At 72.7% G+C, this 209,208-nt stretch carries 215 protein-coding genes, 2 pseudogenes and 1 riboswitch; of the genes and pseudogenes, 128 read left to right on the forward strand and 89 right to left on the reverse strand.

Features of this window, described 5'->3' with window-relative positions; genetic code table 11:
* Window positions 1-225 (reverse strand): pyridoxamine 5'-phosphate oxidase family protein (locus ACXJKF_RS07130; RefSeq protein WP_456787037.1); only part of this gene is annotated, 225 nt, incomplete at its 3' end.
* An 85-nt stretch (window positions 226-310) separates the two neighbouring features.
* On the opposite strand from ACXJKF_RS07130, the gene ACXJKF_RS07135 reads away from it, so the two are divergent.
* The 7 genes from ACXJKF_RS07135 to ACXJKF_RS07165 all read left to right on the forward strand — a co-directional run bounded on the left by ACXJKF_RS07135 (window position 311) and on the right by ACXJKF_RS07165 (window position 5,767).
* A complete protein-coding gene (locus ACXJKF_RS07135) occupies window positions 311-856 on the forward strand; it encodes a hypothetical protein (RefSeq protein WP_456787038.1) in 546 nt (181 codons plus the stop codon).
* Between the two features lie 3 nt (window positions 857-859).
* On the forward strand, window positions 860-1,963 hold the full coding sequence (locus tag ACXJKF_RS07140) for an OmpA family protein (RefSeq protein WP_456787039.1): 1,104 nt from the start codon (window positions 860-862) through the stop codon (window positions 1,961-1,963).
* A 94-nt stretch (window positions 1,964-2,057) separates the two neighbouring features.
* The gene (locus tag ACXJKF_RS07145) at window positions 2,058-2,477 is read left to right on the forward strand and encodes a YciI family protein (protein ID WP_456787040.1); all 420 of its coding nucleotides are present in this window, start codon (window positions 2,058-2,060) and stop codon (window positions 2,475-2,477) included.
* A 104-nt stretch (window positions 2,478-2,581) separates the two neighbouring features.
* Window positions 2,582-3,856: an RNA polymerase sigma factor gene (locus tag ACXJKF_RS07150; protein WP_456787041.1), complete on the forward strand. Its 1,275-nt coding sequence runs from the start codon at window positions 2,582-2,584 to the stop codon at window positions 3,854-3,856.
* A 100-nt stretch (window positions 3,857-3,956) separates the two neighbouring features.
* Window positions 3,957-4,685: a class I SAM-dependent methyltransferase gene (locus ACXJKF_RS07155; protein WP_456787042.1), complete on the forward strand. Its 729-nt coding sequence runs from the start codon at window positions 3,957-3,959 to the stop codon at window positions 4,683-4,685.
* Window positions 4,678-5,253: a GNAT family N-acetyltransferase gene (locus ACXJKF_RS07160; protein ID WP_456787043.1), complete on the forward strand. Its 576-nt coding sequence runs from the start codon at window positions 4,678-4,680 to the stop codon at window positions 5,251-5,253. Before ACXJKF_RS07155 ends, ACXJKF_RS07160 begins: the two co-directional genes overlap by 8 nt.
* A 10-nt stretch (window positions 5,254-5,263) precedes the next feature.
* On the forward strand, window positions 5,264-5,767 hold the full coding sequence (locus tag ACXJKF_RS07165; RefSeq protein ID WP_456787044.1) for an NUDIX hydrolase: 504 nt from the start codon (window positions 5,264-5,266) through the stop codon (window positions 5,765-5,767).
* Here ACXJKF_RS07165 and ACXJKF_RS07170 read toward each other — a convergent pair.
* Window positions 5,719-6,807, reverse strand: a complete 1,089-nt coding sequence (locus ACXJKF_RS07170; RefSeq protein ID WP_456787045.1) for a pectinesterase family protein — start codon at window positions 6,805-6,807, stop codon at window positions 5,719-5,721. The two genes, ACXJKF_RS07165 and ACXJKF_RS07170, sit on opposite strands and share 49 nt — an antisense overlap.
* Before the next feature lie 105 nt (window positions 6,808-6,912).
* On the opposite strand from ACXJKF_RS07170, the gene ACXJKF_RS07175 reads away from it, so the two are divergent.
* Entirely contained in the window at window positions 6,913-7,137 is a 225-nt protein-coding gene (locus ACXJKF_RS07175) for a hypothetical protein (RefSeq protein ID WP_456787046.1), read from the forward strand.
* Window positions 7,137-7,457 carry a type II toxin-antitoxin system PemK/MazF family toxin gene (locus ACXJKF_RS07180; protein WP_456787047.1) on the forward strand — a complete coding sequence of 107 codons (321 nt, stop codon included), beginning with the start codon at window positions 7,137-7,139 and terminating at the stop codon, window positions 7,455-7,457. The genes ACXJKF_RS07175 and ACXJKF_RS07180 overlap by 1 nt, the downstream gene beginning before the upstream one ends.
* Before the next feature lie 43 nt (window positions 7,458-7,500).
* On the opposite strand, the gene ACXJKF_RS07185 is transcribed toward ACXJKF_RS07180, so the two are convergent.
* Window positions 7,501-9,039: a M20/M25/M40 family metallo-hydrolase gene (locus tag ACXJKF_RS07185; protein WP_456787048.1), complete on the reverse strand. Its 1,539-nt coding sequence runs from the start codon at window positions 9,037-9,039 to the stop codon at window positions 7,501-7,503.
* A 201-nt stretch (window positions 9,040-9,240) separates the two neighbouring features.
* Between ACXJKF_RS07185 and ACXJKF_RS07190 the strand changes: the two genes are divergently transcribed.
* Entirely contained in the window at window positions 9,241-9,882 is a 642-nt protein-coding gene (locus ACXJKF_RS07190; RefSeq protein ID WP_456787049.1) for a DUF5317 family protein, read from the forward strand.
* Window positions 9,883-10,140: 258 nt separating this feature from the next.
* Here the strand turns inward: ACXJKF_RS07190 and ACXJKF_RS07195 are convergent, their stop codons facing one another.
* Entirely contained in the window at window positions 10,141-10,635 is a 495-nt protein-coding gene (locus tag ACXJKF_RS07195) for an FBP domain-containing protein (protein WP_456787050.1), read from the reverse strand.
* Between the two features lie 245 nt (window positions 10,636-10,880).
* Window positions 10,881-11,447 (reverse strand): TetR/AcrR family transcriptional regulator, encoded by a 567-nt coding sequence (locus ACXJKF_RS07200; RefSeq protein WP_456787051.1) that lies wholly within the window; start codon window positions 11,445-11,447, stop codon window positions 10,881-10,883.
* Between the two features lie 74 nt (window positions 11,448-11,521).
* On the opposite strand from ACXJKF_RS07200, the gene ACXJKF_RS07205 reads away from it, so the two are divergent.
* The 7 genes from ACXJKF_RS07205 to ACXJKF_RS07235 all read left to right on the forward strand — a co-directional run bounded on the left by ACXJKF_RS07205 (window position 11,522) and on the right by ACXJKF_RS07235 (window position 21,534).
* Entirely contained in the window at window positions 11,522-13,294 is a 1,773-nt protein-coding gene (locus ACXJKF_RS07205) for an ABC transporter ATP-binding protein (protein WP_456787052.1), read from the forward strand.
* A 51-nt stretch (window positions 13,295-13,345) separates the two neighbouring features.
* Window positions 13,346-14,161 carry a tryptophan-rich sensory protein gene (locus ACXJKF_RS07210; RefSeq protein WP_456787053.1) on the forward strand — a complete coding sequence of 272 codons (816 nt, stop codon included), beginning with the start codon at window positions 13,346-13,348 and terminating at the stop codon, window positions 14,159-14,161.
* Window positions 14,162-14,320: 159 nt separating this feature from the next.
* Entirely contained in the window at window positions 14,321-15,625 is a 1,305-nt protein-coding gene (locus ACXJKF_RS07215; protein ID WP_456787054.1) for an SWIM zinc finger family protein, read from the forward strand.
* Window positions 15,622-16,965, forward strand: coding sequence for a DUF5691 domain-containing protein (locus tag ACXJKF_RS07220; RefSeq protein WP_456787055.1), 1,344 nt, complete (start codon window positions 15,622-15,624; stop codon window positions 16,963-16,965). The genes ACXJKF_RS07215 and ACXJKF_RS07220 overlap by 4 nt, the downstream gene beginning before the upstream one ends.
* A complete protein-coding gene (locus tag ACXJKF_RS07225) occupies window positions 16,962-18,068 on the forward strand; it encodes an AAA family ATPase (protein WP_456787056.1) in 1,107 nt (368 codons plus the stop codon). Before ACXJKF_RS07220 ends, ACXJKF_RS07225 begins: the two co-directional genes overlap by 4 nt.
* Window positions 18,065-20,371, forward strand: a complete 2,307-nt coding sequence (locus ACXJKF_RS07230) for a DUF5682 family protein (protein ID WP_456787057.1) — start codon at window positions 18,065-18,067, stop codon at window positions 20,369-20,371. The genes ACXJKF_RS07225 and ACXJKF_RS07230 overlap by 4 nt, the downstream gene beginning before the upstream one ends.
* Window positions 20,368-21,534 carry a VWA domain-containing protein gene (locus ACXJKF_RS07235; RefSeq protein ID WP_456787058.1) on the forward strand — a complete coding sequence of 389 codons (1,167 nt, stop codon included), beginning with the start codon at window positions 20,368-20,370 and terminating at the stop codon, window positions 21,532-21,534. The genes ACXJKF_RS07230 and ACXJKF_RS07235 overlap by 4 nt, the downstream gene beginning before the upstream one ends.
* 178 nt (window positions 21,535-21,712) lie before the next feature.
* Here ACXJKF_RS07235 and ACXJKF_RS07240 read toward each other — a convergent pair whose 3' ends face one another.
* Complete coding sequence (locus ACXJKF_RS07240) at window positions 21,713-22,471, reverse strand: 2-phosphosulfolactate phosphatase (RefSeq protein ID WP_456787059.1); 759 nt, start codon at window positions 22,469-22,471, stop codon at window positions 21,713-21,715.
* Window positions 22,472-22,716: 245 nt separating this feature from the next.
* On the opposite strand from ACXJKF_RS07240, the gene ACXJKF_RS07245 reads away from it, so the two are divergent.
* The 4 genes from ACXJKF_RS07245 (at window position 22,717) to ACXJKF_RS07260 (ending at window position 24,313) form a co-directional block, all read left to right on the forward strand.
* On the forward strand, window positions 22,717-23,163 hold the full coding sequence (locus ACXJKF_RS07245) for an SRPBCC family protein (protein ID WP_456787060.1): 447 nt from the start codon (window positions 22,717-22,719) through the stop codon (window positions 23,161-23,163).
* Window positions 23,160-23,495, forward strand: a complete 336-nt coding sequence (locus tag ACXJKF_RS07250) for an ArsR/SmtB family transcription factor (protein WP_456787061.1) — start codon at window positions 23,160-23,162, stop codon at window positions 23,493-23,495. The genes ACXJKF_RS07245 and ACXJKF_RS07250 overlap by 4 nt, the downstream gene beginning before the upstream one ends.
* 18 nt (window positions 23,496-23,513) lie before the next feature.
* Window positions 23,514-23,957, forward strand: a complete 444-nt coding sequence (locus ACXJKF_RS07255; protein ID WP_456787062.1) for an SRPBCC family protein — start codon at window positions 23,514-23,516, stop codon at window positions 23,955-23,957.
* 62 nt (window positions 23,958-24,019) lie between these two features.
* The gene (locus tag ACXJKF_RS07260) at window positions 24,020-24,313 is read left to right on the forward strand and encodes a DUF1905 domain-containing protein (RefSeq protein WP_456787063.1); all 294 of its coding nucleotides are present in this window, start codon (window positions 24,020-24,022) and stop codon (window positions 24,311-24,313) included.
* On the opposite strand, the gene ACXJKF_RS07265 is transcribed toward ACXJKF_RS07260, so the two are convergent.
* The 3 genes from ACXJKF_RS07265 to ACXJKF_RS07275 are packed head-to-tail and all read right to left on the reverse strand — an operon-like array spanning window position 24,279 to window position 26,956.
* Window positions 24,279-25,412, reverse strand: a complete 1,134-nt coding sequence (locus ACXJKF_RS07265; protein WP_456787064.1) for an epoxide hydrolase family protein — start codon at window positions 25,410-25,412, stop codon at window positions 24,279-24,281. The two genes, ACXJKF_RS07260 and ACXJKF_RS07265, sit on opposite strands and share 35 nt — an antisense overlap.
* A 10-nt stretch (window positions 25,413-25,422) precedes the next feature.
* Window positions 25,423-25,944: an ATPase gene (locus ACXJKF_RS07270; protein WP_456787065.1), complete on the reverse strand. Its 522-nt coding sequence runs from the start codon at window positions 25,942-25,944 to the stop codon at window positions 25,423-25,425.
* The gene (locus tag ACXJKF_RS07275) at window positions 25,937-26,956 is read right to left on the reverse strand and encodes a LacI family DNA-binding transcriptional regulator (RefSeq protein WP_456787066.1); all 1,020 of its coding nucleotides are present in this window, start codon (window positions 26,954-26,956) and stop codon (window positions 25,937-25,939) included. Before ACXJKF_RS07275 ends, ACXJKF_RS07270 begins: the two co-directional genes overlap by 8 nt.
* Before the next feature lie 91 nt (window positions 26,957-27,047).
* On the opposite strand from ACXJKF_RS07275, the gene ACXJKF_RS07280 reads away from it, so the two are divergent.
* The 6 genes from ACXJKF_RS07280 (at window position 27,048) to ACXJKF_RS07305 (ending at window position 33,685) form a co-directional block, all read left to right on the forward strand.
* Complete coding sequence (locus ACXJKF_RS07280; RefSeq protein WP_456787067.1) at window positions 27,048-28,961, forward strand: M3 family metallopeptidase; 1,914 nt, start codon at window positions 27,048-27,050, stop codon at window positions 28,959-28,961.
* A gap of 288 nt (window positions 28,962-29,249) precedes the next feature.
* Window positions 29,250-30,326 carry an ABC transporter substrate-binding protein gene (locus ACXJKF_RS07285; RefSeq protein ID WP_456787068.1) on the forward strand — a complete coding sequence of 359 codons (1,077 nt, stop codon included), beginning with the start codon at window positions 29,250-29,252 and terminating at the stop codon, window positions 30,324-30,326.
* On the forward strand, window positions 30,323-31,126 hold the full coding sequence (locus tag ACXJKF_RS07290; RefSeq protein ID WP_456787069.1) for an ABC transporter ATP-binding protein: 804 nt from the start codon (window positions 30,323-30,325) through the stop codon (window positions 31,124-31,126). The genes ACXJKF_RS07285 and ACXJKF_RS07290 overlap by 4 nt, the downstream gene beginning before the upstream one ends.
* Entirely contained in the window at window positions 31,119-31,979 is an 861-nt protein-coding gene (locus ACXJKF_RS07295) for an ABC transporter permease (protein WP_456787070.1), read from the forward strand. The genes ACXJKF_RS07290 and ACXJKF_RS07295 overlap by 8 nt, the downstream gene beginning before the upstream one ends.
* A gap of 14 nt (window positions 31,980-31,993) precedes the next feature.
* A complete protein-coding gene (locus ACXJKF_RS07300) occupies window positions 31,994-33,334 on the forward strand; it encodes an LLM class flavin-dependent oxidoreductase (protein ID WP_456787071.1) in 1,341 nt (446 codons plus the stop codon).
* 45 nt (window positions 33,335-33,379) lie between these two features.
* Window positions 33,380-33,685, forward strand: a complete 306-nt coding sequence (locus tag ACXJKF_RS07305) for a hypothetical protein (protein WP_456787072.1) — start codon at window positions 33,380-33,382, stop codon at window positions 33,683-33,685.
* Window positions 33,686-33,700: 15 nt separating this feature from the next.
* Here ACXJKF_RS07305 and ACXJKF_RS07310 read toward each other — a convergent pair whose 3' ends face one another.
* Together ACXJKF_RS07310 and ACXJKF_RS07315 are read right to left on the reverse strand one after the other, a co-directional pair.
* Window positions 33,701-34,789 carry a serine hydrolase domain-containing protein gene (locus ACXJKF_RS07310; protein WP_456787073.1) on the reverse strand — a complete coding sequence of 363 codons (1,089 nt, stop codon included), beginning with the start codon at window positions 34,787-34,789 and terminating at the stop codon, window positions 33,701-33,703.
* 49 nt (window positions 34,790-34,838) lie between these two features.
* A complete protein-coding gene (locus tag ACXJKF_RS07315) occupies window positions 34,839-35,147 on the reverse strand; it encodes a TFIIB-type zinc ribbon-containing protein (RefSeq protein WP_456787074.1) in 309 nt (102 codons plus the stop codon).
* Between the two features lie 161 nt (window positions 35,148-35,308).
* Between ACXJKF_RS07315 and ACXJKF_RS07320 the strand changes: the two genes are divergently transcribed.
* Window positions 35,309-36,070 (forward strand): DUF2306 domain-containing protein, encoded by a 762-nt coding sequence (locus tag ACXJKF_RS07320; RefSeq protein ID WP_456787075.1) that lies wholly within the window; start codon window positions 35,309-35,311, stop codon window positions 36,068-36,070.
* Here ACXJKF_RS07320 and ACXJKF_RS07325 read toward each other — a convergent pair.
* Window positions 35,961-37,736, reverse strand: a complete 1,776-nt coding sequence (locus tag ACXJKF_RS07325) for an alpha/beta fold hydrolase (RefSeq protein WP_456787076.1) — start codon at window positions 37,734-37,736, stop codon at window positions 35,961-35,963. The genes ACXJKF_RS07320 and ACXJKF_RS07325 overlap by 110 nt on opposite strands.
* A 186-nt stretch (window positions 37,737-37,922) precedes the next feature.
* Here ACXJKF_RS07325 and ACXJKF_RS07330 point away from each other — a divergent pair, with 186 nt between their 5' ends.
* Window positions 37,923-39,074, forward strand: coding sequence for a M48 family metalloprotease (locus ACXJKF_RS07330; protein ID WP_456787077.1), 1,152 nt, complete (start codon window positions 37,923-37,925; stop codon window positions 39,072-39,074).
* A complete protein-coding gene (locus ACXJKF_RS07335) occupies window positions 39,074-44,038 on the forward strand; it encodes an AAA domain-containing protein (RefSeq protein ID WP_456787078.1) in 4,965 nt (1,654 codons plus the stop codon). Before ACXJKF_RS07330 ends, ACXJKF_RS07335 begins: the two co-directional genes overlap by 1 nt.
* Here the strand turns inward: ACXJKF_RS07335 and ACXJKF_RS07340 are convergent.
* The 5 genes from ACXJKF_RS07340 to ACXJKF_RS07360 form a co-directional block, all read right to left on the reverse strand.
* Complete coding sequence (locus ACXJKF_RS07340) at window positions 44,025-44,780, reverse strand: metallophosphoesterase family protein (protein WP_456787079.1); 756 nt, start codon at window positions 44,778-44,780, stop codon at window positions 44,025-44,027. The two genes, ACXJKF_RS07335 and ACXJKF_RS07340, sit on opposite strands and share 14 nt — an antisense overlap.
* A gap of 214 nt (window positions 44,781-44,994) precedes the next feature.
* A complete protein-coding gene (locus ACXJKF_RS07345) occupies window positions 44,995-45,888 on the reverse strand; it encodes a PKD domain-containing protein (protein WP_456787080.1) in 894 nt (297 codons plus the stop codon).
* Window positions 45,885-46,505: a DUF6318 family protein gene (locus tag ACXJKF_RS07350; RefSeq protein WP_456787081.1), complete on the reverse strand. Its 621-nt coding sequence runs from the start codon at window positions 46,503-46,505 to the stop codon at window positions 45,885-45,887. The genes ACXJKF_RS07345 and ACXJKF_RS07350 overlap by 4 nt, the downstream gene beginning before the upstream one ends.
* Before the next feature lie 211 nt (window positions 46,506-46,716).
* On the reverse strand, window positions 46,717-48,063 hold the full coding sequence (locus tag ACXJKF_RS07355; RefSeq protein WP_456787082.1) for a DUF222 domain-containing protein: 1,347 nt from the start codon (window positions 48,061-48,063) through the stop codon (window positions 46,717-46,719).
* A gap of 550 nt (window positions 48,064-48,613) precedes the next feature.
* Window positions 48,614-49,219: a sugar O-acetyltransferase gene (locus ACXJKF_RS07360; RefSeq protein ID WP_456787083.1), complete on the reverse strand. Its 606-nt coding sequence runs from the start codon at window positions 49,217-49,219 to the stop codon at window positions 48,614-48,616.
* A gap of 66 nt (window positions 49,220-49,285) precedes the next feature.
* Between ACXJKF_RS07360 and ACXJKF_RS07365 the strand changes: the two genes are divergently transcribed.
* The 4 genes from ACXJKF_RS07365 (at window position 49,286) to ACXJKF_RS07380 (ending at window position 53,646) form a co-directional block, all read left to right on the forward strand.
* Window positions 49,286-51,523 (forward strand): exo-beta-d-1,3/1,6-glucosidase, encoded by a 2,238-nt coding sequence (locus ACXJKF_RS07365; RefSeq protein ID WP_456787084.1) that lies wholly within the window; start codon window positions 49,286-49,288, stop codon window positions 51,521-51,523.
* Window positions 51,524-51,527: 4 nt separating this feature from the next.
* Window positions 51,528-52,196 carry a class I SAM-dependent DNA methyltransferase gene (locus ACXJKF_RS07370; protein WP_456787085.1) on the forward strand — a complete coding sequence of 223 codons (669 nt, stop codon included), beginning with the start codon at window positions 51,528-51,530 and terminating at the stop codon, window positions 52,194-52,196.
* 62 nt (window positions 52,197-52,258) lie between these two features.
* Window positions 52,259-53,188 (forward strand): aldo/keto reductase, encoded by a 930-nt coding sequence (locus ACXJKF_RS07375; RefSeq protein WP_456787086.1) that lies wholly within the window; start codon window positions 52,259-52,261, stop codon window positions 53,186-53,188.
* 53 nt (window positions 53,189-53,241) lie between these two features.
* Window positions 53,242-53,646 (forward strand): VOC family protein, encoded by a 405-nt coding sequence (locus tag ACXJKF_RS07380; protein WP_456787087.1) that lies wholly within the window; start codon window positions 53,242-53,244, stop codon window positions 53,644-53,646.
* Here ACXJKF_RS07380 and ACXJKF_RS07385 read toward each other — a convergent pair.
* Genes ACXJKF_RS07385 through ACXJKF_RS07395 form a run of 3 tightly spaced genes read right to left on the reverse strand, consistent with a single transcriptional unit; the run spans window position 53,643 to window position 56,010 of the window.
* Window positions 53,643-54,518, reverse strand: coding sequence for a sucrase ferredoxin (locus tag ACXJKF_RS07385; protein ID WP_456787088.1), 876 nt, complete (start codon window positions 54,516-54,518; stop codon window positions 53,643-53,645). The genes ACXJKF_RS07380 and ACXJKF_RS07385 overlap by 4 nt on opposite strands.
* Window positions 54,515-55,732 (reverse strand): cupin domain-containing protein, encoded by a 1,218-nt coding sequence (locus ACXJKF_RS07390; RefSeq protein ID WP_456787089.1) that lies wholly within the window; start codon window positions 55,730-55,732, stop codon window positions 54,515-54,517. Before ACXJKF_RS07390 ends, ACXJKF_RS07385 begins: the two co-directional genes overlap by 4 nt.
* Before the next feature lie 32 nt (window positions 55,733-55,764).
* Window positions 55,765-56,010 carry a BatC protein gene (locus ACXJKF_RS07395; RefSeq protein WP_456787090.1) on the reverse strand — a complete coding sequence of 82 codons (246 nt, stop codon included), beginning with the start codon at window positions 56,008-56,010 and terminating at the stop codon, window positions 55,765-55,767.
* A 126-nt stretch (window positions 56,011-56,136) separates the two neighbouring features.
* Between ACXJKF_RS07395 and ACXJKF_RS07400 the strand changes: the two genes are divergently transcribed.
* The 3 genes from ACXJKF_RS07400 to ACXJKF_RS07410 are packed head-to-tail and all read left to right on the forward strand — an operon-like array spanning window position 56,137 to window position 57,388.
* Window positions 56,137-56,487 (forward strand): ArsR/SmtB family transcription factor, encoded by a 351-nt coding sequence (locus ACXJKF_RS07400; protein ID WP_456787091.1) that lies wholly within the window; start codon window positions 56,137-56,139, stop codon window positions 56,485-56,487.
* Window positions 56,469-56,942 carry an SRPBCC domain-containing protein gene (locus ACXJKF_RS07405; protein WP_456787092.1) on the forward strand — a complete coding sequence of 158 codons (474 nt, stop codon included), beginning with the start codon at window positions 56,469-56,471 and terminating at the stop codon, window positions 56,940-56,942. Before ACXJKF_RS07400 ends, ACXJKF_RS07405 begins: the two co-directional genes overlap by 19 nt.
* A complete protein-coding gene (locus ACXJKF_RS07410; RefSeq protein ID WP_456787093.1) occupies window positions 56,939-57,388 on the forward strand; it encodes an SRPBCC family protein in 450 nt (149 codons plus the stop codon). The genes ACXJKF_RS07405 and ACXJKF_RS07410 overlap by 4 nt, the downstream gene beginning before the upstream one ends.
* On the opposite strand, the gene ACXJKF_RS07415 is transcribed toward ACXJKF_RS07410, so the two are convergent.
* Window positions 57,385-57,723 carry an iron chaperone gene (locus tag ACXJKF_RS07415; RefSeq protein WP_456787094.1) on the reverse strand — a complete coding sequence of 113 codons (339 nt, stop codon included), beginning with the start codon at window positions 57,721-57,723 and terminating at the stop codon, window positions 57,385-57,387. The genes ACXJKF_RS07410 and ACXJKF_RS07415 overlap by 4 nt on opposite strands.
* 1 nt (window position 57,724) lies before the next feature.
* A complete protein-coding gene (locus ACXJKF_RS07420; RefSeq protein WP_456787095.1) occupies window positions 57,725-58,015 on the reverse strand; it encodes a DUF4287 domain-containing protein in 291 nt (96 codons plus the stop codon).
* A 230-nt stretch (window positions 58,016-58,245) separates the two neighbouring features.
* Between ACXJKF_RS07420 and ACXJKF_RS07425 the strand changes: the two genes are divergently transcribed.
* Window positions 58,246-62,709: a CARDB domain-containing protein gene (locus tag ACXJKF_RS07425; protein ID WP_456787096.1), complete on the forward strand. Its 4,464-nt coding sequence runs from the start codon at window positions 58,246-58,248 to the stop codon at window positions 62,707-62,709.
* 54 nt (window positions 62,710-62,763) lie between these two features.
* Here the strand turns inward: ACXJKF_RS07425 and ACXJKF_RS07430 are convergent, their stop codons facing one another.
* Together ACXJKF_RS07430 and ACXJKF_RS07435 are read right to left on the reverse strand one after the other, a co-directional pair.
* A complete protein-coding gene (locus ACXJKF_RS07430; RefSeq protein WP_456787097.1) occupies window positions 62,764-63,033 on the reverse strand; it encodes a DUF1905 domain-containing protein in 270 nt (89 codons plus the stop codon).
* Complete coding sequence (locus ACXJKF_RS07435; RefSeq protein ID WP_456787098.1) at window positions 63,030-63,848, reverse strand: alpha/beta fold hydrolase; 819 nt, start codon at window positions 63,846-63,848, stop codon at window positions 63,030-63,032. Before ACXJKF_RS07435 ends, ACXJKF_RS07430 begins: the two co-directional genes overlap by 4 nt.
* Before the next feature lie 38 nt (window positions 63,849-63,886).
* Between ACXJKF_RS07435 and ACXJKF_RS07440 the strand changes: the two genes are divergently transcribed.
* Both ACXJKF_RS07440 and ACXJKF_RS07445 read left to right on the forward strand, forming a co-directional pair.
* Entirely contained in the window at window positions 63,887-64,822 is a 936-nt protein-coding gene (locus tag ACXJKF_RS07440) for a sigma-70 family RNA polymerase sigma factor (RefSeq protein ID WP_456787099.1), read from the forward strand.
* A gap of 83 nt (window positions 64,823-64,905) precedes the next feature.
* Complete coding sequence (locus ACXJKF_RS07445; protein ID WP_456787100.1) at window positions 64,906-65,289, forward strand: hypothetical protein; 384 nt, start codon at window positions 64,906-64,908, stop codon at window positions 65,287-65,289.
* On the opposite strand, the gene ACXJKF_RS07450 is transcribed toward ACXJKF_RS07445, so the two are convergent.
* The 4 genes from ACXJKF_RS07450 to ACXJKF_RS07465 all read right to left on the reverse strand — a co-directional run bounded on the left by ACXJKF_RS07450 (window position 65,282) and on the right by ACXJKF_RS07465 (window position 69,004).
* Window positions 65,282-66,469 carry a low temperature requirement protein A gene (locus tag ACXJKF_RS07450; protein WP_456787101.1) on the reverse strand — a complete coding sequence of 396 codons (1,188 nt, stop codon included), beginning with the start codon at window positions 66,467-66,469 and terminating at the stop codon, window positions 65,282-65,284. The two genes, ACXJKF_RS07445 and ACXJKF_RS07450, sit on opposite strands and share 8 nt — an antisense overlap.
* Window positions 66,470-66,540: 71 nt before the next feature.
* Window positions 66,541-67,551 carry a lytic polysaccharide monooxygenase gene (locus ACXJKF_RS07455; RefSeq protein WP_456787102.1) on the reverse strand — a complete coding sequence of 337 codons (1,011 nt, stop codon included), beginning with the start codon at window positions 67,549-67,551 and terminating at the stop codon, window positions 66,541-66,543.
* A gap of 137 nt (window positions 67,552-67,688) precedes the next feature.
* Window positions 67,689-68,531 (reverse strand): alpha/beta fold hydrolase, encoded by an 843-nt coding sequence (locus tag ACXJKF_RS07460; RefSeq protein WP_456787103.1) that lies wholly within the window; start codon window positions 68,529-68,531, stop codon window positions 67,689-67,691.
* Window positions 68,528-69,004 carry a MarR family winged helix-turn-helix transcriptional regulator gene (locus ACXJKF_RS07465; RefSeq protein WP_456787104.1) on the reverse strand — a complete coding sequence of 159 codons (477 nt, stop codon included), beginning with the start codon at window positions 69,002-69,004 and terminating at the stop codon, window positions 68,528-68,530. The genes ACXJKF_RS07460 and ACXJKF_RS07465 overlap by 4 nt, the downstream gene beginning before the upstream one ends.
* 78 nt (window positions 69,005-69,082) lie before the next feature.
* Between ACXJKF_RS07465 and ACXJKF_RS07470 the strand changes: the two genes are divergently transcribed.
* Together ACXJKF_RS07470 and ACXJKF_RS07475 are read left to right on the forward strand one after the other, a co-directional pair.
* Window positions 69,083-70,234 carry an FAD-dependent oxidoreductase gene (locus ACXJKF_RS07470; RefSeq protein ID WP_456787105.1) on the forward strand — a complete coding sequence of 384 codons (1,152 nt, stop codon included), beginning with the start codon at window positions 69,083-69,085 and terminating at the stop codon, window positions 70,232-70,234.
* 12 nt (window positions 70,235-70,246) lie between these two features.
* Window positions 70,247-71,431 (forward strand): winged helix DNA-binding domain-containing protein, encoded by a 1,185-nt coding sequence (locus ACXJKF_RS07475; protein ID WP_456787106.1) that lies wholly within the window; start codon window positions 70,247-70,249, stop codon window positions 71,429-71,431.
* Here the strand turns inward: ACXJKF_RS07475 and ACXJKF_RS07480 are convergent.
* A complete protein-coding gene (locus ACXJKF_RS07480; protein ID WP_456787107.1) occupies window positions 71,400-72,116 on the reverse strand; it encodes an alpha/beta fold hydrolase in 717 nt (238 codons plus the stop codon). The two genes, ACXJKF_RS07475 and ACXJKF_RS07480, sit on opposite strands and share 32 nt — an antisense overlap.
* Before the next feature lie 176 nt (window positions 72,117-72,292).
* Between ACXJKF_RS07480 and ACXJKF_RS07485 the strand changes: the two genes are divergently transcribed.
* Window positions 72,293-73,249 carry a helix-turn-helix domain-containing protein gene (locus ACXJKF_RS07485; RefSeq protein WP_456787108.1) on the forward strand — a complete coding sequence of 319 codons (957 nt, stop codon included), beginning with the start codon at window positions 72,293-72,295 and terminating at the stop codon, window positions 73,247-73,249.
* Between the two features lie 61 nt (window positions 73,250-73,310).
* Complete coding sequence (locus ACXJKF_RS07490; RefSeq protein WP_456787109.1) at window positions 73,311-74,423, forward strand: AI-2E family transporter; 1,113 nt, start codon at window positions 73,311-73,313, stop codon at window positions 74,421-74,423.
* 69 nt (window positions 74,424-74,492) lie between these two features.
* On the opposite strand, the gene ACXJKF_RS07495 is transcribed toward ACXJKF_RS07490, so the two are convergent.
* Window positions 74,493-75,473, reverse strand: coding sequence for an AraC family transcriptional regulator (locus tag ACXJKF_RS07495; protein WP_456787110.1), 981 nt, complete (start codon window positions 75,471-75,473; stop codon window positions 74,493-74,495).
* 92 nt (window positions 75,474-75,565) lie between these two features.
* Between ACXJKF_RS07495 and ACXJKF_RS07500 the strand changes: the two genes are divergently transcribed.
* A complete protein-coding gene (locus ACXJKF_RS07500; protein WP_456787111.1) occupies window positions 75,566-76,351 on the forward strand; it encodes an NAD(P)H-binding protein in 786 nt (261 codons plus the stop codon).
* A complete protein-coding gene (locus ACXJKF_RS07505; RefSeq protein ID WP_456787112.1) occupies window positions 76,344-76,748 on the forward strand; it encodes a DUF4345 domain-containing protein in 405 nt (134 codons plus the stop codon). The genes ACXJKF_RS07500 and ACXJKF_RS07505 overlap by 8 nt, the downstream gene beginning before the upstream one ends.
* Window positions 76,749-76,751: 3 nt before the next feature.
* On the opposite strand, the gene ACXJKF_RS07510 is transcribed toward ACXJKF_RS07505, so the two are convergent.
* Window positions 76,752-77,387, reverse strand: a complete 636-nt coding sequence (locus tag ACXJKF_RS07510) for a LysE family translocator (RefSeq protein ID WP_456787113.1) — start codon at window positions 77,385-77,387, stop codon at window positions 76,752-76,754.
* A 125-nt stretch (window positions 77,388-77,512) separates the two neighbouring features.
* A complete protein-coding gene (locus ACXJKF_RS07515; RefSeq protein WP_456787114.1) occupies window positions 77,513-78,304 on the reverse strand; it encodes a hypothetical protein in 792 nt (263 codons plus the stop codon).
* 548 nt (window positions 78,305-78,852) lie between these two features.
* Between ACXJKF_RS07515 and ACXJKF_RS07520 the strand changes: the two genes are divergently transcribed.
* A complete protein-coding gene (locus ACXJKF_RS07520) occupies window positions 78,853-79,728 on the forward strand; it encodes a tetratricopeptide repeat protein (RefSeq protein ID WP_456787115.1) in 876 nt (291 codons plus the stop codon).
* A 317-nt stretch (window positions 79,729-80,045) separates the two neighbouring features.
* Here ACXJKF_RS07520 and ACXJKF_RS07525 read toward each other — a convergent pair.
* From ACXJKF_RS07525 to ACXJKF_RS07545, 5 genes and pseudogenes are all read right to left on the reverse strand, one after another.
* Window positions 80,046-80,972, reverse strand: a pseudogene (locus ACXJKF_RS07525) (IS5 family transposase).
* 114 nt (window positions 80,973-81,086) lie between these two features.
* Window positions 81,087-82,271, reverse strand: coding sequence for an MFS transporter (locus ACXJKF_RS07530; protein ID WP_456787116.1), 1,185 nt, complete (start codon window positions 82,269-82,271; stop codon window positions 81,087-81,089).
* Window positions 82,268-83,332: a GNAT family N-acetyltransferase gene (locus ACXJKF_RS07535; protein WP_456787117.1), complete on the reverse strand. Its 1,065-nt coding sequence runs from the start codon at window positions 83,330-83,332 to the stop codon at window positions 82,268-82,270. Before ACXJKF_RS07535 ends, ACXJKF_RS07530 begins: the two co-directional genes overlap by 4 nt.
* A 48-nt stretch (window positions 83,333-83,380) precedes the next feature.
* Complete coding sequence (locus tag ACXJKF_RS07540) at window positions 83,381-83,836, reverse strand: SRPBCC family protein (protein ID WP_456787118.1); 456 nt, start codon at window positions 83,834-83,836, stop codon at window positions 83,381-83,383.
* Window positions 83,833-84,168: an ArsR/SmtB family transcription factor gene (locus ACXJKF_RS07545; RefSeq protein WP_456787119.1), complete on the reverse strand. Its 336-nt coding sequence runs from the start codon at window positions 84,166-84,168 to the stop codon at window positions 83,833-83,835. The genes ACXJKF_RS07540 and ACXJKF_RS07545 overlap by 4 nt, the downstream gene beginning before the upstream one ends.
* Window positions 84,169-84,226: 58 nt before the next feature.
* Here ACXJKF_RS07545 and ACXJKF_RS07550 point away from each other — a divergent pair, with 58 nt between their 5' ends.
* Window positions 84,227-84,589 carry a hypothetical protein gene (locus ACXJKF_RS07550; RefSeq protein WP_456787120.1) on the forward strand — a complete coding sequence of 121 codons (363 nt, stop codon included), beginning with the start codon at window positions 84,227-84,229 and terminating at the stop codon, window positions 84,587-84,589.
* Here ACXJKF_RS07550 and ACXJKF_RS07555 read toward each other — a convergent pair.
* Window positions 84,579-85,079 (reverse strand): GNAT family N-acetyltransferase, encoded by a 501-nt coding sequence (locus ACXJKF_RS07555; protein ID WP_456787121.1) that lies wholly within the window; start codon window positions 85,077-85,079, stop codon window positions 84,579-84,581. The two genes, ACXJKF_RS07550 and ACXJKF_RS07555, sit on opposite strands and share 11 nt — an antisense overlap.
* 97 nt (window positions 85,080-85,176) lie before the next feature.
* Window positions 85,177-85,719, reverse strand: coding sequence for an NUDIX hydrolase (locus ACXJKF_RS07560; RefSeq protein WP_456787122.1), 543 nt, complete (start codon window positions 85,717-85,719; stop codon window positions 85,177-85,179).
* 22 nt (window positions 85,720-85,741) lie between these two features.
* Here ACXJKF_RS07560 and ACXJKF_RS07565 point away from each other — a divergent pair, with 22 nt between their 5' ends.
* Both ACXJKF_RS07565 and ACXJKF_RS07570 read left to right on the forward strand, forming a co-directional pair.
* Window positions 85,742-86,266 carry a GNAT family N-acetyltransferase gene (locus tag ACXJKF_RS07565; protein WP_456787123.1) on the forward strand — a complete coding sequence of 175 codons (525 nt, stop codon included), beginning with the start codon at window positions 85,742-85,744 and terminating at the stop codon, window positions 86,264-86,266.
* A gap of 37 nt (window positions 86,267-86,303) precedes the next feature.
* Entirely contained in the window at window positions 86,304-87,278 is a 975-nt protein-coding gene (locus tag ACXJKF_RS07570; protein ID WP_456787124.1) for a diacylglycerol/lipid kinase family protein, read from the forward strand.
* Here ACXJKF_RS07570 and ACXJKF_RS07575 read toward each other — a convergent pair.
* Genes ACXJKF_RS07575 through ACXJKF_RS07585 form a run of 3 tightly spaced genes read right to left on the reverse strand, consistent with a single transcriptional unit; the run spans window position 87,275 to window position 90,434 of the window.
* Window positions 87,275-88,060 carry an arylamine N-acetyltransferase family protein gene (locus ACXJKF_RS07575; RefSeq protein ID WP_456787125.1) on the reverse strand — a complete coding sequence of 262 codons (786 nt, stop codon included), beginning with the start codon at window positions 88,058-88,060 and terminating at the stop codon, window positions 87,275-87,277. The genes ACXJKF_RS07570 and ACXJKF_RS07575 overlap by 4 nt on opposite strands.
* Window positions 88,057-88,965 carry a universal stress protein gene (locus ACXJKF_RS07580; protein WP_456787126.1) on the reverse strand — a complete coding sequence of 303 codons (909 nt, stop codon included), beginning with the start codon at window positions 88,963-88,965 and terminating at the stop codon, window positions 88,057-88,059. The genes ACXJKF_RS07575 and ACXJKF_RS07580 overlap by 4 nt, the downstream gene beginning before the upstream one ends.
* Entirely contained in the window at window positions 88,962-90,434 is a 1,473-nt protein-coding gene (locus ACXJKF_RS07585; RefSeq protein WP_456787127.1) for an amino acid permease, read from the reverse strand. Before ACXJKF_RS07585 ends, ACXJKF_RS07580 begins: the two co-directional genes overlap by 4 nt.
* 164 nt (window positions 90,435-90,598) lie before the next feature.
* Here ACXJKF_RS07585 and ACXJKF_RS07590 point away from each other — a divergent pair, with 164 nt between their 5' ends.
* The 4 genes from ACXJKF_RS07590 (at window position 90,599) to ACXJKF_RS07605 (ending at window position 93,037) form a co-directional block, all read left to right on the forward strand.
* Window positions 90,599-91,018, forward strand: a complete 420-nt coding sequence (locus tag ACXJKF_RS07590; protein ID WP_456787128.1) for a DUF5684 domain-containing protein — start codon at window positions 90,599-90,601, stop codon at window positions 91,016-91,018.
* A 69-nt stretch (window positions 91,019-91,087) separates the two neighbouring features.
* A complete protein-coding gene (locus ACXJKF_RS07595) occupies window positions 91,088-91,477 on the forward strand; it encodes a PPOX class F420-dependent oxidoreductase (RefSeq protein ID WP_456787129.1) in 390 nt (129 codons plus the stop codon).
* Window positions 91,478-91,491: 14 nt separating this feature from the next.
* Window positions 91,492-92,310, forward strand: coding sequence for a putative protein N(5)-glutamine methyltransferase (locus ACXJKF_RS07600; protein WP_456787130.1), 819 nt, complete (start codon window positions 91,492-91,494; stop codon window positions 92,308-92,310).
* On the forward strand, window positions 92,303-93,037 hold the full coding sequence (locus ACXJKF_RS07605) for a DNA alkylation repair protein (protein WP_456787131.1): 735 nt from the start codon (window positions 92,303-92,305) through the stop codon (window positions 93,035-93,037). Before ACXJKF_RS07600 ends, ACXJKF_RS07605 begins: the two co-directional genes overlap by 8 nt.
* Window positions 93,038-93,099: 62 nt before the next feature.
* Here the strand turns inward: ACXJKF_RS07605 and ACXJKF_RS07610 are convergent, their stop codons facing one another.
* The gene (locus tag ACXJKF_RS07610; protein ID WP_456787132.1) at window positions 93,100-93,510 is read right to left on the reverse strand and encodes a VOC family protein; all 411 of its coding nucleotides are present in this window, start codon (window positions 93,508-93,510) and stop codon (window positions 93,100-93,102) included.
* Between the two features lie 61 nt (window positions 93,511-93,571).
* Between ACXJKF_RS07610 and ACXJKF_RS07615 the strand changes: the two genes are divergently transcribed.
* Window positions 93,572-94,930, forward strand: coding sequence for a DUF3224 domain-containing protein (locus ACXJKF_RS07615; RefSeq protein ID WP_456787133.1), 1,359 nt, complete (start codon window positions 93,572-93,574; stop codon window positions 94,928-94,930).
* On the opposite strand, the gene ACXJKF_RS07620 is transcribed toward ACXJKF_RS07615, so the two are convergent.
* Together ACXJKF_RS07620 and ACXJKF_RS07625 are read right to left on the reverse strand one after the other, a co-directional pair.
* Window positions 94,915-95,469, reverse strand: coding sequence for an SRPBCC family protein (locus ACXJKF_RS07620; protein WP_456787134.1), 555 nt, complete (start codon window positions 95,467-95,469; stop codon window positions 94,915-94,917). The genes ACXJKF_RS07615 and ACXJKF_RS07620 overlap by 16 nt on opposite strands.
* 164 nt (window positions 95,470-95,633) lie before the next feature.
* On the reverse strand, window positions 95,634-96,047 hold the full coding sequence (locus ACXJKF_RS07625) for a DUF6855 family protein (protein ID WP_456787135.1): 414 nt from the start codon (window positions 96,045-96,047) through the stop codon (window positions 95,634-95,636).
* 111 nt (window positions 96,048-96,158) lie between these two features.
* On the opposite strand from ACXJKF_RS07625, the gene ACXJKF_RS07630 reads away from it, so the two are divergent.
* Both ACXJKF_RS07630 and ACXJKF_RS07635 read left to right on the forward strand, forming a co-directional pair.
* Window positions 96,159-96,692 carry a hypothetical protein gene (locus ACXJKF_RS07630; protein ID WP_456787136.1) on the forward strand — a complete coding sequence of 178 codons (534 nt, stop codon included), beginning with the start codon at window positions 96,159-96,161 and terminating at the stop codon, window positions 96,690-96,692.
* A gap of 259 nt (window positions 96,693-96,951) precedes the next feature.
* Window positions 96,952-98,835, forward strand: coding sequence for an adenylyl cyclase (locus ACXJKF_RS07635; protein WP_456787137.1), 1,884 nt, complete (start codon window positions 96,952-96,954; stop codon window positions 98,833-98,835).
* Window positions 98,836-98,889: 54 nt separating this feature from the next.
* Here ACXJKF_RS07635 and ACXJKF_RS07640 read toward each other — a convergent pair whose 3' ends face one another.
* Window positions 98,890-99,270, reverse strand: coding sequence for a hypothetical protein (locus ACXJKF_RS07640; protein WP_456787138.1), 381 nt, complete (start codon window positions 99,268-99,270; stop codon window positions 98,890-98,892).
* Between the two features lie 50 nt (window positions 99,271-99,320).
* Window positions 99,321-99,923, reverse strand: a complete 603-nt coding sequence (locus ACXJKF_RS07645) for a class I SAM-dependent methyltransferase (RefSeq protein ID WP_456787139.1) — start codon at window positions 99,921-99,923, stop codon at window positions 99,321-99,323.
* Window positions 99,924-100,028: 105 nt separating this feature from the next.
* Between ACXJKF_RS07645 and ACXJKF_RS07650 the strand changes: the two genes are divergently transcribed.
* The 4 genes from ACXJKF_RS07650 to ACXJKF_RS07665 all read left to right on the forward strand — a co-directional run bounded on the left by ACXJKF_RS07650 (window position 100,029) and on the right by ACXJKF_RS07665 (window position 103,743).
* The gene (locus ACXJKF_RS07650; protein ID WP_456787140.1) at window positions 100,029-100,460 is read left to right on the forward strand and encodes a YciI family protein; all 432 of its coding nucleotides are present in this window, start codon (window positions 100,029-100,031) and stop codon (window positions 100,458-100,460) included.
* Window positions 100,460-101,716, forward strand: coding sequence for an RNA polymerase sigma factor (locus ACXJKF_RS07655; protein WP_456787141.1), 1,257 nt, complete (start codon window positions 100,460-100,462; stop codon window positions 101,714-101,716). The genes ACXJKF_RS07650 and ACXJKF_RS07655 overlap by 1 nt, the downstream gene beginning before the upstream one ends.
* A 13-nt stretch (window positions 101,717-101,729) precedes the next feature.
* Window positions 101,730-103,013 carry an MFS transporter gene (locus ACXJKF_RS07660; RefSeq protein WP_456787142.1) on the forward strand — a complete coding sequence of 428 codons (1,284 nt, stop codon included), beginning with the start codon at window positions 101,730-101,732 and terminating at the stop codon, window positions 103,011-103,013.
* A gap of 88 nt (window positions 103,014-103,101) precedes the next feature.
* Window positions 103,102-103,743, forward strand: coding sequence for a GNAT family N-acetyltransferase (locus ACXJKF_RS07665; protein ID WP_456787143.1), 642 nt, complete (start codon window positions 103,102-103,104; stop codon window positions 103,741-103,743).
* 1,147 nt (window positions 103,744-104,890) lie between these two features.
* Here the strand turns inward: ACXJKF_RS07665 and ACXJKF_RS07670 are convergent.
* The 6 genes and pseudogenes from ACXJKF_RS07670 to ACXJKF_RS07695 all read right to left on the reverse strand — a co-directional run.
* Window positions 104,891-105,182: pseudogene (locus tag ACXJKF_RS07670) on the reverse strand (transposase); the annotation flags it as partial.
* A gap of 6 nt (window positions 105,183-105,188) precedes the next feature.
* Complete coding sequence (locus tag ACXJKF_RS07675; RefSeq protein WP_456787144.1) at window positions 105,189-105,728, reverse strand: hypothetical protein; 540 nt, start codon at window positions 105,726-105,728, stop codon at window positions 105,189-105,191.
* Between the two features lie 19 nt (window positions 105,729-105,747).
* Window positions 105,748-107,256: an AHH domain-containing protein gene (locus tag ACXJKF_RS07680; protein WP_456787145.1), complete on the reverse strand. Its 1,509-nt coding sequence runs from the start codon at window positions 107,254-107,256 to the stop codon at window positions 105,748-105,750.
* Between the two features lie 878 nt (window positions 107,257-108,134).
* On the reverse strand, window positions 108,135-109,328 hold the full coding sequence (locus tag ACXJKF_RS07685) for an RNA polymerase sigma factor (RefSeq protein ID WP_456787146.1): 1,194 nt from the start codon (window positions 109,326-109,328) through the stop codon (window positions 108,135-108,137).
* A gap of 10 nt (window positions 109,329-109,338) precedes the next feature.
* The gene (locus ACXJKF_RS07690) at window positions 109,339-109,683 is read right to left on the reverse strand and encodes a YciI family protein (RefSeq protein ID WP_055919948.1); all 345 of its coding nucleotides are present in this window, start codon (window positions 109,681-109,683) and stop codon (window positions 109,339-109,341) included.
* A gap of 79 nt (window positions 109,684-109,762) precedes the next feature.
* A complete protein-coding gene (locus ACXJKF_RS07695) occupies window positions 109,763-110,608 on the reverse strand; it encodes an aldo/keto reductase (protein WP_456787147.1) in 846 nt (281 codons plus the stop codon).
* A gap of 85 nt (window positions 110,609-110,693) precedes the next feature.
* Here ACXJKF_RS07695 and ACXJKF_RS07700 point away from each other — a divergent pair, with 85 nt between their 5' ends.
* Both ACXJKF_RS07700 and ACXJKF_RS07705 read left to right on the forward strand, forming a co-directional pair.
* Window positions 110,694-111,611 (forward strand): SDR family oxidoreductase, encoded by a 918-nt coding sequence (locus tag ACXJKF_RS07700; RefSeq protein ID WP_456787148.1) that lies wholly within the window; start codon window positions 110,694-110,696, stop codon window positions 111,609-111,611.
* On the forward strand, window positions 111,608-112,123 hold the full coding sequence (locus ACXJKF_RS07705; RefSeq protein WP_456787149.1) for a TetR/AcrR family transcriptional regulator: 516 nt from the start codon (window positions 111,608-111,610) through the stop codon (window positions 112,121-112,123). The genes ACXJKF_RS07700 and ACXJKF_RS07705 overlap by 4 nt, the downstream gene beginning before the upstream one ends.
* Here the strand turns inward: ACXJKF_RS07705 and ACXJKF_RS07710 are convergent.
* Window positions 112,104-112,532, reverse strand: a complete 429-nt coding sequence (locus ACXJKF_RS07710; protein WP_456787150.1) for an SRPBCC family protein — start codon at window positions 112,530-112,532, stop codon at window positions 112,104-112,106. The genes ACXJKF_RS07705 and ACXJKF_RS07710 overlap by 20 nt on opposite strands.
* A gap of 10 nt (window positions 112,533-112,542) precedes the next feature.
* Window positions 112,543-113,415 (reverse strand): helix-turn-helix domain-containing protein, encoded by an 873-nt coding sequence (locus ACXJKF_RS07715; protein ID WP_456787151.1) that lies wholly within the window; start codon window positions 113,413-113,415, stop codon window positions 112,543-112,545.
* Window positions 113,416-113,517: 102 nt separating this feature from the next.
* Here ACXJKF_RS07715 and ACXJKF_RS07720 point away from each other — a divergent pair, with 102 nt between their 5' ends.
* The 4 genes from ACXJKF_RS07720 to ACXJKF_RS07735 all read left to right on the forward strand — a co-directional run bounded on the left by ACXJKF_RS07720 (window position 113,518) and on the right by ACXJKF_RS07735 (window position 118,549).
* A complete protein-coding gene (locus ACXJKF_RS07720; protein ID WP_456787152.1) occupies window positions 113,518-114,849 on the forward strand; it encodes an FAD-binding oxidoreductase in 1,332 nt (443 codons plus the stop codon).
* 90 nt (window positions 114,850-114,939) lie between these two features.
* Window positions 114,940-116,925, forward strand: coding sequence for a penicillin-binding transpeptidase domain-containing protein (locus ACXJKF_RS07725; protein ID WP_456787153.1), 1,986 nt, complete (start codon window positions 114,940-114,942; stop codon window positions 116,923-116,925).
* Window positions 116,926-117,020: 95 nt separating this feature from the next.
* Window positions 117,021-117,587: a sugar O-acetyltransferase gene (locus ACXJKF_RS07730; RefSeq protein WP_456787154.1), complete on the forward strand. Its 567-nt coding sequence runs from the start codon at window positions 117,021-117,023 to the stop codon at window positions 117,585-117,587.
* Window positions 117,587-118,549: an LLM class flavin-dependent oxidoreductase gene (locus ACXJKF_RS07735; RefSeq protein ID WP_456787155.1), complete on the forward strand. Its 963-nt coding sequence runs from the start codon at window positions 117,587-117,589 to the stop codon at window positions 118,547-118,549. Before ACXJKF_RS07730 ends, ACXJKF_RS07735 begins: the two co-directional genes overlap by 1 nt.
* Here ACXJKF_RS07735 and ACXJKF_RS07740 read toward each other — a convergent pair.
* Entirely contained in the window at window positions 118,546-119,241 is a 696-nt protein-coding gene (locus ACXJKF_RS07740) for a DUF899 family protein (protein WP_456787156.1), read from the reverse strand. The genes ACXJKF_RS07735 and ACXJKF_RS07740 overlap by 4 nt on opposite strands.
* A 73-nt stretch (window positions 119,242-119,314) precedes the next feature.
* On the opposite strand from ACXJKF_RS07740, the gene ACXJKF_RS07745 reads away from it, so the two are divergent.
* The gene (locus tag ACXJKF_RS07745) at window positions 119,315-120,172 is read left to right on the forward strand and encodes a sigma-70 family RNA polymerase sigma factor (protein WP_456787157.1); all 858 of its coding nucleotides are present in this window, start codon (window positions 119,315-119,317) and stop codon (window positions 120,170-120,172) included.
* A gap of 9 nt (window positions 120,173-120,181) precedes the next feature.
* Window positions 120,182-120,589 (forward strand): RidA family protein, encoded by a 408-nt coding sequence (locus tag ACXJKF_RS07750; RefSeq protein ID WP_456787158.1) that lies wholly within the window; start codon window positions 120,182-120,184, stop codon window positions 120,587-120,589.
* A 4-nt stretch (window positions 120,590-120,593) separates the two neighbouring features.
* Here the strand turns inward: ACXJKF_RS07750 and ACXJKF_RS07755 are convergent, their stop codons facing one another.
* A complete protein-coding gene (locus ACXJKF_RS07755; protein WP_456787159.1) occupies window positions 120,594-121,103 on the reverse strand; it encodes an adenylyl-sulfate kinase in 510 nt (169 codons plus the stop codon).
* A gap of 119 nt (window positions 121,104-121,222) precedes the next feature.
* Between ACXJKF_RS07755 and ACXJKF_RS07760 the strand changes: the two genes are divergently transcribed.
* From ACXJKF_RS07760 to ACXJKF_RS07790, 7 genes are all read left to right on the forward strand, one after another.
* Complete coding sequence (locus tag ACXJKF_RS07760) at window positions 121,223-122,194, forward strand: NAD(P)-dependent alcohol dehydrogenase (RefSeq protein ID WP_456787160.1); 972 nt, start codon at window positions 121,223-121,225, stop codon at window positions 122,192-122,194.
* Window positions 122,194-122,622, forward strand: a complete 429-nt coding sequence (locus ACXJKF_RS07765) for a hypothetical protein (RefSeq protein WP_456787161.1) — start codon at window positions 122,194-122,196, stop codon at window positions 122,620-122,622. The genes ACXJKF_RS07760 and ACXJKF_RS07765 overlap by 1 nt, the downstream gene beginning before the upstream one ends.
* Window positions 122,619-122,834 (forward strand): helix-turn-helix transcriptional regulator, encoded by a 216-nt coding sequence (locus ACXJKF_RS07770; RefSeq protein WP_369816320.1) that lies wholly within the window; start codon window positions 122,619-122,621, stop codon window positions 122,832-122,834. The genes ACXJKF_RS07765 and ACXJKF_RS07770 overlap by 4 nt, the downstream gene beginning before the upstream one ends.
* Before the next feature lie 63 nt (window positions 122,835-122,897).
* The gene (locus ACXJKF_RS07775) at window positions 122,898-123,533 is read left to right on the forward strand and encodes a DUF4386 domain-containing protein (RefSeq protein WP_456787162.1); all 636 of its coding nucleotides are present in this window, start codon (window positions 122,898-122,900) and stop codon (window positions 123,531-123,533) included.
* A 9-nt stretch (window positions 123,534-123,542) separates the two neighbouring features.
* A complete protein-coding gene (locus ACXJKF_RS07780; RefSeq protein WP_456787163.1) occupies window positions 123,543-125,342 on the forward strand; it encodes an SLC13 family permease in 1,800 nt (599 codons plus the stop codon).
* 11 nt (window positions 125,343-125,353) lie between these two features.
* Entirely contained in the window at window positions 125,354-126,832 is a 1,479-nt protein-coding gene (locus ACXJKF_RS07785; RefSeq protein ID WP_456787164.1) for a leucyl aminopeptidase, read from the forward strand.
* A 7-nt stretch (window positions 126,833-126,839) separates the two neighbouring features.
* A complete protein-coding gene (locus tag ACXJKF_RS07790; RefSeq protein ID WP_456787165.1) occupies window positions 126,840-127,721 on the forward strand; it encodes a cation transporter in 882 nt (293 codons plus the stop codon).
* Window positions 127,722-127,781: 60 nt separating this feature from the next.
* Here ACXJKF_RS07790 and ACXJKF_RS07795 read toward each other — a convergent pair whose 3' ends face one another.
* The 4 genes from ACXJKF_RS07795 to ACXJKF_RS07810 form a co-directional block, all read right to left on the reverse strand.
* Entirely contained in the window at window positions 127,782-128,546 is a 765-nt protein-coding gene (locus ACXJKF_RS07795; protein ID WP_456787166.1) for an ABC transporter permease, read from the reverse strand.
* Entirely contained in the window at window positions 128,543-129,337 is a 795-nt protein-coding gene (locus ACXJKF_RS07800) for an ABC transporter ATP-binding protein (RefSeq protein WP_456787167.1), read from the reverse strand. The genes ACXJKF_RS07795 and ACXJKF_RS07800 overlap by 4 nt, the downstream gene beginning before the upstream one ends.
* A gap of 14 nt (window positions 129,338-129,351) precedes the next feature.
* Window positions 129,352-130,200 (reverse strand): DUF4097 family beta strand repeat-containing protein, encoded by an 849-nt coding sequence (locus ACXJKF_RS07805; RefSeq protein WP_456787168.1) that lies wholly within the window; start codon window positions 130,198-130,200, stop codon window positions 129,352-129,354.
* A 78-nt stretch (window positions 130,201-130,278) separates the two neighbouring features.
* On the reverse strand, window positions 130,279-130,767 hold the full coding sequence (locus tag ACXJKF_RS07810; protein ID WP_456787169.1) for a histidine kinase: 489 nt from the start codon (window positions 130,765-130,767) through the stop codon (window positions 130,279-130,281).
* Window positions 130,768-130,904: 137 nt separating this feature from the next.
* Between ACXJKF_RS07810 and ACXJKF_RS07815 the strand changes: the two genes are divergently transcribed.
* From ACXJKF_RS07815 to ACXJKF_RS07825, 3 genes are read left to right on the forward strand one after another with little or no spacing between them, the layout of a single operon-like run.
* Entirely contained in the window at window positions 130,905-131,150 is a 246-nt protein-coding gene (locus ACXJKF_RS07815) for an AbrB/MazE/SpoVT family DNA-binding domain-containing protein (protein WP_456787170.1), read from the forward strand.
* Window positions 131,147-131,515, forward strand: a complete 369-nt coding sequence (locus ACXJKF_RS07820; RefSeq protein ID WP_456787171.1) for a type II toxin-antitoxin system VapC family toxin — start codon at window positions 131,147-131,149, stop codon at window positions 131,513-131,515. The genes ACXJKF_RS07815 and ACXJKF_RS07820 overlap by 4 nt, the downstream gene beginning before the upstream one ends.
* Window positions 131,516-131,570: 55 nt before the next feature.
* Entirely contained in the window at window positions 131,571-133,079 is a 1,509-nt protein-coding gene (locus ACXJKF_RS07825; RefSeq protein WP_456787172.1) for an outer membrane protein assembly factor BamB family protein, read from the forward strand.
* Here the strand turns inward: ACXJKF_RS07825 and ACXJKF_RS07830 are convergent.
* Window positions 133,072-134,643 carry an AbgT family transporter gene (locus ACXJKF_RS07830; protein WP_456787173.1) on the reverse strand — a complete coding sequence of 524 codons (1,572 nt, stop codon included), beginning with the start codon at window positions 134,641-134,643 and terminating at the stop codon, window positions 133,072-133,074. The two genes, ACXJKF_RS07825 and ACXJKF_RS07830, sit on opposite strands and share 8 nt — an antisense overlap.
* An 85-nt stretch (window positions 134,644-134,728) precedes the next feature.
* On the opposite strand from ACXJKF_RS07830, the gene ACXJKF_RS07835 reads away from it, so the two are divergent.
* Together ACXJKF_RS07835 and ACXJKF_RS07840 are read left to right on the forward strand one after the other, a co-directional pair.
* Window positions 134,729-135,700, forward strand: a complete 972-nt coding sequence (locus ACXJKF_RS07835) for an aldo/keto reductase (protein ID WP_456787174.1) — start codon at window positions 134,729-134,731, stop codon at window positions 135,698-135,700.
* An 85-nt stretch (window positions 135,701-135,785) separates the two neighbouring features.
* Window positions 135,786-136,643 (forward strand): NAD-dependent epimerase/dehydratase family protein, encoded by an 858-nt coding sequence (locus tag ACXJKF_RS07840; protein ID WP_456787175.1) that lies wholly within the window; start codon window positions 135,786-135,788, stop codon window positions 136,641-136,643.
* Between the two features lie 12 nt (window positions 136,644-136,655).
* On the opposite strand, the gene ACXJKF_RS07845 is transcribed toward ACXJKF_RS07840, so the two are convergent.
* Window positions 136,656-137,033, reverse strand: a complete 378-nt coding sequence (locus ACXJKF_RS07845) for a DUF7674 family protein (RefSeq protein ID WP_456787176.1) — start codon at window positions 137,031-137,033, stop codon at window positions 136,656-136,658.
* Between the two features lie 194 nt (window positions 137,034-137,227).
* Here ACXJKF_RS07845 and ACXJKF_RS07850 point away from each other — a divergent pair, with 194 nt between their 5' ends.
* Genes ACXJKF_RS07850 through ACXJKF_RS07860 form a run of 3 tightly spaced genes read left to right on the forward strand, consistent with a single transcriptional unit; the run spans window position 137,228 to window position 141,722 of the window.
* Window positions 137,228-138,259, forward strand: a complete 1,032-nt coding sequence (locus ACXJKF_RS07850) for a semialdehyde dehydrogenase (protein WP_456787177.1) — start codon at window positions 137,228-137,230, stop codon at window positions 138,257-138,259.
* Complete coding sequence (locus ACXJKF_RS07855) at window positions 138,256-139,434, forward strand: NAD(P)/FAD-dependent oxidoreductase (RefSeq protein ID WP_456787178.1); 1,179 nt, start codon at window positions 138,256-138,258, stop codon at window positions 139,432-139,434. The genes ACXJKF_RS07850 and ACXJKF_RS07855 overlap by 4 nt, the downstream gene beginning before the upstream one ends.
* Window positions 139,435-139,472: 38 nt before the next feature.
* On the forward strand, window positions 139,473-141,722 hold the full coding sequence (locus ACXJKF_RS07860) for a SpoIIE family protein phosphatase (RefSeq protein ID WP_456787179.1): 2,250 nt from the start codon (window positions 139,473-139,475) through the stop codon (window positions 141,720-141,722).
* A gap of 102 nt (window positions 141,723-141,824) precedes the next feature.
* On the opposite strand, the gene ACXJKF_RS07865 is transcribed toward ACXJKF_RS07860, so the two are convergent.
* Entirely contained in the window at window positions 141,825-145,178 is a 3,354-nt protein-coding gene (locus ACXJKF_RS07865) for a discoidin domain-containing protein (protein WP_456787180.1), read from the reverse strand.
* 356 nt (window positions 145,179-145,534) lie between these two features.
* Between ACXJKF_RS07865 and ACXJKF_RS07870 the strand changes: the two genes are divergently transcribed.
* Window positions 145,535-146,116: a 1-acyl-sn-glycerol-3-phosphate acyltransferase gene (locus ACXJKF_RS07870; protein ID WP_456787181.1), complete on the forward strand. Its 582-nt coding sequence runs from the start codon at window positions 145,535-145,537 to the stop codon at window positions 146,114-146,116.
* A gap of 3 nt (window positions 146,117-146,119) precedes the next feature.
* Here the strand turns inward: ACXJKF_RS07870 and ACXJKF_RS07875 are convergent, their stop codons facing one another.
* On the reverse strand, window positions 146,120-147,202 hold the full coding sequence (locus ACXJKF_RS07875; RefSeq protein WP_456787182.1) for an epoxide hydrolase family protein: 1,083 nt from the start codon (window positions 147,200-147,202) through the stop codon (window positions 146,120-146,122).
* A 93-nt stretch (window positions 147,203-147,295) separates the two neighbouring features.
* On the opposite strand from ACXJKF_RS07875, the gene ACXJKF_RS07880 reads away from it, so the two are divergent.
* The 7 genes from ACXJKF_RS07880 to ACXJKF_RS07910 all read left to right on the forward strand — a co-directional run bounded on the left by ACXJKF_RS07880 (window position 147,296) and on the right by ACXJKF_RS07910 (window position 151,469).
* Complete coding sequence (locus tag ACXJKF_RS07880) at window positions 147,296-147,925, forward strand: TetR/AcrR family transcriptional regulator (RefSeq protein ID WP_456787183.1); 630 nt, start codon at window positions 147,296-147,298, stop codon at window positions 147,923-147,925.
* Window positions 147,926-147,989: 64 nt separating this feature from the next.
* A complete protein-coding gene (locus ACXJKF_RS07885) occupies window positions 147,990-148,586 on the forward strand; it encodes a DinB family protein (protein WP_456787184.1) in 597 nt (198 codons plus the stop codon).
* Window positions 148,576-149,022 (forward strand): SRPBCC family protein, encoded by a 447-nt coding sequence (locus ACXJKF_RS07890; protein ID WP_456787185.1) that lies wholly within the window; start codon window positions 148,576-148,578, stop codon window positions 149,020-149,022. The genes ACXJKF_RS07885 and ACXJKF_RS07890 overlap by 11 nt, the downstream gene beginning before the upstream one ends.
* Window positions 149,023-149,058: 36 nt before the next feature.
* The gene (locus ACXJKF_RS07895; RefSeq protein ID WP_456787186.1) at window positions 149,059-149,229 is read left to right on the forward strand and encodes a CsbD family protein; all 171 of its coding nucleotides are present in this window, start codon (window positions 149,059-149,061) and stop codon (window positions 149,227-149,229) included.
* Between the two features lie 105 nt (window positions 149,230-149,334).
* Window positions 149,335-149,793: a hypothetical protein gene (locus tag ACXJKF_RS07900; RefSeq protein ID WP_456787187.1), complete on the forward strand. Its 459-nt coding sequence runs from the start codon at window positions 149,335-149,337 to the stop codon at window positions 149,791-149,793.
* A 168-nt stretch (window positions 149,794-149,961) separates the two neighbouring features.
* A complete protein-coding gene (gene sigK / locus ACXJKF_RS07905; RefSeq protein WP_456787188.1) occupies window positions 149,962-150,537 on the forward strand; it encodes an ECF RNA polymerase sigma factor SigK in 576 nt (191 codons plus the stop codon).
* On the forward strand, window positions 150,534-151,469 hold the full coding sequence (locus ACXJKF_RS07910) for an anti-sigma factor (protein ID WP_456787189.1): 936 nt from the start codon (window positions 150,534-150,536) through the stop codon (window positions 151,467-151,469). Before sigK ends, ACXJKF_RS07910 begins: the two co-directional genes overlap by 4 nt.
* A gap of 731 nt (window positions 151,470-152,200) precedes the next feature.
* Here the strand turns inward: ACXJKF_RS07910 and ACXJKF_RS07915 are convergent.
* Window positions 152,201-152,881 (reverse strand): fasciclin domain-containing protein, encoded by a 681-nt coding sequence (locus tag ACXJKF_RS07915; protein ID WP_456787190.1) that lies wholly within the window; start codon window positions 152,879-152,881, stop codon window positions 152,201-152,203.
* 179 nt (window positions 152,882-153,060) lie between these two features.
* On the opposite strand from ACXJKF_RS07915, the gene ACXJKF_RS07920 reads away from it, so the two are divergent.
* The 3 genes from ACXJKF_RS07920 to ACXJKF_RS07930 all read left to right on the forward strand — a co-directional run bounded on the left by ACXJKF_RS07920 (window position 153,061) and on the right by ACXJKF_RS07930 (window position 155,893).
* Window positions 153,061-154,971 (forward strand): cytochrome c biogenesis protein DipZ, encoded by a 1,911-nt coding sequence (locus ACXJKF_RS07920; RefSeq protein ID WP_456787191.1) that lies wholly within the window; start codon window positions 153,061-153,063, stop codon window positions 154,969-154,971.
* Window positions 154,972-155,096: 125 nt separating this feature from the next.
* Window positions 155,097-155,171: riboswitch (cyclic di-GMP riboswitch) on the forward strand.
* 15 nt (window positions 155,172-155,186) lie between these two features.
* Complete coding sequence (locus ACXJKF_RS07925; protein ID WP_456787192.1) at window positions 155,187-155,333, forward strand: hypothetical protein; 147 nt, start codon at window positions 155,187-155,189, stop codon at window positions 155,331-155,333.
* A gap of 182 nt (window positions 155,334-155,515) precedes the next feature.
* The gene (locus ACXJKF_RS07930; protein WP_456787193.1) at window positions 155,516-155,893 is read left to right on the forward strand and encodes a hypothetical protein; all 378 of its coding nucleotides are present in this window, start codon (window positions 155,516-155,518) and stop codon (window positions 155,891-155,893) included.
* A 48-nt stretch (window positions 155,894-155,941) separates the two neighbouring features.
* Here ACXJKF_RS07930 and ACXJKF_RS07935 read toward each other — a convergent pair whose 3' ends face one another.
* The gene (locus ACXJKF_RS07935; protein ID WP_456787194.1) at window positions 155,942-158,482 is read right to left on the reverse strand and encodes a flippase-like domain-containing protein; all 2,541 of its coding nucleotides are present in this window, start codon (window positions 158,480-158,482) and stop codon (window positions 155,942-155,944) included.
* Between the two features lie 184 nt (window positions 158,483-158,666).
* Here ACXJKF_RS07935 and ACXJKF_RS07940 point away from each other — a divergent pair, with 184 nt between their 5' ends.
* Window positions 158,667-159,260 (forward strand): HdeD family acid-resistance protein, encoded by a 594-nt coding sequence (locus ACXJKF_RS07940; protein WP_456787195.1) that lies wholly within the window; start codon window positions 158,667-158,669, stop codon window positions 159,258-159,260.
* Window position 159,261: 1 nt separating this feature from the next.
* Here ACXJKF_RS07940 and ACXJKF_RS07945 read toward each other — a convergent pair whose 3' ends face one another.
* Entirely contained in the window at window positions 159,262-160,095 is an 834-nt protein-coding gene (locus tag ACXJKF_RS07945; RefSeq protein ID WP_456787196.1) for a CPBP family intramembrane glutamic endopeptidase, read from the reverse strand.
* 110 nt (window positions 160,096-160,205) lie between these two features.
* Here ACXJKF_RS07945 and ACXJKF_RS07950 point away from each other — a divergent pair, with 110 nt between their 5' ends.
* Genes ACXJKF_RS07950 through ACXJKF_RS07965 form a run of 4 tightly spaced genes read left to right on the forward strand, consistent with a single transcriptional unit; the run spans window position 160,206 to window position 162,805 of the window.
* Complete coding sequence (locus ACXJKF_RS07950) at window positions 160,206-160,844, forward strand: hypothetical protein (protein WP_456787197.1); 639 nt, start codon at window positions 160,206-160,208, stop codon at window positions 160,842-160,844.
* Window positions 160,837-161,139 (forward strand): transcriptional regulator, encoded by a 303-nt coding sequence (locus tag ACXJKF_RS07955; RefSeq protein WP_456787198.1) that lies wholly within the window; start codon window positions 160,837-160,839, stop codon window positions 161,137-161,139. The genes ACXJKF_RS07950 and ACXJKF_RS07955 overlap by 8 nt, the downstream gene beginning before the upstream one ends.
* The gene (locus tag ACXJKF_RS07960; RefSeq protein WP_456787199.1) at window positions 161,136-162,035 is read left to right on the forward strand and encodes an ABC transporter ATP-binding protein; all 900 of its coding nucleotides are present in this window, start codon (window positions 161,136-161,138) and stop codon (window positions 162,033-162,035) included. Before ACXJKF_RS07955 ends, ACXJKF_RS07960 begins: the two co-directional genes overlap by 4 nt.
* Complete coding sequence (locus ACXJKF_RS07965; protein ID WP_456787200.1) at window positions 162,032-162,805, forward strand: ABC transporter permease; 774 nt, start codon at window positions 162,032-162,034, stop codon at window positions 162,803-162,805. Before ACXJKF_RS07960 ends, ACXJKF_RS07965 begins: the two co-directional genes overlap by 4 nt.
* 3 nt (window positions 162,806-162,808) lie before the next feature.
* Here the strand turns inward: ACXJKF_RS07965 and ACXJKF_RS07970 are convergent, their stop codons facing one another.
* The 3 genes from ACXJKF_RS07970 to ACXJKF_RS07980 are packed head-to-tail and all read right to left on the reverse strand — an operon-like array spanning window position 162,809 to window position 165,751.
* Complete coding sequence (locus tag ACXJKF_RS07970) at window positions 162,809-165,223, reverse strand: heavy metal translocating P-type ATPase (RefSeq protein ID WP_456787201.1); 2,415 nt, start codon at window positions 165,221-165,223, stop codon at window positions 162,809-162,811.
* On the reverse strand, window positions 165,220-165,453 hold the full coding sequence (locus tag ACXJKF_RS07975) for a heavy-metal-associated domain-containing protein (RefSeq protein ID WP_456787202.1): 234 nt from the start codon (window positions 165,451-165,453) through the stop codon (window positions 165,220-165,222). The genes ACXJKF_RS07970 and ACXJKF_RS07975 overlap by 4 nt, the downstream gene beginning before the upstream one ends.
* A gap of 16 nt (window positions 165,454-165,469) precedes the next feature.
* Window positions 165,470-165,751 (reverse strand): metal-sensitive transcriptional regulator, encoded by a 282-nt coding sequence (locus ACXJKF_RS07980; protein WP_056086768.1) that lies wholly within the window; start codon window positions 165,749-165,751, stop codon window positions 165,470-165,472.
* A 95-nt stretch (window positions 165,752-165,846) separates the two neighbouring features.
* On the opposite strand from ACXJKF_RS07980, the gene ACXJKF_RS07985 reads away from it, so the two are divergent.
* Complete coding sequence (locus ACXJKF_RS07985) at window positions 165,847-166,305, forward strand: RrF2 family transcriptional regulator (protein WP_307490600.1); 459 nt, start codon at window positions 165,847-165,849, stop codon at window positions 166,303-166,305.
* A gap of 109 nt (window positions 166,306-166,414) precedes the next feature.
* Window positions 166,415-167,365, forward strand: a complete 951-nt coding sequence (locus tag ACXJKF_RS07990) for a sulfite exporter TauE/SafE family protein (RefSeq protein ID WP_456787203.1) — start codon at window positions 166,415-166,417, stop codon at window positions 167,363-167,365.
* Window positions 167,366-167,439: 74 nt separating this feature from the next.
* On the opposite strand, the gene hemL is transcribed toward ACXJKF_RS07990, so the two are convergent.
* From hemL to hemE, 6 genes are all read right to left on the reverse strand, one after another.
* Window positions 167,440-168,783 carry a glutamate-1-semialdehyde 2,1-aminomutase gene (hemL, locus tag ACXJKF_RS07995; protein ID WP_456787204.1) on the reverse strand — a complete coding sequence of 448 codons (1,344 nt, stop codon included), beginning with the start codon at window positions 168,781-168,783 and terminating at the stop codon, window positions 167,440-167,442.
* Window positions 168,780-169,769: a porphobilinogen synthase gene (hemB, locus tag ACXJKF_RS08000; RefSeq protein WP_456787205.1), complete on the reverse strand. Its 990-nt coding sequence runs from the start codon at window positions 169,767-169,769 to the stop codon at window positions 168,780-168,782. Before hemB ends, hemL begins: the two co-directional genes overlap by 4 nt.
* Window positions 169,770-170,597, reverse strand: coding sequence for a uroporphyrinogen-III synthase (locus tag ACXJKF_RS08005; protein ID WP_456787206.1), 828 nt, complete (start codon window positions 170,595-170,597; stop codon window positions 169,770-169,772).
* Window positions 170,594-171,565, reverse strand: coding sequence for a hydroxymethylbilane synthase (gene hemC / locus ACXJKF_RS08010; RefSeq protein ID WP_456787207.1), 972 nt, complete (start codon window positions 171,563-171,565; stop codon window positions 170,594-170,596). The genes ACXJKF_RS08005 and hemC overlap by 4 nt, the downstream gene beginning before the upstream one ends.
* A 158-nt stretch (window positions 171,566-171,723) precedes the next feature.
* The gene (locus ACXJKF_RS08015) at window positions 171,724-173,007 is read right to left on the reverse strand and encodes a protoporphyrinogen/coproporphyrinogen oxidase (protein ID WP_456787208.1); all 1,284 of its coding nucleotides are present in this window, start codon (window positions 173,005-173,007) and stop codon (window positions 171,724-171,726) included.
* Between the two features lie 2 nt (window positions 173,008-173,009).
* Window positions 173,010-174,074: a uroporphyrinogen decarboxylase gene (gene hemE / locus ACXJKF_RS08020; RefSeq protein WP_456787209.1), complete on the reverse strand. Its 1,065-nt coding sequence runs from the start codon at window positions 174,072-174,074 to the stop codon at window positions 173,010-173,012.
* Between the two features lie 46 nt (window positions 174,075-174,120).
* On the opposite strand from hemE, the gene ACXJKF_RS08025 reads away from it, so the two are divergent.
* Window positions 174,121-175,386 (forward strand): glutamyl-tRNA reductase, encoded by a 1,266-nt coding sequence (locus tag ACXJKF_RS08025; RefSeq protein ID WP_456787210.1) that lies wholly within the window; start codon window positions 174,121-174,123, stop codon window positions 175,384-175,386.
* A 140-nt stretch (window positions 175,387-175,526) separates the two neighbouring features.
* Here ACXJKF_RS08025 and ACXJKF_RS08030 read toward each other — a convergent pair whose 3' ends face one another.
* Complete coding sequence (locus tag ACXJKF_RS08030) at window positions 175,527-176,399, reverse strand: hypothetical protein (protein ID WP_456787211.1); 873 nt, start codon at window positions 176,397-176,399, stop codon at window positions 175,527-175,529.
* Between the two features lie 252 nt (window positions 176,400-176,651).
* Window positions 176,652-178,079 carry an adenylosuccinate lyase gene (purB, locus tag ACXJKF_RS08035; RefSeq protein ID WP_456787212.1) on the reverse strand — a complete coding sequence of 476 codons (1,428 nt, stop codon included), beginning with the start codon at window positions 178,077-178,079 and terminating at the stop codon, window positions 176,652-176,654.
* Window positions 178,080-178,179: 100 nt separating this feature from the next.
* On the opposite strand from purB, the gene ACXJKF_RS08040 reads away from it, so the two are divergent.
* The 8 genes from ACXJKF_RS08040 to ACXJKF_RS08075 all read left to right on the forward strand — a co-directional run bounded on the left by ACXJKF_RS08040 (window position 178,180) and on the right by ACXJKF_RS08075 (window position 184,500).
* On the forward strand, window positions 178,180-178,554 hold the full coding sequence (locus tag ACXJKF_RS08040; protein WP_456787213.1) for a DoxX family protein: 375 nt from the start codon (window positions 178,180-178,182) through the stop codon (window positions 178,552-178,554).
* A gap of 166 nt (window positions 178,555-178,720) precedes the next feature.
* Window positions 178,721-179,437 (forward strand): DUF4129 domain-containing protein, encoded by a 717-nt coding sequence (locus tag ACXJKF_RS08045; RefSeq protein WP_456787214.1) that lies wholly within the window; start codon window positions 178,721-178,723, stop codon window positions 179,435-179,437.
* Complete coding sequence (locus tag ACXJKF_RS08050) at window positions 179,434-179,919, forward strand: hypothetical protein (RefSeq protein WP_456787215.1); 486 nt, start codon at window positions 179,434-179,436, stop codon at window positions 179,917-179,919. Before ACXJKF_RS08045 ends, ACXJKF_RS08050 begins: the two co-directional genes overlap by 4 nt.
* Window positions 179,916-180,896 carry an AAA family ATPase gene (locus ACXJKF_RS08055; RefSeq protein WP_456787216.1) on the forward strand — a complete coding sequence of 327 codons (981 nt, stop codon included), beginning with the start codon at window positions 179,916-179,918 and terminating at the stop codon, window positions 180,894-180,896. The genes ACXJKF_RS08050 and ACXJKF_RS08055 overlap by 4 nt, the downstream gene beginning before the upstream one ends.
* Window positions 180,893-182,164, forward strand: coding sequence for a DUF58 domain-containing protein (locus ACXJKF_RS08060; RefSeq protein ID WP_456787217.1), 1,272 nt, complete (start codon window positions 180,893-180,895; stop codon window positions 182,162-182,164). Before ACXJKF_RS08055 ends, ACXJKF_RS08060 begins: the two co-directional genes overlap by 4 nt.
* Window positions 182,161-182,673, forward strand: coding sequence for a hypothetical protein (locus ACXJKF_RS08065; protein ID WP_456787218.1), 513 nt, complete (start codon window positions 182,161-182,163; stop codon window positions 182,671-182,673). Before ACXJKF_RS08060 ends, ACXJKF_RS08065 begins: the two co-directional genes overlap by 4 nt.
* Window positions 182,674-182,803: 130 nt before the next feature.
* The gene (locus tag ACXJKF_RS08070; RefSeq protein ID WP_456787219.1) at window positions 182,804-183,031 is read left to right on the forward strand and encodes a hypothetical protein; all 228 of its coding nucleotides are present in this window, start codon (window positions 182,804-182,806) and stop codon (window positions 183,029-183,031) included.
* Window positions 183,028-184,500, forward strand: a complete 1,473-nt coding sequence (locus ACXJKF_RS08075) for a hypothetical protein (protein ID WP_456787220.1) — start codon at window positions 183,028-183,030, stop codon at window positions 184,498-184,500. Before ACXJKF_RS08070 ends, ACXJKF_RS08075 begins: the two co-directional genes overlap by 4 nt.
* On the opposite strand, the gene ACXJKF_RS08080 is transcribed toward ACXJKF_RS08075, so the two are convergent.
* A complete protein-coding gene (locus ACXJKF_RS08080; RefSeq protein ID WP_456787221.1) occupies window positions 184,490-184,900 on the reverse strand; it encodes a phage holin family protein in 411 nt (136 codons plus the stop codon). The genes ACXJKF_RS08075 and ACXJKF_RS08080 overlap by 11 nt on opposite strands.
* Window positions 184,901-185,077: 177 nt before the next feature.
* Between ACXJKF_RS08080 and ACXJKF_RS08085 the strand changes: the two genes are divergently transcribed.
* The 6 genes from ACXJKF_RS08085 (at window position 185,078) to ACXJKF_RS08110 (ending at window position 190,916) form a co-directional block, all read left to right on the forward strand.
* Window positions 185,078-185,335, forward strand: coding sequence for a hypothetical protein (locus ACXJKF_RS08085; RefSeq protein ID WP_456787222.1), 258 nt, complete (start codon window positions 185,078-185,080; stop codon window positions 185,333-185,335).
* A 56-nt stretch (window positions 185,336-185,391) separates the two neighbouring features.
* A complete protein-coding gene (gene hisC, locus ACXJKF_RS08090; RefSeq protein ID WP_456787223.1) occupies window positions 185,392-186,459 on the forward strand; it encodes a histidinol-phosphate transaminase in 1,068 nt (355 codons plus the stop codon).
* Window positions 186,460-186,616: 157 nt separating this feature from the next.
* Window positions 186,617-187,762 (forward strand): pyruvate dehydrogenase (acetyl-transferring) E1 component subunit alpha, encoded by a 1,146-nt coding sequence (pdhA, locus tag ACXJKF_RS08095; RefSeq protein WP_456787224.1) that lies wholly within the window; start codon window positions 186,617-186,619, stop codon window positions 187,760-187,762.
* Window positions 187,759-188,745: an alpha-ketoacid dehydrogenase subunit beta gene (locus ACXJKF_RS08100; protein WP_456787225.1), complete on the forward strand. Its 987-nt coding sequence runs from the start codon at window positions 187,759-187,761 to the stop codon at window positions 188,743-188,745. Before pdhA ends, ACXJKF_RS08100 begins: the two co-directional genes overlap by 4 nt.
* Window positions 188,746-188,755: 10 nt before the next feature.
* Entirely contained in the window at window positions 188,756-190,234 is a 1,479-nt protein-coding gene (locus ACXJKF_RS08105; RefSeq protein ID WP_456787226.1) for a dihydrolipoamide acetyltransferase family protein, read from the forward strand.
* A gap of 28 nt (window positions 190,235-190,262) precedes the next feature.
* A complete protein-coding gene (locus ACXJKF_RS08110; RefSeq protein WP_456787227.1) occupies window positions 190,263-190,916 on the forward strand; it encodes a hypothetical protein in 654 nt (217 codons plus the stop codon).
* A gap of 43 nt (window positions 190,917-190,959) precedes the next feature.
* Here ACXJKF_RS08110 and ACXJKF_RS08115 read toward each other — a convergent pair whose 3' ends face one another.
* Together ACXJKF_RS08115 and ACXJKF_RS08120 are read right to left on the reverse strand one after the other, a co-directional pair.
* On the reverse strand, window positions 190,960-191,712 hold the full coding sequence (locus tag ACXJKF_RS08115) for a hypothetical protein (protein WP_456787228.1): 753 nt from the start codon (window positions 191,710-191,712) through the stop codon (window positions 190,960-190,962).
* Window positions 191,709-192,701, reverse strand: coding sequence for a hypothetical protein (locus ACXJKF_RS08120; RefSeq protein ID WP_456787229.1), 993 nt, complete (start codon window positions 192,699-192,701; stop codon window positions 191,709-191,711). The genes ACXJKF_RS08115 and ACXJKF_RS08120 overlap by 4 nt, the downstream gene beginning before the upstream one ends.
* A gap of 237 nt (window positions 192,702-192,938) precedes the next feature.
* On the opposite strand from ACXJKF_RS08120, the gene ACXJKF_RS08125 reads away from it, so the two are divergent.
* Genes ACXJKF_RS08125 through ACXJKF_RS08140 form a run of 4 tightly spaced genes read left to right on the forward strand, consistent with a single transcriptional unit; the run spans window position 192,939 to window position 195,724 of the window.
* Window positions 192,939-193,487 carry a hypothetical protein gene (locus ACXJKF_RS08125; protein WP_456787230.1) on the forward strand — a complete coding sequence of 183 codons (549 nt, stop codon included), beginning with the start codon at window positions 192,939-192,941 and terminating at the stop codon, window positions 193,485-193,487.
* A gap of 37 nt (window positions 193,488-193,524) precedes the next feature.
* The gene (locus tag ACXJKF_RS08130) at window positions 193,525-194,544 is read left to right on the forward strand and encodes an amidoligase family protein (protein ID WP_456787231.1); all 1,020 of its coding nucleotides are present in this window, start codon (window positions 193,525-193,527) and stop codon (window positions 194,542-194,544) included.
* Window positions 194,541-195,068 carry a SigE family RNA polymerase sigma factor gene (locus ACXJKF_RS08135; protein WP_456787232.1) on the forward strand — a complete coding sequence of 176 codons (528 nt, stop codon included), beginning with the start codon at window positions 194,541-194,543 and terminating at the stop codon, window positions 195,066-195,068. The genes ACXJKF_RS08130 and ACXJKF_RS08135 overlap by 4 nt, the downstream gene beginning before the upstream one ends.
* Window positions 195,065-195,724 carry a hypothetical protein gene (locus ACXJKF_RS08140; RefSeq protein ID WP_456787233.1) on the forward strand — a complete coding sequence of 220 codons (660 nt, stop codon included), beginning with the start codon at window positions 195,065-195,067 and terminating at the stop codon, window positions 195,722-195,724. The genes ACXJKF_RS08135 and ACXJKF_RS08140 overlap by 4 nt, the downstream gene beginning before the upstream one ends.
* Here the strand turns inward: ACXJKF_RS08140 and ACXJKF_RS08145 are convergent.
* From ACXJKF_RS08145 to ACXJKF_RS08160, 4 genes are all read right to left on the reverse strand, one after another.
* On the reverse strand, window positions 195,721-196,197 hold the full coding sequence (locus ACXJKF_RS08145) for a GNAT family N-acetyltransferase (RefSeq protein WP_456787234.1): 477 nt from the start codon (window positions 196,195-196,197) through the stop codon (window positions 195,721-195,723). The genes ACXJKF_RS08140 and ACXJKF_RS08145 overlap by 4 nt on opposite strands.
* An 8-nt stretch (window positions 196,198-196,205) precedes the next feature.
* Entirely contained in the window at window positions 196,206-196,619 is a 414-nt protein-coding gene (locus tag ACXJKF_RS08150; RefSeq protein ID WP_456787235.1) for a hypothetical protein, read from the reverse strand.
* 1 nt (window position 196,620) lies between these two features.
* Complete coding sequence (locus ACXJKF_RS08155; protein ID WP_456787236.1) at window positions 196,621-197,082, reverse strand: QcrA and Rieske domain-containing protein; 462 nt, start codon at window positions 197,080-197,082, stop codon at window positions 196,621-196,623.
* Between the two features lie 83 nt (window positions 197,083-197,165).
* Complete coding sequence (locus ACXJKF_RS08160) at window positions 197,166-198,959, reverse strand: MDR family MFS transporter (RefSeq protein ID WP_456787237.1); 1,794 nt, start codon at window positions 198,957-198,959, stop codon at window positions 197,166-197,168.
* A gap of 167 nt (window positions 198,960-199,126) precedes the next feature.
* On the opposite strand from ACXJKF_RS08160, the gene ACXJKF_RS08165 reads away from it, so the two are divergent.
* The 7 genes from ACXJKF_RS08165 (at window position 199,127) to ACXJKF_RS08195 (ending at window position 207,182) form a co-directional block, all read left to right on the forward strand.
* The gene (locus tag ACXJKF_RS08165; RefSeq protein ID WP_456787238.1) at window positions 199,127-199,771 is read left to right on the forward strand and encodes a hypothetical protein; all 645 of its coding nucleotides are present in this window, start codon (window positions 199,127-199,129) and stop codon (window positions 199,769-199,771) included.
* Between the two features lie 74 nt (window positions 199,772-199,845).
* Entirely contained in the window at window positions 199,846-200,574 is a 729-nt protein-coding gene (locus tag ACXJKF_RS08170) for a YcnI family copper-binding membrane protein (RefSeq protein WP_456787239.1), read from the forward strand.
* Window positions 200,571-201,218, forward strand: a complete 648-nt coding sequence (locus tag ACXJKF_RS08175; RefSeq protein WP_456787240.1) for a copper resistance CopC family protein — start codon at window positions 200,571-200,573, stop codon at window positions 201,216-201,218. Before ACXJKF_RS08170 ends, ACXJKF_RS08175 begins: the two co-directional genes overlap by 4 nt.
* A 127-nt stretch (window positions 201,219-201,345) precedes the next feature.
* Entirely contained in the window at window positions 201,346-203,433 is a 2,088-nt protein-coding gene (locus ACXJKF_RS08180; RefSeq protein ID WP_456787241.1) for a cytochrome c oxidase assembly protein, read from the forward strand.
* A gap of 230 nt (window positions 203,434-203,663) precedes the next feature.
* Window positions 203,664-204,617, forward strand: a complete 954-nt coding sequence (locus ACXJKF_RS08185; protein WP_456787242.1) for a type IV toxin-antitoxin system AbiEi family antitoxin domain-containing protein — start codon at window positions 203,664-203,666, stop codon at window positions 204,615-204,617.
* An 84-nt stretch (window positions 204,618-204,701) separates the two neighbouring features.
* On the forward strand, window positions 204,702-206,771 hold the full coding sequence (locus ACXJKF_RS08190) for an alpha/beta fold hydrolase (protein WP_456787243.1): 2,070 nt from the start codon (window positions 204,702-204,704) through the stop codon (window positions 206,769-206,771).
* A 93-nt stretch (window positions 206,772-206,864) separates the two neighbouring features.
* On the forward strand, window positions 206,865-207,182 hold the full coding sequence (locus ACXJKF_RS08195) for a DUF6458 family protein (RefSeq protein WP_456787244.1): 318 nt from the start codon (window positions 206,865-206,867) through the stop codon (window positions 207,180-207,182).
* A gap of 43 nt (window positions 207,183-207,225) precedes the next feature.
* On the opposite strand, the gene ACXJKF_RS08200 is transcribed toward ACXJKF_RS08195, so the two are convergent.
* The 3 genes from ACXJKF_RS08200 to ACXJKF_RS08210 form a co-directional block, all read right to left on the reverse strand.
* Entirely contained in the window at window positions 207,226-208,029 is an 804-nt protein-coding gene (locus ACXJKF_RS08200; RefSeq protein ID WP_456787245.1) for an anti-sigma factor, read from the reverse strand.
* Window positions 208,030-208,036: 7 nt separating this feature from the next.
* On the reverse strand, window positions 208,037-208,645 hold the full coding sequence (locus tag ACXJKF_RS08205) for an RNA polymerase sigma factor (RefSeq protein ID WP_456787246.1): 609 nt from the start codon (window positions 208,643-208,645) through the stop codon (window positions 208,037-208,039).
* A 59-nt stretch (window positions 208,646-208,704) separates the two neighbouring features.
* Window positions 208,705-209,208, reverse strand: a 504-nt coding sequence (locus ACXJKF_RS08210) for a class F sortase (protein ID WP_456787247.1), incomplete at its 5' end; no start/stop codon positions are given.

A 209,208-nucleotide genomic window follows, 5' to 3' on the forward strand; every position in this document is an offset into this window, starting at 1 on the left:
CTGCACGGTGGTCCCGTCGCGACCTCCGACGACGACGGCCACCCGGGGATCGCGCCGGAGGTTGGCCACCTTGCGCGACGACGCCCGCGCGTCCAGCACGAGCTCCCCGGAGTCGGTGGCCGTGACCGGCAGGTACGCGGCCTGCGGCGACCCGTCCGGGCCGAGCGTGCTGAGGACGGCGTCCGCGTGCGCGCGGACATGGTGGACGAGCCCGAGTCGGTCCATCGCGGCATCGTAGAGCCGCGACGAGCCGGCGCCGGGTACGGTCGTACCCGCTGACCCGGACGTTCCGGGCGACGGAGAGGGACGCATGCGCTCGTCGGTCGTGGTGACGGTGGTGGTTCTGGGTGTCCTCGGGCTCGCCGGGTGCACGGGCGGCGACGACCCCGAGCCCACGGGGACGAGCACGTCGGCGGACGCCAAGGCCCCCGGCGGGACGGTGCAGCAGGCGGGGACGGTGTTCGACGCCACGTTCCCGGTGCCGGGGAACACGGACGCCGAGGTGCGCGTCGAGGTGGAGCCGCTCGTCGTGACGGGCAAGACGATGGAGCTGCGCGTCTGGTTCACGCCCGAGGACGACTCCCTCGCCGACGGCGAGACCACGAACATCTACGAGATGACGGGCGAGGACCTGCGCCCGTCGTTGAACGACCTGGAGCACCTGACGCAGTACTTCGTGCTGAGCGAGACCGGTCAGGACTGGGAGACGGACGTCTTCGCGAAGACCGTCAACGGTGAGCCGCTGCTCTACCAGGCGTGGTTCGCCGCCCCGGCCGAGCAGGTCGAGTCGCTCGACCTGTCGCTGGTCGCGTCGTGGTCCCCGTTCGAGAACGTCCCCGTGACGTACGAGGACTGAGCGGTGCGACCGATCTCCCGTCGACTGCCCGCCGCGGCAGCGCTCACGCTCGTCGTCGCCGTGCTCGTCTCCGCGGCCTCCCCGACGACGGACGACCCGACGCCCCTGACGCTGGACGACTTCCCGCCCATCACCGACGGCGTCCTCACGAACGGCCTGYTCTCCGTCCGTGACTACAGCGACTCGCCGCCGTTCTTCACGGTCCGCCCCTACGAGGCCGACCCGGCCATCCACCAGGTGGAGCAGGTCGAGCAGGAGCAGGACCAGACGTCGGTCACCCTTGCGTCGGACATCCTGTTCACGGTCGACGGCAGCGAGCTGTCGGAGGCTGCGACCACCGCGATCGGGGAGCTCGTCGCGCAGGTCCCCGCCGGGGCCACGGTCACGGTCGACGGGCACACGGACTCCGTGCTCGACGACGCCCACAACCAGGCCCTGTCCGAGGCGCGGGCGCAGTCGGTGGCCGCCGCGGTCGCCGCCGCCCGTCCCGACGTCGTGCTCGACGTGCACGGGTACGGCGAGTCGCAGCTGAAGGTCGCCGAGGGTGGCGACGACATCGCCGACGACCGCGCGCAGAACCGCCGGGTCGAGCTGCACTACACCGGCGCGCCCCCCGAGGCGGCAGCCGAGGCGACCCCGCTGCCGACGCTCGGCGCCGCCCAGCCCGGCCCGTACGGCGACCCCGGGCTCGTCGTCCCCGTGCCGACGTCGCTCCTGGCCGAGCAGACCGTCGACGCACCGGGCCGTCCGGGCGAGAAGGTGCGCGTCGGGATCGAGAGCCTCGACGTACGCGGCGCGTCGATGCGGCTGCGGATCGTCCTCGAACGGCTGGACGGGTCGAGCGAGCCGGTGAACCTCTACGACCTGCTGGACGACAGCACGCTGCGCCCGACCGTCGCGGACCGCGTGCACCTCGTGGAGTACCGGACCCTCTCGAACACCGGTCAGCGCTGGGACACCGACAACTTCGGCCTCGAGCTCGTCCCCGGCTCGCCCGTGCGGTTCGAGGCGACCCTCCCGGCCCCGCTCTACACGACGGAAGCGCTCGCCGTCAGCGTCGACTCCCGCTGGCCCGCGTTCGAGGACGTGCCCGTCACCTTCCCCTGAACTGGTCCGTCGGCGATGTCGATCCGGCGGTTCCACCGTTCGACTGATCGGTGAGAGGGTCCGAAGGGGACCCCGACACGGCAGGAGAAGAACCGTGAAGTACATGCTGATCATGCGCGCCACCGACGAGGCTTACGCGGCGTTCGCCGACATCGACTTCACCGAGATCATGGAGGCGATGGGCCGGTTCAACGACGAGATGATCTCCGCCGGCGTGCTCCTCGCGGCGGAGGGCCTGGACGATGCGGCCGACAGCGTCGTCATCGACTTCTCGTCCCAGCCGCCCGTCGTCAGCGACGGCCCCTACGGCGAGACCAAGGAGCTGTTCGGCGGCTACTGGATCCTCGACGTCGCCTCCAAGGAGGAAGCCGTCGAGTGGGCCAAGCGGGCACCGCTGACGGGCCCCGGCCAGAAGACCGAGATCCGCCGCCTCACGAGCATCGAGGACTTCCCGCAGGACAACGAATGGATCCAGAAGGAGCGTGCGTGGCGGGAGCGGACGGGCCAGCTCTGACCCCGTCGGCCGGCAGCCGCGGGAAGGCGAGTGCGTGCGTGGCGGGAGCGGACGGGCCAGCTCTGACCCCGTCGGCCGGCAGCCGCGGGAAGGCGAGTGCGTGCGTGGCGGGAGCGGACGGGCMAGCTCTGACCGCGTCCGGGACCGGGCGGGACGCGGTCGAGGCGGTGTGGCGGATCGAGTCCGCGCGCATCGTCTCGACCCTCGCCCGGTACACGGGCGACTTCTCGCTGGCGGAGGACCTCGCGCAGGAGGCGCTGGCGGCGGCCCTGGTGGCGTGGCCGCGCGAGGGGATCCCGACCAGCCCGGCGGCCTGGCTGATCACGGTGGCCCGGCGGCGCGCGGTCGACACGTACCGACGTCGCGTCGCGCTCGACGAGCGGCACGCCACTCTGGCCCGTGACCTGAGCGAGAGCGTGGGCGACGACCTCCTGTGGGACCCGGACCACATCGACGACGACGTGCTGGCGCTGATGTTCGTCGCGTKCCACCCGGTGCTGTCGCGCGAGGCGCAGGTGACCATGACGCTGCGGGTGGTCGGTGGTCTGACCAGCGACGAGATCGCCCGGGCGCTCCTGGTGCCGACCTCCACGGTCCAGGCCCGGGTCACGCGCGCGAAGAAGACGCTCGGCGCGGCGCAGGTCCCGTTCGAGGTGCCGCCGCCCGACGAGCGGCGCGAACGGCTGGCGGCGGTGCTGAACGTCCTCTACCTGGTGTTCACGGAGGGCTCGTCGGCGACGTCGGGCAGCGACTGGATCCGCCAGGACCTCGCGCACGAGGCGGTCCGGCAGGCCCGGGTGCTGGCGCAGCTGGTCCCCGACGAGCCGGAGGTGCACGGCCTGCTGGCGCTGCTGGAGCTGACCGCCGCCCGGTTCCCGGCGCGGCTGCGCGACGACGGCGAGCCCGTCCTGCTGGAGGAGCAGGACCGTCGGCGGTGGGACCGCGCGGCGATCCGGCGCGGTCGCGCGGCCCTCGCCACCGCGGGCCGGGTGGGTCGGGGGCTGGGTGCCTACGGCGTCCAGGCCGCGATCGCCGAGTGCCACGCGGTCGCCCCGTCGGTCCAGGAGACCGACTGGGACCGGATCGTGGTGCTCTACGAGGCGCTCGGGCGGCTGGCGCCGTCGCCCGTGGTCGAGCTGAACCGCGCGGTCGCGATCTCGATGGCGCAGGGTCCCGCGGCGGCGCTGCCGGTGGTCGACGGGCTGGTCGCGGCGGGCAGCCTGGGGGACTCGCACCTGCTGCCGAGCGTCCGCGGCGAGCTGCTGACCCGTCTGGGTCGGCGGGAGGACGCCCGTCGTGAGCTGGAACGGGCCGTCGGCCTGTGCGGGAACGAGCGCGAGCGTGAGGTGCTGGAGCGCAAGCTCCTGGCGCTCGGCTGACCCGACCCGGCCGCGATCACTCTGGAGACCTTCGGTCGGGCGATCCCCGAGGCGTGAATCCCGTGGACGACACCGGCGGTCCGCTGCCATCGTCGTCCGGATGGAACAGCTCTGGGACKCCGAGACCGCACGCCGCTACGACACCCCCGGCACCGGCATGTTCGCGCCCGAGGTCCTCGGGCCGACGGTCGACCGCCTCGCCGCGCTCGCGGACGGCGGCCGCGCGCTCGAGCTCGCGATCGGGACCGGCCGCGTCGCCGTGCCGCTCCACGAGCGGGGGGTGCCGGTCACCGGCATCGAGCTGTCGCCGCACATGGTCGAGCAGCTGCGGACCAAGGTCGACGAGGCCGCCGTCCCGGTGGTGCTGGGCGACATGGCGACGGCCACCGCACCGGGCGAGTTCCGCCTCGTCTACCTGGTGTTCAACACGATCGCCAACCTGCTCACGCAGGAGGAGCAGGTCGCGTGCTTCCGCAACGCCGCCCGCCACCTGGTCCCGGGGGGCCGGTTCGTGATCGAGCTGTGGGTGCCGGAGCTGCGCAAGCTCCCGCCGGGCGTGGAGGCGACCGTCTGGGCCAGCGTGCCCGGCTACATCGGCCTCGACACCTACGACGTCCTGCACCAGCGGGTGGTGTCGCACCACTTCAGCTTCGGCGAGGGCCGGCAGGCCGAGCTCGGTCGCACGCCGCACCGGTACATCTGGCCGTCCGAGCTCGACCTCATGGCGCAGCTGGCGGGCTTCACGCTGGAGAGCCGCGACGCCGACTGGTCCGGCGAGGAGTTCACCGCCGACTCCCGCTCGCACGTGTCCGTGTACCGGCGTGGCTGAACGCGCCCTCCGGGTCCGTGCTCTGACCGCGGCCGACGAGCCGCAGGCCCGCGCGGCGCACGAGGCGCTCGCCGGCGAGGGCGTCGAGTTCTGCCTCGGGCTGGACGACGCCGGGTCGTGGGCGGCCTGGCTCGAGGAGGGCGAGCTGCTCCGCGCGGGTGGGGGCGTCCCGCCGTCGGTCCCCGAGACGTTCGTCGGCGGCTTCGTCGGGTCGACCCTCGTCGGCCGGCTGTCGGTGCGGCACGAGCTCAACGAGCGGCTCGCGCTCGTCGGGGGTCATGTCGGGTACGCGGTGCTGCCCGCACACCGCCGGCGGGGCTACGCGGGCGACCTCATGCGCGAGGGGCTGCGCATCGCGCGCGAGGTCGGGCTCGACCACGTCCTGGTCACGTGCTCGCCCGACAACGTCGGATCGGTGCGGACCATCGAGCAGGCGGGGGGCGTGCTGCAGGACGTCGTCACGCACCCGACCGCCGGGCTCAAGCGCCGGTACTGGATCGCGCTGGCCGACGGGGCTGATCACGCGCACGCTGAAACGCCGGGCATCGGCACCCCGCGCTCGCCGTAGCGTGCGCGTCGTGGTCGAGTCACCCCTGCTGCTCCGCGCCGGTCCGGACCCGACGTGGCTCCCGCCCGGAAGCCGCGCCGACGTCCTGCTCGGCTCACCGCCGCCCGACGAGCCGACCGGTCTGGTCCGGCTCCTGGTCGTGCGGGGCGACGCGTTCTTCTGCGTCCCCCGGGACGACGGCCGGACCGACCTCCCGACGCGGCACGTCGCGCCCGGCGAGGACCCGCAGGAGGTGGCCCGCGCGCTCGCCTCCGTCGTGCTCGGTCCGCAGGCTGACGTCCGGCCGTGGGGCTACGTCCGCAACCTGGTGCTCGAACCCGACGCCGACTACCCCTGGCCGACGCCGGTCGCCTGCTTCAGCGTGTGGCGGTCGGCGGCCGGCACCCCAGTCGTGCCGGGCGGGTGKGTGTCGCGGACCGAGCTGGGCGAGCGGCACTGGTGGCCGCTCGCCGAGCACGCCCTGCGTCAGCGCCGACGCGACTCCGGGGACCAGCCGTCGGTGCCCGACAGGTAGGCGCGCACCGTGAACGCCTTCGCGTCCTCCGGGGTCAGCTGGGGGCGGTCGGCGGTGACCAGGGCGCCGGGGCCCCGGTTGTGGTGCTCGGCGAAGCGGGCGTCCCGCCAGGACCAGCCGCCGGAGAAGTCGCTCCACGCGACCGCCCCGACGTGGTCCCCGATCCACGAGTCCCGCACGAGCACCTGCCCGATCGCGTTCGGGTCGTTGCTCGGGTGCCACGGCCGGCCGAGGAAGACGGTGCCGGCGGGGGCGTCGCTGGTGAAGCGGACCCGCGTGAACAGGAAGCCGTACGGGTTGTCGATCATCGTGCTCGGCGCCGTGACGTACCCGTTGTTCGTCGTCGACCCACGGGTCAGCGAGCGGACCTCGCCACCCTCGAACACCGCGGTCGCGCGCCCGAAGATGAAGTCGACGTCGCCCTCGACGTAGCAGTCGCGGAAGTACGCCCGGGCGACGACCGCCGCGGACGAGCTGTTCACGTAGAGGGTGTCCTGGTTGCCGAGGAACCGGACGCCGTCGAACACGAGCCGGTCCGCGCGCGTGAGGACGGCGACGGCCTGCCGGTTGGTGATCTCCGGGTGCGCGGCCTCGTCGAAGAGGTTGGCGAACGTCAGGTTCCGGGCGGTGAAGTCGGCGCCGTCGAGGGTCACGCTCGCGCTGCCCGAGGTGCCGTACGGGCCGGAGCCGTCGGGCTTGGGGGTGCCGTTCGCGTTGTCGTAGGCGATGACGACGTCCTGGGCGTGCCGGCCCGTGCCGACGAGCGTGAGGAACGGCTTGGTCGCGGGGACCTTGACCAGCTCCCGGTACTCGCCGGGTCGCACCGCGATGACCCACGGCTCGACGGCGCCGACGGGGGCGGCGTCGATGGCCGCCTGCACGCTGGTGAAGTCCGCGCGGCCGTCGGCGGAGACGGTGGCATCAGGTCGGTCGTGGCGTGGACCCTCGTGTGCGGCCGCCGCGCCGGCGATGCCGCTGAGCGCGACACCGAGCACGGTGGAGGTGACGAGGAACAGGCCAGTACGTCGTCGTACGTGCATCTCAACCCCTGCGAGAAAGCGCTTGCCCGGCGGCGTGACGACGCTAGGGGAGCGGACGCTGGGACGTCAAGGGCTGGCCTTGTAGACCAGGTGTAGACTCACGCGATGGCCGAGAGCACCACAGTCCGGGTCCACACCTCCACGCGTGACGCGCTCAACGCGCTCAGCGCTGAGCGCAACACCACGGTCGAGGCCGTCATCAGCGAGGGCATCGCGCTGCTGCGCCGGGAGCAGTGGCGTCGGCAGGCCGAGATCGACTCGCGCGCGGCCGCTGCGGACCCCGACGACCAGGCCGAGATCGCGTCCGTCCTGCGCGACCTCGTCGGCTGATGCGTGGAGACGTCTATCGACTCAGGGCGGGCGCCACGCGCGGGCACGAACAGGCCGGTCCACGGTTCGCCGTGGTCGTCCTCGCGTCGCGCTTCGACCACCTGACCACCTGGCTGGTCGTCCCGACGTCGACCCGCGCCAACCCGTACGTCTTTCGACCACCCATCACGATCCCCGAGCACGGCGAGACCTTGGCGCTCTGTGACGCGCTGACTGCCGTCGACCCGCAGGCGCGACTGGGCGAGAGCGTCGGCTACCTGTCCCTCACCGACATGGAGGGCATCGACCGCGCGCTCGCCGGGCTGCTGGACCTGGCATGACGGAGGGTGGCGCGCACGGGTCCCGTGCACGCCACCCCGGTCGTCAGGAGGCGCGCTCCAGCATGACCCGGTCCTCGGGTCCGAGGTGCTTGCCGGGCCCGTGGCCGTGGCCCGGGTGCGGCTTGCCCTTGCCGGGGCCGGAGACCCCGTTGATGGCCGACGTGTCCCACGCGAGGCTGTACGTCGACGCCGCGATCGCCTTGGTCATGATGCCGAGGGCCGTCGCGTTCACGTTCGACAGGTTGTCGCCCGCGGAGTGGTAGTTCGGGTCGTGCGTGATCCCCGCCGTGCCGCCGAAGAGCGCGACCTCCTCGTCGGTCTTCACGTCGTCGGCTCCCGTGAACAGGCCGGATGCCGGGACGCCGTTGAGGATGAACGCCTGGTAGTCGGAGCGTCCGGAGAACTCGGTGTCCACCCACGGCTGTCCGATCGAGTCGAACCAGCTGGTCAGCACCGCTTCTGTCGCCACCGAACCCTCGGGGACGTCGACCGGGGCCGGGTAGGTGGACTCGTTCGCGTCGTACACGCCGATGATGTAGTTGGGCGAGCCGACCATGTCGTAGTTCAGGTAGGTCGCGATGCGGTCCAGCTCACCCTCCTGCGTGGCCAGCTCCTCGACGTAGGCCGTCGAGCCGATGAGGCCGAGCTCCTCGGCACCCCACCACGCGAACCGCACCGTGTTGTGGTGCGGGGTGTGCGACTTCGCCAGCTGCACGGCGACCTCGAGGATCGTCGCCGAGCCGGTGCCGTTGTCGTTGATCCCGGGGCCTTCCTCGACGCCGTCGAGGTGCGCGCCGAGCATGACGACGTTGTCGTCCCGGCCCTGCTTGGTCTCCGCGATCACGTTGAAGGACTCGGCGGTCTCGGTGTGGCTGCTGACGTCGAGCGTCACGTTCACCGCACCGGCGGCGAGCGCGGCGGCGAGCGCCTGCCCGTCGGCCTGCCGGACGCCCGCCACGGGGATGGTCAGGCCTTCCGCGCCGAGCGTGCCGAACAGCTGCACGTCAGGGACGTTGTTGTAGATGACGACGCCGATCGCGCCGGCTGCTTCGGCGTTGGCGGCCTTGGTCGCGAACGGGCACGTACCACGGCTGATGAGGGCGATCTGTCCGGTGGCCACGACGCCCGACCAGTCGGTGGCGAGGCACCCGAGGGGGTCGACGGGGGCGACCAGGTCGGCGGTGACGCCGCCGACGGGGGCGTTCGGGGAGAACTCCATCTGGTCCACCTGGTAGGCGGCGGATCCCGGGGAGTTCTCGGTCAGGGTCTCGGTGTCGATGATCTCGCGGTCGAACGTGAACGGGTCTCGTTCCGTCCGGTACCCGGCCTTGCGGAGGGTGCGCTCGACGTAGCGGGCGCTCTCCTCGTAGCCGGACGTGAGGGCGGCACGGTTGCCGCCGTTCTTGTCGGCGATGCGTTGCAGTGCTGCCAGGTGACCCTGGACTGCCTTGGTGGTGACCTTCTGGGCGAACTTCTCCGGGGATCTCCCGCGATCGTGCGCCGCCGCCGGGGACGTGAGCGCCCCCGCTGCGACGATGGCGATCGATGAGGCTAGTGCGACCAGAGTTCGACGTGCCGCCATGCGGTGTCCTCCTCACACGTCGGCGCGACCTGTAGGCCACGCCGGGCCAACCCCCTGTCGGCCGGGACCTAGATCAGCACAGAACGGTCACAGGCGGGAGATGGTTCGCGGCGGCAACTGACAGCGCTCGCCGCCTGAGACGGCCCTTGTGTGGCTGGATTCGCGCTCGATACCTTCCGGCCACGCCGAGGGAGGTCACGGATGGAAGCCGCGCTGGTCGCGCTCCTGCTGGTCGTCCCCGTGCTCGCCGCCCTCGTGCTCGTGCTCCGGCGCGGTGGCCTCGCCTCGCTCACGCACGTGCGCGTGCGCGGTGCGCCGTGGGCCCTGACCGGGGCTGCCGTCCAGGCGCTGCGCAGCGCCGACCCCGCGTGGGCGCAGGGTGTGCTGCACGCTGCCGGTGGGGCGCTGGTGCCGCTAGCCCTGGCCGTGTGCGCGGTCGGGTTCGCCTTCGCCAACGCGCGTGGAGCGGGACGTCCTGTCCGGGTCGCGCTCGTCGTCGCGACGGCGGGTGCCCTGTCGAACGCCCTCGCGACCGCGCTGAACGGGGGGATGCCGTTCTCCGTCCCGGCGGCGCGGTCGGTCGGGCTCGACGTCGCCGGAGCACCCGGGCACGTCCCGATCGACGGCTCGACGCTGCTCGTCCCGCTGGCCGACCTGGTCCCGGTCCCGGGGGTCGCGATGGTGTTCAGCGTMGGCGACGTCCTGCTCTGGGCCGGCCTCGCCGCGGTGCTGGTCCTTGCGGCMGCCCGGCACACCACACTCCCCGGCGACGCCGCCGGGGTGCACCACCCACCTGCCGCGGCTCCGGCCACGGCTTCCACCGTCACGAGGAGCACTCTGTGAAGAACCGACCCTCCGCCACGCGCGTCTACGTCACCCTGTCGAGCATCGCCGTCACCGCCGCTGCGGTGTACGCGTTCGCGGCCCCGTTCAGCCGGACCAACTGATGACGCGGCCGTCCGCCACGCGCGTCTACGTCACGCTGTCGAGCATCGCGGTGACCGCTGCCGCGGTGTACGCGTTCGCGGCTCCGTTCCACAGCACCAACTAGGCCCGGCCCGGTGGTGCGGCGGAGCGCCGCCGCACCACCGGACGGGGTGCTCAGATCTCCCGCAGCACCTCGCGGGCGAACCGCACGGACCGCTCGCGCAGCCCCTCGATCCGGTGCAGGACGACCCCCGCGGGGTCCTGCCCGGCCTCGATGAGCGTGGGCTTGCGACGCACGTTGTGCGAGCACTCGAAGCCGGTGCAGATGAGGGTGCCGATGGTGTCGCCGTTGCGGCCGGGGCCACCGGCGCGGCGGGCGACGTACATCGAGACGTCGTCGGTGGCGTAGACGTCCTCGCACCAGGCGCAGACGGCCCGTCGGCGGGACGCGGTGCCCTCCGGCGAGCGCAGGGTGATGCCGACGAGCGCGTCGTCGACGGGCACGACCACGTACGCGCGCAGCGGTGCCTTGCGGTCGATCCAGCCGAGGTAGTCGAGGCGGTCCCAGCGCTGCTCGGACAGGTCGGCGGGGAGGGTGAGCTGCGCGGCCTCACGGCGTGAGCAGTTCACGAAGGACGTGCGGATCTGGTTCTCGGTCAGGGGGTTCACGGGCACGGGCTTTCGGGGCGGCGGGAGCCGGCACGGGTTCGTGACGGCGCGAGCGCCCGCCGAGGTACGCCCGAGCACCGGCGGATCACGTGTCCGTCGGTGGTGTCGCCACGGGTGGCGTCAGGCGTGCTGAGCGGGCGTCCGGGCCCCGGCTGAGCAGGCCAGGACGGCCGCCTCGCTTCCCTGGTGCGTGGTCATGGGCTCGATGGTGCGTCAGGGCCGGGTGCGTCGTCCAGTCGGACTCATCAGGCTGCGGGCGCCGCGAGCGCCTTGCGGACCGTCAGCAGGAGCTGGCCGACGACGTCGTGCGGCGGCGTCGTGCCCTCGCGCAGCTCGCTCCAGCCGAGGTAGAGCGACGACCACAGCACGCCCTGCAGCCAGCCGCGGGTGAGGCGGGTGTCGAGCGTGCCGTCCGCCAGCCCGCGCGTGCACGCGTCGTCGAGCGCCCGCGAGAAGCCGTCCTCGTCCCCGCACTCCTCCAGCGACACGACCTCGGTGAACAGGAGGGTCAGCAGGTCGCCGAGCTGCAGGCACGTCTGGCACGCGCGCAGCAGGGCGTCCAGCCCCGGCCCGTCGTCGAGCCGGGCGCGCGCCCCCGCGTCCGTGAGCCGGCGGGCGGCCTCCTGGGTGAGCGCGGCCAGCAGCTCCGCACGGTCCGGGAAGTAGCGGTGCAGCGTGGTGCGGCCGACGTCGGCGGCGTCGGCGATCTGGCCGAGGCTGGCGCCGGGGTCCGCGGCGAGGACCCGGATCGCGGCGTCGAGGATCGCCCGGCGGGTCCGGCCCCGCGTACCCGTGTCGAGGTCGACTGTCATCCACCGAAAGTATCAGCACGTTCCACCGAGGGACAGTGTTGACCTTTATGGAACAGCAATGTTCCACTAGGTGGATGACGGACACCGACGCCCCGCGCGGCGAACGGCTGCGCATCCTCATCGGCTTCGCCCGGCCGCACCGCAACACCCTCCTGCTCGGACTCGCGCTGAGCCTCGTCGCCACGGCGATGGGCCTCGCGACGCCCATGGTCACCAAGTGGGTGCTCGACTCCCTGTCGGAGGGGCTGAGCCTGGCGACGCCCATCGCGCTGCTGCTCGGGCTGCTCGTCGTCGGGTCCGCCGTCGGGCTCACGCAGTGGATCCTCATGGGCACCGTGGCCGAGCGCATCGTGCTCGACGCGCGCGAGTCGCTGGTGCGCAAGTTCCTGCGCGCGACCGTGCCCGCCGTGACGCGCCGCCCCGTCGGCGAGCTGGTCACGCGCACCACGTCGGACACGCTGCTGCTGCGCGAGGCCGCGTCGTCGAGCCTGGTCAGCCTGGTCAACGGGGTCGTCGCGCTCGTCGGGACGCTGATCCTCATGGCCGTCCTCGACCTCGTGCTGCTCGGCACGACCATCGCCGCGATCATCGTCGTCAGCGTGCTCATGGCGCTGCTGCTGCCCGGCATCGCGAAGGCGCAGGAGGCCGCGCAGGAGTCCGTCGGCCGGCTCGGCGGCACGCTCGAAGGGACGCTGCGCGCGGTCCGCACGGTGAAGTCGAGCCGCGCCGAGGAGCGCCAGGGCGAGCGGATCCTCGCCGACGCGCGGGACGCCAAGGACCACTCGGTGCGCGCGGTGCGTACCACCGCGGTCGCCTGGACGATCTCGTGGGGCGGCATCCAGCTGGCGATCGTGGTCATCCTGGGCCTCGGCGCGTGGCGGGTGTCGCAGGACCTGCTGGCGGTCTCCAGCCTGGTGGCGTTCCTGCTGTACGCGTTCAACATCGTCGGCCCGATCACCGAGCTGACGCAGGCCTTCACGCAGCTGCAGTCCGGCATCGCGGCCGCCGCGCGCATCCGCGAGGTCACCGAGATGGAGAGCGAGCAGCCCGTCGCGGCCGGGCGGGTCGACGAGACCGTCCCGGACGACGCGACCCCCGTCGTCGAGCTGCGGAATGTGACCGCCGCCTACGGCCCCGACGCCGAGCCGGCCGTGCGGGACGTGTCGTTCGCGGTGCCGCGACGGGGGCACACCGCGCTCGTCGGCCCGTCGGGTGCCGGCAAGACGACCGTGTTCTCGCTCCTGCTGCGCTTCCTCGAGCCGCAGTCCGGGGAGCTGCTCCTCGACGGCGTCCCCTTCGCCGAGCTCGGGCACGACCGCCTCCGCGAGCGCTTCGCCTACGTCGAGCAGGAGACGCCGATCGTCCCGGGGTCCATCCGGGACAACCTGCTGTTCAGCGCGCCCGACGCGACCGACGACGAGCTCGACCGCGTGCTGTCGGCCGTCCGGCTGGACGGGGCGTTCGACGCGCTCCCCGAGGGGTTGGACACGTCGCTGACCAGCACGTCCGTCTCCGGCGGTCAGCGTCAGCGCATCGCCCTGGCCCGGGCGATCCTCAAGGCGCCCGAGGTGCTGCTGCTCGACGAGGCGACCGCCCAGGTGGACGGCCTCACCGAGTCCGCGATCCACGACTGCATCCGGGACCTGGCCGCGCGCGGGGCCGTCGTCACGGTGGCGCACCGGCTGTCCACGGTGCTCGACGCCGACACGATCCTGGTGATGGAGGACGGGCGGGTGCGGGCCCGCGGGACCCACGAGGAGCTGCTCGCGTCCGACGAGCTGTACCGGGACCTGGTCGAGGCGCTGCKCATCGGCGTGGAGCTGCCGGGACGCGTCGCCGTCAGCTGACCTCGGCCGCTCAAGATGCTCAGCATGCTGAGTGTTGGCACCCTGGAGGGCATGACGACAACACTCACCACGAGCACCACGACCCGGGACCGGGTCCGCCAGGTCACTGTCCTCGTCGGCGCGATCGTCGCCATCGGCGGCGCGGCCGTCGGCTCCGGCGCGTTCGGCGGCCAGCCCATCGCCGACGCCGCCGACGGCGCCCTCTCCGCGACGGCCACCCCGCTGGCCCCCGACACCCCCGCGTTCTCGATCTGGTCGCTGATCTACCTCGGCCTCGGCGTCTTCGCGGTCGTCCAGGCCCTGCCGCGCCAGGGCGCCGACCCCCGCCTGCGGGCCGTGTCGTGGTGGGTGCTGGCGTCCATGCTGCTCAACACCCTGTGGATCGGGGTCGTGCAGGCCGGGTCGGTCGGCGGCAGCGTCGTGGTGATCCTCGCGCTGCTCGCCGTGCTCGCGGTGATCTTCGTGCGGCTCGTCCGGCTCGCGCACACGGGGACCGCGACCTCGCTGATCACCGACGTGACCATCGGGCTCTACCTGGGCTGGGTCAGCGTGGCGACGCTCGCGAACATCGCCGCGTTCCTCACGGTGGCCGACGTCGGCGAGCTGGGCCTGGGCGCGACGGTGTGGTCGGTGATCGTGCTGGTCGCCGGTGCCGCGCTGTCGGTGGCCTACGCGGTGTTCGGCCGGGGGCGTCCGTCGGTGACCGTCCCGGTCGGCCTGGCGATGGCGTGGGGCCTGGCGTGGATCGGCCTCGGTCGCACGAACGGTCCGCTGGTGGACGAGACGGTCGCGACGGCCGCGTTCGTCGCCGCAGCGATCGCGCTGCTCGCCCCGGTGGTCACCGCTCTGACGGCCCGCCGTCGCTGACGACCACGCCATGAGTGACGCGGCAGCCCTCCGTCGCGTCACTCATGGCTCGGTCGACCGGCTTGAGATCGGGGCGCGATCCGCCGATGCGGAGGGCATGCACCCTCGGGTCCCGATCGCGCGCCCGGCACGTCGGACCCCGCCGCTACGGTGACGCCCGTGCCCGTTCGATGGACCGCAGACCAGGTGCTCGCGACCGCGCCCGACGCCGCGTCCGTGGCCGCCGGGCGCAAGCTCGCGGCACCCGGACCCTGGTCGGACACCGGCGTGTCCACCGACCCGCCCGCGCTGTGGGGATCGTGCGCCGGGTCCGGCAAGACGCCGTACCAGACGGTCGTCGACCTGACCGGTCCCGCCTTCAAGTGCTCGTGCCCGAGCCGAAAGTTCCCCTGCAAGCACGCCCTGGGCCTGCTGCTGCTGTGGTCGGCGGGGCACGTCCCCGAGCAGGAGGGCCCGGGCGACGCGGCCGCCGCGTGGCTCGCCGCCCGGGACGACCGCGCGACCAAGGCCGCCACCCGGGCCGAGGCGACGCCCGACCCCGCGGCGGCCGCACGGCGCAGCGCCGCCCGGGCGAGCCGGGTCGGGTCCGGCGTCGAGGAGCTCGACCGGTGGCTCCGCGACGAGGTGCGGACCGGACTGGCCGGGGCGGACCGCGGAGGCTACGGACGCTTCGACGCCGTCGCCGCCAGGCTGGTCGACGCCCAGGCCCCCGGCCTCGCCGGGTCGGTGCGACGCCTCGCGTCGGTCGCCGCGTCGGGCGAGGGGTGGGCGGGGCGCCTCGTCGAGGAGTACGCGCTGCTGCACCTGCTCACCGTCGGGCACCACCGCATCGACGAGCTCCCTCCCGCGCTCGCGGACACGGTGCGCGCGCGCGTCGGCTACCCGGTGCGCGGCGAGGACGTCGTCTCGACGCCGGGGCTGCGGGACCGGTGGGACGTCGTCGGCCTGCGGGACGGGTCCGACGGGCGTCTCACCACCCGCCGCGTGCACCTGCGCGGCGCGACCACCGGCCGCAACGCGTTCGTCCTGTCGTTCGCGGCCGGCAGCCAGCCGCTCGACTCGTCCCTGCTGCCCGGGACGTCGGTCGACGCCGACCTGCACCTGTACCCCGGCTCGTTCCCCGTGCGCGCGGCGGTCGGGACCCGGCACGACGACCCCGCGCCCGCGAGCCGCGACGGTGGCGTCCCCCTGGGCGACCTGGCGGGCACCTGGGCGGCGGCGCTCGCCGACGACCCGTGGCTCACCGAGCTGCCCGTGGTGCTGTCGGGAGTGCGGGCCGTGCCGGGAGCACCGTGGGTGCTGGTCGACGACGACGGCGCAGCGGTGCCCGTCCGTCGCGGCGACCGTCCGTGGCAGCTGCTCGCACTGTCGGGCGGTCGACCGGCCACCGTGTCGGCCGTGCTCACACCCGCGGGGCTGGAGCCCGGTGGCATCAGCACCGACGACGGGTGGGTGACCTGGTGAGCGCCGTGACCTGGGACGACGTCCTGACGGCCGCGCTCCTCGGCACCGACCGGCGGTCGCTCGACCCGGCCGACCTCCCCGACGACCTCGGCGCCGTGGGTGCACGACTACCTGCCACGGACGCGCCCGGCCGGCTGCTCGGTGCGGCGGTCCTGCTCACCACCGCTCGCCGCGCCGGGACCACCGGCGCGCGCACCGAGCGGCCCGCGCCCGAACCCGCTCCGCAGGAGACGGCCGCGGTCGTCGGCGGCGCCGCGCGGGAGCGGCTCGCGGGACTGCTCGCCCGGTCGGACGGCGARGGTGTCGCGCTGCTCACCGAGTGGCTGCACGTCGCGGCGGAGCGCGCCCTGGTCGCGCCGCCGTCGTTGCTCCCGCAGCTGCTCGACCTGGCCGGCCGTCGTCGCGAGCTCGCCCCCGGCGTCCGCGCGGTGCTGGGCGAGCGCGGGCGCTGGCTGGCCTCGTTCGACCCGGCGTGGTCGACGGCGGCCGCGCTCGACGAGCCGCCCGTCCCGAGCCGTCCCGCGCCCGACGAGGCAGCCCTCGACGCCGCACTCGCCGGCCGGTCGTCGGAGGTGCGCGCGACAGCGCTCGACCTGGCCGCGCAGCTGCCCGAGGCGCAGTTCACCGCCGACGTCACGACCAAGGCGCTGGCGAGCCTGTCGCTGACGGGCGGCGCGCTGGCGGTGCACCTGCCCGCCGACGTGTCGCCGCTGCGGTCGCCCGACCCGTTCCCGGCAACCCCGCCGGGCACCGGTGCGGCGGCGTGGCGCCTGCACCAGCTCGTCGCCGCGACGCCGCTGACCGTCTGGGAGCGCACGTTCGGGCTGACGCCCGAGCAGCTCCTCGCGCTGCCGGTGACCGGCGACTACCGCCCGGGGCTGCACCAGTCGTGGCACCTCGCGACCGAGCGCCAGCGGTCGCGCCCGTGGGCCCGGGCCCTGCTGGCGGCGGACCCGGCGTGGGCGCGCACCGGCCTGCTCGCCATCCTCACGCGGGACGACCGTGCCGACGTGGTCGAGCAGTGGTTCCGGTCCGCGGGCAGCCCGGTCCTCCTGGACGCGGCGCTGACCCTCGCGATCCAGGCGATGCCCGGACCGTGGCACCCGCGACTGCGCGACGCCGTGCTTGCGGTCGTCGCCGCGCCCGAGCGCCCCGCCGACGCGCTCGCCGCCCGCGCACGCACGCACCTGACCAGCGCCCTGACCCCCGACGCGCCCACCGAGGACAGGGTCCGCGCCGCCGCCGCCGACCGCACCGACTCACCGCCGTGGCACAGCGCGCTGCTCCACGTCGCCGACCACCTGTTCACCCGCCGCCAGATGCTCGAGGAGCTCCGTTGACCATCGCACCGACACCGCCCCCGACCGCGCTGCTGCGACCGCACGCCGAGCAGGCGTTCGCCCACGAGCTGGCGGCGCTCGCCGCGGTCGACGACCGTCCCCGGCCGCCCGCGTGGCGGCTGTCGCCGTGGGCCGTGGTGACGTACCTGCTCGGTGACGTGCTGCCCGACGGGCAGGTGATCACCCCGAAGTACGTCGGCCCGCGGCGCCTGATCGAGGTCGCGGTCGCCACGCTCGCCACCGACCGGGCCCTGCTGCTGCTCGGTGTCCCGGGGACGGCGAAGACGTGGGTCAGCGAGCACCTCGCCGCGGCGGTCTGCGGTCGCTCGACCCTCCTGGTGCAGGGCACGTCGGGCACCGGCGACGAGGCCGTGCGCTACGGCTGGAACTACGCCCGCCTGCTCGCCGAGGGCCCGTCGGACGCGGCCCTGGTGCGTTCGCCGGTGATGACGGCGATGGAGGACGCCAGCATCGTGCGCATCGAGGAGCTGACGCGCATCCCGTCCGACGTCCAGGACGCCCTCATCACGGTCCTGTCGGAGAAGACGCTGCCCGTCCCGGAGCTGGGCACGGAGGTGCAGGCCGCGAAGGGGTTCAACGTCATCGCGACCGCCAACGACCGCGACCGCGGTGTGAACGAGCTGTCCTCGGCCCTGCGGCGACGGTTCAACACCGTCGTCCTGCCGCTGCCGGCGACGGAGGAGGACGAGGTCGAGATCGTGACCCGTCGCGTCGCGCAGCTGGGCCTCTCGCTCGAGCTGCCGGCCGCACCCGCCGCCGAGGCGGAGATCCGCCGGGTGGTCACCGTCTTCCGCGAGCTGCGCTCGGGGGAGACCACGGACGGCCGCACCAAGGTCAAGTCGCCGTCGGGCACCCTCTCGACCGCCGAGGCGATCTCCGTGCTGACCAACGGCCTGGCTCTGGCCGCCCACTTCGGGGACGGGGTGCTGCGCCCGCACGACGTGGCCGCCGGGATCGTCGGGTCGGTGATCAAGGACCCCGTGGCGGACAAGGCCGTCTGGTTCGAGTACCTCGAGGCGGTCGTGCGCGAGCGCGCCGACTGGCACGAGTTCTACAGCGCGTGCCGCGAGGTCAGCGGGTGACGGACGTCGAGATCCTGGGCATCCGGCACCACGGACCCGGGTCCGCGCGCGCGGTGCTCGCCGCGCTCGAGCGGCTGCAGCCGGACGTCGTCCTGATCGAGGGTCCGGCCGACGCCGACCCGCTGACGTCGTTCGTCGCCGACCCCGGGCTCGAACCGCCCGTCGCTCTGCTCGCCTGGTCGTCCGCGACGCCCGGCCTCGCCTCGTTCTGGCCGATGGCCGTGTTCTCCCCCGAGTGGCAGGCGCTGCGCTGGGCCCACGAGCACGACGTCCCCGTGCGGTTCTGCGACCTGCCGTCCGCCGCCGTCCTCGCCCGACGAGCAGCCGCGCAGTCCCCGGAGGACGAGGTCGCGGTGGACGGGTCGACGACACCCGGCGACGACGCTGGTCCGGCCGCCGACGCTGGCCCGGCCGACGGCGCTGGTCCGGCTGACGACCTGCTCGCCGTGCGTCGCGACCCGCTCGGGGCCCTCGCGCGCGCCGCCGGGTACGACGACGCGGAACGGTGGTGGGAGGACGTGGTCGAGTCGCGGCCGGACGCCCCGACGCCGTTCCCGGCGATCACCGCGGCGATGGCGGAGCTGCGCGCCGCGGCCGGCCCGCTGCCCGCCGACGAGGAGGAGCACGAGGCGGTCCGCGAGGCGTACATGCGCCAGACGATGCGAGCCGCGATGCGCGACGGCGCCGAGCGGGTCGCGGTCGTCTGCGGTGCCTGGCACGCCCCGGCTCTCGACGGGAAGCTGCCCGCGGCCGCCGCCGACGCGCGACTCCTGCGCGGGCTGCCGAAGGTCTCCAGCTCGGTGACGTGGGTGCCGTGGACGTCGTCGCGGCTGGCCGCCGCCTCCGGCTACGGCGCGGGCATCGTCTCGCCCGGCTGGTACCACCACCTGTTCACGGCCCCCGACCACACCGTCGCGCGCTGGCTGACCCGGGTGGCCGGCGTGCTCCGCGCCGAGGACCTGCCTGTGTCGTCGGCCCACGTCATCGAGGGCGTGCGGCTCGCGGAGACGCTCGCAGGGCTCCGGGGCCGTCCTGCCGCCGGTCTCGACGAGGTGCAGGAGGCCACCCGGGCGGTGCTCTGCGACGGCGACGACACGATGCTGGACCTGGTCACGCGCCGGCTCGTCGTCGGTGAGTCGCTCGGGCACGTGCCCGCGACCGTCCCGACGGTCCCGCTCGAAGCCGACCTGCGGGCCACGGCCCGACGGCTGCGGATCGTCCCCGAGGCGCTGGAGCGCACGCTCGAGCTCGACCTGCGCAAGGACACGGACCTGCAGCGCTCGCGGCTCCTGCACCGGCTGCGGCTGCTCGGCATCGACTGGGGGACCGCCGCGCAGGACACGCGGCGCAGCACCGGGACGTTCCGCGAGACGTGGTCGATCCGGTGGGAGCCCGCCCTGTCGGTCGCGATCATCGAGGCCGCCGTGTGGGGGACCACCGTGCCGACCGCGGCCGCGGCAGCCGTCCGGAGCCAGGCGGCCGCTGCGGACCTCGCCGGTCTGACGGGCCTCGTCGCCCAGGTCCTGCTGGCCGACCTGCCCGACGCCGTCCCCCCGCTGCTCGAGGCGTTGCGCGACCGCGCGGCCCGCGAGCTCGACGTCACGCACCTCATGGCGGCGCTGCCGCCGCTCGTGCGGGCGCAGCGGTACTCGGACGTCCGCGGGACCGACGTCGCCGAGCTGGCGCGCGTCGCCGACGCGCTGCTGATCCGGGTGTGCGCCGGGCTGCCCGCGCTGGTGACGGGCATCGACGACGACGCCGCCCGGACGCTGCGGACGTCCGTCGACGCGGTGCACGCGGCCGTGCTGCTGGCGGAGTCCGAGGCCGACACCGCGCGGTGGCTGCAGGCCGTGCACGGGGTCGCCGACCGCGACGACGTGTCCGGCGTGCTGGTCGGACGCGCGGCACGCCTGCTGCGTGACGTCGGCCGGCTGGCTCCCGACGAGGCCGCCCGCCGGCTCGGCCGGGCACTGTCGGTCGGCGCCGACGCCCCCGCGAAGGCCGCCTGGATCGAGGGCTTCCTCGACGGCGGCGGTCTCCTGCTGGCGCGGGACGCCGACCTGCTGGGCCTCCTCGACACCTGGGTGGCGGGGCTGACCGAGCAGGAGTTCACCGACGTGCTGCCCCTGGTCCGGCGGACGTTCGGCTCGTTCGCGCCGCCGGAGCGCCGAGCCGTCGGCGAGGCGGTCCGACGCGGGCCCGGGGTGCGGGCGGTGGACGGCGCGGCGGCGACCGACCTCGACCTCGACCTGGCCCGGCCGGCGCTGCGCACGGTCGCGACGATCCTGGGGGTACCCGCATGAGCACCGTCGACGAGGCGGAGCGGCTGCGTCGCTGGCGCCTGCTGCTGGGCGGCGAGGGCGGCGGCGCTGCGGCCCGCACGCTGTCCACGAGCGACGCGGCCATGGACGCCGCGCTCGCCGCGCTGTACGACCGGCCGCCGCAGGGTGGGAAGCGCCAGGGCGGTCTCGACGGCTCCGCGCCGCGGGTCGCCCGCTGGCTCGGGGACATCCGGACGTACTTCCCGAGCAGCGTCGTGCAGGTCATGCAGCGCGACGCCGTGGACCGGCTCGGCCTGACCCGCCTCCTGCTGGAGCCCGAGCTCCTCGGTGCGGTCGAGCCGGACGTGCACCTCGTCGGCACCCTGCTCTCCCTGAACAAGGTCATGCCCGAGACCACCAAGGCCACCGCCCGGCAGGTGGTCGCGCGGGTGGTCGAGCAGATCGAGCGGCGGATCGCCGACGCCACCCGCTCCGCCGTGACGGGTGCGCTGGACCGCGCGTCCCGCACGCACCGGCCGCGGCCGGCGGACATCGACTGGGACGCCACGATCCGGGCGAACCTGCAGCACTACCTGGCGGAGTACCGCACGGTCGTCCCGCAGCGCCTGGTCGGGCACGCGCGGCGGCAGCACGCCGTGGCGCGCGACGTCATCCTCGCCATCGACCAGTCCGGCTCCATGGCGTCGTCGGTCGTGTACGCCTCGGTGTTCGGGGCCGTGCTGGCGTCGATGCGGTCCCTGAAGACGTCGCTCGTCGTGTTCGACACCACCGTCGTGGACCTGACGGACCAGCTGGCCGACCCGGTCGACGTGCTGTTCGGGACCCAGCTGGGCGGCGGCACGGACATCAACCGGGCGATCGCGTACAGCCAGAGCCTGGTCACACGGCCGACGGACACGCTGTTCGTGCTGATCAGCGACCTGTACGAGGGTGGGGTGCGCGATGAGATGCTCCGCCGGGTCGCGTCCATGACGTCGGCCGGCATCCAGGTCGTCGTGCTGCTGGCACTGTCCGACGACGGTGCGCCGGCGTTCGACCGGGACAACGCGGCCGCGCTCGCGGACCTGGGCGTCCCGGCGTTCGCCTGCACGCCGGACGTGTTCCCGGAGCTGCTCGCCGTCGCGCTGGCCCGCGGCGACGTGGGCGAGTGGGTCCAGCGCCGGGACGCCGCCGCAGCGGGCTGACAGACGCCCACCCCGGCCGGTGTCGAGTTCGCGTGCTGCGCACGTCGCGGGCCCGCCCCGGCGGTCGTGAACGATCGGCCGGTGTCGGGTTCGGGTGCTGCGCACGTCGTCGGACCGCCCGGCGGTCGTGAACGCCCGGCCGGTGTCGGGTTCGGGTGCTGCGACCGTCGCGGGCCCGTCACGCGGTCGTGAACGCCGGGCCGGTGCCGGTGTCGGTCAGCCGTGCGACGGTCCGGGTGGCGTCGTGGTCGACGGCGATCGTGACGTCGTCCGACCAGCCGGCCGACGTCAGCTCGCGACCGCTCGTCGACTCCCGGATCGTCGCCGCCGGGTCGGGGGTCGCCCGCCAGAGCAGGGCGGCTGCACGGGCCTCGACGGAGAGGTCGTCGGCGCGGAGCGCGGCGGCGATCGCCCCTGCGCCGAGCAGGTCCTCGAGGCTCGGGCGCAGGGTCCCGTCGGGCCACCGCTCGCCCGCGGGGACGAGGACGACGTCATGCCGCGGGTTCGCGGCGAGGTGCTCGGACGCGGCACGTGCGACGGCCGACGCGTTGCGGAGGCATCCGGCGACGACCGCGGCGCCGGTGCTCGCCAGACCGTGCGCGACGGTGGCGCCGTTGGGTGACGGGAGGACGAGCCGCCCGCCGCGCAGGTGCGCGAGCGAGGCCGGCGAGAGGCTCAGGCGTCCGTCGCCCCGCGGCCGGGCCAGTGCGGCGCCCAGGTGCGCGGCCAGCGCCTCTGCGCCTGCGGGGTCGCGGTGCGGGTAGGGGTGGACCGCGACGCCCTGCTCGCACGCGACGGTGACGGCGGTGGAGAACGACAGGACATCGACGACGACCACCAAGCTCGGGGGCCCGTCCGGTTCGAGCAGCTGCAACGCGCCGGTCAGCCCCCACTCGAGCCGGACCCGAGCGGGCCGCTGATCGGGGAACGTCGACATCACCGGCCGAGTCTGCCACCGGCCCGACCGGCTGCCGCGTCACGGCGTGGCGACGCGTCCTTGCCGGCACACACGCCCCATGACCTTCTCGATCGGTGGCAGACGTCGAACCCGACATGGGTGCCGTGAACCGGGCCCGGAGCGAGGCCCATGTCGGGTCCGACGGTTCACGCAACCGATGGTTGCGTCGAGACCGTTCACCGGCTATCGTCATGCGCAACCGATCGTTGCAGAAGGAGAAGCTCATGGAGTTCGGAAGCATCGAGCGCGAGATCCACGTCGACGCGTCGCCGGAGGTCGTCTTCGAGGTGGTCAGCAGCCCCGAGCACATCCGGGAGTGGTGGAACGGCGCGGAGACGGACCTGTCACCGACCCCCGGAGCCTCGGCCCGGGTCGAGTGGCCGGGGGGCGACCACGTGGAGCCGCTCACGGTCGTCGACGTCGAYCCGCCGCGACTGTTCTCGTTCCGGTGGATCTTCGACGACGGGACCGAGGGGCCCTCGCTGCTCGTGACGTTCGAGCTCGTCCCGTCCGGCGCAGGCACCCTGCTGCGGATGACGGAGACCGGCTACCGCGAGAAGGGCTGGGAGATCGCGACCCTCGAGGCCGCCTACGCCGACCACGTCCAGGGCTGGGACCGGTTCGTGCCGGCCATCGCGGAGTACGCCGCCGGCCTGGTGTCGACGCCATGAGCGTCGCCGTCGACGACGACCTCTGGTCGGCGATCGGGGACCCGACGCGGCGCCGGATGCTCGACCTCCTGCTCGCCGACGGAGCCGGCACCGCCACCACGCTCAGCGACAGCCTGCCGGTGACGCGGCAGGCCGTGGCCAAGCACCTGGTGGTCCTCGACCGCGTCGGCCTGGTGCACGTCACCCCCGAGGGGCGCGAGCGGCGGTACCGGGTCGACGAGGCACAGCTCGCCCGCGCGGTGGCTCAGCTCGCCGACGTCGGGGCGGCGTGGGACGCGCGACTGCAGCGCATCAAGAGGATCGCCGAGGCGATCGAACGCAGCAAGAAGTAGCGACAGGAGGAGATCGAGATGGTGGACATCATTCATCGGGTGGGCGTGAAGGGTGCGGCCCTGGACGACGTGTACGCGGCGGTGGCGACGGTCGACGGGCTGGCGGGCTGGTGGACGGCCGACACCACGGGTCAGGCCGAGGTCGGCGGCCTGCTGGAGTTCCGGTTCGAGCCGGGTGGCATCGACATGGTCGTGCTCGACCAGGAGCCCGGCCGGAGCGTGCTGTGGGAGGTCGTCGACGGGCCGCCGGAGTGGATCGGGACGACCGTCCGCTGGGAGCTCAAGCAGGAGGGCGAGTACGTGATCGTCCTGTTCGCCCACGAGGGCTGGAAGGAGCAGGTCGAGTTCATGTCCCACTGCAGCACCAAGTGGGCGACGTTCCTCATGAGCCTCAAGCAGCTGGTCGAGACGGGCACCGGGGCACCGGCGCCGGCCGACGTGAAGATCTCCGACTGGCACTGAGAACGACAGAGGCACCCCGGCGACGGGGTGCCTCTGTCGTACCGCGGCGGCATCATGGCGCGATGGAGTTCGAGTTCACGGGCGAGATCATCTACTGGCGCGGGCCGTCGCCGTTCCACTACGTCCCCGTGCCCCCCGACGAGAGCGCCGCGATCAAGGCGGTGTCCGCGGAGGTCACCTACGGGTGGGGGGTCATCCCGGTGCTCGTGACCATCGGCGACACCGAGTGGGAGACGTCGCTGTTCCCGAAGGACGGCCGCTACCTGGTGCCGGTCAAGGACCTGGTCCGCAAGGCCGAGGCCCTGGACCTGGGCGACACCGTCACGGTGCAGCTGGTCCTGGGCGGCCCGCGCTGACCCAGCGGTACGGGCGGAAGAAGTCGCGCAGCTCCTGGGCGTAGACCTCGGGCTCCTCGATCGGCGCGAAGTGGCCGCCGCGCACCGGCTCGGTGACGCGGACGGTGTTGGCGGTGCGGTCGAGCCACGCGCGCGGTGGCTGGACCAGGTCGTGCGGGAAGATCGAGAACCCGGAGGGCACCTCGACGCGGCGGGCGTGCTGCGCGGGCGGGATCGCGGAGTTGGCGTGGTACATCCGCATCGACGAGCCGATGGTCCCGGTGAGCCAGTAGATCGTGATGCTGGTGAGGATGTCGTCGGGGGAGAGGTCGGCGTCGCTCCACGCGTGCAGCTTCTCGACGATCCACGCCGCCAGCCCGGCCGGGGAGTCGGTGAGCCCCACCGCGGCGGTCAGGGGCTTGGTCCGGTGCATCGCGGCGTAGGCACCCTCGCCCGCACCCCAGGTCTGGGCGTCCGCGATGAACGACCGCTCCTCGGGTGCGAGGTCGGCCGGGTCGCCGGTGTAGACCGGGAGCCCGCCGTCCGTGCGGTGCACCGCGACGACGCGGTCGGGGTGGTCGAGCGCGAGGAACCGGCTGACCCCGCTGCCGATGTCCCCGCCCGCCGCACCGAACCGTTCGTAGCCGAGCGCGGTCATCAGCTCCGCCCACAGTCCCGCGACGCCCACGACGTCGAGCGGCGGACCGTCGGAGTACCCGAACCCCGGCATGTCCGGGACGACGACGTCGAACGCGTCCGCGGGATCCGCCGGGTCGGTGAGCAGCGAGATCACCTTGCTGTACCGCCAGAACGAGTCCGGCCACCCGTGCGTCAGGACGAGCGGCAGGGCGTCCGGACGTCCGGCGCGAGCGTGCACGACGTGGATCCGACGGTCGCCCAGCGGCACGTGGAACCGGGGGTGCCGGGAGAGCGCGGCCTCCTGCGCGGGCCAGTCGAACCCGTCGGCCCAGTAGGCGACGAGCTCCCGGAGGTAGGCGAGGTCCGTGCCCAGCGACCAGCCGGCATCCTCGGGCGACTCCGGCCACCGCGTCGCGCGCAACCGTGCGCGCAGGTCCTCGATGGCCTCGGGGGTGGTCGGCGAGCGGAAGGGCTCCGGCATGCGACCCACCCTAGGGACGGCCGCTGACACCCCACCCGAGCAGGGCGGCGATCTCCCGGGCGATCTCGGCGGGCTCGCGTCCGTCCGTGGCCACGCGCGGCATCCAGGACGGCGTGTCGGCGGTGAGCCGGTGGGCGGCGCGCGCGGACCGCTCGACGTGCGCGGCGAGCTCGGCGCCGGACTCCCGACCGGCCAGCCGGGCGCCGACCACGTCGTCGGACGCGGTGAGCAGCACGCCGGTGATCGCGGGCTCGTCGCCCATCGCCGCCGCCAGCTCGTCGGCCTCCAGCACCGACACGGTGTTCGTGTAGATCAGCCGTCGGTACCCGAGCTCGCGGTAGTTCGCCCAGACCGCCGCGAGGTTGCGCATGCTCAGCCGGTGCTCCCAGGGCGCGGGCCACGCCAGGTCCAGGGTGTCGCCCTCGACGACCGCGTGCTGCACCTCGGCATCCCGCAGGAGCGCGTGCAGGGCGTGCGCCACCGACGACTTGCCGACGCCGGAGCGTCCGCCGATGACAAGGAGCTCAGACATGAGGTGCGCGAGCCGTCGACCCGCGCACGACGAGCTCCGGCGCGAACAGCTGCTCCACCCGCGACGGCTTCTCCCCGCGCATCTCGGCCAGGAGGGCGTCGACGGCGGCGCGGCAGATCGCGTCGACGGGCTGCCGGACGGTGGTGAGCGGCGGGTCGGCGAACGCCACGAGCAGGGAGTCGTCGTACCCGAGCACGGACACGTCCTGCGGCACGCGCAGCCCGTTCGAGCGGGCGGCGCGGATGGCGCCGAGAGCCATGAGGTCGGAGCCGCAGACGATCGCGGTGTGCCCGGAGTCGAGGAGGTCGGTGGCCGCGGCCTGCCCGCCCTCGGCGGTGTACAGCGACGAGCTGACGTGAACCTGGCCATCGCTGTCGTCGGAGAGCCCGTGCCGCGCGAGGGCAGCGCCGAACGCGGCGACCTTGCGACGGGTGGGCACGAACCGGTCGGGGCCGATGGCCAGCCCGATGCGCCGGTGGCCGAGCGCGACGAGGTGGTCGACGGACGCGTCGATCGCGGCCTCGTCGTCGGTGGAGACGAAGGGGGCGTCGATCTCGGCGTTGTAGCCGTTGACCAGCACGATCGGGACGCCGGAGTTCCGCAGCCGCTGGTAGCGCCCGAGGTTGGCCTGCTTGTCGGCGTGCAGGCCGGAGACGAACACGATGCCGTTCACGGCGTGGTCCAGCAGCACCTCGACGTACCGGTCCTCGGACGTCCCGCCGGGGGACTGCGTGCAGAGCAGCGGCGTGAACCGTTCCTCGGAGAGGCGCTGCTCGATGGCGTCGACGAACGCGGGGAACACCGGGTTGGTCAGCTCCGGCACGACGAGGCCGACCAGACCCACCGACTTGGTGGTCAGGGAGGCGGGCCGCTCGTAGCCGAGCAGGTCGAGCGCGGCGAGCACCGCCTGGCGGGTGGYGCCGGAGACGCCGGGCCGGCCGTTGAGCACGCGGGAGACGGTCGCCGTGCTCACCTGCGCCTGTTGCGCGATGTCGGCCAGCCGGGTCTGCACCCGTCGAGCCTACGAGTCCGCGGTGCCGGAGCCGGGCGCCTCGCCACAAAGGGGTCGCACGAGTCCCGGGGGCTGCGGTTATCGTCGGCTCATGCCGACCTCCTTCCCCGCCGACGCCGCCGCCTGGCCGGCCTTCCTCACCACCACCGTGGACGCGTCGCTCGACGACGCCCGCGCACTGCTGGCCCGGCTGAAGGACGGCACGCCGCGCTCGACGACGGAGGTCCTCGGGCTCTGGAACGACGCGGACATCGCGATCGCGACGGGGTCCGCCGCCGCGCACCTGCTGGCGGAGGTGCACCCGGACGCGGACCTGCGGGCAGCCGCCGAGGAGCGCGCACAGGCCGCGGAGGACCTGGTCACGGAGCGCGGCCTCGACCACGAGCTGTGGCAGGTCCTGGCCGCGACGGACGCCGACGGGCTCGAGCCCGGGGCCGCCCGGGTGCGCGAGCACGTGCTGCGCGACTTCCGCCGCGCGGGCGTCGACCGCTCGGAGGCGGACCGCGACCGGCTGCGGGCGCTCGCGCAGCGGTGCACCGAGCTCGGCCTGGAGTTCTCCCGGAACATCCGCGACGGGGTGCGCAGCGTGCAGGTGCGGCCCGAGCAGCTGGACGGGCTGCCCGACGACTTCCGCGCGGAGCACCCCGCGGGCGAGGACGGGCTGGTCACCCTGACCACCGAGTACCCGGACCTGCTGCCGGTCCGCACGTACGCGACGGACCCGTCGGTCCGGCTGGCGCTGACCAGCGAGCACCAGCGCATCGGGTGGCCGGCCAACGAGCCGATCCTCGCGGAGCTGCTCCGGCTGCGCGCCGAGCGGGCCACCCTGCTGGGCTACCCGGACTGGCCGACGTACGACGCCGAGGTCAAGATGATCGGCTCCGGTCAGGCGATCGCGGACCTGGTGGACCGCCTGGACGCGCTGACCGCTGCTCCGGCGGCCCGCGACGTCGACGTCATGCTCGCGCGGTACCGCCAGGACGTGCCCCACGCGTCCGCCGTCACCGCCGCGGACAACCTCTACTACGACCAGGTCATCAAGAACGAGCAGTACGACGTCGACTCCCGCGAGGTCCGCGAGTACTTCCGGTACGAGACCGTGAAGCCGGGCGTGCTGGACGTGGTCTCGCGGCTGTTCGGGATCGAGCTGCGGCCGGTCGACGCACCCACCTGGCACGAGGACGTCGAGGTCTACGACGTCACCGACGAGGGCCGGGCCATCGGCCGCGTGTACCTCGACATGCACCCGCGGCCGGGGAAGTTCAACCACGCCGCGCAGTTCCCGCTGGTGCCGGGCATCGCGGGCCGCTCGCTGCCCGAGGGGTCGCTGGTCTGCAACTTCCCGACCGGTCTGATGGAGCACGACGACGTGCTGACGTTCTTCCACGAGCTGGGCCACCTGGTGCACGAGGTGCTGGGCGGCAACCAGCCGTGGGCGATGTTCACGGGGGTCGCCACCGAGTGGGACTTCGTCGAGGCGCCCAGCCAGCTGCTCGAGGAGTGGGGCTGGGACGCGGGGGTGCTCGGGTCCTTCGCGACGAACGCCGCCGGCGAGCCGATCCCGGCCGCCCTCGTCGAGCGGATGCGCCGCGCGGACGCGTTCGGGCGCGGCGCGTGGACCCGTCGCCAGCTCAACTACACGGCCCTGTCGTACGGCCTGCACGCCGACCCGCCCGCCGACCTGGCCGCGTACACCGCGGACGTCGACGCCCGCTTCGGTCCGTACACGCCCATCGCGGAGACCCATCAGTACGCCGGGTTCGGGCACCTCGACGGGTACGGGTCCGCGTACTACACGTACCTCTGGAGCCTGATCATCGCGAAGGACCTGCGCACGGGGTTCGCGTCCGGGCTCATGGACCCGGTCGTCGGTCGCCGGTACCGCGACGCCATCCTCGCGCCCGGAGGCACGGCGGACGCCGCCGAGCTGGTGGAGCGGTTCCTGGGCCGGCCGTCGTCGTTCGAGGCGTTCGCGGCGTGGCTGGCGGAGGGCACGGCCGCCTGACGGACTCACCGTCCCAGTAGGTGGACTAAGTCGACCGACACAGTGGGGTATTACTACCGTCACACCATGACCTCCACGACGCCGCTCGTCGGCCACGCCACGTCGCCCCGCGACGTCGCCTGGTCGACCGCGTGTTGTCGTCGCGTGATGTGCTCCGGCCGGTAGAACCCGCCGCACGCACCCCCGCCCGGCCCGGTCACCCCGCGCCGCGGCCCCTGATCGCCACCCCTCCCTGACCGCGTCGGCACATGCCGGCGGGGCGCTGCTGCCTACCCCCCGGAGACCTCTGTGTCCTTGTCGACCCCACCCCCGACCCGCCGCCGCCTCGCGTCCCTCGCGGCGCTTCTCACGGCCGTCGTCGCCTTCGCCACCGGCTGCGCCGCCGCCGCCGCACCCGCCGACCCCGAGGCGCCGGTGACGCTCCGCTACCAGGGCAACGCCGGCCAGGTGACCCTCCCCGAGCTTGCCGACGACCTCGGCTACCTCGACGACGTGACCCTGGAGTGGGTGGGCGACACCACCAGCGGCCCGCAGGACATCCAGTCGGCCGCGACCGGGCAGACCGACTTCGGCGGCGCGTTCAACGGCGCCATCGCGAAGCTCGTCGCCGCGGGCTCCCCGATCACGTCGGTCATCGGCTACTACGGGTCCGACGACGTCGCGTTCAACGGCTACTACGTGCTCGAGGGCAGCCCGATCCGCTCCGCGCAGGACCTCGTCGGCAAGAAGATCGGCATGAACACCCTCGGCGCGCACCACGAGTTCGTCGTCCGGGAGTGGCTGGCGCAGGAGGGTCTGAGCAAGGACGAGATCGCGTCGGTGCAGCTCGTCGTGGTGCCGCCCGTGTCCACCGAGCAGGCACTGCGTGAGGGGCAGATCGACGTCGGCACCCTCGGCGGCGTGTTCCGGGACAGCGCCCTGGAGCGCGGCGGGCTGCACGAGCTGTTCACGGACACGTCGCTGTACGGCGAGTTCACGTACGGCTCCTACGTCTTCCGGGACGACTTCATCGCGAAGAACCCGGCCGCCGTCGCGGACTTCGTGCAGGGCGTCGCCCGCGCGATCCGCTGGACGCAGACCAACCCGCGCGAGGTGGTCATCGACCGGTTCGAGTCGATCATCGAGGGCCGCGACCGCGAGGAGAACACCGAGCTGGTGCAGTTCTGGAAGAGCGCCGGCGTGGCCGGTCCCGGTGGGGTCATCGACCCGAAGGAGATCTCCCTCTGGGTGGACTGGCTGGTCCGCGAGGGCACGCTGGAGGAAGGGCAGCTCGACCCCGAGGACCTCTACACCAACAAGGACAACCCCTACAGCAACGGCACGTACGACCCGGCCAGCGGCCCGGACGGCGAGGCCGTCTCATGACCGCGGCGCTCGTGCTCGACGGCGTGCGCAAGGACTTCGTCGTCCGCGACGCCGGACGCAGCGCCCGGTTCACCGCGGTGCAGGACCTCGACCTCGAGGTGCCCGACGGGCAGTTCCTCGCGATCGTCGGGCCCAGTGGCTGCGGCAAGTCGACGCTGCTCGACCTCGTCGCGGGACTGACGACGCCGACCAGCGGGCAGATCCTGCTGCACGGCGCGCCGGTCACCGGCCCGGCCACCGACCGCGCCGTGGTGTTCCAGCAGTACGCGCTGCTGCCCTGGCGGACCGCCCGCAAGAACGTCGAGCTGGGGCTGGAGTCCGTCGGCGTCCCGCGCCGGCAACGGGCACGGCTGGCCGACGAGCACCTCGACCTGGTCGGCCTGACCGGGTTCGCGGACCGGTACCCGCACGAGCTGTCGGGCGGCATGAAGCAGCGCGTGGCCATCGCCCGGGCGCTCGCGGTGGACCCGCGGGTGCTGCTCATGGACGAGCCGTTCGCGGCCCTCGACGCCCAGACCCGTGAGTCCCTGCAGGACGAGCTCCTGCGGATCTGGCGGGCCACCGGCAAGACGGTCGTGTTCATCACGCACGGCATCGACGAGGCCGTCTACCTCGGTCAGCGGGTCGCGGTCATGTCGCCGCGGCCCGGGCGGATCAGCGACCTCATCGACATCGACCTCGACCCGGTCCCGGGCGAGGACGTCCGCTCCGACCCGGCGTTCGGTCGCCTCCGGCACCGCGTGTGGTCCTCTCTCCAGCAGATCGAAGATCGGTCGGAAACAGAGGTTGCCCATGTCTAGCTCGACGCTCGAGAAGCCCACCCTCGACCCGGCGCCGGAGGACTACCGCCGCCGTGCCGGACTGACCGTCGACGAGCAGCGACCGGCCCGGGTGCTGCCGCTGCTCGGCAAGATCCTGCGCGGCAGCGCCGCGATCCTGCTGTTCGCGGCCCTGTGGGAGATCGCMCCCCGGGTCGGGCTGGTCGACCAGGTCTTCCTGCCGCCGCTCAGCACATCGCTCGGCGCGCTCGCGGACCTGGCCGGCAGCGGGCAGCTCACCGAGCACCTCCGGGCCAGCCTGACCCGGGCGCTCGTCGGCCTGACCATCGCGATCGCGACGGCCATCCCGCTGGGCGCGCTCATCGGGCGCTCCGCGGGGGTCGCCCGCTTCCTCAACCCCGTCCTGGAGCTGTTCCGGAACACCGCCGCCCTGGCCCTGCTGCCGGTGTTCGTGCTGATCCTGGGCATCGGGGAGACGTCGAAGATCGCGCTGGTGGTCTACGCCTGCTTCTTCCCGGTGCTGCTCAGCACGATCACGGGCGTCCGCACGGTGGACCCGCTGCTGCTCAAGTCCGCGCGGTCGCTCGGCCTGCGCCCGCTCCAGCTGTTCACCAAGGTCACGCTCCCGGCGGCGGTGCCGACGATCTTCACCGGCGTCCGGATGGCCGGTGCCGCGTCGATCCTCGTGCTGGTCGCCGCGGAGATGGTCGGTGCCCGGGCGGGCCTCGGCTACCTGGTGACGGCCGCGCAGCAGAACTTCCAGATCCCCGCCATGTACGCCGGGATCATCACGATCGCGCTCGTCGGCCTCGCGATCAACGCCGTCCTCCTGCTCGCCGAGCGCCGCCTGTCGCGCTGGCGCCCGACCACCTGAACCTGGAGCCCACCATGACCCGCACGCTGCATCTCAACGCCTTCCTCATGGGCGTCGGCCACCACGAGGCGGCCTGGCGTCACCCGCGCGTCGACCCGGCCCGCGCGCTCGACGTGGCGCACTACGTCGAGCTCGGCCGGACCGCCGAGCGCGGCCGCCTGGACTCGGTGTTCTTCGCCGACGGGCTGGCCGTCGGACCGAACGTGGCGCGCAACACCCAGGCGGTGTTCGAGCCGATCACGCTCCTGACCGCCATCGCCGGGGCGACGAGCCACGTCGGCCTCATCGCGACGGCGTCCACCAGCTACTACGAGCCGTACCTCCTGGCCCGCGCGTTCGCGTCGCTCGACCGCATCAGCGGCGGTCGCGCCGGCTGGAACATCGTCACCTCCGGGACCGACGCGGAGGCCGCCAACTTCGGCCTCGACAAGGTCCGCGCCCACGCCGACCGCTACGGGCGGGCGACGGAGTTCCTCGACGTCGCCCTGGCGCTCTGGGACTCGTGGGAGGACGACGCGATCCGGCTCGACCCGGCCAGCGGCGTGTTCGCCGACGCCTCCAAGGTGCACCGTGCCGACCACGTGGGCGAGCACTTCCGGGTGGCCGGCCCGCTGAACGTCCCCGGCTCGCCGCAGGGACGGCCGGTGCTGGTCCAGGCCGGCTCGTCCGAGGCGGGCAAGGCCTTCGCCGCGCAGTACGCCGAGGCCGTGTTCACCGCGCAGCGCACGCTCGCCGACGGGCAGGCGTTCTACGCGGACCTCAAGGGGCGGCTCGCCGCGTACGGCCGCCGGCCGGAGGACCTGGCCGTCCTGCCGGGCATCGTCCCGTTCATCGCGCCGACCACGGCCGAGGCCCGCGCCCTGGAGCAGGAGTTCACCGACCTGATCTCGCCCGACTACGCCCTGCGCCAGCTGTCCGGGATGCTCGGTGTCGACCTCACCGACCACCCGCTGGACGCACCTCTGCCACCGATCCCGCCCGTCGACTCCATCGAGGGCAACAAGAGCCGGTACCAGCTGGTCCGGGACCTGGCCGAGGGGGAGAACCTGACCGTCCGCGAGCTCATCGGGCGGCTGGGCGGGGGTCGCGGGCACCGCACGTTCGCGGGCACCCCGACCGAGGTCGCCGACGAGATCCAGACCTGGTTCGAGCAGGGAGCCGCGGACGGCTTCAACATCATGCCGCCGTACCTGCCGGGCGGTCTCGACGTGTTCGTCGACACCGTCGTGCCGATCCTGCAGGAGCGCGGGCTGTTCCGGCGCGAGTACGAGGGGTCGACCCTGCGCGAGAACCTCGGCCTGCACCCGCACGTCAACCGGCACACGATCCCGGTGGCCGAACGCGCGGTGGGCTGACCCCGGACGGGGCACGATGGGCCCATCCCACCGAGAGGACCCGTCGTGCCCCGCACCGTCCAGCTCCGCCGCTACTACGTCAAGCCCGACCTCGTCGAGGAGTTCCTGGCGTGGTGGACGACCTCGCTCGCGCCCGCCCGGCCCGCGTTCGGGTTCACGATCGAGTCCGCGTACTTCAACCGGGAGTCCCGCGAGTTCACGTGGGCGGTGAGCGCCGAGGGGGACGCGGACGAGTTCCGGCGGCTGGAGCAGGTCTGGATGGCGTCACCCGAGCGGGCGGCCCTGTTCGAGGGGCTCGACGACGGCTGGCACGACTCGACCGTGATCGCGCTCGTGGAGCAGCTCGTCTGAGAGCGCTCGCCCCCGTCACGCCGTCGAGAACGCCGCCACCCAGAAGTCGGTGAACACCGGCGTCGGCTGCGGCGCGGTCCACGCGTCGGTGGTGAGCAGGATCGCGATCGTGTCCGTCACCGGGTCCGTCCACCAGGTCGACCCGAGCCCACCGTCCCACCCGTAGGTGCCGGCGTGCCGACCGTCGGGGAGGTCGGCGACGCAGACCCCGATGCCCAGGCCCCAGCCCTCACCGCCGTCCGGGTCGTGCGCGCCGCCTGCGGCCGTGACCATCCGGGTGACGGTGGCGGGTGCCAGGACCGGTCCGCCGCCCGCACGGAGCGTGCGGGCGAACGCGTGCAGGTCCGCGACGGTCGACACCAGCCCGGAGGCGGCGTCCGGGAACGCGGGCGGCGACGCCCACTGCCCGTCGGCCTCGTCGTACACGTCGGGGCCGAGCCAGTGCGCACCGAACCGTCCGAGCCGGTCGGGCGGGACGTGGAAGCCGGTGTCGGTCATGCCCAGCGGGTCGAGCAGGCGGTCCGCCAGCAGCTCCGGCAGGGGCCGGCCGGCCGCACGAGCGACGAGGACCCCGAGCACCTGCGCACCGGTGTTGTAGAGCCACCGGGCACCCGGCTGGTGGGACAGCGGCACGCTCCCGACGACGCGCATCCACTCGTCGGGCCCGGGGGACGCCTGCGGTGCGGGTGGTCCGACGGGCAGCCCCTGCTCCGCGAGCGCACCGAGCACGGTGCCGGGGAACGGGCCGCTGAAGTCCATGCCCAGGCCCAGCCGGAACCCCAGCACGTCGCGCACGGTGATCGGGCGGTCGGCGGGGACGGTGTCGTCGATCGGGCCGTCGGGGTCCCGCAGCACGCGCCGGTTCGCGAGTTCCGGCAGCAGCGCGTCCACGGGGTCGTCCAGGCGCAGGAGCCCGTCGTCGACGAGGCTCATCGCGAGCGTCGCGACCACCGGCTTGGTCACCGACGAGATGCGGAACAGCGAGTCCGGGGTGCTGATCCCCGCCGCTCCGGAGCGGACCTCCCCGCCACGGTCCACGAGCCACGCGGCACCGTGCACCTCACCCGACCCGACCCTGCGCTCGACCACCGTCCGCACGTCCATGCGGGTCACTCTGCCCTGCGGGTCTGACAGGGCGACCTGACCCGAGAGATCAGTCGAACAGGTCGTCGAGGAAGCTGCGCTTCTTCTTCTTCTTGTAGTAGTCGTCGCGGTCGCCACCGCGATACCGGTCGTCCTCGCGGTACCGGTCGTCGGGGTAGCGGGCGGGCGGCGGTGCCGCGGCCGGTGCCGGGGCCGCCGGGCGCGTGCCGTAGTACGAGGCCTCGGCGTCGGTGAGCTTCTCCAGCTCGCCGCGGTCGAGGAAGATCCCGCGGCAGCCGGTGCACTGGTCGATGGTCACGCCGTTGCGCTCGTACGCGCGCATGTCCGAGCCGCACTTGGGGCAGACGAGCGGGTTCATGGGGTCTCCGTCCGGATGGGGTGGCCGTCGAGGGGTGAACGACCGGACGCCGTGCAGGGTTTCCGGATCGGCCGATCGGTCGAGCGCGCGACGGACGAAGAGCCGATGTCCCCGTGGCGCCGGGGCAGCAGGCTCGACGCAGGACGACGTGAGGAGAACAAGTGCCCAGGCACGCGTGGCGGATCCCCGCCGGACTGATCCTGCTCAGCCTGGTCCCGATGCTGGCCGGCGGCATCCGGCTCGCGGAGCTCAGCAGCGACCCGGCGGTGACACCCGCCAACGAGCGCTTCGTGACCATGCCGGTGCCCGTGGTGGTCCACATCGTGTGCGCCACGGTGTTCCTGCTGCTCGGCGCGTTCCAGTTCCACCCGGGGCTGCGCCGTCGGCGGCCCCGCTGGCACCGGACGGCCGGACGCGTGGTGGCGCCGGCGGGGGTCCTCGCGGCGCTGGCGGGGCTGTGGATGGCGGTCTTCACCGACCTGCCCGCGGGCGACGGTCCGCTGCTGATGTGGTTCCGGCTGGTGTTCGGCAGCGCGATGGTCGCGTTCCTCGTGCTCGGCGTCGTCGCCATCCGTCGGCGGGACGTCGTCACGCACAGCGCGTGGGTGACCCGCGGCTACGCGATCGGGCAGGGTGCGGGCACGCAGGCGCTGATCTTCGCGCCGTGGACGCTGGTCATCGGCGCACCCAGCGAGACCGTGCGGGCCCTGCTCATGGGTGCGGCGTGGATGATCAACCTCGCGTTCGCGGAGTGGGTCATCCGGCGACGGCGCCTGACCGGGCGGCGGACCGCCCGGTCAGGACACCCGGTCGTCAGGACCGCGGGAGCGCCCCCGGCAGCGGCGGCACCACCGGCGGCAGCGGTCGCGCCGGAGCGGTCCGCCGCGACTGCGGACCCTCGTCGGAGCCCAGCGGCTCCGTGAACGGCTGCACGTCACCGGTGCACACGGTCCCGGCCGCGGGCGTCGCGCCCGTGATCAGGTAGGCGTCCACCGTGTCGGTCACGCACGCCGAGGTGCCGTACGCCGTGTGGCCCCACGAGTCGCTCGACAGGAGGCTGCTCCGGGGCAGCAGCGCGGCTGCGGCCACGGCCCCGTCGTAGTTCGTCGCCGGGTCCCAGTAGTTGCCGACGACGAGCACCGGGGCGGAGGTCCGGCGGGTGAACGGACCGGTGTAGGCGTCCTCGTCGCGCACCGTCCAGGTCGACGACGCGCACGGTGCCGAGGCCCACGTCCACAGCGGTCCGAAGCCCGGTGCGGCCGCGTCGGCGGCGGCGGACGCCGGGACCCAGTCCTCCGCGTTCGCCGGGTTCAGCCCGTCGGTGCACAGCACGCTCTGGAACGCCTCGGGCGAGTTGTCGTACGGCCACCCGGCGGCGGCGGGGCGTGGTGCGTCGTGCCGCCCGTGGAACGCCTCGTACCGGCCCACGAACGCCGCACGGGCGGCGCTCAGGTCGGCGTCGGTGGGGTTCTGGAGGCTGTGCACGTAGACCAGGTCCTGGTCCACCCAGCTCGGACCCTCCRGCGCGTAGAGGTCGCTCAGGAGCTGCCCGACCAGCACGGGGTACGTGATCTCGAACAGCGGCGCTCCCGTCTCGTCCGGGACCACGATCGGGTTCTCCTTGATCGACGCGACGATCTCCGCGTACACGGTTGCCGGGTCGCCGAGGCCGGCGAGGAGGCAGAACTCCGGGCCTGCGGCCGCGCACCGGGCCAGCGTCTCGTCCAGGGCCTTCGACGCGCCCTCGCCCGACTTCAGCCGCTGGGTCTGCGGGATGCTCGCGTTCTCGGGCGTCCCGGCCCAGGCCAGCGGGTCGAGCACGCCGTCGATGACGACGGCCCGCACGCGGTCCGGGAACAGGTTCGCGTAGACGTTGCCCAGGTACGTGCCGTAGGAGAAGCCCAGGTACGTCAGCTTCTTGTCGCCCACCATGCGGCGCAGGACGTCCATGTCGCGCGCGACCTCCGCGGTCGACATCGAGCCGGACAGCGGCGGGCCCGCGACGGAGCAGGCGGCACCGAACGTCTTCGCCGACGCGACGTACGCACCGGTCTCGGCGTCACCGACCGGGAACGGCACGTTCAGGCCGGCCAGGGCGTCGGCCTGGTCGCCCAGGTGGCGGAAGCACTTCACGTTGCTGCTGAAGTTGGTGCCGCGGGGGTCGACGCCGACGACGTCGAACCGCTCGAGCAGCGCCGGCGACAGGAAGTACGACGCGGCCGCGGCGATCTGCACCCCGGACCCGCCCGGCCCGCCGGGGTTGATGAACAGGGTGCCGATCTTGCGCGACGGGTCCGCGACCGAGAGCCGCAGCAGCGCGACCTCGGTCGAGGCCTTGCGCGGCTGGTCGTAGTCGAGCGGCAGCTGGACGGTGCCGCACTCGGTGCGCTCCCCGAACGCGCTGCTGCAGTCGAACCACTGCGGGTCGGGCACCGGCACGCGGTCGACCCGGGCGGCCTCCGCGCGTGCCGTGCGGTCGGTGCGGTCGGACGACGGCGTGGCGCCGGCGGTGGAGCCCAGCGTGACGGTCAGTGCGAGAGCTCCGAGAAGTGCTCCCCACCTGCGGACATGGCGATGTGCAGCAGTCATGCGTCCCCCTGCGTGTGCGTCCCCCGGCCGGTCGCCCCCTGCGCCCGGTCCGGCCTGGACGCGCCTCACCCTGCCGAACCCGACACCCCCGCGCCTAGGTGCGAATGTGAAGACTCCGCGAAGATGTCCCCCGCCCGCGTTATCGTCGCCGGGGCCAGGAGGAGCGACGCGACGAGAGGGGCCTGCGTGACCGTGTGGGGACCGTTGGCGTACCACCGCGACGTCGCGACGATCCTGGAGCGCGAGAACCCCGTCGCGTTCGGGTCGCTGCGGCCGACCACCCCCACGGCCGAGCTCGAGCAGCTGCTGCTGCGGCAGACCTACCGGGTGGACCCCGTCGGGCACGCCGAGGTGCACGCCACCGTGCAGCGGGCCGCGGACGCGCTCGGCGTGGCGCTGCCCATCGAGATCTACGTCGACGAGCGCGGGCAGGGCGTCGACGCCGAGCTGGTGTTCGTGCCGGACCGGGCGGTCCTGATCCTGACCGGCGGCCTGCTCAACCTGCTCGACCCCGAGGAGCTGTGCGCGGTCGCGGGGCACGAGCTGGCGCACCACGTGCTGTGGACCGCGGAGGACGGGCGGTACCTGGCGGCGTCCCGGCTGCTCGACGCGGCGGAGTCCGACGCCCGCACCCCGTCGGAGTACCTGGAGACCGCCCGCCGCTTCCGGCTGGCCACGGAGCTGGTCGCCGACCGGGGCGGGATGCTGGCGTGCGGCGGCTCGCTCACGACGACGGTGAGCGGGCTGGTCAAGGTGGTCACCGGGCTGGCCAAGGTCGACTCGGCGGCGTACCTGCGGCAGGCCGCCGAGGTGGACTACAGCGTGCCGAGCGCCGGGAGCACCCACCCGGAGACCGTGCTGCGGGCGTGGGCGCTGCAGGAGTGGGCGGAGCGCGGTGCGGGTGCCGACTCGATGGTCGAGGCGGCGCTCGGTCCGCAGCTCGACCTCGCGGTGCTCGACCTGCTCGGGCAGGACCGGCTCCTGGAGGTGACGCGGTCGCTGGTCTGGATGCTCGTCGCCGACGACGCCGTGCGCAGCGAGGAGGCGCTGGACCTGGCGCAGCGGTTCGGGGTCGTCGTGGGCGGGACGCCCGTCATCACGGACATGCCCACGACGCTGGCCGCCGAGACGCGGACCTACCTCGCGGCCGTGCTGCTCGACTTCGCCACGGCCGACGACGAGGGCGGTGCCGACGACCTGGGCGCGGTGCTGGCGCTGGCCCGGCGCGTCGGTCTGGGCGACGAGCTGCTGGCCATGCTCGGCGCGGAGCTGGACCTCGGCGACCGGGCGATGTCCCGGGTCATGGCGTCGGCGGACGCCCCGCGGGTGGTGCGCTGATGCGCCGGCTGATCGCGCGCGCCGTGGACCGGGGCGGGCTGCCCGCCGACGACGTGCTCGGGCTGCTGCTGCCCATGTTCCGCACGGTCCAGGTGCTGCACGAGACGGGCCGGGTGGCGCCGCTGCGGGGCCTCGCGGCGCTGGACGACGACGGCGACGAGCCGGTCACGATCGACGAGTCGCTCGCCGGCCCRCCGGTGCGCATCCGGGCGGCGGTCGCCGCTGCGGAGCTGACCGGGGCGGTCGACGTCGACAGCGAGGAGGGTTCCGTCCGGATCGTCGCGGGCTGGCAGCGGTGGGAGCACCTCGTCGGCCACCACGACGAGCTCACGGACGTCGCCAGCCTGGGTGAGCTGTTCGTCGCGCTCGTGTGCGGACTGGACCTGGCCGACGAGGGCGACGCGGCCCTGCTCCAGGAGCACCGGAACAACCTGTTCGCCCTGGACCCCGGCCTGCACCCCGTCCTGGCGACGGTTGCCAGCTCGATGATCGCGCCCGACCGCCGGCGCCGTGCCCAGGACCTCGCGGACGTCGTCGCGCGGCTGGAGTCCTACCGCGACCAGCCGGAGGACTTCGACCTCGACCGGGTCCTGAGCGCTCAGCCCGACTCCCGCGCCGCTGTGCTGGAGCACCTGCGCGACCGGCTCTTCGACGCGTCCCGGCGCAACCCGCTGCTGCACTTCCGGCCCACCGGACGGACCATCAACCTCACCGAGGCGTCCGTGCCGCTCGTGCTCGACGTGCGCCACATCCGGGCGTCGCAGCTCTTCACCTGGGGCGGCCCGGCGTCGTCGCGCCTGCTGGACGGCAAGGTGATCGACGTCGGCTCCCTGGTCCGCTGGGACGACGCCCCCTACGCGGCCACGGCGCTCGACGCGCTGATCTCGTCGGCCCGCCGGGACCGCGCGGAGTACGGGCGGGACCAGCTGCGGCTCGTGGTGGCGTTCCTGCGCTGGCACGACGTGAAGAACGACCCGACCGCGCCCATCGAGTCGCCGCTGGTGCTGGCGCCGGTGACGCTGACCAAGCAGCGCGGCGTGCGCGATGCGTACCGCATGGAGCTGACCAGCACCGTGGCCGAGGTCAACCCCGTGCTGCGGCACCAGCTGGACGAGCTGTTCGGGCTGCGGCTGCCCGAGACCGTCGACCTGGCCGCCGACGGCGCCGTCGAGGAGCTGCGCGCGACCATCGAGAAGCAGGCGCGCGCGACCCAGCCGGCCGTGGTCGTCTCGCTCGTCGACACGCCCCGCATCGAGCTGGTCCGGCACCGCGCCCAGGTGGCGCTGCAGGCCTACCGGCGACGGCGGCCGTCCAGCCGGCCCACGTTCGGGCGCCGGCAGTACGCGTACTCCTACCGGCGTCCGGGCTGGGCGCCGCTCGGGGTGCAGATCTTCGCGGACCGGATCCAGCGACGGCCGGTCCCGCTGTCGGTCGAGCTGGGTGACCGCCCCGCGCCGCAGCACGTGGTCGAGACGTTCTCGGTGCAGACGAACGCCGACGCCAACCCGTACACCTGGGACGTCGACCTGACGATGGTCACGCTGGCCAACTTCAACTACCGCACGCTCAGCCTGGTCCGCGACTACGACTCCCTGCTGACCGAGCCGCTGTCGAACGCCGCGTTCGACGAGCTGTTCTCGAACGCCCCGCGGGACGTCGCCGAGCACGGCGCGACCATCCCCGTGGCCGACCGCTACCTCGTCGTGCCCGCGGACGCGTCGCAGGTCGGCGCCGTGGCGCTGGCCCGCTCCGGGGACAACTTCGTCATCCAGGGACCCCCGGGCACCGGCAAGTCGCAGACGATCACCAACCTGGTCGCCGACTTCGTCGCGCACGGCAAGCGCGTGCTGTTCGTCTGCCAGAAGCGCGCTGCGCTCGACGTCGTGCACGCGCGGCTGCGGGCGCAGGGGCTGGGCGAGATCTGCACGCTGGTGCACGACAGCCAGCAGGACAAGAAGGAGTTCGTGCACGGCCTGCGCGACACCTACGAGCGGTGGCTGGCCGACGACGAGCCGCTCGAGGTGGTCGAGGGCCGCCGGGCCGCGCTGATCGAGGCGACGACGACCGCACTGGCGGAGGTCGGTGCGTACGAGCGCGCGCTGTCCGGGGTGCAGGACGTGCTGGACCGGCTCATCGCGCTGCGCGGCTTCCGCTGGGGCGACGACCTGAGCCCCGCCGAGCAGGCGCTGCTGCCCGAGCCCGCCGACTGGGTGCCGGCCCGGCCGCTGGTGGACGCGCTCGTGTCCGCGCTGGCGCGCGCGGGTGCTGCCCCGGTGCTCGCGCGCACGCCGGTCCGGCTGGTCGACCCGGTGATCCTCGACGAGTCGCGCGCCGACGCGGTCGTGGCGCAGCGCGCGTCCGGAGCGGCGGCGGCGATCGACGCCGTGCTCGCCCTGCTGGTCGCGTCGTCCGACGCCGACGGGCTCACCGTCGACGACGCCGACGCGATCGGCCAGATGCACGCGGTCCTCGCGCCGCTGGTCCTGCGCGACCTCGGGTCGGCGGTCACCCCGCGCACCCCGGCCGCGCGCCGGTTGCAGGACGCGACGGTGGCGTGGCGCGAGGTCGAGGCGACGGCCGACACGGCCGACCGGGCGGCGGTGGGCTGGCGCGAGCCGTTGTCGGCGCCCGACGCGGCGGCCGCCCTCGAGATCGCCCGACGACGCGAACCGTCCGCCTGGAAGTTCCTCGACGGCGGCTGGCGGCGCGTGAAGCGGCTGGTGGAGGCCGGGTTCGACGCCGGTGACCGGCTGGTCCGCCCGACGGTCACGGAGGCGCTGGAGCTCCTCGTCGCGCGGTACGACACCGCCGCCCGCGCCGACGCGCTCTCGCAGGAGCTCGCCCGCGAGTGGGGGCACGGCGACCTCGCGGTGCTCAGCGACCGGATCGCCGCGATCCGGCGGTACACGGGCGAGCTCGCGGTGTGGCGCACACGCCTGGCGGACACCGAGCCCGACGACGTCCTCGACCGCCTCCCGGAGCAGGTCGACGCGCTGCGGGCGTGCCTGTCCGGCCTCGTCCTGGGTGCCGACGACCTGCCGATGACCGCGCTGCGCGACGAGCTGCGCGGCCTCACCGGCGCGGAGGGCCAGGCGCTCGTCCGTGCGGCGGCGGGCACGCTGCGCGACCTCGCCGCGGCGCCGACCGTGCTGCGCGCCCTGCGGCACCTGGACGCGTCCCCGGACCAGCTCGAGCACGCCGTCGTCGCCGCGTCGATGCGGGAGGCCCGCGCGCAGGAGCCCGCCCTGAACCGGCTCGACGGCGACCGGCTGGCCGACCTGCTGGACCGCGTGGCCGAGCGCGCCCCGCAGCTCCAGCGCGCCAACGCCGACGTGGTCACCGCCCGGCTGCGCGCCCGGTTCACCGCGGCGGTCGCGCACTCGCAGCGCAGCGTCACCGGCATGCCGCCCGAGGACCGTGCGCTCAAGGCGGTCTGGATGACGGGCCGACGCGAGCTCGAGCACGAGTTCGGCAAGGTCCGCGCCTACAAGTCGATCCGGCACCTCGCGTCGGCCGAGCCCGGTGCCGTCGTCGCCGCGATGCGGCCGGTGTGGCTGATGAGCCCGTCGTCGCTGTCGGACACCCTGCCGCTGGAGACGTCGTTCGACGTGGTGATCTTCGACGAGGCCAGCCAGATCCCGGTCGAGGAGGCCGTGCCGGCGCTGTTCCGCGGCGCGCAGGTGATCGTCGTCGGGGACCGGATGCAGCTCCCGCCGACGCGGTACTTCCAGGTGGCGGGGCAGTCGTCGTCCTCGGACGAGCCCGTCGTCGCCGACGACGACGCCCCTGTGGGTGTGGTCCTCGACTCCGACAGCTTCCTCGCGGTCGGGTCCGTGCGGCTGCCGTCGACCATGCTCACGTGGCACTACCGCAGCCAGTACGAGGCGCTCATCCAGTTCAGCAACGCGGCGTTCTACGAGGGCCGGCTGACCACGATCCCGGACAGGACCCTGACGCACGTGCGGGCGCAGCCGCTGGAGGTCACGGCGGGTTCCTTCACGCCGGAGGACGTCACCGCCGCCGTCGACGGGCTGCTGGAGCGCAGCATCAGCGCGATCCGCGTGCTCGACGGCGTCTACACGCAGCGCACCAACCCGCAGGAGGCCGCCTGGATCGCGCACCTGGTCCGCGAGCTCCTGGCGCGGGGGACAGGTCTGACCCTCGGGATCGTGGCGTTCTCGGAGGCGCAGCAGTCGGAGATCGAGCGTGCGCTGGAGCGGCTGGGCCGCGACGACGTCGAGTTCGCCCGCCGGTACGACGCGGAGGTCGCCCGCGAGGAGGACGGCCAGGTGGTCGGGCTGTTCGTGAAGAACCTCGAGAACGTCCAGGGCGACGAGCGCGACGTCATCCTCATGAGCGTCTGCTACGCCGCCGGCCCGGACGGCCGGATGCGCATGAACTTCGGTCCCATCAACAACGCGGGCGGCGAGAAGCGGCTCAACGTCATCTTCAGCCGCGCCCGCCGGCACATGGTCCTGGTCAGCAGCATCGACCACAGCGCGATCACGAACACCTACAACGACGGCGCCAACACCCTGCGCGGCTTCCTGCACTACGCCGACGCGGTCTCCAACGGCGACGCGGCCGCCGCGACCGGCGTGCTCGCCGGGCTCCGCGAGCGAAGCGGGCGCACTGCCCCGGACAGCGTCGCGCCCATCGTCGAGCAGATCGCCGACGCGGTCCGCGCCGCCGGCGTGGAGGTCGTCGCCGGGGTCGGGCAGTCCGCGTTCCGCGCCGACCTGGCGCTGCGGCCCGTCGGCGCCCTCGAGCACACCGTCGGGGTGCTCGTCGACCAGCCCGCCCGGCTCGTCGCGCACTCGCTCGACGAGCGTCGGGTCACCCAGCCGACCGCGCTGCGCTCCGGCGGCTGGCGCGTCGTGCAGGTGCTGGCCACCGAGTGGGAGTCGGACCCGGACGAGGTGGTGCGCCGGCTGGTGGCCGCGGTGGGCGTCACTCCTGGCTGACGAGGCCCAGCTCGGCGTGCTGTCCGCGGTACATGCCGGTCCGCAGCTCGATCGCCCACGCCTCCAGCTCGGGCATCCCCGCGGCCTGCGCGACGGCGATCTCCGACTCCACGTCGTACGGCACGCGCACGATCTGCAGGCTGAACGTGTCCCGGATGCTCTCCAGGACCACGTAGGACGCGGTCGTCTCGTCCAGCGKGTTGCCGACGCTGCCCACGTTGACCAGGGTGCGGCCACGGTCGGTCTCGACGTAGGCGTCGTGCACGTCGCCGTACACGACCAGGTCCGGTGACGGCCCGTCGCCGGTGAGCTCGGTCGTCGCGAACATCGTGGCGAACTCGTCGCTCGTGTGGTGGAAGTGCACCTTCGTGTAGACGCTGGTCGCGGACGCGTGGAACAGCCGGACGCGTCGGCCCGCGATCTCGAGGTCGTGGCTGCGCGGCAGGTTCCTCAGCCAGTCGCGGTCGTCGGCGCTCAGTTCGTCGTGCCACCACCGGATCGCCGGGTCGTCGTGCTCGGCCGACACCGGGAGGAAGTCGTCCCAGTTCCCGCGGACCGTCACCGCGCAGCGCTCGCGGGTACGGGCGATCGCCGCCGAGCCGCGCGGACCCTTCCCGGCGACGTCGCCGAGGTTGAGGATCGTGGTGATCCCGCGGGCGTCGATGTCGGCGAGCACCGCGTCGAAGGCGGTCAGGTTGCCGTGCACGTCGGACAGGACGGCGATGCGCTCGATGCCAACCACGCGCGACAACGTACCGCGACCGTGGCCACCGAGCGGCCCGTGGTCCTCGCACGGACTCCGACGAGCGGCCGCCTCGTGCGCACCCGGTGATGTAGCCCGTCCGGCGCGACCAGAGCTTCGGGTTGTGAGGTCCGCTGGGAGCCTGTGTGGCGAGACCAATGCTGCGGGTTGTCGGATCCGCGGACGCGGAGACGCGAGCGTGGCGCGATTGCGCCTACTGGCAGTCGGGTTGGTCGGGGTCTTCGTTGCAGTCGCGGGCGACGAGGCGGGAGCGGCGTTCGACGATCTCGAACTCAGGTGTCGTGCTGGTGGTGTGGGCGGTGCCGACGACGTCGCGCCAGGTGTCGTCGCCGTCGATCCGGTAGCGGCCGGACCAGGTGGTGGTGAGCTCGATGGTGGTGGTTCCGGTGTCTGTGAACACGTGGAAGACGTCGAACTCGGGGTAGGGCGTGCCGGGGCTGTCGGTGGACAGGTCGTGGCTGCCGTCGTTGAAGTCCCACGTGTAGTGCGTGGGTGTGGCGATGACGTCGATKCCGTAGCCGAACAGGTCGGTGCGGAACGTCTGCTCGACGGGGTCGGYCAGGACGATGGTCTCYTTGTTGACCAGGACCCAGCCGCGGTCGGGCTGCATGGTGATGACCTGCGGGGCGATGGGCAGCTGCTGGAAGTCGGTCGCGGTCATCGTGGGCAGGAGGTCGTCGGGGCAGGCCCAGCCGACGATCATCCGCCACGGTTCCCAGGGGGCGTCGGGGGTGGCGCGGTCCCGACGCCAGAGCGGTTGGACGGGTTGCTCGCCGTCGCAGGCGGGGACCACCGAGCCGTCCGGGGGAGCGCACGCGCCGCCGATGTCGGACTCGAGCGTTCCCGAGGTCACGTTGCACAGCGCCGCGCGGCGTAGCTGGAACAGCTCGACCCGGGGCGGGACGGCCGCGGCGCTGTAGTTGCGCAACGCCTGTTCGGCTTGAAATGCGGAGAGGTTGAGTACCGCTCCGTCTGCGTCCGCTTGGGCCTCGTCCCGCCAGGACTCGATAGAAACTGCGGGTGACGCGAACGCGACGAGCACGCCGATGACGAGAACTGGCAGCGCGGCTAGGTACCGCCGCCTCATGGCGTCTCGGGGTTCACGTCGACCTCGCGAATGGACCAAGCACCATTCCACTCGACGGCAAAGACAAGCGTGTTCTCCTCGCCGACCGAGGTATCGACGGTCGCGCCGGTCGCGTCGAACTCGACCGCGTCGCCTTGCTTCGCATCGATTGTGACGGTGTAGAACACACCCGGGTTGATCTCGGTTCCCGACGCCTGATGCATGGTCGTGCCCGACTCGATCTGCCTGTGGCCGACCACGTGCATCGCGCTCACGTTGGTGACGACGCTGGAGCAGAACACGCATGCGTCGGAACTGATCACCTCCCAGTCCGCGAGATCGCCAGTCGCGTACGCGTACGGGTACAAGCTGAGGAAGTACGTCGCCACCGCCACCGCACCCTCCACACTTGGCGGCTCGTCCAGGGCCGCCGGCCGTGTCGGCTTCACTGTCACGTCGACAGCGGCCGTGGCGGTGGGCGTCGGACTCGGGGTCGGTGTCGACGTGGCGACCGGGGGAGGGGTCGAGGATTCCGTCGCGACTGGCGTCCCGCCGGTGCACCCGGCGACCACCAAGGCGAGCCCAGTCACAGCGACGACGATCAGGGCACCACCGCGACGACCGCTCCACCAAGGCATGCGGGCGAACGTACCGAAAACGGGCACAGCCCGTCACGGACGGTCACGCGACTGTGGACAACCTTGTGACTGACGACAAACGAGCTTCCCGGCGTGCGACTGCGCATCGACGACGACCGGCCGATCGATGATGAACGCCGTAGACACACCGGAGGGCAGCTCGAAGCGTGCCCTCGGGCGGCACCCCCTGAGCGGCCAGAGGGCGCGGGAGTCAGAAGGGTGGGGTACCGGGACCGAGCGGTGGTGGTGGGGATGCGCGGTGGTGCGGGGCGCCGGGCGGGACCAGGACCTGGACGGGATGTCGGGAGTAGGTGATGCCGTGTCGATCCGTCCACAGGGAGACGCCGGTGGCGGGGTCGTAGGTGACGTTCCACCATCCGTCGGTCTTGGCCTGGTGGTGGTGCTTGCACAGGGCGTGGAGGTTGGCCTCGCACGTCTGCGGGTTGCTCTCGTCGTGGCTGCGAGTGACGTCGTACGGCGTGCGGTGATCGATCTCGCAGCGGACCGCAGGTGTCCGGCAGCCGGGGAACGTGCAGGTCACGTCCCGCGCCGTGACCGTCCGGGTCAGGTCCGCACCGGGCCGGTAGCTGGCGGTTCCGACGGAGCAGACCTGGCCGGTGGCCGGGTCGGTGAGCACGCGACGCCAAGTAGCGTCCTGGGCGAGCTCGCGGGCGACCTGGGCGGGGATCGGCCCGTAGGAGCCCAGGTGGCCGGGAGCGTCGTCCAGCCCCAGCAGCGTGGTGGCAGCGACGCTCACCTGCAGGGCGACCCGTTGCCCGTGCCTGGTCGGGAGCGGGGTCCCGTCCGGCGTCGCCTGACGGTCCAGGATCGAGGCGAACACGTCGGCGAACGCGTCGGCACGTCGCTGGTCCACCGTCCGCGGGTCCCCGTCCGTTGCAGCGTTGCCGGCGAGGGCGTCGATCGCCGTGAATGCCGCGGTCGCCTCGGCTGCGGGCAGATAGGCGATCAGACGGGCCATCGCGTCGGGTGCCAGGTCCAGGAACACTCCCCGGCGATCCCGTTCCACGACCCGGCGTTGCTCGGCGACGGCCGGATCGGCGCTGATCAGGGCCGCGCGCACGTGCCGGGCGAGCTGGGGGCCGGTCATCGTCTCTGCGTGGTCCACGGCGTCGGCGACGACTGCGGCGACCTCGCTGCGGGACAGGCTCCCGCCGCCCCGACCCACTTCGTACAGGATGACGTCGACCTTGCGCGAGTCGATCGCGCCGACCCTCCACGCGTCGGCCAACACCGGGTGCTGTGCCGTGCCCCACGCCCGCAGGAAGAGGTTCTCTGCGTGGCGCCTGGTCGACACCAGCGCACACGCGAGCTCGTCTGGCACGTGGCGCAGCGCGTCCGGCGTCCGTGCCTCCAGCTCGCGGACCCACTCCGCCCGGGCGGCCTGGACCATGTTCAGGACCTGCTGCCACGCGGCAACGCCGTTCACCAGAGCTGCTCCGGAGATCTCGGCGACCGGGACCGAACCGAGCATCGCGACCAGCTGCGTGACGTCCGCACCGGGCAGAGGGAAGCTCTCCACCGCGCCCAGGTCCACCACGCGCGCTCCCGGCGGGACCCTCGGCGACGCGTCGGGATGAGCGCCGCGTCCGGAGTCCGCCCAGATCAGCGCGGGCTCAGGAGGAGGTGGAGGTGAATCACGCAGCGGCACGAGGTGCAGGCCAACGGGAGAGGAGGTGTGGACGCGTGCGTGCACGACAGGCGCTTCGACCGTTGGGTCGTCGATCATCACCGTCATCGTGACCACCTCCCATCTCATATGCAGCGCAAGGGCGCTATCGAACAAGTGTACGACACGGTACTGACATTCGGGGCTGACCTGCACAAACAGGGGCTCCCGAGCGCCCGTGGGATCGCCCGAGGCGCCTCGTCGGGCGAGTGCTCGAGAACGTGGGCGAGCGCGCGGGAACGTGGCGGGCCTCATGAAAACATCAGGGCGCAGGAACGCCGGCGAGCGCTCAGGGCGCAGGCGAACCCAGTTGCGCCGAGTCGGGCGAGAACTGCACGAGCGCCGAGTCGCCGAGTGCGAGGGTGGGGTGCCGAGGGTCAGAGGACCGACGGGCGAGAACGGTGAGGGCGAACGGCGCGAGCTACGCGGGCCGCGTCGGACGTTCGCTGTCGTCCACCGGCCGCAGCACCCGGCACGGCGACCCGACCGCGACGACGCGCGGGGGGATGTCGCGTGTCACGACGGACCCGGCGCCGATCACGCTGCCCGCCCCGATGGTCACCCCCGGCAGGACCACGACGTTCGCGCCGATCCACACGTCGTCCTCGATCCGGACCGGCAGGGAGAACTGCCAGCCGCCGACGCGCTCCTCGGGCACGGTCGGGTGGCCGGCGGTCGAGATGGTGACGTTGGGCGCGATCAGCACGCGGTCGCCGATGTGGATGTCGGCGTCGTCGACGAGCACGAGGTTGAAGTTGGCGTAGAACCCGTCACCGACATGCACGTGCGAGCCGTACGACACGTGGAACGGCGGCTCGATCCAGGGGTCGGAACCGACGGAGGCGAGCAGCTGCCGCAGGAGCGACGTCCGCCGGGCGGCCTCGCCGGGGCGCGAGTGGTTGAAGTCGTAGGTCAGCTCCTTGCCGGCGACACGCTCGGCCTCGAGCGCCTCCAGCCCGGGGCCGTAGTCCACGTAGAGCGAGCCGTCGTTCAGCTTGCCCCGAACCGCTTCGTACTCGTCCGTCATCTGCGCGCTCCTCTAGGGTGTCCCGCAGACATCATCGTCGAATCGATCCGACACCGGGACATCGCCATGAACGCGCCCTACCAGGACCCCTCCCTTCCCGTCGCCGAGCGCGTCGCCGACCTCGTCGGGCGCATGACGCTCCCGGAGAAGGTCGGGCAGATGATGCAGCTGAACGCCCAGGGCGGGGTCGAGGACCTGGTCCTGAACCTGCACGTCGGGTCGATCCTGCACACGTCGCCGGAGCGGGTGCGGCAGGCGCACGAGCTGACCGCGCAGACGCGGCTGCAGATCCCGCTGCTCGTCGCGGAGGACTGCATCCACGGGCACTCGTTCTGGGAGGGCGCGACGATCTTCCCGACGCAGCTCGGCATGGCGGCGTCCTGGGACGCGGACCTGCTGGAGCAGGCGGCGCGCGCGACCGCCGTCGAGGTGGCCGCGACCGGCATCCACTGGACGTTCTCCCCGGTGCTCTGCATCGCCCGGGACCTGCGCTGGGGCCGGGTCAGCGAGACGTTCGGCGAGGACCCGTTCCTGCTCGGCGAGCTGGCCTCCGCGATGGTCCGCGGCTACCAGGGCAGCGGGCTCTCGGACCCGACCGCGATCCTGGCGACCGCCAAGCACTTCGCCGGCTACTCCGAGACGCAGGGCGGCCGCGACGCCACCGAGGCGGACATCTCCCGCCGCAAGCTCCGGTCCTGGTTCCTGCCCCCGTTCGAGCGCGTGGCCCGCGAGGGCTGCCGCACGTTCATGCTCGGGTACCAGTCGATGGACGGGGTGCCGATCACGATCAACGAGTGGCTGCTGAACGAGGTGCTGCGCGGCGAGTGGGGGTACGAGGGCACGCTCGTCACCGACTGGGACAACGTCGGCCGGATGGTCTGGGAGCAGCACATCCAGCCCGACTACGCGCACGCGTCGGCCGCGGCCGTGCGGGCCGGCAACGACATGGTCATGACGACGCCCGGCTTCTTCGAGGGTGCGCAGGAGGCCGTGCACGAGGGGCTCCTCGACGAGGCCGCCCTGGACGCCGCCGTCGGCCGGATCCTCACCCTGAAGTTCGAGCTGGGGCTGTTCGAGGACCCCCGGCACCCGTCGGTCGAGCGCCAGACGGCGGTCATCGGCTCGGCCGAGCACGCCGCGCTGAACCTGGAGCTGGCCCGTCGTTCGCTGGTGCTGCTCACCAACGACGGCACGCTGCCCTTGTCGGCCGCACCGAGGACGATCGCCGTCGTCGGTCCCAACGCCGACGACCAGCACACCCAGCTCGGCGACTGGGCGGGCGCCTCGGGTCAGGCCGACTGGCTGCCCGACGGGCACCCGCGCGAGCTGACGCAGACCGTGCTCGACGGCTTCCGCGACCAGGTGCCCGACGGCTGGACCGTCACGCACGCCCGTGGCGCGGACATCCTCACGCTCGGCGCCGACCCGGAGGGCGAGTTCTTCCCCGACGGCCAGCCGCGTCCGCAGGTCGTGTTCCCGGTCGAGCCCGACGCTGCGCTGATCGCCGAGGCGGTGGCCGCGGCGCGCGACGCCGACGTCGTCGTCGCGGTCGTCGGCGACCGCATCGAGCTCGTGGGCGAGGGCCGGTCCACCGCCACGCTCGACCTCGTCGGCGGGCAGGTGGCCCTGCTCGACGCCCTGGCGGAGACCGGCACGCCGATGGTCGTCGTGGTGATCGCGAGCAAGCCGCACGTGCTCCCGCCGTCGGCCAGGAACGCCGCCGCGATCATCTGGGCCGCCAACCCGGGGATGCGCGGCGGGACCGCGATCGCCGAGCTGGTCCTGGGCCGGATCGAGCCGTCGGGGCGGCTGCCCATCACGTTCGCGGAGCACGTCGGCCAGCTGCCCGTGTTCTACAACCAGCTGCCGGGTCAGCACGGCACGCGGTACGCGGACCTGACGCAGCGGGTGCCGTTCGCGTTCGGTGAGGGGCTGTCCTACACCACGGTCGAGTACGCGGACCTGCAGGTGGTCGAGCCGGTGCTCGGGGCCGAGGACACCGTCCGCGCCCACGTCACGCTGCACAACACGGGGGAGCGCCCGTCGCGGGAGACCGTGCAGGTCTACGTCCGCGACACCGTCACGTCCGTGACCTGGGCGACCAAGGAGCTCAAGACGTACCGGCAGGTGGACGTCGCGCCCGGCGAGCGCGTGGTCGTCGACCTCACCCTGCCCGTCGCGGACTGCACGCTGGTCGACGCGGGCGGCCGGCGGATCGTCGAGCCCGGCACGTTCGAGCTGCTGGTGGGGCCGTCGTCGCGCGACGAGGTGCTGCTCCGCGCGGGCTTCGTCGTCCGGGCCTGACCCTGTGGGGCTCGACTCGACCCGCGCGACGTACGACACGGTCGCGGAGGACTACGCGCGCATCGTGACCGGGCTCGACGCCGAGGGGCCGCTGGACCGCGCGATGCTCGCCGACTTCGCGGACCGCGTGGACGGCCCGGTCGCCGACGTCGGCTGCGGGACGGGTCGTCTCACGGCATACCTGGCCGGGGTGGGCCTCGACGTGGTCGGTATCGACCTGTCCCCGGGCATGATCGCGGTGGCGCGGCGGGCGTACCCGGCGCTGCGGTTCGACGTGGGGTCGATGACCGCGCTCGACCTTCCCGACGGTGCGGTCGCGGGCGTGCTGGCCTGGTACTCGATCATCCACACGCCACCCGACKGGCTGCCGGCGGTCGTCGCCGAGCTCCGTCGCGTGCTCGCGCCCGGCGGGCACCTGCTGCTGGGCTTCCAGGCGGGGGCCGACGAGCACCGGTCGCTGACGCACGCGTACGGGCACGACGTGGACTGCGACGCGTGGCTGCACTCCCCGGACACGGTGGCCGCGCTCCTGGAGGCGGCCGGGTTCACGACCGACGCCCGCCTGGTCCGCGAGCCCGTCGGCCGCGAGCGCCGCCCGCAGGCGAGCCTGCTCGCGTCTCTGCCACAACCCGAGGACGTCGTCCTCGCAGGCAGGACGACGTCCTCGGACTGAACCCGCAGGCGAGGCCGCTGTCTCGGCGCGCGGTCCGCGGGGTCGCGGCGCAGCATGGGGCGATGAAGACCTTCACCCTGCCCGGAACCGACATCGTCGTGCCCAACGTGGTGCTCGGGCTCATGCGCATCAGCGACAAGACCGACGACGAGATCCGGACGCTGGTCGGTGCCGCCCGTGACGCCGGGATCACGATGGTCGACCACGCCGACATCTACGGCGGGGCGATGCACGTGTGCGAGCGGCGGTACGCCGACGCGATGCGGCTGACGCCGGCCGACCGCGCCGAGGTCGTCATCCAGACCAAGTGCGGCATCGTCCCGCCCGACGGCTTCGACTTCTCCTACGAGCACATCATCGAGTCGGTCGACGGCTCGCTCGACGCCCTCGGCACCGACTACATCGACATCCTGCTGCTGCACCGCCCTGACGCACTGGTGGAGCCGGAGGAGGTCGCGCGGGCGTTCGACCAGCTCGAGGCGGCGGGGAAGGTGCGCGCGTTCGGCGTCTCCAACCAGACGCCCGGGCAGATCGCTCTGCTGAAGAAGTTCGTGCGCCAGCCGATCGTGGCCAACCAGCTGCAGCTGTCGATCACGCACTCGTCGGTCATCGCCCGCGGGGTCGCCGCCAACATGCAGGCGGAGGACCAGTCGATCGACCGCGACGGCGGCATCCTCGACTACTGCCGCCTGAACGACATCACCATCCAGGCGTGGTCCCCGTTCCAGGCGGGGTTCTTCACCGGCGTGTTCCTCGGCTCGCCCGACTACCCGGAGCTGAACGCGGTGATCGACCGGCTGGCGGGGAAGTATGGCGTCCCTCCCATAGCGATCGCGACCGCGTGGATCACCCGGCACCCCGCGCAGATGCAGGTGGTTCTCGGCACGACGAGCCCCGACCGCGTCACCGGGGCGGCGCAGGGTTCCGACGTGCCCCTGACCCGCGCCGAGTGGTACGAGCTGTTCCGGACAGCGGGCTACATCGTCCCCTGATCGGTCAGGAACGAAGAAGCGCCCGCAGGAACCCCGCTCCTAGGGTCGGTCTCATGACGATCTCACTGCAGTACACCAACATCACCGTCAGCGACGTCGACGAGGCGCTCGCCTTCTACCGGGATGCGCTCGGGCTCGAGGTCCAGCAGGACGTGTCGTCCGGCGGCCACCGCTGGGTCACACTCGGCAGCGACGCCCAACCCGGGCTCGGCATCGTGCTGTCCGACCCTCACGCCGGCAGGTCGCAGGCCGACGGCGACGTCATCGAGGAGCTGCTCGCCAAGGGCGTGCTGCCGATGCTCGTGTTCGCCTCCGACGACGTGGACGCCACGTTCGAGAAGGCGCAGGCGTCCGGCGCCGAGGTCCTCCAGGAGCCGACCGACCAGGGCTGGGGCCCGCGCGACTGCGCGTTCCGCGACCCGTCGGGCAACACGGTCCGGATCTCGCAGGCGTCCTAGCGCGCGATCCCGGAGAGCGCCCACTGCCGCACCGGCAGCGCCTGCGTCGCGGTGCAGGTGGACAGCAGGGGGGCCGACGACGTCTCGACGAGCGCGACGGTCAGCGGACCGTCGGGCGCGTCGAGGCGGACGGTCCAGCCGTCGGCGGTGCGGTCCTCACTCAGCGGCGGGTACGCGTCGATCCGGTCATCGCCCAGGTGCGCCCGCGCGAAGTGCTGTGCGGCCTGCACCGGGTGCGAGCAGGCGCTGCGGCCGCGCAGGAACCGGGGCGCGACGCGTCCGGCGAGGTACGCGTCGGCCACGGTGACCGCGTCGCCGTCGTCGACCCAGCCGTAGTAGAGGCCGTGCGGGAGCAGGACCATCGTGCCGGCGAAGCGGTCGCCGCCCAGGTGCGAGCACTCCCAGGTCTCCTCCGGGTACGCGGAGGCCAGCCGCGCGGCGACCACCCGCCCGCGGACCGCGCAGCACTGGTCGTGGCGGCCGTGGGCGCAGACGGCGAAGACGGGCCGTTCCGACGGCGCGCCCGCGGAGCCGTCGAGCGGCACGTCCAGCAGGTCGCGCGGGTGGTCGACGTGCCCCCACCGCACGGACTCCCGGCCGGGGCGCGAGTCGACGAGCGCCCACCGGACACCGACCTGCGGGGCTCGTCGCCCCGGTCGCCGGATGGCCAGTGGCCGGATCCCGTCGGCCTCGATCCGGTGCACCAGCGCGCGGCCGAGGGCGTGGTCGAACGGCGGGTCGAGCAGCGCGTGCCGGCCCCACGCGGCCTGGTTCTCGACCAGGAACCAGCGGTCTCCGTGGGACCCGGTGGCGACGAGGGGGTCGCCTCGGTCGCGGGCGCCGTCGCTGCAGGGCACCCAGCCGTCGGTCACGACGTCGTCACCACCACGCCCTCGCGCAGCAGGCGGCGGACGACCACGAGCGCGCTGGCCAGGTCGAGCCCGGGCAGGGACCCGACGGTGACCGGGTCGCCGGTGCGGAGCGTCTCCAGGGCCGGCGCCGCCTCGACGGGCAGGGACAGCACGCTGCCCCGCGCGGTCAGCCGGACGCGGTCACCGGCCGTCTCGATGCGGCCGCCGTAGCCGCCGCGCCACCGGACGCGGGTGTTCTCGGTCAGTCCGGTGATCGCGTCGAGGGTGGCGAGCGGGGCGACTGGTTCAGGGCGGGTGTCGCGGTCGAACCGGGCGCCGAGGCGTCGGGCGGACAGGCTCGTCGGATCAGAGGCGTGCAGTGCCGCGACGAGGTCGGTCACCGTCTCCTCGACGATCGGACGCAGCTGGTCGGGGTCGCTGACGTCGATGCCCATCGGGAGGGAGGCGCGCAGGGCTGCGGAGTCGCCGACCAGGCTCAGGAGCGTGTCGACGACGTCGGCCCGGGTGTACGCGGACAGCCCGACGGTCAGGTGGATGGACGTGTCGCCCAGCGCGGTCGCGGAGTGGATCCAGCCGCGCGGCAGGTAGAGGGCGTCGCCGGGGCGCAGGACGCGGTCGATGACGGGGGTGCCACGGCCGGCGTCGGCGACGGCGGCGCGGTGGTCGGTCCAGACCTGGTCCTTGAGCGGGTCCGGGTGCACGGGTGCGTGGATGACCCAGTGCTTCTCGCCGGAGACCTGCAGGACGAACACGTCGTGGGTGTCGTAGTGCGGCGAGAAGCCCTGCGACGACGGCGGCGTGACGTACGCGTTGACCTGCGCGGGGTGCCCGAGCTCCTCGACGAGCTCCCGCGTGAAGTCGACCAGCGGCGGCCACATCCGGTGCAGGCCCTGGAGCACGATCGTCGCGCCGGCCGCGAACTCGGCGAGCACCTTGTCGCTGGACACCTGGTCGGACACCTCGGCGCCGAGCCCGCCGGACGCGGTGAACCGGTCCGGCGCCAGCACGGAGCCCTCGCGGGCCAGCCGGACGAACGGGGTGCGCAGGGCGCGCCGCCCGACGAGCTCGTCGACCGCGGCCGGGGAGAACAGGTCCGTGAAGTCGTCGTTCGCGGGGGAGAGCAGGGCCGCGCGACCCCAGTGCTCGTCGGCGAACCGCGACGCCGGGATGCCGATGCAGCGCGAGAGCGCGGACCGCAGGACCGGTCCGCGCACTCGTTCGTGCCGCCTCAGGGCGGGCTCTGGCACTACGCCGAGCCGTCCGCCCCGCCGTCGTGCCCGCCGGGGTTCGCGCCGCCGTCGGCCGGTCCCTCGCCCGCGGAGCCGTCGGCCCCGCCGTCGTGCCCGCCGGGGTTCGCGCCGCCGTCGGCCGGTCCCTCGCCCGCGGAGCCGTCCGCGCCGCCGTCGTGACCGCCCGGGTTGGCGCCGCCGTCCGCGGGACCTTCCCCTGCGGGTGCCGGCTCGGTGGTGATGTCGTCGTCGTTGATGCTCATGGACACTCCCCTCGTCTCGCAGCCGTGCAGCGGCGTCGCCGCCTTCGCGAGCGTATGCGCTTGACGACCGGACCGCTCCAGGAGCATTCTTCAACCAACAAGTTGCACAACCGAGAGGTTTCACAGGTGGATCCGCTGAGTGCGACGTTCGCCGCCCTCGCCGATCCGACCCGCCGGGCGATCCTCGCCCGGCTGGCCGACGGCGAGGCGACGGTGTCCCAGCTGGCGGAGCCGTTCGACATGACGACGCAGGCCGTCTCCAAGCACCTGCGGGTGCTCGAGGAGGCGGGCCTGATCACGCGGGGCCGGCGCGCGCAGTGGCGGCCGAGCCGGCTCCGTGAGGACGCGCTGGACGACGCCACCGACTGGCTGGAGCACCACCGGGCCGCGTTCCGGCAGCGCTTCGACGCCCTGGACCGCGAGATCGCCGGGATTCGCAAGGACGAGGGGAACCAACGATGGGAACCACTGAGCTGATCGTCGAGCCGGGACGGCAGGACGTCGTCGTCGTGCACGACTTCGAGGCGCCGCCCGAGCTGGCGTTCCGCGCCTACACGGACCCGGACCTGATGCCGCGCTGGAAGGGGTCGGAGCGGTTCGCGGTCGTCGTCGACGAGCACGACCTGCGCGTCGGCGGGCGGTGGCGGCTGGTCATGACGCGCGCCGACGGCACGGAGTACCCGATGCGGGGCGTGTTCCACGAGGTCAGCGCACCGCACCGGCTCGTGTCCACCTACGAGTTCGAGCCCGGTGGTCCGGGGGCGCTGCAGCTGGTGGTCGAGACGTTCGAGGCCACGCCGACCGGGTGCCGGCTGACGTCGGTGTCGCTGTTCGCGTCGGTCGAGGACCGCGACGGCTGGGTGCCGTCCGGCGGGCTCGAGTCGGGGACGCGGGCGTCGATGGCCCTGCTCGACGAGGTGCTGGCGTCATGACGGACCTCGAGGTGCGGCGGGCGTTCGACGCCCCGGCGAGCGCGCTGTGGGCCGCCTGGACCGACTCCGCCGTCGTGCGCTCCTGGTGGGGGCCCCAGGGGTTCACGTGCCCGGTCGCGCGGCTGGACGTGCGGGTGGGCGGCGTCTCGCTCGTCGCGATGCGGACGCCCGACGGGGTCGACCTCTGGAACACGTGGACGTACACGCGCATCGACGACGGAGAGCGGCTGGAGTTCGTCAACGGGTTCAGCGACGCCGACGGCGGCTCCTACGACCCGCAGGACCTCGGCTTCCCGCCCGGCATCCCGCGCGAGGTGCCCCACGTCGTCACCGTGCGCGACGGGCTCATGACGATCGTCGAGCGCGGGTACGCCGACGCGCAGACCGCCGAGCTGTCCCGGCAGGGCCTGGAGTCGTCGCTCGACAAGCTCGCCGCGACGCTCTAGGGATGCTGTGCGCGCAGCGCGACGGCGATGCGCTCGACGAGGGCGGTCGGCACGGGGTCCTTGTAGAGGAGCTTCACGGTGTCCTTCGCTGCCCGGTACGGCGCCACCTCGGCCTCCAGGCCGGCCTCCAGCGGCGCCACCGGGTAGAGCCCGACGTGGTGCTTCCAGCCGGCGAAGTGCAGCGCGTACCGGTCGTCGAGCATGAACGCGGGCATGCCGTAGCGGATCCGCTCCTCGGCCCCGGGCAGCGCACGGCGCAGCGCCTCGGCGACCTCGGTCAGGATCGGGCGGACGTCGTCGGGGAACGTCGCGATGTAGTCGTCGGTGGTGGTCATGTCACGCCGGCTTCGTCGCCTTGCCGTCGAGCCACAGCGTCTCGGACTCGTCGCGGTGCACACCGTCCGTGCCGACGTGCTTGGTGCTGATGGTCGGACCCTTCGAGATCACGTGCCACAGGGCCATGGCGTGCCCACGGCCGAGGCCGTAGTCCTCCGCCAGCCAGGTCACGACGCCGCCTGCCTTGGCGCCGGGGGCGTCGAGGCCCTTCTCGTGMGCGATCGCCACCAGCTGCCGCGGTGTGAGCCCGGTCCTGTCCTCGATGGTGTCCAGGTAGGCCTGGAACGACATGGGTGTCCCCTCTCCGTCGTGGAAAACCTAGCGTGACCCGGTGACACGCGCTCTTGACGGGATGTGCGGGATGTTCGTAATGTCGCACCTCACTACTGCAAGAACTCGACAAACAGAATGCACAAAGCCGTGCATCCCGGTCGCGATGAACCGCACTCATCTCGCCGTCCGCTCTTCACACCCCTCACAGGGTCGACCCCTGCAACGACGCAGGGAGAACGAGGACGTCCATGAGAACTCGGTTGAAGCACGCGATCGTGGCCGGTGCCACGATCGCGCTCGTCGCGCCCCTGGGCGTCGCGCTCGTGGCACAGGGGGCGTCCGCCGCCCCCGTGCTCCTGTCCGCGGGCAAGCCCGCCACCGCCAGCAGCTCGAACCAGACCTACGTCGCCGGCAACGTCACCGACGGCAACCAGGCCAGCTACTGGGAGTCCGCGAACAACGCGTTCCCGCAGTGGGTCCAGATCGACCTCGGTGCCGCCGCGACGGTCACCGACATCACCGTGAAGATCCCCGGCGGCTGGGGTGCCCGCACCGAGACCATCACGCTCCAGGGCTCGACCGACGGATCCAGCTTCACGACGCTCAAGGCGTCCGCGTCCTACGCGTTCACCGGCGGCAACACCGTCGCCGTCGACGTGACGGACACCAGCGTCCGCTACGTGCGCGCCGCCGTGAGCGCCAACACCGGCTGGCCCGCCGCGCAGCTGTCCGAGGTCGAGGTCTACGGGAACTCGTCGACACCGCCGGTCGACCCGCCGGAGGGCAGCAACCTCGCGCAGGGCCGTCCGATCACCRCGACCTCCGTGCAGCAGACCTACGTCGCCGGGAACGCGGTCGACGGCTCCACCGCCACCTACTGGGAGGGTGCGCCGGGTGCGTACCCGTCGAACCTCACGGTGTCGCTGGCCGCGCAGTCCACGCTCACCGGGGTGGTCGTGAAGCTCAACCCCGACCCGGCGTGGGGCAGCCGGACGCAGACGTTCGCGGTCGAGGGCCGCACGGGCAGCGGCTCGTGGAGCACCCTGAAGGCGTCCGCCGCGTACGCGTTCAACCCGTCGTCGGGCAACACCGTGACCGTCCCGGTCACCGGCTCCGCGACCGACGTGCGGCTCGTGCTCACCGCCAACACCGGCTCCTCCAACGCCCAGGTGGCCGAGCTGCAGTTGTTCGGCAGCACCACACCGGTGCCGACGAGCCCCGACCTCCAGGTCGCGCTCACGGCGAACCCGATCACCGTGACGCCGACGCAGGCGATCTCCGTCGGCGCCACCGTCCGGAACTCCGGCACCGCCGGCTCCGCCGCGACCACGGCCGTCGTCGCGCTCGGCGGCACGACCGTCGGCACGGTGACCGTCCCGGCGCTCGCCGCCGGTGCGCAGACCACGATCACCGTGAACGCGGGAACCCGGGCCACCGGCACGTACCCGGTCACGGTCACCGTCGACCCCGCGAACACCGTCGCCGAGTCGAACGAGACCAACAACGCGGCGTCCGGCTCGGTCGTCGTCTCCACCGGACCGGAGCCCACGACCGCGGACCTCCAGGTCAGCCTCACGGGCACGTCGCCCGCGAGCCCGACGCCCACGGACGTCGTCACGGTCACCGGGACGGCCCGCAACACCGGCACCGCCGGGTCGGCCGCGACGACGGTCGCGCTCACCCTGAACGGCACCGCCGTCGGCACGGCGAACGTCGGGGCGCTCGCCGCCGGCGCGCAGCAGAACGTGTCGATCAGCATCGGCACGCGTGCCGCCGGGACCTACGCGCTGGTCGCGACGATCGACCCGGCCGGGTCGGTCGCCGAGTCGAACGAGAGCAACAACAGCGCCACGGCGTCCCTCGTGGTGAACGCGCCGGGTGGCACGGGAGAGGACCTCGCCGCCGGACGGCCCGCGACGGCGTCGTCGACCGAGTTCTCGTTCGTCGCCGGGAACGCCGTCGACCCCGACCCGACCACGTACTGGGAGGGCGCGGGCGGCGCCTACCCGAGCTGGCTCGCCGTGAACCTGGCGTCGCAGTCGACGCTCCAGCAGGTGGTCGTCGGCGTCCCGCCGGCCGCTGCCTGGGGTGCCCGGACGCAGACGTTCTCGATCGAGGGGCGCGTCGGCACCGGAGCGTGGACATCGCTCAAGGCGTCGGCCGCGTACGCGTTCGCACCCGGGTCGGGCAACAAGGTGACCATCCCGGTCAGCGGCTCGGCCACGGACGTGCGGCTCGTCTTCACCGCCAACACCGGTGCGGGGAACGGGCAGGTGTCGGCGCTCAACGTGGTCGGCCTCCCGGCGCCCAACCCCGACCTCACCGTCACCGCGGTGACGGCCAGCCCGGCGTCGCCCGTCGAGACGGCCGCGATCACGCTCTCCGCGACGGTGCGCAACGGGGGGAACCTCGCGTCGGCCGCGGCCACTGTGGACCTCACGGTCGACGGGACCCGCGTCGACTCCGTGGCCGTGCCTGCGCTCGCGGCGGGGCAGTCAGCCACGGTGAGCAAGTCGATCGGCACCCGCCCCGCAGGCTCGTACACGATCGGCGCGGTCGTCGACCCCGCCAACACCGTCGTCGAGCAGAACGAGGCGAACAACGGCTACAGCAACCCGACCAAGGTCGTCGTGACCGAGGCGCCCGGCCCGGACCTGCAGGTCCTCGCCATCGCGTCGAACCCGGCCAACCCGGCGGTCGGCTCGTCGGTGAGCTTCACCGTCACCGTGAAGAACCGGGGCTCGCAGTCGGCGGGCGCGTCCACCACGCGGCTCGTCGTCGGCAGCACCACGCTCACCGGGTCGACGGGCGCGCTCGTCGCCGGCGCCACGGCGACCGTCGCCCTGAACGGCACGTGGACCGCCGCCACCGGCGGAGCCACGCTGACCGCCACGGCCGACGCGACGAACGCGGTCGCGGAGACCAACGAGAACAACAACTCAGCTGCGCAGTCGATCGTCGTCGGACGCGGGGCAGCCGTCCCGTACACGTCGTACGAGGCGGAGGCCGGTACCTACACGGGCACCCTGCTCGAGGCCGACGCGCTGCGGACGTTCGGGCACACCAACTTCGGCACCGAGTCCTCGGGTCGCAAGTCGGTACGCCTGACCAGCCAGGGCCAGTACGTCCAGCTGACGTCCACCAACGCCACCAACTCGATCGTGATCCGGAACTCGATCCCGGACGCGGCGGGCGGCGGCGGTCAGGACGCCACGATCAGCCTCTACGCCAACGGGACCTTCGTGCAGAAGGTGACGCTGTCGTCCCGGCACAGCTGGCTGTACGGGACCACCGACCAGCCCGAGGGCCTGTCCAACACCCCGGGCGGCGACGCGCGACGGCTGTTCGACGAGTCCCACGCGCTGCTCGCGCAGTCCTACCCGGCGGGCACGGTGTTCCGGCTGCAGCGCGACGCGGGTGACACGGCGGCGTTCTACGTCATCGACTCCGTCGACCTGGAGCAGGTGGCGCCGCCGCTGTCCAAGCCCGCGGAGTGCACCTCGATCACGGCGTACGGCGCGGTGCCGAACGACGGGCTCGACGACACCGCGGCGCTCCAGGCGGCGGTGACGGCGGACCAGAACGGCCAGATCAGCTGCGTCTGGATCCCGCAGGGGCAGTGGCGCCAGGAGAAGAAGATCCTCACCGACGACCCGCTCAACCGCGGGATGTACAACCAGGTGGGCATCTCGAACGTGACGATCCGCGGGGCCGGCATGTGGCACTCGCAGCTCTACTCGCTGATCGAGCCGCAGGACGCGAACACGCTCAACCACCCGCACGAGGGCAACTTCGGGTTCGACATCGACGGCAGCACCCAGATCTCCGACATCGCCATCTTCGGCTCCGGCCGGATCCGTGGCGGCGACGGGAACGACGAGGGCGGCGTCGGCCTCAACGGCCGGTTCGGCACGGGCACCAAGATCAGCAACGTGTGGATCGAGCACGCCAACGTGGGCGTCTGGGTGGGCCGGGACTACGACAACATCCCCGAGCTCTGGGGACCCGCCGACGGCCTGGAGTTCTCGGGCATGCGGATCCGCAACACCTACGCCGACGGGATCAACTTCTCCAACGGCACCCGGAACTCGCGAGTGTTCAACTCGTCGTTCCGCACCACCGGTGACGACGCGCTGGCCATCTGGGCCAACCCGTACGTCAAGGACCGGACCACCGACAACGCCCACGACAACCACTTCGTGAACAACACGATCCAGCTGCCGTGGCGCGCCAACGGGATCGCTGTCTACGGCGGCTCCAACCAGTCGATCGAGAACAACCTCGTCTACGACACCATGAACTACCCGGGCATCATGCTGGCGACCGACCACAGCCCCCTGCCGTTCGGTGGGACGACGCTGATCGCCAACAACGGTCTGTACCGGACCGGCGGGGCGTTCTGGAACGAGGACCAGGAGTTCGGGGCCATCACGATCTTCCCGAGCACCCTGGACATCACCGGCGTCACCATCCGGGACACCGACATCGACGACTCCACCTACGACGGCATCCAGTTCAAGAACGGCGGCGGCGTCGTGCCGGACGTCAAGATCACGAACGTGCGGATCACCAACAGCCGCAACGGCGCCGGCATCCTGGCGATGAGCGGGATCCGCGGCAACGCGATCCTGAGCAACGTCACGTTCTCGGGCAACGCCACGGGCAACGTGGTCACCCAGCCGGGCAGCCAGTTCGTCATCACGGGCGGCTAGCCACCACCAGGCAGAAGACTTCGTCCTACCCGGTAGGACGAAGTCTTCTGCCTGTCAGGTGAGGCGGTCCAGGAGGCGGACCTCGACCAGGTCGCCTGCCTCGCTCTTGCCGATCGTCGTGCACAGGGCCTTGCGCAGGGGCAGCCAGTGCGGGCCCGTGCCCGAGGGCATCAGGGTCGCGGCGAACTCGTGGCCGTCGAGCGTGCCGGTGACCTTGACCGCCTTGCGGGTGCCGAGCAGCTCCGCGGAGCCGTCCAGCTCCAGGTAGGTGGCGAAGGCCCCGTCCTTGCGGATGGGCGCGGTGAACGTGGCGTCGAGAGTCATGCGCCCAGGATCTCGCGGAGTCGCACCGCGAACGCGTCCGGCTGCTCGGCGAAGCCGATGTGGTCCCCCGGGAACAGGGTCGGCTCGATGCCCAGCAGGGCCGCGAGCGCGCGCGACGTTCGGTCGCACAGCTCGCCCGTGGACTCCTCGCCGATGCCGACGACGATCCTCGTCGGGGCGGCTGTCAGGGCCTCGACGTCGGGCCGGAACCGCACGGTGTGCCGGAGCATGTGCGCGAACTGGAAGTGCTCGTCGGCAGCGTCCTGGCCTTCGCGCGGTGAGCCGAAGTACATCTCGAACACCTCGTCGGGCATCTGCAGGTTGCCGATGTCCATGAACTGCCGCCACGCCGAGCGCGTGTCCCCGGTCAGGTAGGTGGCGATCATCCGCTCGGACTTCTCGTACAGGTCGGCGTGGTCGGGGAGGAGCTCGTCGAGGGGCGGCTCGTGCGGGATGGCGGTGTGCACGAGCTCCGGCGCGCTCTGGACGAGGGCCAGGACGGTGACGGCACCGCCCGACGAGCCGAGGACCGTCGCGGGCCCCGCGTCGACCTGGCGGAGGAGCGCGGCAAGGTCGGACGCACGCTCGACGGGGGTCGAGTCGCGGTCCGGGTGGTCGACGGGGCTGCGGTTGATGCCGCGGGGGTCGGTGGTCAGGACGGTGTGGTCGGTGGCGAGCAGGTCGGCCAGCGGGGCGAACGCCGTGGCGTCCATCGGGGCGCCGACGAGCGCGATCAGAGGGCCGGAGCCGCGCAGCTCGTAGTGGAGCCGAGCGCCGGGGACGTCGAGCGTGGTGGCGGTGGTGAAGGTGGTCATGCCGGTAAGACTTGCGCCGCGGGGCAGAATCATCGGTCATGACGGACCTGTCCGAGGTCGACGCCTTCACCGAGCAGCTGGCGCCCCTGCGCGGCGAGCTGCACGCGCACTGCTACCGGATGCTCGGCTCGGTGCACGACGCCGACGACGCCGTGCAGGATGCCCTGCTGCGGGCGTGGCGCGCGCTGGAGGACAGCGAGGTGTCCGCACTGCGTCCGTGGCTCTACCGCATCGCCACCAACTCCTGCCTCGACCTCATCGCCCGGCGCGGCCGGCGCGCGCTGCCCGTGGACCTCGGCCCGTCGAGCGAGCACGCCGTGGTCGGGGACGCGCCGCTGACCGAGGTCGCCTGGCTCAGCCCGTACCCCGACGCCCGCTACGAGCAGCGTGAGTCCGTCGAGCTCGCGTTCGTCGCCGCGCTGCAGCACCTGCCCGGCAACCAGCGGGCCGCCCTCCTGCTCTTCGAGGTGCTGGGCTTCTCGGCCGCCGAGATCGCCACCTGGATGGACACGACGACCGCGTCGGTGAACTCCGCGCTGCAGCGCGCACGGGCGACGGTCGCGTCGAAGGTGCCCGCGCGGGACACCCACCCGGTCGCGGACGCTCGCGTGCGTGAGGTCGTCGCCGGGTACGCGTCCGCCCTGGAGCGGGGCGACGTCGACCTGCTCCTCTCGCTGCTGACCGAGGACGTCACCTGGTCGATGCCGCCGCTGCCGCACTGGTACCGCGGCCGTGAGGCMGTCACCGAGTTCGCGACGACGGTCGCGTTCACCTGCGGCTCATGGCGGCACGTCCCCACGAGCGCGAACGGCCAGCCCGCGGTCGCGTCGTACCTGCGGGCGCCCGGCGACGACGTGCACCACGCCTGGTCGATCGACGTCCTGACGCTCCGCGGCGACCTGGTCACCGAGCTGACGGCCTTCATCGGCCTCGAGCACTTCGACGCGTTCGGCCTGCCGCCCACGCATCCCTGACCCGTCCGGGTGACCGTCGCCCCAGCGGCCGCGATCCAGTCCGTGCCCGCCGTACCGTCGGGCGCGACGGAAGGGGGGCCCTGGTGCTGATGGCCACGGCCGTGGTGCTGCTCGTCGGCGGGACCCTGCTCGGCGCGCGACTGCTGCGGTCGCGCGCCCAGGAGCCGGGTCTGCCGCCGAGGTCGCTCGTCGCGGAGCTGTCCTGGCTCCTGGTCCTGGTGCTCCCGTGGGGGCTGCTCCTCGGGGTCGGCGCGTTCGCGATCAGCCTCGACTGCCACGAGGGCCTCGCCTACGCCGACCTCGCCCCGGGCGTCACCGGCGACGCGTACTGCGACGGGGTCCTCCAGGAACGCTTCCCGGGGACCCTGATCGCCGTCTCGGTGCTGGTCGCGAGCGTCGCGCTCGTCTGGACGGTGACCGTGCTCCTGCTCCGCGCGGCCGAACGGCGCCGGGAGACGGTCAGCTGATGTCAGGGCGCCGGCGTCCGTCGGCCGGCTTCTCCAGGACGAGCCACACCACGACGGCGACGAGGAGCCACACCAGGAGCCCGACGTGCAGGTCGGGCCAGACGAACAGCAGGGCGACCGGCACCAGGACGCTCGGCACCCCACGGCCCAGGACCCACCGGCGCCCCTTGCCCACCAGCAGCGCGGTCACCACGCCGAGCGCGCAGTAGGCGGCCACCGCCCCGCACAGCAGCGCCCGGTACTCCAGCGGCAGGTGTTCGTGCGTGTGCTCGACGGCCACGCCGAGCGCCGCGGCGAGGGCGGCCAGTGCGCCGGTGAGCAGGGCGTGCAGGACCATGACGATCCGCGGTGCGACCACGTGCGGCCGCAGCTGGGGGATGCCTGCCGTCCCGTGCAGCAGACCCGCGGCCCACACGGACGCCAGCAGGGCGAAGGCGCCGAGAGCGACCACCACGGTGGCCCGGTCCCACTCGGCGGAGTCGGCGGCGGCGTCGATGACCTGGATGAGCCCCTCGCCGAGCACGATGATGACGAAGAGGCCGAGCCGCTCCCAGAGGTGCTCCTCCTCGGTGTGCTTCCCCTCGATGCTCAGGAGCCCGGCCGCCGGTCCGCCGCGGCGGCGCGAGGTCTTCACGCGCTCGAGCCGCTCCTCGGCCTCCTGCAGGGCGCGCTCGCCGGACGTCAGGAGCAGCACCGCCAGGTCGATGACGATCCCGACGCCCCACAGCCAGTACCGCTGCGGCGCGTCGACCCAGAGCGAGATCAGCCAGGGAAGCGCCCCGAGCCCGTACTGCGCGAGCGGCCAGTCGAGCAGGACCCTGCCCCGCTGGACGACCGCCCCCGCGTACCAGCGCAGGGCGACGTACGCGACGACGAACGCGGCGGCGCGCGAGCCGTGGATGCCCGGCACGGACGCGGCCATCACCGCGAGGCCGAGCATCGCGGTGATCAGCACATGGGTCTTGGCGTCGTCGCCCGCGATGTTCCCGTAGACCGCGAACCCGGCCCACGAGATCCAGAACGCCAGGTAGAGGACGGCGTAGAGGCCGAGCGTCGTCGGCTCGGTGTCCTCGTGCAGCAGGTGCGCCAGCTGGCCGATGCCGGCGACGACCACCAGGTCGAAGAACAGCTCCTTCCAGGTGGCGTGCCGCTCGACGGTCGTGACGGGCTCTGCTGCCATGCCACTCATGATGACGCCCGCCCGCCCCCGACGGACGGGGACGGGCGGGCGTCAGGTCGAGCTGTGCGGTGCTAGCCGCAGACTGCGGTCAGGCCGCTGCCGGTCCCGTTGGCGATGAAGCCGGCGGTCGCCGTGCCACCCGCCGGGACGGAGCCGTTCCACGCGGCACTCGTGATGGTGTTCGTGCCGGAGAGGGTGCCGTTCCACGCCTGGGTCAGCGTGGCGCCGGAGACCGTGGCACKCCAGCTGCTCAGTGCGGTCGAGCCGGCCTTCACCGTGACCTCACCGACGAACGAGCCGTTCCAGCTGTTCACCACCTTGACCGTCGCCGTGCACGCACCGGTGCCACCGGTGGGCGTCGGGGTCGGCGTCGGCGTGGAGGTCACCGTCGGCGTCGGGGTGGGGGTGGGAGTGGTGTTGCCGCCACCGATGTTGATGTCGCTGCACAGGTAGTACGGCTGGTCGAGGTGGCTGGCCTGCCAGATGGTGAACAGGACCGCGCGGCCGCTGCGGCCGGACAGGTTCAGGTCCGTCTGGTACAGCCCGGTGGTGCCGTAGCGACCGGTCTCCTTGACCAGGTCCAGGTCGTCCCAGCCGAGCGCCTCGGTGGTCGGGTCGAAGCCGGCCTTCGAGACGTAGATGCGCAGGTAGTCGGCGCCGTGCTTGGCGCTGTCAGTGAGGGTGAGGGTGAACGACGTGGGCACGCCCTTGGCCACCCAGGGCCCGACGGCGTCGAGGGCGTTGTAGCGCGGCGCCTGGGTGCGGCCACCGGAGCAGAGCTGCCCGTTCGGGATGACGGCCTGGTGGTTGCCGCCGACGTTCTCGCGGTAGAGCCCGTTCCAGTTCCACATGGCGTTCGGGTCGGCCTGCCAGGCCTGCCAGCACATGGGGTCCTTCTGCTCCATGGTGGGGTCGAGGTGGTTGCTGCCCCACCGCTCCCAACAGCCGTAGTTGCGTGTCGGAGGGTCGGTGACCGAACCGTGGGCGGACGCGGGTTGTGAGGTGACGACGGCGGCCACCAGCGCCATGGCCACGGCGAGGAGCGCGGTGACCAGAGTGCGAGGTCGTGCTCGGACGGACATGGGGTATCCCCTTCGCGAAGATGTCGACATTGACCCCCCGGGAGCGCCCACCGTCAGGAACCGCTTCCCTGACGGGAGACGGGGGCGTCCGTCCACCTTCACGACGAGTCCGCGCGGTGACCAGGCACCGAAGCGATTCACCCGTGCGGGGCACCGACTTTCGAGAGCAACCAGTCGAGGGCGTCGGTCGCGGCGCTGAGCACCGAGACGTGGCCGTCGCCGGGGCGAAGCCACAGCTCGGCCGACGGGATGCGGTCGGCCAGCCACCGCGCGTGGCTGCTGGGCACCACCCGGTCGGCCTCGCCGTGCAGCAGGAGCACCGGTGCGGCGATCGTGGCCGGGTCGAACCCCCAGGGTGCGACGTAGGCGAGGTCGTCGTCGACCATCCCGCCGATGCCGCCCTCCAGCGCCTCGCCGGCGATCCGCCCGAGCCAGCCCCAGTCACCCTCGAGCGCCGCGTGGTCCGTCGGCGTGAACATCTCCGGGTCGTACTCGCTGGCGGTCAGCACCCGTTCGAGCGCCGCGCGGCCCTCGACGGCGGCGCGCAGCTCGGCGGTGCCGGCCGGGTTGATGCCTGCGAACCAGTCGAGGCCGTCGGCGGGGTACGGCGCGAGACCCGACCCGCTCACGGCGGCGACGACCCGGTCCCCGAGCAGTGCCGCGCAGGCAAGGGCGTGCGGCCCGCCGCCGGAGTGCCCGAGGACCGCGAACCGGTCGAGGCCGAGGGCGTCGGCGATCGTCTCGACGTCACCCGCGGCGGACGCGATGTCGCGGCCCGGGTGCGGCGTCGAGCCGCCGTAGCCGGGGCGGTCGTAGGACACCCACCGGATCCCGCGTGCTGCGCTCGCGGGCAGCAGCGGCTCCGGCGGCGTACCCACGTTCGGGGTGCCGTGGTGCCACACGACGGTGAGGACGGGGTCGTCGACGGGGACGTCGTAGGCGCGCAGCGTCCGGCCGTCGGGCGCCCTGACCTCGATCATCGGCTCTCCTTGAGCAGGTCGATCTCCTCGCGGTTGATCTGGCTCGCCTGCGTGAAGAGCTCGTTCGCCAGGTCGATCTGCTCGTCGGTGAGGGTGTCCAGGTAGGCGGCCCAGCGCGCGCCGACGCGGCCGTAGATCGGGCCGACCTGCTGCAGGACCTTGTCGACGTCGGCGGTCACGATGACGCGCCGCCGGTCGGTCTGGTCGCGCTGGCGGCTGACGTAGCCGGCCTTCTCCAGCCGGTCGATCACCGCGGTGATGGCGCCGCCGGCACTCAGGCCGGTGCGTTCGGCCAGCTCACCGGGGGTGGCCGGCCCCTGGCTCATCAGCAGGCTGACCGCCTGCAGGTCCGTGCTGTTGAGTCCGCCCGTGCGTGCGACCGCGTCCTGGAACAGCACGGCGTTCGCCATGAAGTCGCGCATGACGTCGGCCATGCGCGCGATGGACTGCTCGCGCGTTGACAGGGATCCCATCGGCGGCCTACTCTCTCGAAATACGAGAGACTCTGAAAACGAGAGTCTCGCACTTCTACGGTATCAAAGGGGGGCGTCATGCCCAGAGCACTCGTCATCGGCGGCGGGGTCGCCGGTCCGGCCGTCGCGCAGCTCCTCGCACGGGACGGCTGGGACACCCACGTCTACGAGGCGCACCACGAGCCCGACCCGTACGCGGGCCTGTTCCTCAACGTCGCGACGAACGGCCTCGCCGTCCTGGACACGCTCGGGCTGCGCGACCGGCTGCTCACCGACGGCCACCGGGCCGGGCGGATGGTCATGTGGAGCCGGACCGGCAAGGAGCTCGGCACGGTGCCCAACGGTCCGGCGCGCGAGCCCGAGCGCGGCAGCGTCATCGTGCGGCGCAGCTGGCTGCACCAGGTGCTGCGCGACGGGTCCCAGGCGGCAGGCGTCCCGACCACCTACGGCGCGCGGCTGGTCTCCATCGACCAGGATGCCGACGGCGTGCGCGCCAYGTTCGCGGACGGGACCGTCGCGGAGGGTGACCTGCTCGTCGGCGCCGACGGCATCGGCTCCCCGACGCGCCGCTACATCGACCCGAACGCCCCCGAGCCCGTGTACAGCGGGCTGGTCGGGCTCGGCGGGTTCGCGCGGGTGCCCGGTCTGGAGCCGACGCCCGAGACGCAGCACTTCGTCTTCGGCGCCCGCTCGTTCTTCGGCTACCTCGTGCGGGCCGACGGGACCACCTACTGGTTCGCCAACGTCACGGCGCCCGACCGGGACGCCGTGGTCACGCTCGACGACCTGCGCGCGCTGCACGCCGACGACCCCTACCCGGTCCCGCTGATCCTCGCGGCGACCTCCGACGAGCTCCGCCCGTACCCGATCGACGACCTCGTCGGGGTGCCGCGCTGGAGCCGCGGGCGCGTCGTCGCGGTGGGGGACGCCGTGCACGCCACCAGCCCGAGCGCCGGACAGGGGGCGTCGCTTGCGCTGGAGGATGCGGCGGTCCTGGCCGGGTCTTTGCGTCGCGAGCGCGATCTCACGACCGCGTTCGCCACCTACCAGTCCGCGCGTCAGCCGCGCACGGATGCGGTCGTGAAGTACGCCCGGGCCATCAACGCGCAGAAGCGCGTCACCACGAGCCGCCTCGGCGTGGCGATCCGGGACGCGATGATGCCGATGTTCCTGCGGAGGGCAGCGAACGACACCCGCAACGACTGGCTCTACAACCACACGGTCGGCTGAGACGATCGCCCGGTGACCCACCTCGACGACGACGAGCGTCGCGCGCGCCTCGCTCGCCGGCACGCGGTGGCCCCGCCGTTCCGCGTCACCGGGGTCGAGGCCGCCGCCGACGCGATGGTCTGCCTGCACGCCACCGACCCGGCCGGGCTGTACCTGTCGGCCTGGGCGCGCGTCGACGGGTTCACGGTGCCGGACCTGGACCGCGCGTTCTACGACGACCGCACCCTGGTCAAGCACCTGGCCATGCGCCGGACGCTGTTCGCGGTCGGCCGGGACCTGCTGCCGATCGTGCAGGCCGCGTCGAGCGACAAGGTCGCGGGGGTCGAACGGCGTCGGCTGGAGAAGGAGGTCCGGGAGGCGGGCCTCGTCGAGGACGCGTCACGGTGGTTCGACGAGGTGACGGCGGCCGCCGTGGCAGGCCTGGCCGACGGGCCGCTCACCGCCGCGCAGCTCCGGGAGCGCGAGCCGGTGCTGGAGGGGTCGATCGCGTACGGCCACGGGAAGTCCTGGGCGGGGTCGTTCCCCGTGGTGTCGCGTGTGATGACGTGCCTGCAGGCGGCCGGGACGATCGTGCGCGCCGGGAACCTCGGCTCGTGGACGTCGTCGCGGCCCACCTGGGCGCTCGCGGCCGACTGGCTGGGGGAGCCGATCCCGGCGGTCCCCGAGGACGTCGCCCGCGCGCAGCTGGTCGAGCGGTGGCTGCGCCGGTTCGGCCCCGGGACCACCCTCGACCTGAAGTGGTGGCTCGGCTCGACGCTCACCGCGGTGCGGCAGGCGCTGCGGGACGTCGGCGCGGTCGAGGTGTCGCTGGACGGCGGCGGCTCGGGCTGGGTGCTGCCCGACGACACCGAGCCCGTCGGACCCGTGGAGCCCTGGGTCGCGCTGCTGCCCGCCCTCGACCCGACCACGATGGGCTGGTCCGAGCGCGACTGGTACCTCGGCCCGCACCGCCCTCAGGTGTTCGACACCGCCGGCAACGGGGGCGCGACGATCTGGGTCGACGGGCGGATCGTCGGCGGCTGGTCGACGAAGGACGGCGCCGTCGACCTGGTCCTGCTCGAGGACGTCGGCGCCGACGCGCGCGGAGCGCTGGACACCGAGGCCGACCGGCTCACCGCGTGGCTGCACGGCACTTCGGTCATGCCCCGGTTCCCCGCGCCGCTGGTCAGCTCACCGCGTCGATCGCCTGCTGGATGAGGTCCGCGACCTCGTCGGGGTGGCTGATCATCGCGACGTGCGAGCTGTCGATCTCGACCGTCGTCGAGCCCGCCCGCTCGGCCATCGCGCGCTCGGCCGCCGGCGGGATCACCCGGTCCTGCGACGCGACCAGGTACCAGGACGGCAGCGTCCGCCAGGCGGGCGGACCGGACGGCTCCCCGAGGGTGGCCAGCGCGGCGGGCCGCTGCGACACCGCCATGATCGCTGCCTCCTCCGGCGGCAGGTCCTGGCAGAACGCCTGCGGGAACACCGCCGGGTTGAGGTAGGCGTCGCCGTTGCCCTCTCCCGCGTCGGGGAACGGTCGCAGGACGATGATCTGGGTGAGGTCGGGCGGCGGCCCGTCGCTGCCCAGGGCCGTGGCCGCGCCGACCGCCTCCCCCTCCTCCAGCGCGAACGCCGCGATGTAGACGAGCGCGGTGACGTTGTCCGCGCCGACGGCCGCGTTGGTGATGACCGCGCCGCCGTACGAGTGCCCGACCAGGATCACCGGACCCTCGATCGTCGACACGAAGGACCGGATGTACGCCGCGTCGAAGGACACGCTGCGCAGCGGGTTGGCGGGGGCGTAGACGGCGTGACCTGCGGCGGTCAGCCGGGTGATCACCCCGCCCCAGCCGGACGCGTCGGCAAAGGCTCCGTGGATCAGGACGACGGTAGGGCTCATGGTCGGTTCCCTTCGGGCGGTGACGGACATCGACAGTTTCCGCCCGCGCGGACGACCGGCGGATGGCCGTGCCGCGCACGGTTCTGGTCCGTCCGTGCACGATCCGGTCTGTCGGACCCAGGGCATCGGCGCCTACGGTGGGGACGTTCGCCGTGTCCGACATGTGAGGTTTATCCATGAGCCTTGTCCTGCGCTCGGACGACCTGCCGCCCGACGACCGCATCGAGATCATCCGCGACGCCATCTGGGCGGGAGTGCTCCYCGTCGAGATCGACTACGACYGGCCCGCCGCGCAGATCGAGGTGCTGTGCCGCGTCGCCGAGGCGGGTCCCGTCAACTTCTCGTCGGCACGGTCGACGCCGTCGATGCTGCGCCGCACCCCGGGCCTGGCCCGGCAGGACCACGAGCCGACGGTCTTCCTCGCCGTCCAGGTCTCGGGCACCACGATGGTCGCGCAGGGCGACAACCAGGCGGTGCTGCGCGCGGGCGACATGGCGGTCTACGACAGCACCCGCCCGTACACCGTGCTCAACACGGACCGCACGGAGCTGCACTACTTCCAGGTGCCCCGCGGCGCGCTCGCCCTGTCGGACGGGAGGATCGACGCCGTCGCCGGGCTGCGCATCGGCACGGACAACAACGCGCTCGCGGCCGTCGTCGCGCCCTACTTCGACAGGCTCGGCAGCACCGACGTCCTCGACCACCCGACCGCCGCCGCACTCGTCGCCGGCCCGAGCATCGACCTGCTCCGCGCGCTGATCACCACGCACGTCGCCGACGAGCCCCGCGCCGTCGCACCCCTGCAGGGCTCGCTCGTGCTCCGCGTCCAGGAGTACGTGCGCACCCACCTCGCGGACCGGGACCTGTCGGCGACGACCATCGCCGCGGCGCACCACGTGTCCGTGCGGCACCTGTACGCGGCGCTCGAGCGCGACGGTGTCGGGCTCCAGGACACGATCCGCTCCCTGCGGTTGCAGGAGTGCCGTCGGGCGCTGCGCGACCCCGCGTCCGCGCACCTGACCGTGTCCGGCGTCGGCGCGCGCTGGGGGTTCGTCGACGCGTCCCACTTCGGCCGGGTGTTCCGTCGCGAGTACGGCATGACTCCGCGCGAGTGGCGCGCCACCTCGGCCTGAGCCTGCGCGCTATCTTGCGAGCACCCGCTCGTGGACAACGTCGAAGGAGCACGTCCGCCCGATGGCACCGCCCCAGGGCCTCGCGCCCTCCACCCGGACGCTCCTGTTCCTCTCCGCCGCGGTCATCGTCCTCGCGGGCGTGCACGCCACGCGGGAGGTGCTCGCCCCGCTGTTCCTCGCCGCGGTGCTCGTCATCATCGTGCACCCCATCCGGCACCCCCTGGAGCACCGCGGCTGGCACCGCGCCGCCGCGACGACCGTGGTCATCGTCGTCGTCTACCTGATCCTGCTCGTCCTCATCGCCATGCTCGTGTTCGCCGGCATCCAGTTCGCCGGGCTGGTGCAGGAGTACCTGCAGGACCTGCAGGACGCCGTCGGCGGCGCCACCCAGTGGCTCGCATCGCTCGGGCTCGACCAGGAGGCCGTGAGCTCCGCGACGGACGCGCTCCAGCCGTCGCAGCTCCTCGGGGTCGCTACGAGCATCAGCGGGGCCGTCGTCGGCGTCGCGAGCACGCTGTTCGTCGTCGTCACCTACGTCATCTTCATGTCGGTGGACGCCGCCCGGTACGACGGGGCGCACGTGCAGTTCGGCGCGACGCAGGGCGGGGTCCTGCGCCGGGCCACCACGTTCAACATCGGCGTCCGGCGGTACTTCGTGGTCAGCGCGTCGTTCGGGGCGGTCGTCGCCGTGATCGACGGGCTCGCGCTCTGGGCGCTCGGCGTCCCCGCCCCCGCGGTCTGGGCGATCCTCGCGTTCGTCACCAACTTCATCCCGAACATCGGGTTCGTCATCGGGGTCATCCCGCCCACGATCATGGCGCTCGTCGTCGGCGGCTGGCCGCTGGCGCTCGCCGTGGTCGCCGTCTACAGCGCCGTCAACGTCGTGCTGCAGGTGCTGGTACAGCCGAAGTTCGTCGCCGACGCCGTGAACATCACGCTCACCCTCAGCTTCGTGTCCGTCATCTTCTGGACCTTCGTCATCGGACCGCTCGGGGCGATCCTCGCCGTGCCGCTGACCCTGCTGATGCGGGCTCTGCTGCTGCAGGGCGGGCCGGAGACCGCCTGGTACTCGTGGCTGTCGGGGGAGGACCTGCCGGCACCCGAGCGGGCGGCGGTGCAGCCGCCCGAGCCCGAGCCGTCGTCGGCACAGTCGGTCGACGAGCCGCAGGCCTGAGCCGCGTCCGACGACAACCAGAAGACGTCGTCCCGTCAGGCAGGACGACGTCGTGGGGAGGGTGCGTGCTCACGCCTCGGGGCCGCGGACGGTCCGCCAGTCCACCTCGGGCGGCTGTCGGGCCGAGCCGGGCGGGACGCCGAACGTCCGCTTGTACGCGCGGGAGAACGCCGCCTCCGACTGGTACCCGTACCGGTGCGCCACGGCCGACAACGGCTCGGTGCTGCGGCCCAGGTGCGTGCGAGCCAGCTGGAGCCGCCAGTCGGTGACGTACCGCATGACGGACTCGCCGACCAGGTCCGTGAACCGCGCCGAGAACGCCGAGCGGGACAGCCCGACCTCACGCGCGAGCGAGTCGACGCCCCAGTCCTTCTCCGGCGCGCGGTGGATCGCGATGAGCGCCCGCCCGACGTGCTCGTCGCGCAGCGCGGCCAGCCAGCCCTGCCGGGCCTCGGGTGCCGAGTCGAGCCACGCGCGGACGGTCTGCACGACCAGGACGTCCGCCAGCCGGGTCAGCACCATCTCGCCGCCGGGCTTCTTCGCGGCGGCCTCCCGCGCGACCAGGCGCAGGGTGCTGTGCAGCCAGCTGGCGTCGCCGTCGTCCCACGTGTCCACGTGCAGGACGTCGGGCAGCTGCGCGACGAGCCGCCGGGCGCTCTCGTGGTCGGGCTCCACCACCCCGCACGTCACCTGCGCGAACTCGCCGCCGCCACCGAACCGCATGATCTCGTAGCGGTCGCTCACCAGCTCCACAGGGATGTCGAACAGCGGCGAGCTCGGGGCGTCCAGGGCGCTGCGCAGCCGGTGCGGGGTGCTGTGCGGGACGAGCGTGAGGCTGCCCGGTTGCAGCAGGAGCGGCTCGTGGCCGTCGAGCTCCAGCCAGCAGCGGCCCGCGGTCACCACGTGGAACATCATCAGGCCGTCGAGCGCGGGCACGTCGATGCCCCACGGCGCCGTGAGCTCCGCCTGGCAGTAGAGGGTGCCGGTGATCTGGAGCAGGTGCAGGGCCTCACCGAGCTGGTCGTCCAGAGCGGGGAAGGTGCGAGCCATTGCCCCATCATCCACGTTCACAGGACGAATGATCATGTGCTGCGGACTTCTGATCGTTGTCCGTCCGTCGCCACCCGGTCAGGGTGGATCCCATGCACACACCGACCTATCTCGTCATCGGCGCCACCGGCAAGACCGGGCGCCGCGTCACCGACCGGCTCGTCGCGGGAGGCCACACCGTCCGGGCCGTCTCCCGGACCTCGACCCCACCCTTCGACTGGGAGCAGCCCAGCACGTGGGCCCCGGCCCTGGCCGGCATCGACCGCGCCTACGTCACGTTCGTCCCGGACCTCGCCGCGCCCGGCGCCGTCGACACGATCGCGGCCTTCACCCAGGCCGCGACCGCCGCCGGCGTGCAGCGGATCGTGCTGCTCTCCGGTCGGGGCGAGGACGGTGCTCTCGCCAGCGAGCAGGTCGTCGTGCGCTCCGCGCTCGAGCACACGATCGTGCGCGCAAGCTGGTTCACGCAGAACTTCACCGAGGGCCACCTGGTCGACGGCGTCCAGGCCGGGGTCATCGCCCTGCCCGCCGGCGACGTCCGCGAGCCCTTCATCGACGTGGAGGACATCGCCGACGTCGTCGTCGCCGCGCTCACCGAGGACCGGCACGTCGGACGCCTCTACGAGGTCACCGGACCCCGTCTCCTCTCCTTCGCCGAGGCGGCCGACGTCCTCGGGGTGACCTACGTGCCCGTGACGTCCGACGAGTTCCGCGCCGCCCTGACGGAGATCGCCGGGCCCGAGTACGCCGCGATGCTGACGGACCTGTGCGACGAGGTGCTCGACGGGCGCAACGAGTCGGTCGCGCACGGCGTCCAGGAGGCGCTCGGGCGTGCTCCGCGGGAGTTCGCCGACGTGATCGGGGGATCCCGTGGTTAAGGCGCTGCTGATCGTTGCCGGTGCCGTCGCCGTCGTCATCGGCGCCGCCGTGCTCCTCACGCCCGTCGCGTTCTCCGAGTCCTACGGGATCGTCCTCGGCGCCGACCCCGACGCCCTCAGCGAGCGGCGGGCACCCGGCGCCGGACTCCTCGTCATCGGGGCTCTGCTCGTGGCCGGCGCGTTCGTCGCGCGGCTGCGGTTCACCGCGCTGCTCGTCGGTGCGCTGGTGTACCTCGCGTACGGGCTCGCGCGGGTGCTGAGCCTCGTGGCCGACGGGCGGCCCTCCGACGGCCTGCTCGTGGCCGGTGTCGTCGAGCTCGCCCTCGGGGCGGCGTGCCTCGTGGCTCTGGCCAGGTCGGTGCGAGTCGACGTGCGCGAGGTCGAGTACACCGCGTGACAACTAGCGGCTGTCGAGGGCCAGCTTGGCGCCGAAGGCGACCAGGACGGTGCCCGTGATGCGGTCGGTGACCTTCGCGACCGCGTCGCGGGCGAGCCAGCGGGCCGCGAAGCCGGTGGCCAGGATGATCACCGTGAACCAGGCCATGCCCAGGACGTTGTGGACGGCCGCGAGGAGGACGCCCATGAGCAGCGGCGAGACGTCGGCGGGGACGAACTGGGGGATCGTCGCCAGGTAGAAGACGCCGATCTTCGGGTTCAGCAGGTTGGTCCACAGGCCCGTGGCGAACCCGTGCCAGGCGGACGCGCGGGGCGGGTCGACGGACTCGGCCGGCGCAGCCTCGCGCGGCCGCAGGCTCGCGCGGAGCAGGTGGATGCCGAGCCACACCATGTAGGCGGCGCCCGCCAGCGTGAGGATCCGGTACCCCAGCTCGGACGCGGCGAGCAGGGCGGAGGCGCCGACGGCGGCGGCGATGCCCCAGACGAAGCAGCCGGCGTTGATGCCGGCCGCTGCGGCGAAGGCGTACCCGCGGCCGCGGCTGATCGCCGACCGCAGCACGAGTGCGGTGTCGATGCCCGGGATGATCGTCAGCAGCCCGGCGACGACGGCGAACCCGAGCACGGCTTGGGAGACGGTCACGCGCGGCTCCAGGTCGTGAGATGGCGGATGGAGTCGGAAGACTCGCGCCGATCATGCACGGTTCGCGCCCGTCGCGACGCGAGAAAGCCCGCCCCGGAACGCAGGGCGGGCGTCGTCGCGATTGGTCAGCCGACCTTCTGGATGTCCTTGACGCCCGAGAAGGAGACGACGGAACCGGGGACGTCCTTGACGGTGAACACGACGTTGCCGGTGTCGCCGGAGGTGATGTCGAGGATCTCGGTGCCGTTCGTCTGGGAGATCATCGCCAGCACGATCGCCGCGTCGGTGTCGACGGTCGCGGAGTACTGGCCAGCGGTCAGCTCCGTGCCGACGAGCCAGTCGCCGTTGCCCAGCTGGGCCGGCGCGGTCCCGGGGGCCTCGACGGTCGAGACGATGGCGGTGCAGCCGTCGAACGAGGCGACGGAGCCCGGGATGTCCTGGACCGTGAAGATGACGGACCCCTCGGTMCCTGTGCGGATGTCGAGGATGTCGTCGGCGTTCTTCTGGCTGACCGTGCACAGGTCGAAGAACGAGGCCTCGACGCTCGCGCGGTACTGACCGGCGGCGATGTCGGTGCCGACGATGTAGTCGCCGCCCGTGAGGCCGGCCGGGGCCTCCTCGACGGGAGCCTCCTCGACGGTGGCCTCCGGGGCGTCCTCGACGGCCACGGCGGCCGGAGGGGCGTTCGTGGCACTCGCGGTCTCGTCGTTGGACCCACCGGCATTCGCGACGTTCACGACGATGACGACCGCCGCGACCGCGCCGATCCCGGTCAGGATCTTGTGGCGGCTGAACCAGTTGCGGTTCGCCTTCGCGACGGCCTTCGCCTCACGGGCGAGGCGCTTGGCGTCGGCCTTGGTGACGGGGGCCGCGTCCGCGACGGGCTGTGTGGTGACGGGGCTCTCGGGCGTGGTCATTTCGTGCTCCTCGACAGTGCAGAGCGCGGCGGTGCGCGCACGACGGCTCAACCCCGGACAGGGCTGAGGACGGGAAGGTGCAGCGCGTCGTTGCTCGTTCAGGGGAGCCGTGTGCGCCGGGGAGGGCCACCGGATGGTGGGCCGCTGTGGTTATGACAATGACTCTATCGGCGGCCGACGCGGTCGATCCCGGACCTAGGTCCTAGGGCGAGTTGATCAAGGTTTCGGTCGGCGGTGACGGAACCGATTGCTCCCGGAGCGGGGTGCGAGCAGCCGACGGTCGATGGATCGGGACAGGAGCCATGACCTGAGAGACTCGCCGAGCAGACAGCAGCCAGACGATCAAGGTAGAGCTTCATCAGGACCCACGACCATCCGGGGTCGTCCGGAACACTGCTGGCAGCTGGCGAACGCAGATTCTGGCGATCCTCGTGGTCCTTGGGATCTGGGGGTCACCGGCAATTGGTCTACTGGCTAGGACGTCGTGGCGAGCGCGTTGGCCAATCGACACGGTTCGAATCGGCACGTGATGAGAGGCGCAGGGCGACGTGGGTAAGTACCTCAGGGTCCTTGAAGTTACCGGGCCGACGAGTGGCGCGTTTGATCCTGCGGTGTGGAGCGTCGTCGGTCAGTTGGAGCGCCTCCTGGTCGCGCGTCGTCCCCAGTTCGAGCCGGTTGCAAAGATCACGGTGAACGTCGTCGACATCGACGCCGGGCGCCTGCACCGGATTGACCCTGACGGTGCGATTTGGACTGTCCTGGTGCCGACTTCGGTACTGGCCGATGCGTCGCCATCCGTCGACGCTCCCCTGCGTGAACGCCGTCGGGCCCTCGTGCGGCTGGTCGGCGGCGTGCTCCGTGAGCTGCTCTTGGCGGAGCTGCCCGCGGCTCTTGGCCGGTCCGATCCCATGGATGTCGAGCCTCTGGATGACGTGCTCCGTGTGATGGAGCAGGAGGACTACCGGGTCGAGGGCTTTGCACGACCGGTTGGCCGCGGCGCACGCCGCGCACGAACGCACTGGCGCATCGAGGACCGCGCTCGAATCTTCATCGAGGTCCTTGATCGCGGCGGCGCCGTGATCAAGGAGCGGCTCGTGTCAGATCTGCCACCGTCGGTGCGCGCGGTCGAGGGCGTACTCGGTCGCATCTCGCTCACCGGCCGGGTCGTGCAACTGCATCACGAGAATGCGCGTGACTACTGGAGCTACGACATCGACGCCGACGAACTCGACTTCCATTTCATTCGGGCCGAGGCAGGTCAGCCGCACGGCCAGTACGACCTCGCCATGATGTACCTCGAGGGAAGACCCGTGCTGCGCGATCCCGAGGCGGCCCGACAGTGGCTGCAACTCGCTGCCGAAGGCGGCCACGCGCCAGCCGCGCGGACACTCGCCCGACTCGACGACGCCCTCAACAGCCACTGAGTCACGGACCACGAGAGAGCTCGCTCAGTGCCATCCGCGACGTAGTCGGGCGTCAGCGCGAGCTCGCCGTCAGCACCAATGCAGGCGAGGCGCCAATTGGTTCGGCGCCGTCGCCGCAACCGCACGAGCGCGCTCTTGCGGACGACGTGGGCGAAGTCGTGATCGTTCAGGGGCGCGGTTGCGGCGACGACTTCTGCCAGAGCTTCGACACGGCCCCGCCACCAGAGGGGCCCGTGGGGACCCACGCACCGGAACGTCTCCCTGACCCCACCGTGGCCAGGGATGCTGATTCTCGACGTGGTGGGCGACTCGATCACCTACGTCGAGGTCTTGGACCGCCCGCGATCACGCGACTGAGGCGCTTGATCGACGGACCGCAGCCAGATGAGGACGGCGGCGAGGGTGATCGCGGCGTGGTGGTTACGGGCGAGCTTGTCGGTGCGCATCGCGAGTCCGCGCCACGCCTTGAGCTTGTTGAAGCAGCGCTCGACGACGTTGCGGCCGCGGTAGCGGACCCTCTGCACCTCGCCGAAGTCGATCGGGCGCCCGGGTCTACGCAGCCGGTGCGCAATCTGGTCGTCGCGTTCGGGAATCGTCGCCGCGATGCCCTGCGCACGCAGCCAGGCGCGGTTCGCCTTGGACGGGTAGCCCTTGTCCGCGAGCACCCGCTCAGGCCTGGTTCGGGGTCGGCCTTTGCCCAGCCGTGGCACCCGGACGCCGTCCAGGACGGTGGCCAACATCGTCGTGTCGTTCACGTTCCCAGCGGTCGCCACCCACGACAGCGGGCGGCCCTAGCCGTCCGCGACCAGATGGACCTTGCAGGTCAGGCCCTCGCGAGAGCGTCCGATCGCATGATCGGGCGGTTCACCGCGCGGGTTCTTGTCATTCGATCGAGCCCCCTGTGGCCCGCGGCAGGGTCGCGCCGTGCTGATGCACGCGCGCGATCGTCGAGTCGATCGAGACGACCCAGTCGACGTCACCGGCCGCGTCGGCGCGCTGGTGCACCACGGCGAGCAGCTTGTCCCACGTGCCGTCAGCGGCCCACCGGTTGAACCGCTTGTCGATGGAGTTCCACTTCCGAGCCGCTCAGGCACGTCACGCCAAGGCGCCCCGGTGCGGTACTTCCAGACCATCCCCTCGACCGCGCCACGGTGATCCGTCCACGACCGCCCGGCTGTGCGAACCGCCGGCAGCAAGGGCTCCAGCACCACCCACACGTCATCACTGATCTCCTGGCGCGTCACCGGCCAAGCCTCGCCGAGAGCAGCCACGAACCCTTGATCAACACGACCTAGTCGTCTCGACCCGGATCCCCGCTCATCGGACCGCCGGAGTGGCGACGAACCCGGCGGGCTGAGTCACTCCGCGAGCGGCGGGAACGAGCGGCGTGCGACGAGGATGACCACGAGGCTGATCACCAGGAGCCCGGCGCCGACGTAGGGCAGCGCACCGAGCCCCGGGCCGACCAGAACGAGCGCGCCGAGCGCGGCGCCGCCGCCGATCCCGATGTTCGCGGTGGAGTTGACCAGGGCGCCGATGATGTCGGGGGAGCCGCCGCGGGTGCGGATGGCGGCTGCCTGGAACACGGACGCCATCGCGCCGAACGCCCCGGACCAGACGGCGGCGGCGACCAGGACGCCGGCCTGCGCGGGGAAGACGAGCCCCAGGGCCAGCAGACCGAGGGCCATGACGGCGTGCACGACGAGGGTGCCGCGGCGCGGGTTCCGGTCGAGCGAGACGGCGGCGTACGCGGTGCCGAGGAGGCCGACGGCGCCGAGCCCGAGGAGCACGGGACTGACGGCCGTCTCGGTGAGGCCGGTCGCGAGCAGGAGCACGGACACGTACGTGTAGACGGTGTACTGCGCGAGGTAGGTGAGCGTGTTGGTGGCGGACACGATGCCGAGCCGTCGGCGGCGGTCGGTGCGGGTGTGGTCGGCGTGGGGTGCGTCGTCGCCGGACACGGGCGGGAGCAGCGCGGCGACGAGGACCGTGGCCAGCGCGCACCCGGCGGCGAGGACCAGAAACCCGTTGCGCCAGCCGACGGCGATGCCCAGGGCGGTGGACAGCGGCACGCCGAGCACGAGCCCGGCGGACGCCCCGGCGGTGACCAGGGCGAGCGCGCGGCCGGTGACCTGCGGGAGCACGAGCCGGGAGGCGTAGCCGATGCTCAATGAGAAGAACAGCGCGTGCGCGATGCCGCCGACCGCGCGCCCTGCGGCGACGAGACCGAACGACGGCGCGATGCCGACGAGCGCGTTGCTGACGGTGTAGGCGCCGAGGGTCACCAGGAGGAGTCCCTTGCGGGGCAGTCGGCGGGTGCCCAGGGTCAGCGGGATCGCGAGGACCGCCACCATGAACGCGTACACGGTGACCAGGAGCCCGGCGACGGACTCGGTGACCTCCAGGTCGGTGCTGATCTGCGGCAGCAGCCCGACGGGGACCAGCTCGGTGGTGATCGCGACGAAGGTGGCGAGGGTGAGCGCGACCAGCCCACCTGCGGCGTCGCGGACGGAGCCCGGACGGTAGGAGACGTCAGCGGTCACAGGGGCCGCTGCCACTCGGCGTCGACGCTGGTCTGCCGGAAGCCGAGCGCGACGTTGATGGCGAGCATGTGGGCGTTCTCCTGCGCGTTCCAGGTGTGGATGCGCTCGGCGTGCGGGCGGACCGTGGCCAGCTCGTCGAGGACCGCGATCTTGGCGAGCATCCCGAGGCCGTGCCCGCGGTGCTCGCGCAGGACCAGGGTGTCGCCCTGGAACACGACGGCCGGCTTGTCCAGCGGGTACCGGACCTCCGAGAAGCCTGCCAGCGTCCCGGTGGGCACGTGCTCGACGACGGCCACCACGAAGCCGTGCCCGCGGCGGCGGATGTCGGCGCCGTCGGCGAGGACGCGCTCGGCGTCCCACGGGTCCTCGGTGAGCTCGAGCCCGGCGGAGGGGGCGTCGGTGCTCATCCGCGTCCGCAGGACGGCCAGGCCGTCGAGCCACGGCGCGGCGAACTCGTCCTGCATGAGGTGGACGCGGTAGTCGCTCCCGGGGTCGGACCGGAGGTGGTCCGTGCGGGCGGGCAGGTCCAGCACCGAGTGCCGGACCACCTGCTCGAGCGTGAAACCGCGTGAGAGCGCGAACCGGGTGGCGTCGTCGTGCGCGGGGATCCGGCCGCTGCCGGTGGGGGACTCGAGGGCGTCCGGCCCGGGGGGCGGTTCGGTCCGGTAGGACGAGTCGGAGATGACGACGCGACGCCCGGCCGCCCGCGCGAGGTCGAGGCCGGCGTCCCAGAGCACCGACCCGATGCCGCGGCGTCGCCAGTCGGGGTGCACGCCGACGTAGACCACGGCCAGGTGCGAGTTGCCCACCAGCGGCAGGCCGATCATGGCCCGGCCGACGACCGACTCGGGCGTCCGCGGCGCTCCGTCGGGGACGGCGACGATCCGGTGCACCGTGCGGTGCGGTTCGGTGAGCGTCGCGCGCGTGGTGGGGACGTCGAGCGAGAAGTCGGTCGATCCGTGGATCGCGACGTCGACGGCGTCGCCGACCTGGACCGTCCCCTCGACCGTCCAGGCGTCGGGGTGGTCCGGGTCCGCGGGGACGTGCACGAGGTCGACCATCAGGTCAGCCTCGCGCCCGTCCCCGCGGCGGGCAACGTCAATGCCCCGTCACGCCCTGACCAGGTACGCCTCGATGCGGTCGAACGCCCCGACCCACGCGTGCTCGGCGAAGAAGTCGCGCACCTCGACCGCCGGGAAGCCGGTCTGCACGACGGACATGAGCGTGCCGCCGTCGACGGGCTCGAAGGTGACCTCGATGTGCGTGGTCATGGTCATGCCGTCGGGGCTGCTGCCGGACGACTCGGTGACCAGCCGGTGCGGGCGGTCGATGACGAGGAACGTCTGGGTCTCCCGGAAGAGGTTCTCCCGGTCGGGCCCCCACACGGCGGTCTGCTGGCCGCCGACGCGCAGGTCGACCTCGATCTCGACGACGCCGGGCTCCTGGTCGAGGATGGAGAACCAGATCTTCTGCTTCTCGGCGTCGGTGTAGGCGTCGAACACCTGCTCCGGGGTGGCGGGCAGGACGCGCGTGGCGCGCAGCTCGAGGGTGGTGTCGGTGGTCATTCTTCCGTTCCTCTCTGCAGGGTGAAGTAGGCCTCGAGACCGTCGAGCCGACGCTCCCAGAGCCGCTGGTAGAAGGAGATCCAGGCCATGGCGTCGTCCAGTCGCTCGTCGCCGAGGCGGCACTGCCGGGACCGTCCGACCTTCTCGGTGCGGACGAGGCCGGCGTCCTCCAGGACCCGTACGTGCTTGGTCATGCCGGTGAGGGTCATGCCGTGCGGCTCGGCGAGCTCCCCGATGCTGGCGGGGCCCTCCCCGAGCCGGGTGAGGATGTCGCGCCGGGTCGAGTCGGCCAGGGCCGAGTAGATCCGGTCGAGGGTGTCATGCTGAACCATGTGGTTCACCATACGACACTGAACCGATTGGTGCAATGACCCGACGTAGGATCGTCAGGTGCGAGCGATCAGAGGAAAGGTCGGCGTCGTCGCGGCCCTCGTGCTCGCGGTGGCGCTGGCGCTGTCGGCGCTCGCCGGGCTGGGGACGCGGCCGCGGGGGATTCCCGACGAGGGCCCGTGGGCGATCGCGCTGACCTCCCCCGAGGGCGACTGGGCCACCTGCCTCGACGACCCCGCGATGGATCAGGCGCTGATGTCGTCGGACGTCCCGGTGTCCCGGGTCGTGGCGCCGTCGGCCCCGGGGGCGACGGAGGCGGACGTGCGCCGCGTCGTCGACTGCCTGTCGGGCGCGATGACGGCCGGCACGATCGAGGTGGGGCAGACCGGCGGGGTCGTCGACGACGGCCCGGTCAGCGGGTAGCGACCAGCCAGACGATCTCGCCAGCGTCGTCGACGGTCACGTGGTCCCGGCGGAACCCGAGCTTGTCGAGCACCCGCAACGACGCGGCGTTCCACGACCGCACGGTCGACCAGATGCGGGTCCGGCCGGTGGTGAAGGCGGCGTCGAGCACGGCCCGGGCCGCCTCCGTCGCGTAGCCGTGACCGTGCGCGGACGGCAGCAGCTCGTAGGCGATCTCGGGCTCGTCGAGCGAGCCTCGGCCGACGATGATCGCGCAGTACCCGAGCGGCTCGTCGTCCTCGCGCCGCCGCAGCGCCAGTGCGCCGATCCCGATCGTCCGCACGAGGAGGTCCATCGCCGCGATCCGCTCCCGCGCGTCGTCGACCGTGAACGTGCCCGTCCCGCGCGAGGTCAGCAGCTCCGCGAACCACGGGGCGTCGGACTCCACCTCCGGCGTGAGGACCAGCCGCTCGGTCTCCAGCCGGAGCGGCATCGGCGCGTAGCCGGTCACCGGTCGGTCAGGGCCGGCTCACCGGTCTCGTCGGCGCGCACGAGCTGCGGCAGGAGCGGGAAGGCCACGGACATGCCGAGCAGTCTGCCCCCCGGGCTTACCGGGTGGCCAGGACCTCGTCGAGCACGGTCCGCAGCCGCACGGCGAAGTCGTCGGGCGTCCCGGCGGGCAGGTCGTCGACGTCGAACCAGGCCACCTGCTCGCTCTCGTCGCTGACGACGGGCACCGCGTCGGCGGGCGCATACGCGACGAACCCGACGTCCCAGTGCGTCCGGCAGCGACCGAACGCCGACGACAGCTCGTGGCGGTGCACGTCGACCGGGAGCCGTCCCCCGGAGGTCAGCGCGGCGATCCCGCCCTCCTCGCGCGCCTCGCGGGACGCGGCGTCGGCGAGCGAGACGTCGCCCGGCTCCAGGTGCCCGCCCAGCTGCACCCAGAACTGCCCCTTGCGGTGGAAGCAGAGCAGCACCCGCGACAGGTCGGGCGTGAGGACGAAGCAGCTGGCCGTCAGGTGCTCGGGGGCGAGCGAGCGGTCGACCGCGGCGGCCCCGGAGGCGACGACGAACGCCCGGTACTCCGCCAGCAGCGCGGCCTGGGCAGGGTCGTGCGGCGTCCACTCGTCGAGCACGTCAGCAATCACCGCGGCAGCGTACGGTGCCGTGGTGACGCTCGAACGCCGGACCGCCCGCCTGCTCATGCGCGCGTGGAGGGAGTCGGACCTCGAGCCGTTCGCGGAGCTGAACGCCGACCCCGAGGTGATGGAGTACTTCCCGTCCACCCTGACGCGGCAGGACAGCGACGCGCTCGCCGCCCGGGCGCAGGAACGGCTGCAGGAGAACGGCTGGGGTCTGTGGGCGCTCGAGGTGGACGGCCGCTTCGCCGGGTTCACCGGCCTGGCACGGCCGTCGTGGGACGCGTCGATGGTCGAGGTCGGCTGGCGACTGCCGCGCTGGGCGTGGGGGCACGGCTACGCGACGGAGGCGGCGCGCGAGGCCCTGGCCGTCGGATTCGACGAGGTGGGCCTGGCGGAGATCGTCTCCTTCACCGCGGTGCCCAACGAACGGTCGCAGGCGGTGATGCGTCGGCTGGGCATGACCCGGGACCCCGCCGACGACTTCGACAACCCGAACCGCGTCGAGGGGCACCCGCTGCGGCGCTCGGTGCTGTACAGGATCACACGGCCCTGAGTGGCCGGTCGGGGAGCGCCGGGACATACTCGCCCCCGTGACGACCCCCCAGGACGCGACCACCCAGCCCGCCGCCGAGCAGCGCGACGGCAGCGGTCCGCTGCGCACGGCCGTGATCGTCAACCCGAACCGGGTGGAGGGTCTGGACGAGCTGCGCGCCGGAATCACGGAGCAGCTGGCCGAGGCCGGCTGGCCGGAGCCGCAGTGGCTGGAGACGACGGCGGAGGACCCCGGCACCGGGCAGGCGAAGCAGGCGGTCGAGGACGGTGCCGCGGTGGTGTTCGTGGCCGGCGGCGACGGCACCGTGCGCGCGTGCATCGACGGGCTCGCCGGTACGGACACGGCGCTCGCGATCCTGCCGGGCGGCACCGGCAACCTCCTGGCCACGAACCTCGGTGTCCCGACGAACACCATCGAGGGCGTGCAGCTGGCCCTGGACCGCGGGCGCCGCGCGGTCGACCTGGGCGAGGTCGAGGGCAAGACGTTCGCCGTCATGGCGGGCATGGGCCTGGACGCCGCGATGGTCGACGACGCCCCCACCAAGGTCAAGGCGGTGCTCGGCCCGGTGGCCTACGTGTTCTCCGCGCTCAAGCACCTCAACGACGCGGAGATGAAGGTCGAGGTGCAGGTCGACGACCACCCGGTCCTGCGCCGGCGCGCCCGGACGGTGATCGTCGGCAACGTCGGACGCCTGCAGGGCGGGGTCAACCTKCTGCCCGACGCCGAGCCCGACAACGGTCAGATGGACGTCGCCGTCCTCGCCCCCCGCAACCTCGGCCACTGGATCCAGACCGCGTTCCACGTCCTGCGTCCCGGCCGGAACAAGGTGCCCAACATGGAGGTGCTGCGCGGGTCGCGGATCACCGTGACCAGCGACCGGCCGCAGCCGCGCCAGCTCGACGGTGACGTCATCGAGGAGTCGACGACGCTCGACGTCTCGGTCCGCCCGGATGCGCTGTGGGTCTGCGTGTACCAGCCGGACACGTCCGACGACCTCACCGAGCAGCACTAGCTCAGCGCCGCCACCTGCTCGGCGCTCAGCGACAGGCCGAGGTCGCGGAGCACGTCGCCCAGCTCGTCGTCGCCGATCGTGCGGTCCTCGACCGTGCCGGAGGGGGTCTCGACGGTGAACCGCCGCCCGATCAGGCAGCGCACCCGTTCCTCGTCCTTACGGATCACCACGAGCTGCAGCACGAACCGGGACGTCGGCCGGTGCGACGTCGCGAAGTTCGCGACCTCGACGTCGGCGGGGTACGTGGTCTCCGCCGGGATCGTGTAGTGGGTCTGCCAGTCGCCGTCGCGCAGCTCGTGCAGCTGCCAGGAGCCGTCGTCGAGCAGGACGGTCCGGTAAGTCCAGCCGCCCTGGTGGGAGACGGAGCCGTCGACCAGCGGGACGGGTTCGAGCAGCCCGGAGCCGAAGCCGGTGTCGGCGAGCCAGAGACCGTCGTGCTGTCGGACGAGCAGCACCAGGTGCGAGCGCGGTCGGGGCGCGACGGCCGGGTCGCCGATGCGCGCGAGCCGTCGCTCGACGTCGTGGCCGAGGCGTTCGAGCGCGGCGCCGAGCAGGATGCCGTGCTCGTAGCAGTAGCCGCCGCGGGCCGCGTCGACGAGCTTGGCCTGCACGCCGGGCAGGTCGACGCTGATGTCGACGCCGAGCTGGACGTCGACGTTCTCGAACGGGATCGCGGCGAGGTGGGCCCGGTGGACCGTCGCGAGCGGGTCAGCCGGACCGGCGCCGATCCTGGCCAGGTAGGCGTCGAGGTCGAGGCGGTCGACGCCCCACAGGTCCGTCACAGCTCGTCGTGCGGCACGACGAGCACCGGCACGGGCGAGTGCCGGATGATCTTGGTCGCGTTGGTGCCCAGGAACACGCGTCGGAGCGTACCGGCGCTGGAGGACCCGAGGACGAGGAGCTCGTTGGGCGCCCAGTCGACGGAGCTCAGCGCCTCGCTCCAGCTGGTACCGGACGCGACGACGAAGGCCGTGTCCTCGTCCAGCTGGTCGGCGAGCGCCGCCTGCGCCTCCGCCATCTGCTCGCGCCACTGCTCGGTGACCTCGGACTCGATGTCGGTGCCGATCTCGGGCGGGTACATCTTCGCGGAACGGACCCCGAAGGACGCGACACGCAGCTGCACGTCGATCTCCCGGGTGAGCCGCGCGGCCCAGCGCACCGCTGACGCGGCGACCCGGGAACCGCTGAACGAGCAGGTCAGCCGGTGTGCGGCGACGTCGGGGGTGCTCGGCGCGCACCGGTACGCGCGCGGCGCGATCGCGAGCGGGACCGGGGAGGAGTGCAGCAGGTAGTCGGCGGTCGAGCCGACGACGACGCGCCCCTCGGGTCCGTCGGGCGACGAGCCGAGCACCAGCGCGGTGGCGTCCCGCTCCTCCGCGAGGGCGGCCAGCGCGCGGGGGGTCGACCGGTCCGTGAGCCGCACGAACTCGATGGTCAGGCCGTCGGCACGGTCGGCGAGGAACTCGAGCGCGGCGGCCTTCGCCTCGTCGGCACGCGCCTGGATCCACTCCTGCATCTCGCCGTCGACGCGGGCCATCGACGGCACCGTCCAGCCGGGTGGGATGACCGTCGCGACGACCAGCACGAACGCGCCGGTCGCCTCGGGCAGGGTCCGCGCGAGCGTCACGCCGAGGTCGAGTGCGCCGTGGATGTCGCCGAACGGGTTGGCGCCGACGACGATCGTCATCGCACGTCCTCGTCGCGGAGAGCGTCCTCACGCAGGTCGGCCTCGATCGCGCGTTGCAGCAGGGAGTGCTTGCGGCCCCACAGGAAGTAGAACGCGAGCACCACGCCGAGCCACAGCAGGAACCACGCGTAGGTGTACCAGTGCAGGCCGGACAGGATGTAGATGCAGGCCAGGACGGCCAGGACCGGGGTGACGGGGTAGCCCGGGACCTTGAACCCGCGCGGCAGGTCCGGCCGGGTGCGGCGCAGGATGATGACGCCGACCGAGACGGTCATGAACGCGATCAGGGTGCCGATGGACACCAGGTCCCACAGGTAGTCGAGCGGGATGAACGCGGCGAGCAGGCCGACGACGACCGCGACGATGACGGTGTTGTTCACGGGCGTGTGGGTCCGCGGGTTGACGCGTGCGAACGCCCGCGGCAGCAGCCCGTCGCGGCCGATCGCGAACAGGATGCGGGTCTGCCCGTACATCGTCACCAGCGTCACCGAGAAGATCGAGATGACCGCCCCGGCGGACAGGATCGTGCCCGGCCACGACGCGCCGACCACGTCCTGCAGGATCTTGGCCAGCCCCGCCTCGCCCTGCGCCGCGTCGCCGAACTCCTCCCACGGCTGCGTGCCCAGCGCCGAGACGGCGACCAGGACGTAGATCGTGGTGACGATCGCGAGGGCGCCGAGGATGGCCCGCGGCATCGTCTTCTGCGGGTCGCGCACCTCGTCGCCAGCCGTCGAGATGGCGTCGAGACCGATGAACGTGAAGAAGATCGTCCCGGCGGCCGCGGTGATGCCCGCGACGCCCTTGGGCGCGAAGTCCGCGAAGTTGTCGGACTGGAACCCGGTGAACGCGATCACCACGAACATCAGCAGGACCGCGAGCTTGATGACGACCATCGTGGCGTTGACCTTGGCGGACTCGGACGCGCCCCGGATCAGCAGGACCGCGCACATCGCCACCAGGATCAGGGCCGGCAGGTTGATGATGCCGGGGTCGGTGTCCCAGGGTGCGGCGGACAGCACGTTCGGGATCTGCCAGCCGAACAGGTTGTGCAGCAGCTGGTTCAGGTAGTCGCTCCACCCGACGGCCACCGCGGCCGTGGAGACGCCGTACTCCAGCAGCAGGCACGCCGCGACACCCATCGCGACCACCTCGCCGAGCGTCGCGTACGCGTAGGAGTAGGTCGACCCGGAGACGGGCACCGCCGACGCCATCTCGGCGTACGAGAGGGCGGACAGCCCCGCGGCGAGCCCGGCCAGCAGGAACGAGATGATCACCGCCGGGCCGGCGTCGGGCACCGCCTCGTGCATGACGAAGAAGACGCCGGTGCCGACGGTCGAGCCGACGCCGAACATCATCAGGCTGAACGTGCCGATGGACCGCTCGAGCCCCTCGCTCGACTTCACCGAGATCGGGCTGATCGGCTTCTTGCGCCACAGCTGTGCCCGCAGGGACGACTGCTGGACCGTCATGGGCGGGCCTCTCTCAGAGGGCCCATCCCCCCGGGCCGTCGCCGTGTGTCGTCAGCCACGGTAGGAGCAGGGCGGCGACCCGGCAATCGGGTGAAGGACAAGCCTCCGTGAGAAAGAGGGTCAAAACGGACACAGGACGCGGTGTTTGTCGCTACTGTCCGCGCATGATCACAACACTCGCCACCGAGGTGGCCAACACCACGGCCGCCGCCGGCGCCGGCGCCGGCTCCCTCGTCGGTGGCCTCATCGGCTACCTGCTCGTCGCGTTCGCCCTCGTCGGCGTCTTCAAGAAGGCCGACGAGCCCGTCTGGCAGGCCTTCGTCCCGATCTGGAACACCATCGTCCTGATCAAGATCTCCGGCCGGCCGATCTGGTGGGTCCTCCTGCTGCTGATCCCGATCGTGAACATCGTGGTCTGGGTCATCGTCCTGCACGGCCTGTCGACCTCGTTCGGCCACGGCGCCGGCTTCACCGCCGGCCTGTTCTTCCTCAGCATCATCTTCCTGTACATCCTCGGCTACGACTCCAAGCCCTACCAGGGCGCCACCGGCGGCGAGCCGCTCACCGGCTACGCCACCGCCTGACCCAGTACTCCCGGAGACGGCCGCACCCCCACGGGGTGCGGCCGTCTCGTGCGTGGGTGACCATCGCGCATGACGACTTTCGACGCCCTCGCCGACGAGGGGTTCATCGCCCTGACCACGTTCCGGAAGACGGGTGTCGGGGTGCCGACGACCGTGTGGGTGGGTCGCGACGGCGACGCGCTGCTGGTGACGACGCCCCGCGGCAGCGGCAAGGTCAAGCGCCTGCGCCGCGACCCGCGCGTCCAGATGTCGCCCAGCGGCCGGCTGGGGAAGGTCGACGACGACGCACCCACCGTCTCCGGCGTCGGTGAGGTCCTCGACGACGACGCCGCCCGGGAGCGGTGCAACGCGATCATGCAGGAGAAGTACGGCCTGGAGTACCGCGTGATGATGGGGATCGAGAAGCTCGGGCGCAAGGGCGACGACAACCGGGTGATCGTGAGGATCACGCCGGCCTAGGTAGGGTGCCCGCCGTGACCCTGACCCACGCGGAGATCACCGCGACCCTGCGTGCTGCCGGCTGCGTGTTCGCGGAGGACGAGGCGACGCTGCTCCTCGACGCGGCCGCGGGGGAGGACCTCGCGCGGATGGTCGAGCGGCGGGTCGCCGGGGAGCCGCTCGAGGTGGTCGTCGGGTGGGCGGAGTTCTGTGGGCTGCGCATCGAGATCGACCCGGGGGTGTTCGTGCCGCGGCGGCGCACGGAAGCGCTGGTCCGGGAGGCGGCTCGGCTGGCTTCCTCGTCGGCCAGGCCAGTCGGGGTGCTCGACCTGTGCTGCGGGTCGGGGGCGCTCGGGGTCGCGCTCGCGCACCTGCTCGGGTCGGTGTCCCTGTACGCCGCGGACGTCGAGCCGGCGGCGGTGCGCTGCGCACGACGGAACGTGGCCACGGTCGGGGGTCAGGTGTTCGAGGGGGACCTCGACGAGCCGCTGCCCGCGTCGCTGCGCGGGCGGGTGGACCTGCTCGTCGCCAACGTGCCGTACGTGCCGACCGACGACATCGCGCTGATGCCGCCGGAGGCCCGCGACCACGAGCCGCGAGTGACGCTCGACGGGGGTGCCGACGGGCTGGACGTGCTGCGCCGGGTCGCGGGCGTCGCGCCGCGGTGGCTGGCGCCGGGCGGGCACCTGCTGGTGGAGACGAGCGAGGCGCAGGCTCCTGCTGCGGTCGACGTGCTCGCTGCGGCCGGTCTGGCGGCGCGGGTGGTGGTCGACGAGGACGCGGGCGCCACGGTGGTCGTGGGGACCCGGCGGCGGGACGACGGCGCCGTGCCCGGGGTGCGCGTCGATGAGTGAGGCGGTCGAGCGCCTCGTCGCGCTCGCCGACCCCGAACGGGCTGCGGGGATGGCGGCGTTCTTCCGGACGGGACCCGGGCAGTACGGCGAGGGTGACGTGTTCCTCGGGCTGTCGGTGCCGCAGGTGACGGCGGTCGCCAAGCAGCACCTCTCGATGCCCGTCGACGAGCTGGAGGCGCTACTGGAGGACGAGCGGCACGAGGTGCGGCTGCTGGCGTTGAAGATCATGGCCGTGCAGTCCGCCGCCGCGAGGACCGCGCCGGAACGCCGTCGGGAGCTGCTCGACCTCTACCTGCGGCGGACCGACCGCGTGAACAACTGGGACCTGGTGGACCTGAGCGCACCGGACGTCCTCGGTCGGGCGGTGCTGGCCGGGCTGCCGACGGACGTGCTGTACCGCTTCGCCGGCTCGGACGTGATGTGGGAGCGCCGCATCGCGATCGTCGCGACCTACCGGCTGATCCGCGCCGGGTCCCTGGACGACACGTTCGCCCTGGCCGCGCTGCTGGAGTCCGACCCGCACGACCTGATGCACAAGGCGGTCGGGTGGATGCTGCGGGAGGCCGGCAAGCAGGACGAGTCCCGGTTGCTGGCGTACCTCGACGAGCACGCGGCGACCATGCCGCGGACGGCGCTGCGGTACTCGCTGGAGCGGCTCACGCCCGAGCAGCGCGTTCACTACATGGCCGCCCGGAAGCGCACAGAGCGCTCCGGCGCCGGCGGCTGACCGGCACACCCGCGTCCGGCGCGTCCGTCGGGTGCGCGCAGGACACGGATGCTCCGAGTCGATCAGGAGGTGGCGATCTCCAGCCAGTGCGGGTTGGTCATGATGCCCAGGAGGTTGCCGAACGGGTCGACCACCGACGCGGTGATGAAGCCGCCGCCGCGCTCGCGGACACCGTCGTGCTCGGTCGCGCCCAGGGCGATCAGGCGGTCGAACGTGCCGGTCAGGTCGTCCACGTGCCAGGAGACGACGGCTCCGCTGGGGCCACCGGCGCCGGGCACGTAGCGGCGGTCGATGATGCCGATCTCGTCGAGGTGGTCGCCGATGCGGAACTCGACGTAGCCCTCGCGGACGAAGTACGGCTCGACGCCGAACGCCTCGGTGTACCAGGTGCGGGCGGCGTCGAGGTCGTCGGCGAAGAAGGAGACGTTGGCCAGGCCTCGAAAGGCGCTGTTGGTGTTCGTCGTATTTGTCATGACTCCACTCTCGTCGGCTAAGTGCTCACCTTCTGAGCACTTTGTCTGCGACTCTTCAGACATGCGCGCAGACCGTCTGGTGGCCACCCTCCTGCTCATGCAGGCGCGCGGCCGGGTGACCGCCGCCGAGGTGGCCACCGAGCTCGAGGTGTCCGTCGCGACGGCCCGTCGTGACCTGGAGGCACTGTCCACCGCGGGCATCCCCGTCTACCCGCAGCCGGGGCGCGGCGGCGGCTGGTCGCTCGTCGGGGGTGCCCGCACCGACCTCACCGGGCTGACCGCCTCCGAGGCGCAGGCGCTGTTCCTGCTGGTCGGCTCGTCCTCCGACCGGTCGGCCGACGCGACCTCAGCGCTGCGCAAGCTGGTGCGCGCCCTGCCGGCGACGTTCCGCGCGGAGGCCGAGGCCGCCGGGCGCGCGGTGGTGGTGGACCCGGTCGGCTGGGGGTCGGCCGCCCGGTCCCGGCAGCCGTGGGTCGAGGAGCTGCAGGGGGCCGTCGTCCGTCGGCGGCAGGTGACTCTCGGGTACCGCGGGTGGTCCGGCGAGACCGAGCGGACCGTCGACCCGTGGGCGCTCGTCGACAAGGGGGAGCTCTGGTACCTCGTCGCCGGCACGCCTGCGGGACGCCGGACCTTCCGCCTGGACCGGATCGTGCGCCTGGCGGTGCTCGACAGCCCGGCGGCGCGGCCCGACGACCTCGACGTCGCCGGGATCTGGGAGTCGGTGGTCGACGAGGTCGAGCAGCGCCGCGGGCGCGTGACGGCGACCGTCCTGACGACGCCGTTCCTGGTGCGCGTGGTCCGGGACCTGTTCGGGCGGCACGCCACCGTTCTGGGCTCCGACGACGACGGCCGCGTGCGGCTCGAGGTCGCGTCGCACACCGCGCGCTCGGTGGCCGAGAAGCTCGCCGGGTTCGGGTCGGCGGTGGAGGTCCTGGAGCCTGCGGCCGTCCGGGAGGAGCTGGCGGCGCTCGGCGCCGAGCTGGTGTCAGTGGGCAGGGCTAGCGTGCCGCGCATGATCACCGAGGGAACGTTCACCGTCAGCGGGTTCGCCGGCGTGCCGATCGAGCAGGAGCAGCCGGTCGTCACCGCGCTCGGCGTCGGCGTCGCGACGATGGAGAAGCAGTACGCGGGCGGTGTCACGGGCCGGTCGACCACCCTGTTCACGTCGGCGTTCGACCCCGAGCGCGGCGTCGGCACCTACGTGGCGATGGAGTCGTTCGAGGGCAGCCTCGACGGGCGGGCCGGCACCTTCAACTTCGTGCACGCCGCGTCGACGAGCGGCACCGACCGGTCCGACGAGCACTTCCTGATCGTGCCGTCGAGCGGGACCGGGGAGCTCGCCGGGATCGTCGGCAGCGGCGCGCTCGTGGTCGACGCCGACGGCACGCACCGGATGCGGTTCGACTACACCGTCGACTGAGCGCGCTCGGCGTGCTCCCGCGCAGCGAGCGCCGCGAACGTCAGGAGCTGCTTGCGCATCATGAGCAGGTCGCCCCACGCGAGCAGGCGGTCGCGCAGTGCTGCCGCGCGGCTGGTCGGTGGCGTGCCGCGGACGACGGCCAGGAGCCGGCTCTGCTCGGGCCCGACCGGGACGACGGCGTACGTGACCACGATGTCCCCGAACACCCGCGTGCTCGGCCCGGGGATCATGCGGAAGGTCAGGTGCTCGCCGACGACGAACGACTCGAGCCTGAAGATCGTCGAGAACGTCTGCCCGACCTCGAGGTCCCAGCACCACGGCAGGGGCCGAGGTGGACTGCGGTGGCCCAGGTTGTCGACCCAGTCGTAGCTGTACGGCGCGGCCCGGAACTGGCACACCCACCGGAAGACGACGTCCGCGGGGGCCGCGACGTCCACGCCGCGCAGCAGCCGGTCGCCGGGGTCCGGGAGCAGGTCGTCGCACGGGTAGGTGCGGTCCGCCTCGGCCTGCGTGACGCCCCAGCTCGTCGCGATGCTCATGGCTCCCCCTGCCGTCGTCGAGAGACCTCACGCTAGGGCGGTCGCGGTCGGCGCGCGCCGACCTCTCAGCGGGTCCACAGCCGTCGGGCGCGAGCCCTCGGGCGCCGCGACCGTGCGCGCGCCCGGCCGGTCCGGCCCAGGTCACCGCGAGCAGCGGGCGCCGATCAGCCCGGTACGACGGCGCGGACCCGGTTGTTCCTGGCGTCGTGCGTGAGCTCGACCAGACCGAGGGCTTCGAGCAGCGGCGGCAGGTACATCCCGAACCGGCCGCGGTAGCCCTTGCGCAGGCCGTACCAGCCGCCGACGGGGTTGGTCTCGTCGCGACCCCACGCCTCCACCGACCCGGCCGCGGCCGGCTTCTGCTCGTCCGCGGCGCCGAGCGGGACCCAGCCGTCCTGCGCGAGCAGCCAGACGTGCAGGTCCTCGACCGCGCTCAGGTGGTACCGGAGTGTCGTCGATCCCACCTGGCACACCAGGGCGGGCGGGTCCGCGGACTCGTCGCGGTGCATCGTGTACGTCGACGACCCGGGCGCGGTGGTGAGCTGCCAGGGGTCGTCCGTCGTTCCCGTGCCGGTCATCGGGACCTCCTTCGCGGATGACCCCACTATCGACCCCTCGAGCACCCGGAGCACAGGCTGCGGGTCGGTTCCTCCCGATACGCTCGCGGCCGGATCGACTCAGGAGGCCGGATGAGCGTGGCGACGGAACTGGTGAACGTGACGGCGGACGAGCCCTGGCTCGTGATCGTCGCGACGCTCGGCCCGCTGGTCGCGGCGATCGGTGCGATCGGTGCGCTCTTCGTCGGGATCCAGACCGTCCGGCAGCGCACCGCGGCCGACGCCCAGGCGCAGTGGTGGGCCCGCGTGCAGTGGGCCGCCGGGCTGGCGTTCGAGGCCGACGACGCCCAGCGGTCGGTCGGGTTCGATGCTCTCGCGCTGCTGGCGTCGTCGCCGCTGGCCGGACCGGACGACCACGCGTTCCTCGCGGGGCTGTCGTTCGACGCGCTGCGGGCTGTGCAGGAGCGGGGGACCGTCGACGACGTGGACTTCGTGCCCGTCGACGACGAGGGGTTCGTGCGACCGTCGGACGCGCGGCCCGTCGTGGAGGTGTCCCGGTCCGAGGTGGCTGCAGCCCGGTTGCGCGTGGTGACCGACCGCGGCCGGGGGCGCACGACCCCGGCGTGGGTCACCCGGTTGGCGGCGACGAACCCCTCGGGTGCCTGACCCCAGGACCGCGCGGCGTCGGACGCGGGCGGGCGGCCTCGCACGCGCCGGACGGCTGCCGACGGCCAGCGGCCGTGAGCAGGGGCCGTCGGAAAGCCGGGTAAACACTTACTGGGTTGTCACTATTGACACGTGACACCAGCCCGGTACCTTTTGTCCTGGCCGACAACAAATGTCTGGTTCACGGCGCCAACGGCGGTGCCACCTCGCGTGCGGGGACTCGTCGTGCGACGTGCCCTGTGCGCTAGAGAGGTCCCCCATGCACCTTGGCAGGCAGAGCCCCCCACGTCCCCGGCGCAGGCGGACGGCGACCGTGCTCGCCACCGCGCTCGCGGTCGCGCTCGTCCCGCTCGTCGCGGCCCCCGCCGCGCAGGCGGCAGCGCCCGTCGACCTCGGCCCGAACACGATCGTGTTCGACCCGAGCCAGCCCATCGCGGAGATCCAGGCCACCGTCGACGCCATCGCGACGCAGCAGGTTCCCGCGCACTTCGGTGAGGGCCGGTACGCGCTGCTGTTCAAGCCCGGCACCTACGGCACGCCCGAGCAGCCGCTCCGCTTCGAGGTCGGCTACTTCACCGAGGTCGCCGGCCTCGGCCAGGACCCGGGCGACGTCGTCATCAACGGCGCCATCGAGGTCTACAACCAGTGCCTCCCGGTGCCCGAGGGTGCCCCGGCGAACTGTCTCGCGCTGGTCAACTTCTGGCGCTCGCTGTCCAACCTGACCATCCAGTACGCCCCCGGAGACGCAGACGGGTGCCGGGCGAGCGCCAACTTCTGGGCCGTCTCGCAGGCCGCGCCGATGCGCCGCGTGAACGTCACCGGCGCCAACGTCAGCCTCATGGACTACTGCACGGCCGGCCCGCAGTACGCGTCCGGTGGGTTCATCGCCGACTCGACGCTGCCGTACGTGGTCAGCGGCAGCCAGCAGCAGTTCCTGGTCCGCAACGGCTCGGTGGCCGGCTGGAGCAACAGCGTCTGGAACCAGGTGTTCGCGGGCGTGCAGGGCGCTCCGGCCACCGACTTCAGTCCCGTGGTCGGCGAGCCCAAGTACACGACGCTCGACACGACCCCCGTCTCCAAGGAGAAGCCGTACCTCTACCTGGACGACGCCGGCAGGTACAACGTGTTCGTCCCGTCGGCCCAGAAGGACTCCGCCGGAGCGACGTGGGCCACCGGCAGCACGCCGGGCAAGTCGATCCCGATCAGCAAGTTCTTCGTCGCCAAGCCCGGTGACAGCGCCGCGAAGATCAACTCCGCACTGGCGCTGGGCAAGAACGTGCTGCTCACCCCGGGCGTCTACCACGTGAACAGGACGCTCAACGTGCTGTGGCCCAACCAGGTGGTCCTCGGGCTCGGGCTGGCGACGATCATCCCGGACAACGGGGTCGTGGCCATGCAGACGCTCGACGTCCCCGGCATCGACGTCTCCGGCATCATGTTCGACGCCGGCACGGTGAACTCCCCGGCGCTGCTCCAGCTGGGCACCAAGATCTCGGCGCTCGACGGCAAGCTCAAGAAGCCCCTGCTGAGCAGCGCGAGCAACCCGACGGCCGTGCAGGACGTGTTCTTCCGGATCGGTGGCGAGGCCGTCGGCAAGGCCACCCAGAGCCTGGTGGTCAACACGAACCAGACGGTCATCGACCACACCTGGGCGTGGCGGGCCGACCACGGCACCGGCGTCGGCTGGGACGTGAACACGGCGGAGACCGGGGTGCTGGTCAACGGCAACGACGTCACCGCGACCGGCCTGTTCTCCGAGCACTACCAGAAGTACAACGTCATCTGGAACGGCGAGCGCGGCAAGACGATCATGTTCCAGAACGAGCTGCCGTACGACGCGCCCGACCAGGCGTCCTGGCAGCACGACGGCGTCGACGGCTGGGCCGCCTACAAGGTGAACGACAAGGTCAAGGTGCACGAGGCCTGGGGCATGGGCGCGTACATCTACACCAACGTCAACCCGACCCTGCACGCCACCCGGGCCTACGAGGTGCCGGTCACGCCGGGCGTGAAGCTGCACAACGTGCTGACGGTCTCGCTGAACGCGGCGGGCACCATCGACCACGTCGTCAACGACACGGGCGACCCGGTGACGCCGACCTTCGCGGGTCCGAGCACGGTCGTGGAGTGGCCGGTGCCGTGACCTGACGACGGCAGGAGGAGGGCCCGACGGCGCTGACAGAGCGCCGTCGGGCCCTCAGTCGTCCGGCAGGGCGAGCCCGAAGATCCGGCGCTGCGGCGCTGCGAGGGTGTCGGCGCCGGGCTCGGGTGCCGGGAACTCGCCCGTGCGGGGTGGCCCGACCCACAGCCGCCACCCGTCGGCGTCGCGGTAGATCTGTCCCAGCGCGACGAGGTGCGCCCGGCCCGCGGCAGCGAGCTGCGCGCGCACGGGCTCCTCGTGCGACGGCGGCACGAAGCCGACGATGCGGTTGCGGCAGACGAGGACGACGTGGCTGCCGCCCTCGGTCTCGAACGTGAGCCCGACCCGTGCCGAGTCGCCGCTCCGCGCCGCGGCCAGGCCGACCTGCAGCGCGGGCGCCTCACCCGCGACGAAGCCGTCGCCCACGTCTGCGGTCACCACGCCACGTCGCGCGAACATCTTCACGGAACCAGCGTCCCACCCGCGGCTCAGGGTCGGGCGACCAGCGCGTACCGCTCGTCGGTGACCGGTCCGCCCCACAGGGCCTCGTCGGCGCTGAGCGACTCCACCCGCAACCCGCTGACGAGCGGGCCGACGAGGGCGGCGAGGTCCGACGCGGTGATCCCGGCGTTCGTCGACCACCGGCCCTCGACCAGGACGAGCGCGCCGCCGGGGCGGACCAACGAGACCCACCGGGCCAGCGCGGCCTGCGGGTCGGGCAGAGCCCAGACGAGGTGGCGCGCGAGGACGACGTCGACCGGGTCGTCCGGGGGATCCGCGGCGTCGCCGACGACGAAGGTCGCACGGAGCCCCGCGCCGTCGAGCTTGGTGCGCGCTCGCTCGATCATCTCCGGGGACAGGTCGATGCCGGTGACCCGGTGGCCCGCTTGCGCCAGCAGCGCGGTGAGCGAGCCGGTGCCGCAGCCGACGTCGAGCACGTCCCACGGTCCGGTCGGGAGCCAGCCGGCCAGGCGGGAGGCCCACGCCGCGCGCGTGCCGGGGTCGAGCAGTCCGTGGTCGGGCTCGTCGTCGAAGGTCGGCGCCGCTGCGTCCCAGAACTGCGCGGTGCCGGAGAGATCGGAGGCGGACATCCGTCCACGCTAGGTGTCGAAGAAGGCCGTCGCCGTTCGACGACCCAGGTGAAGGCCCGTCACCGGCACTAGCGTCGAGACGGCACCCACACGAAGGAGATCACCATGAAGGTCCTGGTCATGATCAAGGGCGACGGCGCGGACGAGGACAAGGTCGCCCCCACCGACGAGATGTTCGCCGAGATGAACGTCTACAACGAGCAGCTGGTGAACGCGGGGATCATGCTCGCCGGCGAAGGGCTCCAGCCCAGCAGCAAGGGCGCCAAGGTCGTCTGGGACACGAGCGGCGAGGTGTCCGTCGTCGACGGTCCGTTCGCGGAGTCGAAGGAGATCATCGCGGGCTACTGGGTCTGGCAGGTGAGCTCGCTGGACGAGGCCGTCGAGTGGGCCAGGCGCTGTCCGTCGACGGCGGGGATGCGCTCCGAGCTGGAGATCCGGCCGTACTTCGAGATGGAGGACTTCGCGAAGGTGGTCTCGCCGGAGATCCTCGCCAAGGAGCAGGCGCTGGTGGACCGGGTCAAGGAGCAGCACGGCTGATGTCCGACGCGCGGCGGACGGTCGAGGTCATCTGGCGGATCGAGTCGCCGCGCCTCATCGCCGCCCTGACCCGCCTGGTCCGGGACGTCGGGCTGGCCGAGGAGCTGGCGCAGGACGCGTTCGTCACGGCGCTGGAGCAGTGGCCGGTCACGGGCGTCCCGGACAAGCCCGGTGCGTGGCTCATGGTCACGGCACGGCACCGGGCGATCGATCTGATCCGGCGGGAGCAGAACCGGGACGCCAAGTACGCGGTGCTGGCGTCCGGTCTGGCCGACGACGCTGCGGCCGACCGGATCGTCGACGAGCCCATCGGCGACGACCTGCTCTCGCTGGTCTTCCTGACCTGCCACCCGGTGCTGCCGCGCGAGTCCCGGATCGCGCTCACGCTCCGCCTGTTCGGTGGGCTGACCACCGACGAGATCGCGCGCGCGTACCTGGTGCCGTCGGCGACCGTCGGGCAGCGGATCTCCCGCGCCAAGCGCACCCTCGCCGAGGCGCACGTCCCGTTCGAGGTCCCGCAGGCCGACGAGATGCCCGCGCGGGTGGGCTCGGTGCTCGAGGTGGTCTACGTGATCTTCACCGAGGGCCACGCCGCGACGAGCGGTCCCGCGTGGATCCGTCGGGACCTTGCCGACGAGGCGATGCGGCTGGGCCGGGTGCTCGCGGCCCTCCTGCCGCGCGAGCCGGAGGTGCACGGGCTGGTCGCCCTGATGGAGCTGCAGGCGTCGCGGTTCGAGGCCCGCGGCGACGGCGTGCTGCTGCAGGACCAGGACCGTCGGTTCTGGGACCACACCCTGATCGAGCACGGGTTCGCGGAGCTGGACCGCGCGACGACGCTGGGCAAGCCGCTCGGTCCGTACACCGTGCAGGCGGCGATCGCGGCGTGCCACAGCCGGGCGCGGACGTTCGCGGACACCGACTGGGAGGCGATCACGGCCCTCTACGACGCGCTCACCCAGCTCACGCCGTCGCCGGTGGTCGAGCTCAACCGCGCGGTGGCCGTCCTGCACGCGGACGGACCGCAGGCCGCGCTCGCGGCGCTCGACGCGATCCGCCACGACCCGCGGCTCGCCCGCTATCACCTGCTCGGCGCGGTCCGTGCCGACGTGCTGGCCCGGCTCGGCCGGACCGACGAGGCCGCTGAGGAACTCGAGCGGGCCGCGGCCCTCGCGCCGACGCAGCGCGAGCGGAACCTGCTCATGGCCCGGTCGGCGGCCGTCGCGGAATCTCCCGTGCTCGATGTCGGAGGCGACTGACAGCATGGCCGACATGACCGATCCCACCCCGACCGACCTGGGGGACGCGCCCACCGACGCTCCCGCGCCGGACCGACCGGGCTGGCGCCGCGACGTCACCATCTTCCTGTCGGGGCAGACGGTCTCGCTGTTCGGCTCGATGCTCGTGCAGTACGCCGTGATGTGGCACCTGACCCTGGAGACCAAGTCCGGCGGCGTGATGGCCCTGTACGCGGTGTTCGGGTTCCTGCCGCAGGCCGTCCTCTCGATCTTCGGCGGCGTCTGGGCGGACCGGCTGGACCGCAAGAAGCTCATCATCGGCGCGGACGCCACCATCGCGGTCGTCACGCTGGCCCTCGCGATGTTCATGGCGGCCGGCGCCACGGACCTGTGGCTGATCTTCGTGGCCATCGCGATCCGGTCGGCCGGTGCGGGGATCCAGATGCCCGCCGTCGCTGCGCTCCTCCCGCAGATCGTCCCCGCGGACAAGCTCATGCGGGTCAACGGCATCAACGGCACCATCCAGTCCGCCATGATGCTCGTCGCCCCGGCCGCGGCCGCCGCCGTCTACGCCAGCATGTCGATCGTGGCGGTGTTCTACATCGACGTCGTCACCGCGGTCATCGGCATCGGCCTGCTGCTCCTGGTCACCGTGCCCCGGCTGGTCCGCTCCGAGGAGTCGAAGGCCCTCGGCTACTTCGACGACCTGGTCGGCGGGGTGAAGTACATCGTCAGCCACGCGTTCGTGCGCTGGATCCTCGTGCTCTACGCGGTCGTGTTCGTGCTGATCGTCGCGCCCTCGTTCCTGACCCCGCTGATGATCGTGCGGACGTTCGGCGAGGAGGTGTGGAAGCTGACCGTCAACGAGCTCGCGTTCAGCATCGGCATGGTCCTCGGCGGCGCGGCTGTCGCGGCGTGGGCGGGGAAGTGGAACCGCGTGCGGATGATCCTCATCTCGACGCTGGTGTTCGGGGTCATCTCGATCGGTCTCGGGCTGTCCACCAACCTCTGGGTGTTCTTCGCGTTCATGTTCCTGCTCGGCCTGTCCGTGCCGGCCTTCTCGACCCCCTCCTACACGGTGCTCCAGGAGACCGTCGAGCCGGAGATGCAGGGGCGCGTGTTCGGGTTCGTCGGCATCGTGATGGCACTGTCGATGCCGTTCGGCATGGCGGTGTTCGGGCCGCTGGCGGACACGTTCTCCGTGGAGTCGCTGCTCATCTGGGCGGGGGTGGCGCTGCTGCTCGTCGTCGCGCTCGCGCTGGCTGTGCCCGGCGGGCGCCGCGCGATGAACGCCGCGAACGAGCACGCGACGGTCTGAGAGGTCACTCGCGACCCTCCTGGTCGCCGGCGGATCGTCGTCGCGGGACTGCCCGGCGTGCGGCAGCGTCGTCGGGCAGGATGACGCCATGCTCGCGCCGATCACCCTCACCGGCCGCCACGTCCGGCTGGAGCCGCTCGCCCTGGAGCACGTCGACGGCCTCACCGCCGCGGCCGCCGAGGAGCGCGGCAGCTACGGGTACACGTGGGTGCCCGACGGGCCCGACGACACGCAGACCTACATCGACGCGGCCCTGGAGCACGCGTCGGGCGGGCGGGCGATCCCGTTCGCGGTGCGACGCCTCGCGGACGACACCCTCGTCGGCAGCACGCGGTTCCTCGACCTCGAGGTGTTCCAGGACCCGGCACCGTGGCCGCCCGGCATCGGCACCGGCGGGGTACCGTCCGACGAGAACCCGCCGTCCGTCGCGGAGATCGGCAGCACCTGGTACGCCTCGTCGGCGCAGCGGACCGCGATCAACACCGAGACCAAGCTGCTCCTGCTGACCCACGCGTTCGAGACGTGGCGGTCGCTGCGCGTGACGCTGAAGACCGATGCCCGCAACGCGGCGTCGCGGCGGGCGATCGAGCGGATCGGCGGCCGGTTCGAGGGTGTCCGCCGCGTGCACACGGTCGCCACCGACGGCGGCCTGCGGGACACCGCGTACTTCTCGATCGTCGCCGCGGAGTGGTTCGTCGTCCGCGCCGGCCTGGTCAGCCGCCTGACCTGACAGACCCACCCGGCCCGTCCGCCGCACCCCCGCCACCCCAGACCACTCGCCGCCCGCTCGCCCGCTCGCCCGCTCGCCAGCTCGCCCGCGAGAGCGTGAGTTTGCGACGAGAACGTGAGTTGCAACTGCCGATCTCGTCGCAAACTGCCGATCTCACGGTCGCCGGCGGGTGCCGCCGGCCACGTGCGCGCGCCCGTCGGGCGTGCTCGAGCGCCTCTCGAAACCGAGGTCCAACGTCTCGAGGACACCCACAACGGCGGCGCCCGGGTACACCGGCGGTGACCAGCAACTACCCGCAGGCCGCCCACTCGGCCCCTGACACCCAACCGAATCTCCAGGGCACCTAGGACGTGTCTCCCAAAGTGACGGTTGGCTCCTCCATGTACTAGCTCTGGGAAGCGGCCTCTTTGCGGCGTCTGCGCGCGCGCTCCGTGGCCTGGGCGCGCACGTGTCGGGAAATCCCGTTCGACCCGAGGAGGTCGAGCACCCGGAGGTCGGTCGCTGTGCGGCAGGCTTGGCGTTGAGCCCAGGGGCTCCAGGTGTCGGCCGGCTCACCAGAACTGGCATCGCCGGCCGCGGCCGCACGAACTAGGACCACGTCGCGGGCACGCTGTTCTGCCATGAGCTGTTCGCGACTCCCGGGCTCGAGAACGTCGAGCGCCAATCGGGACAAGGCCGGATCATCTCCCTCGATGACCGCGAACACGGGGCTCAGGGCCATGCCTTCGTTGGGTTCTCCACGAACCACATCCAGCAGCAGGCGATGGAGCGACGGTTCCTCCATCGCGAGGCGGTAGGCGGTCCAGTGGGGTTCACAGGTGTCAGAGGCCTGCTCCTCCTCGACCAGTCGCTGGCCCAGACGGCGGCGCAGCTCTTGGTACGCGGCGGCCGCGCCGTAGCGTCGCGCGTCCACTCCGGTGGGTCCGAGAGCGTTCGAGCTGACCGCAGTAAAATCTTCCATCTCGTCAGTATCTCGGGTTGCTGGCGGCAGCACGGCTACCCCGGCCGGGCATAGCCCACTCGGGCTACGGCCGAACCTGTCGAGGTCCGGGCTGGCTCCGTGGCGCAGCCATGCCAGCACTGCGGCCAGGACGGCGCCGCCGCGGTAGAGGGTGGCGAGCTTGTCGTAGCGCGGCTCGAGTCGCTGATTCATGTGATTCGACTGGGCCCCCGTGGTGCGTGGCAGGGTCGCGGCGTGCTGGTGGGCTCGGTTGATCGTGGAGTCGATGGAAACCGCCCAGTCGATCTCCCCGGCGGCGTCCGCCTGCGCAAGCAGGGCCGTGAGCACGTCGTCCCAGGTCCCGTCGCTGCTGAACCGCTTGTGTCGCTTCCACACTGTCTGCCATGGACCGAACTCGAACGGCAGGTCACGCCATGCCACGCCGGTTCGGGTACCGATAGACGATGCCCTCCACGACCTCAAGATCATGATGTCTAGGCATTCATCAGGCCGAGGGGCAGGCGGTCAGGGAGGTCCCAGCGAGATTTGCGGTGCGTACCGCCGTGGCCGCGGCTGCGCTAAGGATGATGAGGCCGCTCATGTGGGACGGAGCGAACACGTGATGTCCGGCAGCCTTGCTGAGGGACAAGGTCCACTCGAACGGGATCCCGCTAGGTCCTAGGTCCGTCAGTCCGTCGTGGTAGATGTCCAACGGTTCATAGAGATGCGCGATCCAGTACTGCAACGACACCCCATCGGGGGTGAGCAGGAACGCGGGCAGCCATTGCACGTGGTCGTCGACACCGACGACCGGCTCGAGCACGGTGCGGGCGCGATCGGACAACAGGGTTGCGTTGGTGGAGTTCCACGGCCAGTCGAACACGTCCGAGGTCGGCATCTGCCATTCCAAAAACGGAACGCTGTCCCGAACTCCGGGCCGGTGCCGCAGGCTCCGGACGAAATTGCCTGCCGCGCCCGACTGTGTGGAGAGGGCCACCTGGTTCTGCGCCTCCCCGTCGGACTCCAGGGTGTAGTAGTCGCTCACGCTGTGATCCTTCCAGCCCTCACAGGCACCTCCAGTAGGCCCACCGCAGCACGAGGGGGTCGGCTTGGTCGATGGGGACCTTCACCCACGCCTCGAACAACGCTGTGAACACCAGGGGATCCCCGTTCGCCTGCTCGGCCGCAAGTTCCATGTTCCGGTAGACCCATTTGTGATACTGCGGTGGATGGTTGCCCCGCTGGAGTTTGTCGAGATGGTTCCAACTGTCGTTCGTGAGATCGAGCCCGGCGGTTGGGAAGTTATCGCGCAGCAACGCCTTGAACTGCGGGGTGAATGTCTTGTGCTTGTCCGTCGCGAGGTGATGGTCTTCCACCTGCGCCTTCGCGTTGAGGGCGTCCCTTAGGTCCTGCAGTGCACTTGGGTCCTCAACGCAGTTGGGCGGCAGCGGGATACCCCCGCCTGCGGGCGCGGGCTCCGGCTCTTCCTCGGGTATGAGCGAACCGTCGTCATCGAGGCACACGCCATCGGTGCGGAGGTTGCCGCAGTCTGGCTCGATGTACGTCGGTTCGTCGCCGTGTACGGCGTCGAGCAACGCGAGGAACACCAAGCCCCAGTCGACCGAGCCTGTCTTCGCGGCGAAACTGAGGGCAGCTTGCACACCCAGCGCGTCACACACCAGAACGGCATCCGGCACGGCTACCTCGGGTGCGAAGTGGCGGATCTTCTCCCCGAGAACGGCGCAGCGCTCGTCCGGTCCGTATCGACTGGCCAGGAGTGATCGCAGGGTGGCGACCGGTGCGGAGGTGAGGTCGGGTGCGGGCCAGGGCAGGTACTCGACGCCGCCGTTGTCGTTGATTCGGGCGTTGGGGCTGATCTTCCCGGGCTCGCGGTAGACCGAGCAGCGGTCGAGGTCGACGTCGTAGGGTCCCCACTTGCACAGATGGTCCGTGCCGCGTACGGCTTCGACGTACCAGTTCGGGCACAGCTCGGCCAGGTCGCCGCAGGTCTGCGAGCCCGTCTCGGTGCGGTGAAGGAGTTCTAGGCGGCAGTCGTTCTCGAGACAGTCCGGGTAGAGGCCGACGATGTCACGCACCCATTGGGCGTTCGGCGTCGCGGGGACGATCAGCTGAGTGGGAATGCCAGGTGTGGCGGCGTCCCAGTCGGCGCCGAAAGTGCCGGCCACCATGCCCGCCGGGCAGGTCAGGGCGGGGAGCTCGTACTCGCCTCCGGTGGCGATGTTCCCGTACCAAGCCGACTCGATGGCGRGTGGGCCGTCCGGACCCTCGCAGGTGATCCAGCGAGTGATCTTGCCCTGACCGGCTTCGATGCCTGGCGGGCGATCGGGGTGGCCGGGCGGGTAGTAGGTGCCGAGCACGGCGCCGTTGTAGGCGTTGGTGATGTCGACGTGGCTGAAGCCGCCTCTGGTGGTGCCTTTGCACGCAGTGGCGCTCGAAGAGAACGTGTAGCTGAGCGTTCCTGACGCCGGCCCGCCCGGCTTGACCCCGCGGTTGGCGGTGGGTTGGAAGCTGACGGCATTCGAACCGTTCTTGCACTTGACCGTCAGGCCCACACCTCCAGACTCGGTCCACCGAGTCCACTCGCCTGCCCAGACGATGTCGTAGTGGAACGCAAACGTTCCGGTCGGCGCTCCGTAGTCGGGAGTGGATGGCTGCGACCAGGTGGTGAACGCCGTGGAGTTCGGCGGGTGCTAGCCCGGCACGGGGACGCGCTCATAGGTCTGAGACGGGGCGAAGCCAGGCGCGAGCGGCGGAGCGACGAGACCGGAGGCCCCCTCTTCTCCAGGCGTGGAGCCGATGCGGAGAGACCCGGACTGGAACCCCAGCGCGGTGACGCCGATAGCGGCCGCGCTCGTTGCCGCTAGGTCGACCCGGCTGACCGTCGATACCGCCGCAGCAGTCGCCGTCGTGGCAGCGCCGAGGTATGCGGCGTCGGACGCCTCGAGCACGGCCAGTCCTGCTGCAGATCCACAGAGCGAAGAGCCCGGGACGGTACACACGGCGGCCGCAGGCGCCGCGAAGGGGAGGGCTACCACGCCCGAAACGGCGAGCGTCGCAACGACCAATAGAGCAATTCGGGCGCGTGGCATGTCAGTGGTAGTCGGCAACAGGACGGTCAGACTTGAGGCCGACAGCGCTCCTGCTCAGGTCATCGTGGCCGCTCGACGAAGAACCCTCGCTGGGGCCGGGCCGGGAGCAGCGGCGCTTCTTCTCCGTCTGTCGGCGCCGAGTCTCCAGCAACCGCGGCCGCGTCATCAGGTTCGGCGCCGTCGTCAAGACGAGTCGCCACGGCGGAGGGGGAGTGGTCGGCGTCGATAGGGGATGCGGTGAGGTCGGCAGGCTTCTCGACGACGAAGGTCGACGAGGGGGGCATCGCCCGGAACGGGTGGACTCCGCCGGCTTGTACGAGCCAGAACGCGCCGTCCCACGCCTACGGCGTCGCGGTCGCCGCGCGTTGGCGCAGGAGGAAGTCGCGTTCCGGGGCGGTGGTGGTCAGGGCGAGGGCCTCGTCGTAGGCGTCGACCGCGTCCGCCGGTCGGTCCAGGCGGCGCAGGAGGTCGGCGCGGACCGCGTGGAACAGGTAGAAGCGATCCAGCGGCAGGGTGTCCACGAGCGCGAGCCCGGCCTCCGGTCCGTGCAGCTCCGCGACGGCGACAGCGCGGTTCAGCGCCACCACGGGACTCGGCGCGATCGACATGAGCTGGTCGTACAGGATCACGACCTGCCGCCAGTCGGTCCCGGCGGGCTCGCTGTGCACCGCCTGCATCGCGGCCTGGAGCTGGTACGGACCGAGGTGGTCGCGGCGCAGGCAGCGACGGACGAGCTCGCGACCCTCGTCCAGCCGGGACTGGTCCCACCGCGAGCGGTCCTGGTCGCGGAGCAGGACGAGAGAGCCGTCGCCGGCCACGCGGGCGTCGCGGCGGGCGTCGGTGAGCAGCATGAGGGCCAGCAGCCCGAGCGCCTCGGGCTCGTCGGGCATGAGCTCGACCAGCACGCGGCCCAGCCGGATCGCCTCGGCGCAGAGGTCGTCGCGGGTCAGGGCGCCGGACCCGGTGGTGAACACCAGGTAGACGACGGCGAGCACGGCCCGGAGCCGGTCGGGCAGGTCGGCGTCCGACGGGATCCGGTAGGGGATGCGGGCGTCGCGGATCTTGCCCTTCGCGCGCACCAGGCGCTGGGCCATCGTCGGCTCCGGCACCAGGAACGCCCGGGCGATCTCGGGGGTGCTCAGCCCGCCCAGCAGCCGCAGCGTCAGTGCCACCTGCGCCTCGACGGACAGCGCCGGGTGGCAGCACGTGAAGACGAGCCGCAGCCGGTCGTCGCGCACGGGGCCCACCTCCACCGGGTCGTCGCGCTCGTGCAGCAGCGCGGCCTGCGCGTGCCGGTCGTCGCGGGACGCCTCCCGGCGCAGCCGGTCGATCGCCTTGCGCTTGGCCGTCGTGATGATCCAGCCGGTGGGGCTGGCGGGGACGCCGTCGTCGGGCCAGTGCTGGACCGCCGCGACGAACGCGTCCTGGACGGCCTCCTCGGCGACGTCGAGGTCACCGAACGACCGGGCGAGGACCGCGACCGCGCGGCCGTGCTCCGCGCGGAACACCCGCGCGATCGCGTCCTCGTCGGTCACCGGGCGTCCGTCATTGGTACCGGAACGGCCGGACCTCGATGGGCAGGCCCGTCGCGACGGCCAGCTGCCCGCCCCAGTCCATCGCCGCGTCGAGGTCGTCGACGTCGACGATGGTGAAGCCGCCCAGGTGCTCGCGGGCCTCGACGAACGGTCCGTCGGTGGTGACCACGTCGCCGTCCTTGGCGCGCAGCACGGTCGCGGTGCTCGGGTCGTGCAGGCCGCCTGCGTAGACCCAGATCCCGGCGTCGCGCATCGCCTGGTCGACCACGCCGACGGCCTGCATGATCGGCTCGAGGACCTCGGGGGCGGGCATGGGCCCGTCGGGTTCCATCACGCTCAGCAGGTAGTGGCTCATGGCGTCCTCCTCGGTGCGGCACCGGCCCTGCGCCGGCTGCTCACCCCTCATACGAACGGTGAGCAGCCGGATCGACAGGTCAGTCCGCGGCAACCGGAACGTAGTCGAACGTGTCGGGGTCCGGGCCGGTGCGCTCGTCGCGGTTGAGGCTCGTGATGTCGGCGACGTCTACCTCGGACAGCTCGAAGTCGAAGAGCGCGAAGTTCTCCTCGATGCGGCTGCGGGTCACGGACTTGGGGAACACGATGTCGCCGCGCTGGAGGTGCCACCGCAGGGTGACCTGCGCGGGAGTCTTCCCCAGCGACTCCGCGATGCGCACGATCGTCGGGTCGTCCAGGACCTTGCCCTGCGCGATCGGGCTCCACGCCTCGGTCGCGATGCCGTGCTCGGCGTCGAACGCGCGCACCTCGGTCTGCGTGAGGTACGGGTGCACCTCGACCTGGTTCACGGCGGGCGTGATGGTGGTCTCGGCGTGCAGGCGGCGCAGGTGCTGCGGCTGGAAGTTGGAGACGCCGATCGCCTTGGCGCGGCCGGAGCGGTAGAAGTCCTCCATCGCCTTCCACGTGTCGACGTAGCTGCTCACCGTCGGCAGCGGCCAGTGGATGAGGAACAGGTCGACGTAGTCGAGCCCGAGGGTGTCGAGCGTCAGGTCGAACGCGATCGCCGCGTCCTCCGGGTCGTGCGCGTCGTTGTTGAGCTTGCTGGTGATGAAGACCTCGTCGCGGTTCAGGCCGGACGCGGCGACGGCCTCGCCGACGCCCTGCTCGTTCTTGTACATCTGCGCGGTGTCGATGTGGCGGTAGCCCACCTCGAACGCCTGCAGGACCGCGTCCTTGGTCTCGGCGGGGTCGATCTGGAAGACGCCGAACCCCAGCTGGGGGATCTGCACGCCGTTGTTCAGGGTGATGTTCGGGACTGTGCTCATACCGTCCATTGCAACCCGTCGACCGCCGGTTCGCGCGCTAGGATGCCAACTAACCAGTTGGTTGTGCCGTTGCGAGGAGCCCCAGATGTACGTCGTCCCCGACCAGACCGGACGCACCGTCGTCGTCACCGGCGCCAACAGCGGCACCGGCCGGGAGGCCGCCGAACGCCTCGCCGCCGCCGGTGCGCACGTCGTCCTCGCGGTCCGCAGCGCGGAGAAGGGCGAGAAGGCGCTCGCGGAGATCCTCGCCGCCCACCCCGGCGCGTCCGCCGAGGTGCGGATCGTCGACCTCGCGTCCCTGGCCTCGGTGCAGACCTTCGCCGACGCCCTGAGCCGCGACCTGACGCACCTCGACACCCTGGTCAACAACGCCGGCGTCATGACCCCGCCCAGCCGCTTCGAGACCGAGGACGGGTTCGAGCTGCAGCTGGGCACCAACTTCCTCGGCCCGTTCGCGCTGACCAACCGCCTCCTGCCGCTCCTGCTGGTGGCTCCCGCCGGGCGCGTCACCACGATGAGCAGCGGCATGGCGGCCGTGGGTCGGATCCGGTTCGACGACCTGCAGTGGACCCGGCGCCGGTACAGCCCCACGCGGTCCTACGCGCAGTCCAAGCTGGCGGACCTCCTGCTCGCCCGTCAGCTGGCCCACGTCTCGATGCGGCATGGCTGGGCGCTGCGCAGCAACGCGGCCCACCCGGGGTTCACGCAGACCAACCTGCAGACCGCGGGCGCGTCGCTCGGCAAGGACGCCGTGCACCGCTCGTCCATCGCGAGGTTCCCGTTCGTCCCGTCGCAGCTGCCGCCCGAGGGCGCCGAGCCGATGCTGTTCGCGGCGGCCGACCCGCGGGCGGTCGAGGACGGCTACTACGGCCCGACCGGCCGGTTCGGTCTCGTCGGCCCCACCGGGCCTGTCCGCCTCTCCCGCCGCATGCGCGACGACGACACCGCCGCCCGTCTCTGGGCGGTGGCACAGGACCTGACCGGCACGGCGCTGCCCGCATGATGGCCGCGGACACCCCGCGCCGGATCCTCGACGCCGCCGCCGACGAGTTCGCCGAGCGCGGGCTCGCCGGGGCGCGGGTGGACCGGATCGCCCAGCGCGCCGGCGCCAACAAGCAGCGGATCTACGCGTACTTCGGCAGCAAGGACGGGCTGTTCGACCGGGTGGTCGAGGACCGGATCGAGCAGCTGCTGGACGCCGTGCCGTTCGACGCCGTCGACCTGCCCGGCTACGCGGTCCGGCTCTGGGAGTTCAACGTCGCGCACCCGGCGCTGGTGCGGCTGCTCCTGTGGCACGCGCTCGAGCGTCCCGGCGCGCAGCTCGCGCACTCCGAGTCCTCGCACGCCCGCAAGGTGGCCGCGCTGCGCGCCGTGCGGGGGGACGACGAGTGGCCCGCGGACCGGCTGCTCGGCCAGGTGCTCGCGCTGGTGCACGGCGTCACGCTCGCGCCAGGGGCCGAGCCCGAGACGGTCCGCGCGGACCTGCACCGCGCGGTCAGCCGGCTGGTCGGATAGCCGGCTCGACCACCGCGCGCAGGCGCTCGGGCTGGACGCCGTCCTCCTTGGCGATGGACCGGCGGATGACCGGGGCGAGCACCTTCAGGGCCCCACCGACCTCGACGTCGGCGAGCAGCCGAAGACGCGTCCCGTCGGCGGTGCCGGACAGCGTGTAGGTGTACACCGCGGTCACCGGCCCGGAGCGCGAGAGCAGGGCCAGCGTGCGCGGGGCGGCGAGGGTGTCGACGACCGCGGTCCGCTCCTTGCCACGGACGGTGAACGTCACGACGGCGCCCTGCGCCACCGGCCCGCTCATCGCCGTCACCCCCGGCATCCACCGCGACGCCAGCGACCAGTCGGTCAGCGCCGCCCAGACCGCGTCGGGAGGTGCGGCGATGGTCGTCGTGGTGTCGATCGCGGTGGTCATGGGCGCGACGCTAGGCGCCGGTGCCGGCGCGGTCTTGGACGGGATTGACCACCGGTGTGAAGCCCGGCTCCGTCGGCGCGTCACCGTAGACCGCCTGGTACGCGGCCACGTACCCGCCGGGCGTCGTCCCGGTGTGCCGCCGGAAGTGCCGGATGAGGTGCGCCTGGTCGTACCAGCCGAGGTCGGCGGCCACCTGCCCCCAGCCGACGGGCCGGCCGGTGTCGAGCGACGCCAGCAGGTCCCGCATCCGGGTCACCCGCGCGAACGTCCCGGGGCTCAGCCCGACCACCCGTCGGAACCCGCGGTCGAGGTGGGCGTGCGTCAGGTGCAGCTCGCGGGCGACGTCCACGACGGGTCGACCCGGGTCCGCGACGAGGGCGGCCACCGCGGCCTCGACGTCGTCGGTGCAGCGCGGCAGCGCGCGCTCGCGGACCTCCACGGCCTCGACGAGCGTCGCCTCGACGGCCGCGATCATGCGGGCGGGGTCGTCCAGGGTCAGCAGCTCGCGGCGCACGGACGCCCACGGCTCGGCGCCGACCAGCCGGCCGCGCAGGACGCGCGGGTCGACGCCGAACGCGGTCGCGCAGCCGATCGGCGTCGCGACCACCCCGACGCACCACGTCTCGCCGAGGGGCCGGTTCAGCATCGGCTGGTCGTCGGGCCCCAGCAGGAACCCGGTGCGTGCCAGGTGCCGGTCGCCGCTGCCGTTGCGCGCGACCTGGGCGATCGGCGCCCCGAGCACCAGCCCGAGCACCGCCGACCCCGTCGGTGCCACGCGTTCCGCGGGCGCCCGCAGCCGTCCGCGGGCGTACCAGATGCTCGCCACGTACCGACCGAGCGGCCCCGTCGGCTCGTGCGTCACGTAGGTGGAGTCGTCGGCCACCCGCTGATCGTCGCGCACTGTCGGAGGTCGGTGGAAAGGTCGTGCTCGCACGTGTGCCCCCGTGGCACCCTGCCCGTGACCCACCTGCAGAGGAGCTCCGGCATGTCCCACCCCCTCGCCTCCCTCGTGACCGGACCCGTGCTGACCCCGGACGAGGAGGGGTTCGCGGACGAGGTCGCCCCGCACAACCGCGCGGTCGTGAACAGCCCCGACGTGGTGGTCGGCGCGACGAGCACGTCGGACGTCGTCGCGGCCGTGCGCTGGGCCGCCGAGCACCGGGTGCCCCTGACCGTGCTGGCCACCGGGCACGGCGCGACCACGCCCGTCACGTCCGGGGTCCTGCTGACCACCCGCCGTCTCGGTGGCGTGGAGGTGGACCCGGACGCCCGCACCGCGACGATCGGCGCCGGCGCCCTGTGGACCGACGTCGTCCCCGTCGCCGACGCGCACGGCCTGACCCCGGTCGCCGGGTCGTCCACCCACGTCGGCGTCGTCGGCTACCTGCTCGGCGGCGGGATCGGTCCGTTCGCGCGCAGCCACGGGTACAGCTCCGACTACCTCGAGTCGATCACCGTCGTGACGGGCGCGGGCGAGGTCGTCGAGGCGTCGGCCGACGAGCACCCTGACCTGTTCTGGGCGCTCCGCGGCGGCAAGGTCGGCCTCGGTGTGGTGACGCGGGTGCGGCTGCGGCTCGTCGCGATCCCGGAGCTGTACGCCGGGACGCTGTTCTTCGACGCGGAGCACATCGAGACGGCCCTGCGCGGTTGGCTCGCGTGGACGGCGACGGCGGACGCCGGGACCACGACCAGCGCGGCGATCATCCACTTCCCGGACTTCGAGGCCGTCCCGCCGTTCCTGCGGGGGCGGACGGCACTGACCTTGCGGGTGGCGCGGCCCGGCGACGAGGCAGCGGGGGCGGCGGTCACGGCACCCCTGCGGGCGCTCGCCCCGACGTTCCTGGACACGGTCGGCGTCCTGCCGGTGGCGCGGTCGGCCGAGATCCACAACGACCCCGTCGACCCGGCCCCCAGCTGGGTGCGCGGGTTCATGCTCAGCCGCGCGGACGACGACCTCGCGACCGCGTGGCTCGACGTCGCCGGACCGACGACAGGTCAGCCGTTCGTGGCCGTCGAGCTGCGGCACGTCGCCGGTGCCACGGGGGTGGACGCGCCCGGCGGGTCGGCCGTCTCGGGCCGGACCGCGGCGTTCGTCGCCGGGCTCGTCGGCGTCGACCCGACCCAGTTCGACAGCACCCTCCCGACCGCCGGGGACGCCGTCGCCGCCGCCCTCGCACCGTGGACCACCGCCGAGCTCAACCCCAACTTCGCCGGGCGGGGCACAGCGGTGTGGGACCCGGCGACGGCCGACCGGCTGGCCCAGGTGCGCCGGACGTACGACCCGGCGAGGGTGCTCGCGTCTGGGGAGGAGTGGTGAAGGGTCGTCCGTTCTCACCCGCTCGACCACCCCGCGATGGCACGCTCACGAGGCGACGCGCGACGCAGCCGCACGTGACGAGAGGACAGCATGACGTTCGCAGGTGAACGGACAGCAGCCCGGCGGCGGCTCGTGGGTGGCGGCATCGTGATCGCCCTGGTCGGGGCCGGTCTGGCCGCGTGCTCGCCCAAGCCGCCGACGCCGGACAGCGCGACGGAGGCGCTCGCCGGCGCGCTGACCTCCGGCGACTTCTCCGACGCGCCGTTCGCCGGTGGCGCCGTGGACCAGACCGAGGCGACGGCGGCCAGGACTGCCGCGTACGAGGGCCTCGCGCCGTGGGAGCCCGACGTCACGGTCGTCACGACCACGATCGACGACAAGGACAAGGACCTCGCCACGGTGACCTTCGGGTACACGTGGGACGTCGACGACAGCGACGCCGACTGGACGTACGAGACGCACGCGCAGCTCGCCCTGGACGACGAGGCGAACGCCTGGACCGCCACGTGGTCGCCCACGCTGCTCGCACCCGACCTCGTCGCGGGCGAGGTCCTCACCGTCCAGAAGGCGCGGGCGGACCGCGCCAACGTGCTGGGCGCCGACGGTGCCGTGATCGTCGAGCCGCGCACCGTCCACCGCCTCGGCATCGACAAGACGCGGGTCGCCGCACCGGAGCAGGACGCAGCCGCGCGTGAGCTCGCCGGTGCGCTCGGCATCGACGCCGAGGCGTACGCGGCCAAGGTCGCGGCCGCGGGCGAGCGGGCGTTCATCGAGGCCATCACGATCCGCCACGGCGACCCGAGCTACGACGTCACGGCCCTCGCGGCGATGCCCGGCGTCAACGACGTCGTCGACCAGCTGCCGCTCGCCCCCACCCGCCAGTTCGCCCGGCCCATCCTCGGCACGGTCGGGCCGGCAACGGCGGAGATCATCGAGAAGTCGGACGGCGCCGTCTCGGACGGCGACCTCGCCGGCCTGTCCGGGCTCCAGCGCCAGTACGACGCGCAGCTGCGCGGGCTGCCCGGCCTCACGATCACCGCCGCGCAGGCCGACGGCGTCGCGCCGCGCCAGCTCTACGTGGTCGAGCCGACCCCCGGCACGCCGCTGACCACGACGATCGACGTCGGCCTGCAGGAGGCCGCCGAGTACGCGATCTCCGGGGTCGGGCCGGCCAGTGCGGTCGTCGCCATCCGGCCCTCGACGGGGGACGTGCTCGCGGCCGCCAGCGGGGCCGGTGGGGAGGGCATGTCGACCGCGACCCTGGGGCAGTTCGCGCCGGGCTCCACGTTCAAGGTGGTGACCGCGCTCGCGCTCCTGCGGTCCGGGCTGACGGCCGACAGCGACACGACGTGCCCGGCGACGATCTCGGTCGACGGCCGGTCGTTCACCAACTTCCCCGAGTACCCGACCGACAAGCTGGGCACCATCCCGCTGCGGACGGCCTTCGCCAACTCGTGCAACACGGCCTTCATCTCGGCCCGGGACACGGCGGACCAGGACGCCCTCATCGACGCCGCCGGGTCGCTCGGCCTCGACCCCCACGCGGCGCTCGGGTTCCCCGCGTTCCTCGGAGACGTCCCCGCCGACTCGGACGGCACCGACCACGCCGCCTCGATGATCGGGCAGGGACGGGTGCTGGCGTCGCCGCTCGGCATGGCGACGGTGGCCGCCTCGGTGGCCCGCGGAGCGACCGTGGTGCCGCGGCTCGTCGTGCCGGCGGACGGCGCCGCGACGCCGGAGCCGACCGACGACGACACCGCGGCCAGCGACGAGCCGACCGACGCCCCGCGGCCGATCRTCCCGCTGACCGCGGACGAGGGCGCGACGCTGCACGAGCTCATGCGCGGCGTCGTGACCGAGGGCGGTGCGTCGTTCCTGCTGGACGTCCCGGGCGACGAGGTGGCCGCCAAGACCGGCACCGCGCAGTTCGGGGAGGCCGGGAACCTGCAGAACCACGTGTGGATGATCGCGATCCAGGGTGACCTGGCCGTCGCGGTGTTCGTCGACGTCGGCGAGTACGGGTCGACCACGGCCGGGCCGCTGCTGGAGGAGTTCCTGCGGGCGGCCCAGGGCTGACCCTGAGCTCGAGTGGTTGCGCCGGCTCGAGCGCGTGCTCTGTCTCGACGCGGTCGCCTGTGTCGCGGCAACTCTGCTGTGAGAGCGTCGGTCGCATGACTGACGAGGACACCCGGACCCAGTACGAGCGGATGGTCGCGGGCGACTGGTACGAGGCCGACGCCGAGATCCACGCCCTGACGAGTGCTGCGCAGGCCCGCGCGGAGCGGTTCGCCCAGGCGGTCAGGGACGGTGACGACGACGCGGTCGACCGGCTGCGCGAGCTCCTGGGCTCGCTCGGCGAGGGCTCGTGGATCCGCCCGCCGCTCTACGTCGACCTGGGGGTGCACCTGCACGTCGGGGCGCGGTCGTTCGTCAACTTCGGGCTCGTGGCGCTCGACGTCGCGCACATCCGCATCGGCGATGACACCAAGATCGGCCCGAACGTCCAGCTGCTGACGCCGATCCACCCCGTGGATCCCGAGCCCCGTCGGGACAAGCTCGAGGCCGCCAAGCCGATCACCATCGGCGACAACGTCTGGCTCGGCGGCGGCGTGATCGTCTGCCCGGGCGTGACCATCGGCGACAACACCGTCGTCGGCGCCGGGTCCGTCGTGACCAAGGACCTGCCCGCCAACGTCGTCGCGGTCGGCAACCCCGCGCGCGTGATCAAGGAGATCTGATGCCAGAGCCGATGACCGAGCGCGCTGTCGGCGTCATGCTGCCGCGGGACCTGCCCGCACACCAGTTCCGCACCTACGCGCAGCGCGCGGAGACGCTCGGCTTCGACGAGCTCTGGGTGGTCGAGGACTGCTTCTTCCGCGGCGGGATCGCGCAGGCGGCCGCGGCGCTCGCGATGACCGAGCGGATCCGGCTCGGCATCGGCATCCTGCCGGCCGCGGTCCGGAACGCGGCGTTCACCGCGCTGGAGGCGGCGACGCTCGCGGAGCTGTTCCCCGGCCGCGTCGACATCGGCATCGGGCACGGGATGCCCGGCTGGATGCGGCAGGTCGGCGCGTGGCCGGCCAGCCCGCTGACGATGCTGGGCGAGCACCTGGACGCGGTCCGAGCGGTGCTGACCGGCACGCGGGAGAACGCGGACGGCCGGTACGTGCACCTCGACGGCGTCGAGCTCAACACCCCGCCGAGCAGCGTCCCGCGCATCCTCGCGGGCGTCCGCGGACCGAAGTCGCTCGCGCTCGCGGGCCGGTCCGCCGACGGCACGATCCTCGCGGAGCCGGTGACGCCCGAGTACGTCGCCGAGGCGCTCCGGCACATCGCGCCGACGCGCGAGCACCGGATCGTCGCGTACTGCGTCGCCGTGGTCGACGACGTCGCGACCGCGGCCCGCGACGCCGCCCGGCCCGCGCTGGAGTGGATCGGGGACCCGGACTGGGACGTGCACATCGCGCCGCTGCCGTTCGCCGACGAGTTCCGCGCGCTGCGGGCGTCGTCCGGCACCCGTGAGGCGTTCGCCGCGGCGATGCCCGACGCGTGGGTCGACCAGCTCGCCGTCGTCGGCACGGTGGACGACACCCGACGCCGGATCGGCCAGCTGCACGACGCGGGTGTCACGACGACGGTCCTGATGCCGGTCGGCGCGGACCCGCTGGGCGCCCTGGAGGACCTGGCCAGGGTGCTCTAGCGGCAGCAGCTGTGGGAGGAGACGCCCGGCCGCGTCCACTGCGCGACCGGCCGGCCGTCGCGACGCCACCAGCTCCCCGTCGGGTCCTGCGGCCAGCCCTCGGGTGAGTCCTCCCACTCCTCCTGCCGGCCGTACACCGTCAGGTCGAGGAGCTGGAGGGCGGGCATCATCACCTCGACTCCGCGACCGTCCGTCTCGAAGGTCTGGAAGACGCGGTCGCCGACGCGCAGGTACGCGTTGAGCCACCCGTCGGAGATGCCGGGGGAGTCGACGCCGTCGAGGGAGTACCAGGGCGCGGTGTAGCCCATGAGCTCGCGGAACGGCGCGAACTCGTCGTACGGCCCCTCGCACCAGATCGCGAACGTGACTCCGCGTGCTTCGAGGTAGCTGGCGTCCTGGAAGTTCCAGACCGTCGCCGTGCAGCCCTGGCACTGGTCCGCGAACCCCTTGCCGCGGTGCCACATGTGCTTGCAGGTGATCAGCTGGTCGCGGCCTTCGAACATGTCCCGTACCGCGACGGGTCCGTCCGGGCCGAGCAGCTCGACGTCGCCGTCGATCTCCACCATCGGCTGGCGACGACGGTCGGCGGCCAGAGCGCTGCCCGCGCGGGTGTGAGCCTTCTCGCGGACCAGCAGCGCGTCGCGCGCACGCTGCCAGGTGGTGCGGTCGACGATCTCGGGGGTGGCGGTCACGGGGTCTTCCCGGTCAGGGTGGTCGGTCTCTGTACCGACGAGCCAGGTCGGAAACGTCATCGATGGAGCGGGCATGGATCTCGAGGTGCACCGGCGTGAGCTGCGGGCGCACGGCTACCGGCTGACGGGCAACGTCGCGGACGCGGACGACCTGGTCCAGGAGACGTTCCTGCGCGCCTGGCGATCACGCGACGCGTTCGACGGCCGCGCGTCGACACGGACGTGGCTCTACCGGATCGCGACGAACGTCTTCCTCGACACCCGCAAGGCGGCGGAGCGTCGGACGGTCCCGGTCGGCGACGTCCTGGAGTGGAGCACCGAGATCGGCCCGTTCCCCGACGACGAGGCCGCCGCCGACGAGCTGGTCGAGCTCGCGCTGATCGCCGCCCTCATGCACCTGCCGCCCCGGCAGCGCGCCGCGTTCGTGCTCCGTGACGTCAGCGGCTGGACCCCCGCCGAGATCGCCGACGCCCTCGACGTCGCCGTGCCCGCCGCGAACAGCCTGGTCCAGCGCGCGCGGGACACGATCCGTCGGCACGCACCCGCGAGCCGGGACGACTGGCGGCGCCCGGCACTGACCGCGCAGGACGAGGAGATCCTGCGCCGGTACGCGGCTGCGTCCGGCGCCGAGGCGTTCCGGATGCTGCTCGCCGACGACGTCCGGATCACCATGCCGCCCGACGCCCCCGTGGAGGGTCGCAACACCGTGGCCGAGTTCCTCGCCCGCCCGCTGGACTGGCGCACCGTCCTGTCGAGCGCCAACGGCCGACCCGCCCTGGTCAACTACCTGCGGGAGCCCGGCGGCGCACGCTACGAGGCGCTCGTGGTCGACGTGCTGCGCGTCGTCGACGGCCGGATCGCGGAGATCAACGCGTTCGTCGGCGCGCACCACGTCGCGGCGCTGGGCCTGCCCGGCTCGCTCGATCCCTAGGCTCTGCGCATGGCAACCGCGGTCCGGCTCATCCGATCCCCCCTGCTCAGCGACGTCGCGCAGTACGCGTACGCGGCGACGGCGGACCCGGGAGCGCGGTACGTGTTCCTGGCCGGGGCGTGCCCGCTCGCCGACGACGGGTCGACCGTCGCTCTCGGCGACTACGCCGGTCAGGCGGCCCGGTGCATCGAGACGCTCACACTGGCGCTCGCCGCCGCCGGAGCGACCATCGAGGACGTGATCAGCACGCGCGTCCTGGTCGCGTCGTCGCAGCGGGACGACCTGGGCACGGTGTGGGCCGTGGTTCGGGACGCGTTCGGCGAGCACGACGTCCCGAGCACCCTGCTCGGCGTCACCGTGCTCGGGTACGAGGACCAGCTCGTCGAGATCGAGGCCGTGGCGGCGGTCGTCGACTGAGGGTTCAGAACCCCAGAAGGTCCGCGATCTGCGACGCGACGGCCGAGGGTGGGCGGTCGACGTTGCTGACGACGAGCTCCTCCACGCCGGCCTCGACGAGCAGGACGGCGAGGACGTCGGTCCGGGCCAGGTGCCAGTCGCGCTCGGGGCCGGGCGGGTGCCGGGCGACGAGGCGGGCGTGCCGGAGGGCTGTGGGCACGTCGATCCGGACGACGCGGACGGGTTCGCCGAGGGCGTCCGCGTAGGCGTCGCGCTGCGCGGCGGTCTCGATGACCCGCGGCAGGATCAGCACGTCCAGTCCGGCGTCCTGCCAGTGCGGTCGCATCGTGCGCAGGTGGGCGGCGACGACGCGTTCGTTGAAGGGGTCGTCGGGTGGCGACGGGGTCTCGTTGGCGATGGCGTCGACGTCGACCTCACCGGCGGCGAGCCCGCGCGCGAGGAGTGCGTCCCGCAGGGCGACGGCCACCGTCGACTTGCCGGCACCGACGGTTCCCGAGAGCGCGACGACCTGCATGGCGCCCATCCTGCCGTGTAAAGAACTCTTGACACGATGTCTGGTTCGCCATACCTTCGCCATGTCAACAATTCTTTACACAGGAGACTCCGATGGACGTCCGGACCGAGACTCGCACCATGCAGGCGATCACCCAGCGCGCGTACGGCTCGTCGGACGTGCTCACGCACACGACGGTGCCGCGGCCGGTGCCGAAGGCCGACGAGGTACTCGTCGCGGTGCGCGCCTCGTCGCTGAACTTCGCCGACGTCGCCATGGTCACCGGCCGGCCGGCGCTGATCCGGACCGTGTCCGGGCTGCGCACGCCCAAGCACCGGGTGCCGGGCAAGGACGTCGCCGGCGTGGTCGAGGCGGTCGGCGCGGACGTGACCGACCTCCGCCCCGGCGACGAGGTGTTCGGTGAGGCCGTGGCCGGCGTGTGGGCGCAGTACGTGCGCGTCCCGGCGAGGCTCGTGGCACGCAAGCCGGCGAACCTGACGTTCGAGCAGGCGGCCACGCTGCCGCTCGCAGCGGGTACCGCGCTCGACTGCACCGCCGGGGTCCAGCCCGGGCAGAAGGTGCTGGTCAACGGCGCGTCCGGCGGGGTCGGCACGTTCTGCGTGCAGATGGCCACGGCGCTCGGGGCCGAGGTGACCGGGGTGTGCAGCGGCCGCAACGTCGAGCTGGTCCGCGGGGTCGGGGCCGACCACGTCGTCGACTACGAGCGCTCCGACTTCACCAGCGACGGCACCCGGTACGACCTGATCATCGACCTCGTCGGCAACCGCAGCCTCTCGGCCTACCGGCGGGCGCTGGCCCCGCACGGCACGCTGCACCTGTCCGGTGGCGGCGGTGGCTCGATCATCGGGCCGATGGCTCGGCTGGCGCAGGCGCTCGTCGTGAACCTCTTCGTGGCGCACCACCTGAGGCCGGTGTTCGCCACCCCGAGCCGGGCCAAGCTCGACCGGCTGCGCGAGCTCGCCGAGGCCGGGTCGCTCACGCCCGCGATCGAGCGGACCTACCCTCTGAGCGACGCCCCGGAGGCCGTGCGCCGGCTGATCGCCGAGCACGCCCGCGGCAAGACCGTCCTGACCGTCGCCGAGGAGCGCTGATGTCGTACGAGGAACGCAACGTCTGGGTGATGTTCGTCGTCTCCGTGCTCGCGTACGCGGTGTACGTCGTGGTCGTGCTGACGCGGGCACAGGACGTGCCGCTCACCGAGGTCGCGTACGTCGGGCCGCTCCTGTGGTCCATCGGCGGCGCCATCGTCGTCTCCATCCTCGCCTCCATCGCCGTCGGGCTGGCGAACCGGCGCGACGGGCACATGACGGACCAGCGCGACAAGGAGATCAACCGGGTGGGCGAGCGCACGGGCCAGTCGTTCGTCGTCATCGGCGCCCTCGCCGCGATGGTCCTGGCACTGCTCGAGGTGGACTGGTTCTGGATCGCCAACGTGATCTACCTCTGCTTCGTCCTCTCGGCGATCCTCTCCTCCATGACCAAGCTGGCGGCCTACCGGCAGGACTTCTCCACGTGGTGAAGCCTCCGACACGCGTCACCAACTCCATCCGCACGCTGCGCTTCACCCACGGCGAGATGACGCAGGCCGACCTGGCCGAACGCATCGGCGTCACCCGCCAGACCGTCATCGCGATCGAGCAGGGGCGCTACTCCCCGTCGCTCGAGATGGCCTTCCAGATCGCCCGCGTGTTCGACGTCCCGCTCGACGACGTCTTCCAGTACCCGGGCTGACCCTCGCACCTCCCGCACGAGACCAGCAGGTCTCGCGATCCGTCATGCCCGAAGGAGCCTCCGATGAACGCACGCCTGGCTGGACTGCTGTACCTCGTCGTCGCCGTCTGCGGCGGCTTCGCCGAGCTCGCCGTCCGATCGACGATCGCGGCGGCCAATGACATCCCCGGCGCGCTCCGCGACGGCGCCGAGCTCATGAAGGTCGCCTTCGCCGCCGACCTGGTCGCCTTCACCTGCTTCCTGCTGGTCGGCATCGCCCTGTACGGCCTGTTCGAGCACGTCCACCGCACGGCCGCCGTCGCCATGCTCACCATGAACGCGGTCAGCGTGGCTCTGCAGAGCGCGAACCTGGTCAACCACGCGGGGGCGKCGTTCGCGGCGCAGCGGGGAGCCGACGATCTCGCCGTGCTGTTCCTGGACCTGCACGGCGTCGGGTACCTGGTCGCGCAGGTGTTCTTCGGCGGCTGGCTGATCCCGCTCGGCTACCTGGTGGTGCGGTCCGGGATGGTCCCCGCCCTGTTCGGGTACGCGCTCGTGATCGGTGGGGTCGGCTACCTGGTCGGCCTCAGCGTCGAGCTGGTCGCGCCCGGAGCAGAGTCCGTGATCCTGGCCCTGGGCCTGCTGGGTGGGCTCTCCGAGATCGCGTTCCTGGGGTGGTTGCTGGTGCGGGGCGTCCGCACGCCCGTCGCCGCGCCCTAGTGTGGCGATGTGTCCGACGCCACAGTGAGCCTGCTGGTGCTTGGCGGCTGCGTCGGTCTCTTCATCTGGAACCGGCTCAGCGTCGGGGTGGTCGCGATCCTCACCGCGCTGACCCTGTACGCGACCGGCCTGATCACGGCGAACGAGGCCGTCGCGGGGTTCGGTGACCCGGTCGTCGTGTTCATCGCGTCCCTGTTCGTGCTCAGCGAGGGCCTCGAGTCGTCGGGGGTCACCGCCTGGGCCGGGCAGCAGCTGATCGCCCGCGCAGGGACGGCGCGCAACCGGCTGCTGATCGCGCTCATGGGCCTGTCGGCGGTCATGGCGGCGCTCGTCACCCCCAACGGCGCGGCGGCCGCGCTGCTCCCGGTGGTGGTGCTGGCGTCACGACGGTCGAAGCAGTCGACGTCGCAGATGCTCATGCCGCTCGCGTTCGCCGCGAGCGCCGGTGCGCTCCTGGTGCTCAGCGGCAGCACGGTCAACGTCATCGTGTCCGACGCCCTGTTCGAGGCCACCGGGGAGCGGTTCGGGTTCTTCGAGTTCGGGCTGATCGGCCTGCCGCTGGTGCTGGTGACCATCGCGGTCTCGGTCCTCGTCGGCCGCCGGCTCCTGCCCGACCGGTCACCGACGTCCCTGCCCGCCGACTACTCCGCGCACGTCGACACGCTGGTCGAGCACTACAGCCTGGACGTGGGCTTCTTCCGGCTCGCGGTCCAGCCGGGGTCCGACGTCGTCGGCAGCCGCCGGGAGCAGGTGTCCGTACCGGACGGTGTCGTGCTCATCGGCGTGCAGCGGTCCACCGGCGCTCCGGCGGCCGAGGACGACCTGCTCGCCGTCGGTGACGTCGTCGTGGTGACGGGCGAGAGCGACGGCATCACTTCGCTCGTCAAGCGGCACGGGTTCGCGGTCGCGACGACGCCGCTGACCCGGGGGACGCGCGAGGCGCTGCTCGGCCGCGAGGTCGGCGTCGCGGAGCTGGTCGTCCGCCCGCGCTCGCGGGTGATCGGCGAGACCGTGTTCGCGGGTCTGGTCCGGTCCGGGGTCACCGTGCTCGGCGTCCGGCGCCTCGGCAAGGACCGCGGCGGCGACCACCTGGTGCTGGCCGAGGGGGACTCGCTCCTGGTGCACGGGCCGTGGTCGTACGTCGAGGCCTTCGCGGCCGACGACGACGTGCTCATCGTCGACAGCCCCGAGCTGGTCCGCCGGCAGACCGTCGCGCTCGGGCCGACGGCGTGGCGCGCGATCGCGGTGCTCGTCGGGACGGTCGCACTGCTGGCCACCGGGGCGGTCCCGCCCGCGATCGCCGGGCTGGCCGGCGCGACGGCGATGGTCATGACCGGGGTCGTCGGTGTCCCGCAGGCCTACCGGGCCGTGTCCTGGCAGACCGTGGTGCTGGTCGGCGGCCTCATCCCGCTCTCGGTCGCGATCGCCTCGTCCGGTGCCGCGGACCTGGTCGCCGGCTGGCTGGTCGGCATCGTCGGCGACGGCAGCCCGCAGGTGGTCCTCGCCGCGATCTTCGTGCTCACCGTGCTGCTCGGTCAGGTGGTCAGCAACACCGCGACCGTGCTCATCGTCGCGCCCATCGCGGTCGCCATGGGCAACGAGTCCGGGGTCGCGCTCGCCCCCGTGCTCATGCTCGTCGCGGTCGCCGGGGCCGCGTCGTTCCTGACCCCGATCGCCACCCCGGCCAACATGATGGTCATGGGGGCGGGCGGCTACCGGTTCTCCGACTACTGGAAGCTCGGCCTGGCGACCACGGTGGCGTGGTTCGTCGTCGCGGTCCTGCTCATCCCCGTCATCTGGCCCACGTAAGGAGCTCGATCATGCCGTTCGACCCGATCCCGTCCCGCGCCCGGTTCGAGGAGCTGTCCGTCCGGGTCGCCGCACCCGGCGCCGGCGCCGGCCGTGCCCTCGGGCTCGCCGTGACCGCCACCGGCGCGGTCCCGTCCGGGGTGCCGCTGGACCGCGCGGCGCTCACCGAGTGGGGCTTCCGCGGAGCCGTGGGGGAGACGCTGATCCTGCCGCGCGAGGGTGGCGCGGTCGTCGTGACCGGCGTCGGCGACGAGCCGTCGGTGGCGGCCCTGCGCGACGCCGCCGCGGCGTTCGCCCGGGCGGCAGGGCGCGACGACGTCCTCACCACCGACCTCGCTGGCGCCGGGGCCTCCGTCGAGAACGCCGCCCAGGCGGTCGTCGAGGGCATCCTGCTCGGCCGGTACCGCTACGACGCGCTCCGGTCGGACCCGTCCACGGTCGCCGTCCGGGAGATCGTGCTCCTGGTGGACGACGCGTCGGCCGACGACGCCCGCCGCGGAGCCGACCGGGGTGTCGTGATCGCCCGCGCCGCGTCGCTGTCCCGGGACCTGGCCAGCACCCCTGCCGGGCACCTCACCGCCCCCGACCTGGCCGACGTCGCCGTCTGGCTCGCCGGCGAGCACGGGCTCGACATCGAGGTGTTCGACGAGGAGGCCCTGATCGAGCTGGGCTGCGGCGGGCTGCTCGGCGTGAACGCGGGGTCGGTGGTGGAGCCGCGCATGATCGTGATCCGGTACGTGCCGTCCACAGAGCCGACCGGGCATCTCGGCTTCGTCGGCAAGGGCATCACCTACGACTCCGGCGGCATCAGCCTCAAGCCGTCCAACGCGATGCACGCGGCCATGAAGATGGACATGAGCGGTGCGGGAGCGGTGCTCGCGGCGATGACTGCGCTCGCGGACCTCGACGTCCCGGTGGCGGTCAGCGCCTACCTGGCCTGTACGGACAACATGCCGTCGGGCTCGGCCACCAAGCTCGGGGACGTCCTGGTGTCGAGGAGCGGCCGGACCATCGAGGTGGTGAACACCGATGCCGAGGGCCGCCTGGTGATGGCGGACGCGATCGCCCTGGCGAAGGAGGACGGCGTCGACGCCATCGTCGACATCGCCACGCTCACGGGGGCCGCCCTGGCCGCGCTCGGCATGCTGACCGCGGCCGTGATCGGCAACGACGACGGTCTGCTCGACCTGGTCGAGGCGGCGGCGGAGCGTACCGATGAGCAGGTCTGGCGGCTGCCGCTCGACCGGCGGTACCGCAAGCAGCTGGACTCCGAGGTCGCGGACATCAAGAACCTCGGCGGCGAGTACGCCGGGGCGATCACCGCGGCGCTGTTCCTGGCCGAGTGGGTCGAGGACACCCCGTGGGCCCACCTGGACATCGCCGGGACGATGCGGTCCGACGCCGACGACGCGTGGCGGACGAAGGGTGCGACCGGCTTCGGCGCGCGCCTGCTGCTGGAGGTCGCGTCCACGTTCAGCGCGACGCGGTGACGTCGCAGTGAACGAGCGGCGCGCGCTGCACGAGTCCATCGGGGGAGCCGCCGTCCTCGGCACGCTCGCGGTGGCCTGGGGCATCGCCGCCCAGTCGCGCGTGCTGCTGTTCGACGGCGCCTTCATCCTGCTCGGCATCGTGCTGTCCGCGCTGTCGCTCATGGCGTCCCGCGCCGCGGCCGACGTGCCGAGCGCGCGGTTCCCGTTCGGCAAGGCGGCCGTCACGCCGCTGGCGATCGCGGTGCAGGGCGTGGCGCTGCTGGGCACGCTGCTCTACGCCGCGGTCGACGCCGTCGCGGTCATCACGGCCGGCGGCGCCGACGTCGAGCCCGGCACCGTCCTCGCGTACGGGCTGATCACGATGACCTGCTCGTACGCGGTCGCCCGCTGGCTGACCCACCGTGCGCCGGCCTCGGAGCTCGTGGCCGCGGAGGTCGCCCAGTGGCGGGCGGGGGCCCTGCTGAGCCTGGTGTTCGCCGTCGGCGGGGGACTGGCGCTGGCGCTCTCGGACGTCGGCGACGTCGTCCGGTACGTCGACCCGGTCCTCGTGCTGGTGGCCTGCCTGGTGCTGCTGCCGATCCCGCTGCGGCTGCTCCGGGCCGCGGGTCTGGAGCTGCTGGAGGCGGAACCGCCCGCCGAGGTTCGCGCGGTGCTGGCGGAGGCCGTGACGTCCGTGCGGGAGGAGTTCGGCCTGGACGAGCCGTTCGTCCGCTCCACCAAGCTCGGCAGCCGCCTCTACGTCGAGGTCGACTTCGTGGTGCCGGCGGGGGCGTGGGACGTGACGGGCGAGGATCGCGTCCGACGTGCGCTCATCGGCCACCTGGAACCGCTCGGGTACGACCTGTGGGCCAACGTCGAGCTGACGAGCGACCCGGAGCTCGCCCGGTGAGACGCACTCGACCGCCCACGGGGACCGTGGACGGTGGAGGCTTGCTGAGCGGGAGCCCGGTCAGCTGATCTTGCGGCGGTACGTGCGCATCGCGAAGACGTACGCGACGACGAGGATGCCGACGCACCAGGCCAGCGCGACCCAGATGTCGTTGCCCACCGGGGTCCCGGCGAACAGGTCCTGGATCGTGTTGACGATCGAGGTCACCGGCTGGTTCTCCGCGAACCAGCGCACCGGACCGGACATCGTCTCCGTGGGGACGAAGGCCGAGCTGATGAACGGCAGGAAGATCAGCGGGTAGGAGAACCCCGCGGCGCCGTCGACGGACTTCGCCGAGAGGCCGGCGATGACGGCCACCCAGGTGAGCGCCAGCGTGAACAGGGTCAGGATCCCGGCGACGGCGAGCCACGCCCCGATCCCGGCCGAGGTGCGGAAGCCCATGAGCAGGCCGACGACGATGATGATCGCGATCGTGATCCCGTTGGACGCCAGCGACGTCAGCACGTGGGCCCACAGCACGGACGGCCGGGAGATCGGCATCGAGTGGAACCGTTCGAAGATGCCGCTCTGCAGGTCGGTGAACAGCCGCACGGCCGTGTAGGCGATGCCCGACGCGATCGCGATCAGCAGGATCCCCGGCAGCAGGTAGTTGACGTAGTTCTCGGTACCCGACTGGATCGCCCCGCCGAACACGTAGACGAAGAGGAGCATCAGGGCGATCGGCGTGACCGCGGTCGTGATGATCGTGTCCACGCTGCGGGTGATGTGCCGCAGCGAGCGGCCGGTCAGGTCGGCGGTGTCGCTCAAGAAGTGCGTGGTGGTCATGACAGGTCCTCACTCAGCTCGTTGGTGGTGCTGCCGGTGCCGACGAGCGCGAGGAAGATCTCCTCCAGCGTCGGCTGCTTCTCGACGTACTCGACGGTCGCCGGGGGGAGGAGCGCCTTGAGCTCCCCGAGGGTGCCGTTCGCGATGATGCGGCCCTGGTGCAGGATCGCGATCCGGTCCGCCAGCTGCTCCGCCTCGTCCAGGTACTGCGTGGTCAGCAGGACGGTGGTGCCCTGCGCCGCCAGCTCCTTGATGACCCGCCACACCTCGATGCGCGCCTCGGGGTCGAGGCCGGTGGTCGGCTCGTCGAGGAAGAGCACCTTCGGCTGCCCGATGAGGCTCATCGCGATGTCGAGCCGACGACGCATGCCGCCGGAGTAGGTCGCCACCCGGCGCGAGCCCGCCTCGGTGAGGCTGAAGCGCGCGAGGAGGTCGTCGGCGATCTGGTCGGTGTTCTTCAGGTGCCGCAGCCTGGCCACCAGCACGAGGTTCTCCTTGCCGGAGAGGATCTCGTCGACCGCGGCGAACTGCCCGGTCAGGCTGATGGACTCCCGGACCTGGAGCGGGTCCTTCGCGACGTCCGACCCGACGACGGTGGCCGTGCCGGCGTCCGGCTTCAGCAGCGTCGACAGGATCCGGACCATCGTGGTCTTCCCGGCCCCGTTGGACCCGAGGAGGGCGAAGATGCTGCCGGGTGCGACCTCGAAGTCGACGCCGCGCAGGACGTGCAGGTCCTTGTAGGACTTCTCGATGCCCTGCGCACGGATGGCAGGTGCGGTGGTGGTCGACATGGTTGTTCCCTCTCTCATCGGGCGGCGCGCTGGACGGTGATGTTGCCTGCCTGGGTGCGGGCTCGGACGGCGACGGACTGCTCGGACTCGTCGGGGGCACGGTTGCCCTCGAGCTGGTTGCGGACGTGCCCGCTCTTCGAGGACAGGTCGAGCCAGGCGGGGACGCCGTCCCGCACGCCGAGGGTGATCTGGCCGTAGCCGCTCTCGACCTGGACGGACCCGGCCGAGATCTCGTGCAGCGAGATGCTGCCGTAGGAGGTCTTCGTCGTGACCGAGCCGAGCGCCCTGGTGATCTCCAGGTCCCCGTAGGAGAGCCGGGCGTCGACGTCCGCGCCGGACTCGCCGATCTGCACGGACCCGTGCGACGCCTTGAGGACGGCGTCACCGGTGACCGTGCCGATGCGGATCTGCCCGTGGTCGGCGGTGATCTCGAGCGAGCCGTCTGCCGTGCCGACGGTCGCGTTGCCGTGCCCGGCGCGCAGCCACAGGTCGCCGGTGGACTCGACGTCGACCGGTCCCATGGAGCACTTGATCCGGGTGGCGCCGAGGCGTCCGACGGTGCGGACGCCGCCCATCGAGCCCTCGGCGGTGAGCCGCGACCCGGCGGGCACCTCGATGCGCACGTCGACCGACTCGCTCGGGCCGATGAAGCTGAAGCGCGGCTTCGGACCGGTGATCGTGAGCACCCCGGCGGCGAAGTCGACCGTGGTCTCCTCGGCGCCCCGGCGGTCGACCGCCTTCGAGGGGTTGGTCGGCGAGACGGTCACGACGGTGTCGGTGCGGTCGCCCGCGATGACCTCGATCGCGCCCACCGGCAGGTGGATGGCGACGTCGATCGGGGTGGGCGTGGTGAATGTGGGCATGGCGATGCCTGCCTTCCTCGGGGTGTGCTTGTCCGGCCCCGCGGGTCCGCGTGGCTGGTGGTGCGTGTGGGCTGGGGTCTAGCGGGCCCAGCCGGCGAAGCTGTCGCCGGTGCGCAGGTTCCGCTGCGCAGATCGTCGTTGCTTGGGCTGGAGTGCGGCGGCGACCGCCCGCACCAGCCACGTGTTGACGGACAGGCCGTCCGCGACCGCCGCCTCGTCGACCTTCGCCTTGAGGGCGTCCGGCAAACGGAGGGTGGTGCGCGAGGTGCTCACGTCGTCGAGGTCCACCGAGGTGGCGGGCTCGTCGTCGCTGTCGCTGTCGGTGCTCGCCTGGGTGACCACGAACTCGACCTCACGGCCGCGCAGCCGCAGGTCGACCGAGCCGGGTGCCAGGTCGCGGGTGATCTCCCCGGCTGCGGCCGAGAGGACGTCGAGCAGCACGAGCCGCGCCGCGGAGTCGAGGCCGGCGACCAGCCGTTCGGCCACCGCGCGGGTGTCGTCCGTACCGTTCTCGGCGGACTCCAGCAGCTGGCGCTGCAGGTCGTTGACGTACTGTCCCAGGTCCATGGCACCAGCATGACACCACCGTGGTGTCAGGTCAAGCACTTGTGGTGTCAGATTGCGTCGAAGTGGTGTCACGCACCGAATACGCAGGTCAGGAGCCTGGTGGCCCACTCGTTATGCCCCAGTGGTACGGTCGCGCCATGAGTGGGACATTTGCTGCGGTGATGGGAGACCGAGGACGCCTCGTGGTGCCGGCGGACCTCAGGGCTCATCTCGGTCTCGACGAGGGGACCGCGGTCATCCTGGTCGAGACGGCCGGCGGCGTGGTCCTGATGACCCGTGACCAGGCGAGGCGGTCGATCGCGCGCCAGCTCGCGGGCGCCGACCTCGTCACCCAGCTGCTGGAGGACCGACGCCGGGACGCCGCCCGMGAGGACCAGGCGTGACCGCTGTGCTGGACGCCTCGGCGCTGCTCGCCTTCCTGCAGGACGAGAACGGGTCCGCGGTGGTCGAGCAGCAGCTCGAGGCGGGTGCCCAGTGCTCCGCGGTCACCTGGTCCGAGGTCGTCCAGAAGCTGCGCGCGCGGGGCGCCGACTGGGGCGTCGCGCATGCGGTGCTCAGCAGCTACGGCTTGCGGATCGTCGACGCGACCGGTGAGGACGCGGTCTGGGCAGCCCAGCGGTGGACGTCGGGCGAGGGGCTCTCGATCGCGGACCGCTTCTGCCTCGCCCTCGGTGCGCGCACCGGCGAGGTCGTCCTCACGGCCGACGCGGCCTGGGGCTCGTCGGCCGCCGTGCGACAGATCCGCTGAGGTCACCCGGTCGGACGGGCCAGAGCCGCCGCGCGTGCCGGTAGCGTCCCGTCGCATGGCGCAGCGCAGCGAGATGGCGGAGGTCGAGCTCGTCGAGCACGACGCCGACCTCGTCGCGCCCGTCGACCACGTGGACCGCGCCCGTGGTGTCGTCCGCGACCGGGCGCAGGGCGTCCTCGGCTGGGTCGGCCGGCACCGGGCGCTCACGCTCGCGACCGTCGTCGTCACCGCCGTCGCGGTCGCCGTCCCGGCCACGCTGTCGCTCCGGGCGGAGCGCGCGCGGGTCGACGCCCTCGCGACGCAGCCAGGCATCCTCGCGCCGTTGGACTCCGCACCCGGGGTGGTGTGGACGTCCCCGGCGACACCCGGCAACTACGCGTTGGCCCTCTCCGACCACGCCTGGATCCGCGACGACGTCCTGATCGTGTGGGAGCAGACGGGCGACTCGACGAGCTCGCTGCGCGCGGTCGAGATGGGCACCGGGAACGAGCTCTGGACGGCGCCCCTCACCAGCGTCCCGGACCTCGGGGACGCGATGAACCGCTCCACGGACGACCCGACGACCTGCTCGGCACCCGCCGCCGCCGCGGGTCAGGGTGTGGTGGTCTGCGTGGTCGCCGACTCGTGGCAGCTCACCCCGTCCGCCGACGACACGCAGCCGGACCTCGTCGAGCCCGCCGCGGTGCGACTGCAGACGTTCGACGCCACGACCGGCGAGACGCTGCTGGACCGACCCCTCGGGAAGCGGGCGTCCTTCGTCGGCGTCGGCACGGACGCGGTCGTCGCGGCGGCTCCGGAGTCCGGCGCCGGTGCCGCGCGTGTGGTCCGGCTCGACCCGTCGACGGGGAGCGAACGGTGGGCGGTCGACCTTCCGCGCCCGGTCGACGGAGCCGGGTGGGAGTACCCCGCCGTGCAGCGGTTCGGCGACGAGATCGGCGTGGGCTGGCTCGGGACCACGGCGCTGTTCACCGGCGACGGTGCGGCAGCGGGGGTGCTCGACACCGACTACGTGTGGCAGGCCCGGGGGCACCGCGTCACGGTCGGCGGTGGATCGACCGCTCTGCTGCGCGACCTCGACACCGGCCGCGTCATCGACCTCGGCGACGCCTACCCGCCGTGGATCGACACCGACGACGGGTCCGAGCCCGACCTGCTGCTGCTGCAGTCCGCGGACCGTCTCTCGGCGCGCGATCTCGCGACCGGGCACCTGGCGTGGCGGGTCGACTGGCCGGCGGAGCCGACGCTGAACCTCGTCGTCGTCGACGGCATGCTCGCACGCCAGGCCGACGACGGGCTGACGGTCCTCGACCTCGGCACCGGCAAGCAGCTCTGGAGCTGGTCGGTGTCCGCGTACGGCCAGAGCATGGTCACCGACGGTCGCCGCCTGTTCGTGATCGAGTCCCTCGCCGGGAGCGGGCCTGTGGTCGTCGCCCACGACGCGCGCGACGGACGACGGCTCTGGGAGGCGCCCCTGCCGGTCGCCGTGCAGAGCCTGGCGGTGGTCGACCACCGGCTGTTCGGCGTCGGCATCGACGGCGTCGTCGCGTTCGAGGCCGCTAGGTGAGGTAGATCGACGCCCCCGGTCCGAGCGGGATGCCGAGCAGGTACCAGACGACCAGCAGCGCGGACCAGGTGATCAGGAGCACCACGGTGTACGGGAGCATCAGCGAGATCACGGACCCGACGCCGACCTTGCGGCGGTACCGCTCGGCGAAGATCACGATCAGCGCGAAGTACGGCATGAGCGGCGTGGCCACGTTCACGGGCGAGTCGCCGACGCGGTAGGCGGCCATGGCCAGGTCCGGGGAGATGCCGAGCTGGATGAACAGCGGCACGAACACGGGGGCGAAGATGGCCCACTTGGGCACGACGCCGCCGATGAAGATGTCGATGACGGCGGTCATGGCGATGAGCCCGAGGATCAGCCAGACGGTGCTGAGGTTGGCGGCCTCGAGGGTGTCGGCCATGTTCACGGCGGCGATCGTGCCGAGGTTCGAGTAGTTGAAGTACGCGATGAACTGGCTGATCACCAGCAGCAGGAAGATCAGGCCGGAGAGGCCGGCGATGGTCTTGGTCATCGGGTTGATGACGTCCATCGAGCCGTTGATCGTGCCGGCGCCCTTGCCGTAGCAGAGCCCCATCACGAAGAAGTACACGAGGATCAGGAAGATGATCGAGTTCAGCAGCGGGGAGTCCTCGATCAGGCTGCCGGTCTCGGGGTTGCGGAGCAGGGCGTTCGGCGGCAGCGAGAGCGCGAGGACGACGGCCGTGGTGCCGAGGAAGCCCCAGAACGCCCACCGCAGACCGTTCTTCTCCTCGGCGGTGAGCTCGCCCGACGGGGCCTCGTCGGCCACGTCGGAAGGTCCCTCCGACGGGTGGTAGGCGCCCAGACGCGGCTCGACGAACTTCTCCGTGAGCAGGGTGACGACGACGGTGACGAGCAGCGTCGAGACGATCCCGAAGTACAGGTTGCCGGTGATCGACACGTGGTTGGCGGGGTCGGCGATGGCCTCGTTGGTGATCTCCGCGAGCATCCCGTCGACCGGGGTGATGAGGATGTTCACCGCGAACCCGCCGCCGACCCCGGCGAACGCGGCCGCGAGACCGGCCAGCGGGTGGCGGCCCAGGGACAGGAACACCGCGGCGGCCAGCGGGATGAGCACCAGGTACCCGGCGTCGGTGGCGATCGAGGACAGCACGCCCAGCAGCACGATGATGAACGTGATGGCCCGCGGTGGGGCGATCTTGACCAGCCGCTTGATGAACGAGGAGATCAGGCCGACCTCCTCGGCCATGCCCACGCCGATCATCGCGACGACGATGACGCCGACCACGCCGAAGTTGTTGAAGTTGGCGACCGGCGACGTGAACACGAACCGCAGGCCGTCGGCGTCGAGAAGGCTCTGCGCGGCCACCGTGACGGTGATCGGCTCCTCGGCCCCGATCTGCGCCTGCTCGAACGTGACGGTGCTCCCGGCCGCCTGGAACACCGCCGAGAGCACCATGATGAACGCGATGAGGATCAGGAAGATGATCACCGGGTGCGGGACCTTGTTCCCCGCCACCTCGATCCCGTCGAGCACCTTTTGAAGGACGGACCTGCGGGGCGCTACCTCGACCTGGCTCATCTGGGCTCCTCGTCCTGAAACCGCTACCAGGCCGACGCTAGTGCTGCACCCGACATCTCGGACCCCTCCGTGATGGGATGTCGCCATGAAGCAGCCCGTCTACGCACCCGGCCAGCCCGGATGGATCCGCACGCTCGGGGGCACCGGCCTGGAGGTCTCCGCCGTCTGTCTGGGCGGGGGGCCGCTCGGCAGCATGCCCGCGCTCTTCGGCCGGGACGTCTCCGCCGACGAGGGCGTCGCGACGGTCCTGGCCGCGCTCGACAGCCCGATCCGCTTCATCGACACCTCCAACGCGTACAGCGAGGGCGAGAGCGAGCGCCGCATCGGTGCCGCCCTCGTCGAGGCGGGCGGGGTGCCCGAGGGTGTGGTCATCGCCACGAAGGTCGACCCGGCGGGACGCGACTACTCCGCCGACCGCGTGCGCGCGTCGGTCGCGGAGAGCCGTGCGCGGCTGGGGATCGACACGCTCCCGCTGGTGCACCTGCACGACCCGGAGTCGTTCGACTTCGCGGAGATGTCCGCACCGGGCGGCCCGGTGGAGGCGCTCGTGCAGCTCCGCGACGAGGGTGAGGTCGGGGCGATCGGTCTGGCCGGCGGTCGCGTGCAGGAGATCGCCAAGTACCTGGACCTCGGCGTCTTCGACGTCCTGCTCGTGCACAACCGCTGGACGCTGGTGGACCGGAGCGCCGGCGCGCTGCTCGACGAGGCCGTCCGGCAGGAGATGGGGATCCTCAACGCGGCGGTGTACGGCGGCGGGATCCTGGCGTTCCAGGCCGGCGGGCCGACCAGCTACGGCTACCGGCCGGCACCGCCCGAGACGCTCCAGGCGGTCGAGGCGATGCGCCGGGTCTGCTCGGACTTCCACACGGACCTCGGCACCGCCGCGCTGCAGTTCTCGCTCCGGGACCCGCGGATCGCGTCGACCATCGTCGGCATGAGCCGCCCCGGCCGCGTCGCCCGCACGCTCGACCTGGCGTCCGAGCCGCTGCCGGACGCCCTGTGGCCCGCGCTGGAGGCGCTCGTCCCGCCGCCGCACGTGTGGCTCGACGCGGAGTGACTGCTCGTAGCGTCCGAGGAAGTGGTCGGTCCGGCAACCAGATGCTCGGACGTCCCGTGGGCCGAAGGCGGGATAGCGTCGCGGGATGAGTCGCGTCGTCGTCACCGGTGGGTCAGGCAAGCTCGGGCGTGCGGTCGTGGAGGACCTCGCGACGCACGGCTACGACGTCGTGAACGTCGACACTGCCCTGCCGCCCGCCGGGCAGAAGGCTGTGTTCAGCCGCGTCGACCTCACCGATCTGGGTGAGGTGACCGAGGCGCTGACCGGCATCGACGACCGGTACGACGGCGTCGACGCGGTGGTCCACCTGGCGGCCATCCCGGCGCCGGGCCTGCGCCCGAGCGGCGCGACGTTCGCCAACAACGTCGTCGCCACCCACCACGTGTTCAGCGCCGCCCGCCGCGCGGGCATCAGGAACGTCGTCTGGGCGTCGAGCGAGACCGTCCTCGGGCTGCCGTTCGAGACGCCCCCGCCCTACGTCCCGGTCGACGAGGAGTACGCCGTCCGGCCGGAGAGCACCTACTCGCTGGGCAAGGCCGTCGAGGAGGAGATGGCCCGGCACTTCACGCGCTGGGACCCGTCGCTCAAGCTCATCGGGCTGCGGTTCTCCAACGTCATGGAGGTCGCCGACTACGCCGCGTTCCCGTCGTTCGCCGACGACCCCCGCAGCCGGATCTGGAACCTGTGGGGCTACATCGACGCCCGCGACGGCGCCCTCGCGGTCCGGCTCGCGCTCGAGAGCGACCTGACCGGGTTCGAGGCGTTCATCGTCGCGTCGCCCGACACCGTGCTGGAACGGCCGTCCGCCGAGCTCGTCGCCGAGCACTTCCCCGACGTCCCCGTCCGTCGCCCGATCGAGGGCCGCGAGACGCTCCTGTCCATCGACAAGGCCCGCCGCCTGCTCGGCTACGACCCGCAGCACACCTGGCGCGACGAGGTCTGAGGGGCAGGTCCGTCAAGCGGGCGGCGCCCATCGTCTCTGCCGGTCTGCTTCCGCCGCGAGGGCGGCAGGCCAGGTGGCCACGAAAGCAGTCGAGGCGGGATCCCAGACGGCCGCGTGCTCCACGAACGAGACGGCGACAGCGTTGACGAGGTAGTCGTCGCCAGTCCGGAGGGCGTCGTCGACAATCGTGAGGAGCTGCCCGAGAGTGGCTGTGTCGCGAGTCCTGAACAAGTCCTCGGCGAGGCGCTCCAGGTCGGCCATGAGCAGCTGGCACAGCAGTTCGCCGTAGTCGGCCATGTGCTCGTCGACGATCGCGGCGACGCCGGGGACGTCCCTGACCGCGCGGACGAAGCCGTCCTTGCTCATCGGTGCATCGCTCTGATCGCTCACCAGGGCATGGTGACACCGCTCGGCGTCATCAGCGCTGCTCAGCCGGCTGGTGCCGGCAGCGTCAGATCGCGGGACCCGGAGCGCGGAGCCACGGCCACCCCTACCCCTCTGACCAGCAACTCACCCGGCACCGGGAGTATCAGGAACCGGATCGAGGGCCCTTCTGGGGCACACCTCGATCACAGGAGCCCCTGATGAGCGCCGCTGTCCCGTTCGCCTTCCTGGTCCACCCTCGTGCGCGGATCGCCGAGGACCTGGCGCGTGCGTGGCGTCCCCTCGGCCGGCTGCCGGAGGGCCTCCTCGACTCGGCGGTGCGACGGCTGCCGCTCCCCTCGTACGACATGGCGCGCGTGCACCTGGACTCGGTGCGCGTCGGCCACGTCGTGCTCGTGCCGTTCGGTGCCAAGCACCTGCTGTCCGAGCCGCACGAGGGCCGGGCGCGCGTCGGTCGGGCGATCGACCACGCCGCCCGGCTCGGCGCGGGGGTCGTCGGGCTCGGGGCGCTCACCGCGACGGTCACCGCGGGTGGCGCGACGCTCCGGGGGCGCACCGACATCGGTGTCACCAACGGCAACGCGTACACGGCGGCGATCGTCGAGGACCAGCTGCTGGATCTGCTCGCGGACCTGACGGACCGCCGGGTCGCGGTGGTCGGTGCGACCGGGTCCGTCGGCACCACGCTGGTCCGACTGCTCGCGCAGTMCGGCTCGGTGGACTCCCTGCTGCTGGTCGCGCGCGGTCGGGCCAAGCTGGAGGCCCTCGCCGCCGAGGTGGGTCGGCGGGTGCCGACGACGACGTCGACGGACATCGACGACGTGCGCGGCTGCGACGCGGTGGTCCTGCTGACGGCGTCGGCCGACGCGCTGCTCGGTGCCGAGCACCTGGCGCCGGGCGCTCGTGTCCTGGACGCCACGCAGCCCCGGAACACGTCGCCGGACCTCGCGGCGGCCCGACCGGACGTCACGGTGGTCGACGGCGGCGTCGTCCAGGTCCCCGGCATGCACCTGCGTGGCGGTGACATCGGCCTGCCGCGCGGTCAGGCGTACGCGTGCTTTGCGGAGACGTTCCTGCTCGGGCTCGCGGGGCACGTCGGGCACTTCTCGACAGGGGTCCCGACCCTCGACCACGTCTCGCACATCCGCGGCCTGGCGGACCGGTTCGCGCAGCACGGGTTCCGCGCGGCCGCCCCCGCGAGCTTCGGCCGGCCGCTGGTGAGCGCGCGATGAAGCGGGTCGTGCTGCTCGGCGGCGGCTACGTGACGCTGCACGCGTACGGCGCGATCGTCCGCCGGCTGCGTGGTGAGCTGCGTCGGGGCGAGGTCGAGATCGTCGTCATCAGCGCGGACACGGTGCACAACTTCCACGGGTTCACCGGGGAGGTCGTCGCCGGGCTGCTGCCGATCGGGCTGACCCAGACGCCGCTGACGGAGGCGATGCCGAAGGCCCGCGTGCTGCACGCGCGGGTCACGCACGTCGACGTCAAGGGGAGAGCGGTCACGTTCGCAGGACCCGACGGACCAGGGGAGATCACCTACGACGCGCTCGTCGTCGGCACCGGAGGGCGCGAACCGCTCGACGCCGTCGCCGGGCTGTCCGGGCACGGGCTCACGCTGCGCGGACCGGGCGACCTGGCCGACCTGCTGCAGCGGGTGCGCGTGGTCGACGGTCCCGTGGTGGTCGTCGGCGGTGGCCTCGCCGGGGTCGAGCTCGCCGCCGCGCTCGCGGCCCGGACGGCGCAGGTCGTGCTGGTCCAGTCGGCGGACCGGGTGGTGCCCGCGCTGCACGCCGAGCACCCGCGGCTGGCCGCCCGCTGCACCGCGGAGCTCACGCGGCTCGGCGTCGACGTCCGCACCGGCGTCCGGGTCGACGCGGTCGACGACGACTCGGTGACGCTGTCCGACGGCTCCGTCGTCCCCACGCACGTCGTCCTGGCGACCACCGGCCAGCACGCGGTCGCCCTGCCCGGCCTCGACTCCCTCCCGCGCGACGACCGCGGCCGGCTGGTGACCACGCGGGACCTGCTCGTCGCACCCGACGTCTGGTCCGCGGGCGACGCCGCGTCCGTCACGCACCCGCGCAGCGGTCTGCCGGTGACGTCCAACGCGTTGTGGGCGATCAAGGCGGGCGACCAGGTGGGCCGCAACGTCGCCCGGGCGGTCCGGGGTCGGTCGGGAAAGCCGTTCCGGTACCTCGGGCTCGGTCAGGCGGCCTCGTTCGGGGTCGGTCGCGGCGTCGCGGACCTGTACGGGTTCCCGTTGACCGGGTGGGTGGCGTGGCTGATGCGGGTCGGGTTCTTCCTGCGGTTCATGCCGTCGCGCGCCCGCGCCGTGCGGGTGCCCGGGGAGCTCGTCCGGCGCTCGCGGAGCGCCCAGGCTCCGTCGCGGGTGGTCGTCCCCCGCTGAGGTGCCGCGCCTGCCGCCACCCGTGACAGGGTTGGGGCATGGCGGACACGGACGGGACGACGTTCCTCGCCCCCGGGGAGCCGGTCGACCTCGACAACTGCGCCCGGGAGCCCATCCACGTGCCGGGCAGCATCCAGCCGCGCGGGGTCTTCCTGGCCGTCACCGAGCCGGACCTGGTGGTGCGGCACGCCTCGCAGAACGTCGCCGAGCTCCTCGGGCACCCGGTCGGCGACGTCCTCGGCCACCCGCTGGAGCACGTCCTCGGGGCCGAGCCTGCCGGCGCGATCGAGCACCACGTCCGCACCTGGGGCAACCTGCGGGCGCGCAACCCGCTGGTGGTCACGGTCGGTGACGTCGAGATGGACGTGGTCCTGCACCGCATCCTCAGCGGCGAGAGCACCCTGCTCGTCGTCGAGCTGGAGCCCGCGTCGGGCCCCCGGCCGTTCTCGTTCCCGAACACGTACCAGGCGGTGCGCGGTGCGGTCGAGCAGCTCAACCACGCGCACGACCTGGCGCAGCTCTACGCGATCACCGCGCGCGAGGTCCGGGCGCTCACGGGGTTCGACCGCGTGATGATCTACCGCTTCGACGACGAGTACAACGGCGAGGTCGTCGCGGAGGCGAAGCGCCCCGACCTCAACCCGTTCCTCGGCCTGCACTACCCGGCGTCCGACATCCCGCCGCAGGCCCGCGCGCTGTACGAGCAGAACTGGGTGCGGCTCATCTCCGACGTCGGCTACACCCCGTCGCGGATCGTGCCGGGTCTCGACGAGGAGACCGGCCTGCCGCTCGACCTCACGCACTCGATCCTGCGCAGCGTCTCGCCCATCCACGTGGAGTACCTGGGCAACATGGGCGTCGCCGCGTCGATGTCGATCTCGCTGCTGCGGGACGGCCGGCTCTGGGGCCTGATCGCGTGCCATCACTACTCGGGCCCGCACGCCCCTCCGTTCGGGGTGCGGGCGGCGGCGGAGTTCCTCGGCTCCAGCCTCTCGCTGCGCCTCGTGGCGCGGGTCGAGGAGGACGAGCTGGAGGCACGCATCCACGCCGCGGAGACCCTGTCGCGGCTGCTGACGGCCGGGCGGGACCACGACCGGGCTCTGGCGTCGGCCCTCGTCGGCCGGACGTCGGTGCTCGACCTCGTCCCCGCGCAGGGCGCGCTCGTGTCCGCCGACGGCGTCGTCGACTCCGTCGGGCGGGTTCCGGCCGACCCGACGGCGCTGCTCGCGTGGGTGGCGGAGCAGGACGCCGAGGTCGTCGTCCGCGACGCGCTGGCCGAGCAGGAGCCTGCGCTCGCCGCGGCCGTCCCGGAGTTCGCGGGGGTGCTCGCGCTGCGCCTGCCGGACGGTCAGGCCGTCGTGTGGCTCCGGCACGAGGCGGTGCACGACGTGGACTGGGGCGGCGACCCGCACAACAAGGCGATCGCCACCCGTGAGGGCGACGACGTGCGGCTCAGCCCGCGCAAGTCGTTCGCGCTGTGGCGCGAGACCGTGCGCGACCGCAGCAACCCGTGGACCGAGCGCGAGGTGCGGTCCGCGGAGGAGCTGCGCGCGCGGCTGCTCGAGGTGCTCCTGGAGCGGTCGCAGCTGCAGGTCCGGGCTGCGGAGACCGTGCAGCGCAGCCTGCTGCCGTCGTCGGTCCCGGACCCCGTGGGCTGGGCCGTGCACGCGCGCTACGAGCCCGCCGCGGGTGGCCGGGTGGGCGGCGACTGGTACGACGCCCTGGAGCTCCCCGACGGCCGGCTCGCGGTGGTGGTCGGTGACGTCGCCGGGCACGGGCTGTCGGCCGCGGCGGCGATGGGGCAGATCCGCAACGCGCTGCGGGCGTACCTGCTGCGCGGCGACTCCCCGGCGCAGACCCTCGCGTCGCTCGACCACGTGGTCCGGTGGACCATGCCGTTCGAGATGGCGACCGTCGTCGTCGCCCTGGTGGACCTGGCGACGGGCGAGGTCGAGCTCTCCGTCGCGGGACACCCGAGGCCGCTGCTGCTGGAGCCCGGAGGTTCCGCCGCGCTGCTCGAGGTCCCCGTGGACCGGCCGCTCGGTGTCGGGTCCGGGGAGCCGCCGACGACCAGGCTCACCCTGCCGCCCGGCGGTGGGCTCGTGCTGTACAGCGACGGGCTCGTCGACTCCCGGGAGACGTCGTTGCGCGACGGGCTGCGGCGCCTGCGCGCCCAGTTCGACGGGTCCGACGGGAGCCCGGTCGACATCGACGAGGTCCTGCGCGAGTGCCGGGACCCCGCGTCGGTCGACGACGTCACGCTGCTCCTGGTGTGCCGGGACCGCTGACCTGAGAAGTACGACGACGGACGGTCGGGACCGCACACCGACCGCCCGCCGTCGTACGCCCGGGCCGGGGGAGGGAACCGGCCCGGGCGTCCGCGACGAGTCCTAGTTCCGGTTGATCGTGAACGTGGACGTCGTGTTCTTGATGTCCTGCGCGTTGCCGCTCATGCGCAGGTTGGTGAAGGTCACGGAACCGACCGCCGGCCCCTGACCCTGCTCGGGCATCTCGTTGACCCAGATGCCGAACCCGGACTTGGCGTCCCAGGCGTCGCCGCTCTTGCGGGCCCCCGTGATCGACACGTTGGTGAACGTGGTGTCGGTGATCGGGTTCTGCGGCTGGCTGCCCACGTAGTTCGTCTGGAACATGATTCCCGAGTAGGTCGGGTCGACGATGTCGACGTCGCTGACCCGGATGCCCTGGAACTTCTTCGACGCGGAGAACACCCAGATCGCGGGGAACGTCTGGTTGCCCCAGAAGTGGCCGCCGGCCCGCACGATCGAGATGTTCTGGAAGCTCGTCGGCGCCGCGGAGCCGAACTCGTCCATCGGGTACCCGAAGTCGAGCGAGCTGATCGTGATGCCGGAGTACACGAGCGTGTCCGCGATGTAGATGTTCCGGAACACGTTCCCGTACCCGCCGTAGACCGCGAGCCCCGCCGCACGCCACGTGACCAGCGACGTGAGGTTCTCGTAGACGTTGCCGGTCTGGCCCGTGCCGCCCGCGTCGGTGGCCGCGAACAGGGCGAACGAGTCGTCACCCGTGCCGCGCGCCTCGATGTTGGCCACCCGGTTGTTGGCGCTGCCGTTGGTCATGTTGATGCCGTCGGCGAACGTGTTCCGGATGCGCGAGTCGGTGATGGTGCTGTTGTCCATGTTGGACGCCCAGAACATGCAGATCATGTGCTCGACCCAGAGGTCGTCGACCGTCATGTTCGACACGTTGGTGAAGTCCAGGACCTTGCCGGGGCCGTCGATGCGGCTGGTGTAGTTGCCGAAGTACGCGAACCCGCGGAACTTCGAGCCGTTCGACGACGCCTCCGCGCGGAAGCCGACGTCGGTGTTCTCCTGGCCGGTCGGCGCGAAGAACCGCGTGAACCACGGGCCGGCGCCGACGATGTCGACCGCCTTGCCGTACACCTGGAACTTGCTCGACGTGCTGTAGTCACCGGTCGGCAGGTAGACGCCCTTGATCGCACCGGTGGTGTCCATCCGGGCCTTGTCGAGCGCGTCCTGGACGGCCTGGTGCGTGAAGCCGGTGGGCTGCACGTACTGCGCCGGGTTCGGGTTCGGGTCGGCCGTGGCCAGCTCGGTGTTGATGAAGTCGATCGTCACCGGCTGCGGGTTGCTGGCCGTGCGCTGCAGACGGATCGTCGCGCCGGCCGGGACCGTGGTGCCCAGCAGCGTGCTGGCCTCGTCGTAGATGTGCCGCGGTCCTCCGGAGCCGGGCTGGTTGTTGGGGTTGGTCTCGTTGCCGTAGAGCCACGCGAACCGTGACGTCAGGTCGAGGCGCTTGAGGTAGGCGCCGTTGACGAAGATGTCGATGCTCCCGGTGGCTCCCGTGCCGGCGGCGTTGTCGGGGATCGAGAAGCGCGTGACCAGCGTGTTCGTCGGGTTCTTCGTGGTCCACTCGACGTAGGAGCCGGTCGCGGACAGGGTGGCCGCCCGGCGGCCCGAGGCCTCGCCGGCGAGGTCGCCGACCGTGCGGTTGGGGCCGACGAGGACCGCTCCGCCGCCCGTGCGACCGTCCTCGGACTCGTACATGTCGAACGGCAGGCGGGCGCCGCGGCCGACGAAGATCCCGCCTGAGACCACGTTGTTCGCCTGCTTGCCGGGCACCTCGGTGGAGTCGGCGGCGACGGCGCTGGAGACGTCGTACGTGCCGTTGCCGGCCGTCCAGGTGCCCAGGTTCACCGAGGCGCTGGTCGCCCCGGCGGCGATCGCGCCGCTGACCGAGCCGGTGAGCGTCTTGACCACGGCGCCCGTCGTCGAGTCCTTGATGGTGACCGTCAGGCCGTGCGCGGCGGTCGACGTCGCGATGTTGCCGTTGTTGGCGACGGCTCCCGTGAACGTGACGACCGCACCGGCGGCCGGGTTGCTCGGGGACCAGCTGACGACGGGGACCAGGTCCGAGCTCGCGACCGGCGCCACGACCAGCGGGGTCGGGTTGCTGTACGCGTTGTTGGACTCGTTCTGCTCGACCACGGTGTTCGCCGGGTCGGCGGTGGCGCCGATCGTGTACGAGCCGGCGGCCCGGGCACCGATGGAGCCGGTGACGGTCGCCGTGGCGCCCGCCGCGAGAGCGCCGACGTTCGCGTTGACTGCGTTCTGGCCGTCGACCTGGAAGGAGACCGTGGTCGCGGCCGACGCGCTCGTGCCGACGTTCTTCACCGTCGCGGTGAGGGTCACGGGGCTGGACTCCGTCGCGTTGGCGGGTCCGGTCACCCCGGTGACCGTGAGGTCGGGGTTGGGGGCCGCGGCGCCGAACACCTGGAGCTCGGCCACCTGGCCGTTGCCTGCGCCGGTGTTGCCCGTGAAGACGAGGCGCACGTCGGTCGCGGTGCCGCTCACGGGCACGGTGACCGAGTTGCCGGTCGACGGGCTGAACGCGCGGCCGGCCGAGGACGCGAGCGTGGTGAACGCCCCGGTGCCCGTGCGGCCCTGCACCTCGAAGGTCTGCGTGCGGTTGCCCCACGCGCTGTCCGGGTTGAGCTTGACCGTGACCGCGGACAGCTGGCTGGCCGACGCGAGCGTCACCGTGAGGTTGCTCGGGTACTGGCCGCCGCCGCCCTCCCAGTACGTGCCGAGGTTCCCGTCGACCGCGTTGGTCGCGGCGTAGGTCCACTCGGTCGACGACGCGACGATGGGCCGGCTGAGCGCGAGGTTCTGGCCCGTGGGCGGCGTGGTCGGGGTGGGGGTGGTCGGCGTCGGCGTGGGGGTCGACGTGCCGTGCACCTCGAGCTCCGAGAGCTGCCCCGCCGGCCAGCCGGTGTTGCCCGTGATGCTCAGTCGCACGTACCGCACGGAGGTGTCGGTGACGTCGACGTTCACGGTGTTGGCCTGGCCCGGGTCGAACGTGTAGCCGGCCTGGTTCTTCAGCGTGCTGAACGTGGAGCCGTTGGTGGAGCCCTGCACGGTGATGGTCTGGGTCCGGCTGCCCCAGGCGCCCGTCGGCAGCTTGAGGGTGAGGTCGGTGACCGTGGCGGCGCTGCCCAGGTCCACCTGCACCCACTGCGGGAACTGGTTGTTGGTCGACTCCCAGTACGTGGACTGGTTGCCGTCTGTGACGTTGCCCGCGCCGTAGACGTCCACCGTGCTGCTGGCGGTGGCGGGCTTGCCGGCGGCGAGGTTGGGCTCGGCGGCCGTCGCGCTCGGCGCCACGAGGGCGAGGCCGAGGGGCACGACGAGCGCAGCCGTGGTGGCGCCCGCGACTGCGAGCCTGACGTTCCTTCTCATGCTCATGGGTGGTTCCTCGTTCTCCCGCCCGGGGCGGGGTCGGTGCCGGGCGGGCTGCTCGGACCGTGGACGCGCGCTTCGGGGCGCGCGGCATCGGCCCGCCGGGGGCGTGGGTGCCCCGTCGACGCGAGCACGGCGGTGAACTGCGGAGCTGGACTTTTTCGCATGACGCGGCCGACTCGTCCGACTGTTGCGACCCTGCACACCACTTTGTGCGCGGTACCTGTCGAGTTCTTGCGGCTTCGTGACCAGACACTACGAACGGCGGTCGGGGGAGTCAAGGGATCGGGCGAAATGGGCACAGGAACCTGTGACTGCACGCGCTCCCACGGCCGTCCGAGCCGCTCGGGTACCGTCCACCCGTGACGTTCCGACGAACCCTGGCCCGCGCGTACTGGCGCCTCAGCCGCTGGACCCTGACGACGGAGCGGGTGCCGGTGGACGGGGCAGGGCTCCTGATCGGCGCCCCCCACACGTCCAACTGGGACTTCATCCTCATGCTGGCGATCTCCGGCGAGGCCGGCCTGAAGGTCCGCTGGCTCGGCAAGCACCAGCTCTTCAAGGGGCCCGCCGGGCCGCTCATGCGCGGGCTCGGCGGCATCCCGGTGGACCGTCGCGATCCCGCCGGTCTGGTCGACGAGATCGTGGCGCGCATCCAGGGCGGTGACCGCTTCTACCTCGTCGTGACGCCCGAGGGCACCCGCAGCGGCTCCGGCTGGAAGTCGGGGTTCTACCGGATCGCCCGCGCCACCGACCTGCCGGTGACCCTCGGCTACGTCGACCGCACCACCATGACCGCGGGCCTCGGCCCGACGCTGCGGCTCACCGGCGACGTCGTCGCCGACATGGACGTCGTGCGGGCCTTCTACGCCGACAAGTCCGGCTTCGCGCCGTCCCGCCGGACCGAGCCGCGCCTCCGGGAGGAGCTCCCGGAGGCGCGCTGACCCTCAGGCGAGCGAGCGGAAGAACGCGTCGACGTCCTCGACCAGCACGTCCGTCGCCTCGTGCGCGGCGTAGTGGCCGGGGGTGTCGTAGACGTTCCAGCGCACGATGTTCGCGTGGTCGCGGTGCGCGAACCGGCGGACCGACAGGAAGTCGTGGGTCGACCCGGCGAGCGCGGTCGGGGTCTGCGTCGGTGCCGTCGGACGCTCGGTCGAGTCGGTCATCTCCTTGTAGAAGCGGATCGACGAGCCGCTGGTCCGTGTGAACCAGGAGACCGCGACGTTCGCGACGACGAACTCGTCGTCGAGCCCGACCATCAGCTGACCGTTCCAGCCGAGCAGGCCCGTCGGGGAGTCCGCGAGCGCGTGCGCGAGGGTCTGCGGCTGCTGCGACTGCAGGACGTTGAACGCGCCCATCGACTCCCAGAACCACTGCAGCTTCGCCATCGCCGCCTGCTCGTCGTCGGCGAGGTCCGCCAGCTCGGCGGGGTCACCCGACGGGAACGAGAACAGCTGCGTCACGTGGACGCCGATGACGTGCGGGTCGATCCGGCCCAGCTCGGGGGAGATCATCGAGCCGGCGTCGTTGCCGACGGCGCCGTAGCGCTCGTAGCCGAGGCGCGCCATGAGCTCCTGCCACGCACGGGCGGTCCGGGGGACGTCCCAGCCGCGGTCCGTCGTCGGGCCCGAGAACCCGAAGCCGGGCAGGGACGGGATCACCAGGTCGTAGCCGGCGGCGGTGAGGGGCTCGATGACGTCGAGGTACTCGACGACCGACCCGGGCCAGCCGTGCGTGAGGATCAGCGCGACGGGCTCGGCCGCACCGGACCGGACGTGCAGGAAGTGGATGGTCTGGCCGTCGATCTCGGTGGTGAACTGCGGGTACGCGTTGAGTCGGGTCTCGAGAGCGCGCCAGTCGAACGTCGTGCGCCAGTGCTCCGCCCAGGCCTTCACCTGGCTGAGGGCGACGCCGTAGTCGCTGCCCGAGCCGGGGAGCTCGTCGGTCCACCGGGTGCGGGCCAGCCGGTCCTGGAGGTCGTCGAGCTCGGCCTGCGGGACGTCGACGCGGAAGGGCTGGATGGTGCTCATGGTGGCCTCCTTATACTGGAACGGAACACATCGTTCCGCTAAAGACGAGACTAGCGGAATGAGTCATTCCGTTCAAGTGCTAGGGTCTCGCCCATGAGCACTCCCCTGAGCGGCCGCAAGGCGCAGGCCGCACGCAACGACGAGGCGATCCTGGCGGCGGCGCGGACCGTGTTCATGCGCTCGCCCGAGGCCCCGATCGCGGCGGTCGCGCAGGAGGCCGGCGTCGGGATCAGCGCCCTCTACCGCCGGTTCGCGGGCAAGGAGGACCTGCTGGCCACCCTCTGCGCCGACGGGCTGCGCCGGTTCATCGCCGTCGCCGAGCGCGCCGCGCAGCTGCCCGACCCGTGGGAGTCGTTCGCGGCGTTCGTGAGCGGCGTGATCGAGGAGGACACCCACTCGCTGACGGTGCACCTCGCCGGGACGTTCACACCGACCCCCGAGCTGTCCGACCTCGCGCAGCAGGCGAGCGACCTCGGCGACGCGGTCCTCGTGCGGGCCGTCGCCGCGGGCGCCGTGCGGGACGACCTGGTCACCGAGGACGTCGCCATGATCTTCGAGCAGGTCACCGCCGTGCGCGTCGACGACCCCGCCCGCACGCGCGTCCTGCGGACCCGCTACCTCGCGCTGCTGCTCGACGCCGTACGCCCCGGCGCCCGCACCGGTACGCTGCCCGGGCCCGGACCGACCGGCGCCGAGCTCGGTGCGCGGTGGGTCCCGCGCTGAGGAGCGGGTGTCGGAGGGCGTCGCTACGGTCGGGGGCACCCCGCCGGTGCGTCGAAGGAGTCCCATGCACGAGTTCGACTGGTCGATCCTCACGGTGCCCACGGTCCGGTCCGTGCTCCGTGGGCAGCTCGAGTTCTCGTGGTCGGAGCTCGCCAACCGGCTCGACACCGTCACTCAGGACGAGTTCACCTGGGAGCCCGCACCCGACGCGCTGAGCGTCCGGCGCCGCGACGAGTCGACCGCTCCGCGCAGGTTCGGCGTCGGCGAGTGGGTGGTCGAGTGGCCCGAGCGAGGGGACGACCGCCCGCCTCCCCGCACCATCGCGTGGCTCGTCGCGCACCTGACGGACGTGCTCACCGAGCGCCACGACTGGACCTTCGGCGAGCACACACTCCGTCGCGAGACCCTCACCTACTCCGGCGAGGTCGGACCGGCCGTCGACGGGCTCACGCGCGTGGTTGACCTCTGGCGCGCGGGCATCGCGGAGATGTCCGACGATGACATCTTCACGGTCGGGTTCAGCCAGGCCACCGAGATCGACCAGCAGTCACCGTTCGCGCACCTCGTGGTGCACATCAACCGCGAGATCATCCACCACGGGTCGGAGATCTTCACGCTCACGGACCTGTACCGCGTGCGAGGAGGCACGCATGTCCGATAACCACGTCGCCCGCGCGACGGTCCAGGTCCCCGCACCCGCCGGGACGGTCTGGGACACGCTCGTCGACCCCGACGCCACCTGGATGATGGGCGCGCGCATCAGCAGCACCTACGTGGTCGGCGTGCCCATCACGTTCAGCGGCGAGTGGGACGGCAAGCCGTTCCAGGACCACGGCGAGATCCTCGAGGTCGACCGGCCGCGACGCCTGCGCTACACCCACTACTCGCCGCTCAGCGGGCAGCCGGACGCGCCCGAGAACTACCACCACCTGACGTTCACCTTCGAGGAGCACGGCGGCTCGACGGACGTGACCCTCGAGCAGGACGGCAACGGCTCCGCGGAGGAGGCGTCGCACGCGACCGCCAACTGGGAGCAGGTCCTCGGGGCGCTCCGGGACGCCGTCGCTGCGGATGCGGGCCGCGACTCGTCGTCGTAGCGTCGATGCGTTGYCAACCCGAGAGGAGTGATTCTGATGGGTCTCGACGACAAGATCAGCAACGCTGCGGAAGAAGCCAAGGGCAAGGTCAAGGAAACGGCCGGCAAGGCGACTGACGACGAGCGTCTCGAAGCAGAAGGCAAGAGAGATCAGGCCAGCGCGAACATCAAGCAGGCCGGCGAGAACGTCAAGGACGCGTTCAAGTGATCTGAGGACGGTTCGACCCGACGAGGGCCTCCACCGACGGTGGGGGCCCTCGCCGCGTCCCTCGTCCGCCCTCGGCCGTGAACGCTGTGCCGCTACCGTCCTGACATGCACCGGACCGCCGCAGCGACCGCCCTCCTGGTCGTCGCGCTCGCGGCCTGCTCGGCCTTCCCCGCAGAACCCGGCGACGGCGTCGGTCAGCTCGTGGTCGCTGACCTGGAGACGCCGTCGCAGCACTTCACGGGCGCCCCGGTCCCCCTGACCGCACGCGTCGACGTCACGTCCACCGGCTGCGTCACCGTCGTCGTGGACGACGTCGAGCGGTACCCGTTCTGGCCCGACGACACCACCGTCACCGAGCTCCCCGACGAGCTCGGCACCTACGTCGTGACCCTGCCCGACGGGACGACCCTGACGACCGGCGAGTCCTTCGAGGGCGACGGCGTCGTCGACGACTCGACCGCACCGTTCGAGGAGGGTCTGGTCGCCTCCCTCCTCGGCTTCTGCGCGATCGAGGCGGCGCCCGTGGCGTTCTTCGACGCGTCGGCGATCGTCCCCGTCGACTGAGGGGCACCGTGAGCAATCCGCGCAGGCATCGGCGACGAACCCTCGCTGACCCATCCGACCCGACGGACGACGGACCCCATGTCCTTGCTGCTGCTGCCGACCCCCCCGGCAGGCCCCACCGTGCACCCCACCGGGCGTGCCGCGGTGCGGTGGGGCACACTGGCCCGCGTGGAGCGAGGACCGGACGAGGCCGACGCGCCCCGCTCCGCCGAGTCCCTGCTCTCGGACGTCGCGCGGGGCGACGACTCGGCGTTCGCCGTCCTGTACGACACGCTCGGCCGTGGCGTGTTCGGCACCTGCCTCGGTGTCCTGCGGGACCCGGACCACGCCGCCGAGGTCGCCCAGGAGGTGTGGGTCGAGGTGTGGCGCACAGCCGCGCGGTTCGACGCCGCCCGCGGCTCCGCCCGCACCTGGACCCTCACGCTGGCCCACCGGCGGGCCGTCGACCGCGTCCGCTCCGTGCAGGCGCAGCGCGACCGCGACCAGCGGGTCCTCGACGGGAGCGCCGAGCGCGAGTTCGACGTCGTCGCCGACGAGGTCGAGTCGGCCCTCGAGCAGGTCCGCGTCCGCGACTGCCTCGGCACCCTGACCTCCACGCAGAAGCAGGCGGTCGTCCTCGCCTACTACGGCGGACGGACCTACCGTGAGGTGGCCGACGAGCTCGCCGCGCCGCTGCCCACGGTCAAGACGCGGATCCGGGACGGCCTGCTGCGCCTGCGCGACTGCCTGGKGGTGACGTCATGACGACCGGCCCCTCCTCGTCCTTCCCCGGCGACCCGTTCTCCGGCGGTTCCTCCGGCGACGACGTGCGCTCGCTGCTCGGCGCCTACGCGCTCGACGCCGTCGACCCCGACGAGCGCGCCGCCGTCGAGCACCTGATCGCCACCGACCCGACCGCCGCCGCCGAGCTCGCCCAGCTGACCGCCGTCGCGGCGACCCTGGGCGACGCCGTCGCCGGTGAACCGCCCGCCGCCCTGCGCGCCTCGGTCCTCGCCGCGATCACCGGCGTCCCCCAGGTCGGCCCGCTCGCGGGCCCGGTCGGTCTCGCCGCGCCGGACGCCGTCGCGCTGGACGCCGTCGCGCCGAACGGCGGCGTGCCTGATGCCGCCGCGCCGGACGCCGTCGCGCCCTCGCCGTCACTGGGCGCGGCCGACGCTTCCGATGCTTCGTCGGCGTCGGCCGTGCCGGCCGACCAGCCGGGAGTCACCCACCTCGCCGACCGCCGCCGGCCGTCGCGCACCCGCTGGCTGGCCGTCGCCGCCGCGCTCGTCATCGGCGCCGCCGTGCCGACCGCGCTGGCGGTCCAGCAGGCGCAGCGGGCGAACGAGGCCGAGCAGCAGCAGCAGGCGCTCGCCGACCTGCTGACGGACCCGTCGGCCGTCGTGGTGCACGGCGACGTCACCGGTGGCGGCACCGCGACCGCGATCCTCACCGACGACCGCGCGCTGTTCAGCGCGACCGGCCTGCCCGACCCCGGCGACGACAAGGCCTACCAGCTGTGGGTCGTCGACGCCGACGGTGCAGCGTCCGCGGGCGTGCTCGCCGACGACGCCGGCTCCGTCCGCCAGCTCGCCGACGAGTTCTCCGCGGGCGACGCCCTGGCGATCACCGTCGAACCGGCGGGCGGCTCCACCCAGCCGACGACAGACCCCCTGGTCGTCCTGACCGCCACCTGACCGACATCTCGCCATTCGAGCGTGAGCGACGAGCGTGCCTCGCTCAGCGGGCGCGACAGGTGTCAGGACGATGCTCCGGGGGCTCGACGGAGCGCCACCACGAGTCATCGACCCGCAGGTCGTTCGTGAGTTCCTCGCGCGCCCGGACGTGTGCGACAGGCTCGCGGGGAAGCCGCACCCTGCGGTCGAGCACGTCGTGCGCAAGACCCTCCGGCCAGACGTGCACGCCGTCGGTCAGCTCGAGGTTGCCGCTGGTCGTGTTCTTGCAGAGCCGGCACGGGGGGTATCCCATGAACGCTCGGGCGACGAGACCGTGCTTCAGGTAGAGGCCGACGTCGTACCGCTCGTCGTCGGCCAACCCCTCGTCGACGAAGTCACGGGCGTCCGGCCAGTCTCGCGCGCCACAGCCGCCGCTCCCAGTACCCCACGAGGCGGAGCGGCCCGTCGAAAGAACTCCGCGGAGACACGGTGCCGGAGACCGGACGAAGGACGATCGGGAACTCCCGCCCAGACCGGCAGTTCCCCGCGAGAACGGCACTGTGAACTGCCGTTCTCGCGGCGAACTGCCGTTCTCGCGGGGGACGGGCGGGGATCGCCGGGGGCGGGTGGGGCCGGACGCGACGGAGCCCCCTCGCCGTACCCTGCGWGGGGGCTCCGCGGCCCGCCCGGCGTCAGGGGTGCCGGGCGTGCGCAGACGGACCGGCCGCCGCAGCGACCGGCCCGCCGGGTCGTCACATCGTCGGCATGAGCACCGCGTCGATGAGGTAGACGGTCGCGTTGGCGGTGTGGACGCCGCCGCAGATGACGTTGGCGCCGTTGACCATCATCGAGTCGCCGGAGCCGGTGACCTCGACGGTGCCGCCCTGCACGGTGGTCTGCGTGCCGTCGACCATGTCCGGCGACAGCTGCCCGGGCACCACGTGGTAGGTGAGGATCGAGGACAGCGTCGCGGAGTCGGTCTTGAGGGACTCGATGGTGGCGGCGTCGATCTTGGCGAACGCGTCGTCGACCGGCGCGAACACCGTGAACTCGGCGCCGTTGAGGGTGTCGACGAGGTTGACGTCGGGGTTGAGCTGGCCGGACACGGCCGCCACCAGCGTGGTGAGCAGCGGGTTGTTCGACGCGGCGACCGCGACGGGGTCGGTGGACATGCCGGTCACGGAGCCGGGGCCGTCGGGGACGGCGGCGGCGTAGTCGGCACAGCCGGGGCCGACGAGGTCCATTGCGGGGTCGGCGGTCATCGCGTCCTCGCTGGGCATCTCCGACGGCGTCTCCATGGGCGCCTCCATCGTCGCGGACGAGTCGGAGCCGGCGGTGTCGTCGGCCGAGCCCGAGCTGCAGGCGGTCAGGGCGAGGCCCGTGACGCCGGCGAGCAGGACGGCGGCGATGCGGGTGCGGTTCGTGGTGCGCATGGTGGCTCTCCCTTGAATCTGGGTCCGGGTGGGTACCCGCCCGGTGATCTCTCGGGTGGGGTTCGGGGCGGTCCGGGGAGCGGATGGGTGGGATTGCCGACGAGTTCTCGAGGAGGTGTCGATCCGTTCTCGACGGCGGCTTGACCCATCCCCGGGGGGTGCGGCGGCGAACCTCCGCCATGGACCTGCTCACGCTCGCGCTCATCGGCCTCGTCGGTGGCCTCATCACCGGCATCTCGCCGTGCATCCTGCCTGTGCTGCCCGTCGTGTTCTTCGCGGGCGGCGTGGAGGGTGCACGCGGGCGACCCACTGTCAGGACGGCAAGCAACGGCCGAGGCGCAGCCGGCTCCGTGGGGGCGATGGCACAGCCGTCGTTCCTCTCGGGCGGCGCCGGATCGACCGGAACCGGCAGCAGCGGGAGCGGGACCGGCGACTCAAACGCCGGCAGCGTCGCGACCCTCGACCGCCCCGCCGCGTCGTCGGACGACCGGCGGCGTGACCGCGTCGCCGCCCGCCGCCCGTACCTGGTCATCGCGGGGCTGGTCACCAGCTTCACGCTGGTCACGCTCGTCGGCACGGTGCTGCTCAACCTGCTGGGCCTGCCGCAGGACCTGCTGCGCTGGGCGGGCATCGCGGTGCTGGCGCTGCTCGGCGTGGGGCTGCTGGTGCCGCGGTTCGAGGAGGTCCTGGAGCGCCCGTTCCAGCGGCTGACCCCGAAGCGTGCACCGGGCGCTGCCCGCGGGGGCTTCGTGCTCGGGCTCGGGCTCGGCGCCGTGTACGTGCCGTGCGCCGGCCCGGTGCTCGCTGCGATCACGGTGGCGGGCGCGACGGGCTCGGTGGGTCCGGGCACGGTGGTCCTGACGGTGTCCTTCGCGCTCGGCGCGGCGATCCCGCTGCTGGTCCTGGCGCTGGCGGGGCGTCGGGTGGCCGAGCGCATCGCCGCCTTCCGCACGCACCAGCGGGGGATCCGGGCGGCGGGCGGGGTGCTGATGATCGCGCTGGCCCTCGCGCTGGCGTTCAACCTGACGGACGCGATCCAGCGAGCGCTGCCCGGCTACACGGAGTCGCTGCAGGCGAGGGTCGCGGCGAACGAGACCGTGCGCGAGCAGCTGGACCTCGGCGGGCTGGTCACGGACGAGAACCGGCAGCTGGCCGAGTGCAGCAACAACTCGGCGGAGCTGGAGGACTGCGGTCCGGCGCCGGCGATCCGCGGCGTCGACACCTGGCTGAACACGCCGGACGGTGCACCGGTGGACCTGGCGGACCTGCGGGGCAAGGTCGTGCTGCTCGACTTCTGGGCGTACTCCTGCATCAACTGCCAGCGCTCGGTCCCGCACGTGACGGCGTGGGAGGAGGCGTACCGCGACGACGGCCTGGTCGTCATCGGTGTGCACACCCCCGAGTACGCGTTCGAGCGCGAGACCCGCAACGTCGTCGACGGCGCGCAGCGGCTCGGCATCACGTACCCGGTGGCGCAGGACAACGCGTACGCCACGTGGACCGCGTACCGGAACCGGTACTGGCCGGCGCACTACCTCATCGACGCCGACGGCCAGATCCGTCAGGTGTCGCAGGGTGAGGGCGGGTACGCGCAGACGGAGTCGCTGATCCGTGAGCTGCTCCAGCAGGCCGATCCCGGGGTGGACCTGCCGGCCAGGACTCAGGTCGACGACACGACGCCGGAGGGTGACGTGACGCCGGAGACGTTCCTGTCGGTCAGCAAGAGGTCGAACGTGGCCGGCGACTACCGCGAGGGCGAGGCCACGTACACGCTCCCGACGGACCAGGCGGCGGACACGGTCGCGTTCGGCGGCACGTGGACGACGGACTACCAGGGCGCGACGGCGGGCTCTGACGCGGCGCTGCGTCTGCGCTATCACGCGAAGGTCGTCCAGGTGGTGCTCGGCGGATCCGGGAGCGTCCGGGCGACCGTGCGGGACGAGGACGGTGAGGTGGTGGACCGCGTGGAGGTGGCTGTCACCGGCGCGCCGCGCGCGTACTCCCTGGTCACGGACGAATCCGTKGGTCGGGGGACCGTCGAGCTCTCGGTCTCGGAAGGCGTCCAGGCCTTCTCGTTCACGTTCGGGTGAACGCGTGCGCGGAGTATTCCGAAACTATCGGTGATACGTCCGACCGGGTGAAATGGACGCATGTCCGATTTTGGTCCGTTGACACGCTTCCACGGACTCTCACGTTGCTCTAATGTCTGACTTGTCAGCGAAAACGGCAAACCCTCTGCAAGGAGGGGACGCAAAGCCACGGGACCTACAGGGTCAGCCGGGCTACCGAACAGACAGGACCTGTCATGGACCAGCGTGGGTACTCAACAGACCCGTCCGAGACCTCCACCCCGGCTTTTCCGGCTCCCCGCGTCAAGGCGTGGGCCGGGCTCGCTGCTCGTCGCAGCGTGATCGAGCTGGTGCCGGCGCAGCGGGAGCACGCGGCGGCTTGAGAGCGGTCTTACCCCGATATCCCTGAGCTCTTCCAGAAACCCCTCGGACCCTTCCGGTCCGGGGGGTTTCTGCGATGTCGCAGGTCAGGCGGACAGGGTTCTCGCAATTCGGGCGACTCGTCGGTTAGCCTCTGCCCAGCGGGCTAGCCAGTCGAGGACAGCCGCCGTTGAGAGAAGGTCACATGGACAGCTTTGCACAGTGGTTCTGGCTGCTGATCTGGTGGTTCCTGTTCTTTGCCTACCTCGTCATCCTCTTCCAGATCATCGGGGACCTCTTCCGCGACCACGCGCTCAGCGGGTGGTGGAAGGCGCTGTGGATCATCGGCTTGATCGCCGTCCCGTTCCTCATCGCCCTGATCTACATCATTGCTCGTGGCAAGGGGATGGCCGAGCGGCAGCTCCAAGCAGTCCAGCAGGCCAAGTCCGACACCGACAGCTACATCCGTGAGGTGGCGGGCAAGTCGCCCGCCGAGCACATCGCGGACGCGAAGGCGCTGCTCGACGCCGGCACGATCGACCAGAACGAGTTCGCCCAGCTGAAGGCCAAGGCGCTCGCCTGATCGACTCCTCCGGGCCGGCACCGCACAGGTGCCGGCCCGGAGGTGTGTCTACAGCTCGCCGGTCTTCTGCAGGTACCGCATCGCCGCCCACCCGATCGGGATGCGCAGCCAGTACGTGGCCACCCGGAACAGCACCGCGATCGACGTCGCGATACCGGGGTTGATGCCGGTGATGCTGGTGAGCGTGCCGGCGAGCGCCAGCTCGATGGTKCCCATGCCGCCGGGGGTCGGGACCAGGGCGCCCGCGGTGTTGCCCGCGAGGTAGACGAGCGCCACCTGGATGAGGCTGGCCTCCTGCCCGAACGCGGCGAGGCTGGCGTCGAACGCGAAGATGAAGCCGAGCGTCATCAGCAGGTTGCCGCCGACCGCCAGCGCCAGGCGCCACGGCTGACCGAGCACCTCGATGAGACGCGGCCACGTCTGCCGCAGGGTCGGCATGGTCTTGGCGAGCACCCACTGGCGCACCTTGGGCACCAGCAGCCCGGACGCGATGAGCGCGGCGACGATCCCGATGGCGAACAGCACGACCGGGGAGATCGGCAGGGCGGACTCGCCGGAGCCAGACGCGATGCTGAGTACCAGGAGCAGGGCCAGGGTGACCACGAACTGGCTCACCTGGACCAGCGCGACGGTCGCGGCCGAGAGCGTGGTCGACACGCCGCGGCGGGTCAGCATGCGCAGGTTCAGGGCTGCCGGGCCGATGCCGGCGGGAGCGGCGAGCCCGACGAACGTGGCGGCGGTCTGCACGAGGGTCGCGCGCCAGACGGGCAGCTTGACCGGGGAGAACGCGACGAATGCGAGGGCGGCACCGAGGAGTGTGACGAGACCCAGCAGGAAGGCGACGACCGTCCAGCGCCAGTCACCCGTGGAGAGGGCGGAGGTGATCTCGTCGACGTTGATGCTGGTGATGACGAAGACGATGGCGACGATCGGCACCACGATGGTCAGGACGGTGCGGGCACCGAACCGGACCAGCTGCTGCGGCTCGACGTCGGCCTCGGGCAGGTGCGCCACGAGTGCGGACCGCAGCTCGGCGAGCACCTTCTTGTTCGCGCGCATCTCGTCGCGGGTGAGGCGCGGCAGCGTGATCATCTGGAGCAGCGGGCCGATCGCAGCGAGGTGCTCGTCGGGCAGCACGGTGGCGGCGGAGTCGAGTGCGCGCGAGGCGCCGACCCGCAGGGCGAGCAGCGCCAGCAGCTGGGTGACGTCCATCCGCCGTGCCAGGTCGGAGGAGGCGACGTCGCCCTGCTCCCAGCTGGTCAGCCAGACGATCGGGCGGCCGACGACGGTCTCGACGAGCAGCACGTCGCTGGTCAGCGACCGGTGCGCGATGCCGGCGTCGTGCGCGAGCTGCAGCTGCGCCCAGATCTCCTGGAGCACCTCGTCGGTCAGCTGCTCGGGGTCGAGGTCGCTCAGCGGCACCGCGCGGTCGGGCCGCTCCTGGACGAGCAGCATCGAGTCGTCGGCCTCGGCGATGCTCAGCAGCCGGGGCGTGCGGACCCCGGCGGCGCGGGCGGCGTAGGCCAGCAGCGCAGCACGCTCGGCCGCTTGGCGCAGCGACACCACCGAGCGGCCCTCGATCCCGCGCATCCGCAGCGAACGCCACAGCCGGGTCAGCATGCCGACGACCTGCCGGTCGCCGTCGATGACCACGAGGTCGAGCTCCTCGTGGTCGCGCGTCGTCAGCTCGTAGAGGCGGTGGTCGGTGGATCGGGTCAGCGCTCGGGCCGCCTGGTCGCCGTCGAGCTCGACGCCCTCGTCGGCTGCGGACCCGGTGGTCTCGTCGGCCACCCGCAGGAGCCGCACGGGCTCGAACCCGGCCCGCCGGACGCCGGCCACGAGGCTGTCCCCGTAGGCCCGCTCGGACAGGACGCCCGACAGGTACCGCACCGCGAGGCCCGTCACGCGACCGATCAGGAAGGAGACGACGAGGCCGGGCAGCGACACCCCGGCGGTGATGAGGAGGACGCCGACGGCGACCCAGAGCAGGTTCCACGACCACTTGACTGTCCGCCGCCGACCGCGCGGACCCACCACGGTGAGCAGCCCGACGAGCAGCGCGACGTACCCGGGGAGCGTCACCACCCAGCTGCCGTTGACCCGGATCGCCATCCCGATGACGAGCTCCTCGGAGCCGAAGGACTCGATGGCCCACAGGGCGGCCACGTTGAGGACCAGGGCGACGAACGCTGCGATCAGGCCTTCGAGCAGCTGCCGGCCGAGGCGCCGGAAGGCGAGCTCGGTGATGACGGCGAGGGGCACGGCGAGCGTCACGAACATCTCGAGGCCGACGCGCGGGACGAACAGGATCCGGTTGAGCAGGCTGGCGAAGCCCTGGACGTCCTCGGCCACCCCCGACGTCGTGTTGTGCGCGTACGTCGCCAGGACCAGGACGAGCGCGATGCCGAGGACCGACAGCACCATCCCCAGCAGGTCGCTCGGGTGGTGCACGCGGACGTCGCGGACGTCGACGATCTCGACCTCCGCCGCCGGCTCCTCGGGGGCCGGCGCGGCGTCGTCGACGGACGCGGGGACGTCGGCCGCGGTCCCCGCGTCGACGTCCGCGCGGCTGGCGGGCGTCGCGGACATAGGGGCGAGTCTAGGCAGCCGTGCCGCTGGCGCCCGTCAGGGCGGCTCTGCGCTGTCGATCTGCTGGTTGACCTGCCGTTACGGACGTCTCCGCGCGTCGGGGCGGTTCGTCCGGGTCGTCCACTACCGTGGCGCTCATCGGCTCCTGCCGACCGCGTCGAACCGACTCCCTGTGGAGGCACCGATGTCAGACGACCTGACCACCGCCGACGTCACGTCCGCGCTGAGCCGCCGCTCCTGGTGGCTCCCGGTGCTGCGCGGGGTGGTGCTGCTGGTGCTGGGCCTCCTGATGCTCGTGCAACCGCTGTGGTCGGTGACGGCTCTCGTCTGGATCTTCGGCATCTTCGTGCTGCTGGACGGCATCGTCACCGTGGTCCAGTGGTTCGTGAACCGCAAGGAGCCCGGAGCGGGCTGGTTCCTGCTGTCCGGCCTGATCTCGATCGCGTTCGGTGCGGTGGTCGTGGTGTGGACCCCGGAGACCGCCCAGATCCTCTTCTACCTGATCGCCGGGTGGGTGCTCGTCCTCGGGATCCTCGGGATCATCGCGTCGGTCGTGCTGTACCGGGCGCGGGACGCCGGCTGGACCTGGGTGCTGACCTTCGGGCTGGTGAACGTCCTGTTCGGCCTGCTGCTGCTGACGCACCCGCAGGAGTCCGTGAAGGTCGTCGTCGTGCTGCTGGGGTTGTTCGCCTTCGTCGGCGGCGTCGTCCTGGTGGTCAGCGGATTCGCGACGAAGCAGGTGGTCAACGAGCTGGGCACCAGCTCGGCGACCGTCTGACTCAGTTCAGCCCGATCGCCGCGATCCACGCGGCGGGGATGAGGGAGTAGCCGACGAACACGACCGTGTCCATGATCGTGTGCGCCATGACGAGCGGCATCACCCGCCGCTTGCGCCGGTAGTACTCGGCGAACAGCAGACCCATGATCGCGTTCCCGACGAACGCGCCCCAGCCCTGGTACAGGTGGTAGGAGCCGCGCACGAGCGCGCTCGTGATGACGATCGCGGGTGCGCTCCAGCGCAGCTCGCGCAGTCGTTCCATGAGGTAGCCGACGACGATGACCTCCTCGAGCAGCGCGTTCTGCAGCGCGGCGAGGAGCAGGACCGGGATGGTCCACCAGGCGGCGTTCAGTGCGGCGGCCTGCACCTCCACGGCGAGCCCGAGGGTCCGCRCGAGCGCGTACAGGCCGAGGCCGGGGATGCCGATGGCGGCGGCGAGCCCTGCGCCGATCGCGAGGTCCCGCCACGGGCGCGTGAAGTCCAGCCCGATCCGGCGGACCGCGGACTTGCCGTTGGCGGACAGCAGGTAGAGCGCGAGCGCGACGGGGACCAGCGCGAAGCCGACCTGCAGCAGCTGGTAGGTCAGGTCGAGCCACGGGCGCGGCGACCGGCTGGGGTTCAGCGTGGTCGTCTGGTCGCCCAGCGGCGGGCCAGCGGTGAGCCGGTCGATGAGGTTGACCACCGCGTAGAGGCCGGACTTGCCGAGCGACAGGCCGAGGACGATCCAGATCTCGGTGGTGATCCGGCGGCGGTAGGCGCGCGGGGAGGGCGGTGGTGCGCTCCCGACGGTCACGGCGTCGTCCGGGCGCGCGTCGGCGGGTGGCAGCGCTGTCATGCCCGAAGCGTAGGCCGCGTGTCTGGATGCCACCTGGACGCCGCCTGGGGAGGGGGTTGCCAGGATCGGACATGGCAAAGTAGTTTGTGGTGCAAACCTCAGGAGGAGCGATGACGACGGACGATCCGCGACCCGACGCCGATGCCGCGCCGGACCTCGCCGACGCGCTCGCGATCATCGCCGCGCAGCGGGCGCGCGCCGAGGACACCCGTCCGTCGGGCGCCCTGCTGTTCGGGCTGTGGGGCGCCGCCTGGCTCGTCGGCTACGGCGCGCTGTGGCTGACCACCCGCGACGACGGCGACGCGTCGGCGCTCGCCGTCGGCATCGCCATCGCGGGCGGGGTCGTCGCGCTCGTCGTGACGGTCGTGCACGTCATGCACCGGACGCGCGGCATCGCCGGGGCGAGCGCTCGGCAGGGCGCCCTGTACGGCATCGCGTGGCCCGTCGCCTTCCTGGCGCAGAGCATGATCGTGGGCGGTCTGTCGCAGGCGGGGGCGTCCGGCGAGGTGGTCTCGCTGGCGGCCAACGCGATCGCCGCCCTGGTGGTCGGCCTGCTGTACGTCGCCGGGGGTCTGCTCTGGGACGCGACCTCGATGTACGTGCTCGGCGCCTGGATGGTGCTGACCGGCGCGGTGGCGGCCCTCGCGGGATTTCCCGACGCGTACCTGGTGATGGCGCTCGCCGGCGGCGGAGGGCTGCTCGTCGGCGCGCTCATCCAACGGACAGCGACGGTCCGCTCCCGTGCCTGACGTCGAGCTGGACCCCGTCATCCACGCCCAGGCGCGGCTGCGCGTCGTCGCCACCCTGGCGTCCCTCGGCGCCCACGACCGCATCGCCTTCCCGCGGCTGCAGAAGCTGCTCGACATGACCGCGGGGAACCTCTCCACCCATCTGCGCCGACTCGAGGAGGCGGACTACGTGCTGATCACGAAGACCCATGAGGGCCGGACCCCGGCCACCTACGTGGAGCTGACGCTGGCCGGACGGCTCGCGTTCCAGACGTACACGCAGTCGCTGCGCGCGCTGCTGGGCGGTGCGTCATGACCGCCGTCGTGGAGCTCACCGGCGTGACCCGCACGTTCGGCGCGGTCACGGCGCTCGACGACGTGTCGCTCACCGTCGGCGAGGGGGAGCTGGTCGGGCTGCTCGGCCCCAACGGCGCCGGCAAGACGACCCTGCTCAGCCTGGTCAGCGGGCTGCGTCGCGCGGACTCCGGCACGGTCCGGCTGTTCGGCGCGGACCCGCGCGACGCGTCGTCGCGGATCGCGCTGGGCACCACCCCGCAGGAGACCGGCCTGCCGCCGACGCTGACGGTCGGGGAGGTCGTGGACCTCGTCGCGAAGCACTACCCGTCGCCCATGACCCGGGCCGAGGTGCTGTCGCGGTTCGGGCTCGAGGACCTGGTCGCGCGGCAGACCGGTGGGCTGTCCGGCGGGCAGAAGCGGCGGCTCGCGGTCGCCCTCGCGCTGGTCGGGCGGCCGCGGCTGGTGCTGCTCGACGAGCCGACCACCGGCCTGGACGTCGAGGCGCGGCACATCCTCTGGCAGGCGCTGCGTGACTACCACGCCGACGGCGCGACCGTGCTGCTGACCAGCCACTACCTGGAGGAGATCGAGGCGCTCGCGCAGCGGGTCGTGGTCATCGGCGGCGGTCGCGTGCTGGCCGACGACAGCCTGCAGTCGGTGCTCGGGCTCGTGGCGCTGCGCCGCGTGATCTTCACGCTGCCGGGTGCCGCGGCGGACGACCTGGCACGGCTGCCCGGTGCGTACAGCGCGCAGCAGGGTGCCGACGGCCGGTGGACGGTGCTGGCGAGCGACGCGGACCGCCTGGTGCGCGCGCTCGTCGTCGATGACGTCCCGTTCCGGGACCTGGAGCTGCGCGGCGCATCGCTCGAAGAGGCGTTCCTGACCCTCACGTCCGAGAAGGAGGCCGTCCGATGACCACGGTTCTTGCCCCGCGCCCGTTCTGGGCACTGGCCGTCGTGCACGCGAGGTTCCAGTTCCTGGAGACCATCCGCATCCCCATAGCGGTGATCGGCAACCTGCTGTTCCCGCCGCTGGCGCTGCTGTTCTTCGTCATCCCGCAGCGCGCCGTGGCGGACGACCCGGGGATCGCCACCGCGGCGGTCGCTCAGCTCGGCGTCTTCGCGGTGATGTCCACGTGCCTGTTCTCGTTCGGCGTGGGCGTCTCCGAGGACCGCGCGATGCCGTTCGACCCGTTCCTGCGCACCCTCCCGGCCGGCGCCGGGCCGCGGCTCATGGGACGCGTGCTCAACGGGGTCCTCTGGTCGTACCTCGCCCTGGTGCCGCTCGTGCTCCTGGGGGCGTTCCTGACGGCCGCGACCGTGACCCCCACGCAGGCCCTGGCCGCGATCGTCATGGTGCCCGCGGTCGCGGTGCCGTTCCTTCTGCTCGGGCTGGCGATCGGGTACCGGCTCAGCTCGAAGGCCGCGATCGCCGTGGTGCAGGCGACCCTGTTCCCGCTCGCGTTCGCCGGTGGGCTGTTCCTGCCGCCGGAGGCGTTCCCCGCGTGGCTCGACGCCCTCTCGAAGCTCCTGCCGTCGCGGGCGGCGCGCGACCTGGCCGTGCAGGCGGTCACCGGCTACCCCGCGTACGGCTACGCGCTGGTGGTGCTCCTGGCGTGGACGGCGGCGTTCGCGGCCATGGCGGTCACGGCGTACCGACGCGACGAGGGCCGCCGGTTCCACTGAGCCTCACTCGAAGCGGCGCAGCCGCAGCGAGTTGCCGACGACCAGCACCGACGACAGGGCCATCGCGGCGCCCGCGATCATCGGGTTGAGCAGGCCGAACGCGGCCAGGGGGATGGCGGCGACGTTGTAGGCGAACGCCCAGAACAGGTTCTGCTTGATCACCCGCAGGGTCCGACGGGACAGCCGGATCGCGTCGCCCGCGGAGCGCAGGTCGCCCCGGACCAGCGTGATGTCGGATGCCTCGATGGCGACGTCGGTGCCGGTGCCCATGGCCAGGCCGAGGTCGGCGGTGGCGAGCGCCGCCGCGTCGTTGACCCCGTCACCGACCATCGCGACGCGTGCGCCCTCGCGCTGCAGGCGTTCCACGACGGCGACCTTGTCGGCGGGCAGGACGTGCGCGACGACGTCGGTGATCCCGACCTCCCGGGCAGCCGCCCGGGCTGCGCCCTCGTTGTCCCCGGTGAGCAGGACCGGCCGCAGTCCGAGCGCCCGCAGCTCGGCGACCGCCTGCGCGGACGTCGGCTTCACCGGGTCGCGCAGCACCAGCACGCCGCGCGGCGCGCCGTCCCACGCGACCATGACGGCGGTCGCGCCGTCGGCCTCGGCCGAGTCCACGGCGCCCTGGAACGCCGCCGGGTCGACGCCCTGGTCGCGCAGCCAGGCCGGCTTCCCGACGAGGACGCGACGGCCCAGCCCGACGCCCGAGTGCGCGGTACGGACGACGCCGGAGACGCCGTGGCCCGCCTCGGCACGGAAGTCGTGCACCTGGTCGGCGCCGATCACGACGCCGTCGGCACCGGTCGGTCCGTCCTGCTCCGTCACGGCAGCCGCGATGGCCCGGCCGATCGGGTGCTCCGCGAGCTGCTCGACGGCCGCGGCGTACCGCAGCACCTCGTCGTCGCCGATGACGTCCACGAGCGCCATGCGGCCCTCGGTGACCGTGCCGGTCTTGTCGAGCACGACGGTGTCGATGGTGCGGGTGTTCTCGAGGATCTCCGGGCCCTTGATGAGGATGCCGCGCTGCGCGCCGCGGCCGGTGCCGACCAGCAGCGCGGTCGGCGTGGCCAGCCCGAGGGCGCACGGGCACGCGATGATCAGCACGGCGACGGCGGCGGTGAACGCGGCCTGCGCGCCGGCGCCGCTGAGCAGCCAGGCCGCCAGCGTGCCGAGCGCGAGCACCAGGACGACCGGCACGAACACCGCGGAGATCCGGTCGGCCAGGCGCTGCACGGGCGCCTTGCCGGTCTGGGCGGTGGCGACGAGGCGGCCGATCTGCGCCAGGCGCGTGTCCGCGCCGACGCGGGTGGCCCGCACGACGAGCGCGCCGGAGGTGTTGATGGTCGCGCCGGTGACGTCGTCGCCGGGGCCGACGTCGACGGGCACCGGCTCGCCGGTGAGCAGCGAGGTGTCCAGCGCGGACGTGCCGCTGACCACGACGCCGTCGGTGGCGACCTTCTCGCCGGGTCGGACCACGAACTCGTCGCCCACCGTCAGCCGGTCGACCGGGACCCGTCGCTCGGTGCCGCCGACCAGCAGCGACACGTCCTTGGCGCCCAGGTCGAGCAGAGCGCGCAGGGCGTCTCCGGCACGGCGGCGGGACCGGTGCTCGGCGTACCGGCCGGCCAGCAGGAACGTCGTGACGACGGCCGCGACCTCGAAGTACAGCTCGGGGATCTCCATCCCCATCTCGGCCCTCGGCCACAGGGACGGCGTCATCTCGAGGCCCAGCTCGCCCGCACCGCCGAACAGCAGCGCCCACAGCGACCAGCCGGTCGCCGCGATGATGCCGATGGAGACGAGCGTGTCCATGGTCGATGCGCCGTGCCGGGCGGCACGGAACGCGGCGCGGTGGAACGGCCAGGCGGCCCACGTGACCACGGGCAGTGCCAGCGCGGTGACCACCCACTGCCAGCCGGTGAACTGCAACGCGGGGATCATCGACAGCAGCAGGACGGGGACCGTCAGGACGCTCGCCACCCGCAGGCGACCGAGCAGCTCGGTGCCGCGCGCGTCGGTCGGGGCGGACGTGTCCTCGTCCGGGTCCATGTCGTGGCCCGGTGCCATCGCGTGCCCGGACAGGGCGTGCTCGAACGGGTCGTCGTGGTGCATGAACTCGGCCGAGGCGCCGTGGTGCTCGTGCGGTGCGGGACGCGGTACCGGGAGCGGCGGCACGGCCCCGACGACCGTGGCGTCGTACCCGGCCGACCGGACGGCCGCGACGAGCGCGTCGCTGTCCGTGGTCTCGCCGGCCGTGATGGTCACCCGCGCAGACTCCAGCGGCAGGTTCACCGTCGCCTCGACGCCGGGCAGGCGGTTCAGCTTCTTCTCGACGCGCGCGACGCACGAGGCGCAGGTCATCCCCTCGATCGCGAGGTCGATCGTGCGTTCGGCGGTGCGGTCGATGATGCGATCGGTCACAGCAAGGACCTCCTCGGCGTGACGGCGTAGCCCGCCTMGACGACGGCCTCGGAGACGGCGGCGTCGGTCAGGGGTGCGTCGGAGACGACGGAGACGGTCGACGAGCCCCCGACCGTCAGCTGGATCGTGACGTCGTGGACGCCGGGCAGGGCGGACAGCTCGGAGGTGACCGCGGAGACGCAGTGGCCGCAGGTCATGCCGTCGACGCCGAATGTCGTTGTCGTGCTCATGGTGGTGCTCCTTCGATCAGCTGCGGACGAGGCGGGCGATGGCGTCGGAGGCTTCCTTCACCTTCGCCGCTCCCTCCTCGGGGGACTGGCGGGCGGCGTCGACGACGCAGTGCGCGAGGTGGTCCTCGACCAGCCCGATGCTCACGGCCTGCAGCGCCTTCGTGACGGCGGCGACCTGCGTGAGGATGTCGATGCAGTACACGTCCTCGTCGACCATCCGGGCGATGCCGCGCACCTGCCCCTCGACCCGCCGCAGGCGCTTGAGGTAGTCGTCCTTGGCGTCCGTGTAGCCGTGCATGAGGGCCTCGTTCCCGTGGTCGAGTGGGTGCTCTTTGCGCAACACCATACCCCTAGGGGGTATTCCGGAGGTGTGCACGGGGCACAATCGACGGCATGCGGGTCTCGGCGAAGGCGGACTATGCGGTGCGGGCGTGTGCCGAGCTGGCGGCGTCCCCTCACGGGGACCCCGTGCGGGCGGACGACCTGGCGGTCGGGCAGCAGCTCCCGGTCGCGTTCCTGGAGCGGATCCTGGGTGATCTGCGCCGTGGAGGCGTGGTCAGCAGCGTCCGCGGCCGGTCCGGCGGCTACCGGCTGGCGCGGCCGGCGGACGAGATCACGCTCGCCGACGTGATCCGGGCCGTCGACGGCCCGCTGGTGACCGTCCGCGACGAGCGACCGACCGCGCTGGAGTACGGCGGGTCCGCGGAGGCGCTGCTGCAGGTCTGGGTGGCCCTGCGCGTGAGCGTCCGCGACGTGCTCGACCAGGTCACGCTTGCCGGCCTGGTGTCCGGGGAGCTGCCGCCGCACGTGCGCGAGCTCGGCGCTCGCGAGGATGCCTGGGTCAACCCGTAGTCGTCCCACCATACGGTCGTTCATCTCACCTAGTGACACCGGGGTTCCGGTCAACCAAGAAGGTCGGGATTATCGGGTGTCCTTCTCCGTGATGCCCTAGGTGGTCCCCATGCCCGCGCTCGTCCTGCTCGCCCTGGTGGGGTTCGCCGCCCAGCTCGTCGACGGCGCCCTCGGCATGGCGTACGGCGTCACGTCCACCACCCTGCTGCTGGCCATCGGCACCAACCCGGCGGCAGCCTCGGCCACGATCCACCTCAGCGAGATCGGCACCACGCTCGTCTCGGGCCTCTCGCACTGGAGGTTCGGGAACGTCGACTGGAAGGTCGTCCTGCGCATCGGCGTGCCCGGTGCGGTCGGCGCGTTCCTCGGCGCCTACGTCCTGTCGAACCTCGCGACCGACACTGCCAAGCCGGTCATGTCCACCATCCTGCTGGCCCTCGGCATCTACATCCTCGTCCGGTTCACGCTGTTCGGGCTGCGCAAGGACCGCCTCGGGCTCCCGCTGCGCAAGCGGTTCCTCGCGCCCCTGGGTCTGTTCGCCGGCTTCGTCGACGCGACCGGTGGCGGCGGCTGGGGTCCGGTGGGCACCCCCGCGCTGCTGGCGTCGGGCCGGATCGAGCCCCGCAAGGTCATCGGCTCGATCGACACGTCCGAGTTCCTCGTCGCGATCGCCGCCAGCCTCGGCTTCCTCATCGCCCTCGGCTCGCAGGGCATCAACCCCGCCTGGGTCCTCGCGCTCCTCGTCGGCGGCGTCGTCGCCGCGCCGATCGCCGCGTGGCTCGTGCGCAAGATCCCCGGGCGCATCCTCGGCTCCGCGGTCGGTGGCCTGATCGTCCTCACCAACGTCCGCACCCTCCTGCGCAGCGACTGGGTCGGCCTGGGCGACACCGCCGCGGAGGGCTTGATCCTCGGCGCGATCGCGCTCGTCTGGGCCGGTGCCATCACGTGGTCCGTCCGGGCCTACCGCAACGACCTTGCGCAGGAGGCCGCGACCGCGGCGGCGGTCGACGACGCGGTGGCCGACGTCGAGCCGGTCGGCGCAGCCCGTCCGACGGGCTGACCCCGTCCGACGTTCCCGCCCACGACGACGAAGGGACCCGCCACGCGGCGGGTCCCTTCGTGCGTGCGCAGGTGTCAGGCGGTCGGTGCCGTGGCCTGTGCGGCGGCGCGGACGGCGGCCGGCAGGGCGGACACGATCCGGTCCACAGCGTCGTCGTCGTGCGCGGCGGACACGAACCACGCCTCGAACGGCGACGGCGGCGCGTACACCCCGGACTCGAGCAGCGAGGTGAAGAACGGCCCGTACCGCCACGACTCGGTGGCGAGCACGGCGGCGTAGTTCTGGGCGCCGTGCGCGGCGGCGTCGGTGCCGAAGAACGTGCTGAACAGGTTGCCCGCCCACTGGACGGCGTGCGGCTGCCCCTCCGCCGACAGCGCGGCGGTGAGCTCACCGCGCAGCTGGGCCGAGACGGCGTCGACGCGGGCGTAGACCGACGCGTCCGCGAGGCGCAGCGTCGCCAGGCCGGCGGCGGTCGCCACCGGGTTCCCGGACAGGGTGCCCGCCTGGTAGACGGGGCCCGTGGGGGCGAGCAGGGACATGACGTCCCGGCGCCCACCGACCGCGGCGACCGGCAGGCCGCCGCCGATGACCTTGCCGAACGTGTGCAGGTCCGCAGCCCAGCCCTCTCGCAGACCCTCGAGCCCCCACCAGCCGGAGTACCCGACGCGGAAGCCCGTGAGGACCTCGTCCTGGATGAGCAGCGCGCCGTGCGCGAGCGTGAGACGCCGCAGCATGGCGTTGAACCCGGGCAGCGGGGGGACGACGCCCATGTTGGCGGGCGCGGCCTCGGTGATGACCGCGGCGATGCGGTCGCCGTGCTCGGCGAACGCGGCCTCGACGGCCTCGACGTCGTTGTACGGGACGACGATGGTCTCGMCCGCGACCGCGGCGGAGACGCCGGCGGAGTCGGGCAGGCCGAGGGTCGCGACGCCGGAGCCGGCGGAGGCCAGCAGGGCGTCGACGTGCCCGTGGTAGCAGCCGGCGAACTTCACGATCAGGTCGCGGCCGGTGAAGGCGCGCGCCAGGCGCAGCGCCGTCATCGTCGCCTCCGTGCCGGTGGAGACGAGGCGGACCTTCTCGGCCGGGGGGACCCGCGAGCGGATCTCGTCGACGAGCTCGGTCTCGGTGAGGGTCGGCGCACCGAAGCTCAGGCCGCGACCGGCCGCGTCACGGACCGCGTCGACGACCTCGGGGTGCGCGTGGCCGAGCAGCGCCGGACCCCAGGAGCCGACGAGGTCGACGTACTCGTTGCCGTCGACGTCGGTGACGTACGCGCCCCGGGCGGACGCGAGGAAGCGCGGCGTCCCGCCGACGTTGCCGTACGCGCGCACCGGCGAGTTGACCCCGCCGGGGATGACGGCCTGCGCGCGCGCGAACGCTTCAGCGCTGGTCGTCGCGTTCGAGGTGGTGACGCTCATCGGATCTCCTCTGCCAGCCAACCGGCCAGCTCTGTCGCAGAGTACGTGAGTACGTGATCGGCACCGGCGCGGCGGATGCTGAGCACAGACTCAAGGATCGCCCGTCTGCGCTCGATCCAGCCTCGCGCAGCGGCGGCCTCGATCATGGCGTACTCACCGGAGACCTGGTAGGCCGCGACCGGAACTGTGGACATCGCGGCCACGTCCGCGAGGATGTCGAGGTACGCCAGGGCGGGCTTGACCATGACGATGTCGGCGCCCTCGTCGAGGTCGATCGCCACCTCCCGGACTGCTTCGCGACGGTTCGCCGGGTCCATCTGGTACGTGCGGCGGTCGCCCTCGAGCTGCGACTCCACGGCGTCGCGGAAGGGTCCGTAGAACGCCGACGCGTACTTGGCCGCGTACGCCAGCACCGCCACGTCGTCGCGACCGGCGGCGTCGAGCGCGTCCCGCACGTACCCGACCTGGCCGTCCATCATCCCGGACAGCCCGACGACGTGGGCGCCGGCCGCGGCCTGCGCCAGGGCCATCTCGGCGTACCGGACCAGGGTCGCGTCGTTGTCGACGGCCCCGCCCGGCGTCAGCACGCCGCAGTGCCCGTGGTCGGTGAACTCGTCGAGGCAGAGGTCCGCCTGCACGACGAGCGCGTCCCCCACCTCGGCGATCGTGTCCGCGATGGCGAGGTTGAGGATGCCGTCGGGGTCGGTGGCCTGCGAGCCGACCGCGTCGCGCACCGTGGGGATCGCGAAGAGCATGACGCCCCCGAGGCCCGCGGCCGCCGCCTCGGCGACCGCCTTCCGGAGCGAGTCACGGGTGTGCTGGTGGACGCCGGGCATCGAGCTGATCTCGCGCGGCTCCGTCAGGCCCTCCTTGACGAACACGGGCAGGACCAGCTGGGCGGCGTCGAGCCGCGTCTCGGCGGTCAGCCGGCGCAGCGCGGGGGTGGCGCGCAGCCGGCGCGGGCGGACCCGGCGGGCGTCGGTCATTCAGTGCTCCTCGGGGCTGGGGATCGGGGCGGGCAGCACGGTGGTGACCGCACGGGTCAGGGCGTCGACCATGCCGAGCATGGTCTGCTCGGTCGCGACGCCCGCCAGCGGCAGGCCCAGGCGTGCGGCCTCGGCGGCGGTGGACGGACCGATGCCGATCATCAGGGTGGTGGTGGGCGGCGTGCCCAGCCGGTGGGCCAGCTCCCGGACGGTGCTGGCCGACGTGAGCAGCGCCGCTCGGATGGTGCCGTCGGTCCAGGCCTCGCGCACGTCGGGCGGCGGCGGGGCGGCCGGCACGGTGCGGTACGCGACGACGTCGGTCACGTCCCAGCCGAGCTCCTGCAGCCCGTCGACGATCGTGGTCGCCGCCAGGTCGCCGCGGGGGAACAGGACGCGGGCGGGCTCGGTGGGTGTCGGGAAGGACTCGACCAGGCCGCGGGAGGTGGACCGGCCGCGGGGCAGCAGGTCGGGCTCGACACCGGCCTCGCGCAGCGCGCGCGCCGTGCCGGGGCCGATGGCCGCGACGCGCACCTGGCCGTCGGTGAGCAGCTGCGTCAGGCTGCCGGCGCTCTCCTGCGCGCGGTCCACCAGCACGGGCACGGCGGCTGCGCTGGTGACGACGAGCCAGCCGTACCAGCCGGACTCGAGGGCCAGCAGGGCGTCGTCCAGCTCGGTGGGGTCCTCGGGCGGCACGGTCTCGATGAGGGGCACGACGACCGCCTCCGCACCGGCCGCGGCGAGCGCGACGACCGCGGGGCTGCGGCCGGCCGTCGGGCGGGGGACCAGGACCCGCCACCCGGACAGGGGCAGCGTGGGCGTCGTGGTCATCGGACGGCTCCGAGCGCGGCGAGGTCGGCGGCGCCGGCGTCGAGCAGGGTCTCCGCCAGCCGGGTGCCGAGCGCGCGGGCGTCCGAGGCGCTGTCGGTGCCCAGGGTCGCGGTCAGGCCGCGGCGCAGGGTGGCGCTGCCGTCCGGGCGGACGATCACGGCGTCCAGGAACAGGGTCCGGCCGTCGTCGGCCAGGCGCGCGGTGGCGCCGATCGGGGCCGCGCAGCCGGCTTCGAGGCGACCGAGCAGCGCGCGCTCGGCGAGGACCGCGAGGTGCGTGGGGCGGTGGTCGAGCAGGCGCAGGGCCCGAGCGAGCGGCTGGTCGGGGTGGAGCCCGGCCCGGACCTCCACGGCGAGCGCACCCTGGCCCGGTGCCGGTGCCATGACGTCGGGGTCGAACGCCTCGGTGACCGCCTCGAGCCGCCCGAGCCGGGCCAGACCCGCGCGGGCGAGCACGACGGCGTCCAGGTCTCCCGGTCCCGTGGCGGAGCCGGCGACGCGACCGAGCCGGGTGTCGACGTTGCCGCGGATGTCGACGACGTCGAGGTCGGGTCGGGCGGCCCGGAGCTGGGCGGCGCGGCGGGGGGAGCCCGTGCCGACGCGGGCGCCGGTGGGCAGCAGCGCGAGCGTCAGACCGTCCCGGGCGCACAGGGCGTCGGCGGGGTCCTCGCGCGGGGGGACGGCCGCGAGGACGAGCCCGTCGGCGTCGCCCGTCGGCAGGTCCTTGAGGGAGTGCACCGCGACGTCGCACCGGCCGTCCAGCAGGGCGTCGCGCAGGGCGGTGACGAAGACCCCCGTGCCGCCGAGGCTCTGCAGGGAGCCGGTCAGACGGTCGCCGTCGGTCCGGACGTGGACGGTCTCGAGGGTGAGGTCGCCGCGTCCGAGGACGGCGAGGGCGTCGACCACATGGCCGGTCTGCGTGAGCGCGAGCGCGCTCGCGCGCGTCCCGACCCGCACGTGCTGGAGCATGCGGTCAGTGTCCCTCTCCGTCGCGGGGATGTCGAAGCGCGGGGAAATTCCAGAAACGTCGTGACAGCTTGTCAGAAAATACCGCCAAGAAATGTGACCCACGACATTCTTCCACCGCTTGCCGACGCGTTGTCAGAAAATGACGAAGGAATTCGCCGTCAGAGCACCGACCGTGCCGCCGCCCTAGCGTCGGGCACCACCGACGCCAACCCGTTCCCGGCCACCCACGCCCCGCAGACCGCGACCCCGGCGAGCGGCTCGACCGCCGCCCGCACGTCGGCGACGACCCGCGCGTGGGCGGCGCTCGGCCGGGGCAGCGCCTGCGTCCACCGGACGACCGCGTGCCCCCGGAGCTGGTCGGCGGACAGCGGGGTGCCCAGCAGGACGGACGCGTCGCGCAGGGCCACGTCGGCGTCGGGCCGTACGTCCTCGCCCGCCCGCCCGTACGACAGCCGCACCACGTGCCGCCCCGGCCCGGCCACCTCCGCCAGCCACGCCCACTTGGCGGTGGCGTGGGTCAGCGCTTTGGCGGTGACGTCGGTGGCCTCGCGCGCGACGAGCACCCCCGTGCCGCGCGGGGCCGCATCGAGCGCGGGAGCGTCCAGCACCAGGGTGACCAGCGTGACCTGGGCACCGGGGTCGGGGCGACCGACGTCCAGGCCGAGCAGGTCGACGGCCGACGGGGTGGCCAGCACCCAGCGGTCGGCGGGCTCGTCGTCCAGGGAGGTCACCGCGACGCCGGTGCGGACGGTGCCGCCGTGCGCCTCGATGTCCGCCACCAGCGCGTCGACCAGCACGTGCATGCCGCCCGCGATGCCCTGCACCGCCGACCCCGCGGGTGCCGACGCGCGCAGGCTCCGCACCGCACGGGCCAGCGAGCCCCGCTCGCGGCGCAGGGCGTCGGGCAGTCCCGGCGCGACGGCGTCGACCGTGAGGTCGTCGGGGTCGGCGGCGTGCACCCCACCGACCACGGGCCGCACCAGCCGGTCCAGCACACGGGCTCCCATGCGGCGGCGCACCAGGTCCCCGAGCGAGGTCGCTCGGGTGGCCGGGAGCACCGCGTCCAGGCTCGCGCGCGCGGCCCCGACGAGCCCGAGCGTCCGGCGCGCGGCCCAGGGGTCGGCAGGGATGCCCAGCAGGCCCGTGCGGGGGAGCGGGCCGTCGCCGTGCGGGAGGTGCACCCAGGCACCGTCCGGCTTGGGCGTCCGGATGCGGTCCGCGAGCCCCAGCTCGTCCAGCAGCGCGGCGACCGTGCCGCCGCGCGTGGCGTAGGACTCCGCGCCTGCGTCGAGCCGCAGCCCCGCGACGGTGTGCCCGGCGGCCGCCCCGCCCAGGGTGTCGCGCTGCTCCAGGACGAGCGTCCGCAGGCCCTCGTGGGCGAGCTCCCGGGCGGCGACCAGCCCTGCGATCCCGCCGCCGACGACGACCGCGTCCCAGGTCATCGTCAGATCTCGTGGACCAGCTGGGCCACGCGCGTGAGCACGGTCGGGTCGGTCTCCGGCGGGACGCCGTGCCCCAGGTTCACCACGTGCCCCGGCGCCACCGAGCCGCGCGCGACGACGTCCCGGACGTGCGCCTCGAGCACCGGCCACGGGGCGGCCAGCAGCGCCGGGTCGATGTTGCCCTGCAGCGGCGTGGTGCCGCCCAGCCGGCGGTTCGCCTCGTCCAGCGGCAGCCGGTAGTCGACGCCGACCACGTCCGCGCCGACGTCACGCATGGCCACCAGCAGCTCGCTGGTCCCGGTGCCGAAGTGGACCTTCTTCACGTCCAGGTCCGCGACGTGCGTCAGCGCCCGGGCCGACGCGGGCGCGACGTGCGCGGTGTAGTCCGCCAGGCTCAGCGAGCCCGCCCACGAGTCGAAGAGCTGCGTCGCGCTCGCACCGGCCAGCACCTGCGCACGCAGGAACGCCCCCGTCACGTCGGCCGCCCACTGCGTCAGCGCGGTCCACGTGGCCGGGTCGGCGTGCATGAGCGTGCGGGCGGCCAGGTGGTCCCGCGACGGGCCACCCTCCACCAGGTACGCGGCGAGCGTGAAGGGGGCGCCCGCGAAGCCGATCAGGGGGGTCTCGCCGAGCGCGTCCACCGTGAGCGCGACCCCGTCCGAGACGGGCTGCAGCGCCTCCGGGGTCAGCGGGCCCAGGTCGCGCAGGCGGGCGACGTCGTCGGCGGTGCGCACCGCGGCGCCCATCACCGGGCCGACGCCGGGCTTGATCTCGACGTCGACGCCCGCGAGCTTGAGCGGCACCACGATGTCGGAGAAGAAGATCGCGGCGTCCACGTCGTGCCGGCGCACCGGTTGCAGGGTGATCTCGCTGGCGAGCGCCGGGTCCAGGCAGGCGTCGAGCATCGCGGTGCCGACGCGCGCCGCGCGGTACTCGGGCAGCGACCTGCCGGCCTGTCGCATGAACCACACCGGCCGTCGCGACGGCGCCTGGCCGGAATACGCACGGACCAGCGAAGAATTCTTCGTGCGGCCGTCGACGAGGGGGTGCGAGGAAGGAAGGTTCACGTCGCCGATTGTGCCGGACAATTGTCGAGATGATTAACTCGGGCACGTGGTGCTGCTGTCCCTCGCCGCCAGTCACCACGACCTCGACCTCGATGTGCTGGAACGTCTCTCGTCGGACGTCCACGCCGTCGCGTCCGAGCTCGTGGGCTCGACGGCCCACAGGTTCGTGTCCGGTGCTGTCGTCCTGGCGACGTGCAACCGGTTCGAGCTGTACCTGGAGGTCGACGACGCCGCGACCACCCCGTCGGCCCGTGCCGCCGCAGCCCAGGCTGTCGCCGACCGCTCCGGCTACACCGCGTCCCAGGTGGACACCCACCTGCGCGTCCGGACCGGCACCGACGCCGCCGCCCACCTGTTCTCCGTCGCCAGCGGGCTCGACTCGATGGTCGTCGGCGAGCGGGAGATCCAGGGGCAGGTCCGCCGCGCTCTGACCGCCGCCCGTCGCGACGGCACGACCACCTCCGGGCTCGAGTCCCTGTTCCAGGCGGCGTCCCGCGTCTCGCGGCTCGTCGAGAGCCGCACCGGGCTCGGTGCCACCGGCCGCTCCGTGGTCGGCGTCGCGCTCGACATCGCCGAGCGCGAGCTGCCCGACTGGTCCGAGGTCCGCTGCGTGCTCATCGGCACCGGCTCCTACGCGGGTGCGTCGCTGGCCGCCCTCAAGGCCCGCGGCGCCGGTGACATCCGGGTGTACTCCGCCTCCGGGCGGGCCCGCGCGTTCGCCGCCGCGCGCGGCGTCCGGTCGCTCCCGGCGTCCGCGGACCTGGCCGCCGAGGTGTCCGACGTCGACCTCGTGGTCGCCTGCAGCGGAGCCGCCGGCGCGGTGCTCGGGGTCGACGCGCTCGCGGCCGCGCGGCGGGGCTCGGCCTCCCCGCTCACCGTCGTGGACCTCGCGCTGCGGCACGACGTCGACCCCGGCGTCCGCTCGCTGCCCGGGGTCCGGCTGGTCAGCCTGCACACGGTGGCCGAGCACGCGCCCGCGGAGCACGCGGCCGTCCAGACCGCCCACGACGTCGTCATCGCGGCCGCGGAGGCCTACGAGGCAGACCGCCGGGTCCGCGAGTGGAACCCCGCGGTGGTCGCGGAGCGCACCCGGATCCTCGGCGGGCTGGAGGCCGGCCTGAGCGAGCTGCCCGACGACGCCCGGGACGAGCGGTCCGAGCGGGCCCTGCGCCGCCGCACCCGCGCCCTGCTGCACGCCCCCACGGTCCGCGCCCGCGAGGCCGCCCGGGCCGGGGACGCGATGACGTACGCGGCCGCCCTGACGGAGCTGGCCTCGATCCCGGTGCCGACCGTGGCAGCCGACGCGCACTGACGCGGGGACCTGCTTGTCTCAGCGGTTGATAGAGCGTGCCGGGCCTGGACGGGGGGGAGGGCCAGGCCCGGCACGCGTCCCGTGAGGGTCACATCACGTTGGCGACGTGACCCTGGTACGGAACCCTCGGTAGGGCGCGCTCAGGAGCGCACCACCTGCTGTTGGGGGGCAGCAGGCCCGGGGGCCCAGGTGTGGGGGACCACCTGGTTGGTCTGGATGTCGGTGAGCTCGGCGGCATAGACGATGCCTTCGTACACGCCGGCCTCGACACGGGTGAGGTGGAGACGCTCGGCGCGCTCGATGTCGTCGCCGAGGTGGGAGATGCGGGCGACGACGTAGCGCTGGGCGTCCTGCCACTGGTCGACGACGCGGACGCTGAGGCCGTTCCAGCGGGCCGTGAGGTCCAGCTCGAACAGCTCGGTGACGTCCTCACGTGCGACGCGGCGGTACCAGCGGCCCGACGGGGACTGGTGGAAGCCGGTCTCCGCCAGCGGCGGGTTGGCCAGGGCCAGGACCACCGTGTGGCCGCTGTCGACGACGTCGGCCTCGAGGTAGGCGCCGTGCCACTTGGCGACGGGTCCGACGCAGCGGGAGAGGGACGCGAGCGACGGGCGGGGGGCGCCCAGCTGCGTGACCGTCCAGCCGGCGCCGACGTCGCCGTAGCGCGCCAGCAGGGTGGAGGTGCCGTTGTCGTAGATGCGGACCAGCTCCGCGCCCGGGGGGATGCGGGAGTGGCGCAGCCACCAGAGCGGGAGGATGTAGCCGGGCACGTCGCGGTACTGCAGCTGGGGGGATGACTCGAAGCGCAGGACGTCGATCGAGCGGTCGTACGGGCTGAAGGGCGAACCCTCGTACCCGAGACCGTGCACCTCGAACAGCTGTGCCGGGGTCGTCGCGAAAGCGACGTCCTCGGCGCGCACCACGTACCCCGCCAGACGGTCATGGCCCGCGGTGAGGTGCGCGCGGGTGAGCGCTGGCGTGATCGCCTTCTGCATGAGCGTCACGATGGGCATCCTTGCCAGAAAAGGGGTGAACCGGATGTTTCAGACCGGTCGGTGCACGATTGTGCAGGGCATACCGGGCACCTGTCCAGGAGCGATCACTCGTTCGGATGAAATCGCAGGTCAGAAGCATGAGAGCGATCCCGTCGAAGCGGTTCCTCTTCTGCTCGTGGGTCGACAGAAGATGGTCGAAAGGCGCCGATCGTTCACCCGAATGGAGCAGTCGGGGTGGACGGTACCGCCAGATGGGTGTACCGGCCCCGATCAGGCGTCGAGGTAGCCCACGAGGCTGTCCGCCAGCCCGGTGTACGACGCGGGCGTGAGGTCGGCGAGCCGCGCGGCGACGTCGTCGGGAAGCCCGAGCCCGCCGATGAACTCACGCATGTCCGCAGCCGTCAGACGGCGGCCGCGGGTCAGCTCCTTGAGCCGCTCGTACGGGTTCTCCATGCCGGTGACCCCCGCGACGGAGGCGGCGCGCATGGCCGACTGGACGGGCTCGCCGAGGACCTCCCAGTTCTCGTCGAGCTCCCGGGCCAGCAGCGCCTCGTCGACCGAGAGCGCCCGCAGCCCGCGGGACACGTTGTCGATGGCCAGCAGGGAGTGCCCGAACGCCGGACCGATGTTGCGCTGCGTCGTCGAGTCGGTCAGGTCGCGCTGCAGGCGGCTGGTCACCAGCGTGCTGGCCAGGGTGTCCAGCAGGGCGCTGGAGAGCTCGAGGTTGGCCTCGGCGTTCTCGAACCGGATCGGGTTGACCTTGTGCGGCATCGTCGACGATCCCGTCGCCCCCGCCACCGGGATCTGGATGAACACCCCGCGCGAGATGTAGGTCCACACGTCGGTGGCCAGGTTGTGCAGCACCCGGTTGAACCGCGCGACGTCCGCGTACAGCTCGGCCTGCCAGTCGTGCGACTCGATCTGCGTGGTCAGCGGGTTCCAGGTCAGGCCCAGGTGCTCCACGAACGCCTTGCTGACCGCCGGCCAGTCCGCCCCMGGCACCGCCACGACGTGCGCCCCGTACGTGCCGGTCGCACCGTTGAGCTTGCCCAGGTACTCGTCGCCGGCGATCCGCGTGAGCTGGCGGCGCAGCCGGTGCGCGAGGACCGCCAGCTCCTTGCCGAGCGTCGTCGGCGTCGCGGGCTGCCCGTGCGTCAGGGCCAGCATCGGCTGGTCCCTCAGCGACCGCGCGAGCTCGGCCACCTGGTCGACCAGCGCCGTCGCAGCCGGTGCCCAGACGTCCTGCACCGCGCCGCGCACCATCAGCGCGTACGACAGGTTGTTGATGTCCTCGCTGGTGCACGCGAAGTGGACCAGCTCCCCGACCTCGCGCAGCGCCGACCCCTCGGGCGCGGCCGCGAGCCTGCTCTTGAGGAAGTACTCGACCGCCTTGACGTCGTGCACGGTGATCTTCTCGATCGCCGCCAGCTCCGCCACCTCGTCGGGCCCGAACGTCGCGACCACGTCCCGCAGGTACGCGACGTCCGCGTCGGTCAGCGTCGGGGCGCCCGGCACGACCCCGTGGGCCGTCAGGTGGATCAGCCACTCGACCTCGACGTGCACCCGCTCGCGGTTCAGGGCTGCCTCGCTCAGGTGGTCGACCAGCGGCGCGACCGCCGCGCGGTACCGGCCGTCGAGCGGGCCGAGGGCGATGTGCGGGGTGACGTCCGCGAGCCGGACACGTGCGGGGGAGGTCATGGAGGCATCATCCCAGAGCGCACCGATCGGTCCCTGCGCGTCCCACCGCCGGCCCTAGGCTGCGCGTGACACCGCCTCCCTCCCGTCGTCGGAAGAGCCCATGAACATCGCCCTGTGGATCGCTGCCGCCCTGCTCGCCCTCGCGTTCCTCGCGACCGGCCTGCTGAAGATCACGCAGTCGAAGGAGAAGCTCGCCGCGGCGGGGATGGGCTGGACCGAGAGCTTCAGCCCGGCCGCGATCAAGGCGATCGGCGTCGCCGAGGTGCTGGGCGCGATCGGCCTCATCCTGCCCGCCGTGCTGGACATCGCACCCTTCCTCGTGCCGATCGCCGCCGTCGGTCTGGCCCTCGTCATGGTCGGTGCGATCACCACGCACGTGCGCCGCAAGGAGACGCCGATGGTCGTGCTGAACGTGGTCCTGCTCGCGCTGGCGCTGTTCGTCGCGTGGGGACGGTTCGGCGCGTACGCGTTCTGAGTCGCGACGCGCCTGCGCGTCCGCGGTCGCAGGACGCTGGTCGGTACCCGCCGGTACGGCGGACCGCCCGACTGCTCTGCTCCGCGAGACAGCGACCTGACGCGAGGTCGGTCAGTAGCCTGTGCGCACCGGCGCAGACCGCCGGTCCCCGACACCGAGGAGCCCCGTGGCGACGCAGGCGCGCAGGCCCGGCGCGGTGCTGCTGGTGGGTGCGTTCGTCGTGGTCGCGGTGGTCGGCTCGGCGCTGGCGGGGCCGTTCCGGCTGGTGCAGCGCAACGCCGAGGGGCCGATCGCCGTCCCCACGATCGTGCCCCCGGTGAGCACCCGTAGGCCGCTCCCCCTCGAGCAGCTGCTCGACGGGGAGCAGGTCCCCCTGCAGACGCAGCGCTGGGTCTACCTCGTCGTCCTGTTCGTCGTCGCCGTCATCCTGGCCGTCGTGCTCGGCCTGCTGGTGCGGTGGGTCCGCCGGATGATCGACCGGCGGGTGCCGCCCGACACGGACGCGGCCGCCCCGGACGTCGAGCTCGCCGGCGACGTCCAGGACAGCGCGATGCCGGCGCTGCGCGAGGGCGTCCGGCGCGCGACGCAGGTGCTCGAGGACGAGGTGCCGCCCGGGGACGCGGTGATCGCGGCGTGGGTGGCGCTGGAGGCGTCGGCGGAGCGCAGCGGCCTGGTGCGGGACCGCGCGCAGACCGCGACGGAGTTCACGGTCGAGGTGCTCGACGCGACCCGGGCGGACCCGGCCGCGACGCGGGTGCTGCTGGAGCTGTACCTGGCGGCGCGGTACTCCGAGCACGTCCTCACTCCCGGTGACGTCGACCAGGCCCGGACGAGCCTCGCGGCGATCGCCGTCGACCTGACCCGACGGGCGGACGACGCATGAGGTGGGACTGGCGGCCGCCCGTGGCRTTCCTCGTCGGTGCCGTCGCGAGCCTGGCGGGCGGGCTCACCGTCGTGTCCTCCGTCCTCGTCGGTCTGCTCGCGGCGGCCGTCGTGCTGCTGCTCACGCGGGTGGGCGGGCTCCCCGACCCCGGCTGGGACCGCCGGCACTACGACCGTCGGCACGGCGCCCGCAGCGAGGTGCAGGACCTGGCGTGGACGATGCTCGGCCGGGACGGGCGGATCGGGGAGCGCGTCCTGCGCCAGCTGCGCGAGGTGGCGCGGAGCCGGCTCGCCCGGCACGGGCTGTCGCTGGACGACGCGGACGTCGAGCAGGTCCTCGGCTCGCGCGCCCACCGGACGCTGACCACCACGCGTTCCCCGCTGCCGAGCCTCGCCGACCTGCGGCACACCCTGGACGTGCTCGACCGCCTCGGACCCACTCGCGACACCCGTACCGACAACCCTGGGAGCCCCCTGTCATGAGCGAGCAGCCCACCACCCTGACCGTCGCGCAGGTCGCCGACCGCGGGAGCGCGGTGCTCGACGAGGTCGCCACGCTCGTCGTCGGCATGCGCGAGCCCCTGAAGGTCGCGCTCGCGGCCGTCCTCGGCGGCGGTCACGTGCTGTTCGAGGACGTGCCCGGACTGGGCAAGACGCTGGCGGCCCGGAGCCTGGCGACGGCCCTCGGGCTCGCGTTCCGGCGAGTGCAGTGCACGCCGGACCTGCTGCCGTCCGACATCACCGGGTCGAGCGTGTTCGACCCGTCGACCGCGTCCTTCGCCTTCCGTCCCGGCCCGGTCTTCGCGGGGCTGCTCCTGGCCGACGAGATCAACCGGACCGCCCCGAAGACCCAGTCCGCGCTGCTGGAGGCGATGGCCGAGCGGCAGGTCACCGTCGACGGCGAGACCTACCGGCTGCCCGACCCGTTCCACGTGGTCGCCACGTCGAACCCCGTCGAGTACGAGGGCACGTACCCGCTGCCCGAGGCGCAGCTCGACAGGTTCATGGTCCGCGTCGCCGTCGGGTACCCCGAGCGCGACGCCGAGGTCGACGTGCTGTCCCGACGGCTCGCGCGGCGCCAGGAGATGGGCTCGGTGCGGACCGTCGTCGACGCCGCCACGCTGCGCGCGATGCAGGCGGGGGTCGAGTCCGTCACGGTGGACACCGACATCCTGCGGTACTGCGTCGACCTCGCCGCGGCCACCCGGGCGCACGACGCCGTCGAGGTCGGTGCCTCGCCGCGCGGCTCGCAGGCGCTGGTGCTCGTCGCGCGGTCGCTCGCGGTGCTCTCCGGGCGGGACTTCGTGACCCCCGAGGACGTCAAGGCCGTCGCGGTGCCCGCCCTGGCGCACCGGCTGTCGCTGACCCCGCAGGCGTGGGCGACGGGCACGGCACCGCAGGGGGTCGTCGCCGACGTGCTGGCGCGGGTCGCGGGTCCGACGACGGCGCGACGCCTATGACCTGGGTGCGCTCGCGGGCGACGACGGCAGCGGTCGCCGTCGGCCTCACGCTGGTCGTCCTCGGGGCGCTGCTGGGGCGCCCGGACGTCGCCGTGCTCGGTGCGGCGCCCCTCGTCGCGGGGGTGTGGGACTGGCGACGACGGCCGGCCGTGGACCCGACGGTGCGGCTGGAGGCGTCGGACGCGCCTCCGGTGGCCGGGACGCTGCGGGCGGACGTGGTCGTCGCGTCGCCGTCGACCGTCCTGCTCGGTGCCCGCCGCGGCCCCCGCGTCCTGCTCGACGCGTGGGTGACCGTCGACGGCACACGGCGGTTCCCGCTCGTCGTGCACACCGTCCGCACGGGGCCGCAGGACCTCGCCCTGGTCGACGTGCAGGGCGTCGGACCGGGTGCCGGGTGCGTGTCCGAGCCCAGCCCGCCCGCGACCCGGTCCGCGCTCGTGCTGCCCGCCCCGCGTCCGCTGGGTGACCTGCCCATGCCCCCGCGGCTGCGCGGGCTCACCGGTGCCCACGAGTCGCGGCGGCCCGGCGAGGGCGGCGGGCTGCGGGACGTGCACCCGTTCGCGCCCGGTGACCGGCTGCGCCGCATCGACTGGCGCGTGACCGCCCGGCGGGCCCCTGACCTGCACGAGCTCTACGTCCGGCGCGAGCACGCGCTCGCCGAGGCGGTCGTCGTCCTGGTCGTGGACTCCCGCGACGACGTCGGGCCCGACCCGATGACCTGGCGCGGCTCGACCCCGCCGCGGGCGCAGGACCCCACGTCGCTCGACCTCGCCCGGCAGGCGGCGACGTCGGCCGCGCAGGGGTTCCTCAACCTCGGCGACCGGGTGGGGCTCGACGACCTCGGCGCGGTGCGGCGACCCCTCCCGCCGGGTGGCGGCCGGCGGCAGCTCGACCGCATCCGGCACGCGCTCGCCCTGACGCGGCCCGACGGGGACCCGCTGCGCCGTCTGCGCGCCCCGCAGATCCCGTCGGGTGCGCTGGTGATGCTCTTCTCCACGTTCCTCGACGACGAGGCCGCCCTCGTCGCGTCCGTGTGGCGCCGTGCCGGGCACCGCGTGGTCGCGGTCGACGTGCTGCCGACCCTGCGGGAGCGTCACCTGGGCGACCGGGAGCGGCTCGCGATGCGGATGATCCGGATCGCCCGGGAGGACCGGCTGGCCGAGCTGGCGGACCTCAACATCGAGCTGGTGACGTGGCGGGAGTCGCCGCACGTCGCGCTCGCGTCGCTGGCGCGTCGGGTGCAGCGCAGGGCCGGGGCGGCGCGATGAACGAGGTGACCGTCGACCTGGTCCGGCCCGTGCCGGCCTGGGCCCTGCGCGGGGCGGTCGGGGTGCTCGGCGCGGTGCTGCTGCTGGTCGCGTTCGCCGGGGTGAGGCCCCACCCGCTGCTCGTCGCCGGGTTCGTCGCTCTGGTCGTCGCGACGGTGGTCCTCCCGGAGCTCGGCCTGACCGCGCTCGTCGTGCTGGTCGCCGGGGTGCGGGTGGCCACCGGCGAGCCGCCCGCCCTCGGCATCGTCATGCTCCTGCTCCTGCTGGTGCACCTGTCCCTGTGGGCGGGAGCGCTCGCGGCGCGGACGTCGTGGCGGACGCAGGTCGAGCTCGGCGTGGTCGTGCACGGGCTGCGCGACGTCGCGACCGTGCAGGTCGGGGCGCAGATGCTGGCCGTCGTGGCCGTGCTGCTCGGCGGGGTGACGGTCGGGTCCGGTGACCTGTGGCGGGCGCTCGCTCTCGTGGCGGCGATCGGCGCGACGGCGCTGCTGCTGCCGCGGCGTTCCTAGGGCGGCGAGCGCGCCGAGCCCGGAGGGGACGGCCGTGGCAGGCGTGCGAGCGCCGGGACCGAGCCGCCCACAGCCCGCACCGTCCCCAGGTGCCCGACGGTCGGTGCGCGGCCGCTCGTAGCGTCCCCGCATGGTTCCCGCCGACGGTCTGCCCCTGGTCCTGCGAGCCCTTGACGACGTGGAGAGCGCGTCCCGGTCGCTGCGCGGCGCCGCGGCCACGTCGTGGTCGTCCGAGGCCGCCGACCGGTTCCGCACCGCCCTCGACGAGGCGCAGTGCTGCGTGCACGGGGTGCTGGTCGCGGTCGAGCGGACCGTGCAGCCCGTCGCCGCGGCGGACCTCGGGGCGGGTGGCCTGTGATCTCCGACCCGGCCGACGGGTACCGCGTCGTCGGCGGTCCCGGGCCCACCGTCGCGGACCTGGAGGAGCTGGCGTTCACCTGCCGCCTCCTCGAGGGGGCCGCCGACCGCCTGGACTCCGCGTCGTGGGCCTTGGCGCGTGCGACGCAGGGGTGCGACCCGCTCAGCCCGGCGGGGATCGAGGCGCGGCGGGTCCTGGCCGCCGTGTGCGAGGGGCCGAGGTCGCCGTGGCGGGCTGCCGACCACCTCCGGGACCTGGCGGCAGCGCTGCGACGGGTGGTCGAGCTCTACACCGAGGCTGAGTCGCTCGCGCACCGGGCGCTGCGCACCGGGGTCGTCGCCGTGGCGAGCGAGCTCGGGGAGCGGCCGCTCCTGGCGGCGACCCTCGGGGTGGTCGGGACGGGGGTCGCCGTGGCGACGCTGGGCAGGGTGGCCGTCGGGAGCGCGGTGCTCTCGGCCCTGGTCGGGCGGCCGGACCCCGTCCGTCGCGCTGCGGGGGTGCTGCCTGGTGCGCTGACCGCCGACGGCCGCGCGGAGCTGGGGATGCTGGCGGTCGGCGCGTTCGTCCGCGCCTCTGCACCCGGGCGGCAGATCCCTCACCTGAGACCGGTCCCCGAGGGCGCGCGGCTCCTGTTCGACGCTGTGCCGCCGGCCGGTCCGACCGCCCTGCTCGTGCGCGCTGACCCGCCTCAGCTGCCCGCGCCGCGGAGCGTGGCGGCCGTCCTCGACAACGTGGCCCGCAGCTACGACCGCGAGCCCACCCCGTTCCGCCCCGGCACGCCCGCGGGAGCCATCTCGGTGCAGCAGCTCACGCACCCCGACGGGACGCGGACATGGGTGATCGAGATCCCCGGCACGGAGGACTGGGACCTGAACGACGTCAACCCGATGGACCTGACCACCAACGGCCGCCTCCTGGCGGGACTCGCGGACGACCTGACCGACGCGGTGCTCGACGCCATGCGGCTGTCCGGCATCGGGGCCGACGAGCCCGTCCTGCTGGCCGGCCACAGCCAGGGCGGGATGGTGGCGCTGTCGGTCGCGGCGGCGGCCGGTGGGGCGTACTCGGTGCGCGCGGTCGTGACGGCCGGGACGCCGGACGTCCCCCGGGCGGTCCCGGCGGGGGTGCAGGTGCGTCACTACCGGCACACGGAGGACGTCGTGCCCCACCTGGACGGCATCGCGAACGTGACCAGCGACCGGGTCACTGCGGTCACGCGGGACCTCGCGACGAGCGGCGGACCGACCGACCCGAGCGTCGAGGAGGCGCACGCGATCCGCCGGTACGTCGAGACAGCCGCGGAGGCCGATCGGGTGCTCGCTGGGAGCCCGGGGGTGCGGGCCTTCGACGCCGCCGCCCAGGAGGTGCTGGGACCACCCGGCACGACGGCCGTGACGCGGCAGTTCGTCGCGACGCGCGACCCGGAGGTGGTCGCCGCGCAACCACCGCGGCTGCTGCCTAGTAGGTGACCTCGGTGGACGACGAGCGCTCGACGCGGGGGCCGGGGATGAGGACCGAGAGGACCAGGCTGACGATCGAGATGATGATGGCGCCCCAGCACGCGACCCCGAAGTTGTCGATCCGCAGGCCCCAGTCGGTCGCCTCCGTGATCCACGCGGTCAGCATGAGCATGAGGGCGTTCACGATGATGGTGAACAGGCCCAGCGTGAGGATGTACAGCGGGATCGAGATGAACGCGACGATCGGCTTGACGATGGCGTTGACCAGCCCGAACACCAGCGCGATGAGCAGGATGATCGCGAGCGTCTCCCAGTTGCTGTCACCGCCGACGATCGACAGGCCGGGCAGGATGAGCGTCGCGAGCCAGATGGCGACGCCGTTGATGAGCACGCGGACGAGGAAGGCCATGCACCGATCCTGCCATCGGGCTCGCGAGGTCGCCCCGAGGCGCGCTGCCGGACTCGTCCACCCCGCCGGTGCGCGCACGTGGGCTCGGCGCGAGACTGGACCGCAGGTCGAGCCTCGTCGGCGGTGCGGTGAGTGCCGCGGCGAACGAGCCGAAKGAGGACCGGGACAGTGTCTGTGGTGCAACCTGACGAGGACCCCGCTCCGCCGGGGTCCGGTGGCTCTGCGGCGGGTGCGGACGCTCGCGCGCCTGCGGAGGTCGCCCGGTGGGCGTGGCCGGCGGTCGTCGCCGTGACCGCGCTCCTCTTCGTGGGCGAGACGCTGAGCGCGGCGGACAGCGGCTGGCCACTCGGCGCGACCCTCGTGGCGATCTCGATGGCCGGGTTCGTGGTGCTGACCAGCATCGGGTGGTACCGGTCGCGGCGGCGTCGGGACTAGGAGACGGAGCGTGCCGTGCCGSCCGCTCCCTCGACGAGCGGTGGCATGCTGAGGCCGTGACTCGCGTCCCCCTGCGTCCGGCCCTGGCAGACCTGCCGCCCTACGTCCCCGGGGCTCGTGTCCCGGTCGGCGCCGCGGCGTTCAAGCTGTCGTCCAACGAGAACCCGTACCCGCCCCTGCCGTCGGTGGTGCTCGCCATCTCCGACGCGGCCGAGGACATCAACCGGTACCCGGACATGTACGCCACCGAGCTGGTCGGAGCCATCGCGGTGTCGCTCGGCGTCGCGCCCGAGAGCATCGTGGCCGGGTGCGGCTCGGTGGCGGTGCTGGGGCACGTGCTCACCGCGGTGTGCCAGCCGGGCGACGAGGTCGTCGTGCCGTGGCGGTCGTTCGAGGCGTACCCGATCGCGGTGACGCTGGCCGGCGCCCAGGGCGTGCACGTCCCCGTGGGCGACGACGGGCGGCTGGACCTGGAGGCGATGGCCGCGGCGGTCACCCCGCGCACCAGGGTCGTGCTGGTGTGCAGCCCGAACAACCCGACCGGTCCCGCCGTGCACGCCGACGAGCTGGCCGCGTTCCTGGCCGCCGTCCCCAAGGACGTGCTCGTCGTGCTCGACGAGGCGTACGTCGAGTTCGTCCGGGACCCGGAGACGCCCGACGGTCTGGCCGTGTTCGCGGACAACCCGAACGTGGTGCTGCTGCGCACGTTCTCCAAGGCGTTCGGCCTGGCCGGTCTGCGGGTCGGCTACGCGGTCGCGCGCCCGCGCCTCGCGGCGGGGATCCGCGCGGCGTCGACCCCGTTCGGCGTCTCCCACGTCGGCCAGCTCGCCGCCCTGGCGTCCCTGCGGGCGACCGCCGAGCTCATGACCAGGGTCGACGCGATCGTCGCCGAGCGTGCGCGGCTCCTGGCGGGGCTCCGGAAGCAGGGCTGGACGGTCCCCGACAGCCAGGCCAACTTCGTCTGGCTGCCGCTGGGCGACCACGCGGCGGCGTTCGCGGAGCGGTCCGGACGTGCGGGGGTGCTCGTGCGGCCGTTCCAGGGCGACGGTGTCCGGGTGAGCGTCGGTGAGCCCGAGGCGACGGATCTCCTGCTCGAGATCACCGCGGAGTGGCTCGCCCGCTGACGGTGCGGGGGGAGGTGTAGGGACTCGACAAGGTGGTGCGTCGAGGCTTGTGCGGGTCTTTCTCGCGCAACCTACGGTGCCGTAGCCTACGCTGTCGTAGGTTTCGAGCCTCACCCCGGCGCGGCCCACCCGCCGCTGCACCGCGAAGGAGAACCGCGTGGTCCCGAACGGCCCCCAGACCGACGACGGCCTCGTGCAGCTGCTGACCCCCACCGGCCAGCGCACCGCACACCCCGACTACGACCCCCGCATCGCCCACCTCGACGCCGACGCCCTGCGCGCGCTCTACCGCGACATGGTGCTCGTGCGCCGCTTCGACAACGAGGCGACCTCCCTGCAGCGCCAGGGCGAGCTGGCCCTGTACGCGCAGTGCCTCGGCCAGGAGGCCGCGCAGATCGGCTCCGGCCGCGCGCTGGCTCCGCAGGACCAGGTGTTCCCCAGCTACCGCGAGCACGGCGTGGCGTACACGCGCGGCGTCGACCTGGCGGACGTGCTGCGGCTGTTCCGCGGCATCGACCACGGCGGCTGGGACCCGACGGCGTACGGGTTCCACCTGTACACGCTGGTCATCGGCTCGCACACGCTGCACGCCACCGGCTACGCGATGGGGCTGCAGCGCGACGGCGCCGTCGGCACGGGCGACCCGGCGCGGGACTCGGCGGTCGTCACGTACTTCGGCGACGGGTCCACCTCGCAGGGCGACGTCAACGAGGCGCTCGTGTTCGCCGCGGTGAACAACGCCCCGGTCGTCTTCTTCTGCCAGAACAACCAGTGGGCCATCTCCGAGCCGACCAGCCGGCAGTCGCGCGTCCCGCTGGCCGACCGCGGTCCCGGCTTCGGCATCCCGAGCGTGCGGGTGGACGGCAACGACGTCCTGGCCACGTACGCGGTCACGGCGGAGGCGCTCGAGCGGGCGCGCTCCGGCGGTGGCCCGACGTTCATCGAGGCGTTCACGTACCGGATGGGCGCGCACACCACGTCGGACGACCCGAGCCGCTACCGCTCCGCCGCCGAGGAGGAGTACTGGCGCCAGCGCGACCCGATCGACCGGCTGCGGCTGTACCTGGAGGACCGCGGCGAGCTGCCGCAGGACTACCTCGACACCCTGGCCGCCGAGGGGGACGCGCTCGGGATGCGCATCAGGACCGCGGTGCGTGCCATGGGCCGCCCGTCGGCCGCGTCGATGTTCGAGCACGTGTACGCGACGCCCCACTCGGTCGTCGAGTCCGAGCGCCAGTGGTTCGAGGCCTACGAAGCGTCGTTCCTCGATGCCGGGCAGAGCCGTGAGGGGAGCCACCGATGACCACCATCACGTTCGCCAAGGCGATCAACCACGGCCTGCGCAAGGCGCTCGAGCAGAGCCCCAAGGTGCTGCTCATGGGCGAGGACATCGGCGCGCTCGGCGGGGTGTTCCGGGTGACCGACGGGCTGCAGAAGGACTTCGGCCAGGAGCGCGTCGTCGACACCCCGCTCGCCGAGTCGGGCATCGTCGGGACCGCGATCGGGCTCGCGATGCGTGGCTACCGGCCCGTGTGCGAGATCCAGTTCGACGGGTTCATCTTCCCGGCGTTCGACCAGATCACGACCCAGCTGGCCAAGATGCACTACCGGTCGAAGGGGCGGCTGAACCTCCCCGTCGTCATCCGCGTGCCGTACGGCGGCGGGATCGGCGCCGTCGAGCACCACAGCGAGTCGCCCGAGGCGCTGTTCGCGCACACGGCCGGCCTGCGGGTGATCAGCCCGTCCAGCCCGGCCGAGGCCTTCACGATGATCCAGCAGGCGATCGCGTCGCCGGACCCGGTGCTGTTCTTCGAGCCCAAGGGCCGCTACTGGGAGAAGGGCGACGTCGACCTGGACGCCGCCGTCGACGCCCCGCACCCCGCACTGGACACCGCGAAGGTGCTCCGCCCCGGCACGGACCTCACGCTCGTCGCGTACGGCCCCACCGTGCAGACCGCGCTCAAGGCCGCCGAGACGGCCGCCGCCGAGGGCACGTCGATCGAGGTCGTCGACCTGCGGACCCTGTCGCCGCTCGACACCGCCACGGTCGCAGCCTCCGTCCAGCGGACCGGCCGGTGCGTCGTCGTGCACGAGGCCCCCGTCCTCTACGGCACGGGCGCCGAGGTGGCCGCGCGCATCACCGAGGACTGCTTCTTCCACCTCGAGGCGCCCGTCCTGCGCGTCGGCGGCTTCCACACCCCGTACCCGGTGGCCAAGATCGAGCACGACTACCTGCCCGGGCTGGACCGCGTCCTCGACGCGGTCGACCGCTCGCTGGCCTTCTGAGGAGATCCCCGTGCCGACCTTCCAGCAGTTCCCGCTCCCGGACGCGGGCGAAGGCCTGACCGAGGCCGAGATCGTCGCCTGGCACGTCGCCGTCGGCGACACCGTCGAGGTGAACCAGACGATCGTCGAGATCGAGACCGCGAAGTCGCTGGTGGACCTGCCGAGCCCCTGGTCGGGGGTCGTCACGCGGCTCCTTGTCGAGCCGGGGCAGACCGTCGACGTCGGGACGCCGATCATCGAGGTCGACACCGACCCGACAGGGGCAGCCCCCGACGTCGAGGAGCCCCCGAGCACCACGTCCCCGTCGGGCGGCGCGATCGAGCACGGCCATCGCGGGGGAGGGAACCGGCACGCGGGCGTGGAGCCGGGAGGATCCGACGAGATCGCGGCGGCCCGTGACGACCGCGCAGCCGAGCCGGAGCCGGAGCCTGCTGCGCGAGAGGCGGTGCTCGTCGGGTACGGCCTGGCCGAGCCCACCACCGGTCGCCGCGGCCGCACCGCGGACGGCTCACCGGCCGCGACGACGCCGCCTGCACCACCCGCCACCGCAGCCGCCGTGACCTCGTCGCAGCGCGAGGCCACCCGGCACGCGCTCGCCAAGCCGCCGGTCCGCAAGCTGGCGCGCGAGCTGGGCGTGGACCTGGACTCCGTCTCGCCGACGGGCCCGGGCGGGATCGTCACCCGCGAGGACGTGCTCGGCCGGGCGGCGCAGGCCGAGGCGCGGACCCTGGCCACCTACCCCGGCGACGACGCCCCCTGGCTGGCCAGCGGCACGGTCTCCTCCGACGGGCGCCAGACGCGCGTGCCCGTGAAGTCGGTGCGCAAGCGGACCGCGGAGGCGATGGTCACCAGCGCGTTCACGGCCCCGCACGTCACGGTCTTCCACACGGTCGACGTCACCAAGACGATGAAGCTGGTCGAGCGCCTGCGGGCCGACCGCGAGTTCGCCGACGTCCGCGTCACGCCGCTGCTCATCGCCGCCAAGGCCCTGATGCTCGCCGTCCGCCGGCACCCGGAGATCAACGGGAGCTGGGACGAGGCGACGCAGGAGATCGTCTACAAGCACTACATCAACCTCGGGATCGCGGCGGCGACCCCCCGCGGGCTCGTCGTGCCCAACATGAAGGACGCGCACCGCCTCAACCTCAAGGACCTGGCGAGCGCGCTCGCGGACCTCACGTCGACCGCACGGGCCGGCAAGACGTCGCCCACGGACATGTCCGACGGCACCATCACGATCACCAACGTCGGCGTCTTCGGCATCGACACCGGCACGCCGATCATCAACCCGGGGGAGGCAGCGATCCTCGCGTTCGGCGCCATCCGGGAGCAGCCGTGGGTGCACAAGGGCAAGATCCGGATCCGCCACGTCACGCAGCTGGCCCTGAGCTTCGACCACCGGCTGGTGGACGGGGCGCTGGGCTCTCAGGTGCTGGCCGACGTCGCACGGGTGCTGCACGACCCGTCGCACGGCCTCGTGTGGGGCTGACCCTCGTCGTCCGTGTGACACTCGCCCGATGATCCGGACCCTGACCGAGCACGACGACCTCGAGCTCGAACGGGTCGGCTACGAGCGCGGGGACCGGCTGCGTCCGGACACCGGCAGCGCGGACGCGCACCGCTACCGGGTCGACCCCGCCAACCCCATGGTGGTCGACGGGCTGGTGCTGCTGGAGCAGGACGGCGACACCTACCGGTTCCTCGACGCCAACCGGGTCCCGCTGACCGTGCGCGACCTGCGCCGGTTCCGGATCCTGGTCAAGGTGTCCCAGGCGCGCCCGACCGACCACGAGGCGACCGGCGTCCCGTCGCAGCCGGAGTCGCCGGAGCTGGCCGACCTGCGCGACGACGCCCTCGACAACGGGCTGCTCGACGGGGTCGACTTCGCGATCGGCACGGCGACCGCGCCCGAGACGATCACGTTCGAGCAGGGCTTCGTCGTCGGCTACCGAGACGCCGGCACCACCAGCACCCTGTTCGCGTCGCGGTCGTTCGCGCAGGCGCGCGCGGTGTTCCTCGACGAGGCGTGCTGGCTGGGTGCCGAGCGGGGACGCGGACCGTACGTCGGTCGTGATCAGGCTGTCGGCACGGAGGAGTGGACCGTCGCCATGGTGGTGGCGGCGTACGAGCGCCGGCTGCTCGACGAACCTAGGGACGGCGCGGAGCAGTAGTGATCGCGCGCCCCGCACCCACTCTCATCTGACCGTACAGCTGTCAGACGGCCGGGACGACGCGGTGCACGAGCAGCCGAACCCTGGCGGATGCGGCGCGGCTCAGGAACTGGTTGGGCCTTCCGGTGCCGAACCTCTCGTGCAGCACCTTCGCCGCAGCGGGAGCCTCGACCCTGGCGGGCCAGTCCTGCACCGTGCGGCCTGCGACGTTCGCCGCTTCGAGCAGCCGGTGAATGTCGATCGCGTCTGACCTAGCGAGTCGGCCCACGTAGGAGTGGGCTTTCATCACCAGAGCCGCGCCGACGTCCGGCAGGAGCAGGGTCGTGTTGACCTCGCTCCCGTCGGTCAGGTCTGCGGTGATCTCGACGACCGTCGGCCGTTCGAGCAGCGCGGTCAGCAGGCCGGGGATCTCGTCGACCACGAGCTGCCCGTGTTCCTGGTTGGTGACGAGCCGTCCCTGGTAGGAGGGTGCGAGCACGTCGATCACCAGTTCCCGTTGGCCGTCCTGACGTACGAACCGGTTGCCCTGGGTCTGTTCGTACCCGGCGTGCAGCAGCGCAGCGAGCAGCCTCTCATCGCCACACACGTCGAATGGCACACCCATGTCGGCGTCAGCCGTCTCGCGAGCGGGGGCGAGGTGCGTCGCGCCGAGCGCGTGCACCAGGAGCGTCACAGCCAGTCCACCGACGAGCCGGTAGGGCACGTCGAGCCTCGACGCGATCGCGGCGATGTCTGCGGCAGCCAGCCAGCCCGCGTCGGTCGCGCGCGACGTCGACACCAGGGTCAGCGGATTCACTTGGGGACCTCAGCGCCTTCCAGGAGCCGGGCGCGGAGGTGGTTCGCTGCGGCCTCATCACCGTCCTGGACCAACGTGACCCACACCCTCCACGGGTCGGCCAGGCGCAGCCCCTCGCGCTCGACGGCGCCCGGCAGTGCCTGGGGATCGTCCGGGACGACGATCGTCACGGTCGCGTCCGCAGCCGCAACGGGCGTGCAGCGTGCGGCGGTCAGGTCGACGAGGCGCTCCGCCCAGATCGTGGTGCGGTCCGGGCGGGCCCACGGCGCATAGCGGTCGGCGGCGACCTGGCCGGTGACCGCGTACTCCACCCCGGCGTCGCTCAGGACTTCTGCGATCGCTGTGGTCGCGGTCACGGGAGCGTCGAGCGTTAGCCATGTTGCCGAGGTCTTGGGGCGCGGGTAGTTCTTGACCAGCCAGTTGCTCGCGAGGTCCGGTCGGCGGACCGTCCACCCGTCGTGGCGGCGCGCGATGATGTCGCTCAGCTGCTTGAACGACTGAGACACCCGGGCCTGTGTCAGGTCGGTCTCGTGCGCGAGCTTGGTCTGAGACCGGGGAGTCGGGTCGTTCAGGAGCGCCAGCGTGAGCGCAAGCTGACCCCAGGGCGCGCGACCGGGCTTCGCCGTCACGTCGTTCCGCGGCTCTGGCGCAGCGTCGATGGCGTGCGACCGACCGTCGCGGTCGATGAGCGTTCCGGTCACAGGGCCGCGCTCCGGCGCAACGAGAACGGACAGCCCAGCTTCCCGGGCGGCGTCGAGCGCGACGGCTGTGGCGGACTGGGTGATGACTAAGGGACGTGTCATCGGGTGGACCAGCAACCTCTTGGCGTACCGGTTGACGAGCGAAGGGTGCAACGCTGCTACGAGCGCCACGTCGTAGGCGGTGGAGAGCAGTTCGGGGCCCTCCAGCGCGATGTCTGCACGCCGATCAAGGGCGAGGGCCGGCCGGACGGCATGCAACTGCGCCAACTCTGCCCAGACATCGCTCATAAGCATTATCAACCTACCTTTCATATTGCTTATAGTTTAGCGCTGAACAGTCACTTTATCCAAGAGTTGTTCAGGGACATCTGGTGGCGGCGCTGCTCGGTTCCTTCTCCAACCAGGGTCAGGTGCCGCACTCCAGCGTGCGGTTGGCGCCCAACTCGGCACGATCCGGACTGCACACCTGGGTGTCGAGCCGCGTTCTAGGGGGTACGCACATCCGCACGCACCCCGGAGGCCCCCATGGACATCACGAACCACCGCCCCACCCGCCGAGTCGTGGCCATCGGAGCCGTCGCCGTCGGTCTGTGCATCGCGGGCACCGGTGTCGCGACCGCCGCTGCACCGAGCTCGGCGCTGTCCCGGTCGGTGACCGAGATCCTGCAGTCCGCGGGCGTCCACTGGTCGACGATGCCGGAGGGGTACACGCCGGAGCAGTACGAGGCGTTCTGGGGTGCGGGCTACACGCCCGAGAACGTCGAGGAGCTCGGCGCGCTGTGGAACCTGGAGGCCACCGAGACGAAGGCGCGCGCCGGCCAGCTCCTCCTCGACGGTCAGCCGGTGCCGGTGGCACCCGGGGGCGGGACGGAGACGGGGACGGAGACCGGGACGCAGATCACCGACGAGCAGTTCGAGGCGTTCTGGGGTGCGGGGTACACGCCCGAGGACGTCGAGGCGCTGGGGGCGATCTGGAGCACCGGGTTCGTGGAGACCAAGGCGCAGGCCGGCCAGCTCCTCCTCGACGGGCAGACTCTTCCGGTGCCCCCGAGCGGCACGCCCGGCCAGTCCTGAGCCCGTCGCCCGGCACGACCTTCGTGAGGAGAACGACGTGGACGAGCTGACGCTGCGGACGGGGTTCGAGATCGAGCTGCTGGCCCCGGTGGGATCGGACCGACGGGTCCTCGCCGACGAGCTCGCCGCCCGCCTGGGCGGCCGGGTGCGGCGGTCGTTCCACACCGACAGCGAGTCGTCGGTCGTGCCGGGCGTCGGGGTCTTCCGGCACCTGTCGCCGGCGTTCGACGTGGTCGACGCCCACGGACGTCCCGTGGCGCGGCTGGTCGACGACATCACCATCGAGGCGGACCTGACGCCCGGCGCCCCCGGGCGTCCCGGGTGGTACCGCGTGCTGTGCGACGACGCCCGCCTGCTGCGGCTGGTCGAGCGGCACGCGGACCCCGACGCGCCGCTGACCACGGTGCTGGACCCGGTCGCGGAGCTGTTCGGGGTGCACGCCGAGGCCGTCGGTCGCGCGGTCCGGGTCGACGACGTCGGCGGYGCCACCGTCGCCGTGGCGATGCCCCTGCCGTCGGGCCGCGAGCGTCCGTGCGAGATCATCACGCCGCCGATCGAGACCGACCACGTCGCGGCGCTCGAACGGCTGCTGGTCCCGGCGCGCGAGCTCGGCTTCACCGTCCCGCAGGAGGCCGCGGTGCACCTGCACGTCGACGGGGCGCCGTTCCGTCGGCCGGAGGCCTTCGCCAACGTCGTCCGGCTGTTCGGTCACTGGCGGGAGGTGCTCTGGGCGGCCCTGGAGACCAACCCCGCGTGCCGACGGCTGGCCCCGCTGCCCGAGGCGCTGCTGGACCTGGTGGAGACCAGCGGCGACGCACGTGCGCAGGCCACCGGTCTGACCAAGTACGCCGACGTCAACCTCACGCAGCTGGTCACGAGCAGACCACTGCGGGACACGCTCGAGGTGCGGATCCTGCCGGGCGCGATCGACGGGCCGGCCATCGTGCGTCGTGCCGCGCTGGTCGAGGCCCTGCTCGCCCGCTGCCTCGACCCGGAGCCGCTGCCGCGCCCCGGTGCGGGCGCCACCCTCGACGACCTTCTCGGGGTCCGCCGGTGACCGCGGCGATCCCCGTCGTGGAGCACGAGCTGGACGACCTCGTCCGCGTCCACCTCGCCGGGCTGCTGCGGTACGCGACGGTCCTGACCGGTGACGGCCACACGGCCGCCGACCTGGTCCAGGAGGTGCTGCTGCGGGCGCACGTGCGCTGGACGCGGATCTCCCTCATGCAACGCCCCGACCTGTACCTGCGCCGGATGGTCACCAACGAGCACCTCTCCTGGCGCCGACGCTGGCACGTGCGGACGATCCGGCCCGCCGCCGACGAGGTCCTCGCCGCGCACGCCGACGCCCACGGCGACCACGCCCACGGTGTGGTCGAGGAGGACGCGATGTGGGGCCGCCTCGAGGCACTGCCGCCGCGACAACGCACCGTGCTGGTCCTGCGGTACTACGAGGGCCTCACCGACGCGGAGATCTCCGAGGTGCTCGGCACCTCCCCGGCCACCGTCCGGTCCCACGCCAGCCGAGCACTGGCCACCCTGCGCGACACCGACCTCTCGACCCGACCGGAGCAGCGATGAGCACCGACCCGCACGACGACGAGCTGATCGCCCGGATCACCCGCGCCCTGCACTCGCGCGAGGCCGACCAGCCCGACCCCGCCGTGGTCGCGGCACGGCTCCAGACGGCTCTCGCCCACCCGCCGGAGGCGACGGTCACCACGCTCGTGCGCCGGGGCGGGAAGGTCGTGGCCGCCGGTGCGGTCATCTCGGCGCTGGCTGTCGCTGGTGCCGGTGCGGCCGCGGCTGCCAACCCGTACTCCGGGGTCGCCCGGGTGGTCGAGGACGTCGCGCAGTCCGTGGGCCTCGAGTGGTCGGCGATGCCCGACGGGTACACCCGGGAGCAGTACGAGGCGTTCTGGGGCGCGGGCTACACCGTCGAGGACATGGAGGCGCTCGCGGACCTGTGGCACCTCGACGCGACCGCGACCAAGGCGCAGGCCGGGCAGCTGCTCCTCGACGGGCAGACGCCCCCCGTCGCGCCCGGTGGGGCCGCTGCGGACCCGGGGGTCCTCGACGCGGAGCTGGTCGACGCGTTCTGGGCGGCCGGCTACACCGACGCGGACCTCGAGGTGCTCGGGCGGCTGTGGCACACCGAGGGGTACGAGACGAAGGCGCGCGCCGGCCGGATGATCCTCGACGGGGAGCCGCTGCCCCTCGCGTCCCCGGCGGGCTAGCGAACGGGGGCAGGGGCCGACGGGGACAGGGGCCGCGACCATGCGACCTCGCGGTGCAGCTGCCCGGTCTCCACGAACAGGCGGACCTGGTGGGTCTGCGCGAGCACGCGCGCGAGGTCGTCACGGTCGGCCGCGGAGAACTGCAGTCCCTGCCAGAACGGCCCTGACCGCCGGCTGAACAACCACGCCCGCTGGACGCCCTCCTGCGCAGCACGGGCGAGCGCAAAGCGGGCGAGCTCCGTCCCCCTCCCGCGGGAGCGCTGGGACGGGCGCACGGCGACGCTGCGGATCAACGCGTGGGTCCCGTCCTCGCTGACCTCGTAGCCGGTGCTGCCGACGATCTCGCCGGCGGCGTCACGCTCGATCCACAGGCGCACGGTCGGGGCGTCGAGACCGCTGCGTGTCAGGTCGACCTCGGTCAGGAACGCCGTGAGCGCCGCGAGGTCGTCGCGACGGGCTCGTTGCAGGGGCACCCGCCAAGTCAAGCACTGCCGGCGGGACCACCTGCTGCACGGCGTTCCACCAGGAGCGCCGCGACGCCGAGCACGATCGCGCCGATCTCCGAGATCGCCGACAGCCACACGGGGACGCCCACCCACTGCTCGTGCACCCCGAAGAAGCCCCCGGGCGTGGTCGAGATGAGGAACGCCGCCAGGGTCGCCACGCCGAACCCGATCGCGCCCAGCAACGGCAGCCAGTGCCGCCAGACCAGCACCAGGACGCCGAGGACCAGGCCGCCGACGCCGTTGAGCAGGAACGCCGGCCCGACGACGTCGAGGGTGTTCATGCCGTTGGCCCACAGGTCGAGGTGGACGACGGCGGAGAGCATGACGCACGCGGACAGGAGCGCCCGCAGCAGGTCGGAGCCAGCCTGCCACCCGGTGTGCCAGCTCATCTCACGCCTTCCCGTTCAGGACGGCTCCGTTGCTGACGTGCACGTCGAACTGCGCGAGCGGTGAGGGTGCCGGGCCGGAGACGTTGGCGCCGGTCAGGTCGTAGACCGAGCCGTGGCACGGGCACTTCAGCTCGTCACCCTCGGGCGCGACGGTGCACTGCTGGTGCGTGCAGACCGCCGTCAGGGCGACGACMTCGCCCTTCGTGGGCTGCACCAGGATGATCGGCTGCCCGTCGGCGAGCTTGGCGGAGATCGCGCCGCCCACGGGGATGTCGGACAGCTGCGCCAGCGTCCCGTCGTCGCTCTCCGCAGGCGCGTCGGCCGGGGTGTCGGAGCCGCCGCACGCGGCCAGGACGCCGGCGGCGGCGACACCCATGGTCACCAGACCGGCCCGGACCAGCACCTCCCGCCGGTCCAGGCAGCCGTCGCAGGTGTGGGTGGTGCTCTGTGCAGTCGCGGACATCGGGACCTCCGGGTCGGACCTGGTGGGGCTGACACCTGTGTCACGGTGCCGGGCCCGTCGAGGTTCACCCCGGCGCGCCACGTTCACCCGAGCGCGGCACCAGTTCCAGGGTGCCCGCTCGGCGTGGGTTCGTCCTGCGCGCGGGCCACGGCGGCCTCGTCGGCGACGACGGCGGTGACCCCGCCGACCGCGGTCGCGGCGCCGGCCGCGCTCGCAGCGTCGTCGTCGAACCGTCCCTGGATGCCCGAGACGTTCCGGAGCGGCAGCTCGGGGAGCATGACCGTGAGGATCACGCCGAACACCATGATGAACGCGGCCAGCAGCAGCACGGTGTCCACCGACTGCGCGAAGCCGTCGAGGAACGGCTGCGCGAGCCGCGGGTCGAGGGCGTTGATGAACGACGAGTCGTCCAGCGACGGCACCGTGCCGCCGCCGCCCTGCAGCATCCCCAGGACGGGCGCGTTCGCGGGGTCGGCCACGACCGCCGGGTCGGCGACCGCCGCCTGGAACTCCGGCGTCTGGGACGCGGTCCGGAACGCCGCCGCGATGTTGGGGCCGACCGTCGAGAACAGCACCGACAGGAACACGGCGGTCCCCAGGGTGCCGCCCATCTGCCGGAAGAACAGCGACGACGACGTCGCGACGCCCATGTCCCGGACCTCCACGGCGTTCTGCACGGCCAGCACCAGCGGCTGCATCGTGAAGCCCAGCCCGAGCCCGAAGAGGATCGACACGGCGAACACGTACGGCAGCGTCGTGCCGGCCTCGAGGCGGGAGAAGAACAGGGCGCCCAGGCCCATGAGGACGGTGCCGATCACGGGGAACGCCTTGTAGCGGCCGGTCCGCGACGTCGTCTGGCCGGCGACGATCGAGCCGGTCATGATGCCCAGCGTGAACGGGATCAGGGTCAGCCCGGCCTCGGTGGGGGACTGGCCCTTCACGATCTGCAGGTACAGCGGAAGCGTCGCCAGGCCACCGAACATGCCGAGGCCGATCACCGTGTTGGCGGCAGCGCCCACGGAGAACGTGCGGTTCCGGAACAGGTACAGCGGCAGGATCGCGTCGGCCCTGGCGTACCGCTCGGCCAGGATGAACGCCGCGACACCCAGCACGCCGACGACGTAGCAGGCCAGCGACCGCGGCGAGTCCCAGCCCCAGATGCGGCCCTGCTCGGCCACCACCAGGAGCGGCACCAGCGCGACGATGAGCGCCAGGGCTCCCGGGTAGTCGATCCTGTGCTCGACCCGCTTGAGCGGCGGCAGGTGCAGCACGCGCGCGACGACGATGATCGCGAGGATGCCGATGGGCACGTTGATGAGGAAGACCCAGCGCCAGCCGGTGATCCCGAGGATGGTCTCCGCACCGGCGAAGAACCCGCCGACCACGGGACCGAGCACCGACGCGGTGCCGAACACCGCGAGGAAGTAGCCCTGGTAGCGGGCACGCTCGCGGGGGGCGACGAGGTCACCCAGGATGGTGATCGCCAGCGCCATGAGGCCACCGGCGCCGAGGCCCTGGACGCCGCGGTAGACCGCCAGCTGGTACATCGAGTCGGCGGTGCCGGACAGCAGCGAGCCCACCACGAAGATCGAGATCGAGATCAGGTACAGCGGCTTGCGGCCGTAGATGTCGGAGAGCTTGCCGTACAGCGGCGTGGAGATCGTCGCGGTCAGCAGGTACGCCGTGGTCACCCACGCCTGCAGGGACAGACCGTGCAGGTCGTCGCCGATGGTCCGGATGGACGTCGCGACGATGGTCTGGTCGAGCGCGGCGAGGAACATGCCGAGCATCAGCCCGCCGAGGATCGTGAGGATCTCACGGTGCGTCGGGGGCACGAACGTCTGCCGTTCGGGGGCGGCGGTGTGCTGTGAGGACATGAGACCTTCTCGGCCGGAATGATTGCGCAGGACAACTAACGTGCCGCAACAACGGTGCACCCGCCATGTGTTCCCCGCCACAGGGTTTTCCCGCCCGGCGTCCGCGAGGTGGATAAACGCTTCAGCGGGGCGGACGCCGATCGGCCGTCACCGTTACCGTGTCCGGCATGCCCATGCCCGCGACCGGTCCGCTGCGCCTCGCGCGCGGGGCCGTGGTCGCGGTCGTGACGGTCGCGCTCGCAGCCCTCGCGCACGTGCTCGCCGGGGGCGCCCTCCCGCCGTTCGTGGTGGTCGTCAGCCTGACCGCGCTCGTGCTGGCCGCCGCGGTGGTGCTCACAGGCCGTCGGCTCGGGGCCGTCGGTGCGGTCGCCCTGCTCGGCGTCGGGCAGCTCGCGGTGCACTCGTCGTTCAGCCTGTTCACCTCCATGGCGTGCATGCCGGGACCCTCCGACCAGGCCGCCCTCTTCGGGCACCAGCACCATCCCGGCATGGTCATGCAGTCGCAGACGGCGTGCACCGCGATCGACCCAGGGCTCGCGCAGCCGGTGCTCGGCGAGTCCGCGATGCTCGTGCTGCACGTCCTCGCGACCGTCGTGGTCGCCCTCGTGCTCGTCGGCGCGGACCGTGCGCTGTGGTGGATCGCGGCGTGGCTGCGTCCCCTCGTCGGCGGCCCCGCGGCCGTCGTCGTCGTCCCCCGACCCGCGCTGCCGACGCCGGGCGAGGTCCCCTGGTCCGGTGACGCCTGGTGGCGTGACGTCGTTCCCCTGCGCGGTCCGCCCGCGTGGCAGTCGCCCACGGTCCCTCCTCGCTGATCGGCAGCGGTCGGAGGGCTCGTGCGCGCGCGCCCGCCCTCGACCACCACTGCCACCCCCAAGGGGAACCTGCCATGCGTTCGATCAGCCGTCTCGGCGCGACCACCGTCGTCGCCCTCGCCCTCGCCGTCGTCCCGCTCACCGCCGCGTCCGCGCACGTCCGGGTGGTCCCCGAGCAGACCACCGCAGGAGGATGGACCGTGCTCACCTTCCGCGTCCCCAACGAGTCGGAGACGGCCGCGACCTCGCAGGTCACCGTCGACCTCCCGACGGACACCCCCCTCCTGTCGGTCTCCACCAAGCCCTTGCCCGGCTGGACGGCGACCGTCGAGACCGCCCCGCTGCCCGAGCCCGTCGACTTCTACGGGACAGAGCTGACCGAGGCGCCCTCGCGCGTCGTGTGGACCGCGGCGCCTGGTGCCGAGATCGTCGACGGCCAGTTCCAGGAGTTCGAGGTCTCTGCCGGCCCGCTGCCCGACGCCGGCACCCGCCTGGTCCTGCCCGCGCACCAGACCTACACCGACGGCACGGTCGTCGACTGGGTGGACGTCGCGGAGGAGGGTGGTGAGGAGCCCGCGCACCCGGCGCCGGAGCTGACGACGACGGAGGGTGCCGACGAGCACGGCACCTCCGACGAGTCCGACAACGCCACCGTCGACGAGGCAGCGGTCGTCACCACGGCCGCCCCGACCGCGTCGGAGCCCGACACGCTCGCCCGGGTGCTCGGTGGCGCCGGCCTCGTGCTCGGCGTCGTCGCGCTGGTGCTGGCCGTGCTCGGACGACGTCGCCGGAGCGACGCGTGAGGCGGACCCTCGCCGGGGCGCTCGGCGTGCTGCTCGGCCTGGCGGCGGTCGTCCTCGGGGCGCCCGCCGCCCAGGCGCACAACGTGCTGCAGAGCACCGACCCGGCCGAGGGCTCGACCGTCCAGGTGGTCCCGGAGCAGGTCACGCTGACCTTCAACGAGCCCGTGCTGATGGTCGGCACCGAGATCATGGTGCACACGGCCGACGAGACGATGGTCAACATCGGACCGCCGATCCTCGTCGACAACACGGCCGGTATCGCGGTCACGGGGGAGCTCCCCGCCGGCGAGTACACGGTGATCTACCGCGTCACGTCCGCGGACGGGCACCCGATCGAGGGGCAGTTCCGGTTCACGGCTGCCGAGGCCACCTCGTACGGGGTCGCGACGGTCGCGCCGACGATGACACCCTCGCCGACCACCTCCGCCGAGGTCCAGGCCAACGAGTCCGCCGCGCCGAGCCCGTCACCGTCCGCCTCCTCGGCACCCGCTGCCGCGGAGGAACGCGTCTCCGGCGCGGTTCTCGTCGGGGCCGTTGCCGCGTTCGTGGTGATCGGCGGTGTCGTCGCGTGGCTGCTGCTGAGGCGGCGCCCGGCCGGGCGACCGACGGACCTGACCGCAGATCCACCGTCGGGAGGCGTGTGAGGGACGTGCTCCCCGGCGGCTGCGCCAGCGGACCCCTCCGGCTCGATGCCGCGAACGCCGCGAACGTCGCGCGAGACGTGACCGACGGCATGTCGGGCCGGTCGCTGCGGCGACCTACGCTGGTCCGATGACTGCGCCGGTGACGAGCGCCGGCCGCTCAGGTGCCGGTGAGCCGGGGGCCGACGCGCGTCGGCCCCCGAGCCCCTGGCGCGTGCTCGCGCTGGTGCTCGCCGCCGTCGCCGCCGCGCTCCTCGGCGTCGCGTTCTCGGGGGCCGCGCTCCCGGCCMTGCTGCGCGACCCCGGCGCCGCCGTGCGCTGGGGCCTGCCCGCGACGGAGGTGCTCACCGAGCTCGCGGGGTCGGTGACGCTCGGCGCGCTCGTGCTGGCCGTGTGCGTGCTCCCGCGCCGCGCCGCCGTCGCGTCGACCCGCACCGCCCGAGCGGGCATCGGCACCGCCGACGGGCGGGCGTACCCGCGCAGCACGCTGGTGGCCGGGTTCGCCGCGGGCACGTGGACGCTCCTGTCGATCGTGCACCTGGTGCTCACGTACGCGAACGTCGCCGGGCGGCCGCTGGACTCGGCCTCGTTCGGTGCGGAGCTCGGCGTGTTCGTGACGCAGATCGACCTCGGCCGCACCCTGCTGCTGATCACGACGGTCGCGGCCGTCGTCACGGCCCTCGCGCTCGTCGTCACGACGCCCACCGGCGCCGCCTGGACCGCCGCGATCGTGCTCGTCGCGCTCTGGCAGCAGGCGCAGCTCGGGCACGCCGCGGGCGCCTCCGGGCACGACATCGCGACGTCGTCGATGGTGGTCCACCTGGTCGGCGCCGCCATCTGGATCGGCGCGCTCACGGCCCTCGCGCTGCTGGTCCGGCGGGTGGGCACCGACCTGTCCGCGTCGGTCGCGCGGTACTCGGTCATCGCCGGCTGGTGCTTCGTCGCCGTCGCCGTGTCCGGGCTGGTCAACGGCCTGCTGCGGACCACCGGCTGGAGCGACCTGACCACCACCTACGGCCTGCTGCTGATGGCCAAGGTGGCGCTGTTCGGCGTGCTCGGCCTGCTCGGGCTCGCGCACCGCCGGGCCGTCCTGCCGCAGCTGGCGACGCGCACCACCGACTGGCTGTTCTGGCGCCTGGTCCTCGTGGAGCTGACCGTCATGGGTGCCGTCTCCGGGGTGGCCGTCGCGCTCGGGGAGACCGCGCCGCCCGTGCCGGAGGAGCCCCCCGCCGACCCGTCGCCCGCCTACCAGCTCACCGGCCACCCGCTGCCGCCCGAGCCCAGCGGGATGCTCTGGGTCACCGAGTGGCGCTGGGACCTGGTGCTCGCGTCGGCGGCCGTCGCGGGGCTGGTCGTGTACTGGCGGTGGGTCCTGCGGCTGCGTCGGCGGGGCGACTCGTGGTCGATGGCGCGCGCCGCGTCCTGGACCGTCGGCATGGTCCTGTTCTTCTGGGCCACCAACGGCGGACCCGCTCTGTACGGGCACATCCTGTTCAGCGCGCACATGGTCCAGCACATGGTGCTCGCGATGGTCGTGCCCCTGTTCCTCGCGCTCTCGGCGCCCGTGACCCTCGCGCTGCGCGCCCTGCCGGTCCGCTCCACCCAGCTCCGCGACGACGACTCCCGCGGCCCGCGCGAGTGGATCCTCACGATCGTCGACAGCCACGTCGGGCACTTCCTCGCGCACCCCGTGGTCGCCGCCGTGAACTTCATCGGGTCGATGCTGCTCTTCTACTACTCGGGCCTGTTCGAGTGGTCGCTGCGCAGCCCCGTCGGGCACCTCGCGATGGTCGTGCACTTCACCGCCGCCGGGTACCTGTTCGTGAACGCGCTCGTCGGCATCGACCCCGGCCCCAAGCGGCTGCCGTACCCGCAGCGGCTCCTCCTGCTCTTCGCGACGATGGTGTTCCACGCGTTCTTCGGGGTGACCCTCGTGTCCGGCGACGTGCTGCTGGTCGCCGATTGGTTCGGGCTCATGGGCCGCCCGTGGGGCCCGTCCGCGATCGCCGACCAGCAGCTCGGCGGCGCGATCACCTGGGGCATCGGGGAGATCCCGACGCTGGCCCTCGCGATCGGCGTGGCACTGGCCTGGTCCCGCGACGACKACCGCACCGCCCGCCGCCGCGACCGCCAGGTCGACCGCGACGGCGACACGGAACTGGACGACTACAACGCGATGCTGGCCGACCTGGCGGACCGCGACACCCGCCCGACCTGACGAGCGCCGCCCCGCGACGGTCGCGGCCGACCTTTCGACCGCGACCGTCGCTCGACCTGACCAGCGCTGCCCCGCGACGGCCGCCGCCGAGTTGGCCGACCGCAGCGCGGCCGACCGAGCAGTGGGGTCGCAGGAGGTCGAGGCGACCACAGCCCGGCAGTCGACGCGGTCCCGCACAGCTGCCCGTCCGGCGGTCCCCGACCGGGCTCGTGTCGGTTGTCGTAGCGCGGGTGCGCACCCCACGGCCGGTCCCGTCGTCCCTGCTCGCGCTGGCGTTCCGGCAGGAGGACCTGCTCTCCGCGGCACAGTGCGGCGCCTTCGGCATCGACGCCGACGCGCGCACTCGCCTCCTCGGTGCGGGAACGTGGCAGCGCGTGACGCATGCCGTCTACGACGTGGCGCCCGGACGCGACCGCCGCCGCGACGCGGATCATCGTCGCAGGCGTGCGGCGTGGACAGGGCTGCTCGCCCTGGGCCCGCGCTCGGTCGCGGTCGGACCGTGCGCTCTCGCTCTGCTGGGCGTTTCCGGGCTGCCGCTCGACATCGTCCCGGAGGTGGCGCTCCCCGACGGGCGGTTCGGGCGCAGTCGGGACGGTGTCCGGGTGCGGCAGTTCAGCGACGCAGTCACGAGCACCTACGGCGGTCACGGGATCGTCTCGCTCAGCTCGGCGCTCGTGCAGGCGCTCCCCGAGCTGCCTCGGGTGAACGCTGTCGCGGTGATCGACGACTGCCTGCGCCGTGGGCTCCAGTCATGGGCTGACATCGACGGCGTCCGTCGACGGGTTCGATCGCGCCGGGGCAGTGCCGGGCTGGAGGGACACGTGTTCGGCCGCGTGGACCCCCGCGCCGAGTCGCCGCTCGAGACCTTCGCGCGTCTGCAGTGCGTCGATGCGGGCATCGCGCCGGACGAGCTGCAGGTCGTGGTCCGGTCGTCAGATGGCGTGTTCCTGGGGCGGGGCGATCTGGGCTGGCGGCGCGACGACGGCGGCTGGCTGATCGCAGAGATCGACGGACGCGAGTTCCACGACGCACCCGACGCCCTGCACCGGGACCGGACCCGCCAGAACGCGCTGGTCACCCGTGGCGCCGCCCAGGTCCTTCGCTTCACGTCGAAAGACATCAGATCGCAGACGATCCCACCCACGGTCCGCGCGGCACTGACCCGCCCGCCGAGAACAACCTGAGTCGCGYTSYGGWCGGTCAGAACGCGACCGACGTTGTTCTCGGCCGCGGGACATCGCGCGGTAACCGGTGATAGGACGGAGCGCATGACTTCTTCCGTCTTTCATGACCTTGATCAGTACGTCGCGATCCCTCGGGTGAGCGGGTTGGTGCTCTCGCCGGACGGGTCGCGGGTGGTGGTCAGCGTGGCGACGCTCGACGCCAAGTCGACCAAGTTCGTGACCGCGCTGTGGGAGGTGGACCCGACCGGGGAGAAGCCCGCACGGCGTCTCACTCGGAGCGCCAAGGGGGAGGCCAGCGCGGCGTTCACGCAGAGCGGTGACCTGCTGTTCACCAGCGCGCGGCCGGACCCGGACAGCAAGGCAGACGACGACGAGCCGGTCCCGGCGCTGTGGCTGATGCCGCGCGACGGCGCGGAGGCGCGCGTGGTGGCCGACCGCGCGGCGGGCCTGGGCGGCGTCCAGGTCGCTCGGCACGCGGACGTCGTGCTCGTCGGCTCGGACGTCCTGCCGAGCGCGACGGACGCCGAGGCGGACGAGAAGCTGCGCAAGGCCCGCAAGGAGAAGAAGGTCCAGGCGATCCTGCACGGCGGCTACCCGGTCCGGTTCTGGGACCACGACCTGGGGCCGGAGTCGCCGCACCTGTTCGTCGCGGAGATCGGCGCGGACGTCGTCGCACCCCTGGCCGGGGCGAAGGACCCGCGCCTGACGCTCACGGACGTGACGCCGGGAGCCCGGTCGGCGCTGGTCGAGCAGGCCGCGGCGATCAGCCCGGACGGCGGCACGGTGGTGACCGGCTGGAACCTGCAGCTCGCGCGCGGTGCGCAGCGGGGGCGGCTGGTCGCGGTCGACGTGGCGTCGGGGGAGCACCGGGTGCTCGTCGACGACCCCGCCGCGGACCTCTGGTCGCCGGTGATCTCTCCCGACGGGCGCTGGGTCGCCTACGTGCGGGAGAGCCTCTCGACGCCGCACGACGCCCCTCGCGTCACGTTGCAGCTGGTCGCGCTGGCCGGCGGGGAGCCGAGGACGCTCGTCGAGAGCTGGGACCGCTGGCCGCAGCACCCGGTCTGGCTGCCCGACAGCACGGGTCTGCTCGTCTCGGCCGACGACGACGGCCGGGGGCCGGTGTTCCGGGTCGACCTCGCGTCCGACCAGGTCACGCGGCTGACCAGCGACGACGCCACGTTCACCGACGTGTCGGTGAGCCCGGACGGCTCGGTGGCGTTCGCTCTGCGCGCCTCCTACGAGGCACCGGCGCACCCCGTGCGGATCGACCTGGAGACGGGTGCGACGACGGCGCTGCGCAGCCCGGCCGCGACGCCCGAGCTGCCCGGCACGCTCACCGAGGTGGAGACGACGGCCGAGGACGGTCGGCGGGTGCGCGGGTGGCTCGCGCTCCCCGAGGGCGCCAGCGAGCACAGGAAGGCCCCCCTCCTTCTCTGGATCCACGGCGGTCCGCTCGGGTCGTGGAACGCGTGGTCGTGGCGGTGGAACCCGTGGATCCTCGTCGCGCGCGGGTACGCGGTCCTGCTGCCCGACCCGGCGCTGTCCACCGGCTACGGCCAGGACCACGTGCAGGCCGGCTGGGGGGCGTGGGGCGCGGCGCCGTACACGGACCTGCTGGCCATCACCGACGCGGTGGAGGCACGCGACGACATCGACGAGACGCGGACGGCCGCGATGGGCGGCTCGTTCGGCGGGTACATGGCCAACTGGGTGGCGGGGCACACCGACCGGTTCCAGGCGATCGTCACGCACGCGAGCCTGTGGGCGCTGGACCAGTTCGGGCCGACGACGGACGCGGCCTTCTACTGGGAGCGCGAGATGACACCGGAGATGGCGCTCGAGAACTCGCCGCACCGGTTCGTCGAGCAGATCGTCACGCCGATGCTCGTCGTGCACGGCGACAAGGACTACCGCGTCCCCATCGGCGAGGGGCTGCGCCTCTGGTACGAGCTCCTGTCCAGGAGCGGCCTGCCCGCCGACGACGAGGGGAGGACGCCGCACCGGTTCCTGTACTTCCCCGACGAGAACCACTGGGTGCTCAGCCCCCAGCACGCGATCGTCTGGTACCAGGTGGTGGAGGCGTTCCTGGCGGAGCACGTGCTCGCCCAGACGGGTGAGAATGCCCCGGTTTATCCACAGATCCTGGGCTAGGAAGCGCTCTCAACATGCGAGGTCGCCCGGTCGGCACCAGACTCGCCGGTCGAGGCCGGGCGACCCGCGCACGGCTCGACGGAAGGACCAGCTATGGGTATCGGAGGCGGAATCGCCCTCATCGTCATCGGCGCGATCCTCTCGTTCGGCGTCAGTGACGCCATCGACGGGGTCAACCTCACGGTGATCGGCTACATCTGCATGGGTGCGGGAGTCATCGCGCTGATCCTGGCGATCGTGCTCAACGCGCAGCGCAGCAACACCTCCCACACGGCGGTCGTCGAGCAGCGCACCACGCCGAACGCGCCGCCTGCGCAGGCGGCCCCGGTGGCACAGCCCGTCCAGCCGGTGCAGCCCGTTCAGCCCGTCGTCCAGCAGCAGCAGCCGCCGGCAGCGCCCCCGGCTGTCTGACCGAGCACGCCGAGACGCCCCCTCCCTGCGGAGGGGGCGTTTCTCATGCCTCCAGCGGGCCGCGCACGATCGAGTCGCCGGAGTGCGCGGGGTCGCCGTCGAACTGCTCCTCGGACACGTCGACCACGGAGAACTGGTCGAGGTCGAGACCTGCGGGCAGGTCGAACCGTCCGGCCGACCCGGCGAGGGTGCCCAGGCTGACCAGCCCGCTGACGTCGGGCTTGAGCAGCCAGACCTCGCGGAAGCCGTCCGGAGAGGACTCGCTCTGGTCGAGGTCGACCACCAGCACGCGAGTCCCGTCGGACCGCGTCTCGACGACTGCGGAGCCGGACGCGTCCCAGCCGGGCAAGGGCTCGAGGACGGCAGTGGCGATCACGGTCACGGGGTCGKGTCGGTTGGCGGCCCACCACGTCGCACCGCCGCCGACCACCAGTCCGACCGCGGCGGCCGCGGCGATCCAGCGCCCGGCACGCGGGCGGCGCGAGTCGATCGGGACGACCGGGGCGACGTCGCCCGACGAGGCCGACGTGACCGAGGCGTCGGACACGAGCGACGAGGCCGACGTCACGGATGCGGACGCTGGGGCGGCGGGCAGGGGTGACGGCGTCACCGTCGGCGATCCGGTGGCGCCGGTCGCCAGCCCGAGCTCCGCCGCGACGCGGTCCCAGACCTGCGGGGCGGGCGCGACGAGCGCGGTGTCGGCGCCGCCGGAGCGTGCCAGGCCGACGACGTCGGTCAGGGACGCCAGCTCGTCGGCGCACCGCTCGCACTCCTCGATGTGCGCGAGGTCGGCGGTCGAGCCGGCGGTCTCGCCGAGGGCGAGGAGCGCGAGCAGGTCATCGTCCACGTGGGACTCATCGAACGGCACCGTCCACCTCCCATCGGGTCCGCAGTCGGGCGAGGCTGCGCCGGACGTGGCTCTTGACCGTGCCCAGCGGCAGGTCGAGCCGGTGCGCGATCTGGTCGTGCGTGAGGTCGTCGTAGAACGCGAGCCGCAGGATGGTGCGCTGCGGGTCCCCGAGCCGGTCCAGCTCGTCGGCGACGACGACCTGGTCGACCACCCGGGTGTCGACGGACGGCACGGGCGACTCGGCCGCACCGGCCACGGACTTGTCCCGCAGCCGTCGGTCGCGGGCGCGCTTCTCGTGGGTGTCCGCGACGACGTGCCGCGTGATGCCCAGGATCCAGGCGGGGAGCCGGGACTTGTGCGGGTCGAACTTCTCCCGGCTGCGCCACGCCTCGACGAACACCTGCTGCGTCACGTCCTCCGCGTCGGTGACGCTGCCGAGCGAGCGGAGCGCGACGGTGTGCACGAGCGCGGACCAGCGCCGGTACGCCTCGGCGATCGCGGCTTCGTCGCCCCGCGCGAACGCGGCGCCGAGCTCCTCGACGTTCTCGCCGTCCGGGTCGAGCCGGTGCGCCGGGCGCGACGAGTCAGCAGACCCGGGCGCGGGTGCGCTCACGGACGGCTCCTCCCTCGTCGGCTCCCGGACGACAGGAGCGCTCAGCAGCGTAGTCACGGCTACCCACTGATCGGCTCGGCTGTGACGACGACGTTGTCCGTATAGTGCCCGATGTCGCGGCGGAACGTGCCGCCGCAGGTCACGAGCACGAGCCGTGGCGCACCGGCGCGGTCGAACCACTGGTCGACCGGCGCCCCGTCCTTGGGCAGCTTCTCGACCGTCACGACACGGTACTCATGGACCCCGCCGTCGGCGGACGTCACCGTCACGACGGCCCCGACCCCGACGTCACGGAGCTTCGCGAACTGCCCTATGCCCGTCTGGACGCTGTCGACGTGCGCCGCGACGACGGTTGCTCCGGCGGGGTCGGCCGGGGCCGGCCCGAACCTGTACCAGCCGGCGCGGTCGGCGTCCTCGGGGATCTCCATCTCGCCGTCGTCGCGCACCCCGACCGGGTCGACGGCCATGTCGATCCCCACGTCCGGCACGGCGAGCCGCACGGGCGGCGGGGTGGCGGCGACCGGCGGGCCGAGGGTCGCCTCGACCACGGGGACGGTCGGCCC

Source organism: Cellulomonas sp. P5_C5 (assembly GCF_054049655.1).

Excerpts from the sequence above, each read along its gene's own strand:
- ACXJKF_RS08190 (WP_456787243.1), top strand. The coding sequence starts at position 204,702 with ATGACTTCTTCCGTCTTTCATGACCTTGATCAGTACGTCGCGATCCCT.
- ACXJKF_RS07480 (WP_456787107.1), bottom strand. The coding sequence starts at position 72,116 with ATGAGCCCTACCGTCGTCCTGATCCACGGAGCCTTTGCCGACGCGTCC.
- ACXJKF_RS08060 (WP_456787217.1), top strand. The coding sequence starts at position 180,893 with ATGACCTGGGTGCGCTCGCGGGCGACGACGGCAGCGGTCGCCGTCGGC.
- ACXJKF_RS07465 (WP_456787104.1), bottom strand. The coding sequence starts at position 69,004 with ATGGGATCCCTGTCAACGCGCGAGCAGTCCATCGCGCGCATGGCCGAC.
- ACXJKF_RS07800 (WP_456787167.1), bottom strand. The coding sequence starts at position 129,337 with ATGTCGACCACCACCGCACCTGCCATCCGTGCGCAGGGCATCGAGAAG.
- ACXJKF_RS07830 (WP_456787173.1), bottom strand. The coding sequence starts at position 134,643 with ATGAGCCAGGTCGAGGTAGCGCCCCGCAGGTCCGTCCTTCAAAAGGTG.
- ACXJKF_RS07650 (WP_456787140.1), top strand. The coding sequence starts at position 100,029 with ATGAAGGTCCTGGTCATGATCAAGGGCGACGGCGCGGACGAGGACAAG.
- ACXJKF_RS07540 (WP_456787118.1), bottom strand. The coding sequence starts at position 83,836 with ATGACCACCGACACCACCCTCGAGCTGCGCGCCACGCGCGTCCTGCCC.
- ACXJKF_RS07545 (WP_456787119.1), bottom strand. The coding sequence starts at position 84,168 with ATGGTTCAGCATGACACCCTCGACCGGATCTACTCGGCCCTGGCCGAC.
- ACXJKF_RS07660 (WP_456787142.1), top strand. The coding sequence starts at position 101,730 with ATGACCGATCCCACCCCGACCGACCTGGGGGACGCGCCCACCGACGCT.
- ACXJKF_RS07760 (WP_456787160.1), top strand. The coding sequence starts at position 121,223 with ATGCAGGCGATCACCCAGCGCGCGTACGGCTCGTCGGACGTGCTCACG.
- ACXJKF_RS07240 (WP_456787059.1), bottom strand. The coding sequence starts at position 22,471 with ATGTCGACGTTCCCCGATCAGCGGCCCGCTCGGGTCCGGCTCGAGTGG.
- ACXJKF_RS07810 (WP_456787169.1), bottom strand. The coding sequence starts at position 130,767 with ATGGACCTGGGACAGTACGTCAACGACCTGCAGCGCCAGCTGCTGGAG.
- ACXJKF_RS07170 (WP_456787045.1), bottom strand. The coding sequence starts at position 6,807 with ATGCACGTACGACGACGTACTGGCCTGTTCCTCGTCACCTCCACCGTG.
- ACXJKF_RS07990 (WP_456787203.1), top strand. The coding sequence starts at position 166,415 with ATGCCCGCGCTCGTCCTGCTCGCCCTGGTGGGGTTCGCCGCCCAGCTC.
- ACXJKF_RS07200 (WP_456787051.1), bottom strand. The coding sequence starts at position 11,447 with ATGACAGTCGACCTCGACACGGGTACGCGGGGCCGGACCCGCCGGGCG.
- ACXJKF_RS07880 (WP_456787183.1), top strand. The coding sequence starts at position 147,296 with ATGAGCACTCCCCTGAGCGGCCGCAAGGCGCAGGCCGCACGCAACGAC.
- ACXJKF_RS07175 (WP_456787046.1), top strand. The coding sequence starts at position 6,913 with ATGGCCGAGAGCACCACAGTCCGGGTCCACACCTCCACGCGTGACGCG.
- hemC (WP_456787207.1), bottom strand. The coding sequence starts at position 171,565 with ATGCTCCAGCACGTGCGGGTCGGGACGCGCGCGAGCGCGCTCGCGCTC.
- ACXJKF_RS07875 (WP_456787182.1), bottom strand. The coding sequence starts at position 147,202 with ATGAGCACCATCCAGCCCTTCCGCGTCGACGTCCCGCAGGCCGAGCTC.
- ACXJKF_RS07625 (WP_456787135.1), bottom strand. The coding sequence starts at position 96,047 with ATGACCGGCACGGGAACGACGGACGACCCCTGGCAGCTCACCACCGCG.
- ACXJKF_RS08030 (WP_456787211.1), bottom strand. The coding sequence starts at position 176,399 with ATGCCCATCGTGACGCTCATGCAGAAGGCGATCACGCCAGCGCTCACC.
- ACXJKF_RS07700 (WP_456787148.1), top strand. The coding sequence starts at position 110,694 with ATGTACGTCGTCCCCGACCAGACCGGACGCACCGTCGTCGTCACCGGC.
- ACXJKF_RS07495 (WP_456787110.1), bottom strand. The coding sequence starts at position 75,473 with ATGGCTCGCACCTTCCCCGCTCTGGACGACCAGCTCGGTGAGGCCCTG.
- ACXJKF_RS07430 (WP_456787097.1), bottom strand. The coding sequence starts at position 63,033 with ATGACTCTCGACGCCACGTTCACCGCGCCCATCCGCAAGGACGGGGCC.
- ACXJKF_RS07805 (WP_456787168.1), bottom strand. The coding sequence starts at position 130,200 with ATGCCCACATTCACCACGCCCACCCCGATCGACGTCGCCATCCACCTG.
- ACXJKF_RS07705 (WP_456787149.1), top strand. The coding sequence starts at position 111,608 with ATGATGGCCGCGGACACCCCGCGCCGGATCCTCGACGCCGCCGCCGAC.
- ACXJKF_RS08015 (WP_456787208.1), bottom strand. The coding sequence starts at position 173,007 with ATGACCTGGGACGCGGTCGTCGTCGGCGGCGGGATCGCAGGGCTGGTC.
- ACXJKF_RS07895 (WP_456787186.1), top strand. The coding sequence starts at position 149,059 with ATGGGTCTCGACGACAAGATCAGCAACGCTGCGGAAGAAGCCAAGGGC.
- ACXJKF_RS07940 (WP_456787195.1), top strand. The coding sequence starts at position 158,667 with ATGTCAGACGACCTGACCACCGCCGACGTCACGTCCGCGCTGAGCCGC.
- ACXJKF_RS07280 (WP_456787067.1), top strand. The coding sequence starts at position 27,048 with ATGCCGACCTCCTTCCCCGCCGACGCCGCCGCCTGGCCGGCCTTCCTC.
- ACXJKF_RS07265 (WP_456787064.1), bottom strand. The coding sequence starts at position 25,412 with ATGCCGGAGCCCTTCCGCTCGCCGACCACCCCCGAGGCCATCGAGGAC.
- ACXJKF_RS07615 (WP_456787133.1), top strand. The coding sequence starts at position 93,572 with ATGCGCGCAGACCGTCTGGTGGCCACCCTCCTGCTCATGCAGGCGCGC.
- ACXJKF_RS07695 (WP_456787147.1), bottom strand. The coding sequence starts at position 110,608 with ATGAGCACAGTCCCGAACATCACCCTGAACAACGGCGTGCAGATCCCC.
- ACXJKF_RS07765 (WP_456787161.1), top strand. The coding sequence starts at position 122,194 with ATGTCGTACGAGGAACGCAACGTCTGGGTGATGTTCGTCGTCTCCGTG.
- ACXJKF_RS07310 (WP_456787073.1), bottom strand. The coding sequence starts at position 34,789 with ATGGACGTGCGGACGGTGGTCGAGCGCAGGGTCGGGTCGGGTGAGGTG.
- ACXJKF_RS07250 (WP_456787061.1), top strand. The coding sequence starts at position 23,160 with ATGAGCGTCGCCGTCGACGACGACCTCTGGTCGGCGATCGGGGACCCG.
- ACXJKF_RS07435 (WP_456787098.1), bottom strand. The coding sequence starts at position 63,848 with ATGACCACCTTCACCACCGCCACCACGCTCGACGTCCCCGGCGCTCGG.
- ACXJKF_RS07835 (WP_456787174.1), top strand. The coding sequence starts at position 134,729 with ATGAAGCAGCCCGTCTACGCACCCGGCCAGCCCGGATGGATCCGCACG.
- ACXJKF_RS07350 (WP_456787081.1), bottom strand. The coding sequence starts at position 46,505 with ATGCCTTGGTGGAGCGGTCGTCGCGGTGGTGCCCTGATCGTCGTCGCT.
- ACXJKF_RS07290 (WP_456787069.1), top strand. The coding sequence starts at position 30,323 with ATGACCGCGGCGCTCGTGCTCGACGGCGTGCGCAAGGACTTCGTCGTC.
- ACXJKF_RS07415 (WP_456787094.1), bottom strand. The coding sequence starts at position 57,723 with ATGACCACCACCGACGACTACATCGCGACGTTCCCCGACGACGTCCGC.
- ACXJKF_RS07610 (WP_456787132.1), bottom strand. The coding sequence starts at position 93,510 with ATGACAAATACGACGAACACCAACAGCGCCTTTCGAGGCCTGGCCAAC.
- ACXJKF_RS07585 (WP_456787127.1), bottom strand. The coding sequence starts at position 90,434 with ATGACGGTCCAGCAGTCGTCCCTGCGGGCACAGCTGTGGCGCAAGAAG.
- ACXJKF_RS07395 (WP_456787090.1), bottom strand. The coding sequence starts at position 56,010 with ATGAGCATCAACGACGACGACATCACCACCGAGCCGGCACCCGCAGGG.
- ACXJKF_RS07730 (WP_456787154.1), top strand. The coding sequence starts at position 117,021 with ATGACTGACGAGGACACCCGGACCCAGTACGAGCGGATGGTCGCGGGC.
- ACXJKF_RS08110 (WP_456787227.1), top strand. The coding sequence starts at position 190,263 with ATGATCCGGACCCTGACCGAGCACGACGACCTCGAGCTCGAACGGGTC.
- ACXJKF_RS07915 (WP_456787190.1), bottom strand. The coding sequence starts at position 152,881 with ATGCGCACCACGAACCGCACCCGCATCGCCGCCGTCCTGCTCGCCGGC.
- ACXJKF_RS07755 (WP_456787159.1), bottom strand. The coding sequence starts at position 121,103 with ATGCAGGTCGTCGCGCTCTCGGGAACCGTCGGTGCCGGCAAGTCGACG.
- ACXJKF_RS08055 (WP_456787216.1), top strand. The coding sequence starts at position 179,916 with ATGAGCGAGCAGCCCACCACCCTGACCGTCGCGCAGGTCGCCGACCGC.
- ACXJKF_RS07980 (WP_056086768.1), bottom strand. The coding sequence starts at position 165,751 with ATGCACGGCTACACGGACGCCAAGGACGACTACCTCAAGCGCCTGCGG.
- ACXJKF_RS07580 (WP_456787126.1), bottom strand. The coding sequence starts at position 88,965 with ATGACGATCGTCGTCGGCGCCAACCCGTTCGGCGACATCCACGGCGCA.
- ACXJKF_RS07360 (WP_456787083.1), bottom strand. The coding sequence starts at position 49,219 with ATGACGGACGAGTACGAAGCGGTTCGGGGCAAGCTGAACGACGGCTCG.
- ACXJKF_RS07620 (WP_456787134.1), bottom strand. The coding sequence starts at position 95,469 with ATGAGCATCGCGACGAGCTGGGGCGTCACGCAGGCCGAGGCGGACCGC.
- ACXJKF_RS07865 (WP_456787180.1), bottom strand. The coding sequence starts at position 145,178 with ATGAGCATGAGAAGGAACGTCAGGCTCGCAGTCGCGGGCGCCACCACG.
- hemB (WP_456787205.1), bottom strand. The coding sequence starts at position 169,769 with ATGACCGACGCCCGCCGGGTCCGCCCGCGCCGGCTGCGCGCCACCCCC.
- ACXJKF_RS07900 (WP_456787187.1), top strand. The coding sequence starts at position 149,335 with ATGCACCGGACCGCCGCAGCGACCGCCCTCCTGGTCGTCGCGCTCGCG.
- ACXJKF_RS07270 (WP_456787065.1), bottom strand. The coding sequence starts at position 25,944 with ATGTCTGAGCTCCTTGTCATCGGCGGACGCTCCGGCGTCGGCAAGTCG.
- ACXJKF_RS07720 (WP_456787152.1), top strand. The coding sequence starts at position 113,518 with ATGTCCCACCCCCTCGCCTCCCTCGTGACCGGACCCGTGCTGACCCCG.
- ACXJKF_RS07710 (WP_456787150.1), bottom strand. The coding sequence starts at position 112,532 with ATGACCACCGCGATCGACACCACGACGACCATCGCCGCACCTCCCGAC.
- ACXJKF_RS07590 (WP_456787128.1), top strand. The coding sequence starts at position 90,599 with ATGATCACAACACTCGCCACCGAGGTGGCCAACACCACGGCCGCCGCC.
- ACXJKF_RS07735 (WP_456787155.1), top strand. The coding sequence starts at position 117,587 with ATGCCAGAGCCGATGACCGAGCGCGCTGTCGGCGTCATGCTGCCGCGG.
- ACXJKF_RS07950 (WP_456787197.1), top strand. The coding sequence starts at position 160,206 with ATGACGACGGACGATCCGCGACCCGACGCCGATGCCGCGCCGGACCTC.
- ACXJKF_RS07890 (WP_456787185.1), top strand. The coding sequence starts at position 148,576 with ATGTCCGATAACCACGTCGCCCGCGCGACGGTCCAGGTCCCCGCACCC.
- ACXJKF_RS07605 (WP_456787131.1), top strand. The coding sequence starts at position 92,303 with ATGAGTGAGGCGGTCGAGCGCCTCGTCGCGCTCGCCGACCCCGAACGG.
- ACXJKF_RS08195 (WP_456787244.1), top strand. The coding sequence starts at position 206,865 with ATGGGTATCGGAGGCGGAATCGCCCTCATCGTCATCGGCGCGATCCTC.
- ACXJKF_RS08070 (WP_456787219.1), top strand. The coding sequence starts at position 182,804 with ATGGTTCCCGCCGACGGTCTGCCCCTGGTCCTGCGAGCCCTTGACGAC.
- ACXJKF_RS07910 (WP_456787189.1), top strand. The coding sequence starts at position 150,534 with ATGACGACCGGCCCCTCCTCGTCCTTCCCCGGCGACCCGTTCTCCGGC.
- ACXJKF_RS07490 (WP_456787109.1), top strand. The coding sequence starts at position 73,311 with ATGGCACCGCCCCAGGGCCTCGCGCCCTCCACCCGGACGCTCCTGTTC.
- ACXJKF_RS08150 (WP_456787235.1), bottom strand. The coding sequence starts at position 196,619 with ATGAGCTGGCACACCGGGTGGCAGGCTGGCTCCGACCTGCTGCGGGCG.
- ACXJKF_RS08120 (WP_456787229.1), bottom strand. The coding sequence starts at position 192,701 with ATGAGCGATGTCTGGGCAGAGTTGGCGCAGTTGCATGCCGTCCGGCCG.
- ACXJKF_RS07535 (WP_456787117.1), bottom strand. The coding sequence starts at position 83,332 with ATGGTCGACCTCGTGCACGTCCCCGCGGACCCGGACCACCCCGACGCC.
- ACXJKF_RS07450 (WP_456787101.1), bottom strand. The coding sequence starts at position 66,469 with ATGGCAGCAGAGCCCGTCACGACCGTCGAGCGGCACGCCACCTGGAAG.
- ACXJKF_RS07930 (WP_456787193.1), top strand. The coding sequence starts at position 155,516 with ATGGACAGCTTTGCACAGTGGTTCTGGCTGCTGATCTGGTGGTTCCTG.
- ACXJKF_RS08065 (WP_456787218.1), top strand. The coding sequence starts at position 182,161 with ATGAACGAGGTGACCGTCGACCTGGTCCGGCCCGTGCCGGCCTGGGCC.
- ACXJKF_RS07135 (WP_456787038.1), top strand. The coding sequence starts at position 311 with ATGCGCTCGTCGGTCGTGGTGACGGTGGTGGTTCTGGGTGTCCTCGGG.
- ACXJKF_RS08040 (WP_456787213.1), top strand. The coding sequence starts at position 178,180 with ATGAACATCGCCCTGTGGATCGCTGCCGCCCTGCTCGCCCTCGCGTTC.
- ACXJKF_RS07885 (WP_456787184.1), top strand. The coding sequence starts at position 147,990 with ATGCACGAGTTCGACTGGTCGATCCTCACGGTGCCCACGGTCCGGTCC.
- ACXJKF_RS07375 (WP_456787086.1), top strand. The coding sequence starts at position 52,259 with ATGAAGACCTTCACCCTGCCCGGAACCGACATCGTCGTGCCCAACGTG.
- ACXJKF_RS07655 (WP_456787141.1), top strand. The coding sequence starts at position 100,460 with ATGTCCGACGCGCGGCGGACGGTCGAGGTCATCTGGCGGATCGAGTCG.
- ACXJKF_RS07300 (WP_456787071.1), top strand. The coding sequence starts at position 31,994 with ATGACCCGCACGCTGCATCTCAACGCCTTCCTCATGGGCGTCGGCCAC.
- ACXJKF_RS07750 (WP_456787158.1), top strand. The coding sequence starts at position 120,182 with ATGGCAACCGCGGTCCGGCTCATCCGATCCCCCCTGCTCAGCGACGTC.
- ACXJKF_RS07460 (WP_456787103.1), bottom strand. The coding sequence starts at position 68,531 with ATGATCGAGGTCAGGGCGCCCGACGGCCGGACGCTGCGCGCCTACGAC.
- ACXJKF_RS07745 (WP_456787157.1), top strand. The coding sequence starts at position 119,315 with ATGGATCTCGAGGTGCACCGGCGTGAGCTGCGGGCGCACGGCTACCGG.
- ACXJKF_RS08080 (WP_456787221.1), bottom strand. The coding sequence starts at position 184,900 with ATGGCCTTCCTCGTCCGCGTGCTCATCAACGGCGTCGCCATCTGGCTC.
- ACXJKF_RS08100 (WP_456787225.1), top strand. The coding sequence starts at position 187,759 with ATGACCACCATCACGTTCGCCAAGGCGATCAACCACGGCCTGCGCAAG.
- ACXJKF_RS07500 (WP_456787111.1), top strand. The coding sequence starts at position 75,566 with ATGCACACACCGACCTATCTCGTCATCGGCGCCACCGGCAAGACCGGG.
- ACXJKF_RS07855 (WP_456787178.1), top strand. The coding sequence starts at position 138,256 with ATGAAGCGGGTCGTGCTGCTCGGCGGCGGCTACGTGACGCTGCACGCG.
- ACXJKF_RS08125 (WP_456787230.1), top strand. The coding sequence starts at position 192,939 with ATGGACATCACGAACCACCGCCCCACCCGCCGAGTCGTGGCCATCGGA.
- ACXJKF_RS08160 (WP_456787237.1), bottom strand. The coding sequence starts at position 198,959 with ATGTCCTCACAGCACACCGCCGCCCCCGAACGGCAGACGTTCGTGCCC.
- ACXJKF_RS07840 (WP_456787175.1), top strand. The coding sequence starts at position 135,786 with ATGAGTCGCGTCGTCGTCACCGGTGGGTCAGGCAAGCTCGGGCGTGCG.
- ACXJKF_RS07380 (WP_456787087.1), top strand. The coding sequence starts at position 53,242 with ATGACGATCTCACTGCAGTACACCAACATCACCGTCAGCGACGTCGAC.
- ACXJKF_RS07785 (WP_456787164.1), top strand. The coding sequence starts at position 125,354 with ATGCCGTTCGACCCGATCCCGTCCCGCGCCCGGTTCGAGGAGCTGTCC.
- ACXJKF_RS08170 (WP_456787239.1), top strand. The coding sequence starts at position 199,846 with ATGCGTTCGATCAGCCGTCTCGGCGCGACCACCGTCGTCGCCCTCGCC.
- ACXJKF_RS07925 (WP_456787192.1), top strand. The coding sequence starts at position 155,187 with ATGGACCAGCGTGGGTACTCAACAGACCCGTCCGAGACCTCCACCCCG.
- ACXJKF_RS07185 (WP_456787048.1), bottom strand. The coding sequence starts at position 9,039 with ATGGCGGCACGTCGAACTCTGGTCGCACTAGCCTCATCGATCGCCATC.
- ACXJKF_RS07665 (WP_456787143.1), top strand. The coding sequence starts at position 103,102 with ATGCTCGCGCCGATCACCCTCACCGGCCGCCACGTCCGGCTGGAGCCG.
- ACXJKF_RS07960 (WP_456787199.1), top strand. The coding sequence starts at position 161,136 with ATGACCGCCGTCGTGGAGCTCACCGGCGTGACCCGCACGTTCGGCGCG.
- ACXJKF_RS08005 (WP_456787206.1), bottom strand. The coding sequence starts at position 170,597 with ATGACCACGACGCCCACGCTGCCCCTGTCCGGGTGGCGGGTCCTGGTC.
- ACXJKF_RS07635 (WP_456787137.1), top strand. The coding sequence starts at position 96,952 with ATGCACCTTGGCAGGCAGAGCCCCCCACGTCCCCGGCGCAGGCGGACG.
- ACXJKF_RS07315 (WP_456787074.1), bottom strand. The coding sequence starts at position 35,147 with ATGAACCCGCTCGTCTGCCCCAAGTGCGGCTCGGACATGCGCGCGTAC.
- ACXJKF_RS07260 (WP_456787063.1), top strand. The coding sequence starts at position 24,020 with ATGGAGTTCGAGTTCACGGGCGAGATCATCTACTGGCGCGGGCCGTCG.
- ACXJKF_RS07595 (WP_456787129.1), top strand. The coding sequence starts at position 91,088 with ATGACGACTTTCGACGCCCTCGCCGACGAGGGGTTCATCGCCCTGACC.
- ACXJKF_RS07825 (WP_456787172.1), top strand. The coding sequence starts at position 131,571 with ATGGCGCAGCGCAGCGAGATGGCGGAGGTCGAGCTCGTCGAGCACGAC.
- ACXJKF_RS07985 (WP_307490600.1), top strand. The coding sequence starts at position 165,847 with ATGCGGGTCTCGGCGAAGGCGGACTATGCGGTGCGGGCGTGTGCCGAG.
- ACXJKF_RS07690 (WP_055919948.1), bottom strand. The coding sequence starts at position 109,683 with ATGAGCCACTACCTGCTGAGCGTGATGGAACCCGACGGGCCCATGCCC.
- ACXJKF_RS08140 (WP_456787233.1), top strand. The coding sequence starts at position 195,065 with ATGAGCACCGACCCGCACGACGACGAGCTGATCGCCCGGATCACCCGC.
- ACXJKF_RS07255 (WP_456787062.1), top strand. The coding sequence starts at position 23,514 with ATGGTGGACATCATTCATCGGGTGGGCGTGAAGGGTGCGGCCCTGGAC.
- ACXJKF_RS08165 (WP_456787238.1), top strand. The coding sequence starts at position 199,127 with ATGCCCATGCCCGCGACCGGTCCGCTGCGCCTCGCGCGCGGGGCCGTG.
- ACXJKF_RS07210 (WP_456787053.1), top strand. The coding sequence starts at position 13,346 with ATGACGACAACACTCACCACGAGCACCACGACCCGGGACCGGGTCCGC.
- ACXJKF_RS07645 (WP_456787139.1), bottom strand. The coding sequence starts at position 99,923 with ATGTCCGCCTCCGATCTCTCCGGCACCGCGCAGTTCTGGGACGCAGCG.
- ACXJKF_RS07405 (WP_456787092.1), top strand. The coding sequence starts at position 56,469 with ATGGGAACCACTGAGCTGATCGTCGAGCCGGGACGGCAGGACGTCGTC.
- ACXJKF_RS07180 (WP_456787047.1), top strand. The coding sequence starts at position 7,137 with ATGCGTGGAGACGTCTATCGACTCAGGGCGGGCGCCACGCGCGGGCAC.
- ACXJKF_RS07965 (WP_456787200.1), top strand. The coding sequence starts at position 162,032 with ATGACCACGGTTCTTGCCCCGCGCCCGTTCTGGGCACTGGCCGTCGTG.
- ACXJKF_RS07235 (WP_456787058.1), top strand. The coding sequence starts at position 20,368 with ATGAGCACCGTCGACGAGGCGGAGCGGCTGCGTCGCTGGCGCCTGCTG.
- ACXJKF_RS07860 (WP_456787179.1), top strand. The coding sequence starts at position 139,473 with ATGGCGGACACGGACGGGACGACGTTCCTCGCCCCCGGGGAGCCGGTC.
- ACXJKF_RS07365 (WP_456787084.1), top strand. The coding sequence starts at position 49,286 with ATGAACGCGCCCTACCAGGACCCCTCCCTTCCCGTCGCCGAGCGCGTC.
- ACXJKF_RS07630 (WP_456787136.1), top strand. The coding sequence starts at position 96,159 with ATGAGCGTGGCGACGGAACTGGTGAACGTGACGGCGGACGAGCCCTGG.
- ACXJKF_RS07795 (WP_456787166.1), bottom strand. The coding sequence starts at position 128,546 with ATGACCACCACGCACTTCTTGAGCGACACCGCCGACCTGACCGGCCGC.
- ACXJKF_RS07410 (WP_456787093.1), top strand. The coding sequence starts at position 56,939 with ATGACGGACCTCGAGGTGCGGCGGGCGTTCGACGCCCCGGCGAGCGCG.